This is a genomic window from Synechococcus sp. CS-197, assembly GCF_025128215.1.
Classification (GTDB): domain Bacteria; phylum Cyanobacteriota; class Cyanobacteriia; order PCC-6307; family Cyanobiaceae; genus Synechococcus_C.
In genome coordinates this window covers 56,839-271,025 of sequence record NZ_JAHLZC010000017.1, presented here as the reverse complement: position 1 = coordinate 271,025, position 214,187 = coordinate 56,839, and the positions used below count along the sequence as shown (strand labels likewise).

General features: G+C 61.2%; 240 protein-coding genes and 6 tRNA genes (1 of these 246 running past the window's edge). 125 read left to right on the top strand and 121 right to left on the bottom strand.

The annotated features are described in order from the left end of the window. Positions 1–833 (bottom strand): histidine kinase dimerization/phospho-acceptor domain-containing protein (locus KQ296_RS08445; RefSeq protein WP_311133864.1); only part of this gene is annotated, 833 nt, incomplete at its 3' end. Between the two features lie 133 nt (positions 834–966). On the opposite strand from KQ296_RS08445, the gene KQ296_RS12705 reads away from it, so the two are divergent. The 6 genes from KQ296_RS12705 to KQ296_RS08415 all read left to right on the top strand — a co-directional run bounded on the left by KQ296_RS12705 (position 967) and on the right by KQ296_RS08415 (position 7,404). Further along, positions 967–1,431, top strand: a complete 465-nt coding sequence (locus KQ296_RS12705; RefSeq protein WP_311133863.1) for a prepilin-type N-terminal cleavage/methylation domain-containing protein — start codon at positions 967–969, stop codon at positions 1,429–1,431. A 368-nt stretch (positions 1,432–1,799) separates the two neighbouring features. Continuing rightward, positions 1,800–2,303: a type IV pilin protein gene (locus tag KQ296_RS08435; RefSeq protein WP_011933694.1), complete on the top strand. Its 504-nt coding sequence runs from the start codon at positions 1,800–1,802 to the stop codon at positions 2,301–2,303. 14 nt (positions 2,304–2,317) lie between these two features. After that, the gene (locus tag KQ296_RS08430) at positions 2,318–4,294 is read left to right on the top strand and encodes a hypothetical protein (protein WP_011933695.1); all 1,977 of its coding nucleotides are present in this window, start codon (positions 2,318–2,320) and stop codon (positions 4,292–4,294) included. 128 nt (positions 4,295–4,422) lie between these two features. Next, positions 4,423–4,938: a prepilin-type N-terminal cleavage/methylation domain-containing protein gene (locus KQ296_RS08425; RefSeq protein WP_011933696.1), complete on the top strand. Its 516-nt coding sequence runs from the start codon at positions 4,423–4,425 to the stop codon at positions 4,936–4,938. Continuing rightward, positions 4,935–5,627, top strand: a complete 693-nt coding sequence (locus KQ296_RS08420; protein WP_011933697.1) for a Tfp pilus assembly protein FimT/FimU — start codon at positions 4,935–4,937, stop codon at positions 5,625–5,627. The genes KQ296_RS08425 and KQ296_RS08420 overlap by 4 nt, the downstream gene beginning before the upstream one ends. 235 nt (positions 5,628–5,862) lie before the next feature. Then, positions 5,863–7,404: a VWA domain-containing protein gene (locus KQ296_RS08415; RefSeq protein ID WP_259726437.1), complete on the top strand. Its 1,542-nt coding sequence runs from the start codon at positions 5,863–5,865 to the stop codon at positions 7,402–7,404. Positions 7,405–7,423: 19 nt separating this feature from the next. Here KQ296_RS08415 and lepA read toward each other — a convergent pair whose 3' ends face one another. Then, positions 7,424–9,238: a translation elongation factor 4 gene (gene lepA, locus KQ296_RS08410; RefSeq protein WP_011933699.1), complete on the bottom strand. Its 1,815-nt coding sequence runs from the start codon at positions 9,236–9,238 to the stop codon at positions 7,424–7,426. A 181-nt stretch (positions 9,239–9,419) separates the two neighbouring features. On the opposite strand from lepA, the gene KQ296_RS08405 reads away from it, so the two are divergent. After that, positions 9,420–11,417 carry an alkaline phosphatase gene (locus tag KQ296_RS08405; RefSeq protein WP_011933700.1) on the top strand — a complete coding sequence of 666 codons (1,998 nt, stop codon included), beginning with the start codon at positions 9,420–9,422 and terminating at the stop codon, positions 11,415–11,417. 13 nt (positions 11,418–11,430) lie between these two features. Here the strand turns inward: KQ296_RS08405 and KQ296_RS08400 are convergent, their stop codons facing one another. Beyond that, the gene (locus KQ296_RS08400; protein WP_011933701.1) at positions 11,431–12,963 is read right to left on the bottom strand and encodes a carboxypeptidase M32; all 1,533 of its coding nucleotides are present in this window, start codon (positions 12,961–12,963) and stop codon (positions 11,431–11,433) included. 7 nt (positions 12,964–12,970) lie between these two features. Next, on the bottom strand, positions 12,971–13,213 hold the full coding sequence (locus tag KQ296_RS08395; protein ID WP_011933702.1) for a hypothetical protein: 243 nt from the start codon (positions 13,211–13,213) through the stop codon (positions 12,971–12,973). A gap of 72 nt (positions 13,214–13,285) precedes the next feature. Between KQ296_RS08395 and KQ296_RS08390 the strand changes: the two genes are divergently transcribed. From KQ296_RS08390 to KQ296_RS08370, 5 genes are all read left to right on the top strand, one after another. Next, positions 13,286–13,567 carry a 4a-hydroxytetrahydrobiopterin dehydratase gene (locus tag KQ296_RS08390; RefSeq protein ID WP_011933703.1) on the top strand — a complete coding sequence of 94 codons (282 nt, stop codon included), beginning with the start codon at positions 13,286–13,288 and terminating at the stop codon, positions 13,565–13,567. A 37-nt stretch (positions 13,568–13,604) separates the two neighbouring features. Then, the gene (locus tag KQ296_RS08385; protein WP_011933704.1) at positions 13,605–14,696 is read left to right on the top strand and encodes a GTP-binding protein; all 1,092 of its coding nucleotides are present in this window, start codon (positions 13,605–13,607) and stop codon (positions 14,694–14,696) included. A 52-nt stretch (positions 14,697–14,748) separates the two neighbouring features. Next, positions 14,749–14,895 carry a hypothetical protein gene (locus KQ296_RS08380; RefSeq protein ID WP_011933705.1) on the top strand — a complete coding sequence of 49 codons (147 nt, stop codon included), beginning with the start codon at positions 14,749–14,751 and terminating at the stop codon, positions 14,893–14,895. A 134-nt stretch (positions 14,896–15,029) separates the two neighbouring features. Continuing rightward, on the top strand, positions 15,030–16,073 hold the full coding sequence (locus KQ296_RS08375) for an extracellular solute-binding protein (RefSeq protein ID WP_011933706.1): 1,044 nt from the start codon (positions 15,030–15,032) through the stop codon (positions 16,071–16,073). Between the two features lie 7 nt (positions 16,074–16,080). Further along, entirely contained in the window at positions 16,081–17,673 is a 1,593-nt protein-coding gene (locus KQ296_RS08370) for an iron ABC transporter permease (RefSeq protein WP_011933707.1), read from the top strand. Here the strand turns inward: KQ296_RS08370 and KQ296_RS08365 are convergent. The 7 genes from KQ296_RS08365 to KQ296_RS08335 are packed head-to-tail and all read right to left on the bottom strand — an operon-like array spanning position 17,652 to position 25,798. Beyond that, the gene (locus KQ296_RS08365) at positions 17,652–19,832 is read right to left on the bottom strand and encodes a PhoX family phosphatase (protein WP_011933708.1); all 2,181 of its coding nucleotides are present in this window, start codon (positions 19,830–19,832) and stop codon (positions 17,652–17,654) included. The two genes, KQ296_RS08370 and KQ296_RS08365, sit on opposite strands and share 22 nt — an antisense overlap. Positions 19,833–19,834: 2 nt before the next feature. After that, on the bottom strand, positions 19,835–20,848 hold the full coding sequence (locus tag KQ296_RS08360; protein ID WP_011933709.1) for an esterase-like activity of phytase family protein: 1,014 nt from the start codon (positions 20,846–20,848) through the stop codon (positions 19,835–19,837). 1 nt (position 20,849) lies between these two features. Next, positions 20,850–22,277 (bottom strand): MFS transporter, encoded by a 1,428-nt coding sequence (locus tag KQ296_RS08355; protein WP_041428643.1) that lies wholly within the window; start codon positions 22,275–22,277, stop codon positions 20,850–20,852. Positions 22,278–22,336: 59 nt separating this feature from the next. Next, a complete protein-coding gene (locus KQ296_RS08350) occupies positions 22,337–23,302 on the bottom strand; it encodes a lysylphosphatidylglycerol synthase domain-containing protein (RefSeq protein ID WP_011933711.1) in 966 nt (321 codons plus the stop codon). After that, complete coding sequence (gene larC, locus KQ296_RS08345) at positions 23,296–24,516, bottom strand: nickel pincer cofactor biosynthesis protein LarC (protein ID WP_011933712.1); 1,221 nt, start codon at positions 24,514–24,516, stop codon at positions 23,296–23,298. The genes KQ296_RS08350 and larC overlap by 7 nt, the downstream gene beginning before the upstream one ends. Next, positions 24,513–25,151: a hypothetical protein gene (locus tag KQ296_RS08340; RefSeq protein WP_011933713.1), complete on the bottom strand. Its 639-nt coding sequence runs from the start codon at positions 25,149–25,151 to the stop codon at positions 24,513–24,515. The genes larC and KQ296_RS08340 overlap by 4 nt, the downstream gene beginning before the upstream one ends. Beyond that, the gene (locus KQ296_RS08335) at positions 25,151–25,798 is read right to left on the bottom strand and encodes a hypothetical protein (RefSeq protein ID WP_011933714.1); all 648 of its coding nucleotides are present in this window, start codon (positions 25,796–25,798) and stop codon (positions 25,151–25,153) included. The genes KQ296_RS08340 and KQ296_RS08335 overlap by 1 nt, the downstream gene beginning before the upstream one ends. Positions 25,799–25,884: 86 nt before the next feature. On the opposite strand from KQ296_RS08335, the gene KQ296_RS08330 reads away from it, so the two are divergent. Continuing rightward, the gene (locus tag KQ296_RS08330; protein WP_011933715.1) at positions 25,885–26,616 is read left to right on the top strand and encodes a tetratricopeptide repeat protein; all 732 of its coding nucleotides are present in this window, start codon (positions 25,885–25,887) and stop codon (positions 26,614–26,616) included. Here KQ296_RS08330 and KQ296_RS08325 read toward each other — a convergent pair. Continuing rightward, the gene (locus KQ296_RS08325) at positions 26,588–26,887 is read right to left on the bottom strand and encodes a hypothetical protein (protein WP_011933716.1); all 300 of its coding nucleotides are present in this window, start codon (positions 26,885–26,887) and stop codon (positions 26,588–26,590) included. The two genes, KQ296_RS08330 and KQ296_RS08325, sit on opposite strands and share 29 nt — an antisense overlap. A gap of 60 nt (positions 26,888–26,947) precedes the next feature. Here KQ296_RS08325 and xth point away from each other — a divergent pair, with 60 nt between their 5' ends. Further along, on the top strand, positions 26,948–27,778 hold the full coding sequence (gene xth, locus KQ296_RS08320; protein WP_011933717.1) for an exodeoxyribonuclease III: 831 nt from the start codon (positions 26,948–26,950) through the stop codon (positions 27,776–27,778). Here the strand turns inward: xth and KQ296_RS08315 are convergent. After that, on the bottom strand, positions 27,775–29,247 hold the full coding sequence (locus tag KQ296_RS08315) for an FAD-linked oxidase C-terminal domain-containing protein (protein ID WP_041428645.1): 1,473 nt from the start codon (positions 29,245–29,247) through the stop codon (positions 27,775–27,777). The two genes, xth and KQ296_RS08315, sit on opposite strands and share 4 nt — an antisense overlap. 135 nt (positions 29,248–29,382) lie before the next feature. Here KQ296_RS08315 and hemL point away from each other — a divergent pair, with 135 nt between their 5' ends. Beyond that, entirely contained in the window at positions 29,383–30,684 is a 1,302-nt protein-coding gene (hemL, locus tag KQ296_RS08310) for a glutamate-1-semialdehyde 2,1-aminomutase (RefSeq protein WP_011933719.1), read from the top strand. Positions 30,685–30,689: 5 nt separating this feature from the next. Continuing rightward, positions 30,690–31,937 carry a carbohydrate porin gene (locus tag KQ296_RS08305; protein ID WP_259726436.1) on the top strand — a complete coding sequence of 416 codons (1,248 nt, stop codon included), beginning with the start codon at positions 30,690–30,692 and terminating at the stop codon, positions 31,935–31,937. A 1-nt stretch (position 31,938) separates the two neighbouring features. Here KQ296_RS08305 and KQ296_RS08300 read toward each other — a convergent pair whose 3' ends face one another. Together KQ296_RS08300 and KQ296_RS08295 are read right to left on the bottom strand one after the other, a co-directional pair. Then, positions 31,939–32,433 carry a YajQ family cyclic di-GMP-binding protein gene (locus KQ296_RS08300; RefSeq protein ID WP_011933721.1) on the bottom strand — a complete coding sequence of 165 codons (495 nt, stop codon included), beginning with the start codon at positions 32,431–32,433 and terminating at the stop codon, positions 31,939–31,941. Positions 32,434–32,458: 25 nt separating this feature from the next. Beyond that, on the bottom strand, positions 32,459–33,025 hold the full coding sequence (locus KQ296_RS08295; RefSeq protein ID WP_011933722.1) for a CHRD domain-containing protein: 567 nt from the start codon (positions 33,023–33,025) through the stop codon (positions 32,459–32,461). Positions 33,026–33,080: 55 nt separating this feature from the next. Here KQ296_RS08295 and KQ296_RS08290 point away from each other — a divergent pair, with 55 nt between their 5' ends. Next, positions 33,081–33,527: an MAPEG family protein gene (locus KQ296_RS08290; protein WP_011933723.1), complete on the top strand. Its 447-nt coding sequence runs from the start codon at positions 33,081–33,083 to the stop codon at positions 33,525–33,527. Here the strand turns inward: KQ296_RS08290 and KQ296_RS08285 are convergent. Further along, positions 33,524–34,438 carry an SPFH domain-containing protein gene (locus tag KQ296_RS08285; protein WP_011933724.1) on the bottom strand — a complete coding sequence of 305 codons (915 nt, stop codon included), beginning with the start codon at positions 34,436–34,438 and terminating at the stop codon, positions 33,524–33,526. The genes KQ296_RS08290 and KQ296_RS08285 overlap by 4 nt on opposite strands. Before the next feature lie 58 nt (positions 34,439–34,496). Here KQ296_RS08285 and KQ296_RS08280 point away from each other — a divergent pair, with 58 nt between their 5' ends. Further along, positions 34,497–34,940: an NfeD family protein gene (locus KQ296_RS08280; RefSeq protein ID WP_011933725.1), complete on the top strand. Its 444-nt coding sequence runs from the start codon at positions 34,497–34,499 to the stop codon at positions 34,938–34,940. 3 nt (positions 34,941–34,943) lie between these two features. On the opposite strand, the gene KQ296_RS08275 is transcribed toward KQ296_RS08280, so the two are convergent. The 3 genes from KQ296_RS08275 to ebsA are packed head-to-tail and all read right to left on the bottom strand — an operon-like array spanning position 34,944 to position 36,988. Beyond that, on the bottom strand, positions 34,944–35,456 hold the full coding sequence (locus tag KQ296_RS08275) for a hypothetical protein (protein ID WP_011933726.1): 513 nt from the start codon (positions 35,454–35,456) through the stop codon (positions 34,944–34,946). Between the two features lie 36 nt (positions 35,457–35,492). Next, positions 35,493–36,581 (bottom strand): phosphotransacetylase family protein, encoded by a 1,089-nt coding sequence (locus KQ296_RS08270; protein ID WP_011933727.1) that lies wholly within the window; start codon positions 36,579–36,581, stop codon positions 35,493–35,495. Between the two features lie 26 nt (positions 36,582–36,607). After that, positions 36,608–36,988, bottom strand: coding sequence for a type IV pilus biogenesis protein EbsA (gene ebsA / locus KQ296_RS08265; protein ID WP_011933728.1), 381 nt, complete (start codon positions 36,986–36,988; stop codon positions 36,608–36,610). A 20-nt stretch (positions 36,989–37,008) separates the two neighbouring features. Between ebsA and KQ296_RS08260 the strand changes: the two genes are divergently transcribed. Beyond that, on the top strand, positions 37,009–37,791 hold the full coding sequence (locus KQ296_RS08260) for an SDR family oxidoreductase (RefSeq protein WP_011933729.1): 783 nt from the start codon (positions 37,009–37,011) through the stop codon (positions 37,789–37,791). On the opposite strand, the gene map is transcribed toward KQ296_RS08260, so the two are convergent. Beyond that, positions 37,772–38,611 (bottom strand): type I methionyl aminopeptidase, encoded by an 840-nt coding sequence (gene map / locus KQ296_RS08255; RefSeq protein WP_011933730.1) that lies wholly within the window; start codon positions 38,609–38,611, stop codon positions 37,772–37,774. The two genes, KQ296_RS08260 and map, sit on opposite strands and share 20 nt — an antisense overlap. Positions 38,612–38,681: 70 nt before the next feature. Between map and KQ296_RS08250 the strand changes: the two genes are divergently transcribed. From KQ296_RS08250 to gltX, 6 genes are all read left to right on the top strand, one after another. Next, complete coding sequence (locus tag KQ296_RS08250; RefSeq protein WP_011933731.1) at positions 38,682–38,996, top strand: hypothetical protein; 315 nt, start codon at positions 38,682–38,684, stop codon at positions 38,994–38,996. Between the two features lie 32 nt (positions 38,997–39,028). Beyond that, positions 39,029–39,523, top strand: coding sequence for a 50S ribosomal protein L19 (gene rplS / locus KQ296_RS08245; RefSeq protein WP_011933732.1), 495 nt, complete (start codon positions 39,029–39,031; stop codon positions 39,521–39,523). A 63-nt stretch (positions 39,524–39,586) separates the two neighbouring features. Continuing rightward, positions 39,587–39,659, top strand: a tRNA-Trp gene (locus tag KQ296_RS08240). Between the two features lie 36 nt (positions 39,660–39,695). Continuing rightward, positions 39,696–39,884: a hyperconserved protein Hcp gene (locus tag KQ296_RS08235; RefSeq protein ID WP_006043540.1), complete on the top strand. Its 189-nt coding sequence runs from the start codon at positions 39,696–39,698 to the stop codon at positions 39,882–39,884. 190 nt (positions 39,885–40,074) lie between these two features. After that, a tRNA-Asp gene (locus KQ296_RS08230) sits at positions 40,075–40,148 on the top strand. A gap of 21 nt (positions 40,149–40,169) precedes the next feature. Then, complete coding sequence (gene gltX, locus KQ296_RS08225) at positions 40,170–41,600, top strand: glutamate--tRNA ligase (protein WP_011933734.1); 1,431 nt, start codon at positions 40,170–40,172, stop codon at positions 41,598–41,600. Here the strand turns inward: gltX and KQ296_RS08220 are convergent. From KQ296_RS08220 to wecB, 4 genes are read right to left on the bottom strand one after another with little or no spacing between them, the layout of a single operon-like run. Continuing rightward, positions 41,583–42,833 (bottom strand): sodium:proton antiporter, encoded by a 1,251-nt coding sequence (locus KQ296_RS08220; RefSeq protein ID WP_011933735.1) that lies wholly within the window; start codon positions 42,831–42,833, stop codon positions 41,583–41,585. The two genes, gltX and KQ296_RS08220, sit on opposite strands and share 18 nt — an antisense overlap. Then, the gene (locus KQ296_RS08215) at positions 42,823–43,068 is read right to left on the bottom strand and encodes a hypothetical protein (protein ID WP_011933736.1); all 246 of its coding nucleotides are present in this window, start codon (positions 43,066–43,068) and stop codon (positions 42,823–42,825) included. Before KQ296_RS08215 ends, KQ296_RS08220 begins: the two co-directional genes overlap by 11 nt. Beyond that, positions 43,068–43,649: a DUF1643 domain-containing protein gene (locus KQ296_RS08210; protein ID WP_011933737.1), complete on the bottom strand. Its 582-nt coding sequence runs from the start codon at positions 43,647–43,649 to the stop codon at positions 43,068–43,070. The genes KQ296_RS08215 and KQ296_RS08210 overlap by 1 nt, the downstream gene beginning before the upstream one ends. Continuing rightward, the gene (gene wecB, locus KQ296_RS08205) at positions 43,594–44,706 is read right to left on the bottom strand and encodes a non-hydrolyzing UDP-N-acetylglucosamine 2-epimerase (RefSeq protein ID WP_011933738.1); all 1,113 of its coding nucleotides are present in this window, start codon (positions 44,704–44,706) and stop codon (positions 43,594–43,596) included. Before wecB ends, KQ296_RS08210 begins: the two co-directional genes overlap by 56 nt. Positions 44,707–44,819: 113 nt before the next feature. Between wecB and KQ296_RS08200 the strand changes: the two genes are divergently transcribed. After that, positions 44,820–46,001, top strand: coding sequence for a type IV pilus twitching motility protein PilT (locus KQ296_RS08200; protein WP_041428648.1), 1,182 nt, complete (start codon positions 44,820–44,822; stop codon positions 45,999–46,001). Between the two features lie 20 nt (positions 46,002–46,021). Here the strand turns inward: KQ296_RS08200 and KQ296_RS08195 are convergent, their stop codons facing one another. Next, positions 46,022–46,219 (bottom strand): hypothetical protein, encoded by a 198-nt coding sequence (locus KQ296_RS08195; protein WP_011933740.1) that lies wholly within the window; start codon positions 46,217–46,219, stop codon positions 46,022–46,024. Between the two features lie 36 nt (positions 46,220–46,255). Continuing rightward, entirely contained in the window at positions 46,256–47,326 is a 1,071-nt protein-coding gene (gene tsaD, locus KQ296_RS08190) for a tRNA (adenosine(37)-N6)-threonylcarbamoyltransferase complex transferase subunit TsaD (protein WP_011933741.1), read from the bottom strand. 76 nt (positions 47,327–47,402) lie between these two features. Between tsaD and KQ296_RS08185 the strand changes: the two genes are divergently transcribed. After that, positions 47,403–47,882, top strand: coding sequence for a photosystem I reaction centre PsaF protein (locus KQ296_RS08185; RefSeq protein ID WP_011933742.1), 480 nt, complete (start codon positions 47,403–47,405; stop codon positions 47,880–47,882). A gap of 38 nt (positions 47,883–47,920) precedes the next feature. Beyond that, positions 47,921–48,034 (top strand): photosystem I reaction center subunit IX, encoded by a 114-nt coding sequence (psaJ, locus tag KQ296_RS08180; RefSeq protein WP_011933743.1) that lies wholly within the window; start codon positions 47,921–47,923, stop codon positions 48,032–48,034. A gap of 61 nt (positions 48,035–48,095) precedes the next feature. On the opposite strand, the gene gmk is transcribed toward psaJ, so the two are convergent. Beyond that, a complete protein-coding gene (gene gmk, locus KQ296_RS08175) occupies positions 48,096–48,671 on the bottom strand; it encodes a guanylate kinase (protein WP_011933744.1) in 576 nt (191 codons plus the stop codon). Between the two features lie 63 nt (positions 48,672–48,734). On the opposite strand from gmk, the gene KQ296_RS08170 reads away from it, so the two are divergent. Then, the gene (locus KQ296_RS08170) at positions 48,735–50,450 is read left to right on the top strand and encodes an NFACT family protein (RefSeq protein WP_011933745.1); all 1,716 of its coding nucleotides are present in this window, start codon (positions 48,735–48,737) and stop codon (positions 50,448–50,450) included. Between the two features lie 113 nt (positions 50,451–50,563). Then, positions 50,564–51,298, top strand: a complete 735-nt coding sequence (gene tatC, locus KQ296_RS08165; protein WP_041428910.1) for a twin-arginine translocase subunit TatC — start codon at positions 50,564–50,566, stop codon at positions 51,296–51,298. Here the strand turns inward: tatC and KQ296_RS08160 are convergent. Next, complete coding sequence (locus tag KQ296_RS08160; protein WP_083833650.1) at positions 51,249–51,614, bottom strand: DUF3067 family protein; 366 nt, start codon at positions 51,612–51,614, stop codon at positions 51,249–51,251. The two genes, tatC and KQ296_RS08160, sit on opposite strands and share 50 nt — an antisense overlap. 85 nt (positions 51,615–51,699) lie before the next feature. On the opposite strand from KQ296_RS08160, the gene petC reads away from it, so the two are divergent. From petC to KQ296_RS08130, 6 genes are all read left to right on the top strand, one after another. Then, positions 51,700–52,236, top strand: coding sequence for a cytochrome b6-f complex iron-sulfur subunit (gene petC / locus KQ296_RS08155; RefSeq protein WP_011933748.1), 537 nt, complete (start codon positions 51,700–51,702; stop codon positions 52,234–52,236). A 41-nt stretch (positions 52,237–52,277) separates the two neighbouring features. Next, the gene (gene petA / locus KQ296_RS08150; protein ID WP_011933749.1) at positions 52,278–53,210 is read left to right on the top strand and encodes a cytochrome f; all 933 of its coding nucleotides are present in this window, start codon (positions 52,278–52,280) and stop codon (positions 53,208–53,210) included. Positions 53,211–53,215: 5 nt separating this feature from the next. Next, positions 53,216–54,082, top strand: coding sequence for a prolipoprotein diacylglyceryl transferase (gene lgt, locus KQ296_RS08145; RefSeq protein WP_399240803.1), 867 nt, complete (start codon positions 53,216–53,218; stop codon positions 54,080–54,082). Beyond that, the gene (gene cobM / locus KQ296_RS08140) at positions 54,079–54,846 is read left to right on the top strand and encodes a precorrin-4 C(11)-methyltransferase (protein ID WP_011933751.1); all 768 of its coding nucleotides are present in this window, start codon (positions 54,079–54,081) and stop codon (positions 54,844–54,846) included. The genes lgt and cobM overlap by 4 nt, the downstream gene beginning before the upstream one ends. 32 nt (positions 54,847–54,878) lie before the next feature. After that, a tRNA-Val gene (locus KQ296_RS08135) sits at positions 54,879–54,950 on the top strand. Between the two features lie 113 nt (positions 54,951–55,063). After that, positions 55,064–55,882 carry a helix-turn-helix domain-containing protein gene (locus KQ296_RS08130; protein ID WP_041428650.1) on the top strand — a complete coding sequence of 273 codons (819 nt, stop codon included), beginning with the start codon at positions 55,064–55,066 and terminating at the stop codon, positions 55,880–55,882. On the opposite strand, the gene KQ296_RS08125 is transcribed toward KQ296_RS08130, so the two are convergent. Beyond that, positions 55,866–57,527 (bottom strand): Ppx/GppA phosphatase family protein, encoded by a 1,662-nt coding sequence (locus KQ296_RS08125; RefSeq protein WP_011933753.1) that lies wholly within the window; start codon positions 57,525–57,527, stop codon positions 55,866–55,868. The genes KQ296_RS08130 and KQ296_RS08125 overlap by 17 nt on opposite strands. 97 nt (positions 57,528–57,624) lie before the next feature. Between KQ296_RS08125 and KQ296_RS08120 the strand changes: the two genes are divergently transcribed. Both KQ296_RS08120 and KQ296_RS08115 read left to right on the top strand, forming a co-directional pair. After that, positions 57,625–58,521 (top strand): 4-hydroxybenzoate polyprenyltransferase, encoded by an 897-nt coding sequence (locus KQ296_RS08120; RefSeq protein ID WP_011933754.1) that lies wholly within the window; start codon positions 57,625–57,627, stop codon positions 58,519–58,521. After that, positions 58,521–59,438, top strand: a complete 918-nt coding sequence (locus KQ296_RS08115) for an LD-carboxypeptidase (RefSeq protein ID WP_011933755.1) — start codon at positions 58,521–58,523, stop codon at positions 59,436–59,438. The genes KQ296_RS08120 and KQ296_RS08115 overlap by 1 nt, the downstream gene beginning before the upstream one ends. Here KQ296_RS08115 and ispD read toward each other — a convergent pair. Beyond that, positions 59,429–60,100 carry a 2-C-methyl-D-erythritol 4-phosphate cytidylyltransferase gene (gene ispD, locus KQ296_RS08110; protein WP_011933756.1) on the bottom strand — a complete coding sequence of 224 codons (672 nt, stop codon included), beginning with the start codon at positions 60,098–60,100 and terminating at the stop codon, positions 59,429–59,431. The genes KQ296_RS08115 and ispD overlap by 10 nt on opposite strands. Before the next feature lie 72 nt (positions 60,101–60,172). Between ispD and KQ296_RS08105 the strand changes: the two genes are divergently transcribed. From KQ296_RS08105 to fabG, 3 genes are read left to right on the top strand one after another with little or no spacing between them, the layout of a single operon-like run. Next, positions 60,173–61,000, top strand: coding sequence for a glycosyltransferase family 9 protein (locus KQ296_RS08105; RefSeq protein WP_011933757.1), 828 nt, complete (start codon positions 60,173–60,175; stop codon positions 60,998–61,000). Next, complete coding sequence (locus KQ296_RS08100; RefSeq protein ID WP_011933758.1) at positions 61,000–62,121, top strand: TrkA family potassium uptake protein; 1,122 nt, start codon at positions 61,000–61,002, stop codon at positions 62,119–62,121. Before KQ296_RS08105 ends, KQ296_RS08100 begins: the two co-directional genes overlap by 1 nt. Before the next feature lie 47 nt (positions 62,122–62,168). After that, a complete protein-coding gene (gene fabG, locus KQ296_RS08095) occupies positions 62,169–62,921 on the top strand; it encodes a 3-oxoacyl-[acyl-carrier-protein] reductase (RefSeq protein ID WP_011933759.1) in 753 nt (250 codons plus the stop codon). Positions 62,922–62,942: 21 nt separating this feature from the next. On the opposite strand, the gene KQ296_RS08090 is transcribed toward fabG, so the two are convergent. Next, complete coding sequence (locus tag KQ296_RS08090; protein ID WP_011933760.1) at positions 62,943–63,119, bottom strand: hypothetical protein; 177 nt, start codon at positions 63,117–63,119, stop codon at positions 62,943–62,945. Between the two features lie 128 nt (positions 63,120–63,247). Between KQ296_RS08090 and groL (KQ296_RS08085) the strand changes: the two genes are divergently transcribed. Further along, positions 63,248–64,909, top strand: coding sequence for a chaperonin GroEL (groL, locus tag KQ296_RS08085; RefSeq protein WP_011933761.1), 1,662 nt, complete (start codon positions 63,248–63,250; stop codon positions 64,907–64,909). A gap of 36 nt (positions 64,910–64,945) precedes the next feature. On the opposite strand, the gene KQ296_RS08080 is transcribed toward groL (KQ296_RS08085), so the two are convergent. The 7 genes from KQ296_RS08080 to KQ296_RS08050 are packed head-to-tail and all read right to left on the bottom strand — an operon-like array spanning position 64,946 to position 70,146. Further along, positions 64,946–65,128: a hypothetical protein gene (locus KQ296_RS08080; RefSeq protein WP_011933762.1), complete on the bottom strand. Its 183-nt coding sequence runs from the start codon at positions 65,126–65,128 to the stop codon at positions 64,946–64,948. 18 nt (positions 65,129–65,146) lie between these two features. Then, complete coding sequence (locus tag KQ296_RS08075) at positions 65,147–65,836, bottom strand: N-acetylmannosamine-6-phosphate 2-epimerase (RefSeq protein WP_011933763.1); 690 nt, start codon at positions 65,834–65,836, stop codon at positions 65,147–65,149. Beyond that, positions 65,836–66,279, bottom strand: coding sequence for a hypothetical protein (locus KQ296_RS08070; RefSeq protein ID WP_011933764.1), 444 nt, complete (start codon positions 66,277–66,279; stop codon positions 65,836–65,838). The genes KQ296_RS08075 and KQ296_RS08070 overlap by 1 nt, the downstream gene beginning before the upstream one ends. 4 nt (positions 66,280–66,283) lie before the next feature. Further along, positions 66,284–67,141 carry an ABC transporter permease gene (locus KQ296_RS08065; protein ID WP_011933765.1) on the bottom strand — a complete coding sequence of 286 codons (858 nt, stop codon included), beginning with the start codon at positions 67,139–67,141 and terminating at the stop codon, positions 66,284–66,286. Positions 67,142–67,178: 37 nt separating this feature from the next. Further along, complete coding sequence (locus tag KQ296_RS08060) at positions 67,179–68,192, bottom strand: daunorubicin resistance protein DrrA family ABC transporter ATP-binding protein (protein WP_011933766.1); 1,014 nt, start codon at positions 68,190–68,192, stop codon at positions 67,179–67,181. 30 nt (positions 68,193–68,222) lie between these two features. Continuing rightward, a complete protein-coding gene (locus tag KQ296_RS08055) occupies positions 68,223–69,224 on the bottom strand; it encodes a heme o synthase (RefSeq protein WP_011933767.1) in 1,002 nt (333 codons plus the stop codon). Continuing rightward, positions 69,217–70,146, bottom strand: coding sequence for a heme A synthase (locus KQ296_RS08050; RefSeq protein WP_041428656.1), 930 nt, complete (start codon positions 70,144–70,146; stop codon positions 69,217–69,219). Before KQ296_RS08050 ends, KQ296_RS08055 begins: the two co-directional genes overlap by 8 nt. A gap of 225 nt (positions 70,147–70,371) precedes the next feature. On the opposite strand from KQ296_RS08050, the gene KQ296_RS08045 reads away from it, so the two are divergent. From KQ296_RS08045 to KQ296_RS08030, 4 genes are all read left to right on the top strand, one after another. Next, positions 70,372–71,196, top strand: coding sequence for a cytochrome c oxidase subunit II (locus KQ296_RS08045; protein ID WP_259726434.1), 825 nt, complete (start codon positions 70,372–70,374; stop codon positions 71,194–71,196). Continuing rightward, positions 71,193–72,863 (top strand): cytochrome c oxidase subunit I, encoded by a 1,671-nt coding sequence (gene ctaD, locus KQ296_RS08040; protein ID WP_011933770.1) that lies wholly within the window; start codon positions 71,193–71,195, stop codon positions 72,861–72,863. The genes KQ296_RS08045 and ctaD overlap by 4 nt, the downstream gene beginning before the upstream one ends. Beyond that, positions 72,860–73,462 carry a cytochrome c oxidase subunit 3 gene (locus KQ296_RS08035; RefSeq protein WP_011933771.1) on the top strand — a complete coding sequence of 201 codons (603 nt, stop codon included), beginning with the start codon at positions 72,860–72,862 and terminating at the stop codon, positions 73,460–73,462. Before ctaD ends, KQ296_RS08035 begins: the two co-directional genes overlap by 4 nt. A gap of 95 nt (positions 73,463–73,557) precedes the next feature. Further along, entirely contained in the window at positions 73,558–73,935 is a 378-nt protein-coding gene (locus KQ296_RS08030; protein ID WP_011933772.1) for an AbrB family transcriptional regulator, read from the top strand. Positions 73,936–74,017: 82 nt separating this feature from the next. Here KQ296_RS08030 and KQ296_RS08025 read toward each other — a convergent pair whose 3' ends face one another. Then, entirely contained in the window at positions 74,018–74,608 is a 591-nt protein-coding gene (locus tag KQ296_RS08025; protein WP_011933773.1) for an HdeD family acid-resistance protein, read from the bottom strand. A gap of 73 nt (positions 74,609–74,681) precedes the next feature. Continuing rightward, complete coding sequence (locus tag KQ296_RS08020) at positions 74,682–75,329, bottom strand: riboflavin synthase (protein ID WP_011933774.1); 648 nt, start codon at positions 75,327–75,329, stop codon at positions 74,682–74,684. Between the two features lie 66 nt (positions 75,330–75,395). Between KQ296_RS08020 and KQ296_RS08015 the strand changes: the two genes are divergently transcribed. Together KQ296_RS08015 and KQ296_RS08010 are read left to right on the top strand one after the other, a co-directional pair. Then, positions 75,396–75,983 (top strand): bifunctional nuclease family protein, encoded by a 588-nt coding sequence (locus tag KQ296_RS08015; RefSeq protein WP_259726443.1) that lies wholly within the window; start codon positions 75,396–75,398, stop codon positions 75,981–75,983. A 77-nt stretch (positions 75,984–76,060) separates the two neighbouring features. Then, a complete protein-coding gene (locus tag KQ296_RS08010; RefSeq protein WP_050815938.1) occupies positions 76,061–77,137 on the top strand; it encodes an aldo/keto reductase in 1,077 nt (358 codons plus the stop codon). On the opposite strand, the gene KQ296_RS08005 is transcribed toward KQ296_RS08010, so the two are convergent. From KQ296_RS08005 to topA, 5 genes are read right to left on the bottom strand one after another with little or no spacing between them, the layout of a single operon-like run. Further along, on the bottom strand, positions 77,126–78,136 hold the full coding sequence (locus KQ296_RS08005) for a hypothetical protein (RefSeq protein ID WP_011933777.1): 1,011 nt from the start codon (positions 78,134–78,136) through the stop codon (positions 77,126–77,128). The two genes, KQ296_RS08010 and KQ296_RS08005, sit on opposite strands and share 12 nt — an antisense overlap. Positions 78,137–78,145: 9 nt before the next feature. Beyond that, on the bottom strand, positions 78,146–79,345 hold the full coding sequence (locus KQ296_RS08000; RefSeq protein WP_011933778.1) for a nicotinate-nucleotide--dimethylbenzimidazole phosphoribosyltransferase: 1,200 nt from the start codon (positions 79,343–79,345) through the stop codon (positions 78,146–78,148). Then, positions 79,317–79,961: a DUF2232 domain-containing protein gene (locus KQ296_RS07995; protein ID WP_011933779.1), complete on the bottom strand. Its 645-nt coding sequence runs from the start codon at positions 79,959–79,961 to the stop codon at positions 79,317–79,319. The genes KQ296_RS08000 and KQ296_RS07995 overlap by 29 nt, the downstream gene beginning before the upstream one ends. Then, complete coding sequence (locus tag KQ296_RS07990) at positions 79,961–80,473, bottom strand: hypothetical protein (protein ID WP_011933780.1); 513 nt, start codon at positions 80,471–80,473, stop codon at positions 79,961–79,963. Before KQ296_RS07990 ends, KQ296_RS07995 begins: the two co-directional genes overlap by 1 nt. Continuing rightward, a complete protein-coding gene (gene topA / locus KQ296_RS07985; protein WP_011933781.1) occupies positions 80,473–83,190 on the bottom strand; it encodes a type I DNA topoisomerase in 2,718 nt (905 codons plus the stop codon). The genes KQ296_RS07990 and topA overlap by 1 nt, the downstream gene beginning before the upstream one ends. A gap of 127 nt (positions 83,191–83,317) precedes the next feature. Between topA and KQ296_RS07980 the strand changes: the two genes are divergently transcribed. The 3 genes from KQ296_RS07980 to KQ296_RS07970 are packed head-to-tail and all read left to right on the top strand — an operon-like array spanning position 83,318 to position 86,391. Further along, the gene (locus KQ296_RS07980) at positions 83,318–84,889 is read left to right on the top strand and encodes an NAD(P)H-quinone oxidoreductase subunit N (protein ID WP_011933782.1); all 1,572 of its coding nucleotides are present in this window, start codon (positions 83,318–83,320) and stop codon (positions 84,887–84,889) included. Beyond that, complete coding sequence (locus KQ296_RS07975; RefSeq protein WP_011933783.1) at positions 84,882–85,619, top strand: ABC transporter ATP-binding protein; 738 nt, start codon at positions 84,882–84,884, stop codon at positions 85,617–85,619. Before KQ296_RS07980 ends, KQ296_RS07975 begins: the two co-directional genes overlap by 8 nt. 31 nt (positions 85,620–85,650) lie before the next feature. Continuing rightward, entirely contained in the window at positions 85,651–86,391 is a 741-nt protein-coding gene (locus KQ296_RS07970; RefSeq protein ID WP_011933784.1) for a response regulator transcription factor, read from the top strand. Here the strand turns inward: KQ296_RS07970 and KQ296_RS07965 are convergent. From KQ296_RS07965 to KQ296_RS07945, 5 genes are read right to left on the bottom strand one after another with little or no spacing between them, the layout of a single operon-like run. After that, on the bottom strand, positions 86,380–87,351 hold the full coding sequence (locus KQ296_RS07965; RefSeq protein WP_011933785.1) for a M23 family metallopeptidase: 972 nt from the start codon (positions 87,349–87,351) through the stop codon (positions 86,380–86,382). The two genes, KQ296_RS07970 and KQ296_RS07965, sit on opposite strands and share 12 nt — an antisense overlap. Positions 87,352–87,381: 30 nt before the next feature. Then, positions 87,382–88,152: a biotin--[acetyl-CoA-carboxylase] ligase gene (locus KQ296_RS07960; protein ID WP_011933786.1), complete on the bottom strand. Its 771-nt coding sequence runs from the start codon at positions 88,150–88,152 to the stop codon at positions 87,382–87,384. Then, positions 88,152–89,345, bottom strand: coding sequence for an aminotransferase class I/II-fold pyridoxal phosphate-dependent enzyme (locus KQ296_RS07955; RefSeq protein ID WP_011933787.1), 1,194 nt, complete (start codon positions 89,343–89,345; stop codon positions 88,152–88,154). Before KQ296_RS07955 ends, KQ296_RS07960 begins: the two co-directional genes overlap by 1 nt. Then, the gene (gene trxA / locus KQ296_RS07950) at positions 89,332–89,658 is read right to left on the bottom strand and encodes a thioredoxin (protein WP_011933788.1); all 327 of its coding nucleotides are present in this window, start codon (positions 89,656–89,658) and stop codon (positions 89,332–89,334) included. The genes KQ296_RS07955 and trxA overlap by 14 nt, the downstream gene beginning before the upstream one ends. A 54-nt stretch (positions 89,659–89,712) precedes the next feature. Further along, positions 89,713–90,480, bottom strand: coding sequence for a PspA/IM30 family protein (locus KQ296_RS07945; RefSeq protein WP_011933789.1), 768 nt, complete (start codon positions 90,478–90,480; stop codon positions 89,713–89,715). 83 nt (positions 90,481–90,563) lie between these two features. On the opposite strand from KQ296_RS07945, the gene KQ296_RS07940 reads away from it, so the two are divergent. After that, positions 90,564–91,106, top strand: coding sequence for a DUF721 domain-containing protein (locus KQ296_RS07940; protein ID WP_011933790.1), 543 nt, complete (start codon positions 90,564–90,566; stop codon positions 91,104–91,106). Here KQ296_RS07940 and KQ296_RS07935 read toward each other — a convergent pair. From KQ296_RS07935 to KQ296_RS07925, 3 genes are read right to left on the bottom strand one after another with little or no spacing between them, the layout of a single operon-like run. Then, complete coding sequence (locus KQ296_RS07935) at positions 91,100–92,944, bottom strand: glycosyltransferase family 39 protein (protein ID WP_041428916.1); 1,845 nt, start codon at positions 92,942–92,944, stop codon at positions 91,100–91,102. The two genes, KQ296_RS07940 and KQ296_RS07935, sit on opposite strands and share 7 nt — an antisense overlap. Beyond that, positions 92,941–94,047 (bottom strand): glycosyltransferase, encoded by a 1,107-nt coding sequence (locus tag KQ296_RS07930; RefSeq protein WP_259726433.1) that lies wholly within the window; start codon positions 94,045–94,047, stop codon positions 92,941–92,943. Before KQ296_RS07930 ends, KQ296_RS07935 begins: the two co-directional genes overlap by 4 nt. Then, a complete protein-coding gene (locus KQ296_RS07925; RefSeq protein ID WP_011933792.1) occupies positions 94,044–95,006 on the bottom strand; it encodes a DMT family transporter in 963 nt (320 codons plus the stop codon). The genes KQ296_RS07930 and KQ296_RS07925 overlap by 4 nt, the downstream gene beginning before the upstream one ends. A gap of 53 nt (positions 95,007–95,059) precedes the next feature. Between KQ296_RS07925 and sppA the strand changes: the two genes are divergently transcribed. From sppA to KQ296_RS07855, 14 genes are all read left to right on the top strand, one after another. Next, entirely contained in the window at positions 95,060–95,872 is an 813-nt protein-coding gene (sppA, locus tag KQ296_RS07920) for a signal peptide peptidase SppA (protein WP_011933793.1), read from the top strand. After that, complete coding sequence (gene aroH, locus KQ296_RS07915; RefSeq protein WP_011933794.1) at positions 95,869–96,249, top strand: chorismate mutase; 381 nt, start codon at positions 95,869–95,871, stop codon at positions 96,247–96,249. The genes sppA and aroH overlap by 4 nt, the downstream gene beginning before the upstream one ends. 98 nt (positions 96,250–96,347) lie before the next feature. After that, positions 96,348–96,938: a DUF2808 domain-containing protein gene (locus tag KQ296_RS07910; protein WP_011933795.1), complete on the top strand. Its 591-nt coding sequence runs from the start codon at positions 96,348–96,350 to the stop codon at positions 96,936–96,938. Positions 96,939–96,992: 54 nt separating this feature from the next. Further along, positions 96,993–97,130 carry a 50S ribosomal protein L34 gene (gene rpmH, locus KQ296_RS07905; RefSeq protein WP_011128745.1) on the top strand — a complete coding sequence of 46 codons (138 nt, stop codon included), beginning with the start codon at positions 96,993–96,995 and terminating at the stop codon, positions 97,128–97,130. A 24-nt stretch (positions 97,131–97,154) separates the two neighbouring features. Then, positions 97,155–97,550: a ribonuclease P protein component gene (locus tag KQ296_RS07900; protein ID WP_011933796.1), complete on the top strand. Its 396-nt coding sequence runs from the start codon at positions 97,155–97,157 to the stop codon at positions 97,548–97,550. After that, positions 97,547–97,978 carry a PH domain-containing protein gene (locus tag KQ296_RS07895; protein ID WP_011933797.1) on the top strand — a complete coding sequence of 144 codons (432 nt, stop codon included), beginning with the start codon at positions 97,547–97,549 and terminating at the stop codon, positions 97,976–97,978. Before KQ296_RS07900 ends, KQ296_RS07895 begins: the two co-directional genes overlap by 4 nt. A 75-nt stretch (positions 97,979–98,053) precedes the next feature. Further along, positions 98,054–99,205, top strand: a complete 1,152-nt coding sequence (yidC, locus tag KQ296_RS07890) for a membrane protein insertase YidC (RefSeq protein WP_011933798.1) — start codon at positions 98,054–98,056, stop codon at positions 99,203–99,205. Continuing rightward, positions 99,202–99,756: a DUF177 domain-containing protein gene (locus KQ296_RS07885; protein WP_011933799.1), complete on the top strand. Its 555-nt coding sequence runs from the start codon at positions 99,202–99,204 to the stop codon at positions 99,754–99,756. The genes yidC and KQ296_RS07885 overlap by 4 nt, the downstream gene beginning before the upstream one ends. Further along, positions 99,749–101,248, top strand: a complete 1,500-nt coding sequence (locus KQ296_RS07880) for an AAA family ATPase (protein ID WP_011933800.1) — start codon at positions 99,749–99,751, stop codon at positions 101,246–101,248. The genes KQ296_RS07885 and KQ296_RS07880 overlap by 8 nt, the downstream gene beginning before the upstream one ends. Before the next feature lie 72 nt (positions 101,249–101,320). Then, positions 101,321–101,482: a hypothetical protein gene (locus KQ296_RS07875; RefSeq protein ID WP_011933801.1), complete on the top strand. Its 162-nt coding sequence runs from the start codon at positions 101,321–101,323 to the stop codon at positions 101,480–101,482. A 58-nt stretch (positions 101,483–101,540) separates the two neighbouring features. Continuing rightward, positions 101,541–102,818: a serine--tRNA ligase gene (serS, locus tag KQ296_RS07870; RefSeq protein WP_011933802.1), complete on the top strand. Its 1,278-nt coding sequence runs from the start codon at positions 101,541–101,543 to the stop codon at positions 102,816–102,818. A 19-nt stretch (positions 102,819–102,837) separates the two neighbouring features. Next, entirely contained in the window at positions 102,838–103,926 is a 1,089-nt protein-coding gene (gene rseP, locus KQ296_RS07865) for an RIP metalloprotease RseP (RefSeq protein ID WP_011933803.1), read from the top strand. A 43-nt stretch (positions 103,927–103,969) separates the two neighbouring features. Beyond that, positions 103,970–104,272 carry a 30S ribosomal protein S14 gene (gene rpsN / locus KQ296_RS07860; protein WP_011933804.1) on the top strand — a complete coding sequence of 101 codons (303 nt, stop codon included), beginning with the start codon at positions 103,970–103,972 and terminating at the stop codon, positions 104,270–104,272. 161 nt (positions 104,273–104,433) lie between these two features. Further along, positions 104,434–106,599, top strand: coding sequence for a polyribonucleotide nucleotidyltransferase (locus KQ296_RS07855; protein ID WP_011933805.1), 2,166 nt, complete (start codon positions 104,434–104,436; stop codon positions 106,597–106,599). A 12-nt stretch (positions 106,600–106,611) separates the two neighbouring features. Here KQ296_RS07855 and KQ296_RS07850 read toward each other — a convergent pair whose 3' ends face one another. Next, positions 106,612–107,523 (bottom strand): 3'(2'),5'-bisphosphate nucleotidase CysQ, encoded by a 912-nt coding sequence (locus KQ296_RS07850; RefSeq protein ID WP_011933806.1) that lies wholly within the window; start codon positions 107,521–107,523, stop codon positions 106,612–106,614. Positions 107,524–107,546: 23 nt separating this feature from the next. Here KQ296_RS07850 and rsmI point away from each other — a divergent pair, with 23 nt between their 5' ends. Together rsmI and KQ296_RS07840 are read left to right on the top strand one after the other, a co-directional pair. Next, positions 107,547–108,413 (top strand): 16S rRNA (cytidine(1402)-2'-O)-methyltransferase, encoded by an 867-nt coding sequence (gene rsmI, locus KQ296_RS07845; protein ID WP_011933807.1) that lies wholly within the window; start codon positions 107,547–107,549, stop codon positions 108,411–108,413. A 22-nt stretch (positions 108,414–108,435) separates the two neighbouring features. After that, entirely contained in the window at positions 108,436–108,663 is a 228-nt protein-coding gene (locus KQ296_RS07840) for a hypothetical protein (protein WP_041428917.1), read from the top strand. A 1-nt stretch (position 108,664) separates the two neighbouring features. Here KQ296_RS07840 and KQ296_RS07835 read toward each other — a convergent pair whose 3' ends face one another. Then, the gene (locus KQ296_RS07835) at positions 108,665–109,411 is read right to left on the bottom strand and encodes a helix-turn-helix domain-containing protein (RefSeq protein ID WP_041428919.1); all 747 of its coding nucleotides are present in this window, start codon (positions 109,409–109,411) and stop codon (positions 108,665–108,667) included. Between the two features lie 68 nt (positions 109,412–109,479). Between KQ296_RS07835 and KQ296_RS07830 the strand changes: the two genes are divergently transcribed. After that, a tRNA-Arg gene (locus KQ296_RS07830) sits at positions 109,480–109,553 on the top strand. A gap of 1,420 nt (positions 109,554–110,973) precedes the next feature. Here KQ296_RS07830 and KQ296_RS07825 read toward each other — a convergent pair. Further along, positions 110,974–111,393, bottom strand: coding sequence for a hypothetical protein (locus KQ296_RS07825; protein ID WP_259726432.1), 420 nt, complete (start codon positions 111,391–111,393; stop codon positions 110,974–110,976). 464 nt (positions 111,394–111,857) lie between these two features. After that, positions 111,858–112,769: a hypothetical protein gene (locus KQ296_RS07820; protein ID WP_011933812.1), complete on the bottom strand. Its 912-nt coding sequence runs from the start codon at positions 112,767–112,769 to the stop codon at positions 111,858–111,860. 32 nt (positions 112,770–112,801) lie between these two features. On the opposite strand from KQ296_RS07820, the gene KQ296_RS07815 reads away from it, so the two are divergent. Together KQ296_RS07815 and KQ296_RS07810 are read left to right on the top strand one after the other, a co-directional pair. Then, entirely contained in the window at positions 112,802–112,930 is a 129-nt protein-coding gene (locus KQ296_RS07815) for a hypothetical protein (RefSeq protein ID WP_259726431.1), read from the top strand. A 130-nt stretch (positions 112,931–113,060) separates the two neighbouring features. Further along, the gene (locus KQ296_RS07810; RefSeq protein WP_259726430.1) at positions 113,061–113,285 is read left to right on the top strand and encodes a DUF1651 domain-containing protein; all 225 of its coding nucleotides are present in this window, start codon (positions 113,061–113,063) and stop codon (positions 113,283–113,285) included. 102 nt (positions 113,286–113,387) lie between these two features. On the opposite strand, the gene KQ296_RS07805 is transcribed toward KQ296_RS07810, so the two are convergent. From KQ296_RS07805 to KQ296_RS07770, 8 genes are all read right to left on the bottom strand, one after another. Continuing rightward, positions 113,388–113,546 carry a hypothetical protein gene (locus KQ296_RS07805; protein WP_259726429.1) on the bottom strand — a complete coding sequence of 53 codons (159 nt, stop codon included), beginning with the start codon at positions 113,544–113,546 and terminating at the stop codon, positions 113,388–113,390. After that, on the bottom strand, positions 113,533–113,667 hold the full coding sequence (locus tag KQ296_RS07800) for a Nif11-like leader peptide family natural product precursor (RefSeq protein WP_259726428.1): 135 nt from the start codon (positions 113,665–113,667) through the stop codon (positions 113,533–113,535). Before KQ296_RS07800 ends, KQ296_RS07805 begins: the two co-directional genes overlap by 14 nt. Before the next feature lie 147 nt (positions 113,668–113,814). Then, positions 113,815–114,789, bottom strand: coding sequence for a carbamoyl-phosphate synthase L chain (locus tag KQ296_RS07795; RefSeq protein WP_259726427.1), 975 nt, complete (start codon positions 114,787–114,789; stop codon positions 113,815–113,817). Positions 114,790–114,849: 60 nt separating this feature from the next. Continuing rightward, entirely contained in the window at positions 114,850–115,146 is a 297-nt protein-coding gene (locus KQ296_RS07790; RefSeq protein ID WP_011933816.1) for a hypothetical protein, read from the bottom strand. 46 nt (positions 115,147–115,192) lie between these two features. Next, complete coding sequence (locus KQ296_RS07785; protein ID WP_311133862.1) at positions 115,193–115,489, bottom strand: hypothetical protein; 297 nt, start codon at positions 115,487–115,489, stop codon at positions 115,193–115,195. Positions 115,490–115,526: 37 nt separating this feature from the next. After that, positions 115,527–115,868, bottom strand: coding sequence for a hypothetical protein (locus KQ296_RS07780; RefSeq protein ID WP_011933817.1), 342 nt, complete (start codon positions 115,866–115,868; stop codon positions 115,527–115,529). A 77-nt stretch (positions 115,869–115,945) separates the two neighbouring features. Then, a complete protein-coding gene (locus KQ296_RS07775) occupies positions 115,946–116,470 on the bottom strand; it encodes a hypothetical protein (protein ID WP_011933818.1) in 525 nt (174 codons plus the stop codon). 11 nt (positions 116,471–116,481) lie between these two features. Beyond that, entirely contained in the window at positions 116,482–116,688 is a 207-nt protein-coding gene (locus tag KQ296_RS07770; RefSeq protein WP_011933819.1) for a hypothetical protein, read from the bottom strand. A 73-nt stretch (positions 116,689–116,761) separates the two neighbouring features. Between KQ296_RS07770 and KQ296_RS07765 the strand changes: the two genes are divergently transcribed. Next, on the top strand, positions 116,762–116,998 hold the full coding sequence (locus KQ296_RS07765; protein WP_011933820.1) for a hypothetical protein: 237 nt from the start codon (positions 116,762–116,764) through the stop codon (positions 116,996–116,998). Between the two features lie 3 nt (positions 116,999–117,001). Here KQ296_RS07765 and KQ296_RS07760 read toward each other — a convergent pair whose 3' ends face one another. From KQ296_RS07760 to KQ296_RS07740, 5 genes are all read right to left on the bottom strand, one after another. Next, positions 117,002–117,238, bottom strand: coding sequence for a hypothetical protein (locus KQ296_RS07760; protein ID WP_011933821.1), 237 nt, complete (start codon positions 117,236–117,238; stop codon positions 117,002–117,004). 82 nt (positions 117,239–117,320) lie between these two features. Further along, a complete protein-coding gene (locus KQ296_RS07755; RefSeq protein ID WP_011933822.1) occupies positions 117,321–117,629 on the bottom strand; it encodes a hypothetical protein in 309 nt (102 codons plus the stop codon). A 410-nt stretch (positions 117,630–118,039) separates the two neighbouring features. Then, positions 118,040–118,969, bottom strand: coding sequence for a tRNA glutamyl-Q(34) synthetase GluQRS (gene gluQRS / locus KQ296_RS07750; protein ID WP_011933824.1), 930 nt, complete (start codon positions 118,967–118,969; stop codon positions 118,040–118,042). Between the two features lie 19 nt (positions 118,970–118,988). Further along, on the bottom strand, positions 118,989–119,264 hold the full coding sequence (locus tag KQ296_RS07745) for an HU family DNA-binding protein (RefSeq protein WP_006043393.1): 276 nt from the start codon (positions 119,262–119,264) through the stop codon (positions 118,989–118,991). 154 nt (positions 119,265–119,418) lie between these two features. Continuing rightward, positions 119,419–120,093 (bottom strand): MBL fold metallo-hydrolase, encoded by a 675-nt coding sequence (locus tag KQ296_RS07740; protein ID WP_011933825.1) that lies wholly within the window; start codon positions 120,091–120,093, stop codon positions 119,419–119,421. Positions 120,094–120,156: 63 nt separating this feature from the next. On the opposite strand from KQ296_RS07740, the gene KQ296_RS07735 reads away from it, so the two are divergent. After that, positions 120,157–122,235 carry a glycogen-debranching protein gene (locus KQ296_RS07735; RefSeq protein WP_041428660.1) on the top strand — a complete coding sequence of 693 codons (2,079 nt, stop codon included), beginning with the start codon at positions 120,157–120,159 and terminating at the stop codon, positions 122,233–122,235. Between the two features lie 57 nt (positions 122,236–122,292). Here the strand turns inward: KQ296_RS07735 and KQ296_RS07730 are convergent. Beyond that, positions 122,293–122,363: transfer RNA gene (locus KQ296_RS07730), tRNA-Gly, on the bottom strand. Between the two features lie 95 nt (positions 122,364–122,458). On the opposite strand from KQ296_RS07730, the gene KQ296_RS07725 reads away from it, so the two are divergent. The 5 genes from KQ296_RS07725 (at position 122,459) to plsY (ending at position 126,698) form a co-directional block, all read left to right on the top strand. Further along, positions 122,459–123,817: an MFS transporter gene (locus KQ296_RS07725; RefSeq protein WP_050815940.1), complete on the top strand. Its 1,359-nt coding sequence runs from the start codon at positions 122,459–122,461 to the stop codon at positions 123,815–123,817. Positions 123,818–123,840: 23 nt separating this feature from the next. Then, positions 123,841–124,587, top strand: coding sequence for an ABC transporter permease (locus tag KQ296_RS07720; RefSeq protein WP_041428928.1), 747 nt, complete (start codon positions 123,841–123,843; stop codon positions 124,585–124,587). A gap of 12 nt (positions 124,588–124,599) precedes the next feature. Beyond that, positions 124,600–125,016: a DUF3119 family protein gene (locus KQ296_RS07715; protein WP_011933829.1), complete on the top strand. Its 417-nt coding sequence runs from the start codon at positions 124,600–124,602 to the stop codon at positions 125,014–125,016. A gap of 117 nt (positions 125,017–125,133) precedes the next feature. Next, positions 125,134–126,087 carry a DUF3086 domain-containing protein gene (locus tag KQ296_RS07710; protein ID WP_399240821.1) on the top strand — a complete coding sequence of 318 codons (954 nt, stop codon included), beginning with the start codon at positions 125,134–125,136 and terminating at the stop codon, positions 126,085–126,087. Then, complete coding sequence (plsY, locus tag KQ296_RS07705) at positions 126,087–126,698, top strand: glycerol-3-phosphate 1-O-acyltransferase PlsY (RefSeq protein ID WP_011933831.1); 612 nt, start codon at positions 126,087–126,089, stop codon at positions 126,696–126,698. Before KQ296_RS07710 ends, plsY begins: the two co-directional genes overlap by 1 nt. A 108-nt stretch (positions 126,699–126,806) precedes the next feature. Here the strand turns inward: plsY and KQ296_RS07700 are convergent, their stop codons facing one another. Beyond that, positions 126,807–128,660, bottom strand: a complete 1,854-nt coding sequence (locus tag KQ296_RS07700; protein ID WP_259726426.1) for a cyanophycin synthetase — start codon at positions 128,658–128,660, stop codon at positions 126,807–126,809. A gap of 181 nt (positions 128,661–128,841) precedes the next feature. Between KQ296_RS07700 and KQ296_RS07695 the strand changes: the two genes are divergently transcribed. Together KQ296_RS07695 and KQ296_RS07690 are read left to right on the top strand one after the other, a co-directional pair. Further along, complete coding sequence (locus tag KQ296_RS07695; protein ID WP_050815892.1) at positions 128,842–129,036, top strand: hypothetical protein; 195 nt, start codon at positions 128,842–128,844, stop codon at positions 129,034–129,036. Positions 129,037–129,436: 400 nt separating this feature from the next. Then, complete coding sequence (locus KQ296_RS07690; RefSeq protein WP_259726425.1) at positions 129,437–130,465, top strand: hypothetical protein; 1,029 nt, start codon at positions 129,437–129,439, stop codon at positions 130,463–130,465. A 39-nt stretch (positions 130,466–130,504) separates the two neighbouring features. Here KQ296_RS07690 and KQ296_RS07685 read toward each other — a convergent pair whose 3' ends face one another. Beyond that, on the bottom strand, positions 130,505–131,953 hold the full coding sequence (locus KQ296_RS07685) for a tetratricopeptide repeat-containing sulfotransferase family protein (RefSeq protein WP_011933835.1): 1,449 nt from the start codon (positions 131,951–131,953) through the stop codon (positions 130,505–130,507). Positions 131,954–132,097: 144 nt separating this feature from the next. Between KQ296_RS07685 and KQ296_RS07680 the strand changes: the two genes are divergently transcribed. Further along, complete coding sequence (locus tag KQ296_RS07680) at positions 132,098–133,387, top strand: tetratricopeptide repeat protein (protein ID WP_011933836.1); 1,290 nt, start codon at positions 132,098–132,100, stop codon at positions 133,385–133,387. Between the two features lie 32 nt (positions 133,388–133,419). Then, positions 133,420–134,178 carry a 2OG-Fe(II) oxygenase gene (locus KQ296_RS07675; RefSeq protein ID WP_259726424.1) on the top strand — a complete coding sequence of 253 codons (759 nt, stop codon included), beginning with the start codon at positions 133,420–133,422 and terminating at the stop codon, positions 134,176–134,178. 215 nt (positions 134,179–134,393) lie between these two features. Here KQ296_RS07675 and pyrF read toward each other — a convergent pair whose 3' ends face one another. Continuing rightward, on the bottom strand, positions 134,394–135,125 hold the full coding sequence (gene pyrF, locus KQ296_RS07670) for an orotidine-5'-phosphate decarboxylase (protein ID WP_011933838.1): 732 nt from the start codon (positions 135,123–135,125) through the stop codon (positions 134,394–134,396). On the opposite strand from pyrF, the gene KQ296_RS07665 reads away from it, so the two are divergent. The 3 genes from KQ296_RS07665 to KQ296_RS07655 all read left to right on the top strand — a co-directional run bounded on the left by KQ296_RS07665 (position 135,102) and on the right by KQ296_RS07655 (position 136,371). Continuing rightward, a complete protein-coding gene (locus KQ296_RS07665; RefSeq protein WP_011933839.1) occupies positions 135,102–135,611 on the top strand; it encodes a cupin domain-containing protein in 510 nt (169 codons plus the stop codon). The genes pyrF and KQ296_RS07665 overlap by 24 nt on opposite strands. A 122-nt stretch (positions 135,612–135,733) precedes the next feature. Next, a complete protein-coding gene (locus KQ296_RS07660) occupies positions 135,734–135,961 on the top strand; it encodes a type II toxin-antitoxin system Phd/YefM family antitoxin (RefSeq protein ID WP_011933840.1) in 228 nt (75 codons plus the stop codon). Continuing rightward, positions 135,961–136,371, top strand: a complete 411-nt coding sequence (locus KQ296_RS07655; RefSeq protein WP_011933841.1) for a type II toxin-antitoxin system VapC family toxin — start codon at positions 135,961–135,963, stop codon at positions 136,369–136,371. The genes KQ296_RS07660 and KQ296_RS07655 overlap by 1 nt, the downstream gene beginning before the upstream one ends. On the opposite strand, the gene tyrS is transcribed toward KQ296_RS07655, so the two are convergent. Together tyrS and KQ296_RS07645 are read right to left on the bottom strand one after the other, a co-directional pair. Beyond that, positions 136,361–137,605, bottom strand: a complete 1,245-nt coding sequence (gene tyrS, locus KQ296_RS07650; protein WP_011933842.1) for a tyrosine--tRNA ligase — start codon at positions 137,603–137,605, stop codon at positions 136,361–136,363. The two genes, KQ296_RS07655 and tyrS, sit on opposite strands and share 11 nt — an antisense overlap. A 41-nt stretch (positions 137,606–137,646) precedes the next feature. Next, a complete protein-coding gene (locus tag KQ296_RS07645) occupies positions 137,647–137,973 on the bottom strand; it encodes a DUF1825 family protein (RefSeq protein ID WP_011933843.1) in 327 nt (108 codons plus the stop codon). A 125-nt stretch (positions 137,974–138,098) separates the two neighbouring features. On the opposite strand from KQ296_RS07645, the gene KQ296_RS07640 reads away from it, so the two are divergent. The 5 genes from KQ296_RS07640 to KQ296_RS07620 are packed head-to-tail and all read left to right on the top strand — an operon-like array spanning position 138,099 to position 141,815. Continuing rightward, the gene (locus tag KQ296_RS07640; protein ID WP_011933844.1) at positions 138,099–138,824 is read left to right on the top strand and encodes a response regulator transcription factor; all 726 of its coding nucleotides are present in this window, start codon (positions 138,099–138,101) and stop codon (positions 138,822–138,824) included. 34 nt (positions 138,825–138,858) lie between these two features. Continuing rightward, on the top strand, positions 138,859–139,431 hold the full coding sequence (locus tag KQ296_RS07635) for a type II secretion system protein GspK (protein WP_011933845.1): 573 nt from the start codon (positions 138,859–138,861) through the stop codon (positions 139,429–139,431). 4 nt (positions 139,432–139,435) lie between these two features. Further along, positions 139,436–140,023: a hypothetical protein gene (locus KQ296_RS07630; RefSeq protein ID WP_011933846.1), complete on the top strand. Its 588-nt coding sequence runs from the start codon at positions 139,436–139,438 to the stop codon at positions 140,021–140,023. A 37-nt stretch (positions 140,024–140,060) separates the two neighbouring features. After that, entirely contained in the window at positions 140,061–141,542 is a 1,482-nt protein-coding gene (locus tag KQ296_RS07625; protein WP_011933847.1) for a leucyl aminopeptidase, read from the top strand. Positions 141,543–141,566: 24 nt separating this feature from the next. Beyond that, positions 141,567–141,815, top strand: a complete 249-nt coding sequence (locus tag KQ296_RS07620; RefSeq protein WP_011933848.1) for a hypothetical protein — start codon at positions 141,567–141,569, stop codon at positions 141,813–141,815. On the opposite strand, the gene KQ296_RS07615 is transcribed toward KQ296_RS07620, so the two are convergent. The 9 genes from KQ296_RS07615 to KQ296_RS07575 form a co-directional block, all read right to left on the bottom strand. After that, complete coding sequence (locus KQ296_RS07615) at positions 141,812–141,994, bottom strand: hypothetical protein (protein ID WP_011933849.1); 183 nt, start codon at positions 141,992–141,994, stop codon at positions 141,812–141,814. The two genes, KQ296_RS07620 and KQ296_RS07615, sit on opposite strands and share 4 nt — an antisense overlap. A gap of 156 nt (positions 141,995–142,150) precedes the next feature. Next, entirely contained in the window at positions 142,151–142,786 is a 636-nt protein-coding gene (msrA, locus tag KQ296_RS07610; protein WP_011933850.1) for a peptide-methionine (S)-S-oxide reductase MsrA, read from the bottom strand. After that, entirely contained in the window at positions 142,786–143,979 is a 1,194-nt protein-coding gene (lpxB, locus tag KQ296_RS07605) for a lipid-A-disaccharide synthase (protein ID WP_011933851.1), read from the bottom strand. Before lpxB ends, msrA begins: the two co-directional genes overlap by 1 nt. Next, positions 143,979–144,833 (bottom strand): acyl-ACP--UDP-N-acetylglucosamine O-acyltransferase, encoded by an 855-nt coding sequence (gene lpxA / locus KQ296_RS07600; protein WP_399240767.1) that lies wholly within the window; start codon positions 144,831–144,833, stop codon positions 143,979–143,981. The genes lpxB and lpxA overlap by 1 nt, the downstream gene beginning before the upstream one ends. A 2-nt stretch (positions 144,834–144,835) precedes the next feature. After that, positions 144,836–145,306 carry a 3-hydroxyacyl-ACP dehydratase FabZ gene (gene fabZ / locus KQ296_RS07595; protein WP_041428667.1) on the bottom strand — a complete coding sequence of 157 codons (471 nt, stop codon included), beginning with the start codon at positions 145,304–145,306 and terminating at the stop codon, positions 144,836–144,838. A gap of 5 nt (positions 145,307–145,311) precedes the next feature. Then, positions 145,312–146,166 (bottom strand): UDP-3-O-acyl-N-acetylglucosamine deacetylase, encoded by an 855-nt coding sequence (gene lpxC / locus KQ296_RS07590; RefSeq protein WP_011933854.1) that lies wholly within the window; start codon positions 146,164–146,166, stop codon positions 145,312–145,314. Then, on the bottom strand, positions 146,166–148,460 hold the full coding sequence (locus KQ296_RS07585; RefSeq protein WP_011933855.1) for a BamA/TamA family outer membrane protein: 2,295 nt from the start codon (positions 148,458–148,460) through the stop codon (positions 146,166–146,168). The genes lpxC and KQ296_RS07585 overlap by 1 nt, the downstream gene beginning before the upstream one ends. Positions 148,461–148,506: 46 nt before the next feature. Further along, a complete protein-coding gene (gene purC / locus KQ296_RS07580) occupies positions 148,507–149,259 on the bottom strand; it encodes a phosphoribosylaminoimidazolesuccinocarboxamide synthase (RefSeq protein WP_011933856.1) in 753 nt (250 codons plus the stop codon). Continuing rightward, on the bottom strand, positions 149,256–150,260 hold the full coding sequence (locus KQ296_RS07575; RefSeq protein ID WP_011933857.1) for a hypothetical protein: 1,005 nt from the start codon (positions 150,258–150,260) through the stop codon (positions 149,256–149,258). Before KQ296_RS07575 ends, purC begins: the two co-directional genes overlap by 4 nt. Positions 150,261–150,361: 101 nt before the next feature. On the opposite strand from KQ296_RS07575, the gene purD reads away from it, so the two are divergent. Both purD and KQ296_RS07565 read left to right on the top strand, forming a co-directional pair. Continuing rightward, a complete protein-coding gene (gene purD, locus KQ296_RS07570; RefSeq protein WP_011933858.1) occupies positions 150,362–151,678 on the top strand; it encodes a phosphoribosylamine--glycine ligase in 1,317 nt (438 codons plus the stop codon). A 24-nt stretch (positions 151,679–151,702) separates the two neighbouring features. Continuing rightward, positions 151,703–153,748, top strand: coding sequence for an ATP-binding protein (locus tag KQ296_RS07565; RefSeq protein WP_011933859.1), 2,046 nt, complete (start codon positions 151,703–151,705; stop codon positions 153,746–153,748). Here the strand turns inward: KQ296_RS07565 and kaiC are convergent, their stop codons facing one another. From kaiC to KQ296_RS07550, 3 genes are all read right to left on the bottom strand, one after another. Continuing rightward, on the bottom strand, positions 153,749–155,287 hold the full coding sequence (gene kaiC / locus KQ296_RS07560; protein WP_011933860.1) for a circadian clock protein KaiC: 1,539 nt from the start codon (positions 155,285–155,287) through the stop codon (positions 153,749–153,751). Between the two features lie 66 nt (positions 155,288–155,353). Beyond that, positions 155,354–155,713 carry a circadian clock protein KaiB gene (kaiB, locus tag KQ296_RS07555; protein ID WP_011933861.1) on the bottom strand — a complete coding sequence of 120 codons (360 nt, stop codon included), beginning with the start codon at positions 155,711–155,713 and terminating at the stop codon, positions 155,354–155,356. Then, the gene (locus KQ296_RS07550; protein ID WP_011933862.1) at positions 155,710–156,597 is read right to left on the bottom strand and encodes a circadian clock protein KaiA; all 888 of its coding nucleotides are present in this window, start codon (positions 156,595–156,597) and stop codon (positions 155,710–155,712) included. The genes kaiB and KQ296_RS07550 overlap by 4 nt, the downstream gene beginning before the upstream one ends. 126 nt (positions 156,598–156,723) lie before the next feature. On the opposite strand from KQ296_RS07550, the gene rplU reads away from it, so the two are divergent. Further along, the gene (gene rplU, locus KQ296_RS07545; protein WP_011933863.1) at positions 156,724–157,098 is read left to right on the top strand and encodes a 50S ribosomal protein L21; all 375 of its coding nucleotides are present in this window, start codon (positions 156,724–156,726) and stop codon (positions 157,096–157,098) included. Between the two features lie 43 nt (positions 157,099–157,141). Further along, positions 157,142–157,411: a 50S ribosomal protein L27 gene (rpmA, locus tag KQ296_RS07540; protein WP_011933864.1), complete on the top strand. Its 270-nt coding sequence runs from the start codon at positions 157,142–157,144 to the stop codon at positions 157,409–157,411. 12 nt (positions 157,412–157,423) lie between these two features. Here rpmA and KQ296_RS07535 read toward each other — a convergent pair whose 3' ends face one another. Both KQ296_RS07535 and KQ296_RS07530 read right to left on the bottom strand, forming a co-directional pair. Further along, positions 157,424–157,885: a DUF2127 domain-containing protein gene (locus KQ296_RS07535; RefSeq protein WP_011933865.1), complete on the bottom strand. Its 462-nt coding sequence runs from the start codon at positions 157,883–157,885 to the stop codon at positions 157,424–157,426. An 8-nt stretch (positions 157,886–157,893) separates the two neighbouring features. Then, positions 157,894–158,652: a bifunctional 2-polyprenyl-6-hydroxyphenol methylase/3-demethylubiquinol 3-O-methyltransferase UbiG gene (locus tag KQ296_RS07530; protein WP_011933866.1), complete on the bottom strand. Its 759-nt coding sequence runs from the start codon at positions 158,650–158,652 to the stop codon at positions 157,894–157,896. Between the two features lie 79 nt (positions 158,653–158,731). Here KQ296_RS07530 and truB point away from each other — a divergent pair, with 79 nt between their 5' ends. Together truB and KQ296_RS07520 are read left to right on the top strand one after the other, a co-directional pair. Then, positions 158,732–159,634, top strand: a complete 903-nt coding sequence (truB, locus tag KQ296_RS07525; protein ID WP_011933867.1) for a tRNA pseudouridine(55) synthase TruB — start codon at positions 158,732–158,734, stop codon at positions 159,632–159,634. Between the two features lie 53 nt (positions 159,635–159,687). Further along, positions 159,688–160,431, top strand: coding sequence for a YebC/PmpR family DNA-binding transcriptional regulator (locus tag KQ296_RS07520; protein ID WP_011933868.1), 744 nt, complete (start codon positions 159,688–159,690; stop codon positions 160,429–160,431). Positions 160,432–160,448: 17 nt separating this feature from the next. Here KQ296_RS07520 and KQ296_RS07515 read toward each other — a convergent pair whose 3' ends face one another. The 3 genes from KQ296_RS07515 to KQ296_RS07505 are packed head-to-tail and all read right to left on the bottom strand — an operon-like array spanning position 160,449 to position 166,347. After that, a complete protein-coding gene (locus tag KQ296_RS07515; protein ID WP_011933869.1) occupies positions 160,449–164,138 on the bottom strand; it encodes a hydantoinase B/oxoprolinase family protein in 3,690 nt (1,229 codons plus the stop codon). Then, positions 164,135–164,944 carry a glucosamine-6-phosphate deaminase gene (locus tag KQ296_RS07510; protein WP_011933870.1) on the bottom strand — a complete coding sequence of 270 codons (810 nt, stop codon included), beginning with the start codon at positions 164,942–164,944 and terminating at the stop codon, positions 164,135–164,137. Before KQ296_RS07510 ends, KQ296_RS07515 begins: the two co-directional genes overlap by 4 nt. Continuing rightward, entirely contained in the window at positions 164,935–166,347 is a 1,413-nt protein-coding gene (locus KQ296_RS07505) for a SpoIID/LytB domain-containing protein (protein WP_011933871.1), read from the bottom strand. Before KQ296_RS07505 ends, KQ296_RS07510 begins: the two co-directional genes overlap by 10 nt. Before the next feature lie 88 nt (positions 166,348–166,435). Here KQ296_RS07505 and rnz point away from each other — a divergent pair, with 88 nt between their 5' ends. Next, a complete protein-coding gene (rnz, locus tag KQ296_RS07500; protein ID WP_011933872.1) occupies positions 166,436–167,407 on the top strand; it encodes a ribonuclease Z in 972 nt (323 codons plus the stop codon). Positions 167,408–167,493: 86 nt separating this feature from the next. After that, the gene (gene psbV, locus KQ296_RS07495; protein ID WP_011933873.1) at positions 167,494–168,006 is read left to right on the top strand and encodes a photosystem II cytochrome c-550; all 513 of its coding nucleotides are present in this window, start codon (positions 167,494–167,496) and stop codon (positions 168,004–168,006) included. A gap of 86 nt (positions 168,007–168,092) precedes the next feature. Here the strand turns inward: psbV and KQ296_RS07490 are convergent, their stop codons facing one another. The 4 genes from KQ296_RS07490 to serA form a co-directional block, all read right to left on the bottom strand. Continuing rightward, complete coding sequence (locus tag KQ296_RS07490) at positions 168,093–168,482, bottom strand: hypothetical protein (protein ID WP_011933874.1); 390 nt, start codon at positions 168,480–168,482, stop codon at positions 168,093–168,095. Positions 168,483–168,583: 101 nt separating this feature from the next. Continuing rightward, positions 168,584–168,883 carry a ferredoxin gene (locus KQ296_RS07485; RefSeq protein ID WP_006043345.1) on the bottom strand — a complete coding sequence of 100 codons (300 nt, stop codon included), beginning with the start codon at positions 168,881–168,883 and terminating at the stop codon, positions 168,584–168,586. A gap of 141 nt (positions 168,884–169,024) precedes the next feature. Further along, the gene (gene prmA, locus KQ296_RS07480; protein ID WP_011933875.1) at positions 169,025–169,918 is read right to left on the bottom strand and encodes a 50S ribosomal protein L11 methyltransferase; all 894 of its coding nucleotides are present in this window, start codon (positions 169,916–169,918) and stop codon (positions 169,025–169,027) included. Then, entirely contained in the window at positions 169,918–171,504 is a 1,587-nt protein-coding gene (gene serA / locus KQ296_RS07475; RefSeq protein ID WP_011933876.1) for a phosphoglycerate dehydrogenase, read from the bottom strand. The genes prmA and serA overlap by 1 nt, the downstream gene beginning before the upstream one ends. Positions 171,505–171,641: 137 nt before the next feature. Between serA and KQ296_RS07470 the strand changes: the two genes are divergently transcribed. The 6 genes from KQ296_RS07470 (at position 171,642) to KQ296_RS07445 (ending at position 175,757) form a co-directional block, all read left to right on the top strand. Next, the gene (locus tag KQ296_RS07470) at positions 171,642–172,172 is read left to right on the top strand and encodes a hypothetical protein (RefSeq protein ID WP_011933877.1); all 531 of its coding nucleotides are present in this window, start codon (positions 171,642–171,644) and stop codon (positions 172,170–172,172) included. Beyond that, positions 172,169–172,948, top strand: coding sequence for a photosystem II S4 domain protein (locus KQ296_RS07465; RefSeq protein WP_011933878.1), 780 nt, complete (start codon positions 172,169–172,171; stop codon positions 172,946–172,948). Before KQ296_RS07470 ends, KQ296_RS07465 begins: the two co-directional genes overlap by 4 nt. A 74-nt stretch (positions 172,949–173,022) precedes the next feature. Next, positions 173,023–173,094 (top strand) — tRNA-Val (locus tag KQ296_RS07460). 28 nt (positions 173,095–173,122) lie between these two features. Further along, complete coding sequence (gene murD / locus KQ296_RS07455; protein ID WP_011933879.1) at positions 173,123–174,514, top strand: UDP-N-acetylmuramoyl-L-alanine--D-glutamate ligase; 1,392 nt, start codon at positions 173,123–173,125, stop codon at positions 174,512–174,514. A gap of 39 nt (positions 174,515–174,553) precedes the next feature. Further along, complete coding sequence (locus KQ296_RS07450) at positions 174,554–175,000, top strand: EVE domain-containing protein (RefSeq protein WP_186473448.1); 447 nt, start codon at positions 174,554–174,556, stop codon at positions 174,998–175,000. Continuing rightward, on the top strand, positions 174,984–175,757 hold the full coding sequence (locus KQ296_RS07445) for a hypothetical protein (RefSeq protein ID WP_011933881.1): 774 nt from the start codon (positions 174,984–174,986) through the stop codon (positions 175,755–175,757). The genes KQ296_RS07450 and KQ296_RS07445 overlap by 17 nt, the downstream gene beginning before the upstream one ends. On the opposite strand, the gene KQ296_RS07440 is transcribed toward KQ296_RS07445, so the two are convergent. The 4 genes from KQ296_RS07440 to KQ296_RS07425 all read right to left on the bottom strand — a co-directional run bounded on the left by KQ296_RS07440 (position 175,709) and on the right by KQ296_RS07425 (position 177,212). Further along, positions 175,709–175,990, bottom strand: coding sequence for a DUF2811 domain-containing protein (locus KQ296_RS07440; protein ID WP_011933882.1), 282 nt, complete (start codon positions 175,988–175,990; stop codon positions 175,709–175,711). The two genes, KQ296_RS07445 and KQ296_RS07440, sit on opposite strands and share 49 nt — an antisense overlap. A gap of 298 nt (positions 175,991–176,288) precedes the next feature. Further along, complete coding sequence (locus tag KQ296_RS07435) at positions 176,289–176,678, bottom strand: DUF1818 family protein (protein WP_011933883.1); 390 nt, start codon at positions 176,676–176,678, stop codon at positions 176,289–176,291. Continuing rightward, the gene (locus KQ296_RS07430; protein WP_006043334.1) at positions 176,675–176,902 is read right to left on the bottom strand and encodes a DNA-directed RNA polymerase subunit omega; all 228 of its coding nucleotides are present in this window, start codon (positions 176,900–176,902) and stop codon (positions 176,675–176,677) included. Before KQ296_RS07430 ends, KQ296_RS07435 begins: the two co-directional genes overlap by 4 nt. A gap of 25 nt (positions 176,903–176,927) precedes the next feature. Next, on the bottom strand, positions 176,928–177,212 hold the full coding sequence (locus KQ296_RS07425; RefSeq protein ID WP_011933884.1) for a hypothetical protein: 285 nt from the start codon (positions 177,210–177,212) through the stop codon (positions 176,928–176,930). 39 nt (positions 177,213–177,251) lie between these two features. Between KQ296_RS07425 and KQ296_RS07420 the strand changes: the two genes are divergently transcribed. The 3 genes from KQ296_RS07420 (at position 177,252) to KQ296_RS07410 (ending at position 180,045) form a co-directional block, all read left to right on the top strand. After that, on the top strand, positions 177,252–178,880 hold the full coding sequence (locus KQ296_RS07420) for an Hsp70 family protein (protein ID WP_011933885.1): 1,629 nt from the start codon (positions 177,252–177,254) through the stop codon (positions 178,878–178,880). Between the two features lie 69 nt (positions 178,881–178,949). Then, on the top strand, positions 178,950–179,795 hold the full coding sequence (locus KQ296_RS07415; RefSeq protein WP_011933886.1) for a hypothetical protein: 846 nt from the start codon (positions 178,950–178,952) through the stop codon (positions 179,793–179,795). 28 nt (positions 179,796–179,823) lie between these two features. Continuing rightward, on the top strand, positions 179,824–180,045 hold the full coding sequence (locus tag KQ296_RS07410) for a ferredoxin-thioredoxin reductase variable chain (protein WP_006043330.1): 222 nt from the start codon (positions 179,824–179,826) through the stop codon (positions 180,043–180,045). On the opposite strand, the gene pyrR is transcribed toward KQ296_RS07410, so the two are convergent. Beyond that, a complete protein-coding gene (gene pyrR, locus KQ296_RS07405) occupies positions 180,030–180,590 on the bottom strand; it encodes a bifunctional pyr operon transcriptional regulator/uracil phosphoribosyltransferase PyrR (protein ID WP_011933887.1) in 561 nt (186 codons plus the stop codon). The two genes, KQ296_RS07410 and pyrR, sit on opposite strands and share 16 nt — an antisense overlap. Positions 180,591–180,740: 150 nt before the next feature. On the opposite strand from pyrR, the gene gpmI reads away from it, so the two are divergent. Together gpmI and secG are read left to right on the top strand one after the other, a co-directional pair. Further along, positions 180,741–182,372: a 2,3-bisphosphoglycerate-independent phosphoglycerate mutase gene (gene gpmI, locus KQ296_RS07400; RefSeq protein WP_011933888.1), complete on the top strand. Its 1,632-nt coding sequence runs from the start codon at positions 180,741–180,743 to the stop codon at positions 182,370–182,372. 24 nt (positions 182,373–182,396) lie between these two features. Then, positions 182,397–182,627, top strand: coding sequence for a preprotein translocase subunit SecG (secG, locus tag KQ296_RS07395; RefSeq protein WP_041428935.1), 231 nt, complete (start codon positions 182,397–182,399; stop codon positions 182,625–182,627). Here the strand turns inward: secG and KQ296_RS07390 are convergent, their stop codons facing one another. The 3 genes from KQ296_RS07390 to groES form a co-directional block, all read right to left on the bottom strand. Further along, entirely contained in the window at positions 182,628–182,999 is a 372-nt protein-coding gene (locus tag KQ296_RS07390; RefSeq protein WP_041428936.1) for an MscL family protein, read from the bottom strand. 120 nt (positions 183,000–183,119) lie between these two features. Further along, the gene (gene groL, locus KQ296_RS07385) at positions 183,120–184,754 is read right to left on the bottom strand and encodes a chaperonin GroEL (RefSeq protein ID WP_011933891.1); all 1,635 of its coding nucleotides are present in this window, start codon (positions 184,752–184,754) and stop codon (positions 183,120–183,122) included. Between the two features lie 53 nt (positions 184,755–184,807). Beyond that, on the bottom strand, positions 184,808–185,119 hold the full coding sequence (gene groES / locus KQ296_RS07380; RefSeq protein WP_011933892.1) for a co-chaperone GroES: 312 nt from the start codon (positions 185,117–185,119) through the stop codon (positions 184,808–184,810). A gap of 216 nt (positions 185,120–185,335) precedes the next feature. Between groES and atpD the strand changes: the two genes are divergently transcribed. Both atpD and atpC read left to right on the top strand, forming a co-directional pair. Then, positions 185,336–186,799, top strand: a complete 1,464-nt coding sequence (gene atpD, locus KQ296_RS07375) for a F0F1 ATP synthase subunit beta (RefSeq protein ID WP_011933893.1) — start codon at positions 185,336–185,338, stop codon at positions 186,797–186,799. 82 nt (positions 186,800–186,881) lie between these two features. After that, positions 186,882–187,292: an ATP synthase F1 subunit epsilon gene (gene atpC / locus KQ296_RS07370; protein WP_011933894.1), complete on the top strand. Its 411-nt coding sequence runs from the start codon at positions 186,882–186,884 to the stop codon at positions 187,290–187,292. Between the two features lie 140 nt (positions 187,293–187,432). Here atpC and KQ296_RS07365 read toward each other — a convergent pair whose 3' ends face one another. Next, a complete protein-coding gene (locus KQ296_RS07365) occupies positions 187,433–187,936 on the bottom strand; it encodes a 30S ribosomal protein PSRP-3 (protein WP_011933895.1) in 504 nt (167 codons plus the stop codon). Between the two features lie 70 nt (positions 187,937–188,006). Here KQ296_RS07365 and KQ296_RS07360 point away from each other — a divergent pair, with 70 nt between their 5' ends. Together KQ296_RS07360 and KQ296_RS07355 are read left to right on the top strand one after the other, a co-directional pair. Next, on the top strand, positions 188,007–188,774 hold the full coding sequence (locus tag KQ296_RS07360; RefSeq protein WP_011933896.1) for a TIGR01548 family HAD-type hydrolase: 768 nt from the start codon (positions 188,007–188,009) through the stop codon (positions 188,772–188,774). 15 nt (positions 188,775–188,789) lie between these two features. Then, positions 188,790–189,986: a calcium:proton antiporter gene (locus KQ296_RS07355; RefSeq protein WP_259726423.1), complete on the top strand. Its 1,197-nt coding sequence runs from the start codon at positions 188,790–188,792 to the stop codon at positions 189,984–189,986. A 2-nt stretch (positions 189,987–189,988) separates the two neighbouring features. Here the strand turns inward: KQ296_RS07355 and KQ296_RS07350 are convergent, their stop codons facing one another. Beyond that, complete coding sequence (locus KQ296_RS07350; RefSeq protein WP_259726422.1) at positions 189,989–191,341, bottom strand: aminopeptidase P N-terminal domain-containing protein; 1,353 nt, start codon at positions 191,339–191,341, stop codon at positions 189,989–189,991. 53 nt (positions 191,342–191,394) lie between these two features. On the opposite strand from KQ296_RS07350, the gene KQ296_RS07345 reads away from it, so the two are divergent. Genes KQ296_RS07345 through ald form a run of 5 tightly spaced genes read left to right on the top strand, consistent with a single transcriptional unit; the run spans position 191,395 to position 197,205 of the window. Then, positions 191,395–192,405 (top strand): CNNM domain-containing protein, encoded by a 1,011-nt coding sequence (locus KQ296_RS07345; RefSeq protein WP_011933899.1) that lies wholly within the window; start codon positions 191,395–191,397, stop codon positions 192,403–192,405. Further along, a complete protein-coding gene (locus KQ296_RS07340) occupies positions 192,402–193,718 on the top strand; it encodes a DUF697 domain-containing protein (RefSeq protein WP_011933900.1) in 1,317 nt (438 codons plus the stop codon). Before KQ296_RS07345 ends, KQ296_RS07340 begins: the two co-directional genes overlap by 4 nt. Then, entirely contained in the window at positions 193,715–194,296 is a 582-nt protein-coding gene (locus tag KQ296_RS07335; protein WP_011933901.1) for a nicotinate-nucleotide adenylyltransferase, read from the top strand. Before KQ296_RS07340 ends, KQ296_RS07335 begins: the two co-directional genes overlap by 4 nt. A 6-nt stretch (positions 194,297–194,302) precedes the next feature. Continuing rightward, a complete protein-coding gene (locus tag KQ296_RS07330) occupies positions 194,303–196,036 on the top strand; it encodes an NAD+ synthase (protein WP_011933902.1) in 1,734 nt (577 codons plus the stop codon). A gap of 29 nt (positions 196,037–196,065) precedes the next feature. Then, positions 196,066–197,205, top strand: a complete 1,140-nt coding sequence (ald, locus tag KQ296_RS07325) for an alanine dehydrogenase (RefSeq protein ID WP_011933903.1) — start codon at positions 196,066–196,068, stop codon at positions 197,203–197,205. Between the two features lie 5 nt (positions 197,206–197,210). Here the strand turns inward: ald and KQ296_RS07320 are convergent, their stop codons facing one another. From KQ296_RS07320 to KQ296_RS07255, 14 genes are all read right to left on the bottom strand, one after another. Then, a complete protein-coding gene (locus KQ296_RS07320; RefSeq protein ID WP_399240728.1) occupies positions 197,211–197,579 on the bottom strand; it encodes a YchJ family protein in 369 nt (122 codons plus the stop codon). Positions 197,580–197,649: 70 nt separating this feature from the next. Further along, a complete protein-coding gene (locus KQ296_RS07315) occupies positions 197,650–198,714 on the bottom strand; it encodes a DUF3326 domain-containing protein (protein ID WP_011933905.1) in 1,065 nt (354 codons plus the stop codon). Positions 198,715–198,718: 4 nt separating this feature from the next. Continuing rightward, positions 198,719–198,883 carry a hypothetical protein gene (locus KQ296_RS07310; protein WP_259726421.1) on the bottom strand — a complete coding sequence of 55 codons (165 nt, stop codon included), beginning with the start codon at positions 198,881–198,883 and terminating at the stop codon, positions 198,719–198,721. 26 nt (positions 198,884–198,909) lie between these two features. Continuing rightward, the gene (locus KQ296_RS07305) at positions 198,910–199,245 is read right to left on the bottom strand and encodes a 2Fe-2S iron-sulfur cluster-binding protein (RefSeq protein WP_011933907.1); all 336 of its coding nucleotides are present in this window, start codon (positions 199,243–199,245) and stop codon (positions 198,910–198,912) included. 33 nt (positions 199,246–199,278) lie between these two features. Further along, entirely contained in the window at positions 199,279–200,007 is a 729-nt protein-coding gene (locus KQ296_RS07300) for a 2OG-Fe(II) oxygenase family protein (RefSeq protein ID WP_011933908.1), read from the bottom strand. Between the two features lie 88 nt (positions 200,008–200,095). Continuing rightward, the gene (locus KQ296_RS07295) at positions 200,096–201,046 is read right to left on the bottom strand and encodes a F0F1 ATP synthase subunit gamma (RefSeq protein ID WP_011933909.1); all 951 of its coding nucleotides are present in this window, start codon (positions 201,044–201,046) and stop codon (positions 200,096–200,098) included. An 11-nt stretch (positions 201,047–201,057) separates the two neighbouring features. Then, positions 201,058–202,578 carry a F0F1 ATP synthase subunit alpha gene (atpA, locus tag KQ296_RS07290; RefSeq protein WP_011933910.1) on the bottom strand — a complete coding sequence of 507 codons (1,521 nt, stop codon included), beginning with the start codon at positions 202,576–202,578 and terminating at the stop codon, positions 201,058–201,060. A gap of 60 nt (positions 202,579–202,638) precedes the next feature. Beyond that, positions 202,639–203,187: an ATP synthase F1 subunit delta gene (gene atpH / locus KQ296_RS07285; protein ID WP_011933911.1), complete on the bottom strand. Its 549-nt coding sequence runs from the start codon at positions 203,185–203,187 to the stop codon at positions 202,639–202,641. Beyond that, positions 203,187–203,708, bottom strand: a complete 522-nt coding sequence (locus KQ296_RS07280) for a F0F1 ATP synthase subunit B (RefSeq protein ID WP_041428669.1) — start codon at positions 203,706–203,708, stop codon at positions 203,187–203,189. Before KQ296_RS07280 ends, atpH begins: the two co-directional genes overlap by 1 nt. Before the next feature lie 2 nt (positions 203,709–203,710). Next, complete coding sequence (locus KQ296_RS07275) at positions 203,711–204,175, bottom strand: F0F1 ATP synthase subunit B' (RefSeq protein ID WP_011933913.1); 465 nt, start codon at positions 204,173–204,175, stop codon at positions 203,711–203,713. An 80-nt stretch (positions 204,176–204,255) separates the two neighbouring features. Further along, on the bottom strand, positions 204,256–204,504 hold the full coding sequence (gene atpE, locus KQ296_RS07270; protein ID WP_006911576.1) for an ATP synthase F0 subunit C: 249 nt from the start codon (positions 204,502–204,504) through the stop codon (positions 204,256–204,258). A 154-nt stretch (positions 204,505–204,658) separates the two neighbouring features. Next, the gene (atpB, locus tag KQ296_RS07265; RefSeq protein WP_011933914.1) at positions 204,659–205,387 is read right to left on the bottom strand and encodes a F0F1 ATP synthase subunit A; all 729 of its coding nucleotides are present in this window, start codon (positions 205,385–205,387) and stop codon (positions 204,659–204,661) included. Between the two features lie 21 nt (positions 205,388–205,408). Continuing rightward, positions 205,409–205,744, bottom strand: a complete 336-nt coding sequence (locus tag KQ296_RS07260) for a hypothetical protein (protein WP_011933915.1) — start codon at positions 205,742–205,744, stop codon at positions 205,409–205,411. An 86-nt stretch (positions 205,745–205,830) separates the two neighbouring features. Continuing rightward, entirely contained in the window at positions 205,831–207,051 is a 1,221-nt protein-coding gene (locus tag KQ296_RS07255; RefSeq protein ID WP_011933916.1) for a trans-aconitate 2-methyltransferase, read from the bottom strand. 159 nt (positions 207,052–207,210) lie between these two features. Here KQ296_RS07255 and KQ296_RS07250 point away from each other — a divergent pair, with 159 nt between their 5' ends. The 7 genes from KQ296_RS07250 to KQ296_RS07220 all read left to right on the top strand — a co-directional run. Beyond that, positions 207,211–210,150 (top strand): phycobilisome rod-core linker polypeptide, encoded by a 2,940-nt coding sequence (locus tag KQ296_RS07250; RefSeq protein WP_011933917.1) that lies wholly within the window; start codon positions 207,211–207,213, stop codon positions 210,148–210,150. A 380-nt stretch (positions 210,151–210,530) separates the two neighbouring features. Next, entirely contained in the window at positions 210,531–211,016 is a 486-nt protein-coding gene (locus tag KQ296_RS07245) for an allophycocyanin subunit alpha (RefSeq protein WP_011933918.1), read from the top strand. A 39-nt stretch (positions 211,017–211,055) separates the two neighbouring features. Then, positions 211,056–211,544 carry an allophycocyanin subunit beta gene (apcB, locus tag KQ296_RS07240; RefSeq protein ID WP_011933919.1) on the top strand — a complete coding sequence of 163 codons (489 nt, stop codon included), beginning with the start codon at positions 211,056–211,058 and terminating at the stop codon, positions 211,542–211,544. 5 nt (positions 211,545–211,549) lie between these two features. Next, complete coding sequence (locus KQ296_RS07235) at positions 211,550–211,750, top strand: phycobilisome linker polypeptide (protein WP_006043293.1); 201 nt, start codon at positions 211,550–211,552, stop codon at positions 211,748–211,750. 127 nt (positions 211,751–211,877) lie between these two features. Continuing rightward, entirely contained in the window at positions 211,878–213,113 is a 1,236-nt protein-coding gene (locus KQ296_RS07230) for an FtsW/RodA/SpoVE family cell cycle protein (RefSeq protein WP_011933920.1), read from the top strand. Between the two features lie 103 nt (positions 213,114–213,216). Then, complete coding sequence (locus KQ296_RS07225) at positions 213,217–213,885, top strand: cytochrome c biogenesis CcdA family protein (protein ID WP_255486401.1); 669 nt, start codon at positions 213,217–213,219, stop codon at positions 213,883–213,885. 2 nt (positions 213,886–213,887) lie between these two features. Then, a protein-coding gene (locus KQ296_RS07220; protein WP_011933922.1) for a cytochrome c biogenesis protein ResB crosses the window boundary here: on the top strand, positions 213,888–214,187 show its 5' portion. The gene runs 993 nt beyond the window's last position; the window shows 300 of its 1,293 coding nt (coding positions 1–300); the start codon lies at positions 213,888–213,890; the stop codon falls past the right edge of the window.

Here is a 214,187-nt window from a genome sequence, read left to right as displayed (position 1 = left end):
GGCTGCAGTTGCAGCCGGCCGGCATCGCAGCGGGCCAGTTCACGCAGGGAGGTGAGCAACTGGCCCATCCGCCTGGCCTCCCCCGTGATCGAGTTCACCGAGTCCCGGGCCGGATCAGAGAGCACCTGGCGCTGCAACCGTTGGCTGTGGCCGGAGATCACCGTGATCGGCGTGCGCAGCTCATGGGCCACCCCATCCACAAACGAGCGCTCCCGTTGCCAAGCCGCTGCCAGGCGTTGCTGGAGATTGTTGAAGGCCTCGGCGATCGCACGCAGTTCCTGGGGCTGACGGCTGGGATCGAGCAGGTGCTCACCAAGGGTGTCGGCCTCGAGAGCCTGGAGCTCCTGATCGAGATCATTGAGGGGCAGCACCAACCCGCGCTTCAACACGGGCCGCAGGAGCAGGGAAGTGAACAGGATCGATGCGCCGGCGGCGGCCACCAGCAACATTTGCGAGAACTGCTGCTGCTGCAGGGAGGCCGTCACGTCTTGGCGCAGCTCAAGCAGACGGCGCTCATTGTTCGGCAATTGCAAGCTGGAGCGGCTAAGCAACCACTGCTGGCCGGATGGCCCTGGTTGGAGCGTGGGCGACTGCAGCTCACCATCAGCGAGCACCCGCGCTTCCAAGCCCAGGGAACCGAGGGGTCCAGCGTCCAAGGCACCGGTGGAGGCCTGCTGCAGCAGGGATGCCGCCAACTTCAGGTGTTGCTGTTTGCGTTGGAGATCTCCTAAGGCCGCATTCACCAGCAGCAGCAGCACATAGCCGGCAATCACCGAAAGCAGAGCAGTGGACTGAAGCCAACCGCGCAGTGATGGCAGAACGGTGCGCCGCAAAAGCTGAGAGCAACCCTAAGAACCTTCTTAGGAAGCTTTAGCCGTTCCTTCCTGTACGAACCATGAGAAAAGGAGATGGTGAATCCGTGAGCACCACAGGTGCCAAGACCTTCACCCAATCCACGGACCAGCCATGACCACTCTCAACAGCCGGCTCCAGCTGGCCATGCTCAACCGCAAAAAATCACGCAATCTGCTCGAGAAGGGCTTCACCCTGGTGGAGCTGATGATCGTGATTGTGATTGTTGGAATTCTGTCTGCAGTCGCACTTCCCAACTTCCTCAGCCAATCCAACAAAGCGCGTGCAACCGAAGGAAAAATGCAGGTTGCAACCATTCTGAAACAAGCAGGCTCCCTGTATGTTGAAACTGGCGCAATCACTGCAGATAATTGCACAGAAATCGATGATACACTAATCGCAGATTTGAATACCGGCGCACTAGCAGGCAAATACTCACTTTCATCCGACTGCGTGCCTGGCCAAGCGACAATGACAGTCACAGCAGAGGGAGAAAACGACAACTTTCCAGATGGAACAGGAGCCATCACGTATGACACAGGTGTCACAGCTTTCACCGGATGGGTCAAAAACGAATGATATAGGTTAAGCAAAGGCCCCCTCGAATGGGGGCCTTTTTTGTGCCTCAGCAAACACGACTACAAGCCTCGACTGAACCTCACAACAAAAACACAAATACGCAGATAATCACTATATGAGCGTTTTAAAGAATCTGAGGTCAAAATAACTCTACAGCACTCACGAGTGCAAATTGTCACTGGCGGAGCCACTCATCGCAGTTTCTGTCATCGGCATCCTCGAAGCAATCTCGCGCCCGAACCATATCAATAAAGTGCCGCAATCAAGACATTCACCCCAGACGTTTCTACAAATAATCACACCAAACACTCAGATCAACAAACCAAACATGAGCAAGAATGAACATAGCTCAGTGATTGTTGCACGACATGCCAAAGAAAGACACGACGGGATTCACACTCACCGAAATGCTCGCAGCGGTCAGCATTTTAGGCATCTTGACATCAATCAGCCTCCCAATATTTAGCAACCAAGTAGCCAAAACCAGGCAAGGCGAAGCAGAGGCCCTTCTCGTACAACTTCAAATCAGCACGATGGCTTATATCGATGAATTCATGGTCCCACCCACGCATTGGGGAGACCTGAGCCGGATCTCGACAATCTTGACTGAAAGTGGCCCGATTGAAGCGAGCACCGCAAATGCTAAAGGCGGAGATGCACTTTCAACAGAAATAACCATCCCAAGCGGTAAGTACACAATCAAAGCAACACCAGGCAACAATTTTCTATTTGAAGCCGTCTCCCAGCTGGAATCTCACAAAGGCGAAAATCGCTTCAACGTGATTGCCTGCATCAACACAAAAAATGGTGCATCAGATCTGACCAAAGGAAATGACACAACCGCAAATCAAAGCTCATTGACTTGCGGCTAAAAAAATTCAATACAATGAAACCATTCATCCTAAAAGCAGCACGCAAATCAGCACCGAAACAAGAGCAAGGCGTGGCTCTTGTACTCACATTGATGATGGGAGCGTTACTGGTAGGCGGCACAAGCGCGCTAGTGCTTCGGCAGATCATGGCCAGGAAACTGGGCGCATCGGAAAGTTACCAACAACTTGCTGAGAATGCTGCGATGACCGGTTTAAATCGCATCATGGGAGAGCTCAACAACCCCAACGGCAATCAATATCTGGGATATCTCTACGCAGTGCAACACAACAACGGAATCGATCCTTTGGACCCGGACGATGACCAATGGGGATGGATGAACCCCGGCAGCGAAGCCTTCCCAATTGCAGGCATCTGCACTGAAACTCTGGACGCTGAAGCTCAGCCAAAGAGGATCACCATTGACCCAGACAGTGAACAAGCGGCATCACCAGAAGTTGCCATCCAACAGCCTCAACAGATCAAAAGTTTACGCGAACAAGACCTGGGCAATATCCAAACGTATTATCGATTGCGATCCTACAAAGTAGAGCTTTCCAATAATACAAATGTAAATGGTGCAGCTGGAGAATTGCAAATTGAAGGGATTGTGAAGCGTTCCGAATCAGACAACACGGCACAGGGCGTTGATGTTGCCAAATCGCTCCTACTGAGAACTATTTATGTTCGATCAGCCGTAGCTGGCGATCAAGACTGGTCTGTGATTGCTGCAAAAAATATGTCGCTGGGCAACACTCAAATCAACGGTCCCGGGCTGGTCACACTCAATCTTGATGACAACAACAAGGATGCATTTCAAAGCAACGGAGGCTGCGATGGGAGGCTGCAGAGCATCAATGCTTCACCCGGGTCACTCAGCATTGATCAAGTTTGGCCCAAAAAGAATAACGAACCACCAAGCGGAAGCACTCTTTTTCGAATCAATAGGGAAGAGTATTCAAATTTAAGGTCAGTCGACACGATGCCAAACGATACTGATAACATCAGAATCTGGGCTTTTGATGATTCACCAGACATCAGCCAAAGTTTCAGCATTGAAAACGAAGATGATGAAGACAATCCGATCGTGGGCTCAATTAATGCTTCAACCCTTCCGTGCGGCGACGTTGTCTGCACAAGGCCCCATGTGATGGCAGCGCAATTCCAGAATTATCAATATAGCCCGGGGCAACAAATCAATCAATTCATCAATAACCAAAATCAAAGTGACCAGGCGCCTAGCCAGAGCAACTTTGATACCTATACTCAATCGCAGGGAACACCCTACACGGCACCAAATGGAATCAACACCTCAGGCGATACAATTGTCCTTACAGAAGACGATTTGTGCAAAAACAGCAGCTCAGAGAAAGAATGCCATGTATATATAGAAAGGATCAATCTTACTTCTAAAAAAGTACGGTTTGAAGCGAAAAATAGGCCAATTATCCTGCATTTAGAACCACCTGAAACCTGCGATCAAGATCCAAGTCGCTGCTGGTCGAGCTTAGCCACTTATCAAATCAAGGCAACTGGAAGCAGCGAGCTCTGCGCCTACACAACAAGCTCATCACAATGCGCCGAAGAACAACCCGATCAATTTGTAATCACAGCAGATACCTCTCGCCAAGCAAGCGCGACATGCCCGAGTGCTCTCAACCCAGCGTCAGCCTATCCTTACTCTAATTACAACACTGTAGTGGCATTTGAGGGCACGAGTTTACCTGCAGCATTAATCAAACTCTCGCAAGGTGCGATTTATGCGATTGACAGCAGCAGCGAAAACAAAGCAAGCTTCAACGGTCTGCTATGGGCAAACACAATCTGCGCCAACAATCTAAAACTCAAAACAGCAACGAATGATGGAACGTCATTCGTGAACCAGGCCAATGAAACATGGGGATGGCTTCAGAACAAAGGATTTTCGGGTTACGGGAGAGAAGTCTATCGAGGAATCCGCGGCAGCAAACTCGATACATTCATTCGTTGGTAGTCATGCTTACTCCCTCAGATGATTAACAGAGATTACTCAGACAATACCAACTCAGAAAATTGATGGACTGCTTACGATCAAATTTAAATCATTGAATCATTGCAATGGTCACTCAGCGATAGGTGAAGATGGTGACATGTCAGGCAGATGCTCACAAGCGACACAAGACCCAGGGCTTCACGTTGGTGGAAGTTCTGGTGGCTGGTGTGATCATGGCAGCTGTCATGGCCGCATTTGCACGGTTCAATATGCTCGCGCTTGCCAACAGTCGATCTCAAGAGATACGCGCGAACTTGGAAATGACGATTAACAATGATGCGCAAGAGCTACAGAGGTACGACACCCAACTCTCCTATGCATCTCTCAGCAATCCTGATACGGCCTGCGCCAACCCATTGCAATATCTCGCTCAGCATCTCACAGACAATGCACCCGCTCCTGTCAGCCCTATTCCAGGGTTCAAGATCACAAGAGAGTTCATCCACGACATATCAACCAATGCCTACACACTCTATGCAAAATATACATTTGAGAACTACAAGAGCCTAAATACCTTATCCCTTGGACCAGAGCACAGAATTTTTGAAATCAGCCCAAACTTTGCTTCCCAATGTAACCCACTGCAAAACGCATCGAACCCATGAGAAATATTATAAACTCTCCCAAAAATGCTGATGGCTTTACCTTAACAGAAATGATTGTGGCAATGCTCATTGTTGGGCTCACCACAACATGGGCCATGCCACAATTCACCAAGAGGCTTCAACAGTCTGAGATTGATCAATACCAGAATCAGGTGGAGTCAGGTTTTTACAGCCTCCGCGCAAAAATCGGACAAACAAAGTCCTCCTGTGAGGTCAACATGCCACCAGAAACATTCAACACCTATCAGCCACCAGAAAAAACGCTTGAGTTCACGTCATCAAATGGAGCGATTGCGAATAGCGATCGGCTGATCTGTTGCAACACCGAAATCCTGTCGTTATCGAACTCGAACAACCCCTGCAAAGACGGGCCAGTCATCCCACAATCTGCGGGTGGACCCTTTCGATTCATGGTCACGGAACGAAGTGGCAGTGAAAACGTACGAATACGATTGGATATCTACGACGAGCAAGCAAAAACATTTAAACCTGTTCGATTTCATGAATTAACCCCACCTGGAACCACCGCTAGCGGAAGTGTTTTGTTGGTAAGGCTGCAACACGCCAAAGACCTCGAACGCGAAACCCCCCAATTAATCGAGCGCTGTCTGATGGTGTTACCAACTGGAACCATCAAGCGCGGGAACTGGTCTCAATCCACATCGCAATGCGTCCTATATGGACAATAAACATTACTAACAACCCCGATCACGAAATTCTCAGGCAAAGCTTTTGAAGGTCTCACAACGACAGCATCAATCTGCGAGACACTGAAAAGAGTTCAAGATTCCTAGTCCTACCACTAGGATTCCTGCCAGCAAGAAGGCCATGAAATCAATTCACGCGTTCATGCCAATTCAGAGACGCAGACTATGTTGGCGCCAACAAAAGCGAGCAACACAAGGCTTTGGCTTGAATGAGTTGATGATCTCACTTGCGGCGGGGACATTAATCGTTGGCGCTTCAGGTCTTGCATTACGCAGTACGGGTTCGATGCTGGATCAGTCGACGAATCTAACGACGCTCAGACAAAATAAAGTCAATGGGTTGCGCCTGATGCGCGCAGAAATTGAGCGAAGTGATCACCTCTTGCTTCGAGAAGGAACCAAGGCAGGAACAGTGCTCGACCTGAATCATCCGGATTATGAAAGCACCATTAAAGAATGCAAGGAGCAGGCAGGCGAGGTGATTAAACAGGATGGAAGCACCGAAGGAGATATTAAATTCACGCCATTTTTCGGTGTGATGATGAATAGCTCAAAGCCGATCCTCTATGGCATCAGTCTCGATAGCAGTGGACGTTCTTACAACCTTCAACGCTGCGGAGTCCCCATTGGGATTGATGGAAGCTACTCCGATGCAAGCGAAACATTCCTTGCCAGTGTTATCACACACATCAAACCAACAGGTTGTGATGACAACAGCTCCAATAATTGCGAAACGAAGACGCTGCAAGACACACTCAACAGCATGCAAGTGGCATTTACCGGCACTCTTCATTCCGGCAACAGAAGCAACAAAGAGCCCTATTTTCACATTCAATCTGATGAGAATTATAAACTCATAAAAATTGTCGACAGCTCAGTGCGAACGCCGCGATACAACGATGAAGTTGCCAGCGACTCTCCTCTTTACTTCACGGCATTTGCCCGTGCGGATAAGCAATGGTTCCAAACGGCTGATAGCGATACAAATTCGGGAAATTATGGTCTTTGGAGCATCAACCCGAATCAGGAAGAAGGGGCTGATGGATCAGATACTGCAATCCAGGCAGGTTCTTTCTTCCCGCCCATCACCAGCAAAAATGTTCGCTTTGTAGTAGATGGATCTGGATCAATGTCAGCCTGCGTGATGTGGGCTGAGGGGTACGATCGACGCCGCACCTTCTACGACCCAGGCCAGGGCTATTTCACAACAAGTAGAATTTGTGCTCTCACAAGAATGGAAGCGCTGATTGCTGAATTAACAGCGATTCTTGAGCTCCTTCCCGATGACACCAAAGTTGGTGTACGCGCATTCAGTTCCGGTGGTTATGCCAATCACAAACGTTGGACTGCTTTTGGTGATGAGCTGACGAGTCTCAATCAGATCAAGAATGGAAAAACAGCACGACAGTCGGTGATCGCCTTTGTGAACACATTGGACGATGACTCCCCGAATCGATGGGGAGGCACAGATCCATGGGACGCCATGCAAGCCGCTTTCGATGATCAAGAAACAGACACGTTGTATTTCCTCTCAGACGGGAAACCCAATAAAGATCGCAACGGTGGCAGCTGGCGCAGAAGCGATTACGAAAGAACTGCAGATTATTACGCTGATCTCAATCGTGGAAGAACACACAACGGCGAAAGCAGACCTCTGGAAGTGAACACAACATCACTTGGTCTGACTTCTGACTGGATGAAAATGCTCTCAGAAAAAACAAGTGGGATCTACAACGAGGTCAATGAAGACAGTCTCTGATTCAGAGTCTTAAGCAACATCAAGGACTGTCGTTCAATTTCAACACCGCCATGAAGGCCTCTTGGGGCACATCCACCTTGCCCATGGCCTTCATCCGTTTCTTGCCTTTGGCCTGTTTCTTCAGCAGTTTCTTCTTTCGGGAGATGTCACCGCCGTAGCACTTCGCCAGCACATCTTTGCGAATGGCGCTGATGCTGGTGGAGGCAATGATGCGGCTACCGATCGAGGCCTGCAAAGGAATCTTGAACTGCTGGCGGGGAATCAGTTCCTTCAGTTTCTCCACCAAAGCCTTGCCCACGTTGTAGGCCTTATCGCGGTGCACGATCGTGGTGAGGGGGTCAGCGCGCTCGCCGTTGATCAACACATCCAGGCGCACCAGTTCGTTCTTGCGATAGCCGATCAGGTGGTATTCCATCGATGCATAGCCCTGGGTGCGCGTCTTCATCTGATCGAAGAAGTCGGTCACCACTTCCGCCAGTGGTAATTCATAAATCAAGGTCACCCGATCGGTGGTGATGTATTTCATGTCGAGATACTCACCGCGCCGTTCCTGGCACAGGCCCATCAGCGCACCGTTGTAATCATTTGGCGCGTAGATCTCCATCTTCACGTAAGGCTCTTCAATCGACTCACGCTTCTGCGGATCGGGAAGGGTGGCGGGGTTGTCCACCATCACTTCCGTGCCATCGATCATGTTCACCTTGTAAATCACCGACGGTGCGGTGACTATCAGATCGAGGTCGTACTCCCGCTCCAGGCGCTCCTGCACGATTTCCATGTGCAGAAGGCCCAGGAAACCGCAGCGGAAGCCGAAGCCCATCGCACTGCTGGTTTCCGGTTCGAACTGCAGAGCTGCATCGGAGAGCTGCAGCTTGTTGAGCGCTTCGCGCAGATCCGGATACTGGTCGGCCTCGGTGGGGAACAGGCCGCAGAACACCATCGGTTTGGCCTCGGTGTAACCCGGCAGGGGCTCATCCGCCGGCGCATTCAGCAGAGTGATCGTGTCGCCCACGCGGGCATCGGCCACGGCCTTGATCGAGGCCGCCAGGTAGCCCACTTCACCGGCGTGGAGCTCATCCACCTTCTTCTGATCCGGCGCCATGATCCCGATTTCATCGAGCTCATAGGTTTTCTTGCTGGCCATCAACAGCACCTTGTCTTTGCAGTTGATGCGGCCGCTCATCACCCGGAAATACACAATCACGCCCCGGTAGGGGTCGTAATAGGAGTCAAAGATCAGAGCTTTGGTGGGTTCCTCCACCGCATCTTTCGGCGCCGGCACCCGGTCCACCACCGCCTGCAGAATCTCGGGCACTCCCAACCCTGTTTTGGCCGAACAGGGAATGGCCTTGCTGCAGTCGAGCCCGATGATCGCCTCAACCTCTTCCTTGATGCGATCGGGGTCGGCACCTGGCAGATCGATCTTGTTGAGCACGGGAATGATCTCGAGATCGTTCTCCAGCGCCAGATACACATTGGCCAGGGTCTGAGCCTCCACCCCCTGGCTGGCATCCACCACCAGCAGGGCACCCTCACAGGCCTGGAGACTGCGGCTCACCTCATAGGAAAAGTCCACGTGGCCGGGGGTGTCGATCAGGTTGAGCACGTACTCCTCCCCGTCGGCCGCCGTGTAGTTCATGCGCGCCGCCTGGAGCTTGATCGTGATCCCCCGCTCCCGCTCCAGATCCATGTTGTCGAGGAACTGCTCCTGCATGTCCCGATTGGCCACCGTGCCGGTGTCTTGCAGCAAGCGATCGGCCAGGGTCGACTTGCCATGGTCAATGTGGGCAATGATGCAGAAGTTGCGGATCCGTGAGACGGGGGCGTCGGTCATGCGGTTGGCGGAATCCCGGCTCGGGCTGATTTCTTCAATACACCAATCTTAGGGAGCCACAGCCTGCGAGCCGCTGCCTTGTCGCTGCCTGCTTCCGCACTGCCGTCACGGTTCCATGACGCGCAAAACACAGCAGCATCAGTGTTCGGTCATTACGTTTCAAACATCGATGTTCTGAACGATGACCGCCTTCACAGGAGTGGCAGCCGGTGATGCAACGCAGCAATCAGCCATTTTCTGGACGCGGGTGGAGAGCAACAGTTCCCTGATGAATCAGGAAGGTGGCCGTCCAAGGATCAAGAACGGTGCTGTGAGGAGAAGGAATGCGTCTGGCCAAACCAGCACAGCAATTCCATTGATTCTTGAAATCGCCACAGACGAGCAATTCCGCAATGTGATCGCCCGGAAGGACGTTAAAACCGACCCTGCCCGTGATCACATCGCCAAAACCGAGGTTGATGGTCTGAGCCCAGGAACAGATTACTTCTACCGCTGGAAATATTCCACTCCGATCCTCACGATGTTGGGGATGATTTCCGGGCTCAGAGGCAGGGATCCAGAGGATTGGATGCCCTCCAACTTCGGTGTTGTTTTGTCTTCGCTCGACGAACCGAACCCAACCATGCGCACCACGATCGACCCAAGATCAAGAACCATGATCAGTCGCGTGGGCCGTCTCTCCACCACGCCGGAGAGGCAAGCCGATGTGGCCGTGCGCTTCGGCCATTCCGGCGACGCAGATGGGCTGTTTGCGCCTTACCTGGCCATGCAGAACCTGGTTGAGCAAGACTTTGACTTTTTCTTCAATAACGGCGACACCATTTACGAAACAGCGTCTGATCTTTCTCCCGCAGTGAGTGCCTCTGAACTTGCCGTGAGAGGAGAAATCACCCAGAACAGACTTCTACAGGACTACTACACGAAGTATCGGGAAACCCATCAACCTGTTTCCGAGCTGATTGATGGCAACACCAATCCCTTTCCAAGCCTCAGTGATTTCTATGCAGCGCAGGGGAATTTCACCACTTGGGATAACCATGAAACGGGCAATCGCCAGCTGCAAAGTGGCGGCGCGCCCGCCTCACTCGCCGCCTTGCCGGAAACGCAGGGCGGTCGTCCCCGCGGCGGAAGCAGTCAAACCAGTGACGACGTGAACACCAGCGGCCGCTACGTGAATCAGCTGCCCAGCTTCCGCACGATCCAGCAAGCCTTCATCGACTACCAGCCGATTGACCCACCGCTGATCGACGCACCCGACGATCCCCGCAGCCACGGCACCCGACAGCTTTACAACGCCCGGCAGTGGGGGCGCCATGCACTCGCGATCAACCTCGACACCCGCAGTTATCGAGACGCCAGGCTCTACCTTCCAGACCAGAGAAGTGATGACAGTGGAGAGCGCGCTGACAATCCCGCCCGCACCATGCTCGGCGCCACGCAACTCGCCTGGTTGAAGCAAACGCTGCTCGATGGTCAGGCCAACGGAACCACCTGGACCGTGATCAGCACAAGCGTGCCGATTGATCAGGTTGCACCACCGGGTGCCTTCATTGAAGCCAGCGGTGCTGCCGCTGCAGACAATCCCGATTTCTACAACCTCAACCTCTTTGATGACGGGAAAGGTTGGTTTGGTGGTTATCGATCGGAACGCGATGAAATCCTCCGTTTCATCGCTGACAACAACATCCGAAATGTTGTGTTCCTGGCATCCGACCAGCATCTCGTGCGTGTGAATGAGGTGCGTTACGCGCCCGATCCAGCCAACCCTCAGCAGATGCAGCAACTGCCCGGGGTGTTCTCGATGGTGACAGGGCCCATGGGGGCCGGTGGCCCCGATGTGATCACGGATCACTCCTACGCCAACATTGAGCAGATTTCAGATTTCATCGCTGACACCCAACGGGAGCTCGGCGTGGATCCGCTCGGGCTAGACCCGGCCTATCCAGGACTTCACGATGTTTGGCGTGCGGGCAATCCCGATGCCGACATCGACCGTTCACCGGCTGATTTTCACTCTCCAGACACCTTCAATTACGCCGCTTTTGCCATCGGCACCGATGGCGTTCTTGATGTTGAACTCTTGGGCATTCCCTCCTATCTGCCCAACACATTTCCAGGCACCGAGGCCTTTACGCCAGAACCGATTCTCAGCTTCAGCATCACGCCAGATCTGAGCTAACGCTGGGCTCTCTTCAAGACAACGCCAGCAGCCGCTCGATCTTGGATTCCAGATAGCGCAGGAACGGTTCACTCGAGAGAGGGCGTCCTGTGACGCTGGCCACCAGCTGCTCGGCGTTGAGCGCCCGGCCGATTGGATGCACCGCCTCCCGCAGCCAGCTGAGCACAGGCTGGAGATCATCCCGGCGCACATGCTCTTCCGGTGCCCCGATCGCCGTCTCCATGGCTTCACTGATCTGGGCACTGATCAGATGGCCCAGCAGATACGACGGGAAATAGCCGAACAAGCCCTCGCTCCAGTGCACATCCTGCAGGCAGCCTTCAGCGTCGTCCGCTGGTGTCACCCCCAGCAGTTCGCCGTAACGGCGGTTCCACTCGCTCGGAAGCGCTTCCACCTCCAGCCCCTGCTCAAGCAAGGCCAGTTCCAGATCCGTGCGGATCAGGATGTGCAGGCCGTAGCTGAGCTCATCCGCTTCCACCCGGTTGCAGCCGGGTGCCATCGGATTCATGGCTCGCCAGAGATCGATGGCGTTGGCGATCGGTGCTCCCGCAGCGGCGAAACGCGGCCACCAGTGCTCGGCAAACGGCTGGCTGCGGGCTACCCGGTTTTCCCAGAACAACGACTGGCTTTCATGCACCGCCATCGACGTGGCCTGGCCAAGGGGCCAGGCAAACCATTGGTGGCTGGAGGGGGGCAGGCCCTGCTCATAGAGGGAATGCCCCCACTCATGGGCGGTGGCCAGAAAGCAGGAGAGGGGCTGTCCAGCAACCACCCGGGTTGTGATCCGGAAGTCCCGTGGCCCCAGGGTGATCGAAAAGGGATGGGGCGAAGCCGCCACGCAGGTGATTGATTCGTCCCGTCCCCAACACTTGAGCAACTGATCACAGAGATCCTGCTGGGTGGCAGCCTCCAGATCCCAGCTCAACGCGGTGGGCCGCGGCCCGCCCTGGAGCTGGCCGAGTAGTTCAGGCAAGCGCTGGCGCAACGGTGCGAACAGCTCCTGCAGCCTGGCGAGGGTGAGGTCGGGCTCAAAGGGCTGGGCCAGGGTTTCCCAGCAGGAGCGAGGTTCCGCCAGCTGGCGCGCCTGCTCCTGGCGAAGAGCCACCATGCGCTTTAGGGAAGGAGCGAACTGGTCGAACGCTGAGGCAGCCTTGGCCTGCTGCCAGCACTCGTAACCCTCCGACTTGGCCACGGCGATCGCCGACACCAGATCGGGATCGAGGGCCTGCTGCCTGTGCAACTCCTGCTCCAACAGATCCAGATTCCTGGCCTGGGCAAGCCGCTCCGCCTCAGAGGTCTGTTCAGACGACGCTTGCCAGGCCTGCCGCGCCTCCCCAATCAAGGCCGCGTAACGCTCACAGCTTTGGCGCGCGTGCAATTGACGGGCCAGAAGAGCCAGCTGTTCACCGCGCCAGGCCGCACCGCCGCTGGGCATCCGTGTGTTCTGGTCCCAGTAGAGCGTGCTCTGGATCGAGCCCAGCAGCTGCGTTTCCCGGAGGTAATCACCCAGCGAGGTCCAGGCCGAGGAAGGAACGTCGCGCGTCATTCAGCCATCAGTCCCGGCGGCAATAGCCACCACCCACATCCATCCAGCCTGCCGGACAGTCCTCCCCCATCGCCGGCCTGAGGGTGTAGGTCATCAACCCCAAGGCACTGCACTTGCCATTACCCATATCGATGTATCCCATCGGGCACTCACTGGCGATGCGCTTCACGACCCTCTGGGCCTGCCCGCGGGGGGCTGCCACCACCAAGGCCGCCGGAATCAGCAGTGCGATCAACAACCTCTGAACCATGTTGTTCACCCGAAGTTCCAACGCACTCCTTCCCAGCCACGCTAGGGGTGACTTCAGGATCAGATCGAGTTCATGGCCTCCCTACTGCCGCAGAGCGAACGCGAGACGCTCAGCAACACCCTGCCTCACTGGCAGGTTGAGGCTGGGCGTTTGAAGCGGAACTGGCAATTCAAGGATTTCAGCGAAGCGTTCGCCTTCATGACGCGGGTGGCCCTGCTGGCCGAGGCGATGCAGCACCACCCCAACTGGAGCAACGTCTACAACCGGGTGTCGATCGAACTCACCACCCACGACCTGGGCGGGCTGAGTGATCTGGATGTTCAGCTGGCCCGGTCCATCGACGCCCTTTGCTGACAGCTGCCACGATGGTGGCAAGCGCAGAGATCCCTGAATGACAGGCACAGCTCAGCCGGCCAGCACCGTGCCAGTGACCATTCTCACTGGGTTTCTCGGAGCTGGAAAAACCACGTTGCTCAATCACATCCTCACCAACCAGGACGGCCTCAAGACAGCCGTTCTGGTGAATGAATTCGGAGAGATCGGGATCGACAACGATCTGGTGGTGAGCTCCGGCGACGACATCGTCGAGCTCAGCAACGGCTGCATCTGCTGCTCGATCAATGGCGAGCTGCTCGAAACGGTTGATCGCATCCTCGAGCAATCCAAAGACCTGGATTACCTGGTGGTGGAAACCACCGGGCTGGCCGATCCCCTCCCCGTGGCCATGACATTCCTTGGCAGCGAACTGCGGGATCAAACACGCCTTGACTCGATCATCACGCTGATTGATGCGGAGAATTTCGGCGAGGAGACGCTCGCCAGCCAAGTGGGGCGCTCCCAAGTGATCTATGGAGACATCCTTCTCCTCAATAAAACCGACCTGGTGGATGAAGCGCGCCTCAAGTCCATTGAGAGCACCCTGCGGGAGGTGAAGACCGACGCGCGGATTCTGCGCTCGCAAAAGGGGGAGGTTCCCCTTCCGCTGCTCCTGAGCGTGGGCCTGTTCGAATCGGATCGCGTGGTCAGCGCTGCTGAGGATCACGACCACAACCACAACCATGACCACGATCACAGCCATGACCATGGGCACAGCCACGCTCACGGACACAGCCATGATCACGGGCATAGCCATGATCATGACCACGGTCACGACCATCAGTCGGCGGATCACCTCGCGATCGAAGGTTTCACCTCCCTGTCTTTCCGCAGTGACGGCCCCTTCGGCTTGCGCAAGTTCCAGAACTTTCTCGATAATCAGCTTCCAGACAGCGTGTTCCGGGCCAAGGGCATCCTCTGGTTCAACGAGAGTGAACGGCGGCACGTGTTCCATTTAGCTGGCAAGCGCTTTTCCATCGACGACAGCGACTGGACTGGAGAGCGCAAGAATCAGTTGGTGCTCATCGGTCGCGATCTCGACCACGACACCCTGCGCAACCAACTCCAGGCCTGCGTTGCCAAGGACGCCGGGCAAGGTTTCGGCTGATTGCACCACTTTCGGCCAATGTGATTAGGCTGACAACCAACGTGGAGAAGGAATGGTGGAACTTCTTGCAGCGGGCAGCCTGCTGATCGCTCTTGGGCTGGCCTTCTGGCTTCTCCTTGATTCCGACGATGACAACGGCGGCGGCGGCTTGATGGAGCCCACCCTTGTGCCCATTCCGGTGCGGCGCAGCGACCGTTGATCACCCGTCACAAACTTGAGCGAACCCCGCCACCAGCGGGGTTTTTTTTATGGCTTGGCGCGAGCCCAGAGCCCAACAACCAAAGACCGCGCACTTATTGCGTATGATTCTCAAATTCATTTAGTCACAACGCCATGCGCAAGTTTCCCCAGCTCTTGAAACGCGGCCGAGTCGCTGGCCTGCCCCTGCTCCTGACAGCGACAACCCTTCTGGCCTCCTGCAGCCAACAGGGCCAGCAGTCTGAAATCGGCGTGTATTCCGGCCGTCACTACAACACCGATCAGAGGCTTTACGACCGCTTCACCGCCGAAACAGGCATCAAGGTGAAGCTGCTGGAGGCCAAGGATGACGCCTTGATTCAGCGGCTGCGCACCGAAGGCGACACCTCACCTGCCGACGTGCTGATCCTTGCTGATGCCGCACGCCTGGATCAGGCCGCCGATCTCGATCTGTTTCAACCCGTGCGTTCCGAGGAACTGGATGCGGCGGTGCCCGCGGCGTTGCGCGATCCCAAGCAACGCTGGTTCGGACTCACCCGCAGGCTGCGCACCCCCATGATCAACACCGCCTCAGTGCAACCCGAGGAGGTGGATCGCTACCAGAAGCTGGCTGATCCTGGGTTGAAAGGCCGCCTCTGCCTGCGCAACCGCCGCAGCGTTTACAACCAATCGCTGGTGGCCTTCATGCTCGATCGCGATGGAGAAGAGGCCACCGCCCAGTGGATCCGCGGCATGGTCGCCAATCTCTCCCAACCGGTGTTCAGCAGTGACACCCCAATGATTCGGGCCGTGGCCCAGAACAAGTGCGGTGTCGCGCTCGCCAACAGCTACTACCTCGGACGTCTCCAGGCTGGCGACAAAGGGGAAGCAGACCGCAAGCTCAGCGAAGCGGTGACCGTGGTTTGGCCCGAGCCGGTTCACGTGAACATCACCGGTGGCGGTGTGACCCGCTCCAGTCGCAACCCCAAAGCCGCCACCCGCTTCCTGGCCTTCCTGGTCGCCAGCGAAAACCAGGGGGGCTACGCCGCGGCCAACCACGAGTACCCCATCAAGGGCATGGGAGACGATCCGGTGCTCAAGGCCTGGGGCCCCTTCCGCCAGGCTGATGTGTCGGCCGCTCGCCTCGGTGAACTCAATGGCAAAGCTGTGGAACTGATGAGTGCCAACGGTTGGCAATGATCAAGGAGTGAAGAGCGTCAGTCCCTCCATTACCTGTCCCCTGCCCCAGGGCATCAGCCCTCGGGGCAGCCGGTGGGTGCCGGGCCGGCGCTTGCTGGTGGCCGGTGCCCTGCTGATTGCAGTGCTGGCGCTGCTTCCGGTGCTCGGGCTGATTGGCGAGGGCCTGCAGGGGCTCAGAAACGGCAACGCCAGCCTCGGCTCCGACGGCGTCAGCCAGTTGCGCGGCACCCTTGTGCTTCTCCTTGGCACTGGCATCGCCGGAGGTCTGCTTGGCACCGTGAATGGTTGGCTCCTGGCCAACTGCCGCTTCCCGGGTCGGCGCTGGCTGAAGATTGCCCAGTTGCTGCCCCTGGCCAGTCCCTCCTATTTACTGGCCGCCACGCTGGTGGATCTGGGCAGCCTGCATGGCCTGCGCATCCATGGCTTGAGCTGGGGGGTGGCCGTGATGGCCCTCAGCACCTACCCCTATGTGTTCTTGCTGAGCACCGAAAGTTTCACCATCTGCGGGCGTCGGCAACTCGAGGCCTGCCGCTGCCTCGGTGTCGGGCCCTGGAACAGCTTCCGCCGCATTGCCTTGCCCATGGCCCTGCCAGCCATCGGCGCCGGCATTGCCCTGATGGGGATGGAAGTGGTGAACGATTACGGGGCCGTTCAGCTGTTGGGGATTCCCAGTCTTTCGGCCGGAATCCTGCAGGCCTGGCAAATGGATGGCAATCCCGCAGGTGCTGTGGGGCTGGCACTGATCACCCTCAGCATCGTGATGCTACTGGTGTTCGGAGAACGGCGCTTGCGCCGGCGTAGCCGCCGTTGGGCGGAAGGGGTGGCCGGCGGCGAATCGCCCGCCTGGCAGCTGGAGGGGCTCCGGGCCCTGCTGGCCCAGGTGCTCGGGGGAATCCCGCCACTGCTGAGCGTGGGGATCCCTCTGCTCTGGGCCAGCCAAAACCTGGGGCAACTGGCCGCGGGCTGGAAGCCGGAATTGCTGTTGCTCACGGCGCGCAGCCTCTCCCTCGGTCTCGCCGCCGCGGTGCTCACGGGCCTGGCGGCCCTGCTGCTCGCCATTGCCAAACGCTGGAGTCGCTCCCGCTGGCTCGGAAGCGTGACCTTTCTTGCCGGAATGGGCTATGCCATTCCCGGAGCCGTGTTGGCCCTGGCCCTGCTGTTGCTGGGCGGCCCCTGGCAACTCTCGCCGATCCTGCTGCTGCTCTGGGGGTACAGCGATCGCTTTCTGGCTGTGGGCAAAGGGGGATTGGACGCCGCCCTGGAACGGCTCTCGCCCAACTTGGATGAAGCGGCCACCGGCCTGGGTCTGCGCTGGCCCGCCGTGCTCCGCCGCGTGCATCTGCCCCTGCTGCGCGGGCCGCTGCTCGTGGGAAGCCTTCTGGTTTTCGTCGACACCGTGAAGGAACTCCCCCTCACCCTGGCGGTGCGTCCGTTCGACTTCGACACCCTCTCCATCCGGGTGTTTCAGTACGCCAGTGACGAGCGCCTCGCCGCCGCCCTCTGGCCGGCCCTGATGATCCTCACCTTGGGCCTGCTCGCGTCAACAGCGTTGATTCCCAAGCTCAGTCGGGAAACAGATCAGCCCTCCAGCAGCGGCTGACCGTTGCGTCGCTGCACCGCCACCACCCCAGGGCGGGGCGGTCGACCGGGTGCCTGGGCGGGCCAGTTCGAGCCCACCGCAACCGTGCGCAACTGTTCGATCACCCCTCCATCGCGATCTCGCAGGGTGTGCACCTGCATTTCCTGATCCCTGGGCCCGCGCGCGCCGTGCACCTCACCAGGGTGCTGAATGGCGAGGAAGAGGGCCCGCTCCTGGTCATCCAGGCTCAGTCCGCAAAGCTCGCATTCCATCGGCCCGGTCGCGAAGCAGGCGGCCTGTTCGGCCTCACTGTCGCCGCTTCGAGGCACAAACCAGCAGCTGTTGTTGCCGAACTGATCGCTCGCTGACGATTTGGCCGAGCGATCGGTCACGATCCAGAGATTGCCTTGGCCATCCAGGGCCAGGTTGTCGGGATTGGTGAAGCCCAAACCACCAGCCCAGGGTTCACCACCCGTGGCCGCCATGCGCCAACGGAAGGCACCACCACTGGCCTCGCCGCTGCGGGCCGGATCGTCCGACAGGCGCATCACCCAGCCATGGCCCCAGATCGCTTCCCCGTTGGGCCCGCGGAAGATGGCGGGATCGGGGCCACCGGTGGTGCTGGGATAGCCCGAGGTGAAGGCCACCAGCAGGTCACCCGTCAAGGGATCGATCTCCGTGTCTTCCGGACGAGCGGTGGGCGTTCCCCCGGCCGCTCGAGCCGCCAGGTGGGCATCCACCAGGATCGCTCCCTGAAGGAGTTCTCCCTCCCCCGCGTAGAGACTGCCCAGGGTGGGGAAGCGCTTCGCGTAGGCCTGCACCGCGGCATCCTCGCGAAAGAACTCCGCACCGGCACGCCGGCGATCGGAATGGGGAAGCTCCACCGGGCAACTCAGGCCCGCCTGGGTGAAGCGGCTGGGCAGGAACGGCTGCACCGGTGCATCCGCACGCAGGGGCAGCCATTCACCGGTGCCATCCGCATGGAAGCGGGCCACCTGCAGCTCACCGTTCTCGAGCAACCGCGAATTGACTGGATCGCGCGGGGTTGCAACGGGATCAGCGCTCACAAAACGGTAGAGATGGCCGCCCCGGCGATCACAACCGGAATACACCCGCAGCGGAGCACCGGCTTCGGCGCGAAGCGCCACAGCCTCGTGGCGGAAACGCCCCAGCGCCGTGTGTTTGCGCACGGGGGTGTCCGGGGCTGCAGGGTCGATCTCCACCATCCAGCCGTACTTGTTACCCGCCAGGCCATACACATTGCCCAGTCCCCCCAGCCGGGTCTGCCGGCAAACGAAGGGGCGCTCCGAGGGCGACACCGCACTGCCATCGGCGTACACCGGCTCCGGCACCTGGGATTGAAAGTTCTCCTCCGCACTGAGCACCGTGCCCCAGGGCGTGGTGCCACCGGCACAGTTGGCAAAGGTGCCGATCACCTGATCGCCGAGACCGTCGTCGTAGCCCATCCGCTCAGCGCGGCGGAACACCGCGGCCGCCGGCCCGGTGCTTTGCAGACGCTGGGAGGGATCAACCAAGCCAGCCAGACCATCCACCCGCCGCTCCACGGGATCACTGCGGCGCACCCACTGGCCGTCGCCCTTGCGGCTGATCGCGATCACCCCCAGCCCGAGATCGGCCATGGCTTCATCACTCACGGAGCGAATCAGAGCCAACAAGCGTTGATTGCCCTGCAGGGCGGTGCAATCGATCACCCCATCACGGGAGGCCAGAGCGGAAACCAGTTGTGTCCAGGGCAGAGGCCGGCCGACCACCTCCCGGAAGCCCTCGGTCCAGGGCAAGGCACTGATGTATTCGAAATTCACCGTGAGCAAAGCCTCCTCCGGCCCGCGGGACACAAAGCCGAGGTAATCGTTGTTGAAACCGAAGCGCCCCTGGGGCATGGGATCCCCCCAGGCGGCGATCAGATCGGCGCGATACCCCTCGGGAACCACCAAGCGGTCCTCCACCGCGATGCGCCGGTACACCTGCTGCTGCTGCGCAGCCGTCAGGCCGTCACTGTCCACCGGCAGGGGGGTTGGCACGGGCTTGAAGGGCCATGCCTGAGGAGCGGGCAGCGCCGAATCGGCGGCCGCAGCGGTCTGCCCCCGGGGCCGGGCTCCCACCACACCGGCAGCGCCCAGACCCAGCAACGCAAGAACGGAACGGCGACGCAGAGCCATGATCAAAACTGAAAGCGACCGGACGGGCAGCCTGAGCCGCGACGCGGCAGCAGCAGCGACACCCAGCTTCGCTGAAGCGGATTGAAATTGTCGTCACTCACCAGCACAAGCACGACCCGGTCATCCGCGAGCCGGGGCCCCCAGGCCATTCCCTCCCAGTTATCCGCGGGCAACCCGGCCTTCAGCAGATCCCAGCCGTAGGCGGGAGCCAAGGGCGGCGCTGCCTTCAGAGGCGACGCGGGCAGGGGCAGCACCTGCAGCTGGGCAGTCCAACGCTGGGGCGGCGTGTAACTGCGCAACAGGGCCAGCAGGGCCGGAGGAGCGTCCAACGCCAGCAGCTCCGTGAGCCCCAGGGAACGGGATGCCGCGGCCCCAGCCGGACCGAGCGCGATCCGCCCCAGGGGGCGCGGCGGCTCACCGCTGACCTGAACCGCCAGGGGCACCAGGTCTTGCGCATCGACAGCGCTGTCCTGCAGCAGGGGAGCTTCTGCGGCCAGAACCAGATCACCGGCCGGTGTGCGCGTGAGCGATTCAGGCCCTTTGTTGGCCTTCAATCCCTGCCCAGGCCGCTCCTGCCAGGCTGCGGGAAGCGAGCGCTCCTCCAGGAGACGACCGTTGCGCAAGGAATGACGCTGCAGCCTCGCGCGCCGCTCCGGGGTGCGGCGGCCTTCACTGACGATCCAGGCCCCGTCTCCGGCGAGCACCAATCCTTCACCATCAAACCCCTCAGGCAACAGCGCACCCTCGCCGTCCCTGAGCAGCAAGCGGGGGCCAGCGCGCAGAGCCCCTCGCCCTCTCACCTGGGCGCGCAAACCGCTGAACGGCACCAGATGCCCTCGCGGGGCATCACTGAGAAGCCAGAGCCGATCTTCGTTCTGGTCATAGGCCGCCGCTGAGAAGCCCCCCATCGGCAGTCCATCAGAGCCCGTGCGCGGCAGAGGAATCGTGCGCAGCAGCTCCCAACCAGCGCCGAGCGGGCAGGGCAACACCTGAGCGGCCATCGGCGGTGTGTCCATCTCAGAGGCTCTCCATATCCAGGCCCTTGGGTTCGATGCGGTAGAGCCAGGTGATCACTGCACCCAGCAGGGACGTGATCACCAGCACAGCCAACACCTTCTCCGTTCCCCAGATCTGGATCAGTGTGGGAAAGAAGAACGCCGTCAGCACCGCTCCCACCTTGCCCGACGCCGCAGCAAAGCCGGCGCCAAGCCCGCGGATCTTGGTGGGGAACACCTCACCGGCCATCAGATAGGTGGTGGCATTCGGGCCGAGATTGGTCATGAACTGGAACAGCAGGAATCCAGCCACGGTGAGAGTGAGGTTGGTGTGGCCACCCGCACCACCGAGGGAGGCCAGAAGCAAGCCGGCCGCACAACCAATAAAACCGGTGATCTGAAGCGGAATACGCCCCCAGCGGTCAGCGAGAACGATGGCGGCGGCGATCCCCAAGAGGAAGCCCACATCGATCAAGGCCGTGCCCTTGGCCCCGATCATGTCGTTCTGGATCAGATCACCCACGGTGGTTGCCTGGTTCATTTCCCCGAAGGCCATGGCAATGATCACGGGCGTAAAAATGCCGATCCCATAGGTGGAAAGGTCTTGGAGGAACCAGGGAATGGACGTGAGGATCGTGGCGCGAAGGTATTTGCCGCGGAACAGCTTCACCCAATCGCGACTGCGCTGCTGCGGGGCGACCTCCTGAAGACGGTCCACGCTGACGAGGCTGAGGTTCTGACGGTTCAGCAACTTGCGCAACTGTTTCTCCGCTTTCTCCGGCAACCCACGACTGACAAGCCAGTGGCTGCTTTCCGGCAAAAAGAACCGTCCCCACACCACCGCCGCCACCGGAACGATCGGAACAAGGAAGAACAGTCTCCAGTCGTTCACGCTGGGCATCGCGCTGAGGATGATCGCCGCGATCGCCGTGCCCAATACCGCGCCGATGGCCTGAAAACTGAAGGCACCGAGCACCAGCCGCCCGCGGATGGCAGAGGGGATGCTCTCTGAAATCACAAGATGCGCTGTTGGGTAGTCGGCGCCCAACGCCAGGCCGATCACAAACAGACTGAAGATCAGGATCTCTTTGGACGGTGCCGTCGCGGCTGCGATCAAGGCCACGAGCAGCAGCACCATCTCCCCGATGAACACGGGCTTGCGCCCGAGGCGATCCGCCAGTCCGCCCAGCAACAGTGCGCCGAAGAGGATGCCGGCCAAGGTGGCGGCGGTCACAAAGCCTTTGTCGAGATCACTGAGGCCGAAGTCCCTGGAGATCAGGGGCAAACCCACCCCCTGCATGAACACGATCATGCCCTCGAAAAACTTCCCTGCCGTGGCCAGAGACCAGACCAGCCATTGCATCCCAGACAGAGGAGGACTGGCCAGTGGCGATCCATCCTCCCAACGGGGAATGTCCTCGATGTGTGCTTGAACAGAATGTTTCGACATGCCCAAACCGCGACGTCCCCACCTTGCGAAGGACACCACAGATCGGCACTAGGAACCGATTAAGACTTGGTCACCAGCCAACGCTTGCTCAGAGCCCTGTCTGCCCACACACCAGCGGCAGCGAGCACATCCGCCAGGGTGGCCACCAGGCGATAACTCAAGGCCACCGCCAGCAGCGGCGCCTCAGGAACCGACTGCCCCAACCTGAGCAGAAGCACGGCCTCGAAGACGCCCAGGCCTCCCGGGGCCGCCGGCACCACCAGCCCGGCCGTCCAGGCCAGGGCGAAGGCCGCCAACCACTCGGTGATCGGCAGCACTTGATGGAGGCCGAAAACCTGCAAACAAGCCCAGAATCCGGAAAAGCGGCAGGCCACGAACAGCAGCTCCGCCAGCAGGGGGCTCCAGGGGTAGCCATCACGGCCGCTTCCGTACTGCTCAGGTTCTGCCAAAGGAGCTGACGCCTCGTCCTGCACCCGATTGAGTTGGCGCAGCCGCTGGCGCTCGAGGCGGCGCAACAGCGGCTCTCGCCAGCGCGGCAGGAGAAGCAAGGCAGGCAGGGGGGCAAGGAGCGCGAGCCCCCCCTGGAACCCTCCGAAGGGAACCCAGAGCAGGGCGGCGACAGCCATCACCATCGGTTCGAGCAACACGGAAACCAGAGCCGGGCCCGTCCCGATGGAAGGACCCAGTGCCCGCACGCGCTTCACGAAATGCCAGATCCCACCGGGGAGGTACTTGAGCAGATTGCTGCTGAGATAGAGGGGCACCAGGGGGGTGGCACCGGTGCCATGTCCCAGCCAGAGCACCAGAACTCTCCAACTAAGGGCATTCACAACGAGGCTGAGCCAGCTGAGCCCGAGGGCCAGCATCAGCCACCACCAGCCCAGGGCTGAAATCGTGAGGCTGCGCAGCCCTGCAAAATGCCCCTGCAACGCCCACGCCACGAACGAAAGCGTCAGCAGGGTCACCCACAGCTTCAACCCCCCAGGCAAGGAGACAGCCCCTTGCAAACGTTGCAGTTTCAGCATCGCCAGTCCTCACAAGGCTGGAAGCCATCAGCATCCAGCCGTAGCTGGCTGAGCAGACGGGATGGTGACAAACCATTTTGATCGGCCAGCTGCTGCAGAGCATCGCGTTCCGGCTTGATCTCGAGCTGGCCATCCGGGCGCCGGGTCTGCTTGGCCGCCAGGTCTCCCCAGGACGTCACCAGGGTTCCCCGTCGCCGGGGAAGCACCCAACGCCCCTGCTGCCGTTCCCTCAGCCCGAGCGTGGGACTCTCCCGCCACCAGATCTGCCGCAGCGCCTCGGCATGCTCCGCACGCACCAATGCGGTCACGGCCGTGCCAGCCCGGCCTTTCTTCATCTGGATGGGTGCACAGGCCACGTCCAGCGCCCCACCACTGCGGAGCTGGGCCACCAACCAGGCAATGGCTTCCGCTGAGGCATCGTCAATCCAGGCCTCCTGCACCACCAGCGCCTGCCACTGGGGTTGATCCAACGCAGGCTGCGCAGCGGGCTGCAGCTGAATCAGACGCAACAGGTTGGGACGATCCAGTTGGCGATGCCCCAGTCCGACCCCTGTCGCGAACGGCTCAAGCACCGATGGCCAGCCAAACCCATCAGCCTGCAAGGCCATGAGTGCCAACCCTGTGGGTGTGGTGAGCTCGGCCTCCGGCCACTCCACACCGCAGCGCAAGGTCACCCCATGCCGCCGGGCTAACTCCAGCACCGCTGGAACAGGAACAGGCAACACGCCGTGGGCCGTGGCCACGGTGCCACGACCGGCAGGAGGGGGCGTGCAAAGCAGGGAACTGACCTGCAAATGCTCCAGGGCAGCGCACACTCCCACCACATCCACAAGGCTGTCGATGGCGCCCACTTCGTGGAAATGAACCGCTTCAGGGTTGGTGCCATGCACCGCAGCTTCAGCATCCGCGAGGGCTTCGAACACCGCAAGAACCCGCTGGCGCAGCGGCGCAGCCAGGGAGGAGCCGTTGATGCGCTCCCGCAGCTCGCACCAATGGCGATGGGGCGGTTGCGCTTCCGTTCCCTTCACAACGAGCCGCACACCACGCAGCCCGCCGCTGGACGCCTCCTCAACCTTGAGGCTGTAGGCATGGCCGAATCCAAGCTGCCGCAACGGCTCGTGAATCACCGCCTCAGGAACACCGAGATCCAGGCAAGCCGCCAGCAGCATGTCTCCGGCAAGACCGGTGGGACAGTCCACAAACAAGGAGGTCATGCTGGCTCCGGTTCCAGGCCCTCCAGCAGCCGTTCGGCTACCGCTTCAAGATCATCGCGTTGGCGGCGCAGAAATTGCTCCACCTCTCGCCGCGCCCGACGTTGCTCCCGCTGAGCTGTCTCCACGTCTTGCCCGGACAGCCCCCAGATCCGCCCGAGCAAAGCCCGGTCGTCCTCGCCGCCTCGCGCGGTCCCCTCGAACAACTCCTCGGCCACCATGCCCGCCTGCAGCACCCGACTCCAGCGGCGCAGCTCCTCGAGAGGCAAACGTGCCTGGTCTGGAAGCGTGAACTCGGTGGCCCCGTTGCAGCGCAAACCGGCCTCCAGACATGCCCGCGTTCCAACCAAGACACGCTTCACACCCATCTGCTCCTCGCGGGCCACAAGCCAGTGACCTGCCTCATGGCGTGCCACGCGGCGCAAGCGAGACTTCCCCCCTGGCAGCGCTTCGGCCACCAGGTGACCGCCCATCCCTTCCAGCTGGGACGCATCCACCGTGAGCCCCAGCAACCCACCGCCGATCAGAAGGGCAATCCATGCCGGGGACAAGCCAACGAGCGGCCCGAACACAGCCAAGGCTGTGCAGCCAGCAACGGCCAAACCCGCTGCGGTGGCCGAGACAGGCGACGATTCCATCAGCTGCTGACCGATCGCGTGCTGGAGGCACCGCGGCGAGCTGACCCGCCGCGGCCCTTGCCGCCGCGGGTGGGCATCGGCGCAATCACTTCTGACGATTCAATCTGAAGCAGCTGGCCCTGCCGGCGCACATCGAGGCTGACGAAATGGCGCAGATGCTCCAACCCAAGCTCTCCCTTGAGCTGAAGCTTGAAGGGAAGAGGGCGAAAGCCATCGGCACGGGGTTGCTGACGCACCTTCACCACCACATCCGCTGTTTCGGTTTTGGTGTAAATCAGTTCCCCGCGGATGGAAAAGTAGTCATCACCCTCAGGCAATGCGTCCTCGGCGGGGGCACTGCCTGCAGCATCCTCTGAACGCGACAGTGTGCTGGGTTCCCAGATCCCGGCGATTTGAAGATGCAGATGCTCCTCGTCTCGGCAGCGGGGATACACCACCCACAGGTGGGGCTGGCTCATGTCCAGATGACGGCGCATCAAGGTGAGCATCCGCCCGAGCACCACACATTCCAGGGCCTGGCCATCCGCATCAATGAGCTGTCCACGCGTGGACTTCTCGTCGGAATCCGCACGGAACTCACCGCGCACCACACCGATGGCCCTGTACTGAAGCGGCTCAGTCACCGCGGGAATGGGATGGTCGCGCATCGATCCTCAGGGCATTCACTCGCCCGTGACGACTTTAGCCAGCGCCGTGGATTCCCCTCAGACTATGGCCCTGATTGCGCATTTCCGTGCCAGGGCTCCGCAGCCAACGCATCCGCACTCCCCTTCTGCTGGTGGTTGGGGTCGGCTTGAGTTTGCTGAGCGGATGGGTTGTGGCGCACCACGGAATCACGCCGCACCAGAGCCATCGCAAAACTCAGCGCAGAACAGCGCCAAGCAGCGCAAGCCTTGCGCTGATCCGCGCACATGTGGCCGCGCATCCCCGCGACTTGCGCTGGTCGCTTCTCCTAGCGAGAACTCAACTCAGCCAAGGCGATCGAAACGCTGCAGCGCTCACGGTGCAACGCCTGCGCGCACTGCATCCCAACCATCCGGATGTGATCGCACTGAGCTGCCTTCTGGCCCTGAACTCCAAACAGGTCCCAGCGGCGGTGGCTGAGGTGAACCAGGTGTTCCAGCAATCCACGCCCAAGCAGCGGCTGAGCATGGGCCTCCTGCTGGCGGATCTGCAGCGTCAGGCTGGAGACCCAAGTGCCGCACGCTCCACCTACGCGCTGTTGATCAGCGAAAACCCCGACCGCGCTGAACCGTTGCTGGCATTAGCCCTTTTGAAGCGCGATCAAGGAGAGGGCGACCAGGCCTTAACCCTCCTTCGCCAGGCTGAAAATCTCAAAGGTGAGAACGGTCTGGATCAGCGCAAGTTGGCGTCCACCCGGCTGAGCTGGGCCTTGGAAGCAGCACGCAACAGGTCAAGCGCTGGCGGTTCGACGATCACGGAGCAGGCTGCTCAAGAGCCTTGAGGGCCGCATCGATCGCATCCACTGGATCGGTGGCGTCATTGAGGGATGTGGCCTGACGGAGGCGCTGCATCAACTGCATCGGATTGGTGGCGTCCAGCACCGTTCCCTCGTTGTTGGTCCCTGAGGTTGTGTCCAGGATGCCCCGGTCGTTATCCGTCTTGAAACCAGCCCCAGTCTCGGAAAGAGACGTCTGCGCGGCCGCCGGCAAGGGAGCGAGCAACAGAGCGGAACCTGCCACCGCCAGGACTGCGCCATTCAGAAGGGAGGGCATGGGTCGACTCCGGTCCAGGGCTGTGATGCTAAGGGTCGTTGGCCATCAACAACAGGGTCTGTGCGGATCGCCAGCTGGAACGTCAATTCGGTGCGGACCCGTCTGGAGCATGTTCTCGGCTGGTTGGATCGGAACACCATCGATGTGCTCGCCCTTCAGGAAACCAAGGTTGACGATCCTCTGTTTCCGCTGAAGCCCTTCCAGGAGAGGGGATATCACCTCAGCATCCACGGGCAGAAGTCCTACAACGGCGTTGCCTTGATCAGCCGCCAGCCCCTCGAGGATGTGCGCCTGGGCTTTACGGGCGAATTGCCCGGCGACGCGGATGCCGAAGCACTCGGCACGCAAAAGCGCGTGATCAGCGCCCTGGTGGACGGCATCCGCGTCGTGAATCTCTACGTGCCGAATGGTTCCAGCCTGGATTCGGAGAAGTACAGCTACAAACTGAACTGGATGGGCTGCCTTGAGCGCTATCTGCGCGCTGCGGAAACCAGGGATGAACCACTCTGTGTGGTGGGTGACTTCAACATCGGACCGGAGGCAAGAGATCTCCACGACCCCGAACGCCTCACCGGAGGGATCATGGCCTCGGAGGCGGAACGGAAGGCTTTGGTTCAGGTGCTCGGCTCCAATCTGGGCGATGCCTTCCGCCTCTTCGAACCGGGCAGCGGACATTGGAGCTGGTGGGACTACCGCAGCGGAGCCTGGAACCGCGACAGCGGCTGGCGGATCGATCACATCTACATCAGCAGCGATCTTCAGGAGCTTGCGCGCAGCTGCAGCATCGACAAAGAGGAGCGGGGCAGGGAGCAACCCAGCGACCATGCGCCGGTGGTGGTGGATCTGGCTTGGGACTTCGACGAGGACGACGAGGACCCTGAAATCGATTAAAAAACGCCGGCCCCGTCGGGTAACCGGCGACCGGAGCGTTCCAGGGCGACAACGCGCCGCTGCGATTCGCCACAGCTTTTTGGCGTGGGAAAGATCTTGCCGGGGTTGGCCAAGCCGTCGGGGTCAAACGCCAAACGCACCCGTTTCATCGTGGAGAGATCGTCTTCGCTGAACATGCGATCGAGGAAGCAGCGCTTGTCGCTGCCCACGCCGTGTTCTCCGCTGATGCTTCCGCCTGCGGCAAGGCAGAGCTCCATGATCGCGGCACCAAGGGTCTTCACCTTCTCGTTCACACCAGGGTCTGAAGCCCGGTACAGGATCAGGGGGTGAAGGTTGCCATCACCGGCATGAAACACGTTGGCCACCACCAAACCGTGCTCAGCGCTGAGACGGTCGATCGCCGCCAGAACGGACGGGAGGGCGGTTCGAGGAACAACGCCATCTTGCAGGTAGTAACTGGGGCACTGGCGCCCGAGAGCTGAAATCGCGCTTTTACGGCCCTTCCAGAGCCTGGCCCGTTCAGCCTCATCCCAAGCCTCGCGCACCTCCCCTGCTCCTGCTTCGCGGCAAAGAGTGATGGCCAGGGCCACAGCGTCCTTCACCTCGAGGGACTGGCCATCCAGCTCAACGAGGAGAACAGCTCCGGCCTCCGGGGGATATTCCTCCTCCGCGAAGGCGGCATTGACCGCTGCGATGCAGGTGTGGTCCATGATCTCCAAACCAGCGGGCAGCACTCCGGCGGCCGTGATGCGCCGTACGGCCTCACCGGCGGACTCCATGGAAGGGAAGTCGGCCAGAAGCACAGCCACCTCCTGGGGCGCTGGCAACAGGCGCAGGGTGATCTCCGTGGCGATTCCCAGCGTGCCTTCGCTGCCGATGAACGCCCCGCGCAAGTCGATGGCACAGGTCTCTGAAAGCGCTCCACCGAGCTCCGTGACCTGACCATCAGGCAACACCACCCGCATCGACAGCACGTGATTGCTCGTGACTCCGTATTTGAGGCAGTGCACGCCGCCGGAATTCTCGGCAACGTTCCCACCGATGCTGCAAACCACCTGACTGGAGGGATCGGGCGCGTAATAGAAGCCATCACCGGCCACAGCACGGGTCACCCAGCTGTTGATCACACCGGGTTCCACGGTGATCGTTTGGTTGCTGAGGTCCACAGCGAGGATCCTGCGCATCCGGCTGGTCACAATCAGGAGCGCCTCCTCTTCCACCAGAGCGCCTCCAGACAGCCCGGTTCCACTGCCCCTGGCCACGAAGGGGATGGCATGGCGATGACAGGCCGCAACGATGGCCGCCACCTCGTCTGTGCTTTTCGGAAGCACCGCCAGGGGCGGCGCGTGGCGATCCATGGTGAGCCCGTCGCAGTCGTAAACGAGCAGTTCTTCTCGGCGGGAGACCACAGCCTTGGGCTCCAAAAACCGCTTCAGATCTCGCTCAAGCGCGGCCCAGTCGTGAATCACTCCCGGTTTGCAAGACGTCAACAACCTAATAAGCAAACATGTCAAATCCAGCCTTCTGACACAGTTCCAGCGATTTGGGCCGTTCCTGGGTCAGGATGTTGCACGGTTTGCATAGGCCCATTGGCTACCGCTCCAGTGACTGCACCCACCCTCAACACCACCCGCTCCCAGGAGTTGTTCAGTGCCGCGCAGGCGCTGATGCCCGGTGGCGTGAGCTCTCCGGTGAGGGCATTCCGCTCGGTGGGAGGCCAACCCCTCGTTTTCGACCGGGTCAAAGGTCCCTACGCATGGGACGTGGATGGAAACAAATACATCGATTACATCGGCAGTTGGGGGCCTGCGATCTGCGGCCATGCCCACCCCGAGGTGATCAGCGCTCTCCAGGAAGCCATTGAGAAAGGCACGAGCTTCGGCGCTCCCTGCGCCCTGGAAAACACCCTGGCGGAGATGGTGATCGACGCTGTTCCCAGCGTGGAGATGGTGCGTTTCGTGAACAGCGGCACCGAGGCCTGCATGGCCGTGCTGCGCCTGATGCGGGCCTTTACCGGCCGCGACAAGGTGATCAAATTCGAGGGCTGCTACCACGGCCACGCCGACATGTTCCTCGTGAAGGCTGGATCTGGAGTGGCCACCCTTGGTCTCCCCGACTCTCCCGGGGTTCCTCGGAGCACCACAGCCAACACCCTCACCGCCCCCTACAACGACCTGGAAGCGGTCAAGCAACTCTTCGCTGAAAATCCAGACGCCATCTCGGGTGTGATCCTCGAGCCCATCGTGGGCAACGCCGGATTCATCCAGCCCGAACCCGGTTTTCTCGAGGGCCTGCGTGAACTCACGAAGGAGCATGGAGCGCTGCTGGTCTTCGACGAGGTGATGACCGGTTTCCGGATCAGTTACGGAGGAGCCCAGGCGCACTTTGGTGTCACTCCCGACCTCACCACCATGGGCAAGGTGATCGGTGGCGGACTGCCGGTGGGTGCCTACGGCGGACGCCGCGACATCATGGAGATGGTGGCCCCTGCTGGCCCGATGTATCAGGCGGGCACCCTCAGCGGCAACCCCCTGGCGATGACTGCCGGCATCAAGACGCTGGAACTACTCCGTCAGCCAGGCACGTACGAGAAGCTGACGGCCACCACAGAGAAACTGATCGCGGGGATCAAGGAAGCTGCGTCAGCCGCCGGCCTGCCGATCACCGGTGGCAGCGTCAGCGCCATGTTCGGTTTCTTCCTTTGTGAGGGTCCGGTTCGCAATTTCGAAGAAGCAAAAGCCACCGACGCCGAGCGCTTCGGGAAGCTGCATCGAGCGATGTTGCAGCGGGGTGTCTATCTGGCGCCTTCAGCGTTCGAAGCAGGGTTCACCTCCCTGGCGCATTCCGATGGCGATATCGAAGCCACGCTTCAGGCGTTCCGCGAATCCTTCGCTGAAATCGCCTGAATCCGGTGAGGTCTGCGATCAAGGGCATCAGCACTTCCATTGTGTTGGGGGTGCTCGGTGCACCTGTTGAAGCGGGCCTCCTGCAACCGTTACTTGGGCTCCCAGATTGGGTTGACTTCAGCATTCAGTTCACCTCTGAACCGATGGGAGGCATCCAAGGAGGCCTCAATCCATCGGCGAGCAGCTGGTTTCAGAACACGGTGGTGGGACTGAGCCTGGGCAGCGGCCTGAACAAGCCAGAAAAAAACTGGAAGGAGCTCGATCACTGGCAGGTGAATCTTGAACTCACCAATCAGGCAGGAAACCCCAACCTCAACACGGAGCTCGGCTCAGCATTCCCGCTGCAAACCTTGGTGAACCCGGTCGGAACCTGGATCACGGCCGCCAGTGTGGAGCGCAATCGCGGCGAAAGCTGGTGGAGCGCATCGGCAGGTTTGCTGTCGATGGATCCAGACTTTCTGGTCACACCGGCGATGAATTCCTATATCAACTCAACGCTCAACAACACCCTCAACCTGCTGGTGGTGGGTCTACCGATCAATCCCTTCGTCACTCCTGGGGTGAAAGTGGCGGCCCACTCAGAAACGATGGGCTCCCTGGCCTATGGATATTTCCATCTCGATCCGGAAACATCGATCGCTGCCAGCCTGGGCGTGAACCCTGAGCAGCCGCAGGTGCAAGGAGGCGTCCAGGCGCTGCAGTGGAGCATCAATCCACTGAGGTCACGCCAGGATCTTCTTGAACCGATTCGCCTCAACAACAGTCACGTCACCGTGGAGCGCATGCTGCCTGCACCGGAGGCACAACTCGGAAGCTATCTCGCTTCCACCAAGCTTCCATCGGCGCAGACGCCAGGGATGGGGTCAGGCCTGAATCGTGGGATTTACGGCTCACTCACCTGGCCCTTGGACGTTCCCCTGGGAATGGACAACCGACTCTGGGCTGCGGGAAGCCTCAGCCTCGATCCCGACAACAACCCGTTTCCAACCTTTCTGGGAGGGGGTTGGCTGTCTCAAGGGGTTCTGCCCAACCGTCCACTCGATGTTCTCGCTCTTGGGGTCAGCCGCACGAGTTTCAGCCCGACCCTGTCCCCAGGCGCGACCTATGAAGGCGTGATTGAACTCAATTATTCAATCCATGTGTCTGAAACAGTGCAATTGCAACCGGTCATGCAGTGGATCATCAATCCCGGCGGTGAAGGCCAGGTTCAAGGCATTTGGGCCGGAGGCGTTCAGTTGAATCTGAATCTCTAAGTCAGCGATAGTTCTCAAACTGAAGAGGCACATCCAGCTCATCCTCCTTAGACCGCAATAACTGAATCACCTGCTGAAGATCATCCTTACTCTTGCCGGTCACCCGGAGGCTCTCGCCCTGGATCGCAACGGTGACCTTTTTCAGTTCATCACGCACGATCTTGCTCATTTTCTTCGCCAGCTCCTGACTAAGACCTTTTTTCAACTGCACCACCTGCTTCACGCGGTTACCTCCTACAGCCTCAGGCGTTTGAAAATCAAAAATTTTCAACGACAGATTGCGCTTGGTTGCCTTCGCGCGAAGAACATCTTCAACAGCCTGCAACGTCATATCACTGGCAGTTGTAATCACGACCGCTGCCTCCTCCAGCTCAATCTCAGTATTGGAATCTTTCAGGTCGTAACGCTGGCCAACATCCCGTCGCACCTGGTCGAGAGTGTTGACCAACTCTTGACGATCAAAATCAGAGACGACGTCGAAGGAATACGTTGCCATCGTTCAGATCTTCACTGCGACCACCCTAGCGCTGGGGCACCAACGTTCCTCTGATTTCTCCATTGGGATATTTCTTGGAGTGGATATTGATATAGGTCTGGGATCCCAACAAAGCCTTGAGATCCTTGGACTCGATCTGCACGGATCCTGTGAGGCGACCAGCGCGAACCCCTTCAGGCAAGGGACCGCGGCTGAGTTTGAGGGTGGGTTGAAACTGGTCTGTTGTGTTGAGCTTGTAAAGCACGCCCACATTGGCGCCAGGCTTGCCTTGGGGTGTGGGGCCATGGATGTGAATCCCCCCATGCACAGCGGGGAGAAACAGACCGCCACTGGAAAGATCCTGAAACGCGAAATCGAAGTGCAGCGTACGGGTCTTGGCGTCGTAATAAAGACTTTTGGGATCAATCAGCCCACCGGTTGCCGATGAATCCTTTTTGTCTGCAAAGCCCTTGCCGGACTCTCCGTTGCCAGGCAACAAGCCATTGCCTTGCTCTCCGGTGAGACGAAAGACAGTGACGTCAGCGACGGCAGGCATCGCTGTGGCAACAACGCCCAACGCGACAACACCTGGAAGGAGCAGGGCACGGCGCATGACGATTCGAGCGATTCCTATCGTCATAGCCATCGCGCTGTTCATTGTGAACTTGATGGATCTACTAACCCAAACACCCGCCGCCCCCTATGCATGGTCGCTGGTGCTGTCGGGCGGCGTGGTGATCGCCAGCATCGTGCCCCTCGGCGCGGCTCGCTCCCAAGCCAATTTCACCATGAGTGACATGAAGGCACCCCGCGCGATGTTCGAGCGCCTTCCCGCGTGGGGACAGCGGGCCAGCTGGGCGCATCAGAACAGCTTCGAAGCCTTCACCCTGCACGCCCCCGCCGCACTACTGGCCCTGATTGCTGTGCTGCAAATGGGGCCCCTGAGCGGTCTTGCGCTGCCAGCGGCCCTGCTTCAACCCGTGCTCAGGCTGGTGTATCTGCCGGCTTACATCGCCAACGTGCCGCCTTTGAGAGGTCTCTGCTGGGCCGGGGCCCTTTCTTGCACCGGAATTCTGTATCTGGAGGGCCTGCGGGCCCTGATCGCAGCGGCTTAACGATCTCCCTGTTGAAATTGCTTCAAGGCCGCCAGCAACGATGCTGGGGACTGGGGATCGACCATCAACACGCTGCCAGCGGGAGAGTCAGCCATCCGCTGACCCATCTCCATCCAGTTCTCAGCAAGCATCAAACGGATCGCTTCCTCTGTTTGCGGACTCTCTGAAAGGGCTTTGGCCACAACAAGAGCGGCCTGGGATTTCGCTTCCGCCAGCACGCTCTGCTGCTTGGCCTGGGCTTCTGCTTCAAGCAAGAGAGCCTCCTTCTGGGCTCGCGCATCGAGCACAAGGGCCTCAGCCCGTCCCCGCGCTTCGTTGAGCTGCGCTTCCTTTTCTCCCTCCGATCGCAGAATCGCTGCCCGTTTTTCCCGTTCTGCCGTCATCTGTGCCTCCATCGCCTGCTTCACCCCAGGGGAGGGATTGATGTCGCGCATCTCCACCCGGGTTACTTTCACGCCCCATGGATCGGTGGCTTCATCCAGTTCCCTGAGAAGTAATTCATTCACCTCACTGCGCGTGGTGAAGGTCTGATCGAGATCGAGTTTGCCCATTTCCGCACGGATCTGGGTCAGCACAAGATTCACCATGGCCGCCTGGAGATTGTCAACGGCGTAATAGGCCTGGGAGTGTTCCAGAAGCTGCCAATACACCACAGCGTCCACCTCGATGGAGACGTTGTCTCGCGTGATGCAGAGCTGGGGAGGAATGTCGAGCACCCGTTCCTTCAGGGATTCGTGACTCACAACTTTCTCCACCACAGGAAGCACAATCGACAGCCCGGGCTGGAGCTCACGGTCATATTTCCCGAGGCGCTCCACCAACCTGGATCGCCCGCCGCTGGTCACTTTGACGCTGCCGGAGCCGAGGAGCGCCAACAAAACGAGAGCGGGCAAACCAACCAGAGCTTCCATGAACTTTTTTGTTTTCCCAGACGATAGAGACCAGAGTGAGAGAAGTCAGTTCTCTGCGATGCCTCCTCTGGTCGGCCCCCTGGGTTGGTTATTGCTGGCAGGGCTTCTGCTGGCGATCGAACTCTCACAACCAGGCTTTGATGGGCTGATGGTTGCCGTGCTGGGAGGACTGAGCCTTTCGGTTCTGACAGCTCTGCTCCCGCTGCCGCTCTGGCTTCAGATCAGCCTTTTCATGGTGATCACCGTGGCGGGGACCATCTGGATCAGCCGCTGGTCAGCGAGGCGCTCGCCATCATCCGCTCGCCGCCTGCTGAAGGAAGACACCGCGGAGGTCCTCGGCACGATCAGTCCTGGTGGGGAAGGCCGGGTGCGATGGCATGGCCAGAGCTGGGCCGCGAGTTCGCTTGACCTGGAGCACGCCATAGCGGCCGGAGATCAGGTTCTGGTCATGGGAAGGGACGGAACCCACCTTCAAGTTCTGCCGATCAAGGCGCTGCGCTGACCTTCAGTCGAAGTACAGCAAGCTCACCACTTTGCCCATGTCTTCAGCATTGCGGCAACTTGCCAGCAAGGTTTCGCTGTCGTGAAAGGCCAGACAGATCAACTGATCGCAGCGGCTGATGATGTCCTGATTGCAGAGACTGCTGGCCATTGGCAACGGAAGATCGTCGTGCTCTGGCTTTTCGATGAGGTGGAGCACTTGTTCGAGCTGATCCTGGATCTCAGGTCCTTGGCGGCTCAGGCTTTGGGGAAGCAGCACGGTGAGCTTCGAGGCATCAACAGCCAACACACCCCTGATCACGGCAGCATTCACGCCCTGGGCTCCGGAGGTCACCAAGGAATGTCCCTCTTGGGCCAAAGAGCGCGCAATCAATTCAATGAGGTGAATGGCCACCACAGGGACATGGCGGCTTCCAAGGATGGCAATGCGCCGCTGGCCCTTGTCCTGCAGCAAGGCCAGTTCCTGAGCAAGGGTGTCGACCTTGTCCAGTGCAGGAAGATCGAGTGATCGGCTCAATGACGACGCGCGTGCGTGTCTTGAAACTAGCAGCGATTAAGCAAGACCAACGGCCTGGATGAGCTCATTCAAACGGCAATGCTCTTCGACCAGGCGAAAGGCGTAGGTGGCTTTCACCGCCTCGTGCAGGCGCACATGGCCAAACGCCTGCTCGATCACTTCCACCGTGGCCAGGGTGTCGTGATCCACCTTCAGCAACGGAACTTCCAGCTCGTCGGCCCGGTTGATCAATTGCGGGAGCGGTTCGCCGGCGCCCGTGAGGATCAGGCACTGGGTGGAGGCCTCCAGGGCAGCCAGCTGAATGTCGGTGCGGTCAGCACCAGTAACCACGGCCATATTGCGGCGACGCCTGAAGAACTCCATCGCTGAGTTCACATTCATGGCACCGATACTCAAGGTTTCCACCAGAAGATCCAACTTTTCTGGGCAGCAGATCACCCGCGCGTCCAGTCGACGCACAAGCTCACCCACCGTGACGCTGCGCAACAGGGGGGAGCGGGGCATCACCCCAAACACAGTGAGTCCCAGCCTTTGTAAGGCTGGAACCACTTCTCGCTCGAGCAGTTCAACGTCATCAGGAGTGACTGCATTCAGCACAACACCACGCAAGCGCTCCCCCAGTTGCGCCTTGGCTGCAAGCAGAGCATCCACACTGCAGCTGTCCTGCCAGAGATGCACTAGCACCACGGGAGCATCCAGATCATTCGCCAGCTGCACCAAACTCAAGCCGTAAAGCAAGCCTTCGTGGAGGTTGCCGGCAGCCTCGAGGAGGGTCACCCCACCGTCGAATTTGAGAAGGTGCTTGCGCAGATGATCCAGACCATCACCCGCGGATAGGAGCCCTCCCGCCAAACGGCTTTCGGCACTGGATGGCGACAGGAGATGCAGCGATGGAATCAACTCCTGATCATCAAGACCAAGGGTCTCACCAACAAAACGCACATCGTCATCGATCAGAGGATCCGGCAGGACACCCTGTTCAGGCAACCAATCGAAACTGGTGGCCAGGGGCTTCCCGAACCGAACCCGTTGCCCCGACGAGAGCAGATGACGGGCCAGCCCTAAGACGAGGGCTGATTTGCCACTGAAGGGTTCGCAGGATCCGATCAGCAGCGTGGAGCCCATGCGGAAATTGGTGGTTGTTCTGCAATTTAGAGGGGTCTGTCGTCAACAAACCTGCTGAGCAGCAGCCATTGCCAAAACCCGTCAGGGAGATCGCGTTCTTGGCCCTGCACCGGCCCCTCCATCAACCAGCTCAGCAACTGATGCGCGGGGCATTCGAAGCGGTAATCCACGTCGGGACGGTCCGCAAACAGCAGCACACAGCGACAGGGTTCGAGCGGAGCCTGCACGCGATCCCAGCGCAGAACAAAACGATGTGCGGGGGCATCGACAAGCAGTCGTTCACCGGCATACTCCCCTGACGGCAGCATGGCCAGCGCCTCCCGGAGGGATGGCTCCAGCTCACGCCCCCCGCAGTAGGGAGCGAAGAGCGCCAACTGAGCCTCCCAGGACAGGCCGGACAACGTCATACCGTCGGTGTGCCTTAAGCATGCCCCAGTTCATCGCGATGGCACAGACCAACAACACCTCTGCTCAGATCGGTGTGGGTGCCAAGGGATGGCAAGGAAAACGGGTGGGAATCACCGGCGCAAACGGTGAACTGGGGCGAGCGCTCACCGAGCAGTTGAGGGCTCGCGGCGCCTGGGTGGTTGGCATCAGTCACCGCGCCAGAGTTGAGACACCTTCGCCCCTGCGGTCGGCCCAGGATTGGGTGTGCTGGTGCAGTGGGAAGGAAGAGACCCTCGATCCAACGCTGAGAGATCTGGATGTGCTGGTGCTCAACCATGGCGTGAACCCTGGGGGTGATCAAACGCCTGAAACCTTGACCAAGGCGTTGGAGATCAATGCCCTGAGCCAGTGGCGTCTGATCCAACGTTTCGAGCAGATTTGCGTCGAAACCCCCCAGCGACCGAGAGAACTGTGGGTCAACACCTCAGAAGCTGAAATCCAACCGGCTCTCAGCCCCGGCTACGAACTGAGCAAACGATTGATCGGCCAATTGGTCAGCTTGCGCTGGAACGTTCCCGAACGCCAACGTGCCGGTCTGCCTCGCCTGCGCAAATTGGTGCTCGGGCCTTTTCGCTCGAGCCTGAATCCGATCGGTGTGATGTCTGCAGCCTTTGTCGCCCAGCAGGTTGTCCTTCAAGCGAACCTCGGGCTGCCGCTGATCGTGGTCACACCGAATCCGATCACCTTTGTACTGATGCCGTTAACAGAGCTTGGTCGTTGGCTGTACAACCGAAGCTTCAGGCTCAATCGCCCCGGTCCGTAAGAATTTCACAACCATCCGATGTCACCACGATGGTGTGCTCCCACTGCGCCGACATCGAGCCATCTCGCGTCACCACGGTCCAGCGATCCTTCAGGGTGCGGCAATCCTTGCTCCCGGCATTGAGGATCGGTTCCACAGCGAGGGTCATGCCCGGGCGGAGCGTCACATTGGGCAGCGCATCGGTGCGGAAATTGAACACAGACGGCTCCTCATGAAGATTGCGGCCGACGCCGTGGCCCGTGTAGTCCTCCACCACACTGAAACCACCTTCACGCACGCGATCTTCGACCGCACCAGCGATATCGAGCAGGGTGTTACCCGCACGAATCTGAGCCAGTCCAGCCAAAAGTGATTCCTGAGCGACCCGACTGAGGGTGGCCGCTTCTTCACCCACATCGCCCACACAGATCGTGACGCAGCTATCGCCGTGATAGCCCTCAAAGAAGGCGCCCGTGTCGACCTTGAGGAGGTCTCCTGCCTTAATCACCCGCTTGCTGCTGGGAATGCCATGCACAACCTCGTTGTTAATGCTGGCGCAGATGCTGGCTGGAAAACCGTGATACCCCTTGAAGCTTGGGGTGGCTCCCATTTCACGAATCCTTCGCTCGGCATGGGCATCAAGATCACCTGTGGTCTGGCCTGGCTCCACCAGATCCATGATTTCCCTGAGCACCGTGGCCACGATGCGACTGGCTTTCGCCATGATCTTGAGTTCGCGTGCCGACTTGATCTCCACCCCACGTCGCTGCTGAATGCGTGGGCCTGTCGCGGTAACAGTGCTGCCTTGGGCTGATGCGAGAAGATCTGCGAACAAGTTCATCGGTCGTTCCTTCGGGCCAATCCCGACGTCTTGCTGTCACGCTATCAATCGTGCAAAGGGAATGACGGTGATGCGTTGGATAGCGCAGATCAGGCGCTGGCATCGGTGGATTGCCCCCTTCGTTTTGCTTCCGCTGCTGACCTCCGTGATCAGTGGTTTGACGTATCGATTGGCGCGGGATTGGGGAGGTTTAAGTCGTGATCAGGCCCACTGGCTGATGAGCCTCCACGAGGGCGAGTGGCTGGGGCCTGAACTCGAACCCGTCGTGGTTCTTCTCAATGCGCTCGGGGTGCTTTGGATGTTGATCACCGGTGGGGCTTTGCTCCTGCAGAGCTGGAGCGCAGCTTTAAAAAAGCGGGTGAAGGAGGGTGAGTCGGCAGGGTAAGCTGGTTGTTTGGCGTGATTCCCCGGAGCTGGATGGCAGCGGATCCAAACGACACTTCTGCAAAGGAGAGCGCAACAGCGACGACGGATGGCGCTGTGGAGACCAGTGGTGCTGATACTGCGGTTGCAGATGAGACGAAAGCGTCAACCCCCACGGTGAGCAGCGTTCGCCTGAAGCCGGCGGAGCTCATCCGGGAATTTGAAACAGCCCAACTGAAAACTGATCTCCCTGAGATCTACGTTGGCGACACCGTTCGCGTTGGCGTGCGCATCAGCGAAGGCAATAAAGAGCGTGTCCAGCCCTACGAGGGAGTGGTGATCGCCAAGCGCCATGGCGGCCTGAATCAAACCATCACCGTGCGCCGGATCTTCCAGGGAATCGGCGTTGAACGAGTCTTCATGCTGCATAGTCCGCAAGTCGCCTCCATTAAGGTTGAGCGTCGCGGTAAAGTGAGAAGGGCGAAGCTTTTCTATCTGCGGGAACGGGTGGGCAAGGCCACCCGCGTGAAGCAGCGCTTCGATCGCTGAGGTTTCGGCCTCGTTCAATCCAAATGCCATCGTTTCGGCGATGGTCGAGGGGTTCATCGCCTTGCGCCGTTAGTTCAGTTGGTAGAACGCAGGTCTCCAAAACCTGATGTCGGGGGTTCGAGTCCTCCACGGCGCGTCCGATGGCCCCTACTGCAGTTTCCTGAGTTCGAGCATGGAGTTGGATCTTCAACCTGGTGATGTGGTCAAGGTGCTCGAATCAGCCGCCCTCGGCTGGGTTCGCGCACGGGTGATTCGTGTCAAATCTGGTGGTCGTGTCGTTGTTCAAAGCGATCAAGGTCGCGAATTCACCGCTCGCGGCAATCAAGTTCGTTTAATCGAGCCAGCCGGCTTCCGTCCTTAATTGAGAACCATCTGAGTTCTTTAAAACCCCGCCCCCGGCGGGGTTTTTTTATGGGTCGCCGTCCTCAATCAGCCGCAAGGGAGCGTTTCTTGTTCGAGTGTTGACGGAGGGCAGGGCAAAGGTTGATACTGACTTGGTCGCGCAGGCGACACAGGTCAGTCGTCCGGAATGAGATGTCCGCCGGCAGCCTGGGACCGTAGTTCAACCGGTTAGAGCACCGCCCTGTCACGGCGGAAGTTGCGGGTTCGAATCCCGTCGGTCCCGTTTCATCACCAATGACCTCGCATGGTTCGCGTTCGTCTGGCTCCGAGCCCTACGGGAACCCTTCACATCGGCACGGCACGTACTGCTGTGTTCAACTGGCTGTTTGCGCGAAACCAGAACGGTTCCTTTCTGCTACGCATTGAGGACACCGACAAGGAGCGATCCAAGCCGGAATTCACCCAAAACATCCTTGAGGGCCTCCAGTGGCTTGGTCTGGACTGGGACGGCGACCCAGTGATCCAGAGCGAACAAACCGAACGCCATCGCAGTGCGATTCAAACTCTTCTGGAGAAGGGTCTGGCCTACCGCTGCTACGCCAGCGAAGAGGAGCTGGATGCCATGCGGACGCAGCAGAAAGCGGCCAATCAAGCTCCCCGTTACGACAATCGCCATCGCGACCTCACGCCCGAGCAAGAAGCGGCCTTCCAGGCTGAGGGTCGGGACGCCGTGATCCGTTTCCGCATCGATGAGCATCGCGAGATTCGCTGGAACGACCTCGTGCGTGGGCCGATGCTTTGGCGTGGAGCCGACCTCGGTGGGGACATGGTTGTGGCCAGACGGGCTCCCGCCGATCAAATCGGTGATCCGCTCTACAACCTGGTGGTGGTGATCGACGACGCCGCGATGGCCATCAGCCACGTGATCCGAGGCGAAGACCACATCGCCAACACAGCGAAACAGCTGCTCCTCTACGAGGCGTTGTCCTTACCGGTTCCGACATTCGCCCATGCCCCTCTGATCCTCAACCCCGAAGGACGCAAGCTGTCGAAACGGGATGGAGTCACCTCCATCAATGATTTTCGAGCGATGGGCTACACGCCGGAAGCGCTCGCGAACTACATGACCCTGCTGGGCTGGTCGGTTCCTGAGGGCATGAATGAGATTTTCACGCTCGAAGCAGCGGCCAAGGTCTTCGATTTCGATCGCGTCAACAAAGCCGGCGCAAAATTCGATTGGGACAAGTTGAATTGGCTGAATGCCCAGGTTCTCCACAGCTGGGAGCCCGCGAACCTTCTGAACGCCCTGGCACCGCTCTGGGCCGATCAGGGTTGGACGCTCCCCGACACCACTGGTTGGTCGCTGTCTTTGGTGGAGCTGCTCGGCCCCTCGCTGACCCTGCTGAACGATGGAGTGGATCAGGCCAAACCGTTTTTCATGGAGCCTGCTCTGGAGGACGATGCCCTCAAACAGCTTGATCAGGAGGGTGCCAAAGCCTGTCTGCAGGCTCTTCTGAGCACCCTGGAGGAGGCTCCCTGGTCTGGCGAAAGCATCGACCAAGCTCAGGAGATGCTGAAAAGTGCTGCTGCGACAGCTGGTGTGAAGAAAGGGATCTTGATGAAGAGCCTCAGGGCAGCTCTCTTGGGTCGACTGCAGGGCCCCGACCTGCTCACCACTTGGTCTCTTCTGGCCCAGATTGGTCAGGATCTGCCCCGCTTAAGGCGCTGCCTCTGAAGGTTCCGCCGGCAACGGCGCCCCGTCGCTGGCCTCGGAGCTCTGATCAATCAGACCAAGAACTTTGGCAAGGGGCTGAGCCGTGAGGCCCTGAAGGCCAACGGTCATCAGAATTGTGAGAAACACCAGGCCTTGCAGGCGTCCTGCTCCGAGCACCCCGGCTTGCTCAAGCCTGATGGCAAACAGCGAGGCCACAGCCGCGGTCACGATTCCCCGCGGCGCGAGCCATCCCAAGAAGAGCCGTTGCCGCCAATCAAGAGGAAGACCGACGGTGGCCACACTGACAGCCGCTGGGCGCACCACAACCATCAGCACCAGCACACAGCTCACCCCACCCCATCCGAGAGGACTGAGCTCCGCCCAGGACACATCAGCGGCCAGAAGCGGGAACAGCATGGTGATCGCAAGCCGGGCCAATTCCCTGATCAACTCATCCAGCTGACCTGCCTGGGTGGAGGGGCGACGCCCCACCACCACACCGGCGGCCACCGAAGCCGGCAGTCCGGACTCCGGGAGCAGCCATTCCGCAATCGAAAACATCAAAAACAGCACTCCCAGGGTGAGTTGCAGCCTCAGCCCAACGGAATGCTCCGAGGGCAATCGCCGCAGCACCTCCGACAGCAACCAGCCCACAGCCAAGCCAATCAGCACGCCGCCTCCAAGGCGCGACATCAGCCCGATCGCCAACTCGCGCCAGCCATGGAGATCCCCCAGCAAGAGTTCAAGCAACAGCAGGGCCAGCACCGCGCCCACTGGCTCCAACACCAGGCCTTCCGCTTCCAGCACATCCCCCAAGGGCGAGGCCAGACGGATCTGCTGAACGATCGGCGTGACCACAGTCGGCCCAGTGCCCAACACGATGGCGCTGTAAACGGCAGCCACCGACCATCCCAGTCCTGCCAACCAGTGCGCAGCCAGCACCCCCGCTCCGAGCGACAACAGCAGGCGCAGCAGAGAAATCCGCAACACGGTCGCTTTGATCGTGTCCCCAGGGAGACGCAGGTTCAGACCGCCGTCGAACAGCACCAGACTGACCAGGAGGCCCACGGTGGTCTCAAGCCCCAACCCAAGGTCCAGCGGTTCGACCAGTCCCAGCCCGGAGCGTCCGATCAACAGACCGGAGAGAAGCAGCAAAACAACCCCCGGAAGCCCGGAGAGGGCAGCCAACAACCTGGCCCCGGCACCGGCGAACACCGTGATGCCCCAGAGCAATCCCAGCCGCTCAGGCGTCATCGATGGAGGCGTATTGCGGTTCCACGCGCAGTCCGATCACCGCCTCGGGGCGGATGACCAGATATTCCCCTTCGAGCTCACCCAAGGGAACATTCACGAACGCCTGAGCCTGGCCGCCGTTCACAAGGCCTTGATACCACTCCTGAAAGGTCTCGAGCGTGGGGAAATTCACCACTTCAGTCTGACCACCGGACAGATGGAGAGAAATGCGATAGCGGCGTGGTTGACGTGGCATCAGCGAACCGTACAGGCCCAGAGAGTTGGAACTCGGTCTCCTGGAACATAGAGGGGATGGCGCGGCTGTCCGCTGCGCGTGGACCCCAGAGTGAGAGGCCCAGCCCCGGCCCTTCGGCTCTGAAGCGCAGGTTCAAGCTTGGCCAGCATCGCCTGATCCCGCTGAAACAGAGCGCCTCGGGTCCCCCAGCCCAGCCAGAGATCCCAAGAGGGATGGTCTGCCCAATCCTCCATCCAATGCTGCAGAACAGCATCGGTTCTGTCGCCGACCGGGTCGCTGCAGCGCTGCAATGCGCCTGGTGAAGGAGAGATCCGCGCGAACAAATTGACCACCACAAGCCGGTGATACCGCCAACGAGTTCCAAACGCCATGAGCCGTCGCAGCGTTGGATCGTCCCGATGGGCACCGGCGCGGGACGGGTTCAACCCCACAAAGATCAGCGTTCGCGGGTCTTCCGTTGGCAAAGGCTCCACCAGAGCACGGTGCAGCAGCCAGCGGTAACGGCCGCAACTGCTGAAGCAGGCGTCAGCGGACCAACAGCTCGAGGGCGGCTTGGAGGATGCGTCCGCTGGCGAGACCATCCCCGAAGGGATTGACTGCACGGGCCATCTGGTCGTAAGCGGCGGGGTCATCAAGGAGACGGGCTGTTTCCTGAGCGATCGATGCGCTGTCCGTACCCACCAGCCTCGCAGTGCCGGCATCCACAGCCTCCGGACGCTCGGTTGTGCGCCTGAGCACAAGAACAGGTTTACCGAGAGCGGGAGCCTCCTCTTGCAGGCCACCGGAATCGGTCAGCAACAGGGTGCACCCTTTCATCGCCGCCACCAAGCGGTCGTAGTCGAGCGGTTCGGTGAGGACGACGCGCGGATGGTGCCCCAACAGCTCCTGCAGGGGCTCGCGCACGGTGGGATTCCGGTGCAGGGGCAACAACAATGTGGTGTCGGGGTGGGACTCCAGCACCGCCAACATGCCTACAGCAATGTTGCGCAGGCGATCCCCCCAGTTCTCGCGTCGGTGCACGGTGGCCAGAATGACGCGCTGGTTGGCCCAGTCGATGGGCAGGTCGGTGAGCGCAGGGGCGCGCTCAGCCATGCGCAGCAGTGCATCAATCACCGTATTGCCCGTGACCATGGCGCGACCAACCACACCGGAAGCCTCGAGATTGGCCTGGGAGCGCTGTGTCGGAGCGAAATGGAGCTGGGCCACCTGAGAAATGAGCCTGCGATTGGCCTCTTCCGGGAAGGGATCGAGGAGGTTGTCCGTGCGCAGGCCTGCCTCCACGTGCCCAACGGGGATCTGCTCGTAAAACGCAGCAAGCGCCGCTGCGAAAGCCGTGGTGGTATCTCCCTGCACGAGCACCAGTTGCGGCGGGAAGGCTTGAAAATCGTCGCGGAGTCCCTGCAAGGCCGCACAGGTGACATGGGTCAGCGTCTGACGGGGTGCCATCAGGTCGAGATCCTGATCGGCGCTGAGCTGGAACAGATCCATCACCTGGGTCACCATCTCCCGGTGCTGCCCAGTGAGCACGACGCGGGTCTCCAGTGCCGAGCAAGCTCGAAATTCCTGGATCACCGGAGCCAGTTTGATCGCTTCCGGCCGGGTGCCGAGCACGATGGTGACACGAGGCTTGGCCGCCATAAATGCAGGTTCGGTGGCGGGATCCTAAGCGCGATTTAGCGAGCTCCCAGCCGATCCTCACTTGCCACGGCAGCAGCAGTGGCGAAGCTGAAACAAGAACGAGGCGGAAGCCGATGACTCAACCGATCTTCCCTCCCGGATTCCCCCCCCAACCTGGACCGACCCCGACCCGAAGCCCAACGTCGCGTCCACCGGCATCGAAGCCCCAGTCCTCTGGTGCACCAGGGCAGGGATCGCCAAGCCTTGAGGACATCGTGCAGATCGCCCATGCCAAGGGGCACTCCGACGTGCACCTTGGCGTGGGGGAAATCCCACGCTTTCGCGCCCGCGGCGAGATGCTGCAAACAGAGTGGCCGGTCACGGACCCAGGCACGTTTCAGGGTTGGCTCAGGGAAATTCTCTCGCCGCAGCACATTGATCTCTTTCAGCAAACGAAGGAATTCGACGGCTCCCATGCGTTCCCGTTTGTGAGGGTTCGGATCAACCTCCTCGATTCACTGCTGGGACCCGCGATGGTTCTCCGGCTGATCCCGCAAACCATCCTCACCCTCGAGGATCTGAACCTTCCCGACGTGCTGCGGGAGCTCGCGTCACGTCCGAAGGGACTGGTGTTGGTGACCGGACCCACTGGCTCAGGGAAAAGCACAACCCTGGCGGCAATGATCGACTGGATCAATCGCCATCAGACCCGCCATATCCTCACGATTGAGGACCCTGTGGAGTTCGTTCATCAGAGCCAGCGCTCGCTGATCAGACACCGAGAAGTAGGCCTGCACACGCTGCAGTTTCACAACGCACTCAGAGCGGCGTTAAGAGAAGATCCGGACGTGATCCTTGTGGGTGAGATTCGTGACCGGGAAACCTTGAGCACAGCCCTTGAAGCGTCCCAAACGGGCCACCTTGTGTTCGGTACCCTTCACACCAATTCGGCCGTGAAAACAGTCGAACGCGTGCTCGGACTCTTCCCGCCTGAAGATCAGGACAGCGTTCGCCGCTCGCTCTCGGAATCCCTTTTGGGAGTGATTGCTCAGGGGTTGATCCGAACCAACGATGGCAAGCGCGCCGCTTATCACGACATCCTGATCAACACCGAGGCCTGCAAGGACTACATCCAGCGCGGAGCCCTCGACGACGTCGAGGAAATCATGGAGCGCAGCGGGTTTGATGGGATGGTGACCAGCAATCAGTCGTTGCTTGCGCTCGTGGAGGCCGAACGCATCGAAGCCAACGATGCGATTGCCCTCAGCCTCAAACCGAACGAATTGGCACAGGCCATCCGAGGGAGAAGCACTTGAGGCCGAGGACTGATCCGCCTTCAGCTTGCAGACAGACCCGAACTGAACGCTCGAACAACAATGAGCGTCAGTAAGCCGAGGGAGAGGCCCAGCATGGCCAGACGCCCATTCCAGATTTCTGCTTGAGGTGTGAAGCCGCGACGCCACTCATTGAGTTCGTCGGCCTCCACCGGTTGCGATTGCTGCTGTTGTTGGGACTCGGAATCAACCACCCGCACCAGACCGCAAGAGCATCAACGATATTCCCGAAACTCTTAAAACTGTGGATCTTGGGCGTAAAGATCTCCTCCAGCCTCCAATGGCCAGCGTGCGGAGACGCCAAGCCGGATCGAACTCGAACCCCAGCCTGCTTGAAGCCGACCCAATGCCGCGGCACCCACCATGGCAGCGTTATCGGTGCAATAGGCCAGAGGTGCCAGGTGGACCGACACACCACGCTCGCGCCCTTGCTGCTCCATCTGCACACGCAACCTCACATTCGCCGCCACCCCGCCCACCATCACCAGGGTGGACAGGCCTCGATCAAGACAGCAGCGCAGGCTGCGCTCCACCAACACATCCACGACAATCTGCTCGAAGCTTGCGGCGAGATCCTCGAGGGGCAGCGCATCACTTTGAGCCTTCAGGCTCTCCACCTGCCGAAGCATGGCCGTCTTGAGACCGCTGAACGAGAAGTCATAGGGATAAAACCCACCCTCCGGACGGGACACCCGACCTTTGGGAAGGGAGAAACGCTTGGGATCGCCAGCTTTGGCAGCCGCCTGGATGGCAGGGCCACCGGGATAGGCCAGCCCGAGCAAACGGGCCACTTTGTCGAACGCTTCTCCAGCCGCATCGTCATGGCTGCGCCCGAGACGCTGCAGGCCACTGTCGCTGTCCACAAGGATCAATTCGGTATGTCCGCCACTGACCAGAAGCACCACGTAGGGAGCCTCGGGCGGTGATGACGCCAAACGCACCGAAGCAAGGTGCGCCTCGAGGTGGTGCACCCCTAGGAAGGGCTTGTGATGAAGGGCGGCCAGAGTGCGCCCTGTCAGCGAACCCACCATCAGCGCCCCAACCAGCCCGGGCGTCACCGTTGCGGCCACGGCATCCATCTCCCCCACCGCTAGCCCGGCCTCGTCGAGCACCGCGCTGATGAGGTGGGGCAAAGCCTCCACATGGCGCCTGGAGGCAATTTCGGGAACAACGCCTCCCCATTGGGCATGTTCCTCAACCTGCGACGCGATGCGATGAGCCAGAACCTCCAATCCGCCAGCGCTGTGCTGCACAACGGCGGCGGCCGACTCGTCACAACTTGTTTCGAGCGCAAGCACCTTGGGCATTAAGGCCAAAACCCTCCACTACTGTTCGCTTGTGACATCCTGCCGCTTCGGGGCAGGCTTAACAGGAATCGTTCCGATGCGTCGTCTCTTCGCTCTCGCGCTCTCGGCCCTGCTGGTGTTTGGCTTTGCACCAGTTGCTAAGGCCGATGTGGCAGGCCTGACCCCTTGCGCTGAAAGTGCCCGTTTCCAGCAGCGTGCCAGCGCAGCCACCACTGATCAGGCCAAAGCCCGTTTTGAGATGTACAGCCAAGCCGTATGCGGTGAGGACGGGCTGCCCCATCTCATCGTCGATGGCCGCTGGGATCATGCCGGCGAATTCATGCTGCCTGGCTTGATGTTCCTCTACATCGCAGGCTGCATCGGCTGGGCTGGCCGTGAATACCTGAAAGCCACCCGCGGAACCAAGGAGCAGTACACCAAGGAAATTCAGATCGATCTTCCTCTGGCCCTGAAGTCCTGCATCGCCGCAGCCACATGGCCGATTGCAGCCTTTGGAGAACTCACCAGTGGCAAGTTGCTTGAAAGCGACGACAAGATCACGGTGTCTCCCCGCTGAAGCTTCAAGAATTCAACCTTTCACCCAATTTTGGATCGATGCAGAAATTTCTCACAACCGCCCCAGTGGTTGCAGCCATCTGGTTCACACTCACAGCTGGAATTCTGATTGAGTGGAATCGCTTCTTCCCCGATCTTCTGTTCCACCCATAACCATCCACAATCTCAACACGATTCACAGAGGGCTTAATGCCCTCTTTTTTTGTGGAAAGAATCAGATTGATCCCGCTAGTCCCATCAAACCCTCGAGTTCTAAAAGGGCTGCCTCGAGATCATCATTCACAACAACAGCATCGAATTCAGACTGAGCCTCCAGTTCAGCGCGCGCTCTGTCGAGGCGGCGTTGAATGGCATCATCCGATTCAGTGGCTCGCCCCCGGATGCGCCGTTCGAGCTCGTCGAAACTGGGAGGTGCCAGGAAAATCTGCAGCGCTTCAGGGAAACTCTTTCTCACCTGGCGAGCCCCTTCCAGTTCGATTTCCAGAAGAACGGGAATTCCCGCGACCAGCCGTTCTTCCACGGGCCCACGGGGAGTGCCATAACAATTATTGGCAAATTCAGCCCACTCCAACAACCCACCGCTGCGAACGAGAGCTTCGAAATCTTGGCGGGTTTTGAAGAAGTAGTGCACGCCATCGCGCTCACCCTCCCGAGGAGCCCGCGTGGTGGCCGACACCGAGAGCCAGAGTTGGGGATGGCGCTCCTGCAAGCGGGCGACGAGTGTGCCCTTCCCAACACCGCTGGGTCCGGTGAGCAACGCGAGCCGGGCCGGGGCTTGAGACGATGCCATCGCTTGTCTGCAGTCAGGCTGCAGGGTAGGAAGACACTGACCTCACCGGACCAGCAAGCGCGGATGGCCACCAGCACGCTCCAGGTGATGGATCTCACGGCTCTGAAAGCAGTGCTGAAAGATCTGCGCGACCGCCTGGTGCCCAGCCGTTTCGAAAAGGCGCAGCAACCCGATGCCCACACGCTCCAACTCGGCTTCCGCACCCTGCAAGGCATGGTGTGGCTGGAGCTCAGCTGGCAGGCGGAATCCGCGAGGCTTGTGCAGGTCAATGCCCCGCGGCGCCATGGCGGAGGCAGCACTCTGGCCCAGCAGGTTCAGCACGGGCTGAGGCAACTGGCATTGGTGGAAATCGAACAGCACGACTTCGAGCGTGTTGTGCTGTTCCATCTGGCGCCCCGCCCAGGACATTCCCCGATCCGAACGCTGGTTCTTGAACTGATGGGACGCCACAGCAACCTGTTGCTCCTCGATGAACAGAAACGCATCACCGCAATCGGCCGTCAGGTGCGCCAACACCAGTCGAGGATTCGCCCGCTCAGCAGCGGTGATGTCTACACACCGCCTCCAGCGCTGCAGGGACTGCCACCAACCCTTGATGAGCCCTACGAGCAATGGCAACGCCGGCTTTCCTTGCTGCCGATTCCCCTCGGCAAAGCCCTACGGGAGACTTACCAGGGCATCAGCCCAGCGTTAGCGAACCAGCTCACCAGCTTTCCCGGGTCGCTCGATAGCCAAGGGAGGTTGTTGAAGGAACAACTGGTCAGCGACATTTCCGAACCGCAATGGCGACGGCTCCATGAGCGCTGGGGCTGTTGGCTGCGCCATCTCAACGAAGAAACGTTTTCTCTGCAGCTCGAGGACAACGGCTTCCGCCTCTGGAACGAAGCACCTGTCAATGCAAGGGATCAAGGTGTGCTCAGTCTCAGGCTGGGGTGCTACTACCAGGACCATCTGAGCAAGCGTCGCCTGTCGCGGGAGATCAGCACCCTGCAACAGCGACTCCAACAATGCCGAGAGCGGGAGCAGGCCCAACGCGACGAACAAACGCAGCGACTCAAGGACACCGTTGGGGCCGCAACCCTGCAGTCGGAAGCGGATCAGCTGCTCTGCCAACCGGATCCCGATCGCGACACGATCACCCGTGCGCAGAAGCTCTACCACCAGGCCCGGCGCCTGCGCCGGGCCGTTCCTCTGATCGAGGAGCGACTCAAGCATCACGACCAGCGTTTGATGCTGATCGAAGGCAGTGAGAGCTTTCTGGAGGATCTCACCCAGGCTGACTGGGACGACCCCGATGAGCGCAGCCTGCAATTGAGGAATCTCCAGCAAGAACTGGAGGAGTTAATGGCACCAAGGCAGCGACGTCGCCGCAGCGTTGCACCGACGGGTCAACCTCAGCCCCTCGAGGTTCACACCAGTGATGGACTGACAATCCAGGTGGGCCGGAACCACCGCCAGAACGAGTGGATCAGCCTGCGTCAAGCCAGAAGTGGCGATCTTTGGTTTCACGCGCAGGAATGTCCCGGCAGTCATGTGGTGTTGAAAGCCTCAATGGCGCCAGCCTCCGAGGAAGCGATCCAACAGGCTGCTGATCTGGCGGCGTGGTTCAGTCGTGCCCGGGGCAATCGCACCGTGCCGGTGGTGATGGCGGCCGTTGATGCGTTGCAGCGCATTCCAGGCGCCATGCCTGGAACCGTGCGCCATCGCAACGCAGAACTGCTCTGGGCAGAGCCTGACCGGGCCAGACGTCAACTTGAGGGAAGAGAACTCTTAGCCTGAGGCTTGAGCCGATTCATGATCTGAAGCCTTCCGACCCCAACGAATCCAGCGTTCTTCCAGCGCCGCCGCCGATCAAGGTGTCGGCAACTGGCGATGCGGTGAATGACGTTGAGATGCCTCTGGTGGACCATCTTGAGGAGCTGCGGCAGAGGGTTCTGCGCAGCCTTCTCGCTGTGGCGGTGAGTGCTTTCGCTTGCCTGCTGGTCGTGAGGCCTTTGGTTCGGCTGCTGGAGGAGCCCGCAGGCTCGATTCGTTTTCTTCAACTGGCTCCAGGGGAATTCCTGTTCGTTTCGTTCAAGGTGGCTGGCTATGCCGGACTCACCCTGGCGCTCCCTTACGTGCTGTATCAGGGACTGGCCTTCGTTCTCCCTGGGCTCACGCGCAACGAACGTCGCCTGATCGCCCCAGCCGTGGCCGGATCGGCGGTGTTGTTCCTGGCCGGACTCGCCTTTGCCTGGTGGGCCCTCGTGCCGGCAGCCCTGCGTTTTCTCGTGAGCTACGGAGCCGACGTGGTGGAACCGATCTGGTCGATCGAGCGCTATCTCGATTTCGTGCTGCTCTTGATGCTGTCCACAGGACTGGCCTTCCAGTTACCGGTGCTTCAGCTGCTGCTTGGTGCCCTTGGGTTGGTGAATTGGCGGCGGATGCTGTCGGCCTGGCGGTGGGTGGTGCTGACCTCCGCCCTGGCCGGAGCGGTGCTCACTCCCTCCACAGACCCCATCACCATGCTTCTTCTTGGAGGAGCGATCACCGCCCTCTTCCTGATCGGCGTGTTGCTGGTGGCGATTGTGCAGCGTTTCAAAGCAGAAACTCCTCCAGGCGACCCTCCCCCGGCAGCTGCAGGCTGAGAGCTTTACCGAGCCGGGGACGATCCTTGGTTGTTTGCAGCCAATCCCTCACGGCGCCAGCTTCTCCGAGCCTGTTCACCACTTCGAGCACCTCAGCCAGATGCTGGCGATAGGCGTCTTCCGTGAGCGGAAAGGATTGCTGTTCGAGATAAGCCCACATCACCTGCACATACAAACGACGACGGCGGGTGACGATCTGCATGTCGTAACTGGCCTGCCAGCGGGAGCGGAAGAGGGCGACGACCTCGTCCGTACTGAGTGGTTCAGCCGGTGTTGAAGCAGCAACCTGGGGCATTCCGGAGTCGTCTTTGAACATCAGTGAAAATCCCAGTCGCCGCAAAGACTGACAGGGCCTAATGCACCCATAATGAACGCCATCCAGTGCCGATTGACATCCCGTCATGACCCAAATGCCAGCAGGTGATGTGCCCGGAATGGGGCGCAGGCAGTTCATGAATCTGCTGACCTTCGGGTCGGTCACGGGAGTAGCGCTAGGTGCTCTGTACCCGGTTGTGAACTACTTCATCCCCCCCCGCGCTGCAGGCAGCGGCGGCGGCACCAGCGCTAAGGACGAGCTTGGCAATGCAGTGACCGCCAGTGGTTGGTTGAGTACTCACCCAGCCGGCGACCGCAGCCTCGTGCAGGGACTCAAAGGCGATCCCACCTATTTGATCGTTGAAGGCGACGATGCCATCGGCAGCTACGGCATCAACGCGATCTGCACCCACCTCGGCTGCGTTGTGCCCTGGAACAGCGGCGCCAACAAGTTCATGTGCCCTTGCCACGGCAGCCAGTACGACGCCACGGGCAAGGTGGTTCGCGGTCCTGCACCCCTTTCGCTCGCCCTGGCCAATGTGAGCGTCGAAAACGACAACGTGTTCGTGAGCCAATGGACGGACACCGATTTCCGCACAGGCGAAAAGCCCTGGTGGGCTTGATCACCCTCGCTTTCCACGCCCCTCTCCGTTTCCAGCCACCGATGCGTCGCCTCCTCTCACCTCTGTTCGCTGCCCTGATCGTGGGCGTCACAGTGCTGACCGCTCCCAGCACCAGTTGGGCTTACCCCTTCTGGGCCCAGCAGAATTACGACTCTCCCAGGGAAGCCACAGGGAAAATTGTTTGCGCCAACTGTCACCTTGCGCAGAAACTGACGCAAGCTGAAGTGCCCCAGTCGGTCTTGCCCGACAGCGTGTTCAAAGCTGTCGTCAAAATCCCCTACGACACATCTGTGCCTGAAATCGGTGCCGACGGGAGTGAAGTGCCGCTCCAGGTTGGCGCTGTGGTGATGCTGCCCGATGGGTTCACCCTTGCTCCACAAGATCGCTGGACGGATGACATCAAAGAAGAAACCGAAGGCGTTTACTTCTCTGAGTACAGCGACGACCAGCCCAATGTGATTCTCGTGGGGCCGATCCCCGGCGACCAACACCAGGAAATTGTCTTCCCCGTGCTGTCACCGGATCCGGCCACGGATAGCAACATCCATTTCGGCAAATATTCCATTCACGTGGGTGGCAACCGCGGCCGTGGCCAGGTGTATCCCACCGGTGAAAAGAGCAACAACACCGTGTTTACGGCTCCGTCCACTGGAACCGTGCGTTCCATTGAAGCGGGCGAGAACGGCGCCAGCGTCGTGACCATTGCCTCAGCTGATGGCACTGAACTGTCAGAAACCGTTCCTGTGGGCCCGGCACTGATCGTGTCGGTTGGCGATGCCGTTGAGGCCGGTGCTCCAATCACCAATGACCCCAATGTGGGCGGCTTTGGACAACTCGACACCGAGGTTGTGCTCCAGAACCCTGTGCGCATTTACGGACTGCTGGCCTTCTTCGCGGCCGTGGCCCTGGCCCAGATCATGCTGGTGCTGAAGAAGAAGCAGTTTGAAAAAGTGCAGGCTGCGGAGGGCGTTTGAATTCGGTGTTGATTCCTGCAGTCTTCACCTCCCCAGGGCCCGAGCTTTTTCAGCTCGGGCCTTTCGTTCTGCGCTGGTATGGCCTTCTCATTGCCCTGGCTGTGCTGATTGGCCTCAATCTCTCCAGTTGGCTTGCCAAACAACGGGGGCTTGATGGCGCATTAATCAGCGACCTGCTGCCCATTCTCGTGCTGGCCGCCGTTGTGGGAGCACGCATGTATTACGTGGCCTTTGAGTGGAAGACCTACCAGGGGTCGTGGTGGGATGCCTTCGCCATCTGGCGTGGGGGGATTGCCATCCATGGAGCGTTGATCGCAGGAACGTTGTCGGTGGTTCTGTTCTGCAGGTGGCGAAAGGTTGCCTTCTGGGATGTTCTCGACGTTCTTGTGCCATCGGTCATTCTTGGCCAGGCCATTGGCCGCTGGGGCAACTTCTTCAACTCAGAAGCCTTCGGAGTCCCGACCGATCTTCCCTGGAAACTCCTGATTCCCTTCGCGAACAGACCAAAGATTTTCGCGGATTCAGAGTATTTCCATCCCACATTTCTCTATGAATCGCTCTGGAACCTGGCTCTCTTCATTGCGCTGATTGTGTTGTTCAGGCTGGGGCAGCGCGGCCGAATTCAATTGCCTGCTGGCGCCCTGAGTTGTTTTTACCTCCTTGGTTACAGCCTCGGACGGGTGTGGATTGAAGGGCTGCGCATTGACCCGCTCTGCCTGGGTGGTCAGCCGCCGTTCTGCGACGGCGGTTTACGGATCGCGCAGTTCATGAGTCTCGCGCTGATGGCGCTGGCTTCCGCTGGGCTGTTTTGGCTCTATGGACGCAGAGCATCCCTTCCCGATCCAGGCCTCCGCCGCTGCGATCCTTCATGACAACCATCTCCATCGTTGGCGCCGGACCCGGCGCTCCAGACCTGCTCACCCGCAGAGCTGAACAGAGAATTCAGGCGGCCGATGTCCTGATCTGGACTGACTCGCTGGTATCGCCTCAAATCGCCGCCTTGGCATCTGAGCAATGCGAACGGATTCGCACCAGCACACTCACGCTGGAAGAGGTGATCCCCCTGATGATTGATCGGGCGAACCAGGGATTGCGCGTGGTCCGCCTCCACGACGGCGACCCCTGCCTTTACAGCGCTCTCAACGAACAGATCTGCGCATTGGCCGATGCTGATCTCAACGTTGAAGTGGTGCCTGGGATTAGTGCCTATCAAGCCACCGCAGCAGCGATTAATGCAGAGCTCACGATTCCAGGCGTGGTGCAAACGATCGTGCTGGGCCGCACCGGGGGCCGCACTGGCGTTCCTGAGCGCGAACAGCTGGATCACCTCGCCAGATTGCAGGCGTCACTGTGTCTTTATCTCAGTGCGCGGCATGTTGACGAGGTTCAGTCCACGCTTCTCAAGCACTACCCCGCAGACACACCGGTCGCGATTGGCTACAGGGTGAGCTGGCCTGACCAGTCCATCGATGTGGTTCCCCTCAACGCCATGGCCGACGCAACACGGGCAAGGAAGCTGATTCGCACCACCTTGTATGTGATCAGTCCAGCACTTCGGGAGCAAAAGGGATCTGAGCGGTCGCGGCTGTACTCGCCCGATCACGACCATCTCTTTCGACCCGCAGGCGGAAACTGAGCTGCAGCTGGTGGTTTAAGATTACGTTGTGCGGGCGATTAGCACAGTGGTAGCGCACTTCCTTCACACGGAAGGGGTCACTGGTTCGAATCCAGTATCGCCCATGAATTTTGCTGCAGGTCTTGCTCAGAGAGCGCTGTGACTGTTCGTTCCCCATCGAACTGACAGGATCGGCAATCACCTCTATGTTCGGACGGATTCAGAGATTCGTTCATCAATGTCCTCTGACGCGTCAGCGAATATTGCAAGGAACGAAACGGCGTCCAGGTTGGAGTCTGTTGGCATCCAACTGCGCTCAGCGAGGGAAGCGGCCGGCCTGAGTGCTGCGCAACTGGCTGATTCCCTGCACATGGGGCATGAACAGCTCGACGCGTTGGAACGAGGTGATCGCGAGCGTCTACCCGAACCGGTGTTCATCAAGGCCATGACCAGGCGCGTCGCGGCCAGGCTTCAACTCGATGCAGACCCGCTCATCCACGAGCTGACCATTGCCTTGGCAGCAGAACAAACGGGTCAATCCCCACAGAAGAGCGCTGCCAAACCGTCGCCAGCTGTCTCCAACACCCGAGTGTCAAACGCTCAATCTGAATCCACACCATCGGCAACGCTCTGGAAGTCCGTGGCAACCATTGCCCTCCTGGGCGGTGTTGGTGTGGGCAGCGCCTTGGTGTTCGCCAAACAGCGGCCCGTGCCAACGCCTGCAGTGGCCGTTAACGCAGCGTTGCCTCAGCCGGCAGCAGAGACTGCGAAGCCAGCCACGACAACAGAAGCCGATCCCTCGCTGACTCCCCCATCAGCTGCTCCTGCCGTGACTGTGACCAGTCAGGAACCCAGCTGGCTGGAAGTTCGCAATGCCGACCGTGAGACCATCTACGTGGGCACCCTCAACGACGAAACCCCCCTAGCTGTCAATCCGGGAGACGAAATTTATGCAGGTCGGCCTGATCTCGTGCTCATCAGCAACGGGAACAACCAACCCCAACCTCTGGGCGACATCAGCGATATCCGCTGGCACAAGATCACTCCTGAACGCTGACCTTCAGGTTGAGGCCTGTGACCTCTCGAACAATCGATTCACAGCTTTCCAAGCTCCATTGCTCAAGACTGAGATTCTGATTCAGACGCTCAGGCACCAGCTCCAGGGTGATTGAACTGGATGTGAACTGCGCGGCGAGCGTTTTCACCACAGGGTCTGGACGACGATCCAAAGCGGCTGCCAAGCGAAGCAACAAGGCCATTTCAGACACTGTGCGTCGGTTCTGACGGGTCTGCAACGCTTGCCAGGCTTCATGTCGCTTCTTGGGCAAACTGCGGCGGTGATAGCGGGCGATCGCGGCGATCATCAGATGCTCAGATTCGGAGTACCCAAGCAGTTCTCCATGGCGAATCAGGTACCACGAATGTTTGTGATAAGCGCTGAGATTGATGTGTTGGCCACAGGCATGAAGCAAGGCAGCCGCCCACAGCAGATCACGACCTGAGCCGTCATCACGGTGCAGGCAACCCTGGGTGTTGTCGTAAAGACTGAGCGCATGGCTGGCAACCCGTTCGGCCCGCACCTGGTTGACAGCAAATCGCTGAGCCTGATGCATCACCGTGCGCTGGCGGATGCTGCTTTGAAAGCTGAAGCGGTCCTCCAGCAGTCCATGGCGCAGCATCCAGTCCACGATCAGCCCTTCCCTCAGGGCTCTTTCACTGAGAACCAGTTCTCCCACACCCAGCATTTGCATGGTGGTTTGAAGAATCAAGGCTCCAGGAACGATGATCTCGGCCCGTCGGTCGTTGATCGGTGCCAGATCGCGGCGTTGCTCCGGTGTCATCACCACCAGGCGCTCCACCACGCGATCGAGGCGCTGTTTGGACACCCTGTAACCGTGCAGCTTCAGCGGCGGCCGGTCGTCGTCAGTAGCGGCCAAAGCACCAATGGCCATGGCCGTGCCGCTGGTAGCAACCAGAACAGGGGTCTCACCCGGTTTGATCCGCCGGTGAACCTTGTCAACAGCGGGTTCGAGGGATCCCTGAATGAACGCCTGAAGAAACGATCGCCGATGGGGCGGGATGGGATCGTCTTTCACAAAATCCCGTTGCAAACGCACCGCACCCACCCGGGTGCTAGTCAGAGCGCGGGCATCACGGCCATCGGCAAGGATCAACTCGGTGGATCCGCCACCGATGTCCAGCACGAGATGGGGACGGTCGCCGAAGGGCATCCCAGAGAGGACCCCCAGGTAGATCAGACGAGCCTCCTCCGGACCGCTCACCAGATCCACATCCAGCCCGAGCTGATCCTGCACCGTCTGTAGAAAATCCCGACCGTTGGGGGCTTCACGCACAGCGCTGGTGGCTGCGATCACGATCTGCTCCACCTGGTGACTGATCGCCAGTTCCTGAAAGCGGCGAAGGCTGGACATCCCTCGATCCATCGCCTCGGCCGTCAGCTCGCCCGTGTCTGGATCCTTCTCACCCAATCGGGTGGTGGATTTCTCGGCTAGCTCGATGCTGAACGTTCCCAAGCCAACATCGACGGATGCCACCAGCAGGTGTGTGGAATTCGTACCGACATCGATGGCGGCGACTTTGCGCAGGCGTTGCCCGAACCGAACGTTCGCGGGCATCTCTTGCTGGGGCTGCCGGCCGTTCTGATCCCTCGCAGTCTCAAGAAATGGCTCGGCACCTGCCATGGAGCACCGTGATGGAAACCAGCCCACTTTGCCATCGGCACCAGGGGGCGCCTGCGCTGATTAAGGTTTGAGAAACACAAGTGCGTCATCCCAGTCCGTGACCGGCACGCTCCCCTCCCGCCTGATGTCGCCCTGGGTCGCCCTGTTGCGCTGGAACAAACCCAGTGGGCGTCTGATTCTTCTCATTCCAGCCGGATGGAGTCTCTGGCTGAATCCAGCGGGTCCTCCCTCGCTGCAGCTCATTCTGCAAATCCTGATCGGAGGACTCTCCGTCAGCGCTGCAGGCTGCGTTGCCAATGATCTCTGGGACCAGAGAATCGACCGTGAGGTGGCACGCACAAGCCAAAGACCCTTGGCCCGAGGCGATCTCAACCGTGTGCAGGCCTTCACATTGCTCGCCGTTCTGCTGACGCTGTCGCTGCTGGTGGTGATCAGCCTGCCTGGCGACGTGAGGTGGCTCTGCCTTCAATTGGCCGTTCTTGCGTTGCCACCCATCCTTTTTTATCCCTCGGCCAAGCGCTGGTTTCCCTTCCCGCAGGCCATCCTCGCTCTGTGTTGGGGCTTCGCCGTCCTGATTCCCTGGGCCGCAGCCACGGGGTCCCTGAGTATCAGCTTGCCGCTGCTGGCCACCTGGGGAGCAACGCTTTGCTGGACCTTCAGCTTCGACACCGTCTACGCGATGGCAGACCGTGTTGATGACGCCAAACTCAAGCTGCGCAGCAGCGCCTTGACCCTTGGTGATTCCGCCGTCAGGGTCGTTCGCGCTGGCTATGGCCTCACGGCCGCGGGGCTGGCGATGGCCGCCGCCGCAACCCAGGCGGGGGTGATCTTCTGGATTGTTTGGGCTGTTGCCTGCATCGGCTTCTGGCGTTCAACCCTTCCTCTGAAAGCCAAGAAACAGCAAGCTCCCTCGGTGTATGCCAATCATTTCGCCCGGCAGGTGCAACTCGGCAGCTTGTTGCTCGCCGGGGTGATCCTGAGCCGCTTGGGTTGATGCCCGAGGCCATTCCAACGCTTGTTCCGCCACCGCTTAAACGCGGCGATGCTGTGGCCATCGCCGCTCCCAGTTCGGCGTTGCGCGACGACGACAGCCTGAAACGCGGAATCAGCGTGTTCGAATCCTGGGGACTGGAGGTGACCCCCCAGGATCTTTCTGCTCGGCACTGGGGATATCTGGCGGGGTCCGACGCGCAACGCAGAGCCGATCTCGATCCGCACCCCACCCCACCGCTGCTGGCCTGCGCCCGTGGTGGGTGGGGAGCGGCACGCCTGCTCGAACACCCCTGGCCCTGGCGCCCTGGCTGGCTGCTGGGGTTCTCCGACATCACAGCCCTGCTCTGCTCACGGCTCGCCCAGGGTGTGGGGGGCGGCGTGCACGGACCGTTGGTCACCACCCTGGCCGATGAACCCGACTGGAGCCAGCAACGCCTCCAGGAACTGCTGTTCGATCGAGTGGCACCTGATCTTCAAGGAACGACCTGGGTGGGCGGACAAGCCCAAGGTCCGTTGGTCACCGTCAATCTCACCGTGGCATCACACCTGCTCGGCAGCGCCCATCTGCCTGATCTGAAAGGGAGGATCCTCGTGATCGAAGACGTGGGTGAGGCGCCTTACCGCTTGGACCGGATGCTGACGCACTGGCGTCTGACGGGCACGCTTCAGGGTCTGGCAGGTCTGGCCCTGGGGCGGTTTAGCGGTTGTGATGATCCCAACCTGTCAGCCGACGCGGATCAAACCTTCAGCCTGGAGCAGGTCCTGAAAGAGCGCACGCTCGACCTGGGCATTCCTGTGATCTCGGGATTGCCGGTCGGTCACGGTCCAGGTGGCAATGCAGCCCTGCCGATGGGCGTGCCCGCCAAGTTGGATGCCGATCGCGGAACGTTGGCTCTGGAACGTGCGGATCAGCGCTGAGCCAACACCGCCGCTGCCACGGTGAGATCGAACGGTGTGGTCACCTTGATGTTGCCCGGTCCTGCATCAAGCACCCGCACCGGCCAGCCCAGGCGCTCAAACAACGAGGCATCGTCCGTCACCACCCAGTTCCTGGCTCGCGCCTGGGCATGTCCTTCGCGCAGTTCAGACACAGAGAATCCCTGAGGCGTCTGAGCGGCCCAGAGCTCAGAGCGATCGGGAGTGTCTGTGATCACTCCCTGGGCATCAACGCGCTTGATGGTGTCACTCACCGGTGTGGCGGCAATGACCGCGCCACCCTCCAGGAGTGCTTCAGCGCAGCGATTGAACACTTGCGGCGCCACCAGGCAACGGGCGCCGTCGTGAATGAGCACATGGCGTGCATCCCCAGGCAACGCCTGCAAACCTCGCTCCACCGACTCCTGCCGGGTGCTTCCCCCCTCAATCCAGGTCACGGGTTGCCCTGCATGGTGAAACAAGGCCGCCATGGCGGAATGGTCCAAAGGTTGACCAATCACACCGATCCAATCGATCGACTGCGCGGCGCCGGCAGCTTCCAGGGTCCACGCGAGGACGGGTCGCCCATGCACAGCAAGCAGAAGCTTGTTGCGATCCGCCCCCATGCGCCGGCCACTGCCGGCTGCAGCAATCAACAGATGCACAAGCGACTCCTGCTGACAGCAGGCTGAAACGGCCTCCATACAATCAGCACGCACCACCTGTGCTGCCGCTTCATGCGCGTTCTTGCTCTCAGCCCCGGAAGCCTGCAGCAGCAGCTGGAGCGACTTCCAGCCCTTGCGGCCGTTGCCGAACAACTCGGAGCCCAGATTCAGGTGGCCTGCGAACCAGCCCATCGGCCGCTGTGGAGCTTGCTTCCCGCCGTTGAGAAAGTCATTCCCTTTCCGTTTGCCGGAGATCCCAACCTCGCTGAGTGGGCCAACCTTCTCGGACTCGTGCGCGAGCCCGACTTCCAGGCCTGTCTCAATTTCGCGACCGGACGCCAAGTCAACCTGATGCTCTCGATGAGCCACATCCCCGTTCGTGTGGCCACCGAGGGGTTTTCGAGCACCGCCCAGGTCACTCCAGGCCAGGGCTGGAAACCACAGCAACTCGCGTCCTATCTCAAACCCTTGGGCCTGTCTCTGAAGGCGGACGACTTCCGCCTCAGCCTGCCTGCCGACGCGATGGAGGCGGCCCGCCAGCTACAACCCCCTGGAGAGGGTCCCCTGCTGCTGTTGGCTCCGGATGACTCCGCCGACGACTGGCCGAACGAACGGTGGCAATCGTTGCCCGAGAGGATTCGGGAGCGGTTGCCCCAGCTGCGCTGCGAGGTGATCCCCCCCCAGGCAGCGCTGCCGCGACGGGCGGCGGCGGTGGCCTGCGCTGATGTGGTTCTGAGCAGCTGCGCGACCACCCAACTGCTGACCGCCTACTGCGGCGTTCCCCTGGTGGCGATGGGATCTGCAACCGATGCCCTGCCTGAACGCGACGTGATACGGGTGTTAGCAGGCGAGCGCCAGGCGCTGAGCACCGAGGAGGTGATGAAAGCCCTCGGGTTCTGATGAACGAACAGCGACGCCAACGAAGACCGGGCCGAGCAAGGACTGGTCAGCGTCGGCGCCACCTGCAGCTGCTGGCCCGCCCGTGGGTTCTGCCCGTGATGGCGCTCACAGTCGTCATTGTCAGTGGCGCCATTGGTTATCGCATCACCGAAGGCTGGGACTGGGGCGACTGCCTCTGGATGGTGCTGATCACCATCAGCACCATCGGCTATGGCGAGGTGGAACCGCTCTCCCAGGCTGGACGCCTGGTAACCGTGCTGATCATCGCCGGCGGCCTGTTGGTGGTTCAGCTCACGATTCAACGGGTGCTGGGACTGTCACAATCTGGATACTTCCGCCAGCTGCGGGAGCTTCGATTTCGTCGGATGCTGCGGCGCATGCACGACCATGTGATCCTCTGCGGATATGGCCGGATCGGCAAGGAAATCGGCGAGCAGCTGCTGCTTGAGAACGTTCAGGTTCTGGTGGTGGAACTGGATCCCAAACGCCACAAAGCCGCCCAGGAACGTGGACTGCAAGTGCTGCAGGCCGATGCAACCCTTGATGAAACGCTCCTGGAGGCTGGGCTCGACCGCTGCCGAAGCCTGGTGGCGGCGCTACCCAGCAATGCCGCCAATCTGTACGTGATCCTGAGTGCGAGGGGCCTACGCAAAAACTGCCGGCTGATCGCCAGAGCCGACAGCGATGAGGCCGCCTCCAAACTGGAACTGGCGGGTGCATCCGTGGTGGTCAGTCCCTACGTGGCAGGTGGGCGTGTGATGGCCGCCACGGCCCTGCGGCCCATCGCCGTTGACTTCATGGATCTGCTGGCTGGAACCGCCTGCGAAATCGAGGAGTTCCGCTTGAGCCAAGATCCTCTGCTCATCAGCCACCTCTCCCACCGCAGCCTGGAGGAGCTGGCGCTCGATCGTCGCAGTGGCGCCATGCTGCTGGCCATCCGCGACAACAGCACGCTCACCGCCAATCCGAGCGGGGACATGACCCTGGCACCGGGACAGATGCTGGTGGTGATGGGCAGCCAGGATCAGCTGACGGCGTTCAAGATGCTCCTGGGAGACGCCCTCGACACTGTTGAAACCATGGGCGGAAGCAGCCCATGGACTGAATCAACGTGGCGATGAAGCCCGGTTGGGGCTGATGCTTACGATCATTCGGCTGCAGAGATCGGATGAACCCAACCCGGACCCTCGATGGTCAAACCGCCCTCGTGACCGGTGCCAGCCGGGGCATCGGGCGTGCCGTGGCGCTGGCCCTGGCGGAGTGCGGCGCGGAAGTGGTGGTGAACTACGCCAGCTCGCCGGATGCTGCAGATGCCGTGGTGAAGGAGATCGAGAGCGGAGGAGGCAAGGCCTATGCCCTTCAGGCCGATGTGGGCGATGAAGAGGCCGTGGATGCCCTGATCAAAACCGTTCTGGAGCGCAGCGGTCGCATCGATGTGTTGATCAACAACGCGGGGATCACGCGCGACGGACTGCTGATGCGGATGAAAGCCGCCGACTGGAACGCGGTGATCAATCTCAATCTCACGGGGGTGTTTCTGTGCACCCGTGCCGTGGCCCGACCGATGCTGAAGCAGAAAAGCGGGCGGATCATCAACATCACTTCAGTGGTGGGGCTGATGGGCAATGCGGGGCAAGCCAATTACGCCGCTGCCAAAGCCGGCGTGGTGGGCCTGACGCGCAGCGCAGCCAAGGAAATGGCCAGCCGGGGCATCACGGTGAATGCCGTGGCACCGGGGTTCATCGCCACAGACATGACCAAGGACCTAGACGCCGAAGGCATTCTCAGCGCCATTCCCCTCGGCACCTTCGGGACCCCGGAGCAAGTGGCAGGCACGGTGCGCTTCCTTGCTGCCGATCCAGCAGCGGCCTACATCACCGGTCAGGTCCTGCAGGTGGATGGAGGCATGGTGATGGGGTGAACGCAACCCAGGGAAACCGTCTCAGGGTTCGAGGGGCTGCACCAACTCATCTCTGAGCCGGCGGATGTTCTGAAGCAGCTTGTAACGGCGACGGCGCTCCGTCGCCGTGAGAAAAATGCGCAGGGGGACGTAAACCAACGCCATGATCCCGGCCAGACCGGTCATGAGAACGAAGAACAGCGCGCCTGAATCGTTCATGGAATAACGCTACCGAGCAGGCGTCGCTCTGGGGGGCGAGCTGTTGAAAGATTCGGCTTTCCCCACATCAGGGACCGCCCAAGCGACCCTGACGCTGTGGGACATTGATCGACGGGTAAGTGTCAATCATGGCCAAACTTCTCAAGTTTTCGGATGAATCTCGCGCTGCACTGGAGCGAGGCATGAATGCTCTCGCCGATGCGGTGCGCGTCACGATCGGCCCCCGTGGACGCAACGTGGTGTTGGAGAAAAGCTTCGGCGCTCCCGATATCGTCAACGACGGCGACACGATCGCCAAGGAGATTGACCTCGAGGATCCCTTTGAAAACATCGGCGCCAAACTGATTCAGCAGGTGGCGTCGAAGACGAAGGACAAAGCCGGTGATGGCACCACGACCGCAACCGTGCTGGCTCAGGCCATGGTCGAGGAAGGTCTGCGCAACACCGCAGCCGGTGCCAGCCCGATCGAACTCCGTCGCGGCATGGAGAAAGCGGTCGCCTTGATCGTGAAAGGGCTCGGCGAGCGCAGCCAGTCGGTGAGCGGAGATGCCATCCGTCAGGTGGCCACCGTCAGTGCCGGTGGTGACGACGAAGTCGGTCGCATGGTGGCTGAAGCCATGGACAAGGTCACCGTGGATGGCGTGATCACCGTTGAGGAATCAAAATCTCTGGCCACTGAGCTGGAAGTGACGGAAGGAATGGCCTTCGATCGGGGCTACAGCTCTCCCTACTTCGTCACCGATGGTGATCGCCAGATCTGTGAGTTTGAAAATGCCCTGCTGTTGCTCACCGATCGCAAGATCAGTGCTGTAGCCGACCTCGTCCCGGTTCTCGAGACGGTTCAAAAGACAGGCTCTCCCCTGGTGATTCTGGCCGAGGAAGTCGACGGGGAGGCCCTGGCAACGCTGGTGGTGAACAAAAACCGCGGCGTGCTTCAGGTGGCCGCTGTGCGCGCACCGTCCTTCGGCGAGCGACGCAAAGCAGCCCTCGCGGACATTGCCATCCTCACCGGTGGAACCGTGATCAGCGAAGACCGAGCGATGACGCTCGACAAGGTGACGCTGGAGGATCTCGGACGCGCCCGCCGCATCACCATCAGCAAGGAAGAAACCACCATCGTCGCCAGCGAAGACAGCCGTGATGCTGTGGCTGAGCGTGTGGCCTCCATCCGCAGGGAACTGGAGAACAGCGATTCCGAGTACGACCGCGAGAAGCTCAATGAGCGGATCGCCAAACTCGCCGGCGGCGTGGCCGTGATCAAGGTTGGCGCTCCCACGGAAACCGAACTGAAGAACCGCAAACTGCGCATTGAAGATGCTCTCAACGCCACCAGAGCTGCCGTCGAGGAAGGCATCGTGGCCGGCGGTGGCAGCACATTGATTCAACTGGCTGGATCCTTGGACGGTCTGGCCAACCAACTGCACGGCGATCAGCGCACCGGAGTGGAGATTGTGCATCGCGCGCTGAGTGCACCTCTGCGCCAGATCGCGATCAATGCAGGGGCCAACGGCGATGTGGTGGTTGAGCAGGTGCAGCGCAGCGGCCAGGGCTTCAACGCACTCACGGGTGGCTATGAAAACCTTCTGGAAGCGGGCATCCTCGATGCCGCCAAGGTCGTGAGACTGGGTCTGCAGGATGCAGTCTCCATCGCGTCACTGCTGATTACCACTGAAGTGGTGGTCGCCGACAAGCCTGAACCTCCCGCAGCCCCTGCGCCCGGCGGCGATCCCATGGGCGGCATGGGTGGAATGGGCGGAATGGGCGGAATGGGCATGCCCGGCATGATGTGAGTCCGCTCACACCCGCCTGGCTCGCGCGATCGGCTATCAGAGCGAGCGAATCAGGCGGGCGTGAATACGACACACCGCCAAGGCCTCTCGGGGTGGTTTCCGGCAAAGCTGCCCCAACTCCCGATTGAGGGCCTGAAGTTCACCCATTGGCAGAGCTGCCATCGGCAGCCCGAACACAAAACCTGCCATCACGACCGGAAGCACAAACTGGCGATTCACGACCGAGTCTCACGGGACTCACACAGTTTGCCTGGTGATGTGTCGGTGATAAGCCGCCACCTGCAGATCCACTCCCGTGATGGCAGTCCCCACCACCACGGCATCCGCGCCTGCGCTGATCGCGTCCCTGGCCGTTTGCGGAGAGGCAATCCCTCCCTCACAGATCAAACCTGTTTGCGCAGGAAGCCCGTCACGCAAAGGCTTCAACAGGTGCAATCCAGGTGGTTTGGAGTCTTGGGTGGTTTCGGTGTAGCCAAAGAGGGTAGTGCCAACCCAGTCACATCCCAGCGACGCGGCTCTCAGGCCGTTCTCGATGCTGTCGACATCCGCCATCAACGGAGCGCCGAGATCATCCTTGGCCCGTTTCACCAAGCGTTCCAACTCTTCACCCTGCGGCCGGAGCCGATCGGTTGCATCCAAGGCCACCACGTCGGCACCCGCGCCCCACACAGCCTTCACTTCATGCCAGCGGGGCGTGATGTAAACCGAGCTTTCAGGCCAAGAACGCTTCCAGAGGCCGATAATCAGCGCCTCCGGGCAACGCTCTCGCACAGCAGCGATGTGCTCAGGGCTCTCCAACCTGACGCCAAGTGCACCGTTTCGCAGTGACGCTTCAGCCATGGCCGCGATCACGTCCGGGTGGCGCATCGGCGAACCTTCAGGAGCCTGAACCGACACGATCAGGCCGTTCCCTAGGGGCAGAGTCATCAGGAAGCTTGGGGAAACTCATCATTCGTCACCGGCGTGAGCCAGCGCCGCAGCCGCCGGGGGCTGGCCAGGGGCACTGGAGACGACGCCGGGCGCTCGCTCTCGAGCACAACCCCGTTGCTCTCATCGTTGCTTTCATCCAAGGTGCGAGCCACCTCATCGAGGGAGTCGCGCAGCAAGGAGGTGAACCGCTCGATTCCTGAGGGGGATTCAAGGCGTTCTTGGGGACCTTCAGGCGCAGGCTGCACGCGCTCATGCCGGTGGCTCTCCGCCAGAACCATGGGCTGAGCGGCAGCGGGCAGGGAGGTCACACCGAAGCGGTGAACCCACTGAAGCTCGAGACGCTGCAAGCGCTCAGTATCCCCATCCTGTCGTGATTGCTCGATCTGACGCTGCAACGCGATCTGGCGAGGGTCCTGATGCTGGTAAGGAGAAAAAGTCACGGGATCAGGCGAGCTTGCGATTGAGCAGGGGACGAATGAGCAGAAACAGGCCGGCGGTCAGCAAAGTGAGCACGAGCAGACAGGTGGTGCCGCTGACAGAGCCGTAGGGAGCTTCCAAAAGAACGGAAGACAGATCCAACGGACCGGCATAGGCGGCGCGGATTGGCTCTATCGCGAAGGTAAGGGGATTCAGCGCCGCTAGCCAGCCCAACCAGGGAGGCATGAAACTGAGAGGAGCCAGAGCGGTGCTCGCGAACAACAAGGGAAGGTTCGCCACAAAGATCACGGCAATCAGCTCGATATGGCCGGGCAGCGCGAAGGCGAGCCCCAGGCTCAAGGCCGTGACGGCAAACACCAACAGCAAAAGCGTGACCATCACGAGCAGCAGGCCTGCCGCGCCAGGCCAGCCGTAGCCGAGGAATGCCGCGGTCACCATGATCGCCAGGCTCTGCACCAGGCTCAGGGTGGTGATGTAGATCACCGATGCGAGCACGATCGAACTGCGACTGCGCAGCGGAGCCACCAGCAGCCGGTTCAGAAAACCGAATTCGCGATCGAACATCACGGGCAGGCCAGCATTGAGAGCCCCGCTGAAGGCTGTGAACACGATCACGCCAGCACCCAGAAAACGGCCGTAACTCATCCCTCCCGGAAGAAGGCCTTCCGGTGCCCTGGAAAACAAGGCGCCAAACAGCACAAGCCAGATCAGTGGTTGCAGGATTCCCGCCACCAGCGTGGACGGTCGCCGCTGCAGCTGAACAAACAGCCTGCGGGTGAGTGCGCCGGTCTCCTGCGCCAGCTCCGACAAAGCGGAGCGTTGCTGCTGCTGCGGTGTGGAGAGATCGAGAACGGAGTGGGTCATGGATCAGAACAACGAAAAGAGCGACTGCAACAAGGCTTCAACGCATGGACTGGCGACGCTCCAGCTTTGGATCACGTTGCCCGGCCACCGCCAGTTCAGCGTCCATCAGGGTGCGCCCCGTCGCCTGGAGATAAACGTCATCCAAGCTCGGACGACTCTGCGCCAGAGAGAAAACGCGCAGATCGTTGTCACCCAGACGCTGCTTGATACGGGGAAGGACATGATCGCCATCCACCACAAGATTGAGGGAATGCCCTTGGGCCCGGTTGATCACGATCCGGCGCACACCCTCAACCGCATCGAGCAGATCACGGATCGTCTCTGCCTCAACCTGGTCACTGAATTCGCGCACGCGCAACGTGACGCGATCGCCGCCGAGCGCACACTTCAGCTCCTCCGGGGTGCCCTCAGCGATCACCCGCCCGGCGTCGATGATCGCCATGCGTTCGGCCAGGGCCTCCACCTCCTCGAGGTAATGGCTGCTCAGCAGGATGGTGGTGCCTTGGTCCCGCAGGTCTTGGAGCACATCCCAGATCACCGCACGACTTTCAAGATCAAGGCCGACGGTGGGCTCATCCAGCACCAGCAGGCGGGGAGAATGCAGCAGGCCAGCGGCAAGATCCAGCCGTCGCCGCATCCCACCGGAATAAGTGCCGCAACGCCGGTCAATCCACTCCTGCATGGAGAGACGCTGGATCAAATCATCGATGCGCTGGTTTCTTTGCGTTCGCGGCAGGTGATACAGATCGCCCTGCAACGCGAGCAGCTCACGGCCTGTGAGGATTTTGTCGATCGCCACCTCCTGGGCCACGTACCCCAGGATCTGCCGCACCTGACGGGGGTTCTCAAGCGCATCAACGCCAGACACAATCACCCGTCCGCTGTCTGGCGACAACAGCGTGGCGAGGATGCGCAAGGTGGTGGTCTTTCCTGCTCCGTTAGGACCGAGGAATCCGTAGAGGCAGCCCTCAGGAACAGCGAGCGTGAGATCCGTCAGAGCCGGAACCGTCCCGTAGGACTTCACCAGATGATCCAGCTCAATCAGTGACATCCCTTCCTAGGAAACACATGGGGGCAAAATCTAGGCATTGATGCCGGGAAGACCGGCGGGGAGGGCGGCAAGCCAGCCTCTGAGCTGGAGGTCGAACACTGCAGCGCCTGACTGACGGCTGAAAACCAACAGCAGACAAATCCCAAAGAGATAAAGAATCGACCAGCGGAACAGCCCCTTGGCACGTTCGGTGCTGTCGGGCTCAGCGCCAAGCCGTTCCACCATCTGCAGCAATCGTCCATTGAAAGGAAGCAGAAGCAGCCCATACAGCAAGCCCCCTTCGGGCAGAGCCCACACCCCCAGAAAGCTGAGGAGCACAGTGGCCCAGCCATAACGACGAATGGCCCGTGCCGTCACAACCGGACCCTTCACCACCGGCAGCATGGGAATGCCGACGGCACGGTAGTCATCGCGCAGAAGCAGAGCCAGAGCCCAAAAATGAGCCGGAGTCCACACCATGACCAGGGCAAACAACCACCACCCCCCGAGACCCACATGACCGGTGGCTGCGGCGGCGCCAACCAACGGAGGAATCGCCCCGGCCACCCCTCCGATCACGATGTTTTGGGTTGTCCGCGGCTTGAGAAGAGCGGTGTAAAGCAGCACATAACTGCACAGCCCAAGCAACGACAGACCCGCAGCCAGACAATTCACTCCGCTCACCAGCAAGGTGGCAGCGGCCAAAGCGCAAGACACCGCTCCAGCGAACGCCGCCGTGGGAGACAGGCGACCCGATGGCAAGGCCCGCCCGCTGGTGCGTTGCATGCGGCCGTCGAGCTCTTGCTCCCAGAGGCAATTGAGGACACCGGCAGCTGCGGCTGCCAGCGCACCCCCACCCAGGGTGCAAACCAATCGAGGCGATGACAGAGGCCAGCCTTCGGTGAGCGCCATCCCCCCCAGGGTGGTGGCCAACAGAAGAGGAATCAGCCGCGGCTTGGCCACTTCCAACCAGGCAGGAAGCTTGATGCGTTGTCTCGAAGGAACCACCTGCTCACGGGTGAGCGGGACTGCTGTGGCGGATGAACTAGCCATGACAAGTCTCCAGAGTTGGGGAGTCGAGAACGACAGAACGGGGAGTCGAGGGGGAGGGGGGCCGGCGGCAGCTGAGAGCGGCAAGGACGGCCACCAGAAGACAGGCCACGAGCTGATGCCCCACCGTCAAAGCCGGCTGAGACAGGCCCATGCGCAACGTGGACACCCCGAGGGCGACCTGAGCTACCACAAGCCCGAGGGCCGTAAGCAGCAGCGGCCATTGCTGCCGGGCCCAGCCACCGGCGAGAAGGGCAACACCAACAAACACAGCGACGGTGAGGGCCGCTGGCGTAGCAAAGGAGCGATGCCAATGCAGCCATTGACAGGACTGGCCGGCCTCAAGGCAGCGCTGGGCGGCCCAGGAGGTCGCCATCCGACCGCCCAGCAAGCTCTGCGCGGAGACAGCGACCACACTGAGGCCACCAAGCCAGGGCCACCAGCGAGGGGCGGGACTGGCCTTGGATCCGCTGAGCAGAACCTGGGTGAGACCACTCACGGAGATCACCAACGTCAGCGCCAGGGCCAGATGGGCGGTGACCACCACCGACGGCAGGAGTTGAAGCACGGTGAGTGCCCCCAGACCTCCCTGCAACGCCACCATCAGCACCAGAAGTGCGCTGAAGGGGAGCAACCAGGCCGGAAGATTGCGGCGGTACCACCACACGGCTGCAAGCTGCACGAGCAGCGCCATGCCCACGACGAACGCGTCAAGCCGATGGAACCATTCCAGAAAAACCTGCAGATTCATCTGCCGGCCAGGAAGGAACGTCCCGTAACAGAGCGGCCAGTCGGGACAGGCCAGACCGGCCTCCATCACCCGGGTGGCACCGCCAATCACCACCAGAGCCACGAGGGCCACCACGAGATGCGCGGCCAGCTGAGCGAGACGGAGACGAATCGAATCCAATGACGATGTAGTCAACGCCGACCCCCAGAAGAACCAGACATGTCTGAAACGTAGCGATCTGATTCAGAACGACACGCTCTATGCAGGAGTGCAACATGAAGCCACTGAATTAATGCGATTTCGCTGACATGGAGACGGTCAACCATGTCAAAACAGAGGAACTTCAGGCGTTTTTAACAATCACCCCATGGTGAATGACGCGGAGCTCCATAGCCTGAAGTTGCCTGCGATGAGGTCATCGTGCAGATCCCCTCAGCGATCGTCACTCTGGTGCTGGGGATGCTCCTCGTCCTCGGAGGACTGTGGATCGGCCAGAACATCAATCTGCTGCCCGTTGACGCCAGTACCAATGCACCCATTTATGACGAGCTGTTCCGAGTTCTTTTCAGCATCGGAACAATTCTGTTTCTCGGCATTGTTGGTCTGATCATTTTCAGCTTGGTGCGTTTCCGCCGTCGCCCAGGTCAACTCGGAGACGGCCTGGCCCTGGAGGGAAACCTCCCACTGGAAGTGTTCTGGACTGCTGTTCCAGCGATCGTGGTTCTGTTCGTTGGTCTCTTCAGTTACGACATTTACGAGCGCATGGGAGGGATGGCACCTCTGAGCCATGGTGACCATGGGGGAGCGATGCCAGCCGAGCAACGGATCTGGGGTGGCATCGGATCATCGGAAATCTCAACAACATCTTCAACATCACTGTTGCAACCCTTACCGGTTGAAGTCACAGCCATGCAATTTGCATTTCTGTTTCATTATCCGGACGGCGACATCATGTCTGGAGAACTTCATGTTCAGGCCGGACGACCCGTTTCTCTGCGCATGGAAGCAAAAGATGTCATCCATGCATTCTGGGTTCCTGAATTTCGCCTCAAACAGGATGTCATCCCAGGGCAACCAACAGTGTTGGATTTCACTCCGACCAGACCGGGCCGTTACCCCATCGTCTGCGCCGAGCTCTGTGGTCCTTATCACGGAGGCATGCGCTCAACCGTCGTCGTGGACAGCGCTGACGATTTCAATGCCTGGATTCAAGCGAACCGCAAGCCCCCTGTACAAGAGGCATGACTCTCACCGTTCCCCAGCAATCACCACCCGCTCCTCAATCCCTGCAGCCAACGGGGTGGTTGCGCTATTTGAGCTTCAGCGTTGACCACAAAGTGATCGGCCTGCAATACCTCGTCTGCGGGTTTGCGTTCTACCTGATCGGTGGAGCACTGGCAGGGGCAATCCGTACGGAGTTGGTCAGCCCAATCTCAGATTTCATGCCGCGAGATGTGTACAACCAGGTTCTCACCTTGCATGGCACGGTGATGATCTTTCTCTGGATTGTCCCCGTCGTGAACGGTGCATTCGGGAACTATCTGATTCCCTTTTACGTGGGCGCCCGTGACATGGCGTTCCCAAGGCTCAACGCCGTGGCGTTCTGGCTGATTCCTCCAGCCGGACTGCTTCTGATCAGCAGTTACTTCATCACCGGAGCAGCGCAATCGGGATGGACGGCCTACCCACCGCTCAGCCTGACAACACCGGCCAGTGGCCAGATTATCTGGATCTTGAGCGTGCTCTTACTGGGAGGAAGTTCCATCTTTGGAGGTATCAATTTCATTGCGACAATCCTGAAATTACGCCGGCCAGGCCTGAAATTGATGCAACTACCGATGTATTGCTGGGCCATGCTTGGCACCAGCATTCTGGTGGTGCTGTCCACACCGGTGCTGGCTGGAACATTGATCATGCTCAGCTTCGACATCGTGGCTCATACGGGTTTTTTCAATCCTGGGCTGGGTGGCAATGTTGTGGTGTATCAGCACTTGTTCTGGTTTTACTCCCATCCAGCGGTTTACATCATGGTGCTACCGGCCTTTGGCTTGGTGAGTGAAATCCTGCCCATTCATTGCCGTAAACCCCTGTTTGGCTACACCACCATGGTGTATTCGATCATGGCAATTGTGGTGCTGGGTTTGGTGGTGTGGGCCCATCACATGTTCACCAGCGGTACACCGCCTTGGATGCGACTGTTTTTCACGATCGCCACAGCATTCATCGCCGTACCAACAGGCATCAAATTTTTCAACTGGCTCGCCACTCTCTGGGGAGGGAAGATCAGCCTCAACAGCGCCGTCCTTTTCTCCTGTGGCTTCATCGTGAATTTTGTCCTCGGCGGCATCACCGGTGTGGCGCTGGCACAGGTTCCTTTCGATGTTCATGTCCATGACACCTACTTCGTTGTTGCCCATTTTCACTACATCGTCTATGGCGGCTCGGTGTTTGTGATTTTCGCCTCGATCTACCACTGGTACCCGAAGGTGACCGGGCGGCTGATGAATGAACATCTCGGCAGATTCCACTTCCTGCTCACCTTTGTTGGCTTCAACCTCTGCTTCGCACCGCAACACTGGCTTGGCCTGAATGGAATGCCCCGCCGGGTGGCGGAATACGACCCGCAGTTCCAACTGATCAACCAGTTCAGCAGTGTGGGTGCTTTATTGATGGCCATCAGCACACTCCCCTTCCTCTGGAATGTGATCGCCAGCGCCCTCCAGGGTGAGATCGCTGGCGACAATCCCTGGAATGCCCTCACTCCCGAATGGCTCACCTCCTCCCCGCCACCGGTGGAGAACTGGAAGGGAGAGGCACCGCTGGTCACCAATCCTTACGCCTACGGCACGCCAGAGAATGAGATCGATCTCAATTCCGTGAGCGGCAGTGATCTTTGGAGGAACGGACAATGACATCCCTCAGCCCACAGGATCAGGTCCAGGAGCAGCTCGAGCATCACGAAGCTGAACATCCTGATCACCGCATGTTCGGACTCGCCACATTCCTGGTGGCCGATGCCATGACGTTTGCCGGCTTCTTTGCCGCTTATCTCACATTCAAGGCCGTCAACCCACTGCTGCCAGGGGCGATCTACGAGCTGGAACTCCCCCTGCCCACTCTCAATACCATCCTGTTGCTGGTGAGCAGCGCCACATTCCATCGTGCGGGGGTGAATTTGCGCAAAGGCTGCAACGAACGCTGCCGCGCCTGGCTCCTGGGAACAGCAGTGCTCGGGCTGGCTTTTCTCGTCAGTCAGATGGTGGAGTACTTCACGCTGCCTTTTGGCCTCGCCGACAATCTCTACGCGAGCACGTTCTATGCCCTCACAGGATTTCACGGCCTGCATGTCACGCTTGGAGCCTTGATGATCCTGATTGTGTGGTGGCAGTGCCGCACGCCCTCAGGGAGAGTTAGCGCCAGCAATCATTTTCCCCTCGAAGCCGCTGAGCTCTACTGGCATTTCGTGGATGGGATCTGGGTGATTCTCTTCGTCATTCTCTACCTGATCTAAGCAAGCCTCTGCCGCACAGCCGGACCCGATTTCCAGTCGATTCCTTGCCCTCAGGGCTGTCTGAAGCCACAATTGTTGTGTCTCTCTCAATTGAGATGCTGGTTGGAGACGAATTGCTATCGAAGGCTCGGGCTCTTAGTAACCGGCCTGAAGATGAAATCGCACGGGGGTGCGGCTACGTCGGCCCGAGTGGCCGCGTTCTGCGCAAAAGCTTCTATCGCGCTCTCGTTGAAGCCAAGGGCTACAAACTTCCCTCCACTTCACCCAACCCGGGCGGACCGCGTGGCCGTCAGGCTGAATTTCGAACGCGGGTGCACGGCAATGGCAACCTCCTCATCGGCCATGCCTACACCCGCCGCTTGGGACTCACCCCGGGCCAGGAATTCAGGATTGAACTCAACAAGGACACCGGCACGATCGCTCTCAATCCCATGAACGCAGCCGATAGTCCCGACAACAACGGCGAAGACTGAAACAGGACCGGCTGATCATGCTGAGTCAGCCGGTCCTGCGTTGGTGATGATTGCTAAGCCTCGGGACTCAATCAGGCCCGAATCAGGCCGCAGCCGGCGGATCCTGACCGTCGTGCATTGAGCTGCTGAACACAATCAGCTCGAGACCACTGAACAGGAAGCTGATTCCCACCAGGGTGCCGAGGACCCAAAGCAATCCCCAGAATTTCAAGGTGACGATCAAGATCCCAAGGATGAAGGTGACCACGCCATTGGCGATGGCCCAGCCAGCTCCTGGACGGTTGGTATGAGCCAAGCCGCTGAAGAAGGCCACCACACCCTCCACAAGGAAAACGATTCCGATCGCCAGGGCAAAGGCAGCGACCTGCTGAGCTGCCTCAGCAGGGTCCCGGAAGTTACTGATCATCGAGGCGCCGGCCACGATGAACAGGGTTGATACCACCAGGCGCCAGAAGCAGATCCAACGGCCCATCCGCCCGGAACGGGCCAGATTGCTGATCCAACCCACCAGGCCACCGATCAGGAACAGCACGGCGATCACACCGGTGGTCCAGAACGAGGCGATCACAGGAAACACCAGGGCAAGGATGCCGAGAACGATCAGCAGGATTCCCTCGGCAATGGCAAAGGCCTTGAAGGTTCCAAGGGAACCGGAGCGGTCCTCAGAGCTCATGAAAGGTTCAGTAGGAACATCTCCTGAAAGGTATTGACGGTGCACGATTCTTGCCAGGGTTTGTGCTGAGCTCTCATCCCCAGCCATGGGCGGAGAGCCAGTCAGCGCTGAGTTCCCCGCTTGGTGTTCCCCCATCACCGGCTGCGAGGAGCCGTTCGGTGTACCGCGCCAGCAGATCGATCTCCAGATTCACGTCGTCTCCGACGGCAAGATCCCTCAGGGCAGTCACCGACCAGGTGTGGGGAATCACGGCAACCCAGAAGCGTGTGCCCTGATCGCGGCTCCCGGCCACGGTGAGGCTGATGCCGTTGACGGCCACGCTGGCCTTATCGCAGATGTAGCGACCGAAATGGGACTCCTTCCAGCGCAGTTCCACCGTCCAGGACTGGGGAAGCGCCTCGATCGAGACCACCTCGCCCGTGCCATCCACGTGCCCACTCACGAGATGCCCCCCCAGTCGGTCCGACAGTCGCAGGGCGGGCTCGAGGTTCACAGCCCCACCTCGGGAGGCCTTGCGGCCCAGTGACGTCCTTTGCAGGGTCTCCTCGCTCACATCAGCGAGGAAGCCGTCACCCACCAGTGACGCCACGGTGAGGCACACACCATCAACGGCAACGCTGTCGCCGAGCTGAAGCGGCGCAAACGCGGCGCAGCCCTCCACGAGCAGGCCCCGGCCCCGGCGTTCCACCCGTCCCACCGCTTGCACCAACCCCGTGAACATCGGTTCTCTTCCGTGCCCTCATCCCTGGTCATAATCGATACAGCGGCGGAGCCGTCCGTGGTGGAGATGAGTGTGGCCGGCATCGCCCTTGATGCCAGCAGCAGAAGTCCGATCGTGCTGCTGCGCGACCCGTCGAGGCGCCGTCAGGTGCCGATCTGGATCGATCAGGCCCAAGCCCACAACATCATGGCCGGCCTGAACGGAACGCCCCAGCCGCGCCCCCTGAGCCATGACTTGATGGCCGCTTTGCTTGAGGCGGGAGGTCTCCAGCTCGAGCGCGTGATCATCCATGCCATTGAAGACAGCACGTTTCGGGCCGTGCTGCGCCTCAGGCACGAGCAGGACGATGCCCAGCCCGGTGCGCAGGGGGCGATCGACACGGAAGCAGAGTCGGAGGCGGAGTGCCTCGCGGAGATCGATGCCCGTCCGAGTGACGCCATCGCCCTGGCCATCCGCACCGGCAGCAGCATCTGGATGCTGGAGGAGGTGGTCGCTGAGGCCTCAATCGCCGTGGATGCGGAAGCCGACGCTGAGGATCAGGATGAATTCCGCCGTTTTCTCGATCAAGTCAGCCCCGCTGCGCTAGTGCGCCACCTGAAAAGCAGGGACTCGGGGAATCCCAACGACGCACCCACCGACTCACCCGAGGTTTGAGCAACGCACCCGCGCCACTGACCCAGCGGCGCGCCTTCGGCGACGGCCCCGCGGTGAGCCTGTTCACCCTCGGAACGATGCGAGCGCTGCAATCACCGGAGCAGATGCTGTCTGTGCTGCGCAGCGCCCGCGACGCCGGCATCAACCACGTCGAGACAGCACCGGCCTACGGTCCAGCGGAGACCTTTCTGGGACAAGCGCTCAAGCAGCTGGATCAGGAGGGGGCCACGCCTGCACAGGGCGACTGGGTCATCACCAGCAAACTGTTGCCCGGTCAGACCCTCGACCAAGCGCGTCGAGCCCTTGATGCCAGCTTGGAACGGCTGAATCGTCCCCGGCTTGAGAACCTGGCGATCCATGGCATCAACCGGCAAGAGCATCTCCACTGGGCTTTGACCGGTGATGGGGCACAGCTGATCGACTGGGCACTGACCAGCGGCAGAGTTGGGCAGGTGGGCTTCACCAGTCATGGATCCAACGCGCTGATCCAGCAAGCCATCCAAAGCGGTCGCTTCCGCTTCTGCGGCCTTCACCTGCACGTTCTGGATCCGCAGCGCATCCCCTTGGCAGCCGAAGCTTTAAGCCAGCAGATGGGTGTGCTCGCCATCTCCCCGGCCGACAAGGGCGGACGTCTGCAGGCACCCAGCGATCAACTGATCAGCGACTGCGCTCCCTTCACTCCCCTGGCACTGGCTTACCGCTTTCTGCTCGCTGCAGGCGTGAGCACACTCACGCTGGGAGCAGAGAGAGCCAGCGACCTGACCCTGGCCGCCGCACTCGCCAACCAGGACGGCCCCCTGAGCGAGCAGGAAGCTGCAGTTCTTGCGCGCCTGCAAGAACTGCGCAAGGAACGCTTAGGCACGGAGTTCTGCGCGCAATGCCGTGCCTGCCTGCCCTGTCCGCGCGAGGTGCCGATTCCCGAGTTGCTGCGACTGCGCAATCTGACCCTTGGCCACGATCTCAGGGAGTTCGCGGAAGAGCGTTACAACCTGATCGGCCGAGCCGGGCACTGGTGGGAAACGGTGAAGGCGGATGCCTGCGCACACTGCGGCGACTGTCTGCCGCGCTGTCCCCATCACTTGCCGATTCCCAACCTGCTCGGTGACACCCACCGCAGGCTTGCCGCGGCGCCGCGACGGCGCCTATGGGGCTGAGGTGCTCCATCGCTGCTGCAGACGCAGCACCTCAGCAGCGGTGGGTGGGTAGAGGGTCCAAGCGCGCAGCCAGACCTCCTGAGGAGGAAGCACGAGATCGCGCAGATCGGTTGCAATGCGACCACCTGCCTCGAGAAGCTCTTCGCGCGGGAGTGGCGGAATCCAACCCTGAGCCAAAAGGCGCGTGAGCAAAGGAGGTGTCCAGGCCTCGCTCACCCAGGCCTGAGGCAGGGGCTCCGCCGTGTCCGCAGGCCGGGCCAGCAGAGTCCAGTGCAGGGGAGATCCACTGTTGGGCAGCACGGCAGTGAGGCGAGGATCCCGCTTCAGAGCCTGCATGCAGCGCTGGAGAGGCAGCACAGCCACCCGGGCATCGCCCTGCAGAAGCCAATTAAGGCCATAGCGATCGTCAAAGCTGATGGCCGCCTGCCTGAGGCGACGAAGCCCATCGGAACGATCCATGTGATCCGCCAGGGAGATCAGCAGGCGTGGGCTGGCCGGCAGCAGAACCTTGCCCTTGAGGGCCGGATCCAGCAAGGTCATCCAACCGTCGTCCGCCGGCGGAAGCGCCCGACCTTCGCGGCGAAACACCAGCACATAGGGACTGACGCCCACCGGAAGAAGCTTGGACCTCCATTCCGGTGGAGCGTCCTCAAGGAAGCGCTGGCCAAGCGCTCCAAGCCTGGCGGCCAGCGCAGGAGCGGCCACCGACTGAAGCTGATCTGGAGTCAGCGACGACCACCAGCCATCCGTCAGGGCCAGGAGATCCGTGGGATTGGGCCAAGGGGTCTGGAACGGCGTTGATCCACTCAGGGGTTCAAACCGCCAGGGTGCAGGGAGCTGGCGACGCCACAGCGAAGGAAGAATGTCCGCCGGGGCACGGAGCGTCGGCCTACTCCTCCCTTGCGCACACCCCGCCAGGCCTGCCGCCAGGCCAAGAGCACCGATCTGCAGCAACGTCCTTCGACGCAGGAGTGGCGGGGAGGACGGGGCAGCCTTCATGACCCGAACCTAAGGGGCGGGCGGACGCCGACCCTGGGCCTGCAGCAACCGATCCATCGCATCGTCACACCCCTGCAGCAGCGTGCCGTGGTCCACCCCGCGCAAGGCCGCCAGCAGGGCCAGCCCCCCGGCACCCACCCCTTCCTTCACGTAACCGGATTCAAAGTCGCGCAATTGTTGATGGCGACTGTGGGAGAACCGCAACCCCGCTGCATAGGCCTCCAAGGCAATGCCGAAGTGCTGTTCAAGGCGAAGCAGCAGGGCTTCGAGGGATGAGGAACCGGTCGCTGACTCCAGCGATTCCGTCGCCAACCATGCCGTGGTCCCCAGCATCACCCTGTGGCAGAGAAGTTGCCGCTGGTGTGCTGGCAGCGCTGCCAACGCAAGAGCCAGCACCGCCACCATCTGGCTGCCTCCGGCCAGAAGGATGGGTTGATCCCTCTCCACCGCCCCCAGCAACACACCCATCGTGAGCGCCTGAAAAGGATCCCCAACCGCCGCCAGCAGCGCCTGCGGATCAGTGGTGCCAGGCGCGATCGCCGACAGCCCCTCTGCGACAAGCTCCTGCTTGAGCGCCATCGGTGGATGCAGAGCGCTTCCACTCACGAGTTGGGTCACAGGAAGACCGAGGCCCGTGAGCACCGCCAGCGCCGTTGTGGTCCCACCCGGCACGCACTCCGCCAAAACCAGGGGCCTGCGCAGGTTGCGGCCCATGCGTGTCCCCCGGTGGATCAGCTGGTCCACTCGCTCGGGGTCCATCGCGGCACCACCGCTGATGCAGCGCGCAGGACCATGGCGCGGGGCCTCGAAGCGAAGATGGGGGAAGGGAGGCTCAATCGCAAGCCCAAGGGCTGCCACCTGGAGATTGAGCGGGATTGTTTCGGCAACAACCCTGCTGATCAACGCTGGTGACACGCCTGCAGGGAGCGGGGGCAGCGGCCAGCGCGGAGGCACACCCGGGCCATGAATCAGCAGCTCGGCATCGGCGAGAGCCGTGGTGCGACGCGCTGCTGCCGTGCATCCAGCAGCGGAGATCCCTGGAACCTCAGCGGAGCGGGTGGAGGCGAGCACCAGCAAACAGTCCGGCGTGGGTAACGCCTGGGATTGCCAGCGGTTGCGTAGGGCTGTGGCTCCGGCTCCCGGGGATGCCCCTGTCAACCGGCGACAGCCGGCAGGGAGCTCAGAGGGGATCGAGGGCAACCAGACCATGCAGAAGACGGGGCGGCTCTGGCACTGGAGCCTTCAGCCGGGGAAAGATCCAATAGGCCAAGGCATGGAGGGCCAGCACATAAATCAGCTGCTGAATAACCACCAGAACCAGGGCCATGACTTGCACCAACAGCAAATCCGGCGCGAGCGGGAGCTGAAGCAGCTCAAGCAGGCGATCGAGCAGCCCGGCGCCAGCTCGGGTGATCACAACCCAGAGGTTCTCACCCACCAGTAAGGAGAGCGCCACGACTCTCACCAAAAAACCAGCGGCTCCGATCACCACACCCAAGCCCCAACTGATCCACCAGCTCTGCCGATGCTGCCAGCACCAGCCCAGCCAGAGCGATAGCAATCCATAGGGGAAGAGCATCAAGGGGCCTCGAACGGGCCCCATCAAGGCGATCAGCAACAGAATCGAGACCGCCAGTCCCTCGAGGCCCGCACGGCCACCGCGACGCACCGTCAACAAGGCCAGGGGCAGGGGAAGAGCCAGCCGGAAGAGTGAGCCACCCACTGGGAGGTAGTAAAGGGCAAGCCAGATCAGAGCAGCGGCGGCCGCCAAATACGAGCACTCCATCATGCGCAGAGCCTGTCGGTGGCTGAGAGCTGGAGGCATCAGGGCGTTGCAGCGGATCGGTCATCCATGGGCGCAGCCGGCTGGGCCGTGGAGATTTTCTCAATGGTTTCCACTTCAAAACCAATTCCGGCCTTGCGCAGGGCCTCGGTGACGCCCTCAGCCGGCGCGGCTGGATCCGCCGACGACAGTCGGATGGTGATGCGATACGGCAGCGTGCGCCCGCTGGTGGTGCGAGGAGGATTGGCTTCAGCCACCCCTGCCTGGCTGTTCACCGCCTTGCTGTCCAGGGAGTCAGCCGTGCCTGGATCCTCTTGGCCTGAATCAGCCACTGGATCGGCCTTCACGGGCTTGTCCTTCTCTGGCTTGTCCTTCTCCGACTCGGTTGTCCCTTGCTCGGCCTTGGCCTGAACGGGTCGCGGTGCGTCTTCTGCTGCCGGCTGGGAGGTTGGATCGTCGAAACTGTCCGACAGCCGTTGGCCGAACGGCGTGCCGTCACAGGCCTGCAGAAGCATCAACGCCAGCAGTACCCCGGGGAGCAGCCTCAGGGTCATCAGGAATCAGCGGGCCGGATCACCCGCACCGCACTCGCCCGGAGCCGTCCCGACTTGGTGGTGGCCGGGGGCTTTTTCGCCGCTGGTTTCGCCGCTGGTTTTTTGGCGGCAGGTTTCTTCGCCGCCGGCTTTTTGGCAGCCGCGGATTTGCGACTGCTGGATTTTTTCGTTGAGGCCTTCGCGGCCAGCAGCTCGACTGCTTCCTCGAGGGTGATGTCGTCCGCACCCTTGCCTTCAGGCAGCGAAGCATTGACCTTGCCCTGCTTCACGTACAAGCCGTAAGGGCCGTCGTACACCTGAATGGTCTCCTCGCTTCCCTCCGGTTTCCCCAAGTCCTTGAGGGCTGTGCGACCGCCGCGGCCACGCTTGGGCATCGCCAGCAGCTCAAGGGCACGGGTCAGGCCAACGGCCAGCACATCGTCATCCCCTTTCAGCGATCGGTAGTCCTTTTCGCCTTTGCCCTTGTCCCACACCACGTAGGGACCGAAACGACCGAGGCCTGCCTGAACCTTGCCACCATCAGGGTGCTCGCCAAGCAAACGCGGCAGACGCAGCAAGCCAAGCGCGTCGTCGAGGTTGAGGTCCTCAGGTTTCACCCCTTTGGGCAGCGACGCTCGCTTGGGCTTCGGGTTCTCATCACTCACCTGCCCGCGTTGCACGTAAGGGCCGTACTGCCCGAACAGCAAATACACCAGGTCGCCGGTTTCGGGATCTTCGCCCAACGCTTCAGGGCCATCGGCCTTCTGCTTGAGGATCAATTCCGCCTGGTCGGCATCGAGATCCGCGGGGGTGATTTCCCTCGGCAGCGTGGCCTTGATCAGTTCCTCCTCGCCATCGTCTCCGACGCGTTTCGACTCCAGATAGGCACCGAAACGACCAATCCGCACCACGCACGGCAGGCCTTCGAGATCAATGGTGCGGGAGGCACCGGGATCGATATCCCCTTCCCGTTGATGAACCTGGGATTCAAGCCCTTGGTCACCTTTGTAAAACCCCTCGAGATAGGGAAGCCATTGCACGGTTCCATGGGAGATCTCGTCGAGGGTGTTCTCCATCCGGGCCGTGAACCCCGGATCCACCAGATCAGGGAAATGCTCCTCAAGCAACGATGTCACCGCGAAGGCGGTGAAGCTCGGGGTGAGGGAATTGTTCAGCAGGGTGGCGTATCCACGGTCCACGATCGTGCCGATGATCGAGGCATAGGTGGAGGGCCGGCCGATGCCTTCCTTCTCCAACATCTTCACCAGAGACGCTTCGCTGAACCGCGCTGGTGGCTGGGTCTGGTGGCCGAGAGCTTCCACCTCCTTCAGGGATGGTGCGTCGCCAACACTCAGCGAGGGGAGCAGCACTTCCTGGCCTTCCAGGGCCGCATCAGGATCATCACTGCCCTCCACATAGGCACGGAAAAATCCCGGGAAATCGATGCGCTTGCCGCTGGCCTTGAACACGGCGTCGGCAGCGTTGAGATCCACCGAGAGCATGGTCAAACGCGCCTCAGCCATCTGACTGGCCACGGTGCGCTTCCAGATCAGCTCATACAGGGCCAGATCCCGCCCGTCCAGGCCCGTCTCCTGGGGAGCCCGGAAACTCTCGCCGGCGGGGCGGATCGCTTCATGGGCTTCCTGGGCATTGCGGGACTTGGTGCTGAACTGGCGCACCGACTTGCTGAGGTACTCCTTGCCGTAGCGGGATTCCACACAGCTGCGTGCTGCGCTGATGGCCTGATCCGACAGATGCACCGAATCCGTTCGCATGTAGGTGATGAAGCCCCGCTCATAGAGCCCTTGAGCGCAGCGCATCGTCTCCCGCGCCGACAACCGCAGCTTCCGGTTTGATTCCTGTTGAAGGGTGCTGGTGGTGAAGGGCGGCACTGGGCGACGCACCGTGGGTTTCTCCTCCACGGCCGTCACGCTCCAGTCCGCGGCCTCAACAGCGGCGGACAGCTTGCGGGCTTCCTCCTCGCTGAGCAACCGCACCTTGCTGCCTTCTTTCAGACCACCGGTGCTCTCGTCGAAATCATTGCCAGTGGCAATGCGCTGCCCCTCGAGGTGGGTGAGCTTGGCTTCAAAACGCGTGCCAGCTTTCTCAAGCGCGGCCTTGAGGTCCCAGTAACTGCCGCTTCGGAACGCCCTTCGGGCCCGTTCCCGTTGCACCAGCAAGCGCACAGCCACCGACTGAACGCGGCCCGCGGACAACCCCCAGGCCACCTTCTTCCACAGCAGTGGCGACAGGGTGTAGCCCACCAATCGGTCGAGGATGCGACGGGTCTCCTGGGCATGCACGAGCTCCATATCGAGCTCCCGGGTCTGATCAAGAGCGCGCCCGATCGCCTCCTTGGTGATCTCGTGAAACACCATCCGTTTCACAGGCACCTTGGGGGCCAGAAGCTGCAGGAGATGCCAACTGATGCTTTCGCCTTCGCGGTCTTCGTCCGTCGCCAGCAGAAGCTGATCCGCTCCCTTCAGCGCATCCTTGAGCTCCCGAACAATCTTCTTCTTGTCCTTCGGCACCACGTAGAGCGGCTCGAAGTCGGCTTCGGTGTTGACACCGAGATTGGCCCATTTCTGCCCTTTATGAGCCGCCGGAATCTCGCTGGCGTTGTTCGGAAGGTCACGCACATGGCCCATGGACGCCTCCACCCGGAAGGCCTTGGGCAGGAATCCACGGATGGTGCGGGCCTTGGTAGGGCTCTCAACGATGACCAGGGTGTGCGCCACAGGCGGGCCGATAACCGTCCCCTTCTTTATCGCACCGCCGCACCGGCTGCAGCGAATTCACCAATGATCTCAAGCCTGATCGGCAACGCCGCTACAGTCCCCCCTATTGCTCTGCCCTGCGCGCGCCATGCCCGAGATGGGTGCTCTGCTTCTAACCACCCCGGCATTGGCAGCTCCTGGTGAGCTGCTCAATCTCTCGCTGAATGCGAGTGCTGTTGCACCAGAGGGTGCGGTTCTGCTCGCCATGCTGGCCACCCTGCTGGTGGATCTGGCCGGCGAAAAGGTCTCCACGCGCTGGGTTCCCCCCATCTGCTACGCGGGGTTGGGGACTGCGCTCCTGCTGCTGGCGCTTCAGTGGAATGCCCCCCTGGAACCCTCCTTCCTCGGCGCCTTCCTTCCCGACCACCTCGCCATCGCCTTCCGGGCGGTCGTGGCGCTTTCCACCCTGCTGTCGCTGATGATCAGCTGGCGGTACGCCGAACAGGGCGGTACCCCCGTTGGTGAGTACGCAGGCATCCTCCTGGCTGCAACCCTCGGCGGAATGCTGCTCTGCGGAGCGACGGATCTGGTGAGCGTGTTCGTGTCGCTGGAAACCCTGTCCGTCGCCAGCTATCTGTTGTCGGGCTACATGAAGCGCGACGCCCGCAGCTCCGAGGCCGCTCTGAAATACCTGTTGGTTGGATCGGCCGCGGCCGCGGTCTTCCTTTATGGCTCCTCCCTGCTCTACGGCCTGAGTGGATCCACCAGCCTGGAAGCGATCGGGCAGGCACTCCTCTCCAGCCCCACCCCGCTGGCCGCCCTGGCCTTGGTGTTTGTCCTGGCCACAGTGGCCTTCAAGATCGCTGCCGTCCCGTTCCACCAATGGACGCCTGATGTCTACGAAGGCTCACCAACGCCTGTGGTCGCCTTCCTCTCCGTGGGTTCAAAGGCTGCTGGCTTCGCCCTTGCCCTGAGGCTGCTGGTGGGATGTTTCGGCAGCTTCGACACGCAGTGGAAACTGCTGTTCACCGTGCTGGCCGTGCTCAGCATGACCCTGGGGAACGTGGTGGCGTTGGCCCAGACTTCGATGAAGCGGATGCTGGCGTACAGCTCCATCGGCCAAGCGGGCTTCGTGATGATCGGCCTGGTGTGCGGCACCGAAGATGGCTTCGCCGCCATGGTTCTGTACACGGCGGCCTACCTGTTCATGAACCTGGGCGCCTTCGCCTGCATCATCCTCTTCTCGATCCGCACAGGCAGCGATCGGATCGCTGATTATGCGGGCCTTTATCAGAAGGATCCACTGATCACGCTCGGACTCAGTTTGTGCCTGCTCTCCCTTGGGGGAATTCCTCCGATGCTCGGCTTTTTCGGCAAGATCTATCTCTTCTTCGCCGGCTGGGCTGACCACCAATACGTGCTTGTGGTGGTTGGTTTGATCACCTCGGTGATCTCGATTTACTACTACATCGGTGTGATCAAGATGATGGTGGTGAAAGAGCCCCAGGAGGCGTCCGACGCTGTGAAGGCCTACCCCCCTGTGCAGTGGTCAACCCTTGGGCTCCCTCCCCTGCGCGTTGCCCTTGTGACCTGTGTTGTTGTGACAGCAGTGGGCGGCATTCTCTCCAATCCCCTGTTCCAGTGGGCCAGTGATGCGGTGGCCGGTACCCCTCTGCTGCAACAGGCGATCGCCAGTGTGAACGGATCATCCCTTGGCTGACACCAGCCCATCCGAACGCAGACCCGTCGCGGAATTGCGGGCTGTCGAGAAGGTGTATGGCTCCGGAGACACCCAGGTGCGTGCGTTGGATGGTCTTGACCTAACGGTGTTGCAGGGGGATTACCTGGCCGTGATGGGTGCCAGCGGATCCGGCAAGAGCACCGCCATGAACATCCTGGGCTGCCTCGATCGGCCCACCAGCGGGTCGTACCGCCTGAATGGCCATGCGGTCGAGCAGCTCGATGATGATGCGCTCGCCGATCTGCGCAATCAGGAACTGGGATTCGTGTTCCAGCAGTTCCACCTCCTTCCCCATGCCACCGCCATGGAGAACGTGATGCTGCCGATGATCTATGCCGGCATTGATGTGAACCAGCGACGGGATCGCGCCCGTGCAGCCCTGGAGCGGGTTGGGCTGGGGGATCGCCTTGAGAACAAACCCAATCAACTGTCTGGAGGTCAGCAGCAGCGGGTGGCCATCGCCCGGGCGATCATCAATCAACCCGCGCTCCTGCTCGCCGATGAGCCGACAGGGGCCCTGGACTCGCGCACCACAGACGACGTTCTCAATCTGTTTGACAGCCTGCACAGCCAGGGCATCACCGTAGTGCTGGTCACCCATGAGGACGATGTGGCCGCCCGCGCTGAGCGCGTGGCCCATTTCCGGGACGGGCAGGTGGAACGCTGGGAGATCCCAGAACCAACAACAGGTCCTGGCCATCACCCCTGATTAAGGTGTGATGGCAACAGAAATGGTTCGCATGGGAGCTGCTCCTGCTCCATCCATCCGCATCCTTCTGGTGGATGACGAAGCCCGATTAACGGACCTTCTCAAGATGGAGCTGGAGGTGGAAGGGTATGACGTAGTTGTGGCCTCCGATGGCGCATCAGGTCTCTTCCATGCCCGCGAAACACCTGGCCCAGATCTGATTGTTTTGGATTGGAATCTGCCCGATTTCAGTGGCATCGACATCTGCCAAAGAATTCGAACCAGTGGTGTCACAACCCCAATCCTGATGCTCACGGGGCATGACGACATCTCCGATCGGGTCACGGCCCTGGATGCGGGCGTGGATGATTACCTCATCAAGCCCTTTTCCATCGAGGAATTGATGGCCAGGTTGCGGGCCATGCAACGCCGCGCGATCACGTTTGCGGCCGTTAACGGTGATGGGCCACAACCAGAAACCCTCAGCGTTGGGAACCTCAGCATGAACACCATCACCAGGGATGTGTACCGCGGTGAACGGATGATTCAGCTCTCAGTCAAGGAGTACGAACTGCTGAATTTCCTGATGCGCGGTCAGGGCAAGGTGTTGGAACGCGCTGCAATCATGCGCGGAGTCTGGGGAGAAAACTTCTATGGCGACGACAACCTTCTCGATGTTTACATCCGCTATCTGAGACAAAAGGTGGAGTCAAAAGACCTTCCCACCTTGATTCACACCGTGCGAGGGGTGGGGTTCATCCTCAGAGAGGAGGCGAGCGCTTCAGGCTCCTGACGCTGAGGCGCCCGGCCTTTCCAAACTGTTCATCAGCTGGCCAACCAGCAACGACACCGCATCGTCCCCCGATGCGGTGAGTGGATTGAGATCGAGATCGCCGGGATCGGTCGCCACCCAACCGTCACCGTCGGGGCGGCGCAGTTCGAAGTGAAGGTGGGGTCCGGTGCTGAGGCCGGTGCTGCCGACACGCCCGATCACTTCACCTTGGCGCACGGCCTCGCCCGCTTTCACATAGATCTCGGAAAGGTGTCCGTAGAGCGTCCGCCGTGACGGATTGCTGTGATCGAGCTCAACAGCGATGCCATATCCGCCCGCAAGGCCACTGCTCAGAACCGTTCCTGACAGGGCTGCCACAACCGGCGTCCCTTCTGGAGCAGCAAAATCCTTGCCTGCATGCATCAGCCATTGCCCCACGATGGGGTGCATGCGCCATCCGAATTCACTGGTAGTGATGGCCGATCCAAGAATGGGGAACAGAAGCTTGCGGTTGCCGTTGCCAGGGATCGCAGCCGGACGGGGAGATACCGCAAACACTGATTCAAGGCGGAAGCCAGCCGTTGAGCCAGCAAGCAGCGCTGACACCGGAACGGAGATGGGCGGCAGCGGGCGACCATCCGCACTGCGCCGTCCCAAACCACTGAAGCGTCCATCACGTCCGTTGAGCACCACACGGGCACCACGGCGTCGATCTCGACCACGCACAGCCACACCCTCACTGCATTCCTGCTTCGAAAGGGCGCCCGTACGGCAAGCCTGCTGAAAGGCGGGCACATCGATCGGGCGTGTCACGCCCGAGCCCGTTTCGATCTGCCGTCGCTCTTGGGGGGTGATCACACGATTTTGCTCAAGCGCGTCGAGGGAGTGATCAAACGTCAGTGGAGGTGCCACCGGCGTTTCAACCTCGGGTGCCAGCGGCAGCGTGAGAAGGATCGGTGCAGCAAGCCAGCGAAAAGCCAACGGATCGAAGCGATCTCATCGTGCGAGAACTTAGACACTTCTGCCCTGGCTGTCACCCCACCGGGTCCAGCTGCAGGTCCGGTTGCCCTGAGCCAGCAGCAGGCGTCCATCCAGACCCAGCCCCTGAACCTGCCAATCGTCGCCACTGCGGGGGTCGCGCACCCGATCGCTCCAGAGCCGACGCTCCACTTCCCGCACCACAAACGCGGGGTCGCCGGCGAGATCCATCGAGCGGTCGAGGGCCTGCAGCACCGCGCTTTGCCAGCTCCGCAGGCGGCAGCGCCCACGGGGCAACAGCTGCTTCAGGGCCACGGCACCGGAGGGAACGGCATTGCACACATTGAGTCCAATCCCGATGCGGGCTTGCCGGACCCGACTGCCGCGAAACACCAAGGTGGGCAGAATCCCCGCCAGCTTTCTGGAGTGCACCAGCAGGTCGTTGGGCCACTTGATGCACACCGGCACAGCCTGGGCTTCGAGCTGTTCTGCCAGCGCCAGGGCCACCACCAAACCAAACAATCCTGTGGCCTGGATCGGATGGGGCCAGGGCAAGGCCGCACTGAGCCACAGCCCCCCCCGCGGCGCCAGCCACACCCGTCCGTGCTGGCCGTGACTCTGGGTTTGATGGGTGGCGAACACAGCCCGGGGTTGACCACCGCTCCAGGTTTGGCGCTCCAACCAACGCACCAGCTCAAGTTCCGTACTGGTGCAGACCTGCACGTGCCTCAGCCTCCAGTGCGAGCTGCCGCGACGGCGCAGATCCCTGAGAACGGGCGCACCTCCTCGGACCAACGGCCGCATCAGCTCTGGAGCGCCCACCAGGGTGCAAGCCGGTCGACAGCAGCTTCGAGCTCCATCACAGGCCGCACCAGGGCCAGTCGCAGCCAGCCAGCTCCCGCAGTTCCGAAGCCTGACCCAGGGGTGAGCGCTACGCCGCAGTGCTCCAACACTTCAGCGGCCAGCCGTTCATCACTCCAGCCCCGGGAATGAACCCAGGGTGGCAGCGGCATCCACAGATACAGGGCCATGGAGGGCTCAGGCACCGACCAGCCGATCCCTGCCAAGGCGCTCAGCATGCGATCGCGGCGTTGCCGGTAAACAGGGCGCAGGGATCCAGGCCAATCAGCGTGGCGATCCAGCGCCAGCACCGCTCCCTGCTGCAAGGCGCGGCACTGATTGAAATCCACCACTCCTTTGAGTTGACGAAGAGCACTGATCAGCGGTGCAGCCCCCACGGCGAAGGCCAGACGGAATCCCCCTAGACACCAGCCCTTAGAGAGGGAGAAGAACTCGATTCCCCGCTCTTTCCAATGGGGGCAGCGCAGAAGAGCGGGCGCTTCACCCTCGAGCGCCAGATCAACGTAGGGATTGTCATGCGCCAGCACGAGGTCATGGCGATGGCAGTGGGCCATCGCTTCATCAAGCCATGTCTGATCTCCTGTGCAGGCGGTTGGGTTGTGGGGGAAGCCCAGAACCATGAGGCGTAGCTGCCTCCACTGCTCCGTTGTGAGTGCGGAAAAGTCGGGAGCCCATCCCCTCTCAGCCTGAAGCGGCAGGGTGTGAATTCGTGCATCCGCCAGTTCAAGGCCTCCGCGATGGGATGGATAGGAAGGGTCGAGGATCAAGGCGCTGTCGCCAGGATCCAAAACGGCCATCGGCAGATGGGCGGTTCCCTCCTGGGACCCGACCAACAGGAGCACCTCAGTTTCAGCATCCACGGCCACACCAAAGCGACGCTCGCACCAAGCCGCCGCTGCATGGCGAAACGCTTCGGTTCCAGCATGCAGGCAGTAGGACGCGCTGACGGGTTCCTGAAGGGCCGTGGCCATGGCCGCGATCACCTCAGCGGGTGGGGCCAGATCGGTCGACCCCAAGGACAGATCGATCAGCGGCTGCTGGGGATGACGATCACCAAGGCAGTACTGCGCTTTGCGGCGATCATTGCGGTCGAAAACACCACTGCCCAGCCGGGCCAGGCGTTCAGAGGTGAGCATCCAGGAAAGCCTGCAACTGAGGTCGGGCAATGGCCCCCTCGTGACGGGCGATCTCCGCACCATCACGGAAGAGGATCAACGTTGGAATGCCCTGCACCTGGTAGGCATCGCGGGTTGCGGGATTGCCGTCCACTTCCAGCTTTCCCACCTGCAGACGCCCTGCATAGGTTTCGGCCGCCCAGTCCATCAGAGGCACCATGAGACGGCAGGGACCGCACCAGGGCGCCCAGAAATCCACCAAAACTGTTCCGGATGCCTTCAGGACGTCCTGATCAAATCCGGCATCGGTGTAGTCGGAAACAGCAGCAGACACAGCAAGACAACAACACAACCCTGATCCTATGGACAGAAGGGGCTGCTCAGGCGATCAGAGCTTGTCGATGGATCGCCGCAGTTCCTCAAGGTCTTGATCCACCTCGGCAACCTTCACCGGCTGCACCTTGTCATCCGCCTGGGGAAGGGCCACCGCCTCAGGCCCGCCCTGAAGCTGTTGCCGCAACGACGCGAGCTCATCATCCACATCGCTGCCACCTTCCAGGGCGGCGAACTGGCTCTCCAGGTCTGCTCCGGCCAACTCAGCCGCCGCCTGACTGGTGGCTTCCATCGACTGAACCTTGTCTTCCATCCGCTCAAAAGCGGCCATGGCGGAGTTGGTGCCGATGCCATTCACAGCGCTCTGCAGTTGCTGCTGCGCCTGGGCGGCCTGGGCGCGAGCCTTGAGCATGTCCTTTTTGGTGCGCGCCTCAGCGATCTTGCCTTCGAGAGCCACAAGGCTCTTCTTGAGGGTCTCCACCTGCGCCTCCTGGGCCTTCACCTGATTGCTCAGGGAGGTGGCGGTTTCCTGGAAGGTCTTGCGGCGGGTCAGGGCTTCCCTGGCCAGATCCTCCTCGTTCTTCTTCAGCGCCAGTTCAGCCCGCTCGTACCAAGTGCGCGACTGGGTTTCAGCCTGATCGGCCTGATTGCGCAGGCGCTTCTGGCTGGCAATGGCCATGGCGACCGCCTGACGCAGCTTCACCAGGTCAGCCTGCATATCAGCCACCGACTGATCGAGGATCTTGACGGGATCTTCCATGCTGCTAACTGCAGCGTTGGCGTTCGCGCGAACCAGACGGCTCAGCCGATCAAAGAAACCCATGGATCCGGGCTAGCAGTGGTCAGAGGCTAGCGAGAGGGTTCGCCAATCCTCTCTATCGTCACGAGATCGATCTCAGATCGGCCATGGGAAGGGCACCGAAATCGCAGCGACGCCGCTTCGGCAAGGGTGAGCTCTTGATGCCGGCACCCCCTGAGCCGGCCCAGTCGATCCGGGGATGCCTGGACCGACTGAACCAGCAATGGCGTCAGGACGGTTCGATGGCAGCGCTATGGCAGGACTGGCCGAAACTGGCAGGCCCCTCCCTGGCGGAACACTGCCGGCCCCTCACCCTGAGACAAGGGGTGCTCAGCGTGGGAGCCAGCCACCCCCAGTGGCGCCAGGCTCTGCTCTACAGCAAGCTTCAACTCCTTGCTGCCATCCGCGGCGCCGGGCACCCCGTGCGCGATCTGCGCATCCTCCAGCACCACACGGCCCGCCGCACTGCTCACGGGGACCCTCTCGACGAGTGGAACCGCCATCCCAGCCGATCGGATGTGCATGGAATGGCCACCTGCCCGCGCTGCGGATCACCGGCTCCGATGGGAGAGATGGCCTACTGGGGGCACTGCAGCTTCTGCAGAAGCGCTGACCTGGGCGCGCAGGTGGCCAACGGCGCTGATCAGTAGCGCTCTGGCCTTGGATCCCTCCAGGTGAGGTCGACCCCACGCGCCCGCAGCGCTGCAGAGCGCTGCTCAAGCCGGCTGCGATCCACGCGCCAGAGCGAATAGATCCCCGAGCGGCTCAGGATCTCAGGAGCCAAACCCTGCCAGTGATCCCGATCGGCGGTGCGTTCATCAATCACCACCAGCACTGTGTCTGAACTGTTGGGATCGTTAAGGGGGATGCCTTGAAATCCCTGGCGCTGCTCATGGCTGAGTCGATCCGCCAGATTCACCAGTGCCGATTTCGATTTGCCCTCGTAGAGCACCACTTGACGGGTATAAAAGTGCAGTGAGGGTTTGAGAACGCCGATCATCGCCACGGGTTCCCCGGGTCGCCGTTGGCTCGCCACCGTTCCAGCCACCTGGCGGACGGGACGCTGGCGCACGCGATCGCCGAGTTCGATCATCGGCAGGAGCGCGACAAGCTGAAAAACCACCAATGGACCCTGCACAGCGAGCAGGCGGCCATCGGTGGTCCGCAGCAAGGTGATCAGGCCAAGCAAGGCCGCCACCGTGAAGCAAACAGCCGCCCTGAGCACCAAACCACTGGCCAGGAGCTCAGCGGGAAGCGTGGGCATCTCCGGATCCTGAATCAATGGAATCCAGAGGGGCGACACCCAGAGACCCGCCGCAAGCACGGCGGTGAGCATCAGGGTGAACAACCACATCCACAGAAGCAGTGGACGCTTCCTGAGTGAGGGTGCCTGGGCCGTCAGGGCGATCACCAGGGCAGCGGCGGGAGTGGCCGGCAGCCAATAGCTGGGCAGTTTGGTCGCCGCCAGGGTGAACAGAATCAACACTGACAACACCCAGCAAGCCGCGAAATCGCGCAGGCTCTGCGCAGCTGGCATCTGCAGGCGGGATCCTCCGCCCCGAAACGCGCCCAGGCAGCGGGCAAGGCCGAGCAGGAGCAGGGGCGTGAACGGGAGCGACGCCACCACAAGCACCGGGCCAAAAAACCACCAGGGCTGGAGATGGTCATTGACCACGCTCGTGAGGCGTTGAAGGTTGTGATAACCAAAGAAGCTGTCCCAGAAGGGCTGGCCCTCCACCACCAGCTCGGCCACATACCAGGGCAGGCTGAGCGCAGCGGTGATCAGCAAGCCGGGGATGGGGCGCAGGAGCCGCCATAGTCCGGAAAGATCCCTGCGAATCAGGGCATAGAGGCTCAGGGTGATCCCGGTAAGCACCACCGCCACGGGCCCTTTGGTGAGCACCGCAAGCGCCAGCAGAACCCAAGCGAGCCACCAGCGCCGGGTGGACCCACTCGCGTAGCAACGCCACTGGCAAAGCAAGCTGAGGCTCAGGGTGCCACTGAGCAGGGCGTCGCTCACAGCGGTGCGGCTCCAGATCAACACCAGAGGGGAGAGCGCAAAGGCCAACGCAGCAGCCACCGCCGTCCGCCGCGGGTGCGCATCACCGGCAAGCGGGTAGCGAAGCAACGTGTCACCCAGCATGAGCATCGACGCCATCGACGCCAGGGCCGAGGGCAAGCGCGCAGCCCAGGTGCCGAGGGGGTCCCATGACGCCGAACCCGGCAGGCTGTAGGTCAGCCCCATCAGCCAATACACCAGGGGCGGCTTATCAAAACGCGGTAGGCCGTTCACCCGGGGGGTCAACCAGTCGCCGGTCTCGGCCATGGCGCGACCGGATGCCGCGAAGAGAGGTGGCGTTTCATCAACCAATCCAGTGCTTCCCAGCTGCCAGATGAAGATCACCACAGCCAGCGCGAGGATGCACCAGAGCCCTCGGCGCCGCACCTGGGGCGAGAGCTCAATCGTTTGAAGCCGATCCGCTGTCATCGGACGATGGTGCCATCCATCGGCGACAGACCCCGGCGAATCCAGGTTTCCACGCGCATCGCGAGAGCGTCCTGACTCGCCCATTGTTCCGCCCAGCCACGACAGGCCCGTCGATCGATGGCAGCAACCCGTTGCGTGGCGCGGGTCAGGGCGTCGCGGTCGTCGGGGGGGACAAGCCAGCCCGTCACGCCGTTTTGAACGATCTCCCCGGGACCTCCGCGGTCGTAAGCCACCACTGGCACGCCACAGGCCAGAGCTTCCACCACCACATTCCCGTAGGCCTCATTCCATTTGGGCGTGTTGAGAAGCGCCCGGCAGGCCCCAAGCTCCCGCTGAAGCTCCGCAGTGGGCTTGAAGCCGCACCACTCGATCGTGCCCTGCGGCACTTCGGCCTCAACACGCTGGGCGTAGGCGTGGTCTTCCACCAGACCCCAAACCCGCAGCGTTTCCCCGAGAGCCGCAGCCACGGCCGCTGCATCCTCCAGCCCCTTTTCCGGTGCGACCCGACCGGCCCACCCCAATGGACCCGATGGTGCGAGCTGAAGGTCATAGCGAGACAAATCAAACCCGTTACCCACCACCTCTGGCGGAGCGACCAGGTCGAAATCCTGGGCCTGACGGCAGGTGTGAAACGCGAGCCGGCGCTGATCCCAACGGGCCACCGCCGCCACAGCGCGATCCATCACCTGCGAAACCGACCCCATGCTCACCAAGTGGAACAGGGCCGCAGGGGCATGGGGCGTCAGCCAGAGGGGAAGCCAGTCGTAACCGAAATTGAGCACGGCATCAGCCTGGGAGCCCAGATCCAGGGCACGCTCCCAAAGGCGGGGGAGCACCCCGTCATCGGGGATCTGCATCGGTGCGCCACGGTCGGCATGCTGCCAGCTCGGCTGATCCACTCCCTTGCAGGGATGAACCTGCACCGTGTCATCAAGCACTGGCGAGCGCGACCCCTCCGGTGCCACAAGCGACAGCTGATGGCCGCGGCCCACCAGGCCACGCAGCACCGAGCTGAGGGTGAGTTCAACGCCTCCACCGCGCCCGCTGCCGAGCTGACCAATCGGAGTGCTGACCAGCACCAGATGCAGGGGACGCTCCGTCATGCCTTCAAGTCTCCGGGCTGGGGCGCAGCGGCGCGCAGCAGCGGATCCCAGAGCTTCTGCCGCTGACTGACCAACAGCACGGACGCCAACACGAGCAACACGGCAAGCCATTGCAGGCCCGCCAGGCGTTCTCCAAGCAGCACCCCCCCTGAAGCGAGGGCAAACACAGGGGTGAGGAAGCCCAGGGTGGTGAATCCGGTGAGATCCTCACGGTTGGCGAACCAGAAGAACAGGCCGTAGGCCAAGGCACTGCCAAGGATGGAGGCATAGGCCATTTGAGCCCAGTCCAGGCCGGTCCAGGGAGGGAGCATGGAGGTGGCCGGATCGAGTCCGTGCCAGATCAGCAAGGGAATGCCCCCGGCCACCATGTGCCAGCCGGTCACGGCCACTGGATCACTGCGACGGCAAGCAAAGCGGCTGATCACTGTGCCCAGGGCCATGGTGAGAGCAGCCAGCAACATCCAGCCGGTCCCGGACTGCCATCCGGACTCCCAGGACGCCAGGTCGGCCTCCAGCCACCAGTGGTTGAGCAAGGGAGCGGGGACCCCGAGGCAAACGATTCCGGCCAGTCCCAGCGCCAAGCCGAGCCAACCGAACGGATTGATGGATTCGGCAAACAGCCAGCGCGCCAGCAGCGCCACGATCAAGGGCTGGGAATCAATCAACACCGACCCGAGCCCTGCACCTGTGCCTTCGATTCCCTTGGCGAGAAAGATCTGAAACAAGAAGGCGTCCACGAGGGTGAACAGCACAAACCAGCCGCGATCGCCAGGGTCGATGCGCAGAGAACGACCAAGCCACGGCACGGCAATCAGCAGAACAGCACCAGCTGGAAGAAGCCTGAGACAGGCCACCAGCGCTGGCCCTCCGGAATGCACCAGGGGAGCCATTGCAGCCATGGCCGTCCCCCACAAGGCGAAGGGCAGAACCATCAACAGCCCGCGCTGCAGGGAGGACATGAATTCGGGCCGACAGGGTCCTTTTTAAGATCCGGCGAGTTGAACGGAGAGTCATGGTGTGGCCGTGGCGCCGGAAATCCAGACGTCGCATGGCGAGAATCGCCATCGAAGGAGCCATTAGCGGGTCCACCCGCCGACGGGTTCTCAAGGCGCTCCGCGAGGTGCAGGAGCGGGAGTTTCCTGCCTTGCTGCTGCGCATCGACAGCCCCGGAGGCACGGTTGGCGACAGCCAGGAAATCCATGCCGCCCTGCTGAGATTGCGCGCCAAAGGCTGCCGGGTGGTGGCCAGTTTCGGCAACATCTCCGCCTCCGGTGGGGTGTACGTGGGCGTCGCAGCCGAAACGATCGTGGCCAATCCCGGCACCATCACGGGATCGATCGGCGTGATCCTGCGCGGCAACAATCTGTCGGAGCTCCTGAACAAGATCGGGATCCGCTTCGAAACCGTGAAAAGTGGTGCCTACAAAGACATCCTTTCGCCGGATCGGGCCCTCAGTGCCGATGAGCGGCAGCTGCTGCAAGACCTGATCGACAGCAGCTACGACCAGTTCGTCGCGGCCGTTGCTGAGGGCCGCGGCCTGGAGCCCGATGCGGTGAAGGCGTTTGCCGACGGCCGGGTCTTCAGCGGTGCGCAAGCCAAGGAGCTTGGCCTGGTGGATGAGCTTGGCGATGAAGAGCAGGCCAGGGTTCTGGCGGCCCGACTGGCCGATCTAGATGAGGAACGCTGCAAGCCCGTGACCCTCGGGAAGCCGCGCAAAAGCCTGCTCCAGGGACTCCCGGGCTCCGCATTGCTCAGCGCCGTCCAGCAACGGCTGAGTGCGGAGTTGGAGCTGAGTGGTCAACTCCTTTGGATGCACCGGTCATGACCCTTCCCCTGCAGCTGCGCGGCCTGCGCGGAGCCACCACCAGTTCAGACAACACAGCCGCCTCCATCAGCGACGCCGTGGCTGAACTGGTGGATGCCCTGATGGAGCAGAACCAGCTGCAACCCGATCAACTCGTCTCGGTGACGTTCTCGGTGACGACTGATCTCGATGCCTGTTTCCCGGCCGCAACGGCTCGGCATCGTGCCGGTTGGGACACCGTCGCCTTGCTCGATGTGCAGCAGATGGCGGTTCATGGCGATCTCGCTCGCTGCATCCGCTTGCTGGCTCACGCCTGGCTTCCAGGGGATCAGCCACTCCATCACCCCTATCTGCGCGGCGCGGCGCGCCTGCGGCCTGACAGATCCGGTCACAGCTGACAGCTGAAGGGCCGACCCTTGAGGGGCCGATCAACGCGCAATTCTCAGGACAATTCACACACGTCCCACGGCGACATCGCCTTAAGCCATCCGATTCCATGACTCGAAGCCTGTTCCGACTCACCCCCCGCCGTGCTGGTGTCGCCGCCGCACTCGTTGCCGGCTCAATCGGCACTGCAAGCCTTCTGCTCCCTGCCGCACCTCCAGCCGCACGGGCCCAGAACACCCCATCACTGCTTGAATTTCGCTGGGATGGCTCGAAGGATTACAAGAAGCTCTACTTCGTGCAGAGCAGCACGCAGCAACTCGAGCGGGCCGAGTACTTCTTCATGCTGAGGCCGAAGGATCGCAAGACCGCCATCCTCAAGCTGAGCATCACGGTGCCGAGCTATTTCAACGCCCGGATTCAGCCCAAGAACCTCTCGCTCTGCAAGATGAAGCTTGGCGGTGTTCTCTCCCGCAGCCGTTGCAAAGAGGTGCTGCCCGCTGTGTTCGAGGTGAACGAAAAGCAAACCGCGATTGAGGTGTTCCCCGATTCCCCGATCCCCACAGGAGGCACCTACGCCGTGGTGATGAACATCTTCAATCCCAACTCCCAGGGCATGTATCAGTTCAACGCGCTGGCCCAGGCCCCTGGTGATGTGCCCGTGGCCGGCTATCTCGGCAGCTGGTTGATCGATATCGACTGAGCCCTCCCTGATAAACTCTCCTCTTGAGAAAAAGCCGGACGCCGGAACAGATTCATGACGAAAAGAACCCTCGGTGGTACGAGCCGTAAGCGCAAGCGCGTTTCCGGGTTCCGCGTGCGCATGCGTTCGCATACCGGCCGCCGCGTGATCCGCACCCGCCGCAAGCGTGGTCGCAGTCGCCTGGCCGTCTGACCCGGCTCCAGCACACTGTTAGCGATGGTTCTGCCCGCTTCCATGCGTTTGCGTGGCCATCGCTGCTTTGACCACTTGCACAGGCGTGGCAAGCGTTATTACGGCACCTGGATGGTGCTGCGCAAAGCGCCCAGCAACGCAAAACTGCTCCGTCGCGACATCCACGGGCTGTTGACGCAGACGCAGCCTCACAGCTGCAGGATCGCTGTGGTGATCAGCGGCAAGGTGCACAAACGTGCGGTCGTGCGCAACCGTCTCCGGCGTCTGCTGCACGACCACCTTCGCCTGCGTTTCGAAGCGCGCTCAACCCACAGCGATGTGTGGCTGCTGATCAGTCTTCGGCCCGGCGCTGACGCCGATGAAGCCAACTTGCTGGAAGAATGCGACAGATTGCTTGAAGAGGCGGGCCTCCAGCCATGACGAAGTCCATTCAGGAAGACACCTTCTACGAAGGAGGTCCAGCCAAGGGGGACCTGATCATCAACCTTCTCCTTGGTTTCACGCTCATCGGCCTCCCCTTCACCATCGGGGCTGTTGTGCGGGCCCTCTGGCTCCGCTTCAACATCACAAGCCGCAGAGTCTCTGTGAGTGGGGGCTGGATGGGGCGTGATCGCAGCCAGGTGGTTTACAGCCAGATCAGCGAAGTGCGTTGCGTGCCCAGAGGATTTGGCGCCTGGGGAGACATGGTGCTGGTGCTCACCGATGGCTCAAGGCTGGAAATGCGCTCGCTGCCTCGCTTCCGAGAGGTCGAGACCTACATCCTGGAGCGCATCCAATCCCGTCCCACGGGCAACAAGCCCAGCCAGGCTGGGCTCGACGACTCCTCAAGCAAGGGTTTCGCTGCCTGACGCCCGGCAGCACCGCAAAAGCGGCGACGCTGTTGCACACTGGCATCACCTTTCACCACACCGCGGAACGCCATCGTGATCGGATACATCTCCGACAATCTGCTCCTGCCAATCCTGGATTTCTTCTATGGATTGGTTCCGAGCTACGGACTGGCCATCGTGGCGCTGACGGTTGTCATTCGCCTGGCACTGTTCCCGCTCAGCGCTGGTTCCATTCGCAGCGCCCGGCGCATGCGCATTGCCCAGCCGGTGATGCAGAAACGCCAAGCCGAAATCAAGGCCCGTTTTGCCAGCAACCCTCAGAAGCAACAGGAGGAACTGGGAAAACTGATGAAGGAATTCGGCAGCCCGTTGGCCGGCTGTCTGCCTCTGTTGGTGCAGATGCCGATCCTCTTCGCCCTGTTCGCCACCCTGCGGGGATCACCGTTCGCCGACGTCCCCTACACCCTCAATCTCAAGGTGTTGCCTGCCGAGCAGATCGCCGCCGTTGATCCCAAACCGTTCAACAGCGCCAGTCACTCGATTTTCGTGACGGAAACCGATCACGTGCCCGTGATTGCCAGCCTCCCCGGTGGCACCAAGATCGGCGCCGGAGAGAACGTCCAGATTCAGCTCCAAACAAAAAGCGGAGAACCCTTCAGCAACGTTCTCAGCGACGTGGAGAACGGTCAGTCCTTCCTTCCCAGCTGGTCGGTGACCAAAGGGGAATCGGTGGTGTCCGTCTCTGAGGACGGCACCATCCAGGCCTTGGCCCCGGGGGATGCCACGGTTGAGGGCAAGATCCCAGGACTGGCAGCACGCAGCGGCTTTCTGTTCATCAAGGCCCTTGGCCAAGTGGGCTTCTACACCGAAGGATCCATCAACTGGGACATCGCCATCCTCGTGGGTGCCTTCGGCTTGAGCCTCTTCATCTCCCAGCTCCTGTCGGGCATGGGCATGCCGGCCAACCCCCAGCAAGCCACGGCCAACAAGATCACGCCTGTGATGATCACTGGCATGTTTCTGTTCTTCCCACTGCCGGCCGGCGTTTTGCTCTACATGGTGATCGCCAATATCTTCCAGGCCCTGCAGACCTTCCTGCTCACCCGCGAAGCACTTCCCGACAACCTGCAAGCGATCCTGGATGACCAGATGAAACAGCAGGCCCAGACCCCTGCTACCGCCACGGCCGGTGGTGGATCCCAGGCCGGCCGCCTGCCCTTTGAACCCAAAGGCGGAAACAAATGATTCCCGGCCTGGAGCCGGTGGCGTTGCGAGAGCTCCAGGCCCTGGGTCAACCCAGGGTTTGGGAGGTGGATGGAACCCACGACGAGCTTGCAAGCCTCACACCGATCCGCGGGCGCGTCTGCGCCGAACACCGCGGCAACATCCTTGAGGTTGAAGGGTCCCTGAGCACCATCATTTGCTTGCGCTGTGACCGCTGCCTTGGTCACTTCAATCAGGAACTCAACGTCGAGAATCGCGAACTGATCTGGCTTGGTTCGGATCCCTCCGATGCCAACGTCAGCACTCCAGAGTTGGATGCGGCAGTCCCCGAAGGCCTGATGGAGTGTTTGGACCCACGGGGGCGTTTCGAGCCTGAACGCTGGGTGTTTGAGCAACTGAGTCTGCAGATGTCGGTGGTCAACTTCTGCGGAGATCACTGCCCAGGCCCCCCCCTGCAGACCAGCACCCCAGCAGCCTCCACACCACCAACGCCACTGAAGGATCCCCGTTGGCAGGCTTTGCGGGATCTTCAGGCTTCCATGCAGCCACCGTCCGACCAACCCGATGACTGAATCCTGGAGCCGTCAGCTGGATCTCCTGATCCGCTCGGGAACCCCCCTGATCTGGATCCGCAGCCACGAGGAAGAAAGGGTGGAGGCCCTCCTGGCCCAGGCCAGTGACCGTCTCGGCGACCGTTTGCTGGCGCGCTGGGATTTTGTTGGCGGTCTTCGCGGTGCTCTCGGCCAGGAGGCCCTGGGGGCTCGGCAGCCGATGGCGGTTCTGCAGTGGTTAAAGGAACGGTCGAGCAACGACCCCACCCTGCTGCTGCTCAAGGATGTGCATCGGTTCTGTGATGACCCGGGCATCGCACGCATGCTGCGCAATCTGGCCAGCGAGCTGCGATCCACCCCCCACACCTTGATCCTGAGCTGCGGCCAGTGGACGCCCCCTGCCGACCTCGACGAAGCGCTCACCCTTCTCGATCTGCCCCTGCCTCGGGAGGAGGAATTGCGGACGCTGCTGAGCAACATCGCCAGAGCCAGTGGGTCTGTCCTCGAGGAGGACGTGCTGGAGGAGCTCACCCACGCCTGCTGCGGACTCAGCGAAGCCAGGGTGAGGCATGTGGCCGCCAAGGCCCTGGCCCAGCGGGGCTGCCTCAGCCGCGACGATCTGAGCGATGTGCTCGAGGAGAAACGCCTGTCTCTGGCCCGCAGCGAGGTGCTGGAGTTTTGCCGCACGGATGCCACGCCCGCGGATATCGGTGGGCTGGAAACCCTGAAGCACTGGCTCGATCAGCGGCACCGCGCCTTCAGCGACGAGGCACGGCGTTTCGGGCTGCCCCTGCCGCGCGGTGTGCTGCTGGTGGGTCCCCAGGGAACGGGAAAATCACTCACCGCCCGAGCCATTGCCCACAGCTGGTCGATGCCCCTGCTGCGGCTGGATGTGGGCCGTTTGTTCTCAGGGCTGGTTGGGGCCAGCGAGGCACGCACGCGCGACATGATTTTGCGCGCCGAAGCCATGGCGCCCTGTGTGCTGTGGATTGATGAAATCGACAAGGGCTTCGGCCAGGACAGCCGCAGCGACGGCGGCACCAGTCAGAGGGTTCTGGCCACGGTGCTCACCTGGATGGCCGAGAAACGCTCCGCTGTGTTTGTGGTGGCCACGGCCAACGGTGTGGAGCGCCTGCCCCCCGAACTGCTGCGAAAGGGTCGCTTTGACGAGATCTTCCTTCTCGACCTGCCATCGCGAGAGGAGCGCTGCGGCATCCTCAGCCTCCATCTCCAGCGCAGACGGCCGCAACTCGATCTGCCCCTGTCCACCGTGGTGGACCGCACGGAGAGCTATTCCGGCGCCGAGCTCGAGCAGGTGGTCATCGAAGCGATGCACCTCGCCTTTGCGGAGCGCCGGGAGCTCAACGAAAGCGATCTGATCAAGGCTGCATCCCAGCTGGTGCCCCTGGCGCGCACGGCCCGCGAACAGCTCGACGCCCTGAAGCAGTGGGCCAGCGCAGGCCGTGCCAGGCCCGCTTCATTGCGGCAAGTAACGAACCCTGACGCGCCGTAACGAATCCAGGGGTGTCGTCGAGACGACATCGAACAAGCTCCGTAGGTTGCCGGGACTACAGAAAATTCGGCTGTGAACCGTACCACTGACCTCACCACCCAACTCGCCGCCGCCTGCCTTGGCGCTGGAGTGATCACCACTGTTGCCGTGGTGCAAGGCCAGAATCCGATCACCGCCCTCGGCATCACTCTGTTCTCCGCCGTGGCGGCTGTGATGGTCGGCCAGGTTCTCTGACTCAGCCGAAGCTCTGAAGGCGGACGCTTAGGCTGCCCGCGCCATCATTGAAATCCCTGTGCTCGATCAGCGTCTGGTGCGAGAGAACCCTGAGCTGATGGCTAGGGAGCTTGCTCGCCGCGGCTTGACGGTTGATCTCAACAGCCTGCAAGCCCTGGCCCAACAGCAGCGCGACCTCGAGGAGCAGCGCAGCAGCCTGCAAGCCGAAGGCAACCGTGTGGGCAAGGAGGTTGGCCTCAAGATCAAGGCAGGGGCGGATCCGAAGGGCAGCGACGTGGCTGAGCTGCGTCAGCAGGGCAACGCCATCAAACAAAAGGTGGCCGTGCTGGAGGACGAGGAACGTCAACTGGCCGCCGAGCTGAAGACCCAGCTGCTCACCTTTCCCAATCTCCCCTCGCCCGCCTGTCCGGACGGCCGGGACGAGAACGACAACATCGAGGTCCGCAGCTGGGGAGACCCACGCCGCCAGGAGGGGCTGGATGAGCACTGGGCCATTGCCGATCGCCTGGGCCTGCTCGACAGTGAACGCTCGGTGCGGATCGCGCAGAGCCGTTTTGTGACGTTGTTCGGGCAGGGTGCGCGCCTGGAGCGAGCCCTGATCAACTTCATGCTGGATCTCCACACCGGCAAGGGCTATCGCGAAGTTCTGCCTCCGGTGCTCGTGAACAGCGCCAGCCTCACGGGTTCAGGCCAACTGCCCAAATTCGCTGAGGAAAGCTTTCGTTGCGCGGACGACGACCTTTGGCTCACCCCCACAGCCGAGGTACCGCTGACCTCGCTGCACCGCGATGAAATCATTCCGCTCGATCAACTGCCCCTGCGTTACGTGGCCTACAGCCCCTGCTTCCGGCGGGAAGCGGGCAGCTACGGGCGCGACACCCGGGGCCTGATCCGCCTGCATCAGTTCAACAAAGTTGAGCTGTATTGGTTTGTGCATCCCGACCACGCCGACGAGGCGCATGCGGCAATCACCGCCGATGCCGAAGCCGTTCTTCAGGCGCTCGAGCTGCCTTACCGGGTGCTCGAGCTCTGCACCGGTGATCTGGGGTTCTCCGCAGCGCGCACCTACGACCTGGAAGTGTGGCTTGCAGGGGCCGGGGCCTACCGGGAAATCTCCAGTTGCAGCGTTTGCGGCGATTTCCAGGCGCGGCGCTCATCCATCCGCACCAAAGACGGCAAGACCACCCGGCTTGTGCACACCCTCAACGGAAGCGGCCTAGCCATCGGCCGCACCATGGCTGCCCTGCTGGAGAACGGTCAGCAGGCTGATGGCAGTGTTCTCCTGCCCCAGGCGCTCGTGCCTTACTTCGGTTCGGATCGTCTCCAGCCAGAATGATCCGACTGCGTGAATCCTCATGAACGTTCTGGCCTCACTGCTCGCTCTGGGGCTCCTGATCGTGATTCATGAGGCAGGTCATTTTCTGGCCGCCCGCCTGCAAGGCATCCGCGTGAACGGCTTTTCTGTGGGCTTCGGGCCAGCGCTGCTCAAAACCGAGCGCAACGGCGTTACCTATGCCCTGCGGTTGCTGCCCCTTGGCGGTTTCGTCTCCTTCCCCGATGACGACGACGACAACGATCAATCCATTCCTTTGGATGATCCGGATTTGTTGCGCAACCGTCCGATCCCCCAACGCGTGCTCGTGATCAGTGCCGGGGTGTTGGCGAATCTGCTGTTGGCCTGGCTGGTGCTGGTGGGCCATACGGCCGCGGCCGGTGTTCCCGGTGATCCAGCTCCCGGCGTGGTGGTGATGACGGTGCAGGACGGCGCTCCAGCCGCTCAAGCCGGACTGAGACCAGGAGATCGCATTCTCTCCATCGATGCCCAAACCCTCGGCAGCGGAGAGTCAGCGGTTCGGGCCGCCGTTGAACCGATCCGCCGCAGCCCCGGCCAGAAGCTTGAACTCGAGGTTCAGCGCGGTGAGGCTGTCAGCACCCTGCGGCTCACCCCCGCTGACCAGCAGGGCACCGGTCGGATCGGCGCCCAGCTGCAGGTGGCGATGGGTGGTGGAAGCCGTCCGGTGCGCTCTCCCTTGGAAGCGATCAGCGCTGGCAGCAGGCAATTCGCCAGTCTGTTCAGCCGAACGGTGTCGGGCTACGCCAGTTTGTTCACCGATTTCAGCTCCACCGCCCAGCAGGTGTCTGGGCCCGTGAAGATCGTGGAGATGGGGGCACAACTCTCCAGCCAGGGAGGGTCTGGCCTGGCCCTGTTCCTGGCTCTGATCTCCATCAATCTTGGTGTCCTCAACGCCCTGCCCCTTCCCCTTCTTGATGGCGGACAACTGGTTTTCCTTCTGCTGGAGGGTCTGCGGGGACGGCCGCTGCCCGAACGCTTCCAACTGGCAGTGATGCAATCCAGCCTGCTGCTCGTGCTCGGCCTGAGCGTGCTGTTGATCGTGCGTGACACCAGCCAGCTGACGGTGGTGCGCCAATTGATGGGCCAATGAAGCAGTAAAGTTTCAGATTGAACTGCTCTTTTCCCACCGCTGCATGGCCAAGAAGTCGATGATCGCTCGCGATGCGAAGCGCAAGAAGATGGTTGAGCGCTTTGCCGCCAAGCGGTCGGCCCTGATGGCCGCCTTCAATGCAGCGGAGGATCCCATGGAGCGTCTGGAAATCCACCGCAAGATCCAGGGCCTGCCCCGGAACAGTGCTCCCACCCGCATGAGGAATCGTTGCTGGGCCACCGGCAAGCCCCGGGGCGTGTATCGCGATTTCGGGCTGTGCCGCAACCAGCTGCGTGAACGCGCCCACAAAGGCGAGCTCCCCGGCGTGGTGAAGTCCAGCTGGTGATCACCGTTCCGCTGGAACGCCACTCAAAGAGGTTCGGAGGTGATCAATCACCTCCTTTTTTTTGCCTCAACACCGAACAAAACCCATGCGGACTGGCGGGAATTGGCGATTCGTTCCTGCTGAATGCCAGAATCACACTTGACAGAAAGACATAAGCACAAGTGCAAGGTCAGACACAGTCAATCTCCTTCGACGGTCGGGAGATTCGGCTGACCACGGGGCGCTATGCCCCCCAGGCCGGCGGATCCGTGATGATCGAGTGTGGTGACACCTCGGTGCTGGTCACCGCCACCCGTTCCTCAGGCCGGGAAGGCATCGACTTCCTGCCTCTCATCTGCGACTACGAAGAAAGGCTGTACGCCGCAGGACGCATCCCAGGCAGCTTCATGCGCCGGGAAGGCCGTCCCCCCGAGCGGGCCACCCTGATCAGCAGGCTGATCGATCGGCCGATGCGGCCGCTCTTCCCCAGCTGGCTCCGCGATGACCTGCAGATCGTTGCAACCTGCATGTCCCTCGATGAGCGCGTCCCGGCTGATGTGCTGTCAGTCACCGGTGCGTCGATGGCCACCCTGCTGGCCGGCATTCCGTTCTACGGACCGATGGCCGCCGTACGCGTCGGCCTGCTCGGCGACGACTTCGTGCTCAATCCCAGCTACCGCGAAATCGAGCGAGGCGATCTGGATCTGGTGGTGGCAGGCACACCGGAAGGGATCGTGATGGTGGAAGCCGGAGCCAATCAGCTTCCCGAACAGGACGTGATCGAAGCGATCGACTTTGGCTACGAAGCCGTCTGCGAACTGATCAAAGCCCAGGAGTCGATCCTCAAGGACGCGGGGATCGAGCAGGTGAAGCCGGAACAACCTGAAGAAGACTCCACCCTGCCGGTGTATCTGGAGAAGGCATGCACCAAGGCCATCGGCGAAGTGCTCAGCCAATTCGACCAAAGCAAGGCGGATCGTGACAGCAAGCTCGATGCCATCCGCAGCAGCACCGCAGAAACGATCGAAGCTCTGAAAGACAGCGATCCGGTGCGCAAGCTGGTGTCAGCCAACAGCAAAGCGCTTCCCACCAGTTTCAAGGCGCTCACCAAGAAGCTGATGCGCCAGCAGATCGTGAAGGACGGCAAGCGGGTGGATGGCCGCAGCCTGGACCAGGTTCGCCCGATCAGTGCTGCCGCCGGGGTGCTTCCCAAACGCGTGCATGGTTCTGGCCTCTTCCAACGCGGGCTGACCCAGGTGCTCTCCACCGCCACCCTGGGCACCCCCAGTGACGCGCAGGAGATGGATGACCTGAATCCCAGCACTGAAAAAACCTATCTGCATCACTACAACTTCCCCCCCTACTCCGTGGGTGAAACCAAGCCGATGCGCTCACCTGGCCGCAGGGAAATCGGCCATGGCGCCCTGGCAGAGCGCGCCATCCTGCCCGTGCTGCCCGCCAAGGACACCTTCCCTTACGTGGTGCGCGTGGTGAGCGAGGTGTTGAGTTCCAACGGCTCCACCTCCATGGGCTCTGTGTGCGGCAGCACCCTGGCCTTGATGGATGCCGGTGTTCCCCTCAAAGCACCCGTGAGTGGTGCTGCCATGGGACTGATCAAAGAAGGGGATGAGGTGCGGATTCTCACCGACATCCAGGGCATCGAGGATTTCCTCGGCGACATGGACTTCAAGGTGGCCGGCACCGACAAGGGCATCACCGCCCTGCAGATGGACATGAAGATCACCGGGCTGGCGATGGGCACCATTGCCGAGGCCATCAATCAAGCCAGACCGGCACGCCTGCACATCCTCGAAAAGATGATGGAGGCGATCGACACACCGCGCGACGGACTGTCTCCCCATGCCCCGCGTCTGCTGAGCTTCCGGATCGATCCGGAACTGATCGGCACCGTGATCGGTCCGGGCGGCCGCACGATCAAGGGCATCACCGAGCGCACCAACACCAAGATCGACATCGAAGACAGCGGCATCGTGACCATCGCCTCCCACGACGGAGCGGCGGCCGATGAAGCGCAGAAGATCATCGAAGGGCTCACCCGCAAGGTGAATGAAGGCGAAGTCTTCAGCGGTGCGATCACGCGCATCATTCCGATCGGTGCCTTCGTGGAGATCCTTCCGGGCAAGGAGGGCATGATTCACATCTCCCAGCTGTCCGAAGCGCGCGTGGAAAAAGTGGAGGATGTGGTGAAAGTGGGCGACGAGGTCACCGTGCGCGTGCGCGAGATCGACAACCGTGGCCGCATCAACCTCACCCTGCGCGGCGTGCCTCAGAACGGTGAGGAGGCCGAACCCGCACCGGCTCCCACACCGGTCGCCCCTCTCAACTGAGGAGCACCCGGGTCAAACCGGGAACCCCGGATCAATCTCTGCCATCGCCCGTGCCGCCTGATCTTCCAGGGCGGCATGGGTTTTTCCATGGCTGGCGATCAGGCATCCAGCCTGACGGATGTCGCCGGTGTTGTAGGTGAGAAGACGGCCATCGGCATGGGTAAAGGCCCCTCCTGCCGCGAGCAACACCGCTTCTGGGGCCGCCATATCCCAGTCCTTCGGAGCACTCTTCCCAGACAGGGAGATGTACACATCGGCCTCTCCACGCAGGATCGTGGCCACTTTGCAACCAACGCTGCCCACCGCCTTGGAGCTGCCCAAGGGCAAGGCATCGATCAGGCGTTCCAGCCGCTCATCGCGATGGCTGCGGCTGGCCACGAGCACCAGATCCTCGCTGCGATCACTGAAGCGCACGGGGCTGCGCTCGGCAGCACGGTTCTCGCACCAGCTGCCCTGGCCCACCACGCCGAACCAGAGCTCATCGGCCTCTGGCAGCAGCACCACCCCCAGCACGGGACGCTCCCCCTGCACAAGAGCCAGGTGCACGGCGTATTCCCCCGTGCCCTGGAGAAAATCCTTGGTGCCATCGAGGGGGTCGAGAATCCAGAGCCACTCAGCAGCAAGGGGCTGGCCTGCGGTGAGCTGCTCCTTGGCGGTCTCCTCGCTCAGCAAGGTCCACCCGGCATCCGGGAAGGCCGCCCGCAAACCATCGAGAAGCCACTGATTCACGGCCAGATCCGCAGCCGAAACAGGGCCTTCACCGCCATCCTCAACGCTGAGCGCCCGGGAAAAACCGTGAGGGGGCTGCTCGCCGCGGGCGTAGGCACGGAGAATATCGGCCGCACCCCAACACAGCGGTCGCAGGGCCTCAAGCAGTTGGGCTTGATCGATGCCGGCGGGAAGGGTCGGAGCAATCGGCATCATGGAGAGATCTTGGCGGAGCCATTGTGAAGCAGCGGGCCGAGCCTGATGCCGGAGTGCTTTATGTGGTCGGCACCCCGATCGGGCACCTCGGTGACCTCTCCCCACGCGCCCGAGCTCTGCTGATCGCGGTGGACACCATCGCCTGCGAAGACACCCGCCACAGCGGCCAGCTCCTCAGCGCCCTGGGCTCAAAGGCGCGGCGCTGCAGTTTTCACCAGCACAACACCCACACCCGCATCCCCCAGCTCTTGGAGGAACTGAGGGACGGCCGCAGCGTTGCCGTGATCAGTGATGCCGGTCTGCCGGGCATCAGCGACCCAGGAGAGGAGCTGGTGCGGGCAGCGCGAGAAGCCAACCACGGGGTGATCTGCATCCCGGGTCCCTGTGCCGCCACCACAGCACTTGTGAGCAGCGGTCTGCCCAGTGGTCGATTCTGCTTCGAGGGATTCCTCCCCACCAAGGGGCGGGAACGCAAGGAGCGCTTGGAGGATCTCGCCGTTGAGCAGCGCACAACGGTGCTCTACGAAGCCCCCCATCGCCTGCTCAAACTGCTGGAGGAGCTCGCGGAACATTGCGGTGGCGAGCGGCCACTGCAGGTGGGCCGGGAGCTCACCAAACGCCATGAGGAGCAGGTGGGTCCCAGCGTGAAGGCCGCCTTGGAGCACTTCGCCCAGCACGCTCCCCAGGGGGAATTCACCCTGGTGCTGGGAGGGGCCACGGCCCGTGAAGTGCCCCAGTACAGCGACGAGCGCTGCCTCGAGGAGCTGCGCGAGCTGATCAAGCGGGGGCTGAAAGCCAGCGAAGCAGCCAGGGAGCTGGCCCCGGCCAGCGGGCGCAGCCGCCGAGAGCTGTATGCGCTACTGCATGAAGCGGAAAAGCAGGCAGACTGACGAAGCCTCGATGGTTGGCGCCATGCTGCTGCGCCTGCGTCTGCTGATGATCACCGTGGGCGGGAGTGCTGCCCTGCTGTTGGTGCTTTGCCTCGGTGCTCAGAATCTGGGAGACCGTTACCGCCTGAACCTGGGTGTGGGCTCCACCGCACCGCTGCCAGCGGGCTTTGTGGTGGGCGTCAGTGCAGTGCTGGGTTTGCTTGGAGGCGGCAGCCTCACGGCCTTGCTGCTGCCAGACGCCAAACGTTGAATCAGGCGTCGAGCGCGTAGAGCGCACCCTCCACCAGCAGGCGGGTGATGCCACGGGCCACCAGGTGGCGTGTGGTGATGGCAAACACCTGGGTATCAGGCACCTTGATCACCCGCTGGCTGCGGCCGCACTGGCGCTTGGCTGTGCGCGGGCTGGTGAACAGGCAGAGCGCCTGAAGGGCCTGCTCGTCCGGATCAGCCACACCAAGCTCAGGAAAGTCGCTGAGAGGGCGCGGATCCAGTTCAACCGTCTTGTCCACCAGCATGTAGACACTGTCAGGAAGCACTCCAGCCGCAAACGGCAGACAGTGCACCTGCTTGGTCGTCACCTGGGGCAGATCGACGGGCAGCACCGCCACTTCGTGAAACTCCTCCCCGCCCGGGAAACCTTCCCCAGACTCTTCCTCCGCGAGGGCCTCCGGCTCATCCGCGCCGAAATCATCGGCATCGTCGAGGGCCAGGCCCGAAGACGCGTCGTCATCCCCCTCGGGGTTGACCGGATCCTCAACGGACACTTCCACAGCAGCCTCAGGCTGGGGCTGCGGCTGTGGCACTGATGCTGAAGCACCCCGAGAACGGGACGCTTTGAGAGCGCTGTACTCCTCCTCCGACAGCAAGGAGCGAACGGTGCGACTCACCGTGTTGGCACTGCATGCAAAGGCATCCGCCAAAGCAGCACTGGACTCACCTTGGCGGTAACGCTCCAGGAGCTCTTGCTTCTGATTGTCGGTAAGCCGGCTTGGGGCCATCGCCTGCACTGCACAGCCTCCAACAGTAGGCGGCGCCGTCGGGATCGACTGCAAGAATGGCCGTGCGAGCTCCCTTAGCTCAGCTGGATAGAGCAACTGCCTTCTAAGCAGTCGGTCGATGGTTCGAATCCATCAGGGGGCGTACACAAAGGCGCGTCAGGCAGAGGGCTCTTGGTTGTGCCGAGAGCCTTCATTTCGTGTTGTTGATCTCCCGGCGGTTGTTGAGCCCATTGCGCTGATGCCAAAGCGCCGTCACCGGGGCAGACCCGATAGAAACTCAAAAGCAGCAGTGGAAGGATTACCGCCGCCGGTGTCGTGGGCCGGAATGGTGGGAGAGAGATACAGAGGAGGAGTTGCGGCTGATGCAGGAGCGTGGCCGTCAGCTGCGAGAGGGCAGGTATGGATCAGGGACGTGGAACGATTTGCTGAGTGAGAGGTGAGGTGGCGACCAAGCAACAAAAAACCCCGCCATTGCTGACGGGGCAAAGTACGAGTTGAATCCATGATCAAATTGTCCTCAGATACCAAACGAACCATGAAATTCATAACCTTTCTTAAGCTCTCAGCTCTTGTCGTTTCTCAGCTGTTCAGCATATTTATTCTCTTTACCGGAATGGTATGGATCGATTTGTCATGCAAGGGTTCCTACGAAATGTGCGAAGACATAGAATTCTTTTGGTTATATGGTGGTGTACTAACAACGATTGTGCTTCACACATACTTGGCATTTAGAGTTGGCAAAAGTAGTAGAAGGAACGGTCAGTCAAGGCGAACTTGGGAACAAAAATAGTGATCGTACCTATCTAAGGGGATTTTGGGCCGCCTTCTGCCAGGTCGGTGCCCAGAGCTTGCAGCGTCTCTTTAGGTGCTGACCCTGTTGAAACTGCTTCTGCCTGAGGTTGCAGCCCATCATCGTGTGATGCCACGGGTCATTGGGTAGGTATAACTGCTGAAAGCATTCCCCGCTGTAACAAAAAACTACGCCATTGCTGACGGGGTGAAAGCATTACCAGGAGATGGATAGCGACAAATCATCTTCCCTATCACGCCAGCAACTGACCCAGGGGAAATAGATGTCCACCCTGAGGGGTGTTCAATCAGTCTTTTTTGCCATAAAGAGCAGTTGTATTCCCAAATGCTCGATTTTGGATAGTCAGACCATTGACCTTCAATTCGTACTATGTCGCCTTTTTTCCCAGAGGACGCATGTAGTAGTCCGCGCTAACCTGTGATCCTAGAAAGACCCAGCCGTTTCTTGCTTTAGCGGGATTAGGAGCGATGCATAAACCGCCGAAAACAACAGCGGTAGCAATTGAGTTGAAGAGTTTCATTTGAATTAGGTATTGTGGAAGTCATCCCTCCGATGTATTCACCATCGCCTTCGGCTGGAAAGCACCTGCCCCATACGAGTAATTATGCCGCCCGATTTCAGTCGTCTGTCTCGCTCAACTGGGCGACTTTCGGCCACATCAACCCAACACACACCTCGCAGTTATTAGACGCAGCAACGCACCAGCATTCAGCCCTGGCTTGATCTCCGTGGTCCAGATGAGGCGTCGAGCTCACTTCGACCAGTAACCTGCATCATGAAGGGACTTGTGTGCTGCTTTCCGAGCACGATCAATACCATTTTTGACGAGGAACGGCGTTGCGGCGATGGCCGTGAGATTGCCTAAAATAGAAAACATCACTGATGCTTCTTCATCCTCAATCGCAACTGCAGGGATTAAGAATACAATCATGATGGCAATTGAGCCCAGCACATCCACCAGGAAGGGTGTGATGGTGCGCCGGGTCACTGCGTAATAAAGGCCAACGAAGGGCAACAGATGTGCCCAGGCATAGCCCCAGCCTGTGTCGCGTTGCCTTAACCGAAAGGCGTTGACTTTTTCTTGCGAGAGTTGTTGAGACATAAGCTTTTCAATGTTGGAGGTGCGTTGATCAATAGATAGGACACCAGTGGAGTATCGGGCATCACCCAACTGGATAAGAGGCCGACCCCCAGGCGAAACTCCACAAGCCTGTTCGTTTCGTCTGTCAGGTCGCAGGGTCATCTGCGTGTCGAAGGCATGACACAGGCGTTATCGCCTGAGGTGTTCCCCGTGTCTTCCTCGGTTGAGGGAGTAGCAGGGAGTTCGGCAAGCCGACCCTCGGAAGAAGCCTTTCACCGTTAGACCATGTAAAGCTTTGCCTCTTTTCCTTGACTTTAGACCTTTCTTTTGGTCACCCAATCGGTTCCCTTGTTAGCGACGGCGCTCACGCGCCTTTTCGCGCCCTCGCTTGTCCGCTGCAGGTCCTGCCAAATGCCTCAGGGGAATCTCCTTTGGATTCAGCCCAAAGGCGCCGTGCAATTCGCTCTCAGAACTGCTGAAAGCATTCCCCGCTGTAACAAAAAACCCCGCCATTGCTGATGGGGATGATGCTATTGAGGTGATGTGATCTGAGGTCAGGCCAAGACTGCGTATTTGCCATCTTGTGCTTGATAGGGTTCCGTTCCTTGATTCATCTGAGCACCGACCAGATCAGCCCCAGGAGCATCTTGCTGCTGAGAGACATCAGTAACGACTGAAGAGTTGAGATCAATCGGTGCCAGTGTTTCAGGGGTGGATCCAAAGATTGCAGCACGCCGCTCAGCACTGGACTCGAAGGCTTGGCGATCTCCCTCATAGCCTTCATCCTCATCGAACCAACTGATAATCCAACGGAATCCCTGCTCCACCAATGCAACCGGGGCGAGAACTGTTTTATTTGCGACGGAAACTATTGCATGATTTGCTGTGGCAATGATTTTTTCTTGAACCTGTGCATTGGGATCATGACAGGTTTTGTGCGCTTTGTGCAAAAGAACTTCTTCTGAAGTTGTGAATGGGGAGAGAGCGTGATAGGCAATAGCCTTCGTCTTATCTTCTGAATTTTTGATCTCCTCGATTGGTGACTTACTGATTTGTTCTTTGTCGGCATAGCCGTTAATGACACCAGGCAGTGAAACGGCAACGCGCGCCGGTCCTTGCAAACCTTTTTCCAGCGATTTAATCGCCAGCTTCGTGGCTGTTTTTCGTGTCTCCATAGCAGGATCATCGCCAACATCAAACTGTGGACCCATGCTCAACGCAGGCCCCATGGTCTGACCAGCACCTGTGATGGAATCAGGCTCTGCTTCATCGAAACCAAAATGCCTCATGGCTTCGCCGGTGGCGTTCATGGCATTAGCAATTTTGTCAACGCCCTCAACAGTTTGTTGAGCCTCTTGAGGCAGAAAGGGCTTAAGAGCGTTGCCTGCATCAGCAAGAGCTTGAGCTTGTTTTGCTGCGTCCAAGATTTGAGTGGAAGGAGTGACAGTGGAAGTGTTGTTGGTCATTGATTTAAGGAGTGAATGTTGATGTGGGGGTGTTGCCCCCTCGACTCCTTCAAGATCACAGCCGTACTGGTGAACCCCACTACACAGCCCTGGTGCAGCGCTGGAACAGTTCTGGTGAAATCCTGGTGAACGGCTCAGACCCCAGTCACCATCTGGGCTAGAAGCATTGCCCGCCCGGTGTGAACACGATCGTGAGCAACGGTGCTTGCATGGGCAGCAGACTGAGCGAACGTACTCAGCGCCTTGTCATCGGCTCGGATGTGGCAGCAGAAACCTGATTACGCCCATCACATGGAAAAGCACGACGGCGAGGGTTGGCTGGTCAATAGAGACGAGCAGCTGGTGATCAGGATCAAACCCGATAAGCCCACGCAGCACGCTCAGTTCGTCTTGGTCTCCACCTACCGGTTGCGGCAGCCTTTGGGCAATCCGATTCGCGAACAGCGCATGCTGCGGCACCTAGGGATCGAGATGTGGCTGCAGCTGCAGAAGGTTGGCTGGTCGCGATTCAGATGAGAGCCACGCTGCATGGCTCCGAATCAACCCTCATCAATGGCCGCAAGCAGGGTCGGCAGGCAGCAAACCCCCGCCAAACCGATGCGACGACGCTGGCACCAGCTACTCATTCGCTGCTGCCGCAGCATTCAGCTGGGCAATCTGTTCCTGAACTTTTGCCTCGGCCATCTGTTGCTGTGTCTGCTTTCCACCAACCAGAGCTGCCAGCTCCTCTTCTGAAACCTCCGCCTGAGCGCTCTTTAGCTCCTCAGCGGTTACCACAAAGCCCGCAGCCTGGGCAATCGCTACCACGGCTCGGCTCGGCAGCTGCCTTCATTTTCTCCTGAAGCCCTGCATCAGCCTTGACGGCTTCCAGGAAAACTTTGAGATCCTCTTCTGACATGAGAACGCGTGGAGCTACATCCTGAAGCAACGGTCGTCAGCGGAGGCAACTGGCAACAAAAAAGATTGCCAAACCTCGATTACGTCACTGAAGACATTGAAAGCGCCTGCGCATTCACACTCAACCTTGAGGCTGTCGCGCGATCGATCAAAGGCGTGAGTAGTCGACAAAAATGATGCACTGTTCGCCTGCGAACGCGACACACCAATCCGTGGGTTCGCCGACCCTCACATCCCGATGGTCGGGTGTTTTGAGCAAGGCATTGATCACAGGTTGCTGCCGCACATCATTGCGCAGTGCGGTTGTCTTTGGCCCTCCAAGGCGAACCTCAAAATCGGCTGATACTCGGGTTGCAAACGCATCGTCGTACGAGACGCTGAGACCGGCTGAAACGCCACTGGTCATCTCGTACGCCAACCGCCCCAGCACCCCTGACCCTTCCGCAGTACCAAGATCGCCAGATTGATAGTAATAACCAAGCGAGGCGTTGAGCACTGGCGTAATGAAATAGCCGACATCAAATCCATAGGTATTCAAGGAACTTGCTGTGTAAACATTATTGAGCTTGGCCAACGTTTCACCAATAGGAAGCAAGGCAAAGGCATTGACGTTCCAGGTATCAGACACAGCCTCTGCATTGACAGCCACTTGCTGAAAGAAGACTGACCTTTGATCGCTCACTTTGACGCCTTTCTCGGCGTACCCCGTCGCCATGGGTCTTGAGTCGTATCCCGCATTCAGACCCAACATCCAACTGCGGTCGCGATTGAGCCAGCGATAACCCAAGCGCGATGACGTGCTGATCGTGGTTCCCGCAACCGTGGTGTTGATGATGCTGGAGTAGTTCTTGAAGTCGGCAACATTCACGTTGGCCAGAGCATCAAAGAAAACAACACTATTGTCATTCACAACGAGAGGCAAGAATCCTCCAACGCCTGCTTCGTTGGGAGTGCCAGCGGCTTGGGTCTGCCCTTGAAATCCGATGCGTGGCTTCACCACATCCTTGAGGCTCATGCGCATCACACCAAGGTCCTCTGCGCTACCTGTCTCTGCGTGAAGAGGTTGATGAGCAGTGGTGACGACCGCAGCCACTACACAGGCGATTGAGAGGCACTTGCGCATGGAGCGTTGATGCGAGATGAGGACGAACTTAGAGGCAATCTCAGGTGATTGCAGCGTCCATCAGCCCCCTCGTTGAACTTCATCGAGTTCAGCTACAAGCGTCTCCATCACTGCTAAAGCCTCAAGGTTTGCCAAGGTCTTCTGCGCCTGGGCCACCATCACTCGTCCATGGGGAACGCATTCAGCAACAAGAGCAGCACCCTCTGAGGCATCAACCTTCACCCGCTCCATGCAGGCATTGATGCGCTCGCTGATGCTTGCCATGCCTTCCGTTTCTGCTGCCATAGCAGGGGTGATGCTGCTCAAAAGCAGGCGTTGGAGCGCAGCGGTGGCGGCGTCAAAGCGAGGAATTGTCATGCAACCATTGTCGTCAAGACCAGCTCCGATTGCAGCGATAGGCCGCTTAATCCCCAAACCCAGTTGCACGTTTTTTGGGCTTCGTCTTTGTTGGCGTTTCTGCAACACGATCCGACGGGCCCACTGCTGTGACGTCGTTAAAGATCAGTCCATCAAGCCAAACGGTGATGATATAGACGACGATCAGAACTGGGATGATGACGCCCCATTCATTGGGAAATTCATAGGGAATCTGCCTGACTCCATAAATCGCCAGGTATCCGGTGATCAGCGTGAAAACAAAGCGCCTGATGGTGGATGGATTCAACGCGCCGATGCCTTGGAACAACAGCCAGTCTCCCACCAACGCTCCATGATTGGTTTGGCCATGGGAGACGGCGTCAAAACTTCCTTGGATAGGGAGGATTACCCGCAAGGTCAACATTGATTTCTCTGCAGATATTCATCCACGCATCCAGCCCGAAATTGACGCCCATCGGACCATCGATGAACTCCTGAAACTGCTCAGCTGTGATGCCTTCGCGCACTTCCCAGATGCAGAAAGCCGGACCCTCTGGACCAACCGGGCAGAAAGAGTGATTGTAGAAACCAGCTTCGAGGTTTTTGGCAACAGCTTCATCCCAACCACCGCCAGGGGCCATGGCTGTTTGCGCAGCCTGCCACCATTGCGCAGCCTTGCCTGCACGGAACTCATGGTGCACATGGAAGAACTTGGATGCCATGGATCAGTTCCGAAGTGGATTTGATCTTCGCGGTTCAGAAGGATTCCGCAAGTTGCAGAGCCAACACCCCGAGGGCCTCATTCAGGCGCTGTTGCTTGGATTCGCAGCGCATCAGACTCAGGTACAGACGCTCCCGTCAGCGCGGAGGGTTTCTGACCAGCACAAGCCAGGCACCCCCCATTGATGCGATACGGCGCCAGATGGTTGCGCAGGCAGCGCGTCCCCCGGAAAAAGAGCACCTGGCCGCGCTCCCGCGCGTGGGCATCCGTTAATGCCAACCTCAACCAACTCTCGGGCACTTGACCTTGCAGCGCGCTCCTGTTGCGACGCGCCTCCTCCCGCCGCTCCTGCTCATCGCGATCATTGCGCGCCTGAACAGCCTCAACCTGCAGCTCCCGCGCGCATGCATGGCAAGCGATCACCACCGGTTTTTTGCGCAGGGTGTTGTGGGACAGCTTGTCTCCAGGAACCTCCCGCTCGCGGCCACAGGCACAACGGCACCACCAGTACACATTTCCGCCCTTGGTGCGCCGCTCTGAAAGCCGCAGCACCGTGAGCTTGCCGTACACCTCACCGACTCGATTGCGGGGTTGGGATGGCATTCAAACCACCGTCATGGCATCAAGACATCAGCGCGTGATGCCAGCCGGATGGATCCGGCGTTGTGCAGCTGCCCGTTCTGATCCCACTTGCGCCTGAAATCCTTGAGGATCCCCTCGCGAACCGGAGGAATCGCCACAAGACCAAGGCCCAAAGCGAGAAGCAGAACAATCAGCACCGTGCGTTCCCTTGAGCTGGTGGCGTTTGGATCCTGATCCATACAATCGGAGCGCACCCATCCCATCCTGGTCCAGTTCGTGGCAGGCGTCTAGAGATGCAGCCGAGATGACGTGATGACAAAAAACCGCCGACTGATCCTCACCGCATTGATCACGGGCTGCTGGATCGTGCTCCTGTCGCTGCTGAACAGCGGGATTCAGACGGTTGTGATGGCCACGATGTGGGACCTGAACACGATGTTGCCGCCCACCTTTGTGTGGCCCACCATCGCGATTCTGATCCTTGTGTTGATCGTGGTGCTGCTGGCTGTCCCCGCCCTGCTGATCTGGGAGATCTGGCGTCGCCCCTGAGGCTCAGGTCTGATTGCCGCCCAGCATGTCGTCGTAGCCCTCGTAGGGGTTGTATTCAGCCCAACCGGGACTGCCCTGATCCAGCAGGCCGTACTCACCATCGATCATGTTGGCCCTGGTGTTGCCGTAGGGGACCGTGTTGCAGGTGATGCCTCCCCCAGCCGCTGGCTGACAATCGTCGAAACGGATCTGGGCTTCCGCCGGGATCACCGAGAACGCCACCATTGCACCGAGGGTCATGGCGGGCAAAGACTGCTTCAAGGCCTGCATGAGTCATGGCAATACTTCAGATAGTTTGCAGGCCTAGGCATTGGAATGGAGCTCATAGGCCCCAACAGAGACGATCGCTGTCCTGCAGGGTCCGCAGGGCCCGATCGCCTCGACCTTCAGAGAGCTGAACCATCACCACCTCCGCTTGAAGACCGAGCAGAAGAGATTGGCAGGGAAATCGTTCCCTGCTCGCAGCACGGCGTTGCAGCTGCTCGGTGAGGTCCAGGGCACGGGCGCACTGGCTGGCATCCTCCGTTGTGAAGCAAGCGATGAGCTCAGGCCTGATGCCATCCAGGGCACTGGCCAGCGCAGGACGGAACGGGATGGTCGCCGCCAGACAGAGAAGACACAGACCCCTCATACGCCGATCACCAGCCACTGAGACCATTCTCCTGAGAGACTATTGGGGCTTATTTGCTGAACGGATGTACACAGACTGGACCGCTGTCGCTCTGCTGCTGTTCACCAGCGTTCCCCTGCTGGCTGTGGTGGCCACCGCCACCTTCTTCATCTGGCAGCAACGGAAGAAGCAACTGCGTTGACGGGCTCGGCTGCGGTTTGGTCCAGCCGCGACTTCAGTTCTGCATCCTCAGCATCGACAAAGCCTTGTCCCAAACAGGCCAGACAGGTGCGGAACTGCTGTTCACCCACCCGCTGAATTCCACTGCCTCCGCAACAGGAGCAGATGTCCATCACCGCAACCGTGTAGTCGCTTCAGTGTGGGAGCAATTGGCCCCATTGATCCCGAAGCCTTCCTTAAGAATCAAGGTGTCAAAAATCAAGGCATTGGCTTTGCGTCTGCCATTGCTTTGGCTGACGGCCCACGTGCTCGAGCAACTCAAGCGCTGACATGGACGTGCCAGCAGGCACTAGATCCAGGGATGCGGCGAGGTGGCCCACCACCTGATCAGGTCCCCAGCCTTGCTGCTTCAGGGGCTCCAATCCACTGGCCCGCTCACGCTTCGAAAGCTTCAAGCCGTCATCACCAAGCAGCAGAGGCACATGGCGGTAATCAGGTGCCGTTTGCCCCAACACCGCAGCCAGAGCCTGCTGCGGCAGACAAGCCGGGACCAGATCCTGGCCGCGCACCACCTCGGTGATCCCCAAGGAGAGTTCATCCACCACCGTGGCCAGGTGGTAAGCCACGAAACCATCCGCGCGGCGCACCACCGGATCACCACACGAGGATGCATAGGGTTCCGGCACGGTGAGTCTCCAGGCAGGAAGCCGGCCATCCTCGAAGCCCCAGCTCAGGCCTCGGCCACGGCACGTTCCTGGATAACGGGAGATCCCGGTCAGTTGCCGGCGGCTGCAGCGGCAGGCGTACACCACTCCCCCGCGGCGCAGGGCCGACAAGAAGGATCCATAAAGACCCCGGCGTTGGCTCTGAACGATCGCAGGGCCATCCCAGTGGAGACCGAGCCACTGCAAATCGTTCAAAGCCGACTCGATCGCTCCGGGGCGGATCCGCGGCGTATCAAGATCATCGATGCGGAGCAGCCACTGGCCTTGATGACAACGGGCCTGCAACCACGACAGCAAGGCAGTGCGCAAATTTCCCAGATGCAGCGGGCCTGAGGGCGTGGGAGCAAAGCGTCCTCGATATCCCTTGGAAGCCATGGCTTCACCACGGCGCAGGATGGCAAGCAGGTGGTCTGGGCAGATCACATAAAAAAAGGTGGTCCCGCAGGACCACCTCAAAACGTTCAACGGGTGCGGATCAGCCCTGAACGCGGTCCTTGAACATCTTGCCAGCGGTGAAGGCAGGCACGCGCTTGGCGGGGATCTTGATCTTTTCGCCGGTCTTGGGGTTCAGGCCCTGACGCGCGGAGCGCTCACGGGGCTCGAAGGAGCCGAAGCCAAGGATAGAGACCTTCTTGCCTTCAACAACGGAATCAATGATGGTTTCGATCGCAGCGTCCACAACCAGGGACACGTCGGTTTTGGTGAGCTCGGTGCGGGCAGCAACCAGATTGACGAGATCGGCTTTGTTCATGGAGAGGGAGGAAAGTGGCGGAAGCGGTTGGAACGACGATGCGGAGGTCGACATCCGCACGGCTTGCCTAAGCGCGCCAATCGTATGGAGGTCTGAGCAGTGCGGCAACCGAAAAACACCGTGCCGCAATGCTTTCTCTGCAACATTGCCTGATTCACACCTCAGATCCATCGCGCTGCCCGGCCGGACTCCAACTGCTGAATGGGGCCAGACGCCCACCGCGCAAGGCACCAAGCCCGGCTCCAGATGCCAGTGCAGGAGCGGCTTCTGAAGGTAGCCACTCGCGCAGACGCTCCAAACTGCGCTGCTGTCTTGGCCAATGAAATGTGCGCCGGTGCTGCAGCGGGGCCAGAGACTCGGCAGCAACCGGCACCAGCAAGCGTCCGCAGAAGAGCACATTCGAGGGGGCTGGGGCATACACAACCGCATGGCCCGGGGTTGGCCCTGGGGTCCAGAGCAGGCGCAAGCCGGAGATGGTGGTGTGGGCCTCGGCAAAGGTGCCGAGGTCTGGAACCCCCGGCAGGAGATACGCCTCCTGCTCCTGCGCGAGCACCGGCCAATCAAGCCGTTCCTGCAGGCGGCGCAGGCGGCCATGCCCTTCCCGGCTGGTGAGCAGGATGCGAGCCACACGGCCTCCAGCCAGCTCCTTCAAGGCCGTCAGGGTGGCCTCAGTGAGCGGAGGGCAGTCGATCAGCACCGGTTCCGGAGCCACATCCAGCCACCAGGACGAGCCACCGCGGCAGTCGCGATTGGGGGGGAACAGCCAAAGATCCGCACGGATGCGCTGCGGAGGGCGTCCGGGTTCCAAGGCGGAGGTCAACACAGTCACGGTGCTTCACCGCAGATACCACTACTTTGAAACCAGTGCGTCCTGCGGCCGGCGGGTGGTTCGGTGAGCGCAATCCTTCGAGGCAGACCCTGGCCCCTGGGCAGCACCGTGACAGCACGGGGCGTGAATTTTTCGGTGGCCGCGCCACGGGCCAACCGGGTGGAGCTGCTGCTCTTCAGCAGCAGTGAGGCTCCCAGTCCTGAGCGGATCATCGATCTTGATGTGCACACCCACCGTTCCGGCGACTACTGGCATGTAGAGGTGGAGGGCCTAACGGAGGGCTGCCTCTACGGCTACCGGGTGTTCGGGCCGTTGGCGCCGGGTGGGCATGGATTCCGGCCCGCGAAAGTGCTCCTCGATCCCTGCGCCCGGGGGATCGAGGGCTGGTCGGTGTACCAGCGGGGCATGGCCACCGGAGCTTCACCGAACACCGACTGCTGCCTCAAAGGTGTGGTTTGTGAGCGCGACCGCTTCGACTTTGATGCCCACCCCAGACCGCGCCACAGCTGGCAGCAGACGGTGATCTACGAACTGCATGTGGGGGGCTTCACCCGGCGCAGCGACAGCGGTGTGGCGCCGGAGCGGCGCGGCACCCTCCTGGGGGTGATCGACAAGATTCCTTACCTCAAAGCCCTCGGTGTCACCACGATCGAGTTGCTGCCGGTGCAAGCCTTCGATCCGCACGATGCGCCTCCAGGCCGCGACAACGTATGGGGCTACAGCCCGCTGAGCTGGTTCGCCCCGCACGCGGGCTACATCTGCGGAGACGACGCCCTGCAGGCCCGCAAGCAGATGCGCGCCCTTGTGGCCGCCTGTCATGACGCCGGCCTCGAGGTGCTTCTGGATGTGGTCTACAACCACACCACCGAAGGCAACCAAGCCGGCCCCACCCTGAGCTGGCGTGGGTTCGCCGACCGGATCTACTACCACCAATCCAGCCAAGGCGACTATCTCGATGTGAGCGGTTGCGGCAATTCAATCGCCGCGAATCAGCCGCTGACACGGGCCTTGATCCTGGAGTCCCTGCGCTGCTGGGCTCTGGAGCTGGGAGTGGATGGATTCCGCTTCGATCTGGGCATCGAGCTCAGCCGTGGAGAGGGCCTGAAACCACTCGACCACCCACCTCTGCTGGAAGCCATGGAAGCCGACCCGCTTCTCAGCGACCTCAAACTGGTGAGTGAACCCTGGGACTGCGGCGGGCTGTACCGGCTCAACGACTTTCCGGCCCAGCGCATCGGCACCTGGAACGGCCGCTTTCGCGACGCCCTGCGCGGCTTCTGGAAAGGGGATGAGAACACCACCTGGGCCCTGGGGCAACGCCTGCGCGGCAGCCCGGACCTCTACGACGGCAAGCCCGTGACGCTTGGGCGTTCGGTGAATCTGCTCACAGCCCACGACGGCTTCACGCTGATGGACCTGGTGAGCTTCAACAGCAAGCACAACCTGGCCAACGGGGAAGACAACCGCGATGGCGAGAATCACAACATCAGCTGGAATCACGGTGTGGAAGGGCCGAGCAGCGACCATGCAGTGACAGCTCTGCGCCGGCGCCAGCAGCGCAACATGCTCAGCACCCTGCTGCTGGCCCGCGGAGTGCCCATGCTGTTAATGGGTGATGAAGTGGGCCGCAGCCAGGGGGGTAATAACAACACCTGGTGCCAGGACACCCCACTGAGCTGGATGATCTGGTCGGATGATCACTGCGACAGGGACTTGCTCACCTATGTGCGGCGGCTGATCGCTGTGCGTCACCAACTCAAGGATCTGTTCACCCCGCTGATCGCCCACAACGAAAAGCCCCAGCAGCTCAGCAGTGACCCTGAGGGGTTCTGGCGACAGTGGCATGGCGTGGAGCTAGGAAAACCCGATTGGGCCAGCTGGTCCCATTGCCTGGCCCTGAGCGTGCACCGGGGCAGCCAGGGGGCGGTGCTGTGGGCCGGTTTCAACGCCTATTTCAAGGCCATGCACTTCGACCTGCCCGAGGCCGCCACACCGTGGCATCGCCTGATCGATACGGCCCTGCCACCGGGAGAGGACCTTCCGGCCCAGCCCGAACCCTGGACTCCCTCAGGAGTGCCCCTGGAGGCCAGAAGCTTGGTGGTGATGGTGGCCAGGGAGTACACCAATGGCCTCAAGCTCTAAGCCAGGAGCGCCAAGGCCTAAAACAGCCAGGAGCCCGGGTAGAACCGGATTTCAGGAAGCGGGCGGCGGGAATCGAACCCGCATCATCAGCTTGGAAGGCTGAGGTTTTACCACTAAACTACGCCCGCATTAATACATCCGAACCAGTTCACCCGCGTTGGGTGGTGTTCCTGGATGCATGCTTCACCATTATGGCGGTCCGCCTGCCCCCTCCCCTGGCCCGATGAGCAAAAGCACCCTTCCCGGGGGATCCCGACAACGCTTGATGGTGGCCTACGGCCTGGGGGATGCCGGCACCGGACTGGCCGCCACGCAACTCGGGTTCTACCTCTTTCCGTTCTTCACCTGCGCAGCCGGACTGCCTGCGTTCATTGCTGGCTCGCTGCTCACGGTGATCAAGGTGTGGGATGCGATCAACGACCCGCTGATCGGCTGGATGAGCGATCACACCCAAAGCCGCTGGGGGCCGCGAATCCCCTGGATGCTTGGGGCCGCCTTGCCGCTGGGCATCAGCCTGGCCGCGATGTGGTGGGTCCCCGAGGGGGACTTAACCCAGCGCACGCTTTATTACGTGGTGATGGCGATCCTGCTGATGAGCGCTTACACCAGCGTGAATCTGCCCTATGCAGCCCTCTCCACCGAACTCACCCCCGACACCGCCATCCGCACCCGCCTGAACGCCGCGCGCTTCACCGGGTCGATCCTGGCGGGCCTCAGCGGCTTGATCGTGGCCTCCGTGGTGCTCAGCGATGGCGCCGCGGGCTACCTGCGCATGGGCCGGATCACCGGCACCATCGCCGCCCTGGCCACCCTGGCCTGCTGCTGGGGTCTGGCCCCCTTTGCCAAGCGGGCCCAACGCCCGAGCAACCAGAGCGAACCACCCCTGGCGCAACTCAAAAGAATCCGCTCCAACCCCCGCTTCTTGATGGTGCTTGGGCTGTACCTGCTGCTGTGGTTTGGCCTGCAATTGATGCAGGTGGTGGCCTTGATCTGGCTGGTGCAAGTGGTGCACGTACCTCCGAATCTGTCCACCTGGATCCTGCTGCCGTTTCAGCTGAGCGCTCTGGCAGGCCTACAGCTCTGGAGCCTGCTCTCGAACCGCAAGGGGCGCCTGGTGGCCCTGCGCTGGGGCGCCAGCCTCTGGATCCTGGCCTGCCTGCTGTCGATGGTGTTTCCGCCCCTGCAGCACGGCGGCAGCGGCGCTGAACTGATTCCCCTGATCGGCCTGATCATGCTGGTTGGCCTCGGAGCCTCCACCGCCTACCTGATTCCTTGGTCGCTGCTGCCCGACGCGATTGATGCTGACCCAACACACCCCGCAGGCCTCTACACCGCCTGGATGGTGTTTGGTCAGAAGCTGATCATCGGCGTGAGCATGAGCGTGTTCGGTGTGCTGCTCTCGTTCACCGGCTACATCTCCAGCGAGGCCTGCAGCGGTGCGATGGATTTCATTGAGCAGCCGGCGCTGGCGTTGCTGGCCATTCGCATGAGCATGGGCGCGATTCCCGCCATCCTTGTGGTGTTTGGACTTCTGCTGATGCGCCGCTGGCCCGACCGCGGCGCCCACCTGCAACGCGCATGACCTCCTCTCCGTTCCGCCTCCGCTTGAAATCCCCCCGCTGGCTGAACCGGCTGGGAAGCAGCCTGATCATCGGCGGGCAGGCCGTCACCGCCACCGCCCGGGGCCGCATCAACACCGTTGACCTGCTCGACCAACTGCAGGAAGCCGGTCCTGGCAGTTTCCTGATCGTGATCATCACGTCCCTGGCTGCGGGCACGGTGTTCAACATCCAGGTGACCAAGGAGCTCAGCAGCATGGGCGCCGATGCCACCGTCGGCGGCGTGCTGGCTGTGGGCCTGGCACGGGAGATCGCGCCGCTGCTCACCGCCACCCTGCTCACGGGCAAGGTGGCCACGGCCTACGCCGCCCAGCTCGGCACCATGAAGGTGACCGAACAGATCGATGCGATCACGATGCTGCGCACCGACCCAGTGGAATACCTGGTGGTGCCGCGACTGATCGCCATGGTGGTGATGGCACCGGTGCAGTGCCTGCTTTTCTTCGGTGTGGCGATCTGGAGCGCCCAGATCAGCAGCACCGAGCTCTACGCCATTCCGCCGGAGGTGTTCTGGATGTCGGTGCGCAGCTGGCTGCTGCCCGACGACATTCCCTTCATGCTGATCAAAGCACTGGTGTTCGGCCTGCAGATCGCCGTGCTCTCCTGTGGCTGGGGCATGACCACCCAAGGTGGCCCCAAGGAAGTGGGCACCAGCACCACCGGAGCTGTGGTGATGATCCTGGTGACCGTGGCCTTGATGGACACCGTTCTCACCCAGATCCTCTTCGGCTAAAAGCCCACCCCCATGAGCGACCCTTCTCCAGCACCAGCCAGCGCAGACGCAAGCAGCGTGAGCATCGCCCCCAGCCCGCGGCTGCCCCTGGCAATTCTGCTGCTGGGTGCAGCGCTGCTGCCCTTACCGCTGCGCCCCTGGCCGAGTCTGGTGGTGGCACTCTTCGGCTTGTTTCTGCTGGTGCAGACCTTCAGCCTGCGCTTGGAGTTCTGCGCCGACACCCTGGTGGTGTGGCGAGGCCAAACGGAATTGCGCCGCTTTCCCTACGCGGAGTGGCAGAGCTGGCGCCTGTTCGCCGCCTGGCTGCCCGGACTGTTCTATTTCCGCGAGGTGAACAGCATCCACTTCCTGCCGATCCTGTTTGATCCAGCACAGCTGCGCGAGCAGCTGGTGCAGCGCGTGGGCGCCCTGGAAACCCCCAAGCCCTGAACGACAGCCAACAAGAACACGCCACCGTAACGGCAAGGAAACGCATGCGTTACGAAGACGTGCCGCACGTGCCAGACACGCGGCGATCCGCTGGAATAGATGCAGGACACGTGCGCCATGCCTGACGACACCGATCTGACGCCCCAGGAGCCGGCCCCCCAGGAAGCCGACCCCCAGCCCCAGGAGCCCGATCCTCAGCCCCAGGGCCATGGGCCCCTGATCCAGCTGGCCCTCACCGAACTCCAGGAGCGACGCGACGCTCTGCAGCAGGAGATCGAGACCCTCACCCAGCGCAAACAGCAGCTGGAAACGGAGATGGCCGCCAGCTTTGCCGGGCAGTCCGATGCGATCGCCCGGCGCGTGAAGGGCTTCCAGGAGTACCTGAGCGGAGCCCTCCAGGGCCTGGCCCAGTCGGTGGAAACCCTGGAACTGGTGGCCCAACCGGTGGTGGTGCACCCCTCGCCGCTGGACGCCCAGGCCGCGGCCGCCGATCAGGCGGCGAGCGCAGGCGCAACACCAGCGCTGGCCGACACCTTCCGCCCGGATGAGGAGCTGATCCGCGCCAACCTCAAACGCTTCCTGGAGCAGCCCGACTTCTACGCCGACCCCTGGAAGCTGCGCCGCAGCATGGATGCGGCAGACACCTCCGTGCTCGAAGACTGGTTCTTCAATCAAGGGGGACGCGGAGCCCAGCCCAGCCGCGGCAACCGGCCCCGCAACGTGCTGCTGGCGGCCGCGCTGATCGCCGTGATCGGTGAGCTCTACGGCGATCAATTCCAGACCCTGGTGCTGGCAGGCCAACCCGAACGGCTGGGCGACTGGCGCCGAGGTTTGCAGGATGCTCTGGGCCTGGGCCGGGAGGATTTCGGCCCCAACAGCGGCATCGTGCTCTTTGAACGCGGCGACGCCCTGGTGGAGCGGGCCGACCGCCTGGAGGAACGGGGCGAGGTGCCGCTGATCCTGATCGACGCCTCTGAACAGGTGGTGGACATTCCCGTGCTTCAGTTCCCGCTCTGGCTGGCCTTTGCGGCCGGACCCGGCGAAACCGACGACATCGACGACCTGTTGTGATGGGCTTCCTCTCCGTGCTGCTGGGCTATCTGCTCGGCTCCATTCCCAGCGGCTACCTCGCCGGCCGCTGGCTCAAAGGCATCGACCTGCGCACGATCGGATCGGGCTCCACCGGCGCCACCAACGTGCTGCGCAACGTGGGCAAGGGCCCAGCCCTGGCAGTGTTTCTGGTGGATGTGGGCAAGGGCGCGGCAGCTGTGCTGCTGGCCAGAGCCCTCAGCGAAGGCCTGGTGGGAATGGAGCTGATGCGCAATTGGCTGGAGGTGCTGGCGGGTCTGGCAGCGCTGGCTGGTCACATCTGGCCGGTGTGGCTGGGCTTCAAGGGCGGCAAGGCCGTGGCCACCGGCTTCGGGATGTTTCTCGGCCTGGCCTGGCCGGTGGGTCTGGCCTGCTTCGGGGTGTTCATGGCCGTGTTCAGCCTGAGCAAGATCGTGTCGCTGGCCAGCGTGATCGCCGCCCTCAGCCTGCCCCTGCTGATGGTGCTCGCCACCGGCAGCCCTCCCTACATCCTGGTTGCGGTGGTGGCGATGGTGCTGGTGCTCTGGCGCCATCGCAGCAACCTGCAACGCCTGATCAACGGCAGCGAACCGAAGGTGGGACAGAAACCATGAGTGCCGCGGTGGAAAGCGCTGGCCGCACCCGGGTGCTGCTGCTCAACGACTGCTCTGTAGGCATGGACGAGTGAAGTCAATCGTTCAACCAATTAGGCACGATTGGGATCAAGCCTGAAACAACCGTCCTAAAACCTTGAGCTGATCAACAAACCCACGCCAGCGCTCGGCATCCGCGCTGGAGAGCTCGCCAACCAAGTCCACCCGGCTCACCCGCTCGCATGGCAAGCCCTGGTCAAGGAATTCCTGCCAGCTCAGCAAGAATTTGAGATGGCAGATCGAGCGGTTGTACAAGAGCTGCTCGGGCTTGAAGTAGCCAACCACCATGCACTCCTTGATTGATGTCTCCAACAAACCGATGTCGTCTGCTTGCAGTGCTGGGCTGATGCCCACCACGCTCCCAGCAACCACCGGATCATTTCTGAGATGGGTAGCAGCAGCATTGGACGACAGGCAAACAATCACCTCGATTGGGATCCAGCCCGAGGTTGTTGCGGGGAAGTAAGTGTCCAGGTATTGCGCTGCTTGCGCCCGTTGGAGTCTTTGCATGAAGTTGACCTCAATCAGCTGCGTCTTGCCCTCATGCAAGGGAGCTGCGAGGTCCGTTGTAATCACATCAATACCTGCGTTTGGCAAGGCCATCGAATGGCTGATCGATTCAGCCATCCACTGAACGCTGGGATGCACAACATCCAGTAACTCGCTGTAGACCCAATCCATGCGGTTCTCCAGATCGCTGGATATGACAACGCGTTCGCCGTCCTCCGGCACCGATTTCAGGGTCAATCCGGCGTGCGCAAGATACTGCTCGATCGCTGGGCTGGCTTGAGGACGCTCGAGGAAGTATTCCCTGGTGATTGCATCAGGCTCCCGCCAGTTTTCAGCTCTGACTTCGATCAATCTGCCGATGGAGGCGGACCCATCCCCAATCACAAAAGGCGGCTCGCAGCAAAGTGCGCGCACCAAGGTGTGATTGATAACTGCCATACGCACATAAGCGCCCTTGCAGTGGGCCTGCACTTGCACCTCGCGGTGGGCAAAAGGAATCGCTTTAGCGACCGCAGCAACAAATGCCCGAGGGGTGTTGATATTCACAGTGATGCCGCAACCCAACTCAGCGGCATCGGGCTTGACGACACATGGCCACCCAACCTTTACCGCAGCGTTTAGCGCTTGAGACCTGCTGCATTGGCCGCTTTTAACCGGCAACACTATTGTTCTTGGGGTTGGAAACCCCAATTGCTGAAGCCATTGGAGCGTGATCGGCTTGCGCTGGGCAACCTGGGCACCTATTAGGGAATCGGCATCGTTGGCGGACGAACGAATCAGCCGCGATGCCTCACCAACGCCGAACTGCAATAGCGGGGGATTCGGGCCTGGCTCCAGCCACCTTGGGAAGCAGGGAATACCCCGTTGGGTTGCCGCCCGAATCAATGCATTCGAGAACCCATGCCCCCTCCTGATTGAGGCAAGTTCCCGGATTGCCTGCACGCGGGGCTGGAGGCGGGTGGCCACAGAGTTTGGTTCCTCGATGCAGGCCTCGAGTAGATCGGCCGCCAGATTGAGAGCCGTTGCCATGAGTTCGACATACACCGGTGATCCCACGAAGGCCTTGCAGAGCATGCGAATGCCTTGGTGATCAGGAGTGATGGCGGGGTAGCCAAGACCCAGCGCACTGGAGGCCCACACCCCACACCAAAGCGCGCAATACAGCCCCCGAGGCTCAGCGGCTTCAAAAATGGCGGCCTCTTTGCCCCCCAGCACACGCTGTGGCTCGAAAGCCAGCAGAAGTTCAAGAGCTTGGGCCTGTTGCAACCGTTGCTGCAGCTCCGCCAAGGCCATTGATGAGATCACCGCCGCGGGCTTTAACAGCAACTCCGGATGACGCACAGCATCTGGCTCATCAAGGCAAGGGCCTGAAACCATGCGCAAGGAGCGCTGTTGCCAGTGTTTGGAACCCATCAATCCCGCCAGCGCACAAGGTCAACCCCGATTCACGGGCAGCTTCCGCAGCGCTGCCGGCGGCATTGTCGAGTGAGACAGCGAGGACGGCAAGACCATCACCCTGCAAGGGAATTGTTGACCGGTCAAACACTGCTATTAATCTCACTTAAGCCCTATGCTTTTTGGCTAAGCACCAGCCATGGACATGGAAAACAAGACAGCTCTAGACACCTCGACCCAACTGCCCTTCGCGGTCGATGCTGCGGTACTCGAGCAGGTGGCTGAATTCCGCCGCCAACAGCAGGCATCGCTGGAGCTGGCTGGGCCCGGCACCGAACCCGACGGCGGCGGCAGCAAAGGCGGCGGCGGCGGGGAAACCAAGATCGATTTCTGAACACAAGCCCTCAGGCCTGTTCATTCCGTTAAGGCAGCTGAATCAAACAGTCCGCAGCTGATCAAGCATTTCCGGGCTGGTTCCTGCACATCGGCAGTACGGCGCCAGCCCTGAACAGAACGCCGGTTGATGGGGTTGCGGGCCTGTACGGCGCTGGCATTAAAAATCAAGCGTTCTTTGCTGTATTGGTAGGGCCCTCACCAAAGCTCCGCGTCCATCACCTGTGAAGGCGTTGAGCGGATGGAGCAGCACCGGCAACACCTTTCTGCATCAGGCATTCAGTTGCGGCATTTTGAACTGCAATCCGCTCTTGCTTGTTGGGGTCAATGACGGTTTGCACCGGCGGCATGAACAGGGCAATGCATGGGTGGAAAAGTACATCGCGTTCTGTGTAGGAACGATGGCACCGTCGGCTATGTGGCAGGCACTGCTGGAGGCGTTTCGTGGCTTCGGCGGCATCGCTGAGAACGTGATGCAACGCGAGGGTCCCTTCGGCATGGGGCTGTTTCCGATCGACCCTGGCAAAACGGTGAAGCTGCGGGTTCCCGATGCCCTGCTGGTGCCGATCGACGCCGTACAACTGCAGGAGGGGGCGGTGGTGATCAAGGATCCCAGCGCCTTTCCCCCCGGCTATGCCGATTGGTTCATGCAGTATCAGGCCAACCACTCCTGGGGCTTGGACGGCTGCCGTTCGATCGAAGCCTTTGAAGAAAGCTTGAAGGCGCTACCTGATGCCGTTCACCAGGACCTCAAGCGTCTGGGCCTCTACAACCTCGACAATCGCTTTCCCGGCGAGAACCGCGAACAGGAAATCTTCCAGCGCTTTCTGAAGACCCGCTTCATCAACCACAAAGGCAACAAAGTCTTGATGCCGGTCATCGAACTGGTGAACCATGCGCCGGCTGCCAAGGGCTTTAATCAAGGTGGCGATGGCATCGCCGTCGGCGGCGTCCATGCCGGCGAAATTCTGGTGAACTACTCCGTCAGCGATCCGTTGCACCGCCTGCTCGGCTACGGCTTCAACTGCCAGGAACCTTCGGGGTTCAGCCTCAACCTCTGGCTTCAGCACAACGGCCAGCAGGTGGTGGTGCAAGGGGGGGTGCGGCGCGACGGTCTGACCAAGTCCTGCACGATTGAACGCCAGGACGACAAGCTGGTGGTGGTCCAGCCGCTGCTGGGCCTGACGCGAGAGCCCGGACTGCCTCGCACCCTGTTCTCCAGGGCATGTGCAGCAATACCGGGGCTGCGGGCGAATGAGCTGTTCGATCAGATTCACCAGGGCAACACCATGGCCCTGATGGGGCTGCTGCTGCAACTGGAGGGCGTGGGAGGTGATGGGGCCGCCCAGCTACGCCAGGGCTGCCTGGATCATTGGATCGCAATCGGCAATGACCTGGGCACGCGCAGCGATCTGCTGCAGGCAACCTGATGCCCAGATTGAAGAGCTGAACACAGGTCCACGCCCCGTTTAAGCCGTTAGGTCAGCTGAATCAAACAGCCCGCTGCTGATCAAGCACTGCCGGGCTGGTTCCAGCAGATCGGCATAGCGGCGCCAGCCCTGAACAGAGCGACTGTTGATGGGGTTGCGGGCCTGTATGGCGCTGGCATTGAAAATCAAGCGATCTTTGCGGTGGTGGTTCAAGTAGCGCTCATCCCAGGGCCAGTCCAGCCACGAGAGCAGTGTGCGGATGTGGTGTTCAGGGATTTGGGTGAGTTGCTCGTAGTTGTTGGTGAAGATCCTTTCGCCGTAGCGTTCCTTGAAGCCAAGCATTGCCTGCTCCTGGGCAATGATTACTTCAGCAGCATCAACAACATCGGAGCAATAGTTTTGTGGTGCAACCATCCGCGCCCGCAACATCGAGAGAATGTTGTCGAGAGGATTGCGCCGGCTGTGGATCACTTTGGCGTTGGAGATCAGATCAAGGATCACATTGCAGTGAATGAAGTTGTAGACCGATTTATCGATCGTGATGGCGGCTTGGCTTGGCTGCTCCAGCAGCGGGAGTTCATCGAGGAGCGCGCGATATAGGCCATCCAATGTGCCGCTGGCTTGGTGGTTGAGCTGGGCAATGGCCTGGCCCATCGCGCCGTGTTCCCCCAAATCGACGCTGCCCTCCTTCATACTCAAGATTGAGGCCAACAGGGTGGAGCCACTGCGCGGCATGCCAACGATGAACACGTGCTGGCTGTGGGCGGAAGCCTGTGGCGCCACGCCGCTGGGGGTTGTTGCACCAGCGTGGATGCGCTCCAGCATGGCGATTTTGTTGGAGGGCAACCGCTGGAGCTTGGCCTGATTGGCCTGCTGCAGGGCGGTGGCTGCTTGATCAACATCACCCAGCCGATGCAGACACTCGAACCGGGCAAAATTCAACGTTTCATGCTGTCTGCGATCCGGTGATCGGCTGATCAGCCGCTCAATGGAATCAAGAATGTCGATCGCCTCTTGATCACTCTGAAGATCGGCAGCTTGGCCTAATACAGCGACGATCTTCTCATCATCAGCAGCCAAAGCCTGACCTAGAAGCTCTTTGCAGCGTTGCCGGTTGCCCTTGTTGCGCTCCAGTGACGCCAGCTCAATCAATGCTCCTGGCGAGCCGGGTTGAAGCGCAAGGCAGCGATGAATCGCCTCTTCAAACCGATCAAGTTCACGCAAGGCGCGATAGTTGGTCGCCAGCAGTAAGTGGGCGTCATGGCTGCTGGGGCAATGCTCAATGCAGCGCAGCAGAATCTCCTTGCTTCGTTGGGGTTGATTCCAATCGCGATACACCGCTGCAGCTTGCAAGTAAGGCTCGGGAACTTTGGGCTCCAGCGCAATGGCTTGCAGGGCCGCCGCCAGAGCAAGATCGGCCTGATGCTCCTTGGCATAGGCCGCGCTGAGTTGCTGGTAGGCCTTGTGATCACCAGGGTGCTGGCTCACCCGCTGCAGAGCTTCGGCTAAAGCTGGAGAGGTTGCCGGTGTTGGCGCATTTTTTTGCATTCTACCGGCGAGCAAAACCCAAATACTTTATCGAATAATTCCAGAAATCCCATAAAATATGTAGCAGCGTCTGAGAGGCTCAAAGTGGCATCAACGCAACTAGCCCAGGCGCTGGCAACCGCCCTCGAAGCCGTCAAAAGCAATCCCAAGAGCGCAGAAGCACACAAAAACTTTGCCAACAGCTGTAGAGATTGCGGCTACCTTAACCAGGCGCTGACGTCAATATCTCAAGCTATTTTGCTGGATCCAAATGACACCAATTCTTACTGGATCCAAGGATTGATTCACAGGGAGCTTGGCAACTTCCATGAGGCGCTTCAATCAAATCATCAAGCCCTAAAAATTGATCCTCACAATATCGATGCAACGATCGAGCTTGGCCACCTCCACCGCAAATTTGGCAATCTCGATCAAGCGCTGGCCTGTGCACTTGAATCAATTAAACCCAATGCTGCCGATACAACTAAAGCCTGTGATCTTTTAACACTCACACTTCAGCAACAAAGAAATACAATCAATTCAAAGGCAATCCACCCGATCGAGAGTGTCGACGCAGAACTCAGAAAGCTTCCATTGCCTGGAGCCAACAACAGCACAATCAGCGCAGCTGAGATTCAGCATTTCATCCAAAAAGCCTTCATCATTACAGCCTCACTTGATCAGCAGATCAACACAAGCCTCACCCAGATCTATCATATTCAACAATCCGAAGCTCCAAACTGCTCCGCCCTCAGCAAATTCTTTCTTGCTCAACAGGCGATCGCCAAGCGATGCCACAGCTGCTATAAAATTCAACTTAACGCCAAAAGTCTAGACGAGCTGCTGATGCTTCATTTTCTCATGAAAACATTGCATCTCAAAGATAGCAATATAAGCAAGTGCATGATTGAATTACGGCCAGGCCAAAACAATTTTTACAAGGGATTAATTTACTGCTCAGGCGTGAAGGAAGCCGCGCACGTTGCCAAAAATGTAATTTTAGAATGCCGGAAAAGGACAGCTCTTTCCCCCGAGGCTTCAATCAATCGAGGATGCACATCCTTCAGAAAAGAATACCCCGATTACGGAGCAATCAATACATCCACAAGTCTTCAGGAAGGGCCAAGGCAACGCGAGGAGTGGGCGAATAAGGAAGCCCAGTTTTTCAAACAAAGGAATTCCATGCCGATCAACAAATCCGCCTCTGCGTTTAATCTCGGTGAATGGCTTATTATCAAAAACTGGATCGCTTATGCCAACGCCATGGGTGACCCACTGACTGGGTATTCGCAGCCGAGCTTCAGCCACACCAACGCCAATTTTTTAGCGCAAGTTGAAATCATGAAAGACAAACAAGCCAGCCCATGTCCACCCGAGATACCTGGCATTGAATAAGGAAAAATTTCATGCCCCGCATTGACCCAGCCATGACAGATCAAGACCTTGGCATCAAAGCGGCAGACTCTTTATTACGTTCATGCACAAGTGGGCAGGTTCGCTACCAACAGCCGGCACCCCACGGAGTGATTGATGATTGCTTTGATCCTGCCTCTCTGGCAGCCATCCATGAATATTTCCCGGCCCCAGAGATGATGAAGCCTTATCCAGGCCAGAAGAAGGATTGCATTGATCGATTATGCGCCCCACTGAGTGACAATGCATTGGGGAAAAGTCACATAGCATCATTCCAGCAACCTGCAGCTGAATTCTGGGACACATTTCAGCACCATCTCAATAATCCTGCTTTTAGCAGCCAACTACTCAATGCCATCATTCCAGCAAATTTAGCCAAAGAAAAGGATCGGCACCCATCAGTGCATCTCACAACGGTATTGATTCGTGATAGCGATGGTTACAGTCTTGGCCCTCATATCGACCCACCAAGCAGAGTTTTTACAATCTTGGCCTATCTGCCAGAGCATCAAGGGCTTAATGCATGCGGAACTCGACTCTACGTCCCAAAGAATCCCCAAGACCAAGATCGATTCCCAAAAAACGGAAAAACACAAGATTGGGCTAATTTTTTTGAAGTCAAAACGATTGATTTTGTTTCCAATCGCGCTTTTGTTTTGCCCCGAACGGCTGAGGCCTGGCATGGCGTTCCAACCGTGAAAGGTTCACAAGGTCAGCGCAAGATGATTCTCATTGCTGGCATGAAGAACAACTTGATGGATGAAAACCAATGAAGCTGATCCTTTGCGGGCCTCAGAAACGGCGCGGAATCGCCCCCCGTTCGCGGATTAAGGCCTGGCGCCATTGCTGTTGAGCCAGATCCATGGGTTCATGAATTGGCAAAAGGATGCGATGGATTCCAGGGCAAAGCAAACCCTGATCCACAAATTGAGGCCTTGCATTAGACCGATTTTCGCAGATTGGGATGATCGGCAAAGCGTGGGAGCGATCAGCCCAGGAGCTCCCCGCAACAAGCTGCAAACGCCGCGCTGGGATCTTCGGCCTTGGTGATCGGCCGGCCGATCACCAGCTGACTGGCTCCTGCTGCAATCGCCTCAGCCGGCCCCATCACCCGGGCCTGATCCCCAACAGCAGCGCCTTTGGGGCGAATGCCTGGGGTGACCAACGCGAACGGTTCAGGGTGCTGCGCCCGCAACGCCGCGGCCTCCAGAGGTGAGCACACACACCCACCGATTCCAGCGGTCGCCGAGAGCTGCGCCAACGCCGGCACCCGTTCGGCGATGCCCTGGGTGATGGCGAGTTCCCGTTGCAATCGCTGCTCCTCCCAACTGGTGAGCACCGTCACCGCCAACAGCGTGGGGGCGGGTTGGCCTGCGCCTTGAGCTCCTTCCACCGCTGCGGCCTGGGCTGCCTTGAGCGCTTCGCTGCCGGCGCAGGCATGCACCGTGATCAGCTCGGCCCCCAGGGCCGCCGCCCGCCGGCAGGCCCCGGCCATCGTGGCGGGGATGTCGTGAAATTTGAGATCGAGAAACACCCGCAACCCCTGCTCGCGCAGTTGGGCCACCACCTCAGGACCAGCCTGCACAAACAGCTCCAGGCCCACCTTCACCCAACGCAGCCCCTCCACCTGGGCGGCAAAGGCCAAAGCCTGCTCGGGCGCCATGCCATCGAGGGCCACGATGATCCGATCAGCCGGATGAGCGGAACGCAACGATGCCAAGACAGCCGCAGCAGCAGCCTCCATCCTGAGGCCACAGCCACCCGACCCATGCTTCCGCGGATCATTCACCCCGACCAGCTCCAGGGCTACCGCTTCAGCGATCAGGACCACTGCCGACTGGCCCTGCTCAGCTCACCCGCCGATGGTGATGACGACCGCGGGTCCCAGGAAGGGATCAGCCTGTTTCTGGAAATCCACGATCCCTGCGACCGGGTGCCGTTGCACACCCACCATCACTCCGCGGAGTTTTATTTCGTGCTGCGGGGCACGGTGATCTTCCACATCGAGGAGCGGTCGATCACAGCCAGCACCGGCGACTTTGTGGTGGTTCCTGCCGAGGCCATTCACGATTTCGAAAATCCCGGCCCCGATCGCCTCTACCTGCTCACCGTGCTCAACCGCGATGAGGGTTTCTCGGAGATCCTGCGCCAGGGCGTTCCCACCGATCTCGAACCCGAAGATCTGGAGGTGCTGCGCAACCTCTGATCCCCATCAAGGCAGCTTGAGGGACAGGCCCCTGCTCAAGCGGTAAGCCGCCGGAAGGCCCTCCTGCCCAGCCGCAGCACATACCCCTCTAGCTTAGCCGCCCTGCCGGCTAAGCTGATGCCATGCAAGTGAATCTCCACGCCGCCAAGACCCACCTCTCCCGTTATGTGGAGCAGGCCCTGGATGGGGATGAGGTGGTGATCGCTCGGGCCGGCAAACCCCTGGTGAAGCTCGTCCCCGTCGACACCTCACCGCGCAGGCGGACGCTGGGGTTCATGAGCAACCAGGGCATCGCCACTGCTGATGTGAAAGCCGACTTCGTTGATGACATCAACGCCATGTTCGGCTGATGACCAGCGGAACAACACCGCCACGCCTGCTCGACACGCAGCTGCTGATCTGGATGGCCTTTGCACCGGAAGAGCTCCCAGCCACGCTGATCCCAGATCTGAAAGACCGACAACAACGCTTTTTTGTGAGTGTCGTCAGCCTGTGGGAAGTGGCGATCAAACGCTCGCTCAACCGCCCCGACTTTCAGTTCGACACTGCTGCGTTACGCCAGCATCTCCAGCGTGAAGGGTTTGAAGAATTGCCCATCCAGGCCGAGCACTGCTTAGCCGTCCAGAATTTGCCCTGGCACCACAGGGATCCTTTTGATCGGTTGCTGATCGCTCAGGCGCAGCAGGAGCGGAACCAGCTACTGAGCTGCGATCAGACCCTGAGCGAGTACGGGGCCTGCGTCACCCTGCTCAAGCGGTAAGCCGCCGGAAGGTCTTCTTGCCCAACTGCAGCACCTTGCCCTCCAGCTCCGCGGCTGTGGCGAACTCCTGGTTGGGGTCGGTGATTTTCTCCCCCTCCAAGCGCACGGCGCCACCCTTGATCTGACGGCGCGCATCGCTGCTGCTGGCGCAGATGCCCACCGCGCTGAGCAAATAGAAGGCCTTGGCCGGAAAGTTCACCTGCGCCAGCGACGCCTCCGGCACCTCCGCCGCCGCATCACCCGCTCCGCCCACCAGGCTGGCGGCATCGGCCTGAGCCTTGGCGGCGGCCTCCAATCCATGGCGGCTGGCGGTCACAGCGAGAGCCATCGCCTTCTGCTTCTCGCGTGGGTTCTCCGGCAACGCCGCCAGATCCAGGTTGGTGAGCAAGGTCACGTAATCGTTGATCGCCCCATCGCCCACCTTTTCGAGCTTGGAGTACATCGAGAGGGGATCCTCCTCCAAACCCACGGTGTTACCGAGGCTTTTGCTCATCTTCTGCACCCCATCGAGACCCACCAGGATTGGCAAGAGCAACCCGAACTGCGTCCCCTTGCCGAAATGGCGTTGCAGATCGCGGCCCATGGCCACATTGAACTTCTGGTCGGTGCCGCCCAGCTCCACATCGGCGTTCACCGCCACCGAGTCGTAGCCCTGCAGCAGCGGATAGAGAAACTCATGCAGGGCAATGGGCGTGCCGCTGCCATAGCGCTTGGAGAAGTCGTCCTTGGCCAGCATCTGGCCCACGGTGGCCGTCCCCAGCAGGCCGATCACGGCCGGCAGGTCCAACCCCTCCAGCCATTCGCTGTTGCGGCGCACCTCCAAACGGCCGGGGGTCTCGAAATCCAGCAGGGCCGTGTCCTTCGGCTGCCCCTGGCCCAGCTGGGCGAGATAGGTGGCGGCATTGGCGTCCACCTGCTCAGCTGTGAGCTGCACCCGGGTGTCGCTTTTGCCGGTGGGATCACCGATCCGCGCCGTGAAATCCCCGATGATCAGCACCGCCGTATGGCCCGCATCCTGGAAGGCCCGCAGCTTGCGGAACAGGATGCTGTGGCCCAGATGAATGCTGCTGCCGGTGGGATCGATGCCCAATTTCACGCGCAGCGGTCGGCCCTGCGACTCCGCTTGCGCCAGGCGCGCCGCCAGAGCCTGATCCGCATCGGCGGGGTCTCCTGCAGGAAAGAGATCGGCCATGCCGCGCGACAGCCAGGCCGGCAAGGACGGGGTCGGGGCCATGGACAGGCGGAGCGGTTGCGGGCTGAATCGTACGGGTCGCCTCAGCTGGGGGGCTGCTCCAGCTGACTCTTCATCCGCTCCAGCGTGCCGTGCATCTGCTCGAACATCTGTTCGGGCGTGATGCCGAATTGCCCCAACTGGGTGCGCAGCTGCTCCACCGTGAGCTTGGCCTGGAAGTCTTCCGAGAGCTCGAAACGCTTCATGAACACGCGGTAGCGCTCCATCAGCTCCTCCATCGTGTCGATGAATTTCTTCTTGCCCTCCCGGTCGAACTTGCCGTAATCCGAGCCCAGCTGCATCAGTTGCTGGTAGTCGCCGAACAGCCGCTTGGCCTCCTCCTGCACGATTTCGGAGTCGAAGAACGCCATGGCTCCATCCGTTTACTTGCGAAAGTCTGAACAATGAGCGCCCGCACTGACAGTGCGGATCCACGCCCCTGGATTCGCGCCACCATGAAAGAGCCAACGGCCTCGGTTCCCGCCCGTTTCTCCCGATGGATCTCAGCGCCCAGATCCCCTTACTGCAAGAGCAATCCCGCCAGGGCCACGGCCTGCTGCGCCGCAGCCGCACCGCCATCGCCACCGCCGACCCGGTGCTGCTCGCCAGCTGGACGATCTGGTTCGAAGGTCAGGGGCCTCTGGTGGCCGCCTGCACCAGCGAAGACGACTGCCTCGGCAACATTCAGAGCCAAGCAGCCACCCTGCTGCTCTGCACCGATCTGCTGGAGAGCGGCAGCGGCATCAGCCTGGTGGAGCGCGCCCTTGCGGTTCAGCCCGAGCTCAAGGTGCTGATCCTGCTGCACAGGCCGATCGCCCGCACGATCCTGAACGCGATCGAGGCCGGATGCCATGGCATCTGCGCTGTTCAAAGCGCCGGCACCGGCGCGGTGGCCACCGCCTTCACCGCGATCGACAGCGATGGGCAATATCTCGATCCGCTGATCAGCGGTGTGCTCCACCACAGCCGGCTTCCCAGCAGCGGCCAGTCCCTGCCCCTGCAGGAACTCACGATGCGCGAGGAAGACGTGCTGCGCGGGCTCTGCCGCGGCATGAGCAATGAGGCGATCGCCAACGACCTGGTGGTATCGATCGAGACCGTGAAAAGCCACGTGAGCAGCCTGCTGCGCAAGCTGGCAGCCAAAGACCGCACCGCAGCGGTGGTGACCGCCTTTCGTGAGGGGCTCGTGCAGGTCCCCGCCAGACCGCCCCGCTGGACCTAGGGTCCTGGCCAGGCTGCTTAGGAGACACGCGGCAATGGCCCGCCGGCACTGGCTCGATCCCCTGGCACGCAAGGTGCTGCAGGCCATCGGCGACCTGCCGGCCGATCCGGTGCGCCCAGCCGCTGCCCCCACTCCAAGGAACGAAGAAGCCAGCTGGTGCATCGATGTGAACCGGGCCACGGCCGACGACTGGCGCCGACTACCCGGCTGCAGTGAGGCCATGGTGGATCTGCTCCTGCGCCTGCAGCAGGGCGGGGTGCAGTTCAGCCAGCTGGAGGATCTGGCCCGTCTGCTCGAGTTGCCATCTGCGCTCTGCGCGCAGTGGCGGCCCCATCTGGTGTTTCGCTGGCATGGCGACGCTCCCCCGCTGCCGGATCAACCGCCCCTCGATCTCAACGCTGGCAGTCCCACCCTGCTGGCCGCCAGCCTGGGATGGCCGCAGGAGCGCCTGCAGCGCCTGATCAGCGAACGGCGCCGCCAACCCTTTCAGCACCTGGCAGACCTGCAGGAGCGACTCTGTCTTCCGCCTGATGCCGTGGAGGCTCTGATCGGTCGGGTGACGTTCGGTGCTAAACCCTCCGGCCCCAGCCTGCCGCCGCGGCGTTGAGTGCATGGCTGACGCACCCCGCCAGGGCGATCTCTTTGCTGATGCCTCCCAGACCGGCGCAGCGGGTGGCGGCGCAGAGCTGGCGATCACAGCCCCCCAGCTACGCCGCTGGCAGCAGCGGGTGCATGCCTTCCAGGCGCCGCTGTTTGCGCCCACACCGCCAGACGCTCTGCAGGGCGCCTTCTTCGAGGCGGCCCAGGATCCCCTCGCCAGCTTTGACCCCCTGCAGCTCAAACCGCTGCCGCTCAGTTTCTGGCGCTGGCCGGAAGGCCCCCATCAAGGCGCAGCGCTCTATTTCGTGATGGACCGCCCTGCTGATCTCGCGCAGCCCCTGCTGCTCTACATCGGAGAAACGATCGCCGCCGATCGTCGCTGGAAGGGAGAGCACGACTGCAAGGCCTACCTGGCCGCCTACCAGGAAGCCTGCATGGCCTGTGGTCTGCGCTGCAGCACCAGCATTCGCTTCTGGGGCGATGTGCCCAGGGCCACCCGGGCCCGCCGGCAGCTGGAACAGACCCTGATCCGACGCTGGCAACCGCCCTTCAACAAGGAAACGCGCGAACGCTGGGCCACACCGTTCCATGCGGCTTGAGGGAGGCTTCTAGCATCGCTGCAGGCATCGGCTCCCCATGAAGATCTCCCTCTCTCCGGCCACCCCTGAGGCCTGGAGCGGTTCCGTTCTGGCCCTCGGCATCCCTGAGAACGACCCCCAGGGCCTGGTGGCGGCCATGGAGCAGCGCTTCAGCCTGCAGCTCAGCGACTGGCTGAAGCAGAAACCCTTCAGCGGCAAACCCGGCGACTGCGTCAGCCTGCCCCTGTTGCGCAGCGACTGCACGGCCCTTGTGCTGGTGGGACTGGGAGAGGCCTCCAGCGTGGATCGCGACCGCCTGCGCTTGGCTGCCGCCGCCGCCGCCAGGGCTGCGCAGGGCCAAGGGGGCACCCTGGGCCTGCTGCTTCCCTGGAGCAGCGACACCCCCGAGGAGGATGCCGCCGCCGCCGCTGAAGCGGTGCGTCTGGCGCTCTACAGCGACGAGCGCTTCCGCAGCAAGCCCGAACCCAGCCCCAAACCCGACCAGCTTGAGCTGCTGGGATCTCTGCCCGGAGGCTTGTCCCACGGCCTGGAAGCGGTGCATCCGGTGTGCGCCGGCGTGGAACTGGCCCGCGAGCTGGTTGCCGCCCCGCCCAACAGCGTCACCCCGGCAGAACTGGCACGCACCGCCAGCCACCTGGCCCATGAACATGGCCTGGAGCTCACCATCCTCGAGCGCTCCGACTGCGAAGAGCGCGGCATGGGCTCCTTCCTCTCGGTGTGCCAGGGGTCGGACATGGACCCCAAATTCATCCACCTCACCTACCGCCCCAACGACGCAGCAAGCAAGCGGCTGGTGCTGGTGGGCAAAGGGCTCACCTTCGATTCAGGCGGGTACAACCTCAAGGTGGGCGCCGCCCAGATCGACATGATGAAGTTCGACATGGGCGGAAGCGCGGCCGTGTTCGGCGCCATGCGCGCGATCGCAGAACTGCGTCCGGCCGGTGTGGAGGTGCACATGCTGGTGGCCTCCTGCGAAAACATGATCAACGGCTCCGCCGTGCACCCCGGCGACATCGTCACCGCCTCGAACGGCACCACGATTGAGATCAACAACACCGATGCCGAAGGGCGGCTGACCCTCGCCGACGCCCTCGTGTATGCCTGCAAGCTCAAACCCGACGCCATCGTTGATCTGGCCACCCTCACGGGTGCCTGTGTGATCGCGCTCGGTGATGAAATCGCTGGCCTCTGGAGCGGCGATGACAGCCTCTCCTCCCAGTTGGAGATGGCCGCCCAGGCCGCCGGCGAGGGACTGTGGCGCATGCCCCTGCACAGCCCTTACCGCAAAGGGCTCAAATCCCTGCTGGCGGACATGAAAAACACCGGCCCCCGGCCGGGTGGTTCGATCACAGCCGCCCTGTTCCTCAAAGAGTTTGTCGATGCCGGCATTCCCTGGGCCCACATCGACATCGCCGGTACGGTCTGGAGCGACAAGGGCCGGGGGCTGGATCCATCGGGAGCCACCGGCTACGGGGTTCGCACCCTGGTGAACTGGATCACCAACCAGGCCAACACCTAAGTTCGGGGGCCGTCACCGCACGTCATGGCTTCCAAACCCCTGCGTTGGTACATCCGAGCCCAGCTGGGGGTGCTGCTGCTTCCCGCCGGGCTCTGCCTGTTCGGGGAAGCGGTGAGTCGGCGCATCGTGCAGATGCTTGGTCAGGATCGAGGCCCCTGGTTCTGGTACGGCACCCTCAGCCTGATCGCCATCAATGCTGGCGTGGGGCTGATGATCGAATCCGGCCTGCTGCGCGGCTACCCGGGCCGGCGGTCTGATCATGCGTCTCCCTAAGAGGCCACCGCAGCGGTCTCAATCACCGACAGGGGATGCTCGAGAGCATGAATCTGCCAACGGGCCCGCTCTGAGCAGCTGGCCATCACCCGATCAAGATCATCGGACGCCTGCTTCGGCGATGGGTACGGGCCCACGTGACGGGTCACAAGACCGTCCTTGATGGTCAGCAGATACATACAGACCTCCTACGCGTCCCGAGGCCATGGTACGCAGATCGATCGAGGAAGAGGAGGGGGTAAAACCCGCACCTTCACTGAGAAGTCGCTGAATCAGAACGGATCAACGACTACAGAATTTCCACAGAATCTGTTAGGCCAACTGGCACGCCCTTGTCAACGCTTGGCCGGCGTACTCCAGGCAGCGCCGCTGCGGGCTTTGGGGCCCCACACCTGATCGAGCCGGCGGTCACGACCGCAGCTGAACCGGTAGAAGCGGTAGCGCAGCGTGTTGTTCTTGGCGTAGTTCTGGTGGTACCCCTCGGCAGGCCAGAACTTTTTGAGGGGCTTGATCTCCACCTTGATCTTGGCTTCAGGCACCCCCAGCTCTCTGGCGGCCGCAGCGCGGCTGGCACGGGCAGCCTGAGCCTGAGCTTCGCTGTTGGTGAAAATCACCGGCCGATAGGAATCGCCCCTGTCGCAGAACTGGCCACCACCATCGAACGGATCCACATTGCGCCAATACGACTGCAGCAGGCGGGGATAGCTGATCTTGGCCGGGTCAAACCGCACCTCCACCACCTCCTGGTGCCCCGTGGTCTCGCTGGTCACCTGCCGGTACGTGGGCTTGGCCACGCTGCCGCCGCTGTAACCACTCTCCACCGACAGCACCCCGGGAAGTTTCTCCAGATCACTCTCCAAACACCAGAAACATCCCCCGGCGAGCACGGCATTCTCCACGGCCGCAAACACGGATCCAGGAGCCCCAAACAGCAGGGCTCCCACCATGAACAGAGGCAGAACGAGGCGCATCACGAGGCGGTTGTGGTGGGGGGCAGCTGGTCGAGAATGGCGCGGGCGGCGCGATCGGTCACGCCAGGCTCGCCCAGCGTTTCGGTGAGCCGTTTGTAGCCACTCAACATGGCCTGCCGCGCTGCGTCATCAGCGAGCAGCGGCGCCGCCAGCTCCACGAGATGGTCCGCATCAAATGAATCCTGGAGCAGCTCCGGCACCAGGCGCTCACCCAGCAGCAGGTTTACCTGAGAGATGTGCTTCACCTGAAAGCGCAGCAGGTGACGGGCCACCCAGGCCGTCACCCGGCTCACCCGATAGCCCACCACCTGGGGCACACCATGGAGCGCCAGCTCAAGGTTCACCGTGCCCGATTTGCCCAGAGCCAGGTCGGCTGCCGCAAACAACCACGGCTTCAAGGTGTCGGCGTCTGCGGACGGCACCACGGAGCCACGCACACCAGCCGCAGCCAGGGCCTCCTTGAGGGGCTGCTCGAAGGAGGCCAATCCGGCCGGAACGATCACATCCAGGGAGGGATCCCGGGCCTGAAGGCGGGCAGCAGCCTCCACCAACACCGGCATCAGGTACTTCAGCTCCTGAGGCCTGGATGCAGGGAACAACAAGAGCAGCCGCCCTTGCGGCGGCAGCGACAGCCGCGCGCGGGCAGCAGCCCGGTCCGGACGGTTGGCAACACTGTCGAGCAGGGGGTGGCCAACCCAGGTCACGTCTGCGCCCCGACTGGCATAGAACGTCGCCTCTTCCGGGAAAATGGCCAGGATCCGATCGGTGAACTTGAGCAGCTGGGTGGTCCCCCCATCACCAATGCGCCAGGCCCACTCCTGAGGTGCGATGTAATAAGTGATCGGAATCGAAGGCAACCGCCGCCGCAAATTGTTGCCCAGGCGCACATTCGCGCCCATGTAATCGATCAACACCACCCCATCAGGGGGTCGCTGCTGCAGCACGTGATCCACGCGGGCCTGCAGCTTCAAGGTCGGTAGCACCAGAGGCAAGGCCTCCCACAGGCCGATCGCGCCCATGGGCGCCGTGTCCGCCAGCAGTTCAGCACCCGCCGCCTGCATGCGGCTGCCACCGAGGGCGAGCACTTCGAGGTCCAAGCCCCTGCGGGCAGCCTGCCGGTGCAGGGCCTCGATCAACAGGCTTCCCTGCAGATCACCGGACACCTCCCCGGTGCTGATCAGCAATCGCACCATCAGCGCGAGCCGAGAGCCGGCATCGGGCCACGACGCCCCGGAGCAATGGAGCGCTCCAGGAAGGAGCAGAGGTGATCCGCCAGAGGCAGCAAGGACTGCTCCCGGGCCAGCTTGAGGCCATCGGCGATCACATGCTCCGAGCGGTACAGCAACGACCAGATCTCCTGCAGTTGCTTGAGCTCCTGGCCATCGTCCTTGCGATCAAGGCCCCGCCGGCGCAGTCCCACCCGATTGAGGCCACGCACCCGACCCGGGTGTCCCTCCACCAGGCAGTAAGGCGGCACATCCCGGTCCACCCGGGTCATGCCGCCCACCATCGCCATGCCACCGATGTGCACGAACTGATGAATCCCCAGGCAACCACCGATCACCGCCCGGTCTTCGATGAGCACGTGGCCGGCCACCTGAATGCTGTTCGACATCACGATGCCGTTGCCCAACTCACAGTTGTGGCCGAGATGGCAGTAAGCCATCAGAAGGTTGTGATCGCCGATGCGGGTCTGTTCACCCTCATCGGTCGCCCTGTTGATGGTGACGCACTCGCGAATGGTGTTGTGATCGCCGATCACCACCTCCGTGGGTGCACCTTTGTATTTCAGATCCTGAGGTTCCTGTCCGAGGCAGGCGCCGGGATAAATCTTGTTGTGCTCCCCGATGACCAATTGACCATCAAGCACGGCATTGGGGCCGACCCAGGTATGAGCCCCGATGCGCACGTCGGGGCCCACAACCGCGCCCGGACCGATCACCACGCCCGCTGCGAGCTCAGCGCGTGGGTCGACCACCGCGAGGGGGTGCACTTGGGCAGGCCGGTTTTCGGCAGTCACAACAGTGGAATGCTGTTCGCTCATCATGGTCAATCCACCAGCGAGAACATCAGCTCGCCAGAACACACCAGCTGGCCCTCCACCGTGGCTTCCGCCTTCACCTTGCCGAAGCGCTGACGCTTGAGGCTGAGCAACTCGCAACTGATGCGCAGCTGATCACCCGGAACAACCGGACGGCGAAAACGCACGCCGTCGATGCCCGCGAACACGAACAGGCCTTTGGGGAGATCGGGCATCTGGGTGACGATCAAACCGCCCACCTGAGCCATCGCCTCCACGATCAGCACACCAGGCATCAGCGGTCGATCGGGGAAATGCCCTTGGAACTGGGGCTCGTTCAGGGTCACGTTCTTGATGGCGACGGCCTTTTCACCAGGAACGTGCTCCAGCACCCGATCCACCAGGGCAAAGGGGTAACGGTGCGGCAACAAACCCATGATCTGCTCGGCGTTGAGCACGGGCTGGGAAGTCACAGCGTCGTTGGCGGAGGAAGGTGTCAAAACAGTCAGGGCTGGACAGGGGAACGATCGGCCAGGGCCGCCGCCAGGTCGGCATGCAGACCGTGGGAGCCGCGGTAGACCAGCACCTGCGCCCGCGGGAATCCCACGAGTGCCAGGTCGCCGATCAGGTCAAGCAGCTTATGGCGCACCGGTTCATCCGGAAAGCGCAGCGGTGGGTTCAGCCAGTGCTCTCCATCACACACCAGGGCATTATCAAGCGCCCCACCCTGGATCAGGCCCGCAGCACGCAGGTGCTCCACCTGGTCCCGAAACCCGAAGGTGCGAGCCGGAGCGATCTCCTCAACGAAACGCTGCGGCGTGAGCTCCAACGTGAATTGCTGCCTGCCGATCGCCGGCTGAGGGAAATCAATCACGCCCACCACGCTGAACTGCTCGGCCGGGGTCGCGGTGATCACACTGCTGCCGCGATGCAGGGCAAGTGGGTGCTCGAGCTCGGGGCGCTGCGGATGCCAACCGGGAACCTCCAGCAGATCCGCTTCCGCGATCGCCTCCACCCAGCCCAGGGCTGAGCCATCGAGCAGGGGAATCTCCTCTCCATCCACCTCGAGCAGGGCATGGGTGAGCCCACACCCCGCCAGCGCTGCCAACAGGTGTTCCACGGTGGCCAGCCGACGGCTGCCGAGATCGAGGGTGGTGCACAACTGGCTGTCACGCACCTGGGACGGCGCGAGCCGCACGGGCGCAGCGTCATCGGACGCCCACTGCACCCACACCCCCGGTTCGAGCGACGGCTTCAGCGTCACCGACACCGGCTGGCCACTGTGCAAGCCGATTCCACTGCGATGCACAGGCCCAGCCAGGGTCCAGGCACCGTCGTAATCAACGGGCCAGCGAACCATTAGAACTTCCAGCCCACACCCAGGTTGAAGCGCCACTCCCCGGTGAAGTCCTGGCTGGCCACTTCCAGTCGCAGCGGACCCACGGGCGTGGTCACGATCACACCCACACCAGGGGAGACGCCTGATCCGGGCTTCTTGAGCAGTTGACCGGGCTTACCGGGAACACTGGCCTGGGTCCCGAAATCCGTACCGGCATCGAAGAACACCTCGCCGGAGAAGATGCTGATGATCGGGAAGCGGTATTCGATCGTGGCTTCACCGAAACTGCGGCCCACCGCCAGGTCGCAGTCGAACCAGCCGCGCACCGAGTTGGAGCCACCCAAACAGAAGGCTTCGTAGGGAGGCAATTGGCCCACGATCGTGCCGGCCTTCACCTGGAAGGCGAGCGCCTGAGGACAGTTCTCCTTCTCACCGGGCTTGGGTCGGCAACCCTTGAACAACTTGAGCCACTTCACGGGAATGAAGTGGGTGTAAGTGGTTCGGAAACGGTTGAAAGTTGGTGAGTTCGGTCCGATGGACACGTACTGCTCCGTACCGAAACTGAAGAAGTTTCCGGAGGTGGGATTGCGACCGTCGTTGAGGGTGTTGTAGGTGGCCGCAAAACGCACACTGGCCAGGTTGTTTTCGTCCGCGCAATCAAAGGCAACGCAAATCACCTCGTCGTTGGGAATGCGGCCGTCGCGAATGTTGCCGCTGGGCACGCCGTAGGGCCGGGTGTCGCCGTTGAAATTGATCGGCCGCACATTCTGGAGATTCACACCAGCCAGCACCTGCCAGGGCACCTTCTTGAACGGGTCACCGCCGTTGAGGGGTCTGGCGAAAATAACGTTGCCTCCGATTCGCTGCAGGGCAACGGAGTCGCCTTCGAAATCAAACCAGCTCTCTTCAGGGAACTGCCTGCTGGCATTGGCCACATTGTTGAAGCGCCGGTCTGCAGGGTTGTTCCGGTTGTTGATGTCGTAGGCGTACCTGGAGTTGTTGTCCTCGTAATCCGTCACGGTGACGATGTCGCCCTCGTTCTGGCTCTGGAACACCTGGGGAACTTCCCGGCTCAAAAAGATGGACGTCCGGAAGGATGTGCGGTGCTTGTCTCCCTTGATCCAGGGATCTGTAAAGGTGAAATTGGCAAGACCACCGAACTGTCCGTAGGTGATGTTGAGCGCAAGATTCCAGGCGCGACCGAGCAGGTTGCTGTCTGACAGCTGCACCTGACCGAACACACCCTGGCTCTGGCTGTATCCCAAACCACCGGAGAGGGAGCCGGTGGATTGCTCCACGATCCCGAGCACAATGGTGATATTGCCCGGCTCCCCAGCCACAGGCTTGAGGGTCACCTTGATGTCGCTGAACAGCGAGGTGCTGTAGAGGCGCTTGATGTCCTCTTCCAGTTGTTTGCGGTTGAAAGGTTCGCCCGGCTCAATCGAAATTTCGCGGGTCACCACCCAGGGTTTGGTTTTGCCCTTCAGCGGCTCGCCCTTGTCGTCGGTGGTTTCGCCTTCCTTGGTGATGAACTCAACTTGGACGCCATCAACGGTGCCGATCAACACCTTGAGTTGCACCACACCATCAGGGCTGACACGGGTCGGCCCACTGACCCTGGCCAGGGAATACCCCTCGTCGGCGTACCACTTCTGCAGCTCCTTCATGCGCAGCTGCAGCTCGTTGAGGTTGAGCGTGCGTCCGTAGTCAGAGCTGAACGTGTCCTCAATCACCTCCGGCTTGATTTTGTTGTCGTCTGGCTCCAGCTCCACCCGGGTGAGCACCGGATTGGGCACCACCTGCACCACCAGCTGCACACCGAGCGGGCCGTTGATCGGCTCGATGCGTACATCGGAAAACCAACCAGTGGCATAGATGGCGTCGAGGTCGAGCTTGAGCTCCTCCCGGGTCACCCGGCTGCCCGGACGCACGCTCATCGCGTCGTAGGCCGCCAATTCAAGGCGTTCCTGCTCCGGATGATCGGCGATGCCTTCAATGATCACCTCAGTGATCAACACCCTGGGGCTGGCGGGAGCCTGGGGAAGCGTTTCTGCCGCAGGTGCTTGCTCGGCAGGCGCGGTTTGAGCCGGCGCCGCCGGCGTCACGTCGATCTCTTCAGACGTGCTCTGCTCGACCTCAACTTCTCCAGAGGCACCGCCGGCCTGAACCACTTCGGTTTCAGAGGCCTCAACTTGAACTGCTTCAGCCTCCGCCTGCGCCCTGGCCGGAAGGGCCATCAGCGGCAGCGATAGCGCCACTCCAAGAACGCTCCGCCGAACGGTTGTCCTGGTTCGGCGGGAGGAGAAGGTCACCATGGGGGAGACGGAAGTCGGCCGGACAGGCCACAAACGTCTGGAGAACCTACCCGCAGTTCCGGGGTTGTGGGCATGCCCCTTGTACCCGTTTGCAGACCTCCCCGTAGGCCTCGATCACGCCGCCGAGATCCTTGCGGAATCGATCCTTGTCGAGAATGCGCTCATTGGCATCGGTGCTGCTGAGGTCCCAGAGGCGGCAGGTATCAGGACTGATCTCATCAGCAACCAGCAGCTCACCGGCCTGATTCAGGCCCAGTTCCAACTTGAAATCCACCAGCTGCAAGCCCAGGTCTTTGAAAAACGGCTGCAGCACAGCATTCACCTGACGGGCCAGCGCCTCCATGCGCTGGCGTAGCTCCGCACTCACCACACCAAGCAGGGCGATCCGGGCATCTGTGAGCAGCGGATCTCCCAGCGCATCATCTTTGTAATAAAGGTCGAGCAGGGCGGGATCGAGGGCTGTGCCCTGGGGGATCGGGGTTTCTCGGCACAGCGATCCGGTGGCCGTGTTGCGCAGCACCACCTCGATCGGGATCACCTCCACACGCTGCACAACCATCCAAGTGGCATCGGCAACACCCACGTAATGCGTGGGGATGCCATGGCGCTCGAGCAGCTCAAACAGGCAGGCCGAAATCTGGCAGTTCAGTCGGCCCTTGTGCTCGAGCTGGGCTTTCTTCTGGGCATTGAAAGCGGTGGCGTCATTCTTGAACTCCACCAAAACCTGCTGGTCGTCTGCGCTGGCATAGATGCGTTTGGCTTTGCCTTCGTAAAGGAGCTCGCCGTGGGACAGGGTCATGGCTGTGCGGAGAAAACGGTCGCGTCGGCCTCGGAAGCCTCTGATTCTCCCAGTGCAGCATGCCCTCCCGGCGCGCGCGGGGAGCGCAGCTCCTGATCCAGCTGCTCCCGTTGACCCGGCGTCAACACCGGCGCATCGCGATCGAGATCCAAGAGGGTGAAGCGATCATCCACCCGCGTGGCCAGGCGGCGCAGACGCTCGCGCGGACGATCTCCAGTGCCGCCGTTCTCCAACTCCAGCGTCAGCTGCAGCCGCAGAAGATCCTCCGCCAAATTCCAGGCCTGCACAGCGGCCGCCTGATCCAAAGCCGCTTCCAACAGCGGCCCGCTGCGCTCCGGTTCCAGCTCACCCAACAGCTCGGACGCCAAACCAAGCCGGCGGGCAGCCGCCTCTCCGGTACGACGCCCAGCCAGCAGGGTGATCACAGCCTCAGCTGCGTCGCCGTTGGCGATCTGGTGATCCGCGAGCACATCAAGACCAGACCGCGTTAACGGCTGCCCGGCATCATCCAGCCCCACCACAAGCGCTTCAGCCTCCAGTCGGGAAGGATCGCCTTCAGCCAGGCGCAGGAGGGCCAGGATCGCCCGCTCCTGATCCAGAGCCGCAGCGGCCGCACGCCAGGAGAGCAGCAGCCACTCCCTGCGCTGCTGGCCTGGCGCTGGGCCGTAGCGACTGAGCACCACAGGCACACTGTCGGGCGCCTTGCACTGCATCAGCGCCCGAGCGTTGGCCATCACCACCGCAAAGGGCTGGGGAGCCGGTGCTACCTCCATCAAGCGATTGCGCAACAAGCGCAATCGCTCCTCCAGCCCGAACTGAGCGGCATCCGCACAGGCCAGCTGCAACGCAGGAAGATCGCCCTCGAGCAGCACAGCCTCGAAGGCTTCCGGCGCCATCGCCTGCTCCAGCACCGGAGCCGCATCGTTCTGAAGCCGTGACTCCTCCACCGGAATAGGGATTGCCGCCAGCAGAAGCGTCAGGGACAGGGGAAGAAAACCCATGGGCCGGCAGGCGCTCAACAAAGATGGATGGATCCCATCACGATCGTCGACCGTGATCGGGCGTTCAAACCTAAGGGTCTTCGACCATCACGCCTGCCTCCATGGCCCATTCCAGCCCCCGTCCTCAGTCCCTGCCCCCCCTGCACCGCCTGCTTGTGGTGGGCGGTGGCGGCCGGGAGCAGGCCCTGGCCTGGGCGCTGCGCCGTTGCCCAGGGGTCAACGAGGTCTGGGTCACCCCGGGCAACGGCGGCACCTTGGATCTGGAAGGCTGCCGGGCTCTCGGGATCAGCGAGCTGGATGCCGACGGCCTGATCGCGCACTGTCGCGACCATGCCATCGATCTCGTGGTGATCGGCCCGGAAGCCCCCCTGGCCGCTGGGGTGGCCGATCGCCTGCGGGAAGCCGGACTGGCGGTGTTCGGACCGGGTGCCGATGGTGCACAGCTGGAGGCCAGCAAAGCCTGGGCCAAGCAACTGATGCAGGAGGGAGGAATTCCCACTGCCGGGCACTGGGCTGTCTCGGAACTCCCCGAAGCACTGGCCGTGCTCGATCGCCTGCAGCGGCCTTTGGTCGTCAAAGCTGATGGTTTGGCCGCCGGGAAGGGGGTCACCGTGGCCGAGACCATCGAGGCCACTGCAGCAGCGATCCAGGAGGCCTTCGCAGGCCGGTTCGGCAGCGCCGGCGAACGCCTGGTGCTCGAAGAACGTCTGCAAGGACCTGAGGTCTCCGTGTTCGCCCTCTGCGATGGCGAACGCATGGTGCTGCTCCCCCCCGCCCAGGATCACAAGCGTCTGCTCGAAGGAGATCGGGGTCCCAACACCGGCGGCATGGGCGCCTATGCCCCAGCCCCGCTCCTCGACGCCGCCGGCCTCGAGCAGGTGAGGGCGCAGGTGCTCACGCCAACGTTGCGTGCCCTGCGCAACCGCGGCATTCAGTACAGGGGTGTGATCTACGCCGGCCTCATGCTCACCGCGACCGGCCCCCAGGTGATCGAATTCAACTGCCGGTTTGGGGATCCGGAGTGCCAAACCCTGATGCCGCTGATGGGGCCGGAACTGGCCCAGGTGCTTCAGGCCTGCGCCCTGGGATGCCTGGATCTGGCCCCAGCGCTCACCATCACCGAGGCCTGCAGCGCCTGCGTGGTAACCGCCGCCGAGGGCTACCCCGACGCACCGAAAAAAGGGGATGTGGTTCTCCTGGCGCCGGACGACGATCCCCAGCGCCAGCTGTTCCACGCCGGGACCCGCCGGGATCAAGACGGTCGCCTGCTCACCAGTGGAGGGCGGGTCCTGACCCAGGTGGCCCAAGCTGACACGTTCGACCAGGCCTTTGCTCGCGCGTACCAGGCCCTGGAAACGGTGGACTACAGAGGAATGCAATACCGCAGAGACATTGGTCATCAGGTGCGCCGGTCTTAGGCTCAGCCAACGCAAGTCGAAGCCATGGCCAGCGAACCAGCGACGGCCTCGAACGATGGCCGGGCCTCATGGGCGGTGATCGACTCCAAGCCCAGTGACGACCAAAACTGGACAGAGCGCATTAGCGCTTGGTGGGCCGAATTCAGCCTTCAAACCAAACTGCTGGCGGTGGCCACCCTGGTGGTGAGCCTGATGATGACGGGCATCACCTTCTTCGCGCTCAATGGCATCCAGCGCGATGCCGCCATGAACGACACCCGCTATGCCAGGGATCTCGGGCTCCTGCTCGCGGGCAATGTGAGCGAACTCGTTGCCGAAGGGCGCGATCGGGAATTGGCCAATGTGGCCGAAACGTTCTGGCGATCCAGCCGAAGCCTCCGCTACATCTTTTTCGCCGATCCGGAAGGAATCGTCTACCTGGGGATTCCCATTAGCGGAAGCAATAGCACCTCAGATGGTGATCTCCGCCTGAATCGACGCCTGGAGCTCCCCGCGGAAATGCGCAACCGCCCCAAGAACCCCCTGGTGCGGCAGCACATCACCCCCCAGGGCCTGGTCACCGATGTGTTCGTTCCCCTTGTGGAACAAGACCGCTATCTGGGTGTGTTGGCCCTCGGGGTGAACCCCAACGAAACGGCTCTCGCGAGCGCGGCCCTCACCCGGGAGGTGACGGTGGCGGTGTTCATCTCCATCTGGGTGCTGGTGATCCTGGGGGCCGTGTTCAACGCCCTCACCATCACCCGACCGGTGAAGGAGTTGCTTCGCGGCGTGCGCTCGATCGCCGATGGCGACTTCCGCGCCCGTATCGGCCTCCCCGTGGGCGGTGAACTTGGCGAACTGCTGGATGGCTTCAACGCCATGGCTTCCCAGCTGCAGGTTTACGACGCAGCCAACATCGAGGAACTGCAAGCCGCGCAGGTGAAACAGGCCTCGCTCATCGCCACCATGGCGGATGGCGCCGTTCTCCTCGATGGCGATGGACGGATCGTGCTCGCCAATCCAACAGCTCGGCGTCTCTTCCGCTGGGAAGGACGCAACCTCGAGGGGAAAGACTTTCTCAACGAACTCCCCGAGCTCCTCGCCGTGGAACTGCATGAGCCACTCGAGGCCGTCTCGAGCAACCGCACCGACACCAACGAGCTGCGCAGCAGCATCGGTGATCCAGCACGAACCCTCCGTTTCGTTCTGCAAGCTGTGCGGGAACCCAGTGGAGAAACCCTGAAAGGCTTGGCGGTCACGATCCAGGACCTGACCCGCGAAGTGGAGTTGAACGCGGCTCAGAGCCGCTTCATCAGCAACGTGTCCCACGAACTGCGTACGCCTCTGTTCAACATCAAGAGCTACGTGGAAACCCTGCACGACATGGGGGATCTGCTCAGCGACGAAGACCGACAGGAGTTTCTGGGCATTGCCAACGCTGAAACCGATCGCCTGACGCGACTGGTGAATGATGTGCTCGATCTATCGCGGTTGGAATCCAGCCGCAGCGTCACCTTCGCGCCGATTGAAGTCCGTCCAGGGCTGGAGCAAACCCTGCGCAGTTATCAGCTCAATGCATCCGACAAGCAAGTGGAACTGAGCCTTGAAGCGGATCCAAACCTCCCCGACATTCTGGGCAACTGGGATCTGCTGCTCCAGGTGCTCGACAACCTTGTGGGCAACGCTCTCAAATTCAATCGCAAAGGCGGTCAGCTGATGATCCGTGCCTACACCTGGCCAGACAGTTGCCAGATGACACCAGCGCACCCGGAAAGCGAAGGGCCAACCTGCCCACTCGCTTCACCGCTTCCGCGCATGCGCGTCGAGATCTGCGACACCGGTTACGGCATCAGTCCCGACAATCAACAGCGGATCTTCGAGCGTTTCTACAGAGTTGAAAATGCCGTGCACACAGAAGTGGGGACCGGTCTGGGCCTGTCGATCGTGCGCGGCATCCTCGAAAAGCATGGAACCGAAATCCGCATGGCCAGTGAACCCGATGTCGGCACTACCTTTTGGTTTGATCTACCGCTGGCTCAGGAAGATCCCGACGAATTGCAGTGGAAGGCTGAACGGCAGCGAGAAGCCTGATCAGGCATCGGGATCCACGCCCCGGGCAATGCGCAAGAGTTCGCTGCGCTCGTCGGTGGTCACGCGATGGGGAACGCCGGAGATAATCCGCTCGAAATTGGAGAAGGAGTCCTTGATCTGAGGACCATTGCCCGTGATCACGAATTCGCGGATCCCTTTGTCGTGCCATGAGCCGCGCATTTTGAACACGTTCAGAGCCCGGGCCATCTCCCCACGGATTTCCACGTATTGCAGAAGCAGGATCGTGTCGGTGATGGTGGAGATATGGGAATCCGTGATCGAGTGGCTGCCCATGAACTCTTCAGAGGTGTTCGTGAAGAATCCGGCGATCTCCTCCTGCTTGGCATAACCGGTCACACCGATCACAAACTGCCGGAAGGCGTTGTGACTGACGCCACGGGCCAAAGCAGAGAGCGAGTCAATCGCCATCCGCGAGGGCTTGAACTGACTGATCTCGGTTTTGATGATCTGCAGGTGATCTTCCAGACCTGTCGACTCGGGATAGGCACAGATGATCTTCAGCATCCCGTCCTGCTCCATCTGCTCGAAGTCGATGCCCCAACTGGTGGCATTTCGCAGCAGCTGGGCGCGTGATTCCTCGTAGGCGAACAGGATGGCCCGCTCTTCATTCCGGCAGGCATCCTCGATGAACTTCGACACCAGCAGGGTCTTGCCGGTTCCGGTGGCACCGGTGGCAAGAATGATGGAGTCTTTGAAGAAGCCACCCCCGCACATTTCGTCGAGCCGCGGCACTCCGGAGCTGACCCGCACATTCGAGGAGCGCTGGGTGAGGCGCATCGCTCCGAGGGGGAAGATGCTGATGCCATGGGCTCCCATGGTGAAAGGGAACTCCCCCTTCATGTGCGTGGTTCCCCTGAGCTTGAGGATCTCCACCGTGCGCCGGCGACGCTCGCCCTCGAGCACATTGCGCAGAATCACCACGTTGTCGGAGACGAATTCCTCAACGCCATAGCGAGCGATCGGGCCGTACTCGTCGATCCGTTCCGTGGTCATCACCGTGGTGACACCAATCTCTTTCAGACGGGCGATCAAGCGAAAGATCTCACGACGCACCACAAACACCGCGTCGTACTGCTGGAACACCGCCGTGATCGAATCGATGGCCACCCGCTTGGCCTTGTATTTACGAATGGCGTAGTTGATGCGTTCGATCAGACCCGACAGATCGAAGCTTCCGGCCACATCCTGACCATCGGGATCGGGTGATGCATCAAGGATGAAGAGCTTGTCCTGCTCCACCATCTCCTGCAAGTTCCAACCAAAGCTGGCGGCGTTACGCAGGATATCGAGGGGCGACTCTTCAAAGGTGACGAAAATTCCCGGCTCATCAAAGTGAGCGATGCCGTTGTGCAGAAAGTGCAACGAAAAAACGGTCTTACCAGTTCCGGACGTTCCGCTGATCAAGGTGCTGCGACCGATCGGCAGACCGCCTTGACAGACATCATCGAAGCCCTCAATCCCTGTTGGGAGCTTCTGAACCTGCATCTGTGGCGAACCACTGGAGCTGGAGATCTGCATGATGGCGAGCTTATGGAGAAACGCTAAAGAGAAAAACGAAGCAAACGGTCAAGCACACGGTCTGGCTTAAGAATCTGAATCCGTTGTGTCTGCATCTTCCAACGCATCCATCAGCGTCGATGTGAGGCTGTTGTCGGCAAGTTCGTCGTAGAGAAGGTCCAGACCGATCAGCACCCTCTCCCGATCCGATAGATCGCCGATGATGCGGCGCACCGGAGGAGGCAGGATTTTGGAGAGCGTCGGTGTGGCCAGGATCTTGTCTTCTTCCGCCAGCTGCGGGTTCTTGAGAACGTCAATCACTTTGAGGGCGTAAACGCCTTTGAATTCCGTTTCAAGAATGTTGCGCAGGGTTTTCAAAGCACGCATCGAGTTGGGCGTGTTCCCAGCCACGTAGAGCTTGAGGATGTAGGTCTTCCGTGGGCTCATGAGGACACCTCCGAATCCATCAGGGAGCGGCGTTGCTCTGACGGGACCGCCAAAGCGACCTCGGGGGGAATGGAGCGGCGATACATCTCGCAGAGATGGGCCATGACGTCGAGCAGAGCGAGCCGATAGTCCTGAAGAAAATCGTTCTTGTGCCCTTCAAGTCTGAGTTGCTTCCAGAACTCGTCAATCAGATTCATGTGGATCTCCACAGTGCGGGTGATGGGCAGGTCGCCGAAGAAGGCCGTATTCACAAAACTCTCCAGGGCCTGGTTGGCCGCGGCCGGATCACGGAAGTAACTGATCAACAGATCGCGGTAGGTGCGCTGCAGGGACCGCAACAGCTCCCGCTGCTCATCAGGGGGGAGGTTGGCCAGAAAACGGGATGGGTCCCGCTTGTAAAACACACCCAGGTAGCCCAGGCGCTCCTGAAGACGGCTCGAGAGCTTCCACGCACTGCTTGCGCTCTCGGCGGAGGACGGTGCCGATCCATCCTCCGGCCTTGCTTCCTTCTGGCCCTGGCGCAGAAACCGGGAAATGGCGGCGTCCACGTTGTATCCCAGCTGCTCAAGCTGATCGACAGGAAGATGCACCTCCTCCGGGTGGTAGTCCACCCGCCCCATCAGTTCTCCAACCACCACAGCCGGGAAGAGCAACCCGCCGCGACGCAGACCTTCGCGGGTGGTCTCGTCGAGAAGCGACTGCTCAATGACCACCGCATCCACCGCTTCACGCTGATGGGCCAGGACTTCGAGAAGTCCTTCACCGGAGGCGGCCTGGTGCAGATCCACAGGCTTGTAACGGTTCACGGGCAGCCACTGCGTACAAGCATCCACAAGCTCCTTTGAGGTGAGAAGCAGAGCGATCGTGAGTGCTGGACGAGCCATCCACCGCGCAGGGTCCTGAGCTGAATCTTGACGAAGGGGACAGCAAAGGCCGAAGATCTTTGTTTGTCTTTCGATTGCGGTTCAGGCCAAATCGGTTCGCCGAGCCTGACCGCGTCCTTTCGTTTCATGGCCGAAACCAGCACCAGCCAATCCGCCGCTCCCGACACCGGCACCTACGCCATCGTTGAGGCCTCAGGCCAGCAGTTCTGGCTGCAACCCAACCGTTATTACGACCTCGACCGCCTTCAGGCTGATGTCGATGCCACGGTCACGCTCGACAACGTGCTCCTCGTGAAGGACGCCACGGGAACAACCCTCGGCAAGCCCTATGTGAAGGACGCCAGCGTTGAGCTGAAAGTGATGGCCCATCGCCGCGGCCCCAAGGTGATCGTCTACAAAATGCGACCCAAGAAGAAAACCCGTCGTAAGAATGGTCACAGGCAGGAACTCACCCGGGTGATGGTTCAGTCCATCTCCGTCGGCGGCAAGTCCATCAGCTGATTCGAACCACCCTCAGCCCCTTCACAATCTTCACCACCACCCCATGGCACATAAGAAAGGCACAGGTTCAACCCGCAATGGACGCGATTCCAATTCCAAGCGCCTCGGCGTGAAGGCCTATGGCGGCGAAAGCGTCACCGCCGGATCCATCCTGATCCGCCAGCGCGGCACATCCGTTCTCCCCGGTGTGAATGTTGGCCAAGGCAAAGACGACACCCTGTTCGCTCTGACCGACGGCGTCGTGAAATTCGAAACCATCCGTCGCGGCCTGCGCAATCGCAAGCGCATCAACGTGGCCACCGCAGCCGGCTGAACGGCGCAGTCGTCAGTGATTCCGGGATGAACGCAACGCCTGTTTCAGGGTGACGACCATTCCGAGAACCGTGAGCCCCAGGACGATCGCCGTTCTGGGGCTTGGTTCATGGAACAGATGGGCAAGTTCCAGTGGCAGAGCCAGCGCGAGCACACCCACCAGGAGCCACTCACCCCAATGCCGACCTGTCCAGGTGGCCCAAGCAGCCAACAGGATCAGCCCGGAGTACACCGAGGATGCAACCGCCAGCCGCAGCAGGCGCGTGGGACCCAGAACAGTGCCCTTCTCCGCCATGTGGGAGAGCAGTTCGCGATCGGCTTGTCCCCAGGTCTGGGCGAAATCCGACAGCTCGGCGTAGTGGCTTTGACCGAAGAACGCAGCAAGGCTGATCGCCAACAGAACGAGCGCGAGCAGGACTTTTTTCAAGACGATCAGCTTGATCAGCCAGCGTCCTTGGCCCTGGGACTGCGCCATCGAATTGCTCAGGTCTCGAGCGGACGGTAGACCCTGGTTGTGATCAATAAGGGGTGGAAGACCTCCAGAAAATGCCCTTGGAGGCAACGGAAGAAGCTGTCGACAAGCTCTGGATCGTCGAAATGGAAGGGGTACTCACCCTCATGTCCTTTGAAGAAATACCAGTTCAGAACGGCCCGTCCACCAGCCCGTAGGCGGCGATGAAACTCCATCAGCTGGCCGGCCGGATCGGGCAGATGCTCCAGCACATCCAGACAAACCACCGTGTCGAAACTCTGACCGGGAAGGCTCTCGAGATCGCGATGCACGGAGAGCCGATCTTCAAGACCGAGCGCTGCCGCGCGCTGGGCAACAAACGCGCGGTTCTGGGGATTGAGATCCACAAACCACACGTGCCGAACGTCGCTCAACCCAGCGGCCGCGAGGGCATGGGTGCCGATGCCCCCTCCGAAATCCAGCACATCCCCATGGGCGAACTGCTGCTGCAGGCGCAGGGTGTCGGCGATGTAATCAGCACTGCTGAGATGCCAAGCCGCCAACTCGAGCAAGTGGCCTGTGCCCACAGTGTCTTCATAAAACATCTCCGCGCGCTCGGGATCAAAAGCACCGGGATGCATGGCCGCCAGATCCTCCTTGCTCTGAGGCAGCCGCTGCTCCACCTCAGCCTTTGACAGGGAGAGATAGGAGGCGAGGTGATCCTTCACTGAAAAACCACTGGCCAGAAACTCCTGGATCGTCACGTCTCCGGTCGCAATCTCTGGCTGCATGACCTGCCTGCTGATGCCGGCAAACTTACGTGCGAGCCAGGTGCCACAGTCGAAACCCTGCACCATTCCTGCCCTGCCGTTGACTGCGCCCCTTGGCTTTGCCGTGATCGACAAGCCGGCTGGCCTCACCTCCCACGCCTGCGTCGCTCGGATCCGGCGCCTGCTCGGCATCCGACGGGTCGGCCATGGCGGCACCCTGGATCCAGCGGTGACAGGAGTTCTGCCGATCGCCGTCGGGCAGGCGACCCGCTTGCTGCCCTATCTCCCCGGCGACAAGACCTACCGGGGAGTGATCCAGCTGGGCATCACCACCAACACTGATGACCTTGAGGGAGAGATCAGCTCACGCCAGCCCTTGCCGGCCCTGAGCAGCGCCGAGCTGGAGCAGGCGCTTGCCCCATTCCGCGGCCTCATCCAACAGCGCCCGCCGCAGGTCTCAGCCGTTCATGTGGATGGCGAACGCGCCCATGCCAGAGCGCGGCGCGGTGAACAGATGGATCTGCCGGAGCGCGCCATCACGATTCACCACCTGCACCTCCTCAATTGGTGCCCGGAACAGGGGCAATTGCGCGTTGAAGTGCACTGTTCAGCAGGCACTTACATCCGTTCGCTGGCCAGAGATCTGGGCCAGAACCTGGGCTGTGGGGGCTGCCTGGCCAGCCTGCGCCGCACCCAGGCCCTTGGGTTTCAAGACGCGCAGGCGATCCCCCTGCCAGAGCGGCCGGAGCCGGGGGCCACCGCGACAGATCCACCGGCGCTGCCTCTGCTTCCTCCGCAGGACGCCCTCGCGCACCTCCCGCAGCGGCGCCTGTCCGCCCGTGAGCAGGAGGACTGGAGCTGCGGACGGCGGATCACCCCAGGAGCCGACCAGGAGAGCGACGCGGTGGTGGTGCTCAGCGAGGGAGGGCGCATGCTCGGCCTGGGCGTGCCGGATGGGACGGGTGGGCTGCAACCAAAAGTCGTGTTCGAAGCCCGAGGCTGACCTGAAGACGGGTCAGTACCGTGCTGTGCCAGAGACGGACGTCAGCGCATCCGATGGCCGGCCACAGCAAATGGTCCCAGATCAAACGCACCAAGGCGGTGGTGGATGCCAAACGGGGCGCAGTGTTCACGCGGATCGGCCGCGAGATCACCGTTGCAGCCAGACAGGGGGCTGATCCCGATGGCAACTTCCAGCTCAGAACGGCCATTGCCAAGGCCAAGGCCGCCGGCGTTCCAGCTGGCAACATCGAGCGGGCGATCGCCAAGGGATCAGGGCAGGGCGGAGAGGCCATCAAGCTGGAATCCATCCGCTACGAGGGGTATGGCCCAGGCGGCGTGGCCGTTCTGGTGGAAGCCCTCAGCGACAACCGCAATCGCACGGCGGCGGAGCTACGCCTCGCCTTCAGCAAACACGGCGGCAACCTCGGCGAAAGTGGATGCGTCAGCTACCTGTTCCAGCATCGGAGCGAGGTGAGAATTGAGGCTGACGCAGAGCGCGAAGAAGCGCTTCTGGAAAGCCTGCTGAGCCTCGAAGCCGATGGCTATGAACTCGGCGACGACGGCCAAGCCCTGGTCCATGGCCCCTACGAAGTCCTCGAGTCCCTGCAGAACGGGCTCAGGCAGCAGAGCTGGCAGGTTCAGGAGTGGACCCATGCATGGCATCCCCTCACCCAGGTGGTCCCCCAGGATCCAGACACCACCCGGCAGTGCCTCAAGCTTCTCGAGGCACTCGAGGACCTGGATGACGTGAACAGCATCAGCACAAACCTGGAGATCGACGACGCCTTCGTGCCGTGAGCCGATGGAGGGTCCGCTCAGGGGGCAGACGCCGTTGTCGCCACTCCCCAGCCTCCGCCACCAGGGGTCGCAATCAACAGACGATCCCCTGGCTGCACCTCCAGTTGGGCGCATCCCTGAAGCGGTTCGCAGGAACCAGTCGCGCGGGTGAGACGCGCAGCCCCGGGCGCGCCATCCTCGCCACCCTCAAGACCAAAGGGTGCCACCAATCTTGAACCCGACAGCAGCGCCGCTGTCATCGGTTCCAGGAATCGAAACTCCCGCACCAGGCCATCGCCCCCGGGCCAACGGCCGGCACCACCACTGCCAGGGCGGAATCCGAAGCGCTCCAGCCTCACGGGAAAGCGTTGTTCGAGGATTTCAGGATCCGTGAGCCTTGAGTTGGTCATGTGGGTCTGCACACCACAGGACCCAGGGAAGCCCGGACCCGCGCCGCCGCCCCCTGCGATCGTTTCGTAGTACTGCCGCCGCCCATCACCAAAGGTGAGGTTGTTCATCGTGCCCTGAGCCGCCGCCATGGCACCCACCGCGGCAAACAGAAGGTTGCAGAGCGCCTGGGAGGTTTCCACATTCCCCGCCACCACCGCAGCAGGCGGTCGGGGATTGAGCAGACACCCCTCCGGCACCACCAGGGTCAAGGGCTGAAAACAACCGGCATTGAGGGGGATCGGCTCCTCGACCAGGCAGCGCAGCACATACAGCACGGCGGCCTTGGTGACTGCCAGCGGAGCATGGAAATTGTGATCGCCTTGCAGAGAGCTGCCGCTGAAATCGAGCACCGCTTCACGACGGTGCCGTTGCACCCGCAACGCCAGCCGCAGCCAGGCCCCGTTATCCAGCTGCACCTCGCAGTGCCGCTCTTGCAAACGATCGATCAGGCGGCGAACGGTGCTCGCGGCGTGGTCTTGCACATGCTGGAGATAGCGACCCACGCGCGCTCGCCCCTCAACTTGAAGCAGCGTTTGGAACAGCTGCAGTCCGAGGTGGTTCGCCGCCACCTGAGCTTGCAAATCAGCCCAGAGCAAATCCGGAGCCCTGAGGGGGAAGGGCTGCTGGCGCACCAGCTCAGCCCAGCCGTCTTGATTCAGAACGCCCTGTTGCACCAGCCACCAGTTGCGCACCAGCAACCCTTCCTCGCTGATCCGCCTGCTGAAGGGGGGCATCGACCCCGGGGTCAGTCCCCCCACATCCGCGTGGTGCCCGCGGCAGGCCACGAACGCAAACGGTGCATCCAACCGATCGCTGAACACCGGCGTGATGGCGGTGATATCTGGCAGGTGGGTGCCGCCGTGGAAGGGGTCGTTGCTGATGATCGTGTCGCCGTCCCGTAACGCAGGACGGTCGCCCCGACGCACCTGCAGCAGCAGATCGGCCACCGCATCACCCATGGAGCCCAGATGCACGGGGATATGGGGAGCATTGGCCACCAGGGCACCCTCTCCATCGAAGAGGGCGCAGGAAAAATCAAGCCGTTCGCGGATGTTCACCGAGCGACTGGTCTGACGCAGCCGCTCTCCCATCCGTTCAGCGATCTGCATGAACCGGTGATGGAACAGGCTCAGATCCACAGGATCGGGGCTCTGCGGGGGGCAAGGTTCGCGACTCGCAGCGGCAGGCATCGCCGCACCCCCAGGTCGCGCCCCATCCATCTCCAGCGACAGACTCCCGTTCGGCAGTCTCCGGGCTGACCAACCAGGCTCCAACACGGTTCCAGCGGTGGGATCGAGGATCAAGGCCGGGCCCTCCAAGCGCTGATTCACGGAAAGCTGCAGCCGTTGCACCACCGGAACGGCACACCATCCGCTCTGCGGCCAATGCACCATCGCTGCATCAGGAACGCTGGCGAGAGTTCCGGCAGGCCCTACGCATTCGTCCTGGCCCTGCGCCGAGAGCTCCGCCGCAGCCAGCACCTCCACGTCGATCCGCTCCACCACCAACCGGGTGTCGGGAGCTGGGGCATAGCCGAAGCGCTGCTGGTGCGCCTGGGCAAAGGCTGCCCGCAGATTCTCCAGGGAAGGCTGTTGCGGAGGAGGCTCAAGAGCGATGAGCAGTCCCTGTTCCGCGGCCCCATCCCGCAGTTCCAGGTGGACCCGCTGCTCCCCCACCGCCACGGAACGACCGCACACCTGCTCCAGGGCAGCGTGGGCCAAGGCCAGCTGTTCGGCGACCAGGGCTGGCAAGCGGGTCAGGCAGGCGCCATCGAGGGGCTCGCGCACCGCCGCCTGCCGCAGCTGCCGCGGACGGGCCTGAGCAATCCCATAGGCCGAGAGCACCCCGGCCAGGGGATGCAACAACACCTGGCGCAGCCCGAGGGCAGTGGCCACGCGACAGGCCAACTGGCCGGCCGCACCGCCATAGGCGACCAGGACGCCCCCACGTATGTCATGACCGCGGAACAGAGAGACCTGACGGATGGCTGCTGCCATGGCCTCAACCGCGAGGTCGAGGGCCCCTTCCGCCAAAACCTCCGGTGTGCGCTGCAGCGATTCAGCCAGAACAGCGAACTTGTTCTGCGTGATCGCCAGGTTCGGATGGGCATCACGATTCGGACCAAACACCGCCGGGAAAGCCTGAGACTGCAGCCGGCCCAGCAGCAGATGGGCATCGGTGATGGTGAGGGGTCCACCCCTGCCGTAACAGGCTGGTCCTGGATCGGCTCCTGCCGAGCGGGGCCCCACCAGCACCCGTCCGCCATCGTCATGAATGATCGAGCCTCCCCCGGCAGCCACCGTGTGAATCGGCAATCGCGATGCCGTGAGCAGCAAACCGGCGATCTCTGTTTCGGGGCTGCGGTCCCAGTCGCGATCGGCCGCCCCTGCCGGTAGGCAGAACACATCGGTGCTCGTGCCTCCCATATCCACGCCCACCAGGGGGAGATGCCCCACACCGGCCTGTTGGGCCGCAGCCACGGCACCGACCATGCCCCCCGCCGGCCCAGACAGAATGGTGTCCTTGGCCAGCAGAGACCTTGGGGCCTGCAGGCCTCCACTGGAGGTCATCACCCGCAGCAGGGGGCGTCCCTGCAGCGCAGCCTGTACCTGGTTGAGGTAGGTCTGCAAAACCGGCCGCACAGCCGCCTCCACCAGGGTGGTTTGGCCCCTGGGAACCAGTCGGGGCAGAGGGCTCACCTGGTGGGAGCCAATCACCGTCTCAAAGCCAGCGGCGAGCACCGCCTCCGCCAGGGCCCGTTCATGGGCTGGCGTCCGCCAGGCATGCATCAAGGCGATGGCACAACTGCGCAGACCCGCGGCGCGATGGGCCTGCAACCGGCTGATCAGAGCGGCATCGATCACCAGCGGCTCCAGCTCGCGCCCCGCCGCATCCAAACGTCCCGAGACCTCCTCAACTGCCGCGATCAGGGAAGGTGACGGGGGAATCTCCAACGCGAAGAGGTCCCGCCGGTGCTGATCACCGATGCGCAGCAGGTCGGCCAGGCCCTTGTTCGTGAGCAACAGCACGGGCTCCCCCTTGCCCTCCAGCAGGGCATTGGTGGCCACGGTGGTTCCCAGACGCAGCTCCTCGATGCCTGATGGGGAACCGAGGCCTTCCGTCGCCATGAGCGCCTGGATCGCATCCACCGCCGGATCGCCCTTCAGGCCGGGCTGCACCGACAGCACCTTGCGCACGATCAGCCCTCCGTCAGGCCGGCGTGCGACCACATCGGTGAAGGTGCCGCCGCGATCAATCGAGAACTGCCAGCGCGTCACGGTGCCGAAAGACGGGCATAGGCGGCATCATCCACCCACACGTGCACCTGGGGATGCCGCTGCAGCCAGCTGGCGGGAACCAGGTCAGTGCTGGGCTCCAACAAGGCCGCGCGCAGAATCTCCGCCTTGGCGCTGCCGGTCACGATCAGGTGAATCACCTCGGCACTGAGAATCTCCTGCAACCCGAGCGTGATCGCCTGCTTGGGCACAGCCTCGGAGTCACCGCCGAAGGCGTCAGCGTTCTGAATCCGTGTCGCTGCCTGCAACGTCACCACGCGGCACGGGCTGTCGACCCCTGAGGGCGGTTCGTTGAAGCCCACATGGCCATTGCTGCCCAGGCCAAGAAGCTGGAGGCCGAGTCCCCCGGCCTGCTGCACAGCCGTGCTGTAGCGACGCGCCTCCAAACCTGGATCGCTGGCCTTGCCGTCAGGAAGTCTGACCCGGTCGGTCGGTAGATCCAGGGGACCCGCCAGGTGGGTCTGCATGTAAGCCGCAAAGCTGCGCGGATCCCCGACCGGCAGCCCCACGTATTCATCGAGGTTGAAACTGCACCAGTGCTCCCGTAGCCACTGCAGATCGAGCGCAGGCCAGCGCTTCAGCCGCGCACAGAGCGCCGCATAGAGAGGCTCCATGGTGCGGCCGGTGGCCAGGCCAAGAGGACGGAAGTGTTGCTGCTGAACACCCGTCTGCAGGGACGCATCCAGCACATCCACCACCGCATCCATCAGCGCAACGGGATCAGGGCGGCGCTGAACCGAGATGGACGGGGGAAGCTTCGACACAGATCGGGCAGGGATCAACCCCACCAGGCTGGCTCCGGTCCTGGGCTGAATGCCAGCGCTGGATCATCGCTCGGCCGGTAGGGACGAATCTGCACCCCTCGGTAGTAGTGAAGAAGAATCTGGCGAAAATCAGCCCCTTGCTCAGCAAGACCGTGGGCTCCCCATTGGCTCATACCCACACCGTGCCCATACCCCTGGCCTTGTGCTTCGAGCACAAGGCTGTTTGAACGATCAAGGCTGTTCGGGCGGTCGTGGCTGTTCGGGCGGTCGTGGTTGCTGAAAGTGAGAGGCATCTGCAGCGGTGGTGGCGGTGGCGGTGGTGGCGCAAGCCCCGGATCCGCAGCTTCAGTGGAGCCACTGGCCGAATCGCTCCAAAGGCCGATCAGAGCCGGCCGCGCGCGGGCTGGTTCGGAATCCAACGGACGTGCTGGAGAGAGCTCCCTGTCGCCATCGCTCACCATGGCGAAACGCACCATCGTGCTTTTGAGGCCAAGCCGCTGACGCAGCTCACGCCCTGACAGAACCAACGCCCCTCTCGGCCCCTGAATACGAGCCGAGCGCACCCGCCCAGTGGAACTGGTGCTCAGAACACGCACTGTCTCCACTCCGCCGGTCTCCTTGAAGAGCCGTTGAAGATCGCTGCCATCGAAGCGCTTGTTCCATCGGTGCACAGGGCTGTGGTCGTCGTGATCGCGAACGCTCACCAGATAGGGCAGTTGTTGGCGCCACACCTCGCCGCTGGGCTCGGTCGCCCCACCCGAGCTGCTGTGGAACACCGCATTGATCAAACGGCCGCCATGCACCAGAACCAGGGATCGGGTGGTATCGACGGCCTCCCGAGTGCGTGGGGTCTCCGATTCGACGCCCTTGTACACCTGGCTGGCAACGGTGGCTTTCACATCGAAGTCGCCCTTTTTACCCCGCTGCCGGAGGGCGTAGGTGCGTGCGGCAACCGCTTGGGCCTGGAGCGCGGGGAGCGGCCAGCTGGCCGGCATCTCACTGCCCACCACACTGGGCAGATAGGTCTCGATCCCAAGCCTGTTGATGGCCAGCACGCGACCGCCCCGGGGCAGAAGCAGCACATCCCCGCGGTAGCGCCGCTGGCCGAGCCAGAGGCCCCTGGGATCATCCGTGGACACGCGCAGGGATGGCGCTTGACCCAAACCATCGAGAAGCAGGGAGCCGCCACGGAGGCTGACCGACAACCGCTGCAGAGAGCGCTCCTGTCCTCCGAGGCCGCGCACCCGCAGCGGCAGCGCAGCATCGGCCCTGAACTGCAGCGTCTGTGCTTCGGCAATAAGAACCCGCATCATCGGCTCCTGGGCGGTCACCGCAACCCGCGGCTCACCCGCAAGGGCAGCGACGGCAAGGGGCGCCAGCGCGACAGCCCTGAGCACTGGCCGCAGGTTGGAGACGAACGGGGACACTCCAGGCACCGATGGGCGCCCAGTGTGCCCCTCCTGTTGCCGGAGAGCCAGGCCTCCGTGGCAGATTGGCCGTTGAGCCCGCTCCGCCGTGCAGGTCACCTTTCTCGGCACCAGTTCCGGAGTTCCGACCCGCGCCCGCAACGTGTCAGCCGTGGCGCTGCGTCTGCCGCAACGGTCGGAGCTTTGGCTGTTTGACTGCGGAGAAGGCACGCAGCACCAATTCCTGCGCAGCGATCTGCGCCTTTCCCAACTGCGCCGCGTGTTCATCACGCACATGCACGGCGATCACGTGTTCGGGCTGCCAGGGCTCCTGGCCAGCCTGGGGCTGAGCGGCAGCAGTGCCGGGGTGGATCTCTACGGACCGGATCCCCTCGATGCCTACCTGCACGGCGTTCTGCGCACCAGCTCCACCCGCATTGGCTATCCGCTGGCCGTACATCCGGTGCGTGGAGCTGCCGAATCAGGACGGATTGTCTTCGAGGACGACGATCTGCAAGTGCGGGCCACGCCCCTGCATCATCGGGTGCCCGCCTATGCCTACCGGGTGGATCAGAAGCCCCGGGCCGGTCGATTCGACGTGGCCAAAGCCAGGGATCTGAACATCCCACCCGGGCCTGTTTATGCCGCTTTGAAGCGCGGTGAGACCGTCACTCTTGATGATGGCCGCCGCATTGACGGCCACGCGTTGTGCGGCCCCCCGCGGCGTGGAGCCAGCGTGGTGTACTGCACCGACACCGTGTTTTGCGAAGCCGCCGTGGAACTCGCGCGCGGAGCGGACCTTCTGATTCACGAATCCACCTTTTCCCATGCCGAAGCGGAGATGGCATTCCAACGCCAGCACTCCACCAGCACCATGGCGGCACAAACGGCGGCGGAGGCGGGTGTGAGCCAACTGGTGCTGACCCACCTCAGTCCCCGCTATGCCCCGGGGAATGCTGTCACTGCAAACGATCTGCTCGCTGAAGCCCAGGCGATTTTTCCCGCCACGGTGCTCGCCAAAGACTTCCTTTCCATCGACGTCACCCCGCAGACGGATCCATCGTGCTGCAACAGTTCGTGATCGCCTGAGCGCGATCGGCCACAGGGGGATCCCACCCCGTGATACAAGAGCGTTGTGTGCTGTCTCCATCAGTCTCCGGCATTTTTATGGCCTCTTTCCTCCCAAACGTGCGTCGCTCCCTGAGCCGACTGCTGATCGTGCTGTCGGCCTTCGCCGTCCTGGTGATCGGCACCCCTGCCCAGGCTGCCTCTTGGGATGCGGAGACCTTGACGGTTCCCGCCGACGCCGAAGGCAGTCCCGTCACCTTCTCGGAGCAGCAGGTGAAAGCTGGACGCAAGGTGTTCAACACCAGCTGCGGCACCTGCCATGCCGGTGGCATCACCAAGACCAACCACAACGTTGGCCTCGACCCTGAAACCCTGGCCCTGGCCACCCCAGCCCGCGACAACGTGGCAGCGCTGGTGGATTACCTCCAGGACCCCACGTCTTACGACGGGGAATACAGCATCGCCGACCTTCACCCCAGCATGCGCAGCCGGGACCTTTATCCCGCGATGCGTGACCTCACAGATGAAGATCTGCGCTTGATGTCGGCTTACATCCTCGTGGCTCCAAAAGTGCTGGGCCAGGAATGGGGCGGCGGCAAGATCTACTTCTGATTCATCCAAACGCCTTCGTCTCGAATGCCCCTTTGAAGCCCGCTGCAGAGCGGGCTTTTTTAATGGCTTGCCAAACCCGGCCTTGCTCAAGGCTGTTGATTGGCCGCATCAAAGGAACGGGGATGCCGGCTGTACCACCACTCCTGAAGCTCAGGAGTGAAACGCATGGAGAACAGCGTCAGCACGGTGGCGGTAGGCCTGGAACCGGGCTGAAGCAGCTCAACCGCATAGGAGGGGCAACGACGGGAGGCGAGGTCGGGCACGAAACGACGGCCCACCCGGCGCCAACTCGGCTCCTTGCTGCGCCACACGAGGCGGCAGCAGGGCCAGGGCAGCTCATCGCGATCGAACAGCCGGCAACAGGGACCGATCACCCTGAAGCTGTACTGGCCCCCAGGACTGGTATGCACCGTGCCATGAGCAAGAAGCCCATCAACCTCAGGTCGCAGGGGAGTAGCAGCGGTGGCGGAGGACATCCTTCGATCGGCCAGACACACACCACCCTGCCAACAAAAAGCCACCCCTGGGGGTGGCAGAGCATTCTCCGGTTAGGGAGAGCTGATTGTTGCGGAGGGGCTCAATAGAGCTCTTCCTCGGCGTGGGTCTTGATGGTGCAATCAGAGGTGGGGTAGGCCACGCAGGTGAGCACGAAACCAGCTTCGATCTGGTCGTCGTCCAGGAAGCTCTGATCGGACTGGTCAACGGTGCCAGCGGTGATCTTGCCAGCACAGGTGGAGCAGGCGCCGGCGCGGCAGGAGTAGGGCAGGTCGATGCCCTGCTCTTCAGCGGCATCGAGGATGTACTGATCGTCGGGAACCTCGATGGTCTTGTTGAGACCTTCGCTCTCGCTGACCAGAGTGACCTTGTAAGAAGCCATGGATGGATGAAGTGTGCAGAGACCCGAAGCAATCGGGCTCGCAGGACCGCACCCTTCTACATCGGACAGGCGTCCCCCCACACGCTTCCACTGAGCATTAGGGCCAAGGCCAATCAAATCCGATACTTACATAAGCCCAGCTTATTGAACTTTCCGGCGGATCTCCAGCAGTCCCCAGCGCCCCTGACTGGCGAGAGGCTGCACCGACCAGCCCAGCGCCTCGAGCACGTCGGTCAGGCGCGGAGCTTGCTCCACCAGGAGCCCACTCAGAAGTCCCCGCCCCTGGGCGCTGAGGATGGATTGAAAGCCTGGCGCCAGGGCTTCGATCACCGGCGCCAGGATGTTGCAGAGCAGAAGGTCCGACGGCTGAGACGCCAGAAGGGTCTCCAAGGTCTCCAGAGACCCCTGAGCAACGCGCAGCGCTTCAGGGGCCAGACCGTTGAGGGACGCGTTCTCTGAGGTGGCTCGGACAGCCAGGGAGTCGGTATCCACGGCCATCACCTCGCGGGCCCCGAGACCCAGTGCCGCCAGGCCGAGCACACCGCTCCCGCATCCGAGATCAGCCACCCGCAACCCCTGGGGCGGCGCGGCTTCGAGAGCCTCCAAACACAGGCGTGTGGTGGGGTGACTCCCGGTCCCGAAGGCACTACCGGGATCCATCTTCAGCACCAGACGCTGGGCATGCTCCTCAGGAACACTGAGCCAGGCGGGAAGGATGAGAAGCCCCTTCCCCACAGGATCTGGCTGCCAGTGCTGCTTCCAGCTGCGGCTCCAATCTTCATCGGCCAACTCATCCCATTGCGGGTCCGCCAGCTGAAGGTCGAAGGTTTCAGCGAGGGGAGCCAGGCTCGCAATCAGCTCAAGCCGCTGGTCCTGCGGCCATTCATGGGCAGGAAGCCAGGCCAGCAGCGTGCGTTGATCAGGAGCCTCAGGGGCATGCTGAACCGCCACCCGATGCAGTCCCATGGCCGTGAGCTTCCAGAGCAGGGATTCCTCCAGCTCTGGCTGCAGCGGCAGGGACAGACGCCACCACATCACAGCGTGACGGGATGCGCTTCCTGGATCCCGTTGATCCCGTGGATCGTGGCCAGCAACGCCGGGGGAATCGGATCGTCGATGCTCAACACCATCACGGCATCCCCGCGCACGATCCGGCGCCCCACTTGCATGGAGGCGATGTTCACGTTGTGTTCACCCAGAAGAGAGCCGAGGTGGCCAATGATCCCGGGCATATCCCGGTGGCGGGTGAAGAGCATGTGACGGCTGGGGGGCACATTCACAGGAAACTCATCGATGTTGGTGACCCGCAGCTCCCCATCAGCAAACACCGCACCGGTCACGCTGTGCCCTCCCTGGCCGCCGCGGGTGGTCAACTGGAGCGAGCCACCGGCGAAGTCGCGGCTGGCGTCATCCTTCACCTCCAGCACGTGAATGCCCCGTCCCTTGGCTTCCAAGGAGGCATTCACATAGTTGATGCGATCACCAAGAGCATTGGTGAGCAGACCCTTCAGCGCTGCCACCATCAAAGGCTGGGAAGGATGAAGAGCAAATTCGCCCTGAAGCCTCACCTCGAGCTCCTGAACCTGACCGCCACTGAGCTGACTCACCAGCAATCCAAGGGTTTCGGCAAGCTGAAGGTGGGGCTTGAGACGCTCCATGATCTCCGCGCTGAGACCAGGGATATTCACCGCACTGCGGGCGGGAAGACCGAGCAGCACATCCCGAATTTGCTCAGCCACGTCCGTGGCCACATTCTCCTGGGCTTCCTCCGTGGAGGCGCCGAGGTGGGGTGTCAGTACCAAACCGCGCTCGACCGCCCGCAAGGGAGAATCCTCCGACAGTGGCTCTGAGGCATACACGTCCAGCCCTGCTCCAGCGATCACACCGTTCTCGATCGCTTCGGCCAGCGCCGCCTCATCCACGATTCCGCCGCGAGCGCAGTTCACGATGCGAGCTGTGGACTTCATCGAGCGCAGCAGCTCGGCATTCACAAGATTTTCGGTATCCGGCGTGCGGGGAATGTGCAGCGTGATGTAGTCCGCTTGGCGGAACAGATCCTCGAGCGTGGTGAGGCGCACCTGCATCTGCTGGGCGCGATCGGCAGAAATGAAGGGATCGAACGCAATCACCTCCATGCCCATCGCTTTGGCCACCCGGGCCACATGGGAACCGATCTTGCCCAGACCGACCACACCGAGCACTTTCTTGTAGAGCTCATTTCCCACGTACTTCTTGCGGTCCCAAGCACCGGCGCGCATGGAACCGTGGGCCTGGGGCACGTGGCGCGACAGTGACAGAAGCAGCGCGAGCGCGTGCTCAGCGGCCGCGATCGTGTTGCCTTCCGGCGAGTTCACCACCAGCACGCCGCGCTGGGTCGCCGCGGGAACATCGACGTTGTCAACACCCACACCAGCCCGGCCGATGATGCGCAGGCGATCAGCCGCAGCGATCACATCCGCCGTCACCTGAGTGCCTGAGCGGATCATCAAAGCGTCGTAGTCACCGATGATGGACTTCAGCTCCTCGGCCGAAAGGCCCGTGCGCTGATCCACCTGAGCCACCTGCCCGAGGATGTCGATCCCCGCCTGATCAATGGGGTCTGAAACGAGAACTTTGGTCATCCAGCGGCAGGAGAAAGCCGCCATCCACTTTAGAGATTGATCCGATCGCTCCTGAGCCCTGATCGAGAAGGCTGCGCCGCAGCCCCTCTGATTCAGCGGCACACCATGGAGAATGTGCCCTCGCGCCGAGTCTGTCCATGCCCGTCTGTGTCCTGGTGCTCAGCGAACGCGACGCCGCTGAGAACCTCGTGGCCTCCTTGCGGGAGGCAGGCACCCATCTGCTGCGAGTGGCGCTCGTGGCTCCCGACGATGAACCTGCTTCCTCCGGTGAGCTAACAGCTGAGCGCATCGACGAGGTCGACCTTTTGAATCCAAGCCTGACCAGAACGAAGCGTCAGCGCTCTATGTCGCGGTGGCTGATGCCCTTCGGTTTCCTGGCCGGAGCCACCTTTACCCAGATCACAACGCTCGACACCTTTGCCCGCTTCGGAACGCTCGGCGAAATGGTGCTTGGAGGATTGCTGGGTCTTGGATCCGGTCTGATGGGCAGCTATGCAGCAGCCGCCAGCGTTCCCTCTGATAACGAAGACGGCGTGCGGATTTTGCGCAACCGTCACAAGGAAAACGCCTGGTTACTCCTGCTCGAGACCCGACCCGGGGTGGAGCTTCCCTGGACACTCGTTCAAAAGGTGCGTCCCCAGCAGGTTGTGCGGCTGAGCGACGTATGACACTGCCAAGAGATGCGCTCCTCGCTGGCTCCTGCCATCGGGCGGTGATGGCTCGGCTCCTCGATCAGGCCGAAGAGGTGCTGCGCACCTGGCAACCCAGCTGGAGTCCCTTTCTCACTGGCCCTGAACTGGAGGAGGCCGGAAAGCTCGAGGCCCTCGCGGAGTTGCGAATGGTGCGCGATGGAGGCCGGGAAGGCGCCGAACGCTGCCGGCTTCAACTGAGCCGCCGCGATCAGGAGGCTGACGCGGAATCAGCCCCGCTCTGCGGTCTTCGCCTGGAAGGCAACTTTCTTTTTGACCGCGCTGAACCCGATGACATGCGTCAGGCGCTGATGCAACTCGATGTGAGCGCAGATTCCATCGGTGATCTCTGGCTGCGCGGTGACCGGGGAGCGCAAGCCGTCTGCACCCCGGAGGCCGGAGAGCAGCTCAACGGACTGACTGGACAGGTTCGCGATGTACCGCTTCTGCTGGAAACGGTTCCTCTCGATGCTCTGCAATGGCCTGCCAGGCGCACGCCGCGGCTCCTGCGCAGCGTGGAGGCGTCCTGCCGGCTTGATGCCATTGCCTCAGCGGGCTTCGGTTTGTCCCGTTCCAAGGTGACGCGGGAGATCAAGGAAGGACGCCTCAGACTGAATTGGGGAGCGATCCGCCAGGCCAGTCGAGACGTCAAGGTGGGCGATCAACTGCAACTCCAGGACCGCGGAAGCGTGGAGGTGCTGAGCCTGACGCTCACCAAGCGTGAGCGATGGCGAGTCGAAATGATGCGCCGGTGAGCTGCTAACTTCGACTTCACCCGGTGGACATCGATCCAACCGATCACCGCAGATTCTCTGAAGGGTGACAATGCGGGCGATTAGCTCAGAGGTAGAGCACTACCTTGACACGGTAGGAGTCACTGGTTCGATTCCAGTATCGCCCATTTCCCTTGATGGGACAGGAGTTTCTTGATGCCTCTGTCCATCGTTGTCGGGCTCGGCCGATCGGGTTTGGGCGCGGCCCGGTTGCTCCAGGCTCAAGGGCACGACGTGGTGGTGCTCGAACGGGGTGATACCCCGGCGTTGCAAGACACAGCGCATGCCCTGCGCCAGCAGAACATCACCATCGAGCTGGGGCGCCCCCTCGAGCTTGACAGCTTCACCGCCTGGCTCGACCAGGCCTCAGAGGTGGTCATCAGTCCTGGAATTGCCTGGGATCACCCCACACTCAATGCCCTGCGCGCCCAGGGCCTGCGCGTCCGCGGTGAAATGTCAGTGGCCTGGGATGCCCTCTCTGGCATTCCCTGGATCGGCATCACCGGCACCAACGGCAAAACCACAGTCACCCATCTTCTCCAACACGTGCTGGCCCATGCCGGCCTTGAAGCGCCCATGGCGGGCAACGTTGGTCATTCCGCAGCCGAACTGGCCCTTGAAGTCCTGCAAGGAACCAGACCCAAGCCCGACTGGGTTGTGATGGAGATGAGCAGCTATCAGATCGAAGCCGCAGGGGAGGTGTCGCCGCGCATCGGAATCTGGACAACCCTCACACCGGATCACCTCGAAAGGCACGGAACCCTCGCGGCGTACCGCGCCATCAAACGGGGCCTGCTGGAGCGCGCAGAGACTCCCGTTTTGAATGCGGATGACGCCGACATCCGCCAACACTGCGGTGCTTGGTCACGGCCAGGCCTTCGCTGGGTGTCCGGCGCCGATGATGGCCCCGACAAGGACTCAATCCACAGGATCAGCGTGAATGCTCAGGGCTGGGTCAGCCAGGGAGAGCGGCCACTGTTCCCGGCCGACGCCTTACCCCTGCCCGGCGATCACAACCGTCAGAACATGCTTTTAGCGACCGCTGCTGCGCTGGAAGCGAGTGTCTCAGCGTCCAGTATCGAGGCGGCACTGCGCTGCTTCACCGGGGTCCCGCACAGGCTTGAACCCCTTGGGTCGGTTGGGGGCATTCCCGTGTTCAACGACAGCAAGGCCACGAATTACGACGCTGCCGCCGTGGGTTTGCGCTCCGTGCAGGCGCCTGTGGTTCTCCTCGCCGGCGGTCAGACCAAGCAGGGCGATGCAGATCCATGGCTGGAGCTTCTCCAGTCCCAGGTGTGCGGCGTGGTTCTGTTTGGAGCAGGCGCCGGGGAGCTCGCCGATCTGATCGAGACCGCTGGCTTCTCAGGTCCGGTGATGCATCACGCCGACCTGAACGCGGCCGTGCCGCAAGCCCTGAGCCTTGCCAAGGACTTTGAGGCCGGCAGCGTGCTGCTGTCACCGGCTTGTGCCAGTTTCGACCAGTACCCCAACTTCGAGGCCAGAGGCGATCATTTCCGGCGGTTAATCAATGCGGTGAAAGATCTCTAGGCTGCGGAAAACACTGCGAAATCCGTGGCCTACTGGTTGATGAAAAGTGAGCCCGATGTGTACGGGATTGACCATCTCCAACAGGAGCACACCACCCTTTGGGATGGAATTCGCAATTACCAGGCCCGCAATTTCATGCGGTCAATGGCCATTGGCGATCAGGCTTTTTTTTATCACTCCAACTGCAAACCCCCCGGCATCATTGGCCTCATGGAGGTCAGCGAAACGGGTCTTGTTGATCCCACCCAGTTTGATCCTTCCTCTAAGTACCACGATCCAGCCTCAAAGCCGGAAGCACCCCGCTGGGACTGCGTCAAACTCACCTACAAGGGCCGGTTTGGAAGCCTCTTAAGCCTTGACGATCTGCGCCAGGCCTACCAACCCGAACAACTGGCCGTGGTGAAGCGTGGCAATCGTCTCTCGATCCTCCCTGTGGACGAGGCCATTGCCCACGATCTGTTGAAGCGACTTGGCCCTCTCCAGTGACCCTCAGCAGGTGTCCAGCGCGGAACGCCTGCCGCTGACCACCCTGATTCCGAGAGCCTGGATCGGGTTCGGCAAAGCCCCATGGCAATGCGTCGGGCTGACCGCACTGACCCTGATTGCCTTAACCGGTCTTGGCGTCCTCGCTCGCGACCTCCAGGAGAGCGGGCACAGCGGCCTCCGACTCGCGGGGAACGCCCTGCTGCTGTTGACAATCCCTGCGACCCTTGGACCGTTGGTGTCGCTGCTGCGCTTGGCCGATCAACTTCTGCCCGTGGGTTCTGGTTCCGACGCCGACACAAGTCCAGGCAAGGGGCGCCCCCTGCGCTGGCTGTTGCGCCAAACCACAGCGCTTGTTCTGCTCGAGGGGGTGGTGTTCATCGGTGCCTTGAATGTGATCCGCATCCTCAGCGGGCTGATCGCATCCCACAGCGGGGTTCTCTCCACAGCAGTTCTACTCTTGGGACTGCTAGCGCTGGCGGCCTGGTCCCTCAGCCAGATACTGGCTCTCCCCTTACTGGTGCACTACGGCCATCGCCCTCTGGCCGCGATGGAGCACAGCCGCAAAATTGTTCAAGCCAACCGCATCAAGGTGCTCGCCCTGTTGGGACTTCTGTTGGGGGTCAACCTGATCGGCCTGATGGGCGCCTGCCTGGGCCTTCTGCTGAGCATTCCATTCTCGGCCTTGCTCCTGATGGCCAGCTGCCGGACTCAAACCCCCTGGGACAGGGATTCACGCCGGAACATGCTTCCCACATAAAGACGGGTGATCTCGCGGGAATCAACACCGTTCTGAATCAGAAATCCCGCGATTGCAGCCTGCACAAGACGGTATTGATCCCAGTTGGGGCAACGCTCAATGAACCCCACCATGGCCTGCTGGAGAGGCTGGGAGACCTCCGTCTGAAAGCTCACAGAACCGGATTCCTCCAGAGCAGCACACGCAGGTCCAGCTTGGCTCGTCGTTTCAACCGTTTGATCAACCAGGTGCATGCAATCCCTTCCAATGGCTACCAGTTCTCCACATCAACAACGCTGCGTCAAGGCAGCACTTTTTGGGCAATCCCAACAACTCTCCCAATGAGATTTCAGTGGCAGACAGCCTTCACAGCCGGGGATTTGCCTCATGGAACGACAGGCCAGCCGCAAGCAGCTTCGTCAACCTCCCCACGCGCAATCACTGCCCTTTTCCACAGAGCGAGGCCAGAAGCCCGATACCGGCGCCAGGCCTGTGGAAAACAGTGGCACAAGCGCGGAAAAGCCTCGGGAAAAATCAGTGCATCGCGATTGATCAGTTCAGCTGATCAGTGGAGAAGTCCCAAAGCGTTCTCATGGCAGCGGCCACGGCTGCGGCCGCTGGGGCCGGCCAAAACACCTCCACACCTCGCTCGCAGCCGTCCTCCGGCCTCAGAATCATCTGCAGGGACCAACCCTCACGATCTCCCTCAAGAGATCCCCACCATGGAATGCGTTCCAGCTCGAGGGTGATCAGCTCCTCGTCCATCAGCTGCCCGCGCAGGGCCGCATGGTGGTCGACCAAATCCTGAATTAACGAGGCCAACGCGCCGGCCTCGGATTCGGTGAGCTCAACGGCCCAGGTCTCCCCACCAATCAGTGCGCCATAGGGATGGCGTTGAGGATCCCTGGCCAGTCTCCAGCCGGGACCCTCCTGCTGAATCATCCCGGCAGGAGATCGGGCTGATCCTGCTCATCGCTGAGCTCCACGATGGCTCGCTGCACAGGCTTCACGCTGGATTCCTCCAGCAAGCCGTCGAAATCATCAAAGCGACGCTGCTTGGCACGAAACGCAATGCGCACCGTTGTCAGATAGCGATTGCTCGACTGACGGATCAGACTTTCTCCTCGCTTGGCAAGGTCCTGATGGTCGACTCCGGCCGTGAGCATGCCCAGTTCCAAGGAATTCAGCATCTTAAGTGAACAGGTCGCTGTGGAAGGGAATGTGCATCGGATAACAGCGTTGTGGACGGCCCGGCACGCGCAGCACGATCTGACGCCCCAGCCCCATCGCCACCAGCGGGCGACGCAGGTGGCTGAGCAAGGCACTCACCTCCTCGAGATGACCGGCATCCACACACTCCACGCGGATGGTTCCCCAGCTCCTCGACATCCGGCAGTCCCGAAGGGGTTCCAGCTCCGCCTCGATCTCAGGGTCCTCCCGGTAAAAGGAAAACACCAGTCGCCGTAACCGATCCATGACTGATCCCCGTAGTCTCAACCTTCCTCCAACGTGCCCATGGGGATGACGAAGCCCCGCGCTGGCGAACAAAACCTTCATCTTTCCCGACGCGGGACCCTGGCGATTGATCTGGGAAGCACCAACACCGTGGTGGCCTTTCAGGCCTGCGACGCGATGGGAATCGAGCTGATTGACCTGGCGCCGATCAGTCGCGAAGCAGGCGAGGTCCCCTCGATGCTCTGGCTGGATGATCAAGACACAGACGGGCTTCTGGTGGGCCGCCAGGTGCTGGAGAGCGGCCTGGGCGACCGTGATGCTCCCCAGCTCCACCGAGACTTCAAGCGCTGGATCGGCCTTCCCGTTCCCTCCGAGTGGCGTCAGCGGCTCAGTCCTGATCAGGCTGGAGCGCGCTTGCTCCAGGAAATCTGGAAGCGGATTCCCCAAGATCTCACCATCGAACGCCTCGTGCTCACCGCGCCGGTGGAAACGGACGCGTCCTACCGCCAGTGGCTGCTGAACGCCTGTGCGCCGCTGCAGATTCCTGAAATCGCGATGGTGGATGAGCCCACGGCCGCAGCCCTTGGGGCGGGGTTACCGGCAGGAGCGAAATTGCTGGTTGTGGACCTCGGCGGCGGCACACTCGATCTGTCACTCGTGGCCCTGGAGGGAGGCGAAGGCCGCGCCGCACCTCTGGCGCAGCTGCTGCGCTTCCAGAGCCGAAACCTCAGCAAAAGTCGTCAAACCCTCCGTCAGGCGCGCGTGCTCGGAAAAGCAGGGATCGCGCTGGGGGGTCGAGATCTCGACCGCTGGATCCTCGACGCACTCCAACCGCCAGGCCTTCCTTGCGAAGGCGATGGATTCACCGCCTGTCTCGCTGCAGCCGAACGACTCAAATGCCGACTTTCAAACACCGACATCAACGATGAGGAGGAACTGACGGAACTGGCCAGCAGTCCCGCCATGGCGACTCCCGCCACGTTGCAGATGAACCGCAAACGCTTCACCCAGATCCTGGAGGAACGGGGACTGTTCCTGCTCCTGGAGGAGCTTCTCAATCAGACCTTGCGGTCTGCCGCCGTTCAAGGCTGTCGCCGCAGCGACCTCAGCGCCGTTGTGATCGTTGGTGGAGGCGCCCATCTCCCCCAGTTGCGCGCGTGGCTCACCCGCTTCATGAGCCCGGTTCCTCTCTGCACCCCACCTCCGATGGAAGCCGTCGCCCGCGGAGCCCTCAGCCTCACACCGGGAGTTCGGATTCTCGATCTTCTGCAACGGGGAATTGCCTTGCGCTGCTGGGACCGTCGCAGCAACCGACATCACTGGCACCCTCTCTTCGTTGCAGGACAACCCTGGCCATCAAGCCAGCCCTTTGAGCTGGTGCTGAGTGCCAGTGCCGTGGATCAAACCACCCTTGAATTCGTCCTGGGCGAGCCAGAGCTGGAGGCACGCCACGAGGTGAGACTTGTCGATGGACTTCCGCAGGTGATCGAACGCACATCCGATGCAGCAGCTGTGAAGGAGCGTCCCGGTCCTTCGTTCACCCTGATGCTCAATCCCCCGGCTCAGCCTGGAGAGGATTGCCTGAAACTGCACTTTGTGCTCGATGAGCATGCCGAGCTGATCATGGAGGGGGAAGACCTTCGCAACGGCAGGCGCCTCGAAAGAGTCAGCCTCGGCACCGTGCGGTAACCGGTCCGTCCACAACGGGATGTCCGGCGTCGCAGGAGTCCATAGAAAGGGATTCCTTTCAAGTGTGTCTTGGCGCTTCGACGCCCTCTCCCCCGCTTTTGGCTGATCGCCACGCTGGGTGGCGTTCTGGCGCTTTGCGGAACCGCCTACTGGTGGGAGCAGCAGCTGCCCAAACGCCTCGAAAACGCTGCTGCGGCTGGCGACCTGGATGCATGCCTGCGCTATGGAGAGCAGCTGGCCGCCCTGCGTTGGCTAGGGACAGAAGCGCCCCTCGAGCAAGCGTTCTGCAGACGCCGCCAAGCGCAGCTCACCTGGGAAGCCGGAAACACAGGCAAAGCACTGGAACTGCAGACCCAGCTTGTGAATTCTGCAGTCGGCAGCCAAGCGGAGCAGACCAGTGATCGCCAGCGGCTGAAAGAGTGGCGTTCTCAGGTCCGCGAGAAGGCACTGGCCCAGTTCCGAGCTGGAAACCTCGACGCAGCCTTGGCCACCTTGTCCCCCCTCGAGACAAGGGGGCAGCGCACGGGGAGCCAACTCAGCGACAGTTTGAAAGAAACCTGGAACCGCAATCGCGTCGATCATGAGCGCCTGCAGGAGCGGGTCCAGCGTCAGCAATGGTGGGAAGCCTTGAGTGTGCTGAATCAACTCGACCATCCCTGGTGGCAGCGCCATGCCCTGCCGCTGCGACGTCAGATCGAAACCGCCATCAAGAACCTTCGCGATCAGCAAAGCCACACCAGTCACGGTGATCTCCCTGATCACAGCGTGGATCTGGAACGCCTGAACGAGGCCGTTGAACAGCGCATTGGCGAAGGCATGGATCCTTGGAGCGCTTTCGTTGCCGGTTGCTCCGATCTCGGCGGTGTGCTGGTGGAGGAGGGGCCTGAAAGCCTCTGCAAGGCGAAGAAGCCGTGAGACAATTCGCCCATTGACTCGTGACTTCATGCAGCCTGGTGACAAGGTCGTCGTCGCCTCATCAGTGGTGGTCTACAACCATCCCGAACATCGGGGCACATCCTTCGATCTCCAGGGCAGTGAGGGAGAGGTGGTCACCGTGCTGACGGAATGGAAAGGGCGCCCGATCAGCCCAACGCTTCCGGTGATCGTGGCCTTTGGTCGCTACAAGGCCCATTTCCGCAGTGATGAACTTCAGGTTGCGTCCTGAGTTCTGCGCAGAAACACCCCTTCTTCACCATCCACGTCCATCAGACGCAGTTCGATCGTTTCACAGCGACGCGTCGGAACGGTGCGCCCACAGAAATCAGGCTGAATCGGCAGTTCGCGATGTCCGCGATCCACCATCACCAACAGCAGAACCCTGCGGGGACGTCCCCAGGCCTGAATCGCCTCAAGCGCCGCTCTCACCGTACGACCGGTGAAAATCACGTCATCCACAAGCACCACATCCCGCCCTTCCACACCCACAGGAAGGTCGGTGCCTGTCACCGGTCGCATGGCCACGCGCTCGAGATCGTCCCTGTGAAAGGTGGGATCCAAGGTTCCTCTGGCCACCGGCCGACCAGCTTGTTCTTCCAGAGCACGCGCCAAAACCGCAGCCAGCTGGACACCCCGCGTCGGGATGCCGAGCAAGACGAGATCATCAAGCCCACCAACGCTCTCAAGCACTTGAGAGGCCAGGCGCATCAACGTTCTTCTCAGTTCGTCGGACGAAAGAATCTCGATCCGTTCATCATGGCCGCCCGTCCCCATGGATCCAGTGAGCAGGGCGCTGAGTTTATGCGTTTGAGCCGGCGGGGCGTCCGCGAAAGCTGACCGTTCAGCGGCGGACGATTCACTGATGGAGGGATCCGGAGGTAACTTGTGAATCTGGAGAAGTCCTTAAGAAGGGAGACACGCTGAGTGAACGCGGTTGATCGCCAAGCTGGACATCCCAAACAGAGGTCGTCGGTGGCACCTGTGGTGCTCGCGATCCTGGATGGATGGGGCGACCGTGAAGGCAGCGATTTCAACGCCATCCGATCGGCCGAGACCCCGGTGATGGATGCCTTGAGGCACGCCTATCCGAACACCTTGATCCAGGCCAGCGGCTCCCATGTGGGACTCCCTGACGGGCAGATGGGGAATTCGGAGGTCGGCCACCTCACGATTGGCGCAGGACGCATCATTCGCCAAGAGCTGGTGCGCATTGGTGACACGGTGCGCGCCAACCAACTCGCAGCAGTGCCCGCGCTCAGCAAGCTGGCTGCGCGCCTGCGCGAGAGCGGCCGAACGCTCCATCTCCTCGGGCTCTGCTCCGATGGCGGCGTGCATAGCCACGTCGATCACATCTGCGGTCTACTGCGCTGGGCTGCTGAAGAAGGGATCGAATCCGTGGCCATTCACGCGATCACCGATGGGCGGGACACACCCACCCAGAGTGCACCGCGCTACGTGCACACCATCGAAGACACCATCCAGTCCTGCGGTGTGGGCGAGATCGCCAGCCTGTGCGGCCGCTACTGGGCCATGGACCGCGACCAGCGCTGGGAACGCACCGCACGCGCTTACGCGCTGCTGACAGATCCTGCCCATCCCTGCAGCAACAACGACGCTTCAGCCGTTCTCGAAGCGAGCTACGCCGCGGGAACCACCGATGAATTTCTGGAGCCCACGCGCCTGAGCAGCAGCCATCTTCAAGACGGTGACGCCCTGCTCATGTTCAATTTCCGTCCCGACCGCGCGCGTCAGATCATTCAGAGCCTCACCCTGGATGCATTCGAGGGTTTTGAGCGTCCGCACCATCCCAAATTGGATGTTGTCACCTTCACGCAATACGAAAGCGGACTGCCCGTGGAGGTGGCCTTCCCTCCCGAATCCCTCGACAACCTCCTCGGCCAGGTGGTGGCTGCTGAAGGATTGAAGCAATACCGCACAGCGGAAACCGAGAAATATCCTCATGTGACCTATTTCATGAACGGCGGCATCGAGCAGCCCCTCGATGGAGAAGACCGGCATCTGGTGCCCTCTCCCCGGGTGGCCACCTATGACCAGGCCCCGGCCATGGCCGCCGACACGCTCACCGACAGCTGCATCGCCGCCATCGAACAGGGGATTTATTCCCTTGTCGTGATCAATTACGCCAATCCGGACATGGTGGGGCACACGGGAGTGATGCAAGCCGCCACCGAAGCGATCCAAACCGTGGACCAGTGCATCGGTCGCCTGCTCGATGCCGTCGGACGCATGGGCGGCACCTTGATGATCACTGCCGACCATGGCAACGCTGAGTGCATGCGCGGTGCCGATGGTGAGGCCTGGACGGCACACACCACCAATCCCGTGCCTGTGATTCTTGTCGAGGGTGAGAGGCGCAAACTGGTGGGCATGGGCAATGCGCTGCGCTTGCGCGACGAAGGTGGTCTTGCGGACATCGCCCCAACACTGCTGCAGCTGCTGGGCCTCGACAAACCTGCAGCCATGACCGGTCAAAGCTTGATTGAAGCTATTGACACGCCAGCGCCGTCCAGCGCCAAGTTGCCCCAGCCAGTCTGACCCGACCCGCCATAGGATCAGATGATGATGACTACCGTTCTCTCCTGGATCTGGATCGGCAGCGGCCTGCTGCTCATTCTGTTTGTCCTCCTCCACAGCCCAAAGGGCGATGGCATGGGAGGTCTTGCCGCCAGTGGCAGTTCAACGTTCACCAGCTCCAGCAGCGCTGAGGCAACCCTGAACCGCATCACCTGGACCACGTTGGCGGTGTTTCTCACGCTTGCGATCATCCTCAGCGCTGGCTGGCTGAAGTAATCAATCGCCTGGGTTGCCCTGCTTGGCGTTAGCCGACTCTTTGAAGGTGGACATTCCACTTTCAAGGGTTCGCTGTGAGCGGTTGATCGCCTTGATGATGAAGAACAGGGCCCAACCCACGATCAGAGAGTTGAGGATCACATCGAAGATTTTTCCAATTGCCAAGTCCCCGCCGTAGTAAGGGATAACAAGGTTTTGCCAGTTCCCTCCCCGCACCAAAGGGTTGAGGAGAGGCATCAACAGATCCTTACTGATGGCATTCACAATCTGCTGGAACTGGGTGCCAACCACCACAGCGATCGCCAAGTTGAGGGCATTGCCCTTTTGAAAAAAGAATTCGGTGAATTCACGCAACCAACGACGCAGAAACATCACGAACCGAGCACACCCGGCCATTAAAGCTTGCAGGCCGACACGAAAAGACCCCCGCCGTAGCAGGGGTCTTGATGTTGAACAGGATTGATTGCGCTTGACGCGACTGATTGGTGTCGATCAGTAGTCGAAGTCGCCGCCTCCCATGCCGCCACCGGCCGGTGCTGCTTCCTTCTTCTCAGGAAGATCCGCCACGATGCACTCGGTGGTGAGCACCATGCCGGCAATGGATGCCGCGTTCTGCAGACCGGAACGGGTCACCTTGGCGGGATCGACGATGCCGGCAGCGAGCATGTCGACATAGTCGCCATTGGCAGCGTTGTAGCCCTCGTTGAAGGACTTGGCCTTCACGTTCTCGGCCACAACAGCACCGTTGACTCCGGCGTTCTCTGCGATGCGCATCAGAGGAGCGGTCAGAGCCGCGGCCACGATGTTGGCACCGATCAGTTCCTCACCGCTGAGCGTGGAGGCAGCCCACTGCTCAAGGGCGGGGGCCAGATGAGCCAGGGTGGTGCCGCCACCGGGGACGATGCCCTCCTCAACCGCAGCCTTGGTGGCATTGATGGCGTCCTCGAGACGAAGCTTCTTGTCCTTCATCTCGGTTTCGGTGGCTGCACCCACCTTCACCACAGCGACACCGCCGGCCAGCTTGGCCAGACGCTCCTGCAGTTTCTCTTTGTCATAGGTGGACTCGGTTTCGTCCATCTGCTTCTTGATCTGCTCGCAGCGCGCCTGCACAGCCACCTCATTGCCCTCGGCAACGATCGTGGTGGTGTCCTTGTTGATCGTCACGCGGCGGGCAGTGCCCAGCATTTCGATCTTGGCGTTTTCGAGCTTGAGGCCGGCGTCCTCAGTGATCAGCTGACCGTTGGTCAGCACAGCCATGTCTTCGAGCATGGCCTTACGGCGATCGCCGAAGCCAGGGGCCTTCACGGCCGCCACGTTCAGCACACCGCGCAGACGGTTCACCACCAGGGTTGCCAGAGCTTCTTTCTCGATGTCCTCAGCAATGATCAGCAGAGGCTTGCCGGTGCGGGCAATCTGCTCCAGCACAGGAACGAGATCCTGCACCAGGCCGATTTTCTTGTCGGTGAGCAGGATGTAGGGCTCATCCAGCACCGCTTCCATCCGCTCGGTGTCGGTGGCGAAGTAAGGGGAGATGTAGCCCTTGTCGAAACGCATGCCTTCGGTGACCTCCAGTTCGGTGGTCATCGACTTGCCCTCTTCCAGGGAGATCACGCCTTCCTTGCCGACCTTGTCCATGGCGTCGGCGATCATCCGACCCACTTCCTCGTCGTTGCCGGCGGAGATGGTTCCCACCTGAGCGATGGCGTTGCTGTCGCTGATCGGGTTGGCCTTGTCCTTGATTTCAGCAACAAGGAAATCAGAAGCCTTGTCGATGCCCTTCTTGAGGGTGATGGCATTGGCGCCAGCAGCCACGTTGCGCAGACCCGCCTTCACCATGGCGTGGGCCAGAACAGTGGCGGTCGTGGTGCCGTCACCGGCGGCATCGTTGGTTTTGGAAGCAGCCTGACGAATCAGGGCAACACCCGTGTTCTCAATGTGATCCTCGAGCTCGATCTCTTTGGCGATGGTGACACCGTCATTGATGATCTGCGGGGCGCCGAACTTCTTTTCCAGCACCACGTTGCGACCCTTGGGGCCGAGGGTGACGGCAACGGATTCCGCAAGGATGTCGATGCCTTTCTCAAGAGCGCGGCGGGCGTTCTCGTTGTAAATGATGCGCTTAGCCATGGGAGGCGATGGTTCGTAGGGACTAGAAGATGGTCAGCCGAAGCTGTGCTGTCTCAGTTGACGACAGCCAGGATGTCCTTCTCGGACAGGAGCACGTACTCGTCACTGCCGAGCTTGATATCGGTTCCGGCGTACTTGCTGTAGAGAACCTTGTCGCCTACGCCGACTTCAGGAGCCTGACGGGAGCCGTCTTCGTTGGCTTTGCCGGGGCCGACCTGAACCACCTCACCCACCTGGGGCTTTTCCTTGGCGGTATCGGGAAGAAGGATGCCGCCAGCGGTCTTTTCCTCGGATTCGGAAACCTTGACGAACACGCGATCGCCGAGGGGCTTGACGGTGGAGACGCTGAGAGAAACAGCTGCCATGGGGACTTGCAGGAGCAGGGACAGGGCGCCGAAGCGCGACAGCGACCCGAGCTGGCACTCAAGGTCACCGACTGCCAACCTATGTGCGCTCATCACCCATCGACCATGGATTCGGCGTGCGGGTGACCGAACCCTTTGGCCCCGCTCAAGGCGGTGGTATCGTTGCGCCGCTCGAGAAGGGTGCGCACGTCGCGTCCCTCACACACCTCCTTTCCTATGGCCGCTGCTGCTCCCGCCTCCGCCGGTACCAAGGGCGTTGTTCGCCAAGTTATTGGCCCGGTTCTGGACGTGGAATTTCCAGCCGGCAAGCTGCCCAAGATTCTCAATGCGCTCCGGATCGAGGGAACTAACACGGCGGGACAGCCGGTAGCCCTCACCGCAGAAGTGCAGCAGCTGCTGGGTGACCATCGCGTCCGTGCCGTGGCCATGAGTGGCACCGACGGCCTCGTCCGCGGCATGGAAGCGCTCGATACAGGCGCTCCGATCAGCGTTCCCGTGGGTGAAGCAACCCTCGGCCGAATCTTCAACGTTCTCGGCGAGCCCGTCGATGAACAGGGCCCTGTGAACGCTTCGGCAACGGCACCCATTCACCGTTCAGCCCCCAAACTCACCGAACTGGAAACCAAGCCCAAGGTTTTCGAAACCGGTATCAAGGTGATCGACCTTCTCGCCCCCTATCGCCAGGGCGGAAAAGTCGGCCTCTTCGGAGGTGCCGGTGTGGGCAAAACCGTTCTGATTCAGGAACTCATCAACAACATCGCCAAGGAGCACGGTGGCGTGTCCGTGTTCGGTGGCGTGGGTGAGCGCACCCGCGAAGGCAACGACCTCTACGAGGAGTTCAAGGATTCCGGCGTGATCAATGCCGAAGACCTCTCCAAGTCGAAGGTGGCCCTTTGCTACGGCCAGATGAATGAGCCCCCCGGCGCCCGCATGCGCGTGGGTCTCTCCGCTCTCACCATGGCTGAGCACTTCCGTGATGTGAACAAGCAGGACGTTCTCCTGTTCGTCGACAACATCTTCCGCTTCGTGCAGGCCGGCTCTGAGGTTTCCGCTCTCCTGGGCCGCATGCCGTCCGCAGTGGGTTATCAGCCCACCCTGGGCACCGACGTGGGTGAGCTTCAGGAGCGCATCACGTCCACCCTGGAAGGGTCCATCACTTCCATTCAGGCCGTTTACGTTCCCGCTGACGACCTCACAGACCCGGCTCCTGCGACCACCTTTGCTCACCTCGACGCCACCACCGTGCTGAGCCGCGGCCTGGCCTCCAAGGGCATTTATCCCGCTGTGGATCCCCTGGACTCCACCAGCACCATGCTCCAGCCCGCCGTTGTGGGTGAGGAGCACTACAAAACAGCGCGTGCCGTGCAGTCCACACTGCAGCGCTACAAGGAGCTTCAAGACATCATCGCCATTCTTGGTCTTGATGAACTTTCTGAAGATGACCGACGCACCGTGGATCGCGCCCGCAAGATCGAGAAATTCCTCTCCCAGCCCTTCTTCGTGGCTGAGATCTTCACCGGAATGCCAGGTGTGTACGTGAAGCTGGAAGAAACCATCGCCGGATTCAACCAGATCCTCGCTGGTGAGCTCGACCACCTCCCCGAACAGGCCTTCTACCTCGTCGGCAACATCGACCAGGTCAAGGCCAAGGCCGAGAAGATCGCGGCAGAAGCCAAGTGACGCTTCCGGGGACCGCCGTTCAACGCCGGTCCCCACCATCACGATTTAGCTCCAACGCCCCGACCCCAAGTCCTCCCCTTCCATGTCCCTCACCCTCCGCGTGCTGGCACCCGACCAGAGTGTGTTCGACGGTTCAGCTGACGAGGTGATTCTTCCAAGCACCACTGGTCAGCTTGGAATTCTCCCCGGCCACGTGTCCTTGCTCGCAGCGCTGGATGTGGGTGTCCTGCGTGTTCGTGCCGATGGCGGCTGGAAGTCCATCGCGCTGATGGGCGGTTTTGCGGAAGTGGATGCTGACGATGTCACCGTGTTGGTGAATTCTGCTGAGCTCGGCAGTTCCATTGACGCCTCCAGTGCCGAATCGGATCTTCAGGCTGCAAGGAACGAAGTCTCCAAAATGGAAGGCCAGCCTGCATCAGCCGACAAAGTGAAAGCGCAACAATCCCTCGATCGTGCCCGCGCACGCGTGCAGGCGGCTAAGAATCAGGATTGATTGTTCAAAATCAACGGAGATTTCATCCAGGCCGGGGTTTTCGACCCCGGCTTTTTCATGTCTGAACGATCGAACAAAAAAAACGACCTGCAGTGATTGCAGGTCGCGATCGAACCATGGACGCTTGGTGTGCGCGCGATTCAGGCGGTACCGCAGAAGGTGACGTCGGGGAACTTGAGCTTGGCATCCTCAAGGCTCTTGCCCTTGCCTTCCTCTTGCCAGTAATTGATCACTTCAGTGGCTTTGTTGAGCACTTCAACACGCTCGTTATCGGTGATCCAGGACTTTCCTTCCAACTCACTCTTGAGCGTTTCCCAGGCATCTTCACGAGGCCAGAAGAAGTAGGCAGTCAAAGGGCTTGGACCACCGCCGACGATTTGATCCACGGCCAGAGCCACATTGTCAGGGAGCCAAAGGATCTTCAGGAGAAAACGTCCTTCGTCCGCTTTGGGTGTGTAGCCGGAAGGAACACCGTCGGCGTCGATGGTGGCAGAGGCCAAGGCAGCGCTACCGCCGCGCATGACAGGGCGGCCTTCCTTCGGCTCCTGCTGCTGATCGGCATCAGTGGTTTGCGGTGCCTGATCAGCTGCTGCTGCCTCGGTGGCGACCTCCTGGTCGACGGCAGCGCCTTCGGAAACCGTCATGGTGTCAGCGCTCAAGGATTAAGGACAAACAACTAACCTAACAGCCGCCTTAACCCTTCATCACCTGAGCTTGCCAAGCGATCCCCACCAACTCCTGTTGTTCGATATCGACGGCGTGATTCGGGACGTGGCCGGAAGCTACCGCCGTGCCTTGCAGGCAACGGTTGAGCACTACAGCAACTGGCGACCAAGTCCGTCGCAGATCGATGATCTCAAGGGAGAAGGGCGATGGAACAACGATTGGGATGCAAGCCTCGAGCTGTTGAGACGGCATGGATCGCCCCTGCCGGAACGCAATGCTCTGATCGCGGTGTTCAGCGGGTTTTATTTCGGGGGCGATCCAGAAGACTCACCGGAAAACTGGACTGGTTTCATCGGCGATGAGCCGCTCCTGGTGAATGCGTCCCTGTTTGAGACCCTTCATGCCCACGGATGGGCCTGGGGCTTCGTCAGCGGCGCAGAACCCCCCTCCGCCCGCTTCGTACTGGAGCAGCGCCTGGGGCTCAACGCCCCGCCCTTGATCGCCATGGGCGATGCTCCCGACAAGCCGGATCCCACCGGACTGCGGCAGATGAGTGAATCCCTCCTCACCAGCAGCGAAGCAACCACCGTGGCCTATCTCGGGGACACCGTGGCCGACGTTCAAACCGTCATCCGTGCCAGGGCTGAGCAACCAGAACGAACCTGGATCAGCCTGGCCGTCGCCCCTCCGCACCTTCACGCTCACCCTGTGGAGCGTCGTGCTTACGAACAGCGGTTGATGGAGGCCGGTGCTGACCACATCCTGAGCAGCACCATGGCCGTGACTGAATGGCTGGAATCCGCGGCACAGCGCTGAAAGGACTGCCAACGTGTGGCCTGTGAACACCCCCAGGCGTCCATGAACAGCCGATCGCCACTGTCCTCTTCGGTCATGGAGATCCGCAACGAGCTGTCAACCCTCGCCCTCGGAGGCGGCGTGCTCGCCCTGCTCAGTTTCAGCGGAGTGCTGGATTGGCTGCTGGCCAGTGAAGCCGGCTTAATCATTGCTGGACTCCTAATCCTGGGAGCCGTTGTGGTGCTCCTCTCCCAGCAAGTGGCCAATCAGGCCGAGCTGCTGGCGGAGGCGCTCGGCGAGCCCTACGGGACCCTTGTGCTCACAGGCTCTGTGATCGTGATCGAGCTGGCCCTCATCGGCAGCACCATGATCACCGGCGAACAGAACCCCACGCTCGCCCGTGACTCGATGTTCTCCGTGCTGATGATCGCCCTCACCGGCATCACCGGGTTATGCATGGCGATCACCTCCAGGCAATCCAGACAGAAGCTGGAGTCTGATGCAGCCATGAGTGAGGAGGACCTCTCGGGCCCGAACATGGCCGGCTCGATGGTCTTTTACAACCTCATCAGCACGATGAGCGTTCTCGTCCTCATCATTCCCAACTTCAGCACGGACTCCCCAGAGGGTGAATTCAGCCTGCCGATCGAAGCGGTGCTGTCCGTGGTCGCCGTCGGCGTCTACGTGATCTTCCTGATCAACCAGATGGGGCCTTACCGCTGTTTCTTCATGGATGCACAGGAGCGGGCATCTCTCAACAGCGGCAACACCCCTGGAGGCCTCAACCGCAAGCACCGACCCTGGCGGGCGGGCGGCCTGCTGGTCGCCAGTCTCGGAGTGGTGGTGCTGATCGCTGAGTCCATGGGTCAGCTGATCGAGCGGGGCGTGAACGAACTGCAACTGCCCGGTGCTCTGGCTGGCATCCTCGTGGCCATGCTGATCCTGATTCCGGAGGCGTTGAACGCGATCCAGGCCACGCGCCGCGGCCAGCTGCAGCGGGCCCTCAACACCCTCTTCGGATCGGTTTTGGCCACGATCAGCCTCACCGTTCCCGCGGTGCTCATCATCGGGCAGATCATCGGTTCTGAGGTGGTTTTGGGCCTTGAGCCCGCCTCCATGGTGCTGCTGGCTCTCACCCTCTTCCTGCTTCGCCCCCATCCGAAGGTGCTCGGGAGCGAAGGGTTGATGCTTCTGGTGGTGTTCCTGTTCTGGCTGATGTTGGATCTGGTCTGAGATCAGCGCTCCATGGCCTGAACCGACTTGAGGGCGTTGGCGCTGAGCACTTCGTGGCCTTCAGGCACCTCGTCGAGTTTCCTCACAGCCACGTCGTCCTCGATGCGGATGCCGATGCCCTTCCAGCGTTCGTCGATGCTGGGTTGCCCTTCAGGAACCGGCAGACGATCGCTCACGTAGAGGCCGGGCTCCACGGTGAGCACCATGCCGGGTTCCAGCTCCACGTGATGCTCGCCAAGCCGATAAGCACCCACATCATGAACATCCAGGCCGAGCCAATGGCCGGTGCGGTGCATGTAGAGATGGCGGTACGCGCCCTGTTCAATCAGGCCATCCACATCCCCCTGCAGGAGACCGAGGCTCACCAAGCCCTCCACCAGAACGCGCACGGCCGTGTCGTGCACACCCTCAGCGGTCTGACCAGGTCGCACACTGTCTATCGCGGACTGTTGCGCAGCCAGCACAAGGCTGTAGAGCTCACGCTGCTCGCCGCTGAAGCGACCATTCACCGGGAACGTTCGCGTGATGTCGCCGTTGTAGTAGTCCGGCAGTGAGCAGCCGGCATCGATCAGCAGAAGATCGCCGTCCTGAAGCACGGCGTTGTTCTCGATGTAATGAAGAACGCAGGCGTTATCCCCCCCCGCCACGATGGATCCATAAGCCACACCACGGGCCCCTTGATCGAGGAAATGCTCTTCGATCAAGGCCTGAACCTGTCGTTCGCGCATCCCGGGTTTGACGACGGAACGGGCCAGCTCATGGGCGGCGGCCGAAATCCGCCCGGCCTCGCGCAGACGCTCCAGCTCCGCCGGCTCCTTGCGCAGGCGCATGCGATGCAGCAAGGAACAGGGAGCCAGCAAGGCCAAGGCCGCGCTCCCGGTTCGCGAAGCACGATCGAGTTGCCCGGCCCAGGCGGCAACCACCAACGGCTCAATGGCGGGATGGCGACCGACGCGGAAGGCGATGCCCTCAGCACCGTTCAGATAGTCGGGAAGCCGCTGCTCAAGCTCAGAGCGAGGGTGGGCGATATCAGCACCGAAAGACTCCACGGCCCCCTCGCACCCCCAGCGACGTCCGGTCCAAACCTCAGCGGCTGGTTCGCGAGGGTTCACAAACAGCACAAACCGTTCCCCCTCCGGCCGATGGGGCAGCAGCAGAGCCACCGCATCTGGCTCATCAAAACCGGTCAGGTACCAGAAATCGCTGTCCTGACGGAACGGCCATTCCGTATCGGCATGATGGGTGACCAGGGTGGCAGCGGGGATGACCGCAGCTGCACCCCCCAGATCTTGCATGAATCGCTCACGACGATCCGCATGACAAGCAACATCAATGAGGGGGGTGCATTCAGCCACGAAAGAGACAGGTTGCCGAGTAACAGTCAGGATGGCAGGCAAAGCGCACCCCCATGACCTCCGACCTGCTGATCCTGCTGATCCTGGTGGTGGTGGTGCTGGCGGGATCCGCTCTCTGCTCGGGTGTGGAGGCCGCTTTGCTCACGGTCAATCCCATCCGCGTCCACGAGCTCGCCGCCCGCCCGCGGCCAGTCGCTGGTGCCCGCAGACTTGCGCAGCTGCGCCAGCGCCTGGGACGCACCCTGTCGGTGCTGGTGATCGCCAACAACGGCTTCAACATCTTCGGCAGCCTGATGCTTGGGGGCTATGCCGCCTGGCTGTTCAAACGCATGGACAGCAGCAATGTGGCGCTGCCTCTGTTTTCGGTCAGTCTCACCGTTCTGGTGATTCTGCTTGGCGAGATCCTGCCCAAAGCGATCGGTAGTCGCCTGGCTCTGCCAGTGGCTCTGGCCAGTGCCCCGGTGCTGCACTGGCTGGGCGTGATGATGCGCCCCCTGGTTCTGCTGCTCGAACGCCTGCTGCCGGCCATCACTGAGGAGAGCGAGATCAGCACGGATGAGGAAGAGATCAGGCTTCTCGCCAGGCTTGGTTCTCAGAAAGGTCAGATCGAAGCGGATGAGGCCGCCATGATCGCCAAGGTGTTCCAGCTCAACGATCTCACCGCCCGCGATCTGATGATCCCGCGGGTGGCAGCGCCCACCCTGGATGGGGCCACCCGCCTGGATGAACTGCGGGACGCGCTGATCGACAATGAAGCCCAGTGGTGGGTCGTGCTCGGCGACGCAGTGGACAAGGTTCTGGGTGTGGCCAACCGCGACAGTCTTCTGAGCGCGCTGGTTCAAAACCGTGGTCAGCTCACCCCCTTGGACCTGAGCGAACCCGCAGAATTCGTCCCGGAGATGATCCGCGCTGATCGACTGCTGACTGCGTTTCGTCGTGACAATGCCGGCGTGCGCGTCGTGGTGGATGAATTCGGGGGCTTCGTCGGTGTGATCGGTCCCGATGCCGTCTTGGCGGTTCTGGCTGGGTGGTGGCGGAAGGGCGGAGGAAGCGGTTCCCCATGACCAACCCCACCGCGATGGCATCCAAGGCGACAGTGTTGCGGCTGTGGAAAGACCAGCTGAACCTGACGCCCCGTGAGCGAGGGCTTTTAAGCGGTGCTCTCATCACGCTGGACCACCAGCTCCAGCGACTGGAGCAGAGCCGGCTGCGCATCGCCGTGTTCGGCCGGGTTGGCGTCGGCAAGTCGAGTTTGGTCAACGCCCTCGTGGGCCAGTCGCTGATGGCCACGGACGTGGCCCATGGCTGCACAAGGCAACAGCAGAGCACTCCCTGGCCCAAGCCAGTCCCAGGCCTGCAAGGCGTCGACCTGGTGGACACACCGGGGATCGATGAGGTCGATGGCCCAGCCCGAGCCCGCCTTGCCGGACGGGTGGCCATGAACGCCGACCTCGTGTTGCTGGTGCTGGATGGGGACATCACCCAGATTGAGCTCGATGCACTGGCGACCCTCCAGACCAAGGGAAAACCGGTGCTCACCGTGTTGAATCGCAGCGATTGTTGGCCCGCCGAAGAGCTGGCCCCTCTGCTCGCCAGCATCAAACGCCGCCTGCCGAAAGGGCTCCCCGGGCCGGTCGTCGCCGCAGCGGCACCGAGACGGGCTGTGCAACTCAATGACGGACGCATCCGCAGCCAAAAGCAGCCAGCGGATGTCGCGCGTCTGGAGACCCATCTCACCGCACTGCTGGCTGAGCACGGCGCAAGCCTGCTGCTCTTGAACGGCCTGCGCCAGGCAACAAGCATTCAGCAGCAGCTCGAAACCGGCCGCCTGCTGCGCCGCCGTCGGGAAGCGCAGGGGCTGATCGGTCGCTATGCCGCGCTCAAAGCAGCGGCCCTTGCTGCCAACCCCTTGCTGCTGCTTGATCTTGCAGGAGGCATGGCCTGTGATGCCGCCTTGGTGAGCCAGCTGTGTGCGCTGTACGACCTTCCGCTGGGAGGCCCCGCTGCCCGTCGTCTGCTCCGTCAGCTCGGTGGTCAGAACGCCCTGATCGGTGGAGCCCAGCTGGGGTTGCAAATGAGTCTGGGAGTGATTCGCCAGCTGCTCCTGCTGGCGGCTCCCTTCAGTGCAGGGCTCAGCCTGGCTCCGGCGGCTCCGGTGGCCGTGGCCCAGGCGGCTCTGGCGGTCCACACCACCCGCCGCACCGGGCGGATGACAGCCCGCTGGCTTCTGGAGGAGCGCGGCCGTGGTCGCCGCAACCAGCCGATACCCATCAGCATGATGCGCCGGCTCTCCCGCACCGATCGCGGGCTGGTCGGATTGATGCATCGCTGGCCGGATGCCCCAACGCGGCCGGCGTTGAAATCGCTACTGCCATGAGCAGAGACTCAATTGCACTGCTGGGCACCAGCGCGGATCCGCCCACCCTTGGACATCAGGCCCTCCTGGAAGGACTTCTCGGCGAGTTCCAGCGCGTGGTGACGTGGGCCAGTGACAACCCGTCCAAGCGCCACGGTGCAGAACTCAAGCAGCGCAGCGACCTGCTGGGTTGTGTCGTTCAGACCATCGACAACCCACGCCTGGAACTGGCCCAGGACCTCAGCAGTCCCTATGCCATCACCACCCTGGAACGCGCGCGACAGCGCTGGCCTCAATCCCCTTTGTGCTTTGTCGTTGGCAGCGATCTGGCCACGCAGATCCCGCGTTGGAAAGATTGCGAGCAGTGGCTCGGTCTCTGTGAACTGGGCATTGTTCCGCGCAAGGGCTGGCCCTTACAGGCCGATCACGTCCAAACCCTCGAAGGCCTCGGTGCCCGCCCAAGGATTCTGTCCCTCGACATCCCAGCCACCGCCAGCTCCGCCGTGCGCCAAGCCACAGGGGATGATCAAATTCCCGACACGCTCTGGCCTCTGCTGTTGGAGCACAATCTTTACGGCTTCCACTCCTCTTCCGCCTGAGTGCTGATGCGTATCGCCCTGGCCCAGATCAATCCGGTGGTGGGCGACCTTCTGGGGAATGCCGATCGCATTCACGCCGCCTTGGCCGCCACCGAGGTCAACGGCAAGGTCTCGGCAGACCTGCTGGTGACACCAGAGCTATCCCTCTGGGGCTACCCACCAAGGGATCTGCTCTTCAGCGCCGCGCACCTGGAGCAGCAGCAACAGGCTCTCGACCAGCTGCAGCAACGCTTGCACGCCGAACAATTGGATGTGGCCCTCCTCGTTGGAGTGGCCGAGGTGGCCCCAGACCAGCAACACCCCCGGCTCTTCAACGCCCTGGCTCTGGTGCAGGCGAGGGGATGGCAGGTCGTCGCCCGCAAGCAGCTGTTGCCCAGCTACGACGTCTTCGACGAAACCCGATACTTCCGCGCCAGCAGCAGTCCATCCACCCTCAGCCTGCGCGTCAACAACCGCGACTGGCAGCTCGGCCTCAGCATCTGCGAAGACCTCTGGGTGGATGAGGAGCTCCATGGGCAACGCCTGGTGGGCCCGGATCCCATTGCCAGCTTGATCCCCGAACGCCTTGATGCCTTGATCAACTGCTCGGCATCCCCATTCAGCAGACGAAAGGGCACCCTCCGCCATGAGCTGGCGGCCCGGGCCGCTGAACGTCTGCAGTGTCCTGTGGTGTACGTGAATCAAGTGGGGGGGAACGATGAGCTGATCTTCGATGGCGCCAGCTTCGTGATCGCTCCGGGAGACGACACCCCACTGCTTCAGTTGCCCGAATTCGCCGTCAGCACAGAGGTCTGGACAGCGGCATCATCCACTGACCGGCTGGAGCAGCCCAGCCGCGCGCATCAACAAGCGAACACCCCAGACGACGACCTCGAGGCGCTGTTCCGTGGCCTGGTGACCGGGGTCAAGGACTATGCGACCAAGTGCGGATTCAAGGCGGCGCTACTCGGACTCAGTGGCGGCATCGATTCGGCCTTGGTCGCGGTGATCGCGGCCGCTGCTCTGGGGCCTGACCACGTGCAGAGCCTGCTGATGCCCTCTCCCTGGAGCTCCTCAGGATCGATTGCTGATGCACTGGCCCTGGCAACACGCCTTGGGATCGCCTCGCAGATTGTGCCAATTCAGACCCTGATGGAGGGCTTTGAAGCCACGCTCACACCAGCGCTGAACGCAGAGCCCTCTGGCATCACAGCTGAAAATCTGCAATCACGCATCCGCGGAACCCTGCTGATGGCGATGGCCAATCAGCAGGGCCAGCTGCTGCTCTCCACAGGAAACAAATCCGAACTGGCCGTGGGCTATTGCACCCTCTATGGCGACATGAACGGCGGCTTGGCGGTCATTGGTGATCTCTACAAATCAACGGTGTTCGCTCTCTGCCATTGGCTCGACAGCCCGGACGCTGGTGCCTGTCGAGCCGAACTGGGGCTGGGGGGTTCTGGGCCATTGATCGGCCAGGCCATTCTCGAAAAACCCCCGAGCGCCGAACTGCGGCCAGACCAGAAAGACAGTGACTCCCTGCCTGACTACGAACGGCTGGACCCCTTGCTCATGGATCTGATCGAACAGCGGATGAGTGGTGAGCAGCTGATCGGTGCCGGACATGATCCCGACGATGTGAAGCGCATTGAACGGTTGTTCCGTCGGGCTGAATTCAAGCGGCGACAGGCCCCTCCGCTTCTGAAAGTGAGCAAACAGGCGTTTGGCAGTGGCTGGCGGCTGCCGATTGCAGCCATCTGAGCCAGATTGAGAAGACGACTCTGCCTTCCATGGCTCATTCCGTTCTGACGGCCCCGATGGCCAGCATCGGGGTGCCCACCGAGATCAAAGCTGATGAGCAACGGGTCGCCCTGACGCCGGATGGTGTGAGGGAGTTGGTGACCCAGGGCCTGGAGGTTCGGGTCCAACACGGTGCCGGGGCTGGTGCCGGCATCGGCGATGACGCCTTTGCTGCAGCGGGGGCCCGCATGGTCGACCGGGACGAGGCCTGGGCCGCTCACCTGGTGGTGAAAGTGAAGGAACCGCAGGTGGAGGAATTCGGCCTGCTGCGCGACGACATGGTGCTCTTCACGTATCTGCACCTCGCGGCCTACCCCCAGGTGGGACAGGCCCTTCTGGATGCAGGAACAACGGGTGTGGCCTATGAGACGGTGCAGTTGGAAAACGGCAGCCTGCCGCTGCTGGCGCCGATGAGTGAAATTGCCGGCCGTCTCGCTGCTCAGGTGGGCGCACGCCTGCTCGAACGACCCAATGGCGGCCGTGGCGTGCTGATCGGTGGCTGCACCGGTGTTCAACCGGCACGGGTGGTGGTTCTTGGCGCCGGCACTGTCGGCTGGAACGCAGCCCGGCTTGCAGCGGCCATGGATGCCGAGGTGATGCTGCTGGATCGATCACCGGAGCGGTTGCGCAGCCTGGAAGCCGACCGCCGGGGACGCTTGATGAGTGTGGTGAGCAGTCGGGGACTGCTGGAACGACTCGTGCCCACCGCCGATTTGCTGATCGGTGCCGTGCTCACACCAGGCGGACGGGCGCCGACCCTGGTGGACGACGACATGGTGAAACAGATGAAACCGGGTTCGGCCATCGTGGATGTGGCCATCGACCAGGGGGGTTGCATCGCCACGAGCAGGGAAACCACGCACACCGATCCCACGATCAACATTCATGGCGTGCAGCACTACGCCGTTGGGAACATGCCGGGAGCCGTGCCGTTCACGTCCACCGAAGCCCTGGTCAGTGTCACGCTGCCTTACATCCTTGGCATCGCTGGACGGGGACTGGAAGAAGCCGTCACCGAGCGACCGGAATTGTTGTCGGGCCTCAACACCGTGAAAGGTGCGGTCTGCCACCCCGGCGTTGCAAAGGCCTTAAACGTTCCGCCACGCCATCCCATGGCATGCCTGCGCTGAGGTTGTCACAGGGCGCGGATGTAAAGCCAATCACCACTGAGCTGCCCATCCCGCCGCTCAAACAACGAGGTTTCCTCAAGACACCTGCGCTGCCCAGAGGCAATGCAATGCGCAGCAAACTGAACCGTGCCCTGGCAATCCTCGATGCCACCACGCTCCACGGCCAGGATTTCGAGTGCGATCCATCGAACCTGGCGGCTGCTGGCCCGAAGCTCGCGGCGCCGTTGCTGAAGCGATGTCTGTGGCTCAGGGTGGGTGGCCATCAGATACGCAATCTCACCCAGCGCATAAGCGCTGTAGCGCGACCGCATCAGTTGTTCAGCCGTTTGTGCCTTCGCCAGGCCCTGATGAAAAGCACCGCAGCATGACGCCAACGGGGCTCCGGACCCACAAGGACAAGCCGACCGATCAGCAGCAGACCCTGCGAACCCCCTGGCCATGCGATCAGTCTCGAGCGATGGAGCAAGGTTTGAGAGGCACAAGGGGCCTCTGCAGCGATGGCAACGCCACCCCCTCCCGCATCGCCAGCACCAGCCCGGCGGCTTCGGCGTAGGACGCAGCGGCAATCACCCGATCCTCGAGTCCGAGGGATTGCGACGACACCTGAAGCACCGAAGGGTTGCTGACGGCAATCACTGGAACGTTCCGCTCCAAGCAGGCCAGGACGGCCTCCCCCCCCAAAGCACCCTCCGGCACCACAAGGGCCCTGAGGCCGGAGGCCAGAAGATCCCCGGGCTGCGCCGTTGCCGACTGAATCAGATCCGGGGCGCGACTGAGCCCCACGAGAACACAGGGAAGAAAGGTATGCGCCAACTCTTCGGCTGCCGCCCGCGGATCCAGCTGAGGGTCCAGCGGCAAGGGAGCCAGAGCCGGTGCGTGGGCACAGGGGATCTGAAGATGCCGCACAAGCAGATGGCTGATCACCGCCTCCGCACCAGCCAACCCATCCACGCCGCTTCCATGGCGATAGGCCTCCAGAGCCTCACTGCCGCAGTCATCTGGGAATCGGGCCACCACGGCGATCGCCGATGCTCCAGCGTCTCGCAGTGTCTCCCCAGCGCGAAGCAGCGCATCCGGATGCTCGAGCGAGCCCCAGCTCACCCCACTCTCCCCTTGCCGAAGCGTCACTCCGAGGGCGACATCCGTGGTGACCACAGGACCAATCTCCAGGCCGAGGGTGGCGCGACAGGCATCGGCAACCTGCAAGTGGCGGTCTCGAAGACACGGTTCAATCGCAGCATCGAGCAGCAGGCCGATGCGCTGCCGCCGTCCTCCACGCAGCGCCAACTCCCCGGCTGCAAACCGATCAAGCCCCCATCCCTCCACATAAAAAATGCGCTCATCGCTCCAATAAAGAGCCGCTCCGTTCATCACGTTGGGATGGGTCACCAGACAGCCCGAAGCGGCCGCGAGTAACCGCGCAGCTGGAAGCGCATCGCCGGCATAACCTCCGATCTCGCATCCAATGCCCGTGGGCACAATCATCAGTGTGGGGAAGACGGCCGCCATGAGCTCACCCCGTGTGCTGAAGCATCACCGCTTCAATCAACACCTCAGATCCACCCTCTGGTGCGGCATCGGCCGAGGTGATGGCCCAACGCAGGGGTTCGCCATGAAGGCGCAGATGCTCCAGGATCCTGCCGCGCCAGTCACGGGCTGTTTCGTGCGCCGGAAGCACCAGCTGCAGCTGAAGTGATTCAAGTTTCACTTCTGATACTGGCCAAACTGCGCTTCATAGAGAGCATCCTCCTGTCCTGCGAGCACCTTGAGATCTGAGCGTGGATAACTCACGCACAGCAATGCAAAGCCGTCCTGGCGGAGCTCTTCCTTCACGCCCATGGCATCCGGTTGATGCACAGTGCCATCAAGGATGCGGGCGGCACAGGTCGTGCACACACCAGCGCAACAGGAGCTGGGAACGGCCACGCCCGCAGATTCTGCGGCTGCGAGCACAGTTTGATCGGCACCGCACTGAAACTGATGGGTCTGTCCATCCAGCTCAACGCTGATGGCGAAGGTCGCTGCCGTGGAGTCGCTCATCCGTTCGAGATAGTCCTTGAAGCGCGCATTCTCTCAGGACAACTGGCGCTCACAGCCTTGCCACTGATGGGGATGGGGCGCGAGGAATTCCGCAGGCGCGGACGCAGCCTGGGCCGTGAGCACGAAGTCGAAGCTGATGGACACCCGGAGCGACTCCTCATCATTGTTCTGGCCAACACTGTGATCCAGCCGGGACGGGAAGATCACCAAAAGACCGGGTTCAGGGTTCACAGTCCAGAGCCCCTGATTGTGAGGGTGATGATCGCGAATGGGCCCACCATGACCTACAGCAAGCCCTGGAACCAGCTCATTGAGTTGATGCCTTGCGTGCAGACAGAGGGCTCCCTCCTGCCCCTGACCATCACCACTGAGATACACGACGGCACTCACATGGGCATTGGGATGGTGATGCCGACCCACCACTTGCCCAGTCGTGCTGAGCACAGGCCAACAGCGTTGGAGGTGCAAGGCAATCTGGTCAAGATCAAATCCTGTGCGCTCCAGATACATCCAAACGCGTGCCATCACCTCGTCCGCTAGCGGCTGGAAGTCGGGATGTTGATGCAATTGCCAGATGCCATGGAGATCTCCGGTCCATGCACAACCTTCATCGGGATTGCTGATCGCCTCGCCGCGCAGGTTCAGCAGTGTCTGCATCTGGCCGGCCAGCGTTAGAGGGTCGATCGCCATCCGCTCTGTGGCCACCACTGTGGGAAAAAGGGCATGAAGCTCCACAACGAGCGAGCGGCAGATCTCCAGCATCGGTCATGCACAACGCTGCAGAAAACTCTCATCAAAAAAAGCCGGCCCTGAGGCCGGCTTTGCACAATTGCGATGGATGCGTGTGTCGTTAACCGACAGCAGCAGCTCCACCAGCCACTTCCAAAATCTCCTGAGTAATCGCAGCCTGACGGGCTTTGTTGTAATCAAGAGTCAGAGTTTTGGCTAGAGCCTTGGCGTTGTCGCTGGCATTGTTCATCGCCGTCATACGACTGGCGAGCTCCGAGGCCGCAGCCTCCTGAAGAGAGCGCAGCACCTGGTTCTGAAGGTAAAGAGGCAGAAGCGCATTCAAGAGCTGATCCGGGCTCTGCTCAAACACGATCTCAGAAGAGAGTTCTGGTTGCGCATTGGCAGGAGCAGAACCTGTTTCCACCCGGAGATCGCCATCTTTGGTGGTGAGGCGGAAGATCTCGTCATCAGCATCAGCGATGCCTTGGGGATCGAGCGGAAGCAGGGTCTGCACAACCGGCTTGCAGCTCACCAAATTGATGAACTTGGTGAAGATGATTTCAACCCGATCGGTTGTTTCAGAAAGAAACTCAGCGAACACTTCATTCGCCACAGATCCAGCTTCATCAGCCGTTGGCACTTGCTCCAAGCCAGTGAATGTGGCCTGAATCGGATAGCTGCGATTGGTGAAATAGCTGATGGCCTTGCGACCGATCAACACAAGATTCACCTTGTAACCCTTGCTCTGCAGCTCTTCAAAGCGCTGCTCGGTGCGCTTAATGATGTTGGCGTTGTAGCCACCGCACAAGCCACGATCACCTGTGACCGCCATGAGAGTGACCGTCTCAAGGGGACGATCCTCAAGCAGGGGGGCGTCAGCATCCTCAAAGCGCATGCGCGCCTGAAGATTTTCCAGGAGCCTGGCCAGGCGATCGGCGAAAGGCCGACTGCGCAGAACTTGCTCCTGGGCACGACGCACCTTGGCTGCCGCGACAAGACGCATAGCCTCGGTGATCTTGCGTGTGTTTTTAACTGATTTGATCCGATCGCGGATCTCTTTGAGATTTGCCATGTCTCAGGACCTCAGTTGGCCGTTGCCAGCATGGTGGAAGTGACTTCAGCGACGGCCTCTTTGAGCATGGTCTCAGCTTCAGGGCTGAGAACCTTCTCGGTTTGGATTTTTTCGATGAACTCAGGCTTGTTGCTCTTGAGGTACTCGCGGAGCTCGCGAGAGAACTGAACCACCTGGTCCACAGGCACGTCGTCGATCAGGCCCTTCACACCGGCATAAACGATGGCCACCTGCTCAGCAAGGATCAGAGGGCTGAACTGAGGCTGCTTGAGCAGTTCGCGCAGACGCTTGCCACGGCCGAGCTGCTTCTGGGTTGCCGCATCAAGATCGGATGCGAACTGGGAGAAGGCGGCAAGTTCATCGAACTGAGCCAGCTCCAACTTGAGCGTGCCGGCGATTTTCTTGATGGCCTTGGTTTGAGCTGCACCACCAACGCGGCTCACGGAAATACCCACGTTGATGGCAGGACGCAGGCCGGAGTTGAACAGATCAGAGCTCAAGAACACCTGACCATCGGTGATGGAAATCACGTTGGTTGGGATGTAGGCCGACACGTCACCTGCCTGGGTCTCGATGATGGGCAGTGCCGTCATCGAACCTTTGCCCATGGCATCGGACAACTTGGCGGCACGCTCGAGAAGTCGGCTGTGGCAGTAGAACACGTCGCCGGGATAAGCCTCACGACCGGGCGGACGACGCAGAAGCAGAGACATCTGGCGATAAGCCTGAGCCTGCTTGGAGAGATCGTCGTAGATCACCAAGGTGGCCTTGCCCTTGTACATGAAGTACTCGGCAATCGACGCACCGGTGTAAGGCGCCAGATACTGAAGAGCAGCAGGATCAGAGGCATTGGCGGCCACGATCACGGTGTAATCGAGGGCACCACGCTCACGCAGCACCTCAGTCACCTGGGCGACAGACGCAGCCTTCTGACCGATGGCCACATAAACGCAAACCACGTCCTGATCCTTCTGATTGAGGATCGTGTCGATCGCGATCGCTGTTTTGCCGGTTTGACGGTCGCCAATGATCAGCTCACGCTGGCCGCGACCGATGGGAATCATCGCGTCGATCGCGGTGATGCCCGTTTGCATCGGCTCATGCACCGACTTCCGCTGAATGATGCCGGGAGCGGGGGATTCGATCAGGCGAGACTCGGTTGTGCCCAGGTCACCCTTGCCATCGAGAGCAACACCCAAAGGGTTCACCACACGGCCAAGAAGACCATCACCAACGGGGACCGATGCAATCTTTCCGGTGGCGCGAACGGTGCTCCCCTCCTGGATACCCAGGCCCTCACCCATCAGCACTGCGCCGACATTGTCGTCTTCGAGATTGAGCGCAATACCTTCGGTGCCGTCTTCGAACTCAACGAGTTCACCGGCCATCACTTGCTGAAGGCCGTAGACACGAGCAATGCCGTCGCCCACCTGCAGGACGGAACCCACATTGCTGACCGAAACAGACTTGTCGTAGTCCTCAATCTGCTGTTTGAGGATGGCGCTGATCTCGTCGGGACGGATGGAAACCATGGCGGGTAAACCCTGGAAAAGGGCGTGAGAGGAGGAGCGTGGGGGTGAAGAGAGAGGTGCTCAGCTCGCCTTCGCGAGCGAAAGACCAAGGCGACGAACCTGGCCAGAGAGGCTGGCGTCGATGACTTGAGAGCCGATGTTGATCACGAAACCACCGATCAGGCTGGCGTCGATGGTGAGATCAATCTCAACGGAACCGGTTCCGACCATGGACTGAACCTTTGCAGTGAGGGCTTTGGTTTGGTCATCAGACAAAGCCTGTGCGCAGCGCACGTGTGCCAGGGAGATGTTGCGCGATTCGCGATACAGCTCCAGGTAGCGGCGCAGGACGGCATCGAGTGCAGTCAAACGCTGGCGATCAGCGAGAACCTTGAGAAGGTTCATCAGTGAAGGCTTGATCTGCTCAGCCAGCAGTTGTGCCAGGGCCTGTTTCTTGGCAGCAGGCTCAAGAACCGGAGATGTCATGGCGTCGCGCAAGGCGGTGCTGGAATCCCAGACCGCAAGGAGTTCCTTGCACTGTGCGGCAACATCATCGGATTCACTGCGACCGTCAGTGACCTGAAGAAGAGCCTCGGCGTACGGAGTTGCCAGAGTGTTGAGCAGTGGCATCAGGCGTCCTCCAGGTTGCTGATAGAGGCATCAATCAACCGGGACTGTCCCGCTTGATCGAGACGTCCAGGAAGTTCGGTCATCACCTTGTCGATGGCGGCGAGTGCAGCCTCGCGGCGCAATTGTTCGGTGAGGCGAGCACCTTCTGCATTGAGATCAGCCAAAGCATCCTGCTTAACAGCAGCCATGGCATTGATCGTGCGCATTTCACCGTCCTTGCGGATGGCTTCAGCTCGGGCCTTGCCGTCAGAGCGGATTTTCTCTGCTTTCTGCTGAGCAGCAGCGAGGTCTTCTTGGGCTCGAGCCAGATCGGTTGTGGCCTGACGCAACCGGCCTTCGGAATCCTCGAGGTCCTTCAGAATCGCTTGGCGGCGACGCTCAAGGATGCCCCCTAAGAAGCCCTTCAGGAACCAGTAAAGAACCCCGATCACAATGACGAGGTTGATGAGGTTGGTCTCGAAAAGGTTGAGGTTCAGACCGAACCCACCTTCCGAGGCAAAAAGTGGAAGAGGCATAGTCATCGTCAGGCGGCCAGAAGTCTGTTGATGATCTGGGCACTGAGCTGATCCACCTGACTCATGAGCTGAGCCTGGGCAGATTCTCGTTGGGACTCGATCTCGCGCCGTGCCTTTTCGCGGGTGCGATTGGCTTCGGCTTCCGCTTCGGCGAGGGCCTCGCGGTACAGACGATCAACTTCCTGTTCAGCCTCAACGATGGCTGACTGAGCAGCCTGACGGGCTCCACGCAGTTGATCTTGGAGATCGGCTTCCAGTCGGTTGATTTGCTCAAGCTTTTGCTTGGCCTCAGCACGACTGGTCGCGATGTAACCCTCGCGATCCTCCACGACCTTGCCGACCGGCCGGAAGAACAGGGAATTGAGCAGGAAGGTGAGGAGAACCACCTGAACCGCCATCAGCGGCAGGGTGGCATCGAGGTCAAAAAGACCTCCCTCCGGAACACCTGCTTCAGCGAGCAGAAGCCAGGTCATGGAAGGATGCGATTGGGACAGTCAAATCGAACGGATCAGAAGCGCGGGGAGACGTGAGGTCTCCCCACAAGCGAATCTGATCAGCCAGCGAAGGGGTTGGCGAACAGAAGAACCAGTGCCACCACCAGGCCGTAGATGGTCAAAGCTTCCATGAAGGCCAGGGAGAGCAGCAGGGTTCCGCGGATCTTGCCTTCAGCTTCAGGCTGGCGGGCGATGCCTTCCACAGCCTGACCGGCTGCGGTGCCCTGGCCGATACCAGGGCCGATGGCGGCGAGACCCACCGCGAGAGCGGCGGCCAGAACGGAAGCGGCGGAGGTCAGATCACTCATTGGTGGAAAGCGGTTGGAGGTGCGCAGGATGAGCGCGGAAAGGGCAGGACGCGCCCGGGACACCCTCACGATGGAGGACGGGCCCGGTTCCACCCGGACCTGCGCGCGATGTGTTTAGCAGATCGCGGGGGACCTGCGAAAGGCACGAAAAGACCTAGTGGGCCTCTTCGTGCACAGCCTCGCCGATGTAATTCGCGGCAAGGGTGGCGAAAATCAGGGCCTGAATGGCACTGGTAAACAACCCGAGGAACATGGCAGGCAGCGGGACCAGCACAGGCACGAGGAAGGCCAGGACGGCCACCACCAGTTCGTCAGCCAGGATGTTTCCGAAAAGACGGAACGAAAGCGACAGAGGCTTCGTGAAGTCTTCGATGATTTTAAAAGGGAGCATGATCGGGGTCGGCTCCACGTAGTACTCGAAGTAACGCAGACCTTTACGGCTCAGTCCCGCATAGAAGTAGGAGAGAGACACCAGCAGAGCCATGGCCACTGTGGTGTTGATGTCTGCAGTGGGTGCACCGAGCTCTCCATTGGGAAGCTCAACGAGACGCCAGGGAATCAGGGCGCCTCCCCAGTTGCAGACGAAGATGAACAGGAACAGGGTTCCCACGAAAGGAAGCCAATCTCTGTAAGCCTTCTCGCCGATCTGCTCCCGTGCGAGCTCCCGAAGGTAATCCCAGAGGTATTCCAGAAGGTTCTGAACACCTTTCGGATCGCGTTCCATCTTGCGGGTTCCGCTCACAACGAGCAGGAGCAGCAAGCCGATCACGACCCATGAGCTGAGGAAAACCTGGCCATGCAGGTTCAGATTGCCGATCTGCCAATACAGGTGCTGACCGACCTCGAGTTCGGCGAAGGGCAGATTGAGGAGCGACGGAACCATGACGGTGATGAGTGCGCGAAATCAGGCGTCGATGACGGTCTGAAGAATCAAAGCGGGCTTGTAGAGAAGAAAACCGATGAAGGCGGGAAGAAGCTCGAGCTGGGGAAGTTTGGCCGCTGCCACGATGAGAAGCATTGGCACCACCAGCTGAAATCGCCCAACCTGACGGGAACCTCCGCCGAGCCTGGCCACGCTGCGGGCGAGTAAGCGCAGGTACAGAAGACCAGCACACGAGCCCACCAGCAGGCTGCGGGCCACCAGAGCATCGAATCGAACGAACGCGACAAGAGCCGCGAGCAGTGAGACGGTGAGGGTGGCCAGCATCAAGCGTCGTTGGAGCCTGGCGTACTCACCCATGCCCGAATCGGTTGCAACGGATGCCGCACTGGATTCGATAGGAGTGGTAGCCAGCAAACAACGCCTGAGAAAGCGCGCGGAATCTATCACGCGTTTTCCCTGCCCCCCCCTGCTTCAGCGATGGGCAACAGCAGACGCCGCTGGATCAGAGCCCTTGCCACATCAGCAGTCCAGGGGCCTAAATCGAGCTCTCCGAGAGAATGCTCAGGGTGGGCATCCACAGCCTCAAGCAGCTGCTTTTCCTGCGCAGACAACGCCATCGGCTCGAGATCAGGACCCAGCAGGCTGACGGAGGGCCAGCCCCACAAACACGACTGGCGTCGGCCTCGCGTCTTCAAGAGCTCCCCGTCATCGTCCCAGCGCCGCTTCTGAATCGGTTTCCGCGCAACAAAAAACTCGAAATGACTGATCTCCGTATCGAGATCCTCGATCAGAAACCACTGATCCTGGATGGGAAGCGATTGCGCCCGTGCCAGGAGATCACCGCTCAACACACGCGCTGGATCCCAAGCCGAAGGATTGGAGAAGCCAGCGAAATGCAACCCGGAGGCCTCAATCAAGGCAAACAGTGACTTGAGGTCGTAACTGGTCTCCTGGGGGTGCAGATACATGTCTGCGAAGTTGGCATCGGCAGCGGTGTCGATCAACCACCGCTGTTCATGGTTACGGCGAAGCCGATTGGATTCAGGCAGCACCTCGAACAGCTCTCGGCCCAGGCGCAGAGCTTCTCCGTCCTGCCCCACGCCAAGCCTGGTCAGGGCTCTCTGCGTCCGGTGGATTTCCCAGCGCCCTGCATTCGCATACAGGAACAGGTGCATCAAGCCGTCTTCGTCCAGCAGCGCAGCAAGAGCTTTCAGACCCGCCAGAGGGTCTCGCAAATGATGCAGGACACCCACGGAGTTGATGTAGTCAAAGGGCCCCTCATCCTTGAGATCCAAGAGGCTGCGCTGTTCCTGACGCAGTGATCGAACCTGCTGTGCTCCTCCGGAGCGGTGCAGCCGCTCTCTGGCCAGTCCCAGAGCACCGGCGCTGATATCGACAGCCAGGATCTCGGCACCGGGATTGAGGTGGCAGAGATAGTCGGTACTCACACCCGTCCCACAGCCTGCGTCGAGAATGCGAGGAGGCGTCCCTGCATCAGCGCGAACGGGGGTTGCACCTCTGACGGCGCCATCGACGCTGTCCAGACACCAGCGCCAGTTGTACCCAGGCGGTGGGCCGTCCTGAATGGGGTCACCCGGATAGGGAAAACGGTCGTAGAAATCACTCACCACTGGTGTGGCGGCATCGGACGGGGTGGGTTGCATCAGCGGCGGGCTTCCGGGTCGATCGGCTTGCGATGGAGCATTTCATGCGCTGTCGCAATGCGTCACTGCTGACGGCGACCCCTGCAAACATTTGTTCATGGCAGCCGAGGTGCTCAGGGCACGAGCCGTAACCTGGCCGGATCCGGCTTGCTTCCGTTCATGACCGTGACCGCCAGCAGCGGCAGCCCCAGGGTCTCCCCCCAGCTGTACGACACACTGCCGCTCTCCAGCGTTCGCCAAGCCGAGCAGCAGGATCGATTCCCCGATGGTGGGGAGCTGGACTCGCTCATCACGTTTTTCCGCAGTGGTAACGACAGGCTTGAGGCCTCGCGGATCATTGCGGCCAACGCCGAGTCGATCGTGGCTCGTGCAGCCAACCGAATTTTCGTGGGGGGAACACCTCTTTCTTTCCTCGAGAGCCCACTCACAACCGGCGAAGAACGCCGGGCGGGTGATGACACCCCCCTGGCCGCCGATCAGGTCGCCTTCGCCCAATCGGTTCGCACCTTCACTGGAGAAAGCGCAACCACCAAGCGCGGAAACTTCCTCACCAGGCTTCTGGATGGAAGCAGCGGCGATGCCGATGTGCGTGTGGTGCTTCCCACTGGCTTCAACGCCATCAGTGTGGCCAAATACGGCCCCGCATTCATGCGCAAATCCGTGCGCGACATGGGTTGGTTCCTGCGTTATGTGGGCTATGCCCTCGTGGCAGGAGACCCAAGCATTCTCTCGGTGAACACCCGAGGGCTACGGGACATTCTCCTGAAGAACTGCTCGTTGACAGCCACCAACGTTGCGCTGCAGGAAATGCGTGCGGCGTCAGCCCAACTGCTTCGTGAGCTGCCTGAAGCGCGTCGCCTCACGATCGACTGCTTCAACGTTCTGCTCCAGGAGCTGGCTGTTGCTACCCCTTCAACACGTCAGAAGCCTGGAAGCGCTGTTCGGCAGGGACTGCAGCTCCCGGCGATCTATGCCCTGGCCGCTGAGTCGGCCCAGCGCTTTGAAATGCGTCCCGGTCTCTCCGGCGCCGAAAAAGCTGAGATTGTGAAGGCTGCGTACCGCCAGGTTTTTGAAAGGGATATTGCCAAGGGCTACTCCCAAACCCCCTGTCGCTCTGAAGCAAGTCAGCTCGTGCAGGGCAAGATCTCCATGCGCGAGTTCATTCGCGCTCTTGGCAAGAGCAAGGAATATCGAACTCAGTTTTACGGTCGATTTGTCAACAGTCGCGTCGTGGAACTGGCCTATCGCCACTTCCTCGGTCGAGGCATCAGCTCACTCGAAGAATTCCGCAAAGCGTTCTCGATCGTGAGCGAGCAGGGTCTCAACGGATTGGTTGATGTGCTCGTTAACAGCAGTGAGTACGCCCAAACCTTTGGGGAGGAGACCGTTCCCTACCTGCGCGATCTCGGAGAAGAAGCCCAGGAAAGTGCCGGCTGGGGCTCCAATCGGCGTTTGTTCAGGTTCAGCGCACCATTCGAAGGCGCTCCGCAATACGTCACGCTCTACGCGTCCTACCGCCAGCCGTTCGGCGATCAGCATGTTTACGGCGGTGGCAATGATCCCGTCGGCAACCAATACGGCGCGATCTTCCCCTCGTCGACAGCATCAGTCGCGACACGACCGGCTCCCTTCGGCTACGACACCCGCCGCCTGCTGGTCAGCAATGGCATGGCCCAGCCCGGGCAGATGGACAGTCCTCAGTTCCGCGGAAGTCGTCCCCGCAAGGTCGGCCCAAGAGTGCTGCGTCTTCAGCAGATCGCAACCGGTGGAGCCGCCAGACCCCGCCGAGGCGGCCAGCCCAGCATTCGCAACACCGAATCGTCCACCCAGGCTGTGATCAAAGCGGTCTATGTACAGGTTCTCGGAACAGCCGGCTACGCAGGAGAGCGACTCAGCTCTGAAGAAGCACGACTCGAGAACGGAGACATCAGCCTGCGCGACTTTGTGCGTTCGGTGGCACGCTCCAATGCGTTTCGCCGTCGCTATTGGGAAGGCTTGTACATCACGAAGGCGATCGAAGTGATGCATCGCAGACTGCTTGGGCGACCCACGTTTGGTCGTTGGGAGATTGATGCACTGTTCGATACTGCCGCCCGCCGAGGCTTTTACGGTCTCGTTGATGCACTGATCGACGGTCAGGACTACAAGGATTGCTTTGGTGAGGACACCGTTCCTTATGAGCGATTCATCACTCCGGCAGATCTGAACACACGCCGGGCTCCTGCCCTGCGACGTCCCATCGATGTCACCGCCGTCGTTGACCTGGCCATGGGTCGTCGTCCCGACTCTGTTCGGAACGACCGCCTGCGCACCACGAGCGATGTCACAACCCGGAACCTGACGGGTCAAACGCAAACCGCTGCTGGTCAGTGGCGCGCTGATTTGAGCTCCATGCCAGCGTCCAATTGGTCGCCACTGATGCGTCGCCGCCCACAGCGAAGCTCAACGTCACCAGGCTCGGCGCAAGACACGGCCAACTCGTGGAGTCGCACGCTCGACTCACGCTTCACCCGAACGATCCAACAGGATCAGGGGAAGACTGGGCTCACAGCGGCTTTGCAAGTAGGGAACGCGCTGGGCTTCCAGCGGCGCACCGGACTGCCCGCCAAGCTCTCCCTCCCTGTCAATCCAAGTGAATCAGAACTGAGAGAAGTGGCTGACGCCACCTATCGGCAGCTTCTCAACCGCGTGCCTCTGGAAAGCGAACGCCTGATCACGAGCGAATCCCGACTGCGCGATGGCCAAATCGATCTCGAAGGATTCGTGGCAGCTGTCGCCACCAGTGAAGCCTTTATGGAAAGACTGTCCAAAATGGCGCCCCTACGCGCTGCCACCGCAGCGGCAATGGCGCTTGTTGGACGGGCATCCACTCCGGCAGAAACGAGTCGCTTCCTGATCGTGAGAGCAGAATCAGGGCAATGTGCAGCTGTTCAGGAGTTGCTGGATCTTCGCTCCAAACTCGGATTCGAGTCGTCTGAGGTTCCTGGGCTTCAAGGCTTGAGTTCACAGCCAGGCGTCACCCAACCAACCCTCACCCGCACAGCATCCCTCTACAGCGGCAATGCCGGACTCACGCCTCCAACCAGCCAACCGTTGTAAGCACTCCTAATGCTGGCGCATCACGCCTAATTACCGATTACAACAACTCGCAATTTGCAGAGCCAGCGTATGTAAATCGCTGGCTTTTTTATGCCTGGTTATCAAACACCTAACCCAGGAATGAAGATCTGTTACCAGCACCAAACCCTCCCTAGCAGTTGGCTGAGAATCATTGGTGATCGGCCTCACCGTCTCTGGTGAAGCCCGACGGCATCCCCGAAGGTCAACAGATACAACATCTGAAGGCCTTCGAGCTCGAATCTCCACGATCTGAGCACCTGCGGCCCTTAAGCTGCTGTCCGATCTCCGTCGAGATCACCACCACCACACACCGGATATCGGTCTCCTACGGGCGGCCGCTTGCTTCGAGGTAGAACTGCATGAGCATCGTCTCCAACTCGATCATCAACGCGGACGCCGAAGCCCGCTATCTCAGTCCAGGAGAACTGGACCAGATCAAGGCTTTCGTCGGCGGCGGCCAGCGACGTCTGCGCGTCGCTCAGGTTCTCAGCGAGAGCCGTGAGCGCATCGTCAAGACAGCTGGCGGCCAGCTGTTTCAGAAGCGTCCTGATGTGATCTCCCCCGGCGGCAACGCCTACGGCGAGGAAATGACCGCAACCTGTCTTCGTGACATGGATTACTACCTGCGCCTCGTCACTTACGGGGTCGTCGCAGGTGACGTGACCCCGATTGAAGAAATCGGAGTCATCGGCGCTCGCGAGCTTTATCGCTCCCTGGGTACTCCCCTTGAAGCCATGGCTGAAGCGGTCCGTGAAATGAAGACCGTCGCCATGAGCATCCTCAGTGGCGCCGACGCCGAAGAGGCAGGCTTCTACTTCGATTACGTGGTCGGCGCCCTCGCCTGAATCACCGGACTTCACGCCCCTTTCCGTCACTCCTGATCCATGCAAGACGCGATCACCAACGTCATCAACAAGTCGGATGTCCAGGGTCTTTACCTGGACACGACGTCCATGAGCAGCCTCGAGGGCTATTTCGCCAGCGGTGAGCTGCGCGTTAAAGCTGCTGCCACCATCAGCGCCAATGCGTCCTCGATCATTCGTGATGCTGTGGCGAAGGCCCTGCTGTATTCGGACATCACCCGTCCGGGCGGCAACATGTACACCACCCGTCGCTATGCAGCCTGCATCCGCGATTTGGATTACTACCTGCGTTATTCCACCTACGCCATGCTGGCCGGTGATACCTCCATCCTCGACGAGCGGGTGCTGAACGGTCTGAAGGAGACCTACAACTCCCTCGGCGTGCCCATCGGAGCCACTGTTCAGGCCATTCAGGCCATGAAAGAAGTCACCGCTTCCCTCGTTGGTCCCGATGCAGGCAAGGAGATGGGTGTCTACTTCGACTACATCTGTTCCGGTCTCGGCAACTGAGGCCCATGCGGTTGTTCAAAGTCACCGCCTGCATTCCGAGCCCTGAAAAAGTTCGGACCCAGCGCGAATTGCAGAACACCTTCTTCACCAAGTGGGTTCCCTACGACAGCTGGTTCGCTGAACAACAGAGAATCCAGAAACAGGGTGGACGAATCATCAAGGTTGAACTCTGCACTGGCTCACGCCAGGTGAATGTCGGTAACTGACATCAGCTCAAACCCTTGCGAACCCGGCCAAAGGCCGGGTTTTTTTATGACCTGTCCCTTGGCAAATCGTGTTGAAGACGGCTCAATACACTTATTCCTTTCTTGACTCTTGAGCAGCCCGTCCGTGATGTCCAGGAGGAGTCGGTCCTCACGGTCGGACACCGTGAGGACTCGGACGCATCCTGAAAAAGAGCAGAAGGCGTTCTGGGACCGTCACCTCCCCCTCGACTGGTCGTTGTGGCCTGCGGAAGCACGCCTGTTGCTCACGCTCACAGCGATCTGGAGTCTTGCGGGTTTGCTGGTGCTGGCCTCTGCCAGCTGGTGGGTTGCAGCCCGAGAGCAAGGGGAAGGTGCTTTTTATCTCAAGCGCCAATTGGTGTGGATGGCTGCGAGCTGGAGCTTGATGGCGTTCACAGCATCCATCAACCTGAGGCGTTGGCTGAAGATGGCTGGCCCCGCCCTCTGGATTGGCTGCCTGCTTGTTGCCGCCACATTGGTGATGGGAACCACGGTGAACGGAGCCAGTCGCTGGCTCGTGATCGGACCAATCCAGATCCAGCCCTCAGAACTCGTGAAACCGTTTGTGGTGTTGCAGGCGGCCAACCTCTTCGCGCACTGGAAACGCACAGGCCTGGATCAGAAGCTGCTTTGGCTCGGCAGTTTTGGGCTGTTAGTGCTTCTCATCCTTAAGCAACCCAATCTCAGCACCGCCGCTCTGAGTGGGTTATTGATCTGGTTGATGGCCTTCTCAGCAGGCTTACCCCTGGTGCAACTGTTCGGCACGGCGATCGGAGGCGCCTGCCTGGGCACCGCAAGCATTTTGATCAATGAATACCAACGACTCAGGGTGATTTCCTTTCTGAACCCCTGGAAAGATCCTCAGGGTGATGGCTACCAACTGATTCAAAGTCTTCTGGCGATCGGTTCGGGAGGGGTCTTCGGAGAGGGATTCGGCCTCTCAACGCAGAAATTGCAATATCTGCCGATCCAGAGCACCGACTTCATTTTTGCGGTGTACGCCGAGGAATTCGGGCTGGTGGGCTCGTTGCTTCTGCTGCTCTTCTTGATGCTGATCGGCTACCTCGGCCTGCGCGTGGCACTGCGCTGCCGCAGCAATCAGGCGCGCCTTGTTGCCATTGGCTGTTCCACACTGTTGGTGGGGCAATCCATCATGAACATTGCCGTGGCCTCCGGAGCCATGCCAACAACAGGGCTGCCGTTGCCCCTGATGAGTTATGGAGGCAACTCGCTGCTGTCCAGCCTGATGATCGTGGGACTGCTCATCCGCTGCTCTCTGGAATCCACAGGCTTCATTGGAGGCCGCGGCCAACGCAGATCAGAACGCAAACTCCGGCGGCATTGAAGCGCTGATCGATAGGCTTGCAGTCTGTGATTTCCGGCCGACCGGCACGACCATCGCTTTCCTCGATCTAGCGCTTTCCGATCTGGCTCGAAGCGCTGAGCAGCTGCTGAATCACGCCCTGGAACAGCCAGGTCCCCTCAGTTTGGGGGTGGTTCTGATCGGAGGAGCCCTGACCAGCCTTGGTCCCTGCTCTCTCTCCCTTCTTCCGGTCACCCTTGCTTATCTGGCCGGCTTTGAGGGTCGCCAGGCTCCCTGGCAGCGCAGCCTGGCGTTTTCCGCTGGCATTGTTGCCGCACTGGTCATGCTGGGAAGCCTCAGCGGTTTGCTGGGCGGAATTTACGGACAAGTGCCAGGTCTGATCCCAACGCTGGTGGCTGTGCTTGCCATCGTGATGGGCCTCAATCTTCTGGGGATGATCCGGATTCCCCTGCCGGCGGGCCCTGATCCCAAGGCCTGGAGCAATCGAGTGCCAGCACCGCTGGCCCCCCTGGCCGCAGGCCTGGCCTTTGGGTTAGCAGCCTCGCCCTGCACGACCCCCGTTTTGGCCGTTCTGCTCGCTTGGATCGCCAGCACTGGGAATGTTGTGATTGGCATTCTGTTCCTGAGCAGCTTCGGGATCGGCCAGGTTCTGCCGCTGCTGTTGGCCGGCAGCATGGCAGCGTCCTTGCCGAAATTGATGGCGCTCCGTCCTGTGAGCCAATGGATCCCGAGCATCAGCGGAGCCGTGCTGATCACGGTGGGATCACTCACGCTGTTGGCTCGGTTGGTCTAAGGATGCGCACTCTCAATCGCGTCTTCGCGATCCTTTCCGATCTGCGCCTGGCCATCGCGCTGCTTCTGCTCATCGCCGCAGCCAGTGCTGTGGGGACGATCCTTCCTCAGCAAGAAGCCCCTGAGCTGTACCTCGAGCGCTTCAACGCCGATCCCTGGCTCGGGTTGATCAATGGTGACCAGATGCTGGCCTTTCAGCTTGATCATCTCTACTCAAGCGTGTGGTTCCTGGCTCTGCTCGCCTGGCTCGGCCTGGCCCTGATGCTTTGCAGTTGGCGCCGGCAATGGCCGGCCTTGCAGGCG

Coding starts and splice junctions, on each gene's coding strand:
- KQ296_RS08090 (WP_011933760.1), bottom strand. CDS start 63,119: ATGAACGATTCAGGCGCGCTGTTCTTCGTTCTCATGACCGGTCTGGCC.
- kaiC (WP_011933860.1), bottom strand. CDS start 155,287: ATGCAGATCTCCAGCTCCAGTGGTTCGCCACAGATGCAGGTTCAGAAG.
- secG (WP_041428935.1), top strand. CDS start 182,397: ATGATGACTACCGTTCTCTCCTGGATCTGGATCGGCAGCGGCCTGCTG.
- petC (WP_011933748.1), top strand. CDS start 51,700: ATGACCCAAATGCCAGCAGGTGATGTGCCCGGAATGGGGCGCAGGCAG.
- purC (WP_011933856.1), bottom strand. CDS start 149,259: ATGACCCTGTCCCACGGCGAGCTCCTTTACGAAGGCAAAGCCAAACGC.
- KQ296_RS07535 (WP_011933865.1), bottom strand. CDS start 157,885: ATGGCGCAGTCCCAGGGCCAAGGACGCTGGCTGATCAAGCTGATCGTC.
- KQ296_RS08115 (WP_011933755.1), top strand. CDS start 58,521: ATGCCCGAGGCCATTCCAACGCTTGTTCCGCCACCGCTTAAACGCGGC.
- KQ296_RS08100 (WP_011933758.1), top strand. CDS start 61,000: ATGAACGAACAGCGACGCCAACGAAGACCGGGCCGAGCAAGGACTGGT.
- KQ296_RS07710 (WP_399240821.1), top strand. CDS start 125,134: ATGCCTGACGACACCGATCTGACGCCCCAGGAGCCGGCCCCCCAGGAA.
- KQ296_RS08335 (WP_011933714.1), bottom strand. CDS start 25,798: ATGCGCGACCATCCCATTCCCGCGGTGACTGAGCCGCTTCAGTACAGG.
- KQ296_RS07955 (WP_011933787.1), bottom strand. CDS start 89,345: ATGCTCACCTCTGAACGCCTGGCCCGGCTGGGCAGTGGTGTTTTCGAC.
- KQ296_RS07625 (WP_011933847.1), top strand. CDS start 140,061: ATGAAGATCTCCCTCTCTCCGGCCACCCCTGAGGCCTGGAGCGGTTCC.
- tsaD (WP_011933741.1), bottom strand. CDS start 47,326: ATGCCCAAGGTGCTTGCGCTCGAAACAAGTTGTGACGAGTCGGCCGCC.
- KQ296_RS08285 (WP_011933724.1), bottom strand. CDS start 34,438: ATGGAAGCTCTGGTTGGTTTGCCCGCTCTCGTTTTGTTGGCGCTCCTC.
- psbV (WP_011933873.1), top strand. CDS start 167,494: ATGGCCTCTTTCCTCCCAAACGTGCGTCGCTCCCTGAGCCGACTGCTG.
- atpH (WP_011933911.1), bottom strand. CDS start 203,187: ATGCCACTGCTCAACACTCTGGCAACTCCGTACGCCGAGGCTCTTCTT.
- KQ296_RS08350 (WP_011933711.1), bottom strand. CDS start 23,302: ATGCTGAAACTGCAACGTTTGCAAGGGGCTGTCTCCTTGCCTGGGGGG.
- KQ296_RS07490 (WP_011933874.1), bottom strand. CDS start 168,482: ATGTCCTCCGCCACCGCTGCTACTCCCCTGCGACCTGAGGTTGATGGG.
- KQ296_RS08015 (WP_259726443.1), top strand. CDS start 75,396: ATGAGTGTGGCCGGCATCGCCCTTGATGCCAGCAGCAGAAGTCCGATC.
- KQ296_RS08125 (WP_011933753.1), bottom strand. CDS start 57,527: ATGGCAGGTGCCGAGCCATTTCTTGAGACTGCGAGGGATCAGAACGGC.
- KQ296_RS07630 (WP_011933846.1), top strand. CDS start 139,436: ATGGCTGACGCACCCCGCCAGGGCGATCTCTTTGCTGATGCCTCCCAG.
- groL (WP_011933891.1), bottom strand. CDS start 184,754: ATGGCTAAGCGCATCATTTACAACGAGAACGCCCGCCGCGCTCTTGAG.
- KQ296_RS08375 (WP_011933706.1), top strand. CDS start 15,030: ATGCGCAAGTTTCCCCAGCTCTTGAAACGCGGCCGAGTCGCTGGCCTG.
- KQ296_RS07835 (WP_041428919.1), bottom strand. CDS start 109,411: ATGGCCCCAAGCCGGCTTACCGACAATCAGAAGCAAGAGCTCCTGGAG.
- msrA (WP_011933850.1), bottom strand. CDS start 142,786: ATGCGCCTCGTTCTGCCTCTGTTCATGGTGGGAGCCCTGCTGTTTGGG.
- ald (WP_011933903.1), top strand. CDS start 196,066: ATGGCTCATTCCGTTCTGACGGCCCCGATGGCCAGCATCGGGGTGCCC.
- atpC (WP_011933894.1), top strand. CDS start 186,882: ATGTCCCTCACCCTCCGCGTGCTGGCACCCGACCAGAGTGTGTTCGAC.
- KQ296_RS07245 (WP_011933918.1), top strand. CDS start 210,531: ATGAGCATCGTCTCCAACTCGATCATCAACGCGGACGCCGAAGCCCGC.
- KQ296_RS07725 (WP_050815940.1), top strand. CDS start 122,459: ATGAGCAAAAGCACCCTTCCCGGGGGATCCCGACAACGCTTGATGGTG.
- KQ296_RS07280 (WP_041428669.1), bottom strand. CDS start 203,708: ATGACTATGCCTCTTCCACTTTTTGCCTCGGAAGGTGGGTTCGGTCTG.
- KQ296_RS08325 (WP_011933716.1), bottom strand. CDS start 26,887: ATGCCCTCCCTTCTGAATGGCGCAGTCCTGGCGGTGGCAGGTTCCGCT.
- KQ296_RS07675 (WP_259726424.1), top strand. CDS start 133,420: ATGACAGATCAAGACCTTGGCATCAAAGCGGCAGACTCTTTATTACGT.
- KQ296_RS07410 (WP_006043330.1), top strand. CDS start 179,824: ATGCAGCCTGGTGACAAGGTCGTCGTCGCCTCATCAGTGGTGGTCTAC.
- groES (WP_011933892.1), bottom strand. CDS start 185,119: ATGGCAGCTGTTTCTCTCAGCGTCTCCACCGTCAAGCCCCTCGGCGAT.
- KQ296_RS08290 (WP_011933723.1), top strand. CDS start 33,081: ATGGATCTACTAACCCAAACACCCGCCGCCCCCTATGCATGGTCGCTG.
- KQ296_RS07575 (WP_011933857.1), bottom strand. CDS start 150,260: ATGGGTTTTCTTCCCCTGTCCCTGACGCTTCTGCTGGCGGCAATCCCT.
- KQ296_RS07330 (WP_011933902.1), top strand. CDS start 194,303: ATGCGTATCGCCCTGGCCCAGATCAATCCGGTGGTGGGCGACCTTCTG.
- KQ296_RS08020 (WP_011933774.1), bottom strand. CDS start 75,329: ATGTTCACGGGGTTGGTGCAAGCGGTGGGACGGGTGGAACGCCGGGGC.
- KQ296_RS07945 (WP_011933789.1), bottom strand. CDS start 90,480: ATGGGTTTCTTTGATCGGCTGAGCCGTCTGGTTCGCGCGAACGCCAAC.
- KQ296_RS07995 (WP_011933779.1), bottom strand. CDS start 79,961: ATGCCTCCAGCTCTCAGCCACCGACAGGCTCTGCGCATGATGGAGTGC.
- KQ296_RS08200 (WP_041428648.1), top strand. CDS start 44,820: ATGACTCAACCGATCTTCCCTCCCGGATTCCCCCCCCAACCTGGACCG.
- KQ296_RS07780 (WP_011933817.1), bottom strand. CDS start 115,868: ATGGCATCCAAGTTCTTCCATGTGCACCATGAGTTCCGTGCAGGCAAG.
- KQ296_RS07425 (WP_011933884.1), bottom strand. CDS start 177,212: ATGGATCGGTTACGGCGACTGGTGTTTTCCTTTTACCGGGAGGACCCT.
- gmk (WP_011933744.1), bottom strand. CDS start 48,671: ATGGCATCGTCTCAAGCCCCGGCCCGGCTCGCGTTGCTCACCGGACCC.
- ctaD (WP_011933770.1), top strand. CDS start 71,193: ATGACTCTCACCGTTCCCCAGCAATCACCACCCGCTCCTCAATCCCTG.
- KQ296_RS07700 (WP_259726426.1), bottom strand. CDS start 128,660: ATGGGTTCCAAACACTGGCAACAGCGCTCCTTGCGCATGGTTTCAGGC.
- KQ296_RS08340 (WP_011933713.1), bottom strand. CDS start 25,151: ATGGAATCGTCGCCTGTCTCGGCCACCGCAGCGGGTTTGGCCGTTGCT.
- KQ296_RS07620 (WP_011933848.1), top strand. CDS start 141,567: ATGGCTTCCAAACCCCTGCGTTGGTACATCCGAGCCCAGCTGGGGGTG.
- KQ296_RS07390 (WP_041428936.1), bottom strand. CDS start 182,999: ATGTTTCTGCGTCGTTGGTTGCGTGAATTCACCGAATTCTTTTTTCAA.
- KQ296_RS07550 (WP_011933862.1), bottom strand. CDS start 156,597: ATGGCTCGTCCAGCACTCACGATCGCTCTGCTTCTCACCTCAAAGGAG.
- lpxA (WP_399240767.1), bottom strand. CDS start 144,833: ATGATGAGCGAACAGCATTCCACTGTTGTGACTGCCGAAAACCGGCCT.
- KQ296_RS08415 (WP_259726437.1), top strand. CDS start 5,863: ATGATCTCACTTGCGGCGGGGACATTAATCGTTGGCGCTTCAGGTCTT.
- KQ296_RS08215 (WP_011933736.1), bottom strand. CDS start 43,068: ATGCCACGTCAACCACGCCGCTATCGCATTTCTCTCCATCTGTCCGGT.
- KQ296_RS07765 (WP_011933820.1), top strand. CDS start 116,762: ATGACAAAAAACCGCCGACTGATCCTCACCGCATTGATCACGGGCTGC.
- KQ296_RS08390 (WP_011933703.1), top strand. CDS start 13,286: ATGGCCTCCCTACTGCCGCAGAGCGAACGCGAGACGCTCAGCAACACC.
- KQ296_RS08060 (WP_011933766.1), bottom strand. CDS start 68,192: ATGTCACTGATTGAGCTGGATCATCTGGTGAAGTCCTACGGGACGGTT.
- KQ296_RS07820 (WP_011933812.1), bottom strand. CDS start 112,769: ATGACCAACAACACTTCCACTGTCACTCCTTCCACTCAAATCTTGGAC.
- KQ296_RS07365 (WP_011933895.1), bottom strand. CDS start 187,936: ATGACGGTTTCCGAAGGCGCTGCCGTCGACCAGGAGGTCGCCACCGAG.
- lepA (WP_011933699.1), bottom strand. CDS start 9,238: ATGACCGACGCCCCCGTCTCACGGATCCGCAACTTCTGCATCATTGCC.
- KQ296_RS07645 (WP_011933843.1), bottom strand. CDS start 137,973: ATGGCGTTCTTCGACTCCGAAATCGTGCAGGAGGAGGCCAAGCGGCTG.
- KQ296_RS07440 (WP_011933882.1), bottom strand. CDS start 175,990: ATGCACCTGGTTGATCAAACGGTTGAAACGACGAGCCAAGCTGGACCT.
- KQ296_RS07895 (WP_011933797.1), top strand. CDS start 97,547: ATGACGAAGTCCATTCAGGAAGACACCTTCTACGAAGGAGGTCCAGCC.
- KQ296_RS07880 (WP_011933800.1), top strand. CDS start 99,749: ATGACTGAATCCTGGAGCCGTCAGCTGGATCTCCTGATCCGCTCGGGA.
- KQ296_RS08360 (WP_011933709.1), bottom strand. CDS start 20,848: ATGGACACACCGCCGATGGCCGCTCAGGTGTTGCCCTGCCCGCTCGGC.
- rplS (WP_011933732.1), top strand. CDS start 39,029: ATGGCAGCGGATCCAAACGACACTTCTGCAAAGGAGAGCGCAACAGCG.
- KQ296_RS08030 (WP_011933772.1), top strand. CDS start 73,558: ATGCTGGTTGGAGACGAATTGCTATCGAAGGCTCGGGCTCTTAGTAAC.
- KQ296_RS07695 (WP_050815892.1), top strand. CDS start 128,842: ATGGACATGGAAAACAAGACAGCTCTAGACACCTCGACCCAACTGCCC.
- KQ296_RS08355 (WP_041428643.1), bottom strand. CDS start 22,277: ATGTCGAAACATTCTGTTCAAGCACACATCGAGGACATTCCCCGTTGG.
- KQ296_RS07305 (WP_011933907.1), bottom strand. CDS start 199,245: ATGAGCGACTCCACGGCAGCGACCTTCGCCATCAGCGTTGAGCTGGAT.
- atpB (WP_011933914.1), bottom strand. CDS start 205,387: ATGGTTCCGTCGCTCCTCAATCTGCCCTTCGCCGAACTCGAGGTCGGT.
- KQ296_RS07715 (WP_011933829.1), top strand. CDS start 124,600: ATGAGCGACCCTTCTCCAGCACCAGCCAGCGCAGACGCAAGCAGCGTG.
- KQ296_RS08005 (WP_011933777.1), bottom strand. CDS start 78,136: ATGAAGGCTGCCCCGTCCTCCCCGCCACTCCTGCGTCGAAGGACGTTG.
- KQ296_RS08260 (WP_011933729.1), top strand. CDS start 37,009: ATGCCCCAGTTCATCGCGATGGCACAGACCAACAACACCTCTGCTCAG.
- KQ296_RS08270 (WP_011933727.1), bottom strand. CDS start 36,581: ATGGGCTCCACGCTGCTGATCGGATCCTGCGAACCCTTCAGTGGCAAA.
- KQ296_RS07800 (WP_259726428.1), bottom strand. CDS start 113,667: ATGTCAGAAGAGGATCTCAAAGTTTTCCTGGAAGCCGTCAAGGCTGAT.
- KQ296_RS07935 (WP_041428916.1), bottom strand. CDS start 92,944: ATGACAGCGGATCGGCTTCAAACGATTGAGCTCTCGCCCCAGGTGCGG.
- KQ296_RS07615 (WP_011933849.1), bottom strand. CDS start 141,994: ATGTATCTGCTGACCATCAAGGACGGTCTTGTGACCCGTCACGTGGGC.
- lpxC (WP_011933854.1), bottom strand. CDS start 146,166: ATGGTTCGCTGGCCCGTTGATTACGACGGTGCCTGGACCCTGGCTGGG.
- serA (WP_011933876.1), bottom strand. CDS start 171,504: ATGACCAAAGTTCTCGTTTCAGACCCCATTGATCAGGCGGGGATCGAC.
- KQ296_RS08170 (WP_011933745.1), top strand. CDS start 48,735: ATGGCCACCAGCACGCTCCAGGTGATGGATCTCACGGCTCTGAAAGCA.
- KQ296_RS08425 (WP_011933696.1), top strand. CDS start 4,423: ATGGTGACATGTCAGGCAGATGCTCACAAGCGACACAAGACCCAGGGC.
- KQ296_RS07910 (WP_011933795.1), top strand. CDS start 96,348: ATGACTCGAAGCCTGTTCCGACTCACCCCCCGCCGTGCTGGTGTCGCC.
- atpD (WP_011933893.1), top strand. CDS start 185,336: ATGGCCGCTGCTGCTCCCGCCTCCGCCGGTACCAAGGGCGTTGTTCGC.
- KQ296_RS08380 (WP_011933705.1), top strand. CDS start 14,749: ATGGTGGAACTTCTTGCAGCGGGCAGCCTGCTGATCGCTCTTGGGCTG.
- wecB (WP_011933738.1), bottom strand. CDS start 44,706: ATGGCGGCCAAGCCTCGTGTCACCATCGTGCTCGGCACCCGGCCGGAA.
- map (WP_011933730.1), bottom strand. CDS start 38,611: ATGAACTTGTTCGCAGATCTTCTCGCATCAGCCCAAGGCAGCACTGTT.
- KQ296_RS07230 (WP_011933920.1), top strand. CDS start 211,878: ATGTCCAGGAGGAGTCGGTCCTCACGGTCGGACACCGTGAGGACTCGG.
- KQ296_RS08025 (WP_011933773.1), bottom strand. CDS start 74,608: ATGAGCTCTGAGGACCGCTCCGGTTCCCTTGGAACCTTCAAGGCCTTT.
- KQ296_RS07450 (WP_186473448.1), top strand. CDS start 174,554: ATGAAAAGTGAGCCCGATGTGTACGGGATTGACCATCTCCAACAGGAG.
- KQ296_RS07465 (WP_011933878.1), top strand. CDS start 172,169: ATGACACTGCCAAGAGATGCGCTCCTCGCTGGCTCCTGCCATCGGGCG.
- KQ296_RS07345 (WP_011933899.1), top strand. CDS start 191,395: ATGACCTCCGACCTGCTGATCCTGCTGATCCTGGTGGTGGTGGTGCTG.
- fabG (WP_011933759.1), top strand. CDS start 62,169: ATGAACCCAACCCGGACCCTCGATGGTCAAACCGCCCTCGTGACCGGT.
- prmA (WP_011933875.1), bottom strand. CDS start 169,918: ATGTGGTGGCGTCTGTCCCTGCCGCTGCAGCCAGAGCTGGAGGAATCC.
- KQ296_RS08250 (WP_011933731.1), top strand. CDS start 38,682: ATGCGTTGGATAGCGCAGATCAGGCGCTGGCATCGGTGGATTGCCCCC.
- groL (WP_011933761.1), top strand. CDS start 63,248: ATGGCCAAACTTCTCAAGTTTTCGGATGAATCTCGCGCTGCACTGGAG.
- KQ296_RS07990 (WP_011933780.1), bottom strand. CDS start 80,473: ATGACCCTGAGGCTGCTCCCCGGGGTACTGCTGGCGTTGATGCTTCTG.
- KQ296_RS07530 (WP_011933866.1), bottom strand. CDS start 158,652: ATGCAGCCAGAGATTGCGACCGGAGACGTGACGATCCAGGAGTTTCTG.
- KQ296_RS07790 (WP_011933816.1), bottom strand. CDS start 115,146: ATGACAATTCCTCGCTTTGACGCCGCCACCGCTGCGCTCCAACGCCTG.
- KQ296_RS07520 (WP_011933868.1), top strand. CDS start 159,688: ATGGCCGGCCACAGCAAATGGTCCCAGATCAAACGCACCAAGGCGGTG.
- KQ296_RS07930 (WP_259726433.1), bottom strand. CDS start 94,047: ATGACGGAGCGTCCCCTGCATCTGGTGCTGGTCAGCACTCCGATTGGT.
- plsY (WP_011933831.1), top strand. CDS start 126,087: ATGGGCTTCCTCTCCGTGCTGCTGGGCTATCTGCTCGGCTCCATTCCC.
- petA (WP_011933749.1), top strand. CDS start 52,278: ATGCGTCGCCTCCTCTCACCTCTGTTCGCTGCCCTGATCGTGGGCGTC.
- KQ296_RS07850 (WP_011933806.1), bottom strand. CDS start 107,523: ATGATGCCGATTGCTCCGACCCTTCCCGCCGGCATCGATCAAGCCCAA.
- KQ296_RS07250 (WP_011933917.1), top strand. CDS start 207,211: ATGACCGTGACCGCCAGCAGCGGCAGCCCCAGGGTCTCCCCCCAGCTG.
- KQ296_RS07335 (WP_011933901.1), top strand. CDS start 193,715: ATGAGCAGAGACTCAATTGCACTGCTGGGCACCAGCGCGGATCCGCCC.
- KQ296_RS07260 (WP_011933915.1), bottom strand. CDS start 205,744: ATGGGTGAGTACGCCAGGCTCCAACGACGCTTGATGCTGGCCACCCTC.
- KQ296_RS08385 (WP_011933704.1), top strand. CDS start 13,605: ATGACAGGCACAGCTCAGCCGGCCAGCACCGTGCCAGTGACCATTCTC.
- KQ296_RS08065 (WP_011933765.1), bottom strand. CDS start 67,141: ATGACCCACTCCGTTCTCGATCTCTCCACACCGCAGCAGCAGCAACGC.
- KQ296_RS07585 (WP_011933855.1), bottom strand. CDS start 148,460: ATGGTGACCTTCTCCTCCCGCCGAACCAGGACAACCGTTCGGCGGAGC.
- rplU (WP_011933863.1), top strand. CDS start 156,724: ATGGCCGAAACCAGCACCAGCCAATCCGCCGCTCCCGACACCGGCACC.
- sppA (WP_011933793.1), top strand. CDS start 95,060: ATGGTGTGGCCGTGGCGCCGGAAATCCAGACGTCGCATGGCGAGAATC.
- kaiB (WP_011933861.1), bottom strand. CDS start 155,713: ATGAGCCCACGGAAGACCTACATCCTCAAGCTCTACGTGGCTGGGAAC.
- pyrR (WP_011933887.1), bottom strand. CDS start 180,590: ATGGGGACGGGCGGCCATGATGAACGGATCGAGATTCTTTCGTCCGAC.
- KQ296_RS07470 (WP_011933877.1), top strand. CDS start 171,642: ATGCCCGTCTGTGTCCTGGTGCTCAGCGAACGCGACGCCGCTGAGAAC.
- KQ296_RS08235 (WP_006043540.1), top strand. CDS start 39,696: ATGGAGTTGGATCTTCAACCTGGTGATGTGGTCAAGGTGCTCGAATCA.
- murD (WP_011933879.1), top strand. CDS start 173,123: ATGCCTCTGTCCATCGTTGTCGGGCTCGGCCGATCGGGTTTGGGCGCG.
- KQ296_RS08105 (WP_011933757.1), top strand. CDS start 60,173: ATGCGCGTTCTTGCTCTCAGCCCCGGAAGCCTGCAGCAGCAGCTGGAG.
- KQ296_RS07940 (WP_011933790.1), top strand. CDS start 90,564: ATGGGAAGGGCACCGAAATCGCAGCGACGCCGCTTCGGCAAGGGTGAG.
- tyrS (WP_011933842.1), bottom strand. CDS start 137,605: ATGGCCCCGACCCCGTCCTTGCCGGCCTGGCTGTCGCGCGGCATGGCC.
- gltX (WP_011933734.1), top strand. CDS start 40,170: ATGGTTCGCGTTCGTCTGGCTCCGAGCCCTACGGGAACCCTTCACATC.
- KQ296_RS07565 (WP_011933859.1), top strand. CDS start 151,703: ATGGCCAGCGAACCAGCGACGGCCTCGAACGATGGCCGGGCCTCATGG.
- atpA (WP_011933910.1), bottom strand. CDS start 202,578: ATGGTTTCCATCCGTCCCGACGAGATCAGCGCCATCCTCAAACAGCAG.
- apcB (WP_011933919.1), top strand. CDS start 211,056: ATGCAAGACGCGATCACCAACGTCATCAACAAGTCGGATGTCCAGGGT.
- KQ296_RS08435 (WP_011933694.1), top strand. CDS start 1,800: ATGCCAAAGAAAGACACGACGGGATTCACACTCACCGAAATGCTCGCA.
- rpsN (WP_011933804.1), top strand. CDS start 103,970: ATGGCCAAGAAGTCGATGATCGCTCGCGATGCGAAGCGCAAGAAGATG.
- KQ296_RS07795 (WP_259726427.1), bottom strand. CDS start 114,789: ATGCGCAAGTGCCTCTCAATCGCCTGTGTAGTGGCTGCGGTCGTCACC.
- rpmH (WP_011128745.1), top strand. CDS start 96,993: ATGACGAAAAGAACCCTCGGTGGTACGAGCCGTAAGCGCAAGCGCGTT.
- larC (WP_011933712.1), bottom strand. CDS start 24,516: ATGACCTCCTTGTTTGTGGACTGTCCCACCGGTCTTGCCGGAGACATG.
- KQ296_RS07300 (WP_011933908.1), bottom strand. CDS start 200,007: ATGCTGGAGATCTGCCGCTCGCTCGTTGTGGAGCTTCATGCCCTTTTT.
- KQ296_RS08395 (WP_011933702.1), bottom strand. CDS start 13,213: ATGGTTCAGAGGTTGTTGATCGCACTGCTGATTCCGGCGGCCTTGGTG.
- KQ296_RS08295 (WP_011933722.1), bottom strand. CDS start 33,025: ATGCGCCGTGCCCTGCTCCTTCCAGGTGTTGTCGCGTTGGGCGTTGTT.
- KQ296_RS07690 (WP_259726425.1), top strand. CDS start 129,437: ATGGCACCGTCGGCTATGTGGCAGGCACTGCTGGAGGCGTTTCGTGGC.
- KQ296_RS08130 (WP_041428650.1), top strand. CDS start 55,064: ATGTCCTCTGACGCGTCAGCGAATATTGCAAGGAACGAAACGGCGTCC.
- aroH (WP_011933794.1), top strand. CDS start 95,869: ATGACCCTTCCCCTGCAGCTGCGCGGCCTGCGCGGAGCCACCACCAGT.
- KQ296_RS07340 (WP_011933900.1), top strand. CDS start 192,402: ATGACCAACCCCACCGCGATGGCATCCAAGGCGACAGTGTTGCGGCTG.
- KQ296_RS08405 (WP_011933700.1), top strand. CDS start 9,420: ATGACCGCCTTCACAGGAGTGGCAGCCGGTGATGCAACGCAGCAATCA.
- KQ296_RS07640 (WP_011933844.1), top strand. CDS start 138,099: ATGGATCTCAGCGCCCAGATCCCCTTACTGCAAGAGCAATCCCGCCAG.
- KQ296_RS07970 (WP_011933784.1), top strand. CDS start 85,651: ATGGGAGCTGCTCCTGCTCCATCCATCCGCATCCTTCTGGTGGATGAC.
- KQ296_RS08010 (WP_050815938.1), top strand. CDS start 76,061: ATGCGAGCGCTGCAATCACCGGAGCAGATGCTGTCTGTGCTGCGCAGC.
- KQ296_RS07275 (WP_011933913.1), bottom strand. CDS start 204,175: ATGACCTGGCTTCTGCTCGCTGAAGCAGGTGTTCCGGAGGGAGGTCTT.
- KQ296_RS07840 (WP_041428917.1), top strand. CDS start 108,436: ATGCTGCTGCGCCTGCGTCTGCTGATGATCACCGTGGGCGGGAGTGCT.
- KQ296_RS07755 (WP_011933822.1), bottom strand. CDS start 117,629: ATGAGGGGTCTGTGTCTTCTCTGTCTGGCGGCGACCATCCCGTTCCGT.
- KQ296_RS07235 (WP_006043293.1), top strand. CDS start 211,550: ATGCGGTTGTTCAAAGTCACCGCCTGCATTCCGAGCCCTGAAAAAGTT.
- KQ296_RS07885 (WP_011933799.1), top strand. CDS start 99,202: ATGATTCCCGGCCTGGAGCCGGTGGCGTTGCGAGAGCTCCAGGCCCTG.
- rseP (WP_011933803.1), top strand. CDS start 102,838: ATGAACGTTCTGGCCTCACTGCTCGCTCTGGGGCTCCTGATCGTGATT.
- KQ296_RS07960 (WP_011933786.1), bottom strand. CDS start 88,152: ATGCGGCCGTTGGTCCGAGGAGGTGCGCCCGTTCTCAGGGATCTGCGC.
- KQ296_RS07760 (WP_011933821.1), bottom strand. CDS start 117,238: ATGACCCTCGGTGCAATGGTGGCGTTCTCGGTGATCCCGGCGGAAGCC.
- KQ296_RS08185 (WP_011933742.1), top strand. CDS start 47,403: ATGCGTCGTCTCTTCGCTCTCGCGCTCTCGGCCCTGCTGGTGTTTGGC.
- purD (WP_011933858.1), top strand. CDS start 150,362: ATGGCCCATTCCAGCCCCCGTCCTCAGTCCCTGCCCCCCCTGCACCGC.
- KQ296_RS07420 (WP_011933885.1), top strand. CDS start 177,252: ATGGGGATGACGAAGCCCCGCGCTGGCGAACAAAACCTTCATCTTTCC.
- KQ296_RS07315 (WP_011933905.1), bottom strand. CDS start 198,714: ATGGCGGCCGTCTTCCCCACACTGATGATTGTGCCCACGGGCATTGGA.
- KQ296_RS07485 (WP_006043345.1), bottom strand. CDS start 168,883: ATGGCTTCTTACAAGGTCACTCTGGTCAGCGAGAGCGAAGGTCTCAAC.
- psaJ (WP_011933743.1), top strand. CDS start 47,921: ATGCAGAAATTTCTCACAACCGCCCCAGTGGTTGCAGCCATCTGGTTC.
- KQ296_RS07775 (WP_011933818.1), bottom strand. CDS start 116,470: ATGCCATCCCAACCCCGCAATCGAGTCGGTGAGGTGTACGGCAAGCTC.
- KQ296_RS08400 (WP_011933701.1), bottom strand. CDS start 12,963: ATGACGCGCGACGTTCCTTCCTCGGCCTGGACCTCGCTGGGTGATTAC.
- KQ296_RS08365 (WP_011933708.1), bottom strand. CDS start 19,832: ATGGCTCTGCGTCGCCGTTCCGTTCTTGCGTTGCTGGGTCTGGGCGCT.
- KQ296_RS08280 (WP_011933725.1), top strand. CDS start 34,497: ATGCCTCCTCTGGTCGGCCCCCTGGGTTGGTTATTGCTGGCAGGGCTT.
- KQ296_RS08300 (WP_011933721.1), bottom strand. CDS start 32,433: ATGGCAACGTATTCCTTCGACGTCGTCTCTGATTTTGATCGTCAAGAG.
- KQ296_RS07430 (WP_006043334.1), bottom strand. CDS start 176,902: ATGCTCACGGCCGGAGTCGACCATCAGGACCTTGCCAAGCGAGGAGAA.
- KQ296_RS07925 (WP_011933792.1), bottom strand. CDS start 95,006: ATGTCCTCCCTGCAGCGCGGGCTGTTGATGGTTCTGCCCTTCGCCTTG.
- KQ296_RS07435 (WP_011933883.1), bottom strand. CDS start 176,678: ATGATTCAGCAGGAGGGTCCCGGCTGGAGACTGGCCAGGGATCCTCAA.
- KQ296_RS07810 (WP_259726430.1), top strand. CDS start 113,061: ATGGAAAAGCACGACGGCGAGGGTTGGCTGGTCAATAGAGACGAGCAG.
- KQ296_RS07635 (WP_011933845.1), top strand. CDS start 138,859: ATGGCCCGCCGGCACTGGCTCGATCCCCTGGCACGCAAGGTGCTGCAG.
- KQ296_RS07660 (WP_011933840.1), top strand. CDS start 135,734: ATGCAAGTGAATCTCCACGCCGCCAAGACCCACCTCTCCCGTTATGTG.
- KQ296_RS07295 (WP_011933909.1), bottom strand. CDS start 201,046: ATGGCAAATCTCAAAGAGATCCGCGATCGGATCAAATCAGTTAAAAAC.
- KQ296_RS08160 (WP_083833650.1), bottom strand. CDS start 51,614: ATGTTCAAAGACGACTCCGGAATGCCCCAGGTTGCTGCTTCAACACCG.
- KQ296_RS07665 (WP_011933839.1), top strand. CDS start 135,102: ATGAGCGGAACGCAACGATGCCAAGACAGCCGCAGCAGCAGCCTCCAT.
- KQ296_RS08420 (WP_011933697.1), top strand. CDS start 4,935: ATGAGAAATATTATAAACTCTCCCAAAAATGCTGATGGCTTTACCTTA.
- KQ296_RS07745 (WP_006043393.1), bottom strand. CDS start 119,264: ATGAACAAAGCCGATCTCGTCAATCTGGTTGCTGCCCGCACCGAGCTC.
- lpxB (WP_011933851.1), bottom strand. CDS start 143,979: ATGGTGCGATTGCTGATCAGCACCGGGGAGGTGTCCGGTGATCTGCAG.
- ebsA (WP_011933728.1), bottom strand. CDS start 36,988: ATGACGTTGTCCGGCCTGTCCTGGGAGGCTCAGTTGGCGCTCTTCGCT.
- KQ296_RS07770 (WP_011933819.1), bottom strand. CDS start 116,688: ATGGATCAGGATCCAAACGCCACCAGCTCAAGGGAACGCACGGTGCTG.
- KQ296_RS07655 (WP_011933841.1), top strand. CDS start 135,961: ATGACCAGCGGAACAACACCGCCACGCCTGCTCGACACGCAGCTGCTG.
- KQ296_RS12705 (WP_311133863.1), top strand. CDS start 967: ATGACCACTCTCAACAGCCGGCTCCAGCTGGCCATGCTCAACCGCAAA.
- KQ296_RS08075 (WP_011933763.1), bottom strand. CDS start 65,836: ATGACTCTGCCCCTAGGGAACGGCCTGATCGTGTCGGTTCAGGCTCCT.
- KQ296_RS08430 (WP_011933695.1), top strand. CDS start 2,318: ATGAAACCATTCATCCTAAAAGCAGCACGCAAATCAGCACCGAAACAA.
- atpE (WP_006911576.1), bottom strand. CDS start 204,504: ATGAGTGATCTGACCTCCGCCGCTTCCGTTCTGGCCGCCGCTCTCGCG.
- cobM (WP_011933751.1), top strand. CDS start 54,079: ATGACAACCATCTCCATCGTTGGCGCCGGACCCGGCGCTCCAGACCTG.
- KQ296_RS07980 (WP_011933782.1), top strand. CDS start 83,318: ATGCCCGAGATGGGTGCTCTGCTTCTAACCACCCCGGCATTGGCAGCT.
- tatC (WP_041428910.1), top strand. CDS start 50,564: ATGCCTCTGGTGGACCATCTTGAGGAGCTGCGGCAGAGGGTTCTGCGC.
- KQ296_RS08055 (WP_011933767.1), bottom strand. CDS start 69,224: ATGGCTAGTTCATCCGCCACAGCAGTCCCGCTCACCCGTGAGCAGGTG.
- KQ296_RS07255 (WP_011933916.1), bottom strand. CDS start 207,051: ATGCAACCCACCCCGTCCGATGCCGCCACACCAGTGGTGAGTGATTTC.
- rpmA (WP_011933864.1), top strand. CDS start 157,142: ATGGCACATAAGAAAGGCACAGGTTCAACCCGCAATGGACGCGATTCC.
- KQ296_RS07900 (WP_011933796.1), top strand. CDS start 97,155: ATGGTTCTGCCCGCTTCCATGCGTTTGCGTGGCCATCGCTGCTTTGAC.
- KQ296_RS08210 (WP_011933737.1), bottom strand. CDS start 43,649: ATGGTCTCGCCAGCGGACGCATCCTCCAAGCCGCCCTCGAGCTGTTGG.
- KQ296_RS08035 (WP_011933771.1), top strand. CDS start 72,860: ATGACATCCCTCAGCCCACAGGATCAGGTCCAGGAGCAGCTCGAGCAT.
- KQ296_RS08220 (WP_011933735.1), bottom strand. CDS start 42,833: ATGACGCCTGAGCGGCTGGGATTGCTCTGGGGCATCACGGTGTTCGCC.
- KQ296_RS08000 (WP_011933778.1), bottom strand. CDS start 79,345: ATGGTCTGGTTGCCCTCGATCCCCTCTGAGCTCCCTGCCGGCTGTCGC.